This window comes from Pseudoalteromonas sp. MM1 (assembly GCF_030296835.1).
In the GTDB taxonomy this organism is placed as follows: domain Bacteria; phylum Pseudomonadota; class Gammaproteobacteria; order Enterobacterales; family Alteromonadaceae; genus Pseudoalteromonas.
Genome location: NZ_AP027922.1, coordinates 3,517,207 through 3,686,652 on the forward strand (window position 1 = coordinate 3,517,207; position 169,446 = coordinate 3,686,652).

Genomic DNA, 169,446 nt, shown 5'->3' on the forward strand with positions numbered 1-169,446 from the left:
TCAGTTTTGTGTATCTAGATTACATATGAAAATAATCCACCAGAGGTAGATTAATTTAATTTTTTCAAATTTCAAATAGTTTTTTCTGACAGATAAAGGAAGTATTCAAGGAGATTCTTATGACTGGTGCTGATAGGCAGATTTGAACTGCCGACCTCACCCTTACCAAGGGTGCGCTCTACCAACTGAGCTATATCAGCAACACCATAATTGGAGCGGGCAGCGGGAATCGAACCCGCATCATCAGCTTGGAAGGCTGAGGTAATAGCCATTATACGATGCCCGCTTTAGGAACCTGTTCTTAAACTACCTCTAACCGTCAAGAATAAAGTGGTGGAGGGAGCTGGATTCGAACCAGCGAAGGCTGAGCCGTCAGATTTACAGTCTGATCCCTTTGGCCGCTCGGGAACCCCTCCACGATAATTCTTTACTAATTCACTTTCGGTAAAAGGAAAGTGGTGCCGACTAACCGAGTCGAACGGTTGACCTACTGATTACAAGTCAGTTGCTCTACCAGCTGAGCTAAGTCGGCACTGCTTTAGTACGGGGCGAGATATTAGAGTAAGGTTTATTATGATGCAACTATAAAATTAAAAAAAATGTAATTTTTTAGCTTAAACGCTCACATTTCATGCAAAAGTGCTTAATTTTACTGTTTTTCGTCGTTTTTACTTAGCTCATGCCAGTAATTTAATCCTTTCATAACGAGTAAAGAATCAAAAATACTGCCACTTATTTGTTGCTGTAACAGCAAACCGTAACCACCGGCGCACAAAATTTGTGGTTTTTGCTCGCCTGCTAAGTGTTGCAGTTGGTATTTGGCCTGCTCAATAGCACCTAATGTTGCCACCAGTGCGCCATTTTTTAATCCATTGGGTGTGTTTTTCCCTAACTCATTTAAAAAGGGGGTATTAGCATCATCAAACACGCGTTGAGTATTTTGTGTTAATGAGCGAGTCATTAAATCAAGGCCGGGCAATATCCAGCCTCCTAAGTGTTCACCTTCACCGCTCAATACATCAATTGTAGTTGCAGTGCCAGCATCAACAATAATGCATGGTGTGTTAGGGTAAAGGGTAAAACCCGCCACCAACGCAAGCCAACGATCAATACCTAAATTGCTAACCTGTTCATATGCGCAGTTTAAGCCACTGAGGTTTTTGCTAACATGCGCCTCAAAACAGGGGATATTTTTATTAGCGGCTAATGTGAGCGCCTCATTCAATAGTTCACTTTTGCCTACACAAGCATACACAACCTCAGTTATTGCTTGCCACGGCACGTCGCTCATAGAAACGGGCGTTGCTTGTTGCTCGCGCCATAAGACCGCTTTTAACGACGTATTGCCTATATCTATCAGCAGCTTCATAATTTAGCCTTTCTTAACGAGATTTCGCCGCCATAATAGCTTTTTACTTCGCCGTCTTGGCGAATGCGAATACCACCATGCTGATCAATGCCCTCACACATGCCTCGCCAACTTCTGTGCCCTGTATTTAGCTCTACGCACTCACCCGCAAAGGCATTTAGCGCGTTCCATTGTGCATACATGGTTTGCAAACCATCTTGCTGGTACTGCGTCAGGCGCTGCTCTAAGTAGTAGGTAAGAGAAGCCACTAACAGGTTTTTATCAAGCCCGGTGGTGTGTTGGCTTAAATCGGTCCATGCTTGGTCAATTTGTTGGCTAGTGTTTTGCGGCATTTGTAAATTAATGCCAATACCAATGACTAGCTGACAAGGACCTTGTGGTTGTCCATCTAGCTCTACTAATACTCCCGCTAGTTTTTGCTTATTTATATATATGTCGTTTGGCCATTTGAGCTCAATGTCTATATCGTAAAGTGCTTTTATAGCATCGTATACCGCAAGCCCTACTGCAATTGATACGCCCATAGCAGCTTGCAGGCCATCGTCTAAGCGCCAAAAATAACTGTAATATAAATTAGCTCCAAACGGCGATTGCCATACCCGCCCTCGCCTTCCGCGCCCGGCTTGCTGCATTTCGGCAACCACAACGGTGCCAGACTCAAGCGCGACTTTATTTTGAATACGGCGCATTAGCTCGCTGTTGGTTGAATCAATAATAGGGTGTACTTCTATTTGGGCTATATTTGCACCTAGAGCGTGGTAATGTTTGGTTATATCGGCTTGGTTTAGCAAACCCACCGTATTGTTTAAACTATAACCTTTGCCCGTCACTTTAAATATATCGAGCCCCATGTCTTGCAATGTTTGAATATGCTTACTCACAGCAGCGCGGCTTATCCCTAGCTTTTCGCCAAGGGCTTGGCCCGATACAAAGCCACCTTGGTTAAGTGCATTTAATATAGCGAGTTTATTCCCATCGGGGGCTTTCATTACGCGTGCTCCGTAATAATATGGCATTCACTATTTGTGTTCATAAGCCTTACTTCGTGCTCTAGCATTATGCCGTAACGTGTAAACACCGTGTTTTGTATATGCGTTACCATAGTGATTAAATCGGTTCCTTTACTATCACCATGGTTAACTAACACCAGCGCTTGCTGCTTATGCACCTCAATACCTGCTACCGTGTAGCCCTTTAAGCCTGCTTGGTCAATTAGCCAACCTGCCGCCACTTTGTGATGGCTTTCTCCATAAGGGTAATGCGGTAAATCATTAAATCGCACAAGCAGCGCTTCTAAACACGCATTGCTAATAATTGGGTTTTTAAAAAAACTACCCGCATTGGCTAACGTGTATGGATTTGGCAGCTTGGCGTTACGAATTGCAATAACCTGTTCAAATACCATTTTAGGGGTGGGGTTATGCAATACTTTGAGTGGGCCATAACTTAAAACTGGCTGCCACTTTTTAGAGAGCGCTAAATTGACTTGAGTGATCACCGCTTTGTTTTTTAAAGTATGTTTAAAAATAGAGTCACGATAAGCAAACTCACACTGTGCGTTAGTTAAAGTTACCTTGGTTTTAGTGACTATATCAATATACTCTACCGACTCAACAAATTGAGCAAGCTCAACCCCATAAGCACCAATGTTTTGTACCGGCGACGCCCCAACAGTGCCCGGAATAAGGGCTAGGTTTTCAAGCCCTGCAATATTTTTATCAAGTAAATAACTCACTAGGTTATGCCAGTTCTCGCCCGCTGCTGCACTAACTAGTACGTCATTTTCACGCTCGGTAATAGTAATGCCCTTTGTGGCCATTTTAATTACGGTGCCTGCGTAGTTTTCTAAAAATATTGTGTTGCTACCTTCCCCTAATAAACAAAACGGAGCACTAAAACGGTGTGCTTTAAGTTGCTCAACCGAGGTTATTTCAACAAAATGCTGGCATTGATTGTTTAGTGCAAAGGTATGTAAAGGTTTTAATGAGTGCGCCACAAAGGTCTCTGAGTGTACTGGTAACTAATCGCAGTAGTTTACCTTATTGTCGCAAAGAATGTAAAAATCACTCAACCCGCAGTATCAATCATGATATAAAACCTGCACTTATTTATTAGTGTTCAGGGTATTTTATGAAAATTAAACCTCTTTTTTTAAGCCTCGCTGTGGCCGGTATGTGCTCGCAAGCAATGGCAAACGCGATTGATCAAAACTCATACGCCAACCTAGATGATGTGGTAACAACACACTTAAACCTTGATTTAGATGTCGATTTTGCCGACAAGCAGTTAGAAGGTTTTGTTGAGCACACACTAAAGTGGAACAATGATACGAGTAAAAAGCTGGTACTAGATACCCGCGACTTAGACATTGATAAAGTCATGTACCAAACAGCAAATGGTGATTGGCACAAAGCTAAATTTACACTTGCCGAGCGCGATGACGTTAAGGGCTCAAAACTAACAATTACGCTAAAAAGCCAAGCACCAAAAGTACGTATTTACTACAACAGCCGCCCAGAAGCATCTGGCCTACAATGGTTAACACCAGAGCAAACAGCCAGTAAAACGCATCCGTTTATGTACAGTCAATCGCAAGCTATCCACGCTCGTAGTTGGTTACCAGTACAAGATACCCCTGCTATGCGAGTTACATATACTGCCCGTATTCACACTCCAAAAGATATACGTGCAGTAATGAGCGCCGATAACAAAGACGCACTATACAAAGATGGCGACTACCACTTTGATATGCCTCAAGCTATTTCGCCATACTTAATTGCGATTGGTGCAGGTAATTTAGAATTCAAAGCCATGTCAAAACAAACCGGTATATTTGCCGAGCCTGAAATTTTAGACGCGTCGGTTGCAGAGTTTAACGACACCCAAGCCATGATCGACAAAACCAACGAAATGTATGGTGAATATGCTTGGGGCCGTTACGATTTATTAATGCTACCGCCTAGCTTTCCGTTTGGTGGCATGGAGAACCCGCGCCTTTCGTTTATTACCCCTACCGTAGTGGCAGGCGATAAAAGCTTAGTAAACCTTATTGCGCATGAGCTTGCACACTCTTGGTCTGGTAACTTAGTTACCAATGCAACATGGGAAGATTTATGGTTAAACGAAGGGTTTACCTCTTACGTTGAAAACCGCATTATGGAAGAAGTGTTTGGCCGCGACCGCGCCGTAATGGAGCAAGCTTTAGATGCAGCAGGTTTACGTGCCCAGCTTAAAACGATTGACGCACCTGATACCCGCCTAAACTTAAAACTTAATGGCCGTGACCCAGATGATGCGTTTAGCTCAGTGCCATACACTAAAGGTCAGTTATTTTTAATCTACTTAGAGGAAAAATACGGCCGTGATAAGTTTGACCCGTTTGTAAAAACTTACTTTAACGAGTTTGCATTTAAATCACTGACTACCGCGCAATTTGTTACTTACTTAAAAGCTAACTTAATTGAAAAATACCCTGGCGTTGTAAGCATGGATAAAGTGAATGAGTGGATTTTTGAGCCAGGTTTACCAAGCGATGCGCCCAACCCAACATCTGATGCGTTTGATAAAGTAGATACCGCAAGTGCAGCATGGTTAAAAGGTGAAGCAAGCGCAGCACAATTACCTACGGCAAAGTGGACAGTGCACGAATGGTTACACTTTTTAAATAACCTACCACGTGATTTAAGCTTAGATAAAATGGCAGAGCTTGATAAGCAATTTAACTTAACGCAATCAACCAATGCAGAGCGCGCGTTTGCATGGTTCATGTTAGCGGTAGGTAATGGTTATCAACCTATTTACCCAGCGCTTGATAAGCACTTATCGGGTATTGGTCGCCGCAAATTAATTGTGCCACTTTATAAGGCACTTATTACTAACGGTAAAAAAGACTGGGCACAAAGCGTTTACCTAAAAGCACGCCCAGGTTACCACCCACTTGCACAAGGCACCATTGACGCTTTATTTGATAAATAAGCAACCTGTGCCAACCCTAAAGGTGTTCACACCTTTAGGGTAAAACAGTAAAACCAATAAAAAAGGCCGATTTATCGGCCTTTTTTAATACTGTAACTAAGCTCAGCGCAGTTAGTGCTTAAAATTAGTAGCTGAGATAAGTTTATTATTCAGCGCCTTGGTTCGTTACCTTTTCTAAAAAGGCTTTTCGTTCAGCGGGTGTTGCTTGCTGCCACCAAAATTCTAGCATTTGCGGGGCACTTGGCATGCCCTTGCCATTAATAGGCGCAATAGGCTTAATAGGTTGGCTTGGGCGCGTTGGGCCCGCTGGCACCGTATTTTGTAAAGCAGGCTTTTGACTTGCCAACTGAGTATTAGAAATAATACTAAGCGGCTGCGCAACAGCGGCGCCCTTTGCTTTTAAACTTACCTGCGGTGCCTCAGCAAATATTTTCGCTGATACCGCGTTATCGGCACGGTTAAACACCATGTCGTAATCTTTTTTATCATCAATAGTAATATCTACCCAAAATGGTTCAGACTCTATTACCTCATGATCGTCAAAGCCCAACTCGTATAAATCGGTGTATTTTAATTTTAATCGATAAGACCCTGAGGCTAGTTCAATATCGTCAACACGGCTAAATAGAGAGCTTTCTATCACTCTCTCGCCAACTTGTAAGGGCACTAACTCTTCAGGAAAGTGAATATTTCCGGCACTTACCGACATACTCATTAATAATGTAGCAGCCGCGGTAATTAACATTGATTTACGCATAAAAACTCCTTTATTTGTTTTGAGTTTGACACTGCAAACAAAATTTGTCATTAGTGACTTTAAATTCAACCCTTACATTGAAACGATTATGAGCACAGATACATTATTTACAAAAATTATTAACCGCGAAATTCCCGCCGACATTATTTACGAAGACGATACTACCCTTGCATTTAAAGATATAAACCCGCAAGCCCCTTTTCATGTGTTAATTATTCCAAAAAAAGCAATTGCTACTATCAATGATATTAACAGTGAAAACTCATATTTAGTTGGAAAGTTATACGAGGTTGCAGCTAAATTAGCCAAGCAATTTAACTTTAGTGACGATGGCTACAGAGTAGTAATGAACTGCAATAAACATGGCGGGCAAACCGTGTATCACATACATTTACATATGCTTGCAGGTAAAGAAATGGGCTGGCCTCCGTATCAAGATGCTAAAAAAATAAAAATTTAATAATAAAAATTCACTGGAAATATTGGTATTTCGCTAGTTACAAATGTTATGGTTTATCATGTATATAAAGTAAAAATAATTACTTATTTGCAACATTTTATGTTTAAATAATCGTAAAATCGTACTTGTTCACAAGGCGAAACCCGACTTTCTAATACAAAAGGTGTGGAAGTCGTGATAAACTTAACTAGTCAGCTTTATAAAAAGAGTATAAAAACATGAGCAGTTCAGCCTTTTTGTTATTAGATCAAGAGCCAATTAACACCATTGGCATTAACGTTTTAGAACCTTTGTTAAAAACGCAAGGCCTTGACGTAACCACGGGTACAAATATTTTAGATGTACCAGAAGGGACTCGATTACTGTTTATTGAAACATCAAGTAACGATGCATGGGGTAAACTAAAAGAGCAGCTAGTTAACCTGCGCACCAAGTGCGATATCGTATTATTTAACCTAGACGAAAACCCCGAGCTTGCTAACCGCGCGCTTTTGAGCGGTATTCGTGGTGTGTTTTATACGACAGATAACGCTGATGTATTAATGAAAGGTATTCGCTTACTTTTAGAAGATCAGCTTTGGTACAGACGTGACATTATGTGTAATGCGCTAAATCGTATGCTGCAGTTTAATAAAGACGCACTCCACAAGCTGACCGAAGGCGACATAGAGCCAATTAAACTTACTAAACGAGAAAAAGCAATAATCTCGTTAATGAGTAAGGGCTCTAAAAACAAAGAAATTGCTGAAGATTTAAGCATTAGCCCGCATACAGTTAAAACGCATTTATACAGCGCATTTAGAAAAACTAAATGTCGTAACCGTATTGAACTACTATCTTGGGCTCAACAAAACATTCCAGACGAAATTCGTTAATCAATTTCGTAATTTAAAAACAGGCACTTATGGTGCCTGTTTTTGTTTATGCCGCATGCTTGTTAAATTAATCGCTTTTTATTACTCTATTTAAAGTACCCATTGCTGGAACCCCTATGCTCGACTCTTTTACCCTTTTTTTTGCCAGCATTGCCGTTATTATAGTAATGACCCTTCTTAACTTTTTAACTTGGCGTACCAACAAAAACACCCCAGGTACTCTGCTTTATATTTTTTACCCAGTTTTATTACTAGGCGCAGTCATTGGCTTTACGCTGATTGGCAAAACGCACAACCTTATTGTGATTAGTGTTGCCAGCAGTATGATGTTTGGCGCATCAATTGTGCACAGCTTAGCCATATGCCAATTTTTAGATTATCGGGGTATTGGGTTTAAGCTACTGTGCTCCTTTACCGCGTTTAGCGCCGTAATGCTTGGGTATTATTCGTTTTTTGACCCTTCTTTACGGGAGCGAATTTACGTCTCGGATGCACAGCACATTGCTGAAGCCGCGTTCTTGCTGTTTTTATTTATTAAATATGCCCGAAAGCCTTACCCAAATGGCACCATTGTTTATATTTTAATATTAACTTTAGTTGCCCTGAGCTTTATTAGCCGCTCACTATTTATGGTTAATATTGAACAGCCCCTACTATTGCAAAGCCCATGGTTTAGCAGCTTACTATTTTTAAATGGCGTGATTGCCCCTATGTTCTATGCCGCAGGTATGGCGCTAATGTGTAATGAACGCAGAGAAAAAAACCTTAACAAGCTGGCCGACAAAGCCCAAAAAGATTTAGAAATTAGAGGCCTATTTTTATCAACTATTAGCCATGAAATACGCACGCCCCTTAATGGCATATTAGGCAGCGCCCAATTGGTTATGAACCAAAGCACCGACACCCGCAATAAAGCCTATTGTGAAGCCATTATTAATTCGGCCGAGTCATTAAATTTACTGGTTGATAAAGTGCTCGACTACGCAAGTCTCGATCAAAGTGATGAAGCGCTTTACGAAGAAGATATTGAATTTAAAACTTGGTTAAACAATCTGTGTTTATTACTCAGCCCATTAGCGGAGCAAAAACAACTTAAGTTTGAATTGGTATGCAATATCCCTGAACAAGCCTGTTACTACTGCGATCAACAAAAATTAAGGCAAATTATTATTAACCTTGTTGGTAACGCCATTAAATTTACCGACCACGGTATAGTAAAAATTCAGGTTGATTTGATAAGCGACAAACACCTTGAACACACCATAAAAATTAGCGTTAAAGACTCAGGTCCTGGTATAGAAAAAGACGAAATTGCCTACCTAACCGAGCCTTATGTACAAAGTAGCGCCGGTAAAGAAAAAGGCGGCACCGGTCTTGGACTTGCAATAACCAGCCGCTTATTAGAAAAGCTAGGCAGCCGATTAGAAATAACCAGTCAATTAGGCACTGGTAGCGTATTTAGCTTTACCACCACCTTTACTTTAGGGGAGCTTAGCCTAGTTGAGCAGCGTCATCAAAATAAAGACTACTTAACCGGCCTAGAAGTGCTGCTAGTTGAAGATTTAGATTTAAATCAAAAAATTGCTATTGAGTTTATGGCCGAAGATGAGCATAAAATAAAGCTCGCCAAAGATGGTAAAAGCGCTATCGAACTGATGCAAGCGCATCACTTTGACGTTATTTTACTCGATATGAACCTACCAGACTTTACCGGCCAAGAGGTATTAAAACGTTTGCAGCGGCTGGATCATAAAAATCAGCGCACGCCCGTACTCGCCTTTACAGCAAGCCTAAGTCCTGATGAAGTCAAAGAATACTTAGCTCTAGGAATAAAAGACATAGTCGGCAAACCAATTAAGCAGCAAAAGCTTCGCCAAGCACTAAGTGATTCACAATCCAATCAAACTGCAAATATAGCTGTAGAGTTAATAGACACCTTATACGACGAAACCGCAGCAGAAACGCTAACTAGCTCATTTAGTGAGGATGAAGTGTCGTCGATTTACAATGAATTTGTACTCTCGGCACGTACAAAGCTAACCCGCTGCCAAGAACTTATTGATCAACAACCAGAGCAGTGCATCAAATTATTGCATCGCCAAGCAAGCACCGCACTGCAATTAGGCTTTAACCGTTACGGTATTGAGCTTAAAAAAATAGAGCGCCGCCTACTTGATAACAAACCCCACAACAACCTGCTAGATGAGGCGTTAGAGCTTTGGCAACGTAGCTTAGAGCAATACTTAAAGTTTGTGCGTGAGCAGTTAGAGTGAACTCTAGTCAAAAAAAAACCAGCTACTACCTTTGTTTTTCTTTGATTACTGAGAGTAACGGGGCTGATACGCGGAAATCTAGCCTTGAAAGCAAGCCATACATCAAATCATTCGTTCCTTCATGATCGAAATAATATTGCTCGAATAAATATAAGTTCGTAAAGCTATTTATTAACTCCTCAGCCGCGCTCATATTATTAAATATATTTTTTGTATACATATACTCTCTTAATACTTTAGGCTGTGACTTTGTTGAATCATCAAAACGAGCATCAAAGAATGAATAGCTATCATGCTTTTTATCTAAGTTTAAGTTATCGAAAAGTAGGTCTATAGTAAGACTACTAAGTGCTCTTGATAAATGATTATAATGCATATCCTGCCAACGCATCCGTACCATTGCCTTATGTAAATCATCGGTTAGTTCATCATATAATGTTTTGAAGTCACAACCGAAGTTGGACATTATACTTATAAATTCATTCACCTCTCGATCGGTAAATTTTGCATTTGAAGCCAACTTATCCGACTCATGAGACATTCTATCTATCAGTAGTTTTGCCTCATTAGCAATAATGATTTGCCTCTCCTTTTCACCATTTTTTCGATATTGATAAACAGCAAAGAAGAATGCAAAAGCAGTCGCAATTTGAGCTATTGTATTAAACACATCAGTTATTTTAATTTTTTCGACTGTTAAACTTTGAATTGCTAATAATCCACAAGTTGTATAGGTAAGTGATAACAGCACTATGCATAAAACTATAACAGCCTGTAAAAAGTAAGATATTTTCTTCTTATACTTTTTTTCATATAGCATTTTTATTACTCTCCGTTTTTTAAACATAGAAATATCGGGCATAACCAATGCCATTAGAGAAAAATCACTTAGTTTTAATTGGTAATTTAAGACTACTTCCCTCTTCCATATTTATCATCAAATCGCTCTATATCGCTTTCATCAAGTACAGTACCGGTTTGCACTTCAATGACAATTAACGGCTCTTTTTGATTGTTCGCTAAGCTGTGTATTTGTTTTGCTGCAATGTAGCAAGATTGGTCGTGGCTAAGTGTTAATGCTTGCTTATCAATACGTACATCGGCAATCCCCGATACCACCACCCAATGCTCTGCACGATGCTGATGGCGCTGCGTCGAAAGTTTAGCCCCGCTGTTTACAGTTATTTTTTTAACTTTAAACCCTGCCCCTGTTACTAAAGTGCGGTAGTTACCCCATGGACGATACACAACCTGGTGGTGATTGAGTTTATCGCTTTGACTCTGTGCTAATTGTTTAAGTAAAAAAGGTAAACCGTCGAGCTTGTTTTTATTGGCTACAAGGGTAGCGTCGTGGGTGTGAATAATAGCTAAGTCGCTGACCCCAATGGTAGCAACGCTGTGATCGTCTTCGCTTATAACAAAATTATTAGAGCTATTTTGCGCGATATGGCTTTGGTTTTCGTTATTACCGTGCGTATCTTTTTTAATAAGGCTTGCCAAAGCACTAAAGCTGCCTACATCACTCCAATTAAGCGCAACAGGCAGCACTGCTACATTATTGCTGCGCTCTAAAATAGCGTAATCAATAGAGTCGCTTGGGCAGCTTTTAAGTGGCTCAATGTTTGGCCTTGTAAAGCCTAAGTCGTGTGAAAACTGAGATGCCGCTTTTACACTGTGCGCTATTTTTGGCGCAAAACGTTCAAGCTCATTTAAGTAAACACGTGGCGTAAATAAAAACATGCCGCTATTCCAACTATAACCGCCTTCAGCTAGGTATTTTTGTGCCGTAACTAGGTTTGGTTTTTCTTTAAATTCAGCGACTTCAAAACAGTCTGAACCTGAGATTTTACTGCCTTGCTTTATATAACCAAACCCAGTGTGGGGCTGTATTGGTGTAATTGAAAATGTAACTAGCATACCTTGCTCAGCTAACTTAACCGCATCATTTAATTTAAGTGTGAGCTCAGTAAAGTTTTCAATATGATGATCAGCTGGCATCACTAACATTGGCCCTTCAATACCTTGCTGTAGTGCATAATGCGCAGCTAACGCAATGGCAGGCGCCGTATTTTTACCCTGTGGCTCTAGTAAAAGCGCTTGCGGGTTAGCCGTTATGCTTTGTTCGGCGGCAATAAAACGGTGTTGTTCGTTGCAAACAAGTATTGGCTTCGCAAATTGAACACCTGATATACGCGCTAAAGTGTTTTGTAATAGTGAGTGTTTGTTATCAAGCAAGGGTAAAAATTGCTTAGGCATAGCTTGGCGAGAAAGCGGCCATAACCGTGTACCAATGCCACCGGCTAAAATTACCGGTGTAATAAGAGTTGTATTCATAAAGCCGCCAATAAATATACTAGCGGCTATTTTAGCATTTTATTGGCTAGGTGCTAATGCTTAGCGATTTATACCAAGGTAAAAGCGTCAGCATCTAAATAAGCGGGGAATGCGGCTTTAAAATCCTCTAACGGTGCTTTTTCAAGTGTTACGGTAAGTAACTCTTGCGTATTGTCTTTTGCTTTGGCGATTGTATCGCCTTTAAAGTCGTATGCGGCCGTGCCACCACTGTGCGCAACACCATTGCCATCATCGCCAACACGGTTAACAGCGACTACATAACATAGGTTTTCCATGGCGCGTGCCATTAATAGCGTATCCCAAATATGGCGACGAACCGCAGGCCAGTTGGCTACGTTTATCATTACATCGTAGTCGTTATTATTACGCTGAAAAACAGGAAAACGTAGGTCGTAACACACCTGTGGCAGTAGCTTAAAGCCATTGATTTCAAATGTTTTACGCGCTTGCCCTGCAACAACATAGTCGCCCTCACTCCCTAAGCGAAATAAATGACGTTTATCGTAATAATTTACCTCACCATTGGGTTTTACCCAATAAAAGCGATTTGCTTTTTTATCGCCTTGCGCAACTAATACTGACCCTGCAATAACTGCGTTATGCTTATGTGCTTGCGCTTTTAGCCAAGTAACTACTTTGCCGTTTTCAGGCTCTGCACAATCAAGATTAATTGCAAAACCAGTAGCAAAGGTTTCAGGTAGTAAAATTAAATCAGGGTTAGCGGTTATCTCTGCTAATTTTTTATCAAACATGGCTAAATTGGCGTCTTTATCAAGCCAATGCAGCGCACTTTGAACAAGTGTAAGCGTTAAAGTTGACATAATATTTGCGCGGCCTCTATTAAAGTTTCATCGTTTTTAGCAAAACACAGTCGAATCACTTTATCATTTGAAGGTTGCTTATAAAACACACTTAAAGGAATAGCAGCAACCCCAGCTTGCTCTACTAACCAGTGGCAAAAATCTACATCATTAAGATCAGACACCTTACTGTAATCGAGCAATAAAAAGTACGTACCTTGGCTTGGTAAAATAGTAAAACGGCTGTCACTTAAGTGCTGTGCCAGTAAGTCGCGCTTTTGCTGATAAAAATTGCTTAGCGCATCTACATGCTCGCCTTGTTGTTCAAGCATGTCGGCCAATGCGTATTGTGCAGGTGTAAAACTTGAAAAAGTAACATACTGGTGTATTTTTCTAAACTCAGTAGCAAGCGGCGCAGGCGCAATACAGTACCCCATTTTCCAGCCGGTACTATGAAACGTTTTGCCAAAACTTGATATAACAAAGCTTTTTTCACGTAGCTGCTCATCACAAAGCATGCTTAAGTGCTTATCGCCATCAAAGGTAATGTGTTCGTAAACTTCATCACTTATTACATATAAATCGTGGTCGCTTACTAACGATTTGAGTGCGTTTATATCATGGTGTTTAAGTATTTTACCGCTTGGATTGTGTGGTGTATTAATAATTATAGCGCGCGTGTTTTTGCTCACTGCGCTGCGAACAGTTTGCCAATCAATAGCATAATCGGGTGCATGTAATGCAATATGAACTGTTTTACCGCCAGCAAGCTCAATGGCAGGCTGGTAAGAGTCATAAGCGGGGTCAAACACAATGACTTCATCATCGGGGCGTACTATAGTTTGAATAGCTACAAATAATGCTTCGGTGGCGCCCGATGTGACCGTAACTTGCTCAACTGCATCAATTTTTGCCGCGTATTTACGCGAAACTAAATTTGCTATTTGTTGCTGTAAACGGGGCACACCACTGGATGGCGAGTATTGATTAACCCCTTGCTGAACATAAAAATTCAGCTGGTTTTTCAATAATTCTGGCGCATCAAACTCAGGAAAACCCTGCGATAAATTTATTGCCGAATGCTGATTTGCCAAGCCACTCATTTGGCTAAATATACTAACACTTAAATTTGGTAATTTACTTTCAAACACGACAGGCCCTTAATGATGGTTTTGCGCTTAAAGCGATGCTATCATTGCTTAAAACAGAAGTATAGCCGTCTAAAATTAAATAGCTTTATATCAATTTGCTTAATTAACTGAGCTATTTTGAGGTAGCGAAAACGCAGCTCGCGTTTGGTTTAGCGCCTCAAACGCGTTAAGTATTATTACGCATTGGTATTACACTCATTGGTGAGGAATGTATGCACAACAATACCGCTATTTCGCAACTTATTGAAGCCGGAAAATGGATCAGTCAAAAAGGCTGGGTTCCCGCCACCGGCGGAAATTTTTCGGCGCGCACCGCAACAGGGTATGTGGTTACCGCTAGCGGCTTTGATAAAGGTCAGCTCGGTACACACACTTTTATTGAGCTTGATCATCAAGGAAATCGCACCAAAGGTGCTGGCAACCCATCGGCCGAAACGCAACTGCACTTAGGCATGTATAAGCTTATTCCGCATGCTAACGTGGTGCTGCATACTCATTCAGTAGCAGCCACTGTACTTTCGCGTGTAATTAAAAGCCATGCATTAAATTTAAGCGGTTATGAAATGCAAAAGTCACTCAGCGGGGTAACTTCGCATTTAGATACGCTCAGCATTCCTATTTTCGAAAACGATCAAGATATTGAGCGCTTAAGCTTGCTGCTTAGCGATCACCACTTACATACTCCCATTGAGCATGCAGTGTTAATTCGTGGGCATGGCGTTTATGTAGTAGGGAGTAATTACAAACAAGCACTTCGCCACTTAGAAGGGTTAGAGTTTTTATTTAGCTGTGAGCTAGAACGGTTAAAAATAGAAGGTATTGGGGCACAGCTATAATGATAAAAGCAATTTTAACTGATATTGAAGGCACCATAACACGTATCTCATTTGTAAAAGAGGTGCTGTTTCCCTATGCAGCCAAGCAACTAGCAACGTTTATGCGCTTAAACGAAAATAAAGCCCATGTCGCTGAGCAAATAGCGGCCCTAAAAGCCATTATTAATGAGCCAGATGCCGATATAGAAAGTGTCATTAGCGTGTTACTAAAGTGGATTGAAGAAGATAAAAAAATTACACCCTTGAAACAAATACAAGGGCTAATTTGGCAAACGGGCTACGAGCAGGCTGATTTTAAAGGCCACTTATACCCAGATGCGTTTGAATTTTTGCAAGCTCAGCACGCACAAGGCACCGCACTCTATGTGTATTCATCAGGCTCGGTAAGAGCGCAGCAGTTACTCTTTAAATACAGCGACTATGGCGATATTCGCGCCCTTTTTAGCGACTTTTTTGATACCAAAGTCGGCGCAAAGCAAGAGCAAGCAGCCTATAACACGATAGTTAACCAGCTCCCCTTTAGTGCAAACGAAATCTTGTTTTTAAGTGATGTCGCAAGCGAGCTTGATGCTGCTAAAGCCGCAGGGCTTAAAACTTTGCACCTAATACGTGATGGCCAAGCATTAAGCGAGCACCCTTACGTACATGACTTTAGCACAGTTAAATTGGAGCAATTTGTATGAGCCAATTAACAATTTATGCTAACAATAACTCAAGTAATGCGCTGATAAACACCTGTGATTTAAGCGAAATTACTCAGCAATTAGCAAAGGTAAATGTACGCTTTGAGCAATGGCAAGCAACTGCGCCCATTAATGAGCACACTAAAAATGAGCAAATTATTGCAGCGTATAAAAATGATATAGCGCGCTTAAAAGCGCAAAATGGCTACCAAACGGTGGATGTTATTTCACTTGCCAAAGGCAATCCTGCAGCGGCACAAATGCGAGAAAAGTTTTTGTTTGAGCACACTCATAGTGAAGACGAAGTCCGCTTTTTTGTAAAAGGCCAAGGGTTATTTTGCCTGCATATAGATGCCAAAATTTACCAAGTATTATGCCAGCAAGGTGACTTAATTTCGGTACCAGCCCTTACCCCACACTGGTTTGATATGGGGAGCGACCCAGAATTTACCGCCATTCGATTATTTAATAATACCGAGGGCTGGGTTGCAAAAAGCACCAAGTCTGAAATTGCGAAGCAGTTTCCTTTGCTCGCATAGCAAACGTAATACGCTCCACAAAGGGATAAGTGGAGCGCTGTTTAAAAAACTACTTAAGTGCTGTTAACGCACCACTCTCTACATCACTTTTATTGTAAACACCGGTGTCTAACACCCAAGCTGTTACTAGTTTTGCAGGTGTTACATCAAATGCCGGATTATACACATTGGCATTAGTCGGTGCCCACAGCGCCTCACCAAAACTGCCACTTACGCCGCGTACCTCTGCGCTATTTCGCTGCTCTATTGCTATATCACTACCGCAAGTTGTTTGTGTATCAAGTGTAGTTAAAGGTGCAACAACATAAAATGGAATATCATGAAAATGGGCCAATACAGCTAAGTTATAAGTCCCCACTTTATTAGCAAAGTCACCATTGGCAGCAATACGATCGGCGCCCACCACTATTTTATCTACCTTGCCTGCGGCCATTAAACTTGCTGCCATATTATCGCAAATAAGCGTGTACGGTACTTGCCAGCGCTCAAGTTCGAACGCGGTTAAACGTCCGCCTTGCAATAATGGCCGCGTTTCATCAACCCACACATGTATATTGCCATGTTGCTGCTGCGCTTTGTAAATAACGCCTAACGCTGTACCAATACCGGCAGTGGCTAATGCGCCAGTATTACAATGGGTTAAAATATTGTCGCCGCTGTGTATAAGCTCAGCACCGCGTGTTGCCATACGCTCACATAACTCAATGTCTTCAATAAAAAGACGCTCTGCGCTGCACACCACAGCTGCTACAAAATCATCGCTTTTAAGGGCCTCTCTTAATGTAGCCATGCAATGCATTAAATTAACAGCCGTTGGGCGTGTGGCTTCAAGCTCATTAATTGCATCACCAAGCGCCGCCTTTGTAGCACCTTGCTCAGCTAAGTGAGCAACCAGCAAACTCGCACCTAAGCCTATCAATGGGGCGCCACGAATTTTTAAACTGATGATCAGCTCCTTCATCGTCTCAACACTATGGCACTCGTGCCATACCTGCTGATGAGGAAGTAAATACTGGTCAAGCACACTTAATGTGCCGTTTTCATATTTTAAACTGCTTGCGATTAGGTTTTGCATGGTGAGGCTGCTTAAATAAAATGCGTAAGGGTATTTTACATCAGTTTGAATAACTCTCAAGTTAGACTTGTAGACATCTAAACATTTAAAGGTATAGAATGCCCAAAAAGGTTATTTGAGATCTCACTATGGCTAACTATGTCGCATTTAATGCGCAGCGCGCAATTGAATATGTAAATTCGTTAATTGATTCTGAGCAGTATGATTTTTTTAATGCTGACGCAAACCTAACTGCGTACGAATTTGGTGACGGTAACCTTAATTTAGTATTTAGAGTTAGCGATGAGCACCATAACAGCATTATTTTAAAGCAAGCGCTGCCTTATGCTCGTTGTGTAGGTGAGTCATGGCCGCTTACACTTGATAGAGCCCGAATTGAGGCACAAGTATTACTTAATCACGGTGCTATTTGCCCGCAAAACACTGCTAAGGTGCTGCACTATAATCAAGCTTACGCACTGACCATTTTAGAAGATTTAGGTTATTTAAAAATATTGCGTACCGCACAAAATAACGCGGAGCAATTTCCTAAGTTAGCCGAGCACGTAGCGACGTATTTAAGCCATACGGGTTTTTATAATTCAGATTTTTACCTAGCGGCCCAGCATAAAAAAGCGCTAGTACAGCAATTTACTAACCCTGAGCTTTGCCAAATAACCGAAGATTTATTTTTTAGCGATCCGTACATAAAACACGAGCGTAATAACTTTCCTATGCAGCTAGCCCCGCAGGTGAAAACTCTTCGCGATAACACGGCGCTTAAATTAGAAGTTGCGAAATTAAAAGCTAATTTTTTATCTAACCCACAAACATTGCTGCACGGCGATATGCACAGCGGCAGTATTTTTGTAGATACCAATACCACCAAAGTAATAGACCCTGAGTTTGGCTTTTTTGGTCCTATTGGCTTTGATATAGGCTCTTTTATCGGTAATTTACTGTTAAATTACTGCGCACAGGCTGGGCATATTGAAGAGTTTGTAGCACGGCGAAACTATCAAACCCATTTACTTAGCTGCATTGTTGAAAGCTATAATTTATTTGAGCAACAATGGCTAACTTTAATTGCCAATCACAGCACAGATCAAACACTCAATACTGGCGGCTACCCACAGTACTTTATGAAAAACGTATTACAAGACGCCATAGGCTATTGTGGCACAGAGCTAATTAGGCGCACGATAGGACTTGCCCATGTGGCAGATATTGACAGTATTGAAGATGAAAATACGCGCCTTGCAGTACAAAAACAAACGCTCAGCTTAGGTGAGCAACTTATTTTAAATGCCAAGAGCTGCGACAACAAAGATGCCTTTTTTAGTTTATTAATAAGCCAGCTAAATTAAAAAAGGCGCTAAAGCGCCTAATACTGTTAGTGGTAATTTTCGTAAATTTTATCGAGCGGCTCCGACAGCCCACTTTCTTGTACAATACGCACATGTTTACGCCTTAACTCCCGCGCACTCGTTACACCACATGAGTGTGCAATTAAGCCAGCGCCGTAATGAATATATTTATTATAATTGGCAACTCGCTGGGCTTTATCGGCAACATTTAAGCCGCGTTGCAGGCGCTCATTATGAGTAGTAATCCCCGTTGGGCAGGTATCTTTATTACACTGCATGGCTTGTATACAGCCTAACGCAAACATGTGACCGCGAGCAGAAACAACAAAATCTGCACCTAATGCAAGTGCCCATGCCACTTTAGAAGGCACAATTAACTTACCCGATACAATAACTTTAACACGCCCTGTTAAGCCGTGTTTTTCAAGCATATTCACAACCAGCGGTAAGCTTTCGCGCAGCGGTAAGCCTACCGAATCTAATAATGGTTGTGGCGCAGCACCGGTACCGCCATCGGCACTATCAATAGTGATAAAATCCGGTGCAGACTCAAGCCCGCGGTGGTTTATTTCTGCAAATAGCGTTTCTAGCCAAGTGTAATCACCAATAACTGCTTTAAAGCCGGTAGGTTTGCCTGTGGCGTTTCGCACAGTGGCAATCATATCTAATATATTACTTGGCTTTTTGATCTCTGGGTGTCCATTTGGGCTAATTGAATCTTTACCCTCAGGAATGCCCCTTATTTTAGCAATTTCAGCATTAACCTTTTTACCTGGCAACATGCCACCTTTACCCGGTTTGGCACCTTGGCTTAATTTAAGCTCAAACATTTTTACGTTTTTATGCGCCGCAATTTCTTTCAGTTTATCGATACTTAGATTTCCAAGCTCATCGCGCACTCCATATTTAGCGGTGCCAATTTGAAACACCAAATCTGCACCGCCTTCTAAGTGATAAGGGCTTAACCCGCCTTCACCGGTGTTCATCCAGCAGCCTGCCAGCTTTGCCCCTTTTGATAACGCTCTAACAGCCGGTTTTGAGAGCGCACCAAAGCTCATACCTGATATATTAAACAATGAGTTAGTTGTGTAGGGCGTTTTACAATAAGGACCTAAGGTGACATTACTTGGGTCCAGCGCCTCTTCATCTAAGGTAGGAAAAGCACAATTCATAAACATCACTGTACCTGTTACCTCTAAGCTTTGTGTTGAGCCAAATGCAGCTGTACGATCAACATCTTTTGCAGCACGATACACCCAACTACGCTCTGCTCGGTTAAACGGCATTTCTTCTCTATCGAGGGCAAAAAAGTACTGCCTAAAAAATTCCCCTTGGCGCTCAAAAAAGTATCTAAAACGGCCAATAACCGGGTAATTTCGTCTGATTGCATGCTTTGTTTGGGTAATATCACGAAAATAAAAAACAATAACGGTAAGTACAATAAACCCGAGTGCAACAATAAAAATACTCGCAAATACATCAATACTAAAAATAATAAAATCGCTCATCCAAGGCCCCTTGATGGCTGTTTTTAAAAATAAAAAAGGTGTTGAGTCAAAATGACACAACACCTTTCGTTGTTCAAGGTTTATACCCTTTGATAATTAGCTTTTTGTGTTTTCGAGCTCAGCTTTTATATACAAACGAACTTGCTCTTCAAGCACTGATAATGGCACTGAACCATGGCGTAATACTTGATGATGAAACTCACGTATATCAAAATGCGCTCCAAGCGCTTGCTCAGCCTCTGTGCGTAAACGCTTAATAGTCAGCTCGCCAATTTTGTAAGACAAAGCTTGCCCTGGCCACGAAATATAGCGGTCGGTTTCGGTTTTAACATTGTGTAATGAAAGCGCTGTGTTCTCGCTCATAAAGTTCATAGCGCGCTCTCGGCTCCAGCCGTACATGTGCATACCTGTATCAACGACTAAACGAGCTGCACGCCACATTTCATAGGTTAAACGGCCAAATCGGCTGTATGGGTCTTGGTAAAAGCCTGCTTCTATCCCTAAGTATTCAGAATAAAGTCCCCATCCTTCACCAAAAGCCGAAAGGTAAGCATCACGTCGATAGCTTGGTAAATTTTCAAGCTCTGCATTAAGCGATATTTGTAAATGATGCCCAGGTACGGCTTCGTGCAAGGTCAGCGCTTCTAATACATACAACGGACGCTTATCTAGCGCGTAGGTATTTACCCAATAATAACCCGCTTGATCGCTTCGGCTCGAGCCAACATAGCGACCTGTTGTATATTTAGGGGCTATATTTTCAGGCACGGGTGCTACGCCATAGGGCATACGTGGCAGAGTATGAAATAACTTAGGTAGCTGCGCGTCCATTTTTTTAGCTATGTATGCAGCTTCTTTTAATAGCTGCTCTGGAGTGGTGGCGTAAAATTGCGGATCGGTACGTAAAAAGTGAATAAAATCGGCAAACGTGCCTTCAAATCCTACTTCCTTAATTATTGCCTGCATTTCACTGCGGATACGCGCCACCTCAGATAACCCCAGTTGATGTATTTCATCAATGCTCATTTTTGTGGTGGTGTAATACTGCGCGCGGTTTTTATAAAACGCTTTGCCATTAGGGGTTTGCGAAACACCAATCGTAGTGCGTGCGCCTGGCTGATATTGCGTAGTAAAAAATGTTAAATATGCTTTGTAAGAGGCAATAACATCATTTTTTATAATGCGTTTAGCTTTTTGTTGTAACGCTTTAAAGTCGTTTTCACTTAGCCCTGCCGTGTTTGTTTTAAACGGGGAGTAAAAGTCTGACTGTGTTACATCATCCACTATGTATGCGCTTATTGAGTCTTCATACCCAGCTAATACTGCTTGTGGTTGAGTAAGCCCAGTTTCTAGCCCCTTTTTCATCCAGTGTATGTTTTGCTCAAAAAAGCGCGGTACTTGTTCAAGGCGGGCTAAATACGTTTCTAACTGTTGTGGTTGCTTGTACTGCGAGCTATTAATTATATAAGACAAGCTAGAATGGAACCCATACTCAGACGTGAGCGGTATGTAGTGCGCATTAAACACGTATTCATCAACGCTATTTTGTACCTGCGCACGAATAATACTGAGGTTTATACTGTTTTCACTTGAAAGCTGGTCGCTATCAATTGCATCTAAGCGACTCAACAATGCTGTTTTTTCTTCATATTGCTGTTTTAAAAATTCAGCCGACAAATTGGGCAACAAATAGCCATCAACCCCTTCAGGCTGTGCGTAAGGATTAACACGTTGGCGGTAATCAACAATACTTTGCGCCACTTGTTCAAATTGTGTGTTTGCGTTGGGGCTTGTTAATGTACAAGCGCTTAGCGTGCCAAAAAGTGATAACGCAAGCAGTGTGCGGCAAATTCGTGGGGGTAAGGAATAATTCATTTTAGTTTTACTTAACCATACAATAGATTTCACAAAACTATCGTAGGCTGAGTAAATAGCAAGATAAATGCGACTAAGCTCAATAACACACCGCTTAATTAGAGCCTGAAAAATAAGCTGAACCAACCTAGATCAAGTTAAATACGTACTCTTTGATGATAAAATCAGCTGTTAAGCAGCAAAAGTAAAAATTTAAGTTCACTAATACTGGTTTTTACTTTTAAATAGCCCCTTTAACGATTATTGTAGTAAAAAAATAATAAAGCTTGGATGCATTACCACCTCATTGAAGAGTTATTTTAATGTGTATTTAATGCGTACTTAGTTGGTAGTTAAAATGATGTTCCATGATTCCATGGCTGTAGCTCAAGAAAAAATGACAAATGTATGCTTGTTTTTAGAACGTCATACGCTGCCCCCCTCTCCGTTAAATTACCACGTTGCCTATACCTATATTAGTAAAGTAAATCCTCAGCTAAATAACGCCATAGATGAGGCCATTACTAATAAGGCGCATATTGATAGTATTTTGATTGAGCACCTCTACTTTGAGTTTTTAAACGAAGGACACACCACGCAAGTGGCGATGATTAATAACGTAAATGGGGTTATTGACTCACTGTCGCGCAATGCGCAATCAACCGAAAAACAAATTACTAGCTTTGCTGGCCAAGTAAGTGAGTGCATGCACTCGCTGGATGAGAGTAATATAGCGCAAAGCCGCCAAGCACTCGATACGCTAAATACGCAATCAGCTACGTTACTTGAGCAACACAAGCACTTTAAACACGAACTTCATAAAGCTAAAAAGTTACACGAAAAAACCCAAAAACAGTTAGCGCAATTACGTAAACAGCACATTATTGACTCACAAACGGGGCTGTATAAACGTCATTATTTAACGCAGCAAACTCAAGTATGGAGCAACCAAGACAAATCGATTTGCGCAATTGCCATTCAAATAGATAATTTAGATCATTTTGTCGATAATTACGGCGATATAATTGGCGAAGTTATTCTGAACAAAGTGGCTAAACAAGTAAAAAAATATGTATTTCAAAGTGGTTTACCTGGGCGTACAGCAAAGGACCAATTTACCGTATTACTGCCAGATATAGACCCCGAGACCGCCAATGTTATTGCTGAAAAAGTACGTAATGGCGTAGAAAAGCTTCGTTTTGTTAGCTCTAAAAGCGGCACTAAACTGCCTGGCATTAACTTATCTTTAGGCATAGCGCAGCAACTCAAAAATGATGACTTTAACCAATTAGCTAAAAAAGCCTCGCAAGCGGCATTTAAAGCACGCTCACTGGGGCAAAGTAGCTTTACAGCTGGCCACTAGGTTTTACGCTAAATTACCTGATAAATCATATTCAAATTGCACCTGCAGTATACAATCAAGTACACTAGTCTTTATTGCCACGATAGAGACTAACCATGAACGAAACAGAGCAAAAGACCACGCATTTTGGCTATAAAACCGTAGCCGAAAACGATAAAGCCTCAATGGTTGCAGACGTATTTCACTCGGTTGCAGCAAAGTACGATGTAATGAACGATTTAATGTCTTTTGGTGTACATCGATTATGGAAACGTCAAACTATAGCCAGTTCAGGTGTGCGCAAAGGCCACCACGTCCTTGATTTAGCAGGCGGCACTGGCGATTTAACAGCAAAATTTAGCCAGCTAGTAGGTGAAACAGGCCAAGTTGTTTTAGGCGATATTAACTCATCTATGTTAAAGGTCGGCCGCGAAAAACTGCACAATCTTGGGTTAGTCGGCAATATCGACTACGTGCAGATGAATGCCGAAATGCTGCCATTTCCAGATAACAGCTTTGATGTGATCACGATTGCCTTTGGCTTACGTAATGTAACCGATAAAGACAAAGCCCTGCGCTCTATGTACCGTATATTAAAGCCAGGTGGGCGTTTATTAGTATTAGAATTTTCGAAGCCCGAGCATGAAATTTTAAGTAAAGCGTACGACTTTTACTCGTTCAACCTATTGCCAACTATGGGTAAAGTAGTGGCGAACGATAGCGAGTCATACCAATACTTAGCTGAGTCGATTCGTATGCATCCAGACCAAGAAACTTTAAAAGCAATGATGGAAGAAGCAGGCTTTGAACAAACAACGTATCAAAACCTAACCGGTGGTATTGTTGCACTGCACCGTGGTTTTAAATATTAAGGCAGGCAGTTATGGCGTTTGAGCAAAAAAGCGAGCCTGTGGTGGCAGCAAAACCCGATTCGCAGTTTTTTATGTTACCTAATTTTGTACTTTCGCTTATAGAAAGAGTGCTTAATAAAGTACTGCAGCTCGACGCCACCTTAATAGATAAGCTCAGTGCCGTTAAGCACAAACCATTAAAGGTCGACATTCGTAATTGGCAGCAACAAATAGTATTAACCTTTGATGGTAAACTATTACACCTTTACAGCGCCAGCGATGAAGATAGCGCAGAGTGCATGATCAGTGCCGATATAGATACGCTTTTGGTACTTAAAGATCCAGCCATACTTACACAGCTCATTCGTCAAGATAAGCTAGACCTGCAAGGCGACTTAAACGTCGCTCAGGCATACAGCGCCGCATTTTCTGGGCTAGATATAGATTGGCCTGAGCAACTATCGCACTATATTGGCGATGCGCCCGCACAACAACTTTACATACAGCTAAATACTTTACGCAGTAAAGAGCATAAAGTACGTCAGCAAATTAGCACCACATTAACCAGCCTATGCCAAGATGAGCTCGCTGTAACTATTCACCCTTTAGAGCTTGAACAATTTAAACAACAAAACCGAGCATTAAAAGGGCAAGTGGCCGCTATTGAACAACGCATAAATGCATTACTCAACTCTTCTAACACTAGCAACCGCTAAGGATTTTTTGTGTCGACTGCTCGATTGTATTACATCACTAAAACATTACTTAGCTACGGATTAGATGAGTTAATACCAAAACAAAAAATACCGTGGTACGCTAAAATTGCACGTGGTAGCTTGTTTTGGTTACGTAACCAGCACAAAAATAAGCCAGCGGGCTTGCGCCTGCGCTTAGCCCTGCAAGAGCTTGGCCCTGTGTGGATTAAGTTTGGCCAAATGCTGTCTACCCGCCGAGACTTACTTCCTCACGACATTGCGTTAGAGCTTGCTTTTTTGCAAGACCAAGTTGAGCCTTTTGAAGGTGAACTTGCCCAAAAAATAATTGAAAAAGCGCTCGAAATTAGCGATATAAACCAGTTATTTAGTGAATTTTCGCAAACCCCACTGGCCTCTGCGTCTATTGCACAAGTACATACTGCAAAGCTAGTTGATGCCCATAACAACAGCCAAGATGTTGTTATAAAAGTGATTCGACCAAACATAAAAACACAAATTAATGCCGACTTAGCACTTATGGAAAAGCTCGCTAAAGTACTTGCCAATGTACACAGCGAAGCAAAAAGGTTACGCCCTGTAGAAGTGGTCAAAGAGTATAAAAAAACCTTGCTAGATGAGCTCGATTTAATGCGCGAAGGCGCAAATGGCATTCAACTTAAGCGTAATTTTGAAGGCTCTGATTCGTTATATATCCCGGCTGTTTATAGCGATTATAGCCGCAGTAACGTATTGGTTATGGAGCGTATTTACGGAATTCCGGTCTCAGATACTGAGTCGTTAATTGCGCAAAATACCAATATGAAATTACTCGCTGAGCGCGGTGTAGAAGTGTTTTTTACCCAAGTATTTAGAGACAGTTTTTTTCATGCCGATATGCACCCTGGCAATATATTTGTCTCTCGCGAGCACCCTGAAAACCCCATGTATATTGGTATCGACTGTGGCATTGTTGGCACGTTAAACAAAGAAGATAAGCGCTATCTCGCTGAAAACTTTATCGCCTTTTTTAATCGTGACTACCGCCAAGTGGCTCAGCTACATGTTGACTCGGGCTGGGTTCCGCCCGATACCAGCATAGAAGAGTTTGAATTTGCTATTCGTACCGTGTGCGAACCTATATTTAATAAGCCGCTGGCTGAGATATCGTTTGGCCATGTACTGGTTAATTTATTTAACACCGCACGCCGCTTTAACATGCAGGTACAGCCGCAGTTAGTATTATTACAAAAAACCCTATTATATGTTGAGGGCTTAGGGCGTCAGCTTTATCCTCAGCTTGATTTATGGAAAACCGCCAAGCCATTTTTAGAGGATTGGGTAAAACAACAAGTTGGACCGTTATCAGTAATGAAACAAATGTATGCTAACTTGCCATTTTGGGCTGAAAAAATGCCAGAACTACCTGATTTAATTTATCAAAATTTAAAGCGTAGTCCGCAAATGCAGTATTCTCAGCCAAGCAAAGTGTCACACAAAGCGCTCGTACTTAGCCTGTTAGGCAGTGCTACACTGATTGTCTCAGCACTGTGTTATTTGCAGCACGACCTTATAGCAGCAGGCATAACATTAGCAGCGTCTGCAATTAGCTTTATTGCAGCGTGGCGTAACACATAAACTAAGTGCTATTTGTGCCACAGGGCGTATAATTAGTACTTAAAATAAACATTTAAGCATTTATCATTTGGAGATAACCATGGGTTTAGGCGGCATTAGTATTTGGCAATTATTGATTGTTTTAGCGATTATCGTACTTCTTTTTGGTACCAAAAAGCTACGTGGCATGGGTGGTGATTTAGGCGGTGCAGTTAAAGGGTTTAAAAAAGCCATGTCTGATGATCAAACCAAAGAGACTGAAAACGAAAAAGCTGAACAAATCCAAGAGTCTCAAAAAGCAGCACCAACACAAACGCAAAGTACTGAAAAAACCAAAGACGATACTAAGGTTTAAACAATATGGGAATGTGGGAGCTTGTTGTTGTTTTTATTGTTGGCCTAGTCGTACTTGGCCCTGAGCGGTTACCGGTTGCCATTCGCACCGTAATGCGCTGGATAAAAACGGTTAAGTCGATGGCTAACTCAGTTAAAACAGAAGTGAGTGAAGAGCTGCGCATACATGAGCTTCACGAAAACCTAAAAAAAGCAGAGCAACAAGAGCTTAAAGATTTAAGCCCTGAGCTGCAACAATCGGTTGATGAACTGCAAAAAGCAGCGCAGTCGGTTACTCATAGCTATAAAAACACTTCAAGCACGTCATCTAACGAACAGCTCGATGAAAAAAAGTGAAATTAATTCCCCTATTTGTGGTCAACTCATTACGTGGTATAAAAAATAATGTCTGAACAAGCTAAATCAGGGTTTGTCGCTCACTTAATTGAGCTGCGCGATCGGCTTATTAAATCACTTTTGAGTATTTTAGTGATATTTATTGGCCTAGTGTATTTTGCCAATGATATATATGAGTTTGTAGCAGCCCCTTTAGTCGCACATTTACCAAGCACTGCCACTATGATAGCTACTGATGTTACGGCACCGTTTTTTGCACCGTTTAAACTCACGCTATTTGTTGCTTTGTTTGGCGCTATTCCGTGGATATTGCATCAAATTTGGGGGTTTATAGCACCTGGCTTATACCAACACGAAAAACGTATGCTGATGCCAATTTTGGCCTCAAGCATTTTGTTATTTTATGGCGGTATCGCTTTTTGCTACTTTATAGTGCTCCCTATTATATTAGGCTTTTTTACTAGTGTAGGGCCGCAAATGATGACCCTAGCGCCAGATATTAGTAGTTATTTAGGGTTTGTACTTAAATTATTTTTTGCTTTTGGCGTGGCATTTGAAATCCCCGTAGCCATAATGTTGCTATGTTGGAGTGGCGCTACAACCACACACAGTTTAAAGCAAAAACGCCCTTATATTGTGGTAGGTGTATTTGTTGTGGCAATGTTTTTAACACCGCCCGATGTGTTATCGCAAACACTATTAGCACTTCCTATGCTGCTTTTATTTGAGCTAGGTTTAATTTTAGCGAAATTTTATAGCGCTAAAGAACAACAGGAATCTGAGGAATAAAATGAAAAAACAACTACTCTCACTACTGGTTTTACTAAGCGCGCCTACTTATGCAGCGCAAGAAATTAACGTGCAAGCTTTGCAAGCATGTAGCTTTATTGAAAACGACTTTAACCGCTTACTATGCTACGACAACACAGTAGCAGGTAAACCGCTTACTAAGCCTAGTGAGAAAAAAACATTAACCCCGCCTAAAGCGGTAACGAATGTATCGCCAAATGTAAGCGCACCTGTGGCCGCTGTATCAAAAGCTGCGCCTGCAGCTAAAGCAGATGATTTTGGCCTTGAGCATAAAGAGATCACTAAAGATAAAGAAGAAAACATCACCGCGTCAGTATCATCAGTAAGAAAAGCCCCTTATGGCGAGCTAATTATTACCCTTGATAACGATCAGCAATGGCGTCAAATTGGCTCTGACAGTCTTAAATTAAAAGAGTCAGATACAGTGGTTATTAGCCGCGGTGTATTTAATTCTTTTTTACTTCGTAAAGATGGTCAAAACCGTTCTATTCGTGTGAAGCGCACTCAGTAATGACCTACACGTTAGTTGATGCCGGCGTTAATTTAACCAATCACCAGTTTGAAGGTGAGCATCAAGCTATTATTGCCCGCGCAAATGCCGCGGGCGTACAAGCTATGTTACTGATTGGCTGCGATGTACCTAGTAGTGAGCAATCGCTTATATTAGCAAAACAATATAATCAGTTTTCTACCGCTGGCGTACACCCACATGACGCTAAAGACGCCACCGATGAACTTGAAATCACTTTAACGCAACTTGCTAATAACGATTGCGTTGTAGCCATTGGTGAGTGTGGGCTTGATTATAATCGCGATTTTTCACCTCGTGATATTCAGCGCAGCGTATTAAAACGCCAGTTAGCGTTAGCTGAAAAACTAAACTTACCTGTTTATTTACACGAACGTGACGCAAGCGAAGATATGCTGAATATTTTGGCTAACTATAACATACGTGGCGTGCTGCATTGCTTTACAGGCAATGCTCAAGCACTGAAACACTATTTAGAATTAGGCCTTTATATTGGCATTACTGGATGGGTATGTGACGAGCGCCGCGGTAAAGCATTACAACAACTGGTGCCTAGTATCCCGCTTGAGCGGTTATTAATAGAAACTGACGCGCCTTTTTTAATTCCACGCACAATTACCCCCAAACCTAAATCACGTAAAAATGAGCCCGCTTATCTTAGCTATGTATGTGAAACACTCGCTGAGCTTTATAATGTTGAACCAAGTACTGTTGCCAACCATACTACGGCTAACTTTTATAGTTTATTTGATAAAGCAGGTCGCTAATGACAAGCCCAAAGGCGCTATTTAGCCTATTTATGCTCCTTTGTTCATTTTACAGTTTTGCAAACCCCGTTATTGCTGACAATTTTAAATCCATAAAAATAGACTCCTTAAGCTATTCGTTTGCGCCCACCACAGCAAACAATGCCTATTTTGAGGTTAACGACTGGCAAACAATAAACGATAAGCCATTAAATTTAGGGTTTGAACAACGCTCTGTATGGGTCAAGTTTACAGTTAAAAATACCTTGAATAACAATATAAGCCCTATTTTATCGCTCGATAACCCGCTGTTAAATAAAGCGCATATTTTTCATTTTTATAATTCAGCACTGCTCTCACACACACAAACTGGCGATAGCTTTAAACTCTCATCACGGATAATAAAAAGCGAGTCTTTATTAGCAAAATTGAGGTTGCCGGCAAATAGTACTAGCACCGTAATAATCAAGGTTACTAATGGCGCAGGGCTGCGCATACCGCTGACGTTGTGGCAGCCAGATGCCTACCTAGCGCATAAGGGTAAACTTAATTTAATTTACGGCTTGCTCATAGGCTTTTTATTTTCATTGGCTATGAGTTGTTTAGTTTTATACGGATTTTCGCGCAAGGTGTATTTTGCTTATGCAGGCATTATTACACTAACCCTAGGTGTGTTACTGGCTTATTTGTGTGGTTTTGGCGCGCGTTATTTCCATCCTAATTCGCCATCATTACAGCAAGTAATGATACCTGTTTTACTCATGCTCACTACGCTTATTTTTGTGCCGCTACAAAAACAACTGTGTCAACCTAAGGCCTCTAAACTACTAAAATGGCAAACCATTGTTACTAATATTTACGCAATTAGCCTGCTGTTTATGTGGGCTTTACCTAGCACAGTGTTTACCCCTTTTAGCTTACTGGCGACCCCGATTGTTATTATTTATTGCTTGGTAAGCGCCTATATCTGCCAGCAAAACGCGCCTTCAAAACCAGTTAAAGCACTGCTAATTGCACTTATGCTATTTTTACTTGTTATGGTGTATCTTATTGTTGCTGTATTTGGCTTATACCCTTTAGGTAGAAGTAGCTTAGCTTTTGTTTTTATATGCTTTTTTGGTAGTACATTTTGCCTATGTTATGGCGTTATGAAGCGCTTTATTTTAGAGCGTGATGAACAAGTTATTGCTCAACAAACCTTGATTGCTGAAAATGCAGCCCAAGATACACTATTGAACGAGCGACTCGCGCTGCAAGCCCAAACACAAAAAGAATTAGAGTCGTTAGTTGATGAGCGTACCTTTGAACTACAAGTCACTTTGCGCGAACTAGAAGATAAAAACCGCGAGCTTGAGCTACTTAATATGGAAGACGCGCTGAGTGGCGTTAAAAATCGTCGCTTTTTTGATAAAAAATTAGTGATGGAACTGCGTCGCTCTCGCCGTGAACAAACGCCTTTGAGTATAATTATGCTCGATATAGACCGGTTTAAACGCGTAAATGATAACTACGGGCACTTAACTGGCGACCAAGTTATACGCGCTGTAGCCGACATTATAAAACAGCATTTAAAACGCCCTTTGGATGAAGTGGCTCGCTACGGAGGCGAAGAGTTTGTTGTTTTACTGCCTAACACCCCAAAAGAAGGGGCGGTTGTTATTGCCCAAAAAATTCGCCAAGCCGTAGAGAGTAATACCGTAAACGTAGCCGGAACATCCGTAAAAGTAACCATTAGTGCTGGCGTAAACAGCGCTGTTATAGACGATATTAGTAACCCTGAGCTATTTACAGACGGCGCAGATAAAGCGCTCTATTTCGCTAAACAACATGGCCGAAATCAAGTAATTAGTTTTCCAATCCCACAGTAGGAGCTTAGTAACATGGCCCAATCAGGACTCGACCTTTTCCCATATACCCGCATGCGTAGAATGCGCCGTAGCGATTTCTCTCGCCGTTTAATGGCCGAAAACCAACTATCGGTAAATGATTTAATTTTTCCGGTATTTGTACTTGAAGGTAAAAACCGCCGTGAAGCAATTGAATCGATGCCCGCAATTGAGCGCTTATCGATTGATTTACTGCTCGAAGAAGCTAAAGAATTAGTTGATTTAGGTATACCTGCCGTCGCTATTTTTCCGGTCACCCCTGCTGACAAAAAATCTTTGATGGCCGAAGAGGCCTACAGTGAAGATGGCTTAGCACAACGTACAGTGCGCGCTTTAAAAGAAGCTTTTCCTGAGCTTGGGGTTATTACCGATGTAGCCCTTGACCCATTTACTACTCATGGCCAAGACGGCATTATTGATGATGAAGGTTATGTAATTAATGACATAACCACTGAAATTCTTGTTAAACAGGCGCTTTCGCACGCCGAGGCAGGGGCAGATGTGGTTGCACCTTCTGACATGATGGATGGCCGTATTGGTGCTATCCGCGAAGCACTTGAAGCAGATGGACATATTCACACTCGCATAATGGCTTACTCAGCTAAATATGCCTCTAGCTATTATGGGCCGTTTAGAGACGCTGTTGGCTCTGCAGGTAACTTAAAAGGGGCCGACAAAAAAACGTATCAAATGGATCCTGCCAATTCTGATGAGGCAATTCGTGAAGTGGCTCTTGATTTACAAGAAGGCGCCGACATGGTGATGGTGAAACCCGGTATGCCGTACCTTGATATTGTCCGCCGGGTTAAAGATGAATTTGGTGTACCTACTTTCGCATATCAGGTTAGTGGCGAATATGCAATGCACAAAGCGGCAATCGATAACGGCTGGTTGAGTGAAGAGGCCACGATTATGGAATCTTTACTGGCATTTAAACGCGCCGGAGCGGATGGTATTTTAACGTATTTTGCCAAGCAGGCCGCGCAATGGCTGCAAAATAAGTAAACATGTTATCAAAGGCGGTACGCCGCCTTAATTTTTTTACAATCATTAACATATTTGTATTCTTTTTGTCATTTAGATTGCCTAAACTGGTGTCCCATTTTGGGATTTAAATACACGGGAATAATAAAAAATGTTAAAAACGAAAATAACGCCACTGGCGCTTGTATTAGCAAGCCTCAGTGCACCAGCCTCCGCCGATCTAATCATTTCTGAATACATTGAAGGCAGCAGCAACAATAAAGCGATTGAGCTTTATAACAATGCTGATACCGAGCTTTCTCTTGAAGGGTATACGTTAGGCCTTTATTCAAATGGTAGTAGTTCGGTTGGCAACTCAATTGATTTAACAGGCACATTGGCTGCCAATACCACCTATATCATTTCAAACCCCGGTGCAGCCGCTGAGATACTTGATATTGCTGACACAACTAGCACAGTAACTTACTACAACGGTGACGATGCCCTTGTTTTAACTAAAGATGGTGTGGTTGTTGATAGCTTTGGCCAAGTGGGTGTTGATCCTGGCTCTTTTTGGTCTGATGATACCGTTCAAACTCAAAATAAAACCTTACGAAGAAAAAATAGCATTACAACGGGTCGAACTGACTCAACTGCAACTTTTAATCCGAGCGATGAGTGGGAACAGTTTGATATTGATACCTTTGACGGCTTAGGCTCACACGCTGGCGACGGTGGTACAGCTCCTGCGCCAGACCCTGAGCCAGAACCACTAGAGCCGCTTGTATGTGGCGCAGATAAAACGCTCATTAGCGCTGTGCAAGGTGCAGGTGATGCAAGCCCATTAGTTAATACCCTTGTTGAAATTGAAGGTATTGTTACCGCTGATTTTCAAGGTGAAGATGGCTTAGATGGTTTCTTTGTGACCTCGCTTGCAGCAGATGTAGATAACGACCCAATGACCTCTGAAGGTCTATTTGTATACTTTACCGATACCGATGTAAATGTAGGTGACCACGTACGCGTACAAGGTACGGTTGATGAATACTACAACTCAACACAATTAGCAGATGTAACACAAATTGCAGTATGTGGTACTGACGAAGTAGCTACTGCAACTTCTATAAGCTTACCTCTAAATAACCAAGCCGACCTAGAAGCCTACGAAGGTATGCTTGTAAGCCTAGATCAAACATTAGTTGTTACAAACAACTATGGCTTAGGTCGCTATGGTGAAGTAGAACTTGCAACAGAGCGTCTGTACCAAGGTACGCAAGTTGCTTTACCTGGCGATGCAGCCAATGCTGTTGAAGCGGCTAACTTAACTAAAAAAATCTTATTAGATGATGGCTCTACAGCTCAAAACTCTGATCCTTCTGCATACCCAGCTGCAGGTTTATCGGCAGAAAACACGCTACGTACTGGCGATACGGTTAACGCGGTAACAGGTGTAGTTGCATATAGCTTTAGCACCTATCGCATTCACCCAACGGTTACACCGCAGTTTATAGCGACTAATGCACGTGAAGATGCGCCAGAGCAAAATGAAGAAGCCGACCTACGAGTTGCTAGCTTTAACGTACTTAACTACTTTAATGGTGATGGCCAAGGCGGTGGATTCCCTACCAGCCGAGGTGCAGACTCAGAAGAAGAATTTGTACGCCAAGAGGCTAAACTTGTTAGCGCTATTAGTGCAATGCAGGCAGATGTTGTTGGCTTAATGGAAATTGAAAACGATGGTTTTGGTGAATTTAGCGCTATTGCAAGTTTAGTCAATGCATTAAACGATGCCGACAGTGCTAACAACTACGCGTTTGTAGATTTTAACGTAGCCCAAATTGGTACCGATGCAATTACTACTGCGCTTATTTACCGTGCTGATAAAGTAGAAGAAGTAGGCACAGCCGCTATTACTACTGATTACCCATTTGATTACAGCAACCGCGCACCTATTGCGCAAAGCTTTAAGTCACTTTCAACAGATGAAGTATTTACTGTTTCAGTTGCTCACCTTAAATCTAAAGGAAGCTGTGGAGAGGGTAACAACGACGACCTAGGTGATGGCCAAGGTTGTTGGAATGAAATTCGTACCGAAGCTGCTGATGCGTTTACCGACTGGCTAGATGGCAAACCTACAGGCGTAGATGATGAAGATATCATTCTTGTTGGTGATATGAACGCTTATGCAATGGAAGATCCAATTCGTAAGTTTGATGAAAAAGGCTATAAAAACGTAGTCGCAGAGCTTAATGGCGATACGCTAAGCTACTCTTATAGCTTCTCTGGCCGTGCAGGTAGTCTTGACCATGCTTTAGCAACCGAGTCTTTACTAGGCAAAGTTGTTGCAGCAAATGATTGGCATATAAACGCCGATGAGCCTATCGTGCTTGATTACAACCTAGAGTTTAAGAGCGAAGGTCATCAATCTACGCTATATGCAGAAGGTCCGTACCGTGCATCTGATCACGACCCAGTCATTATTGATATTAAATCTGAGGTAGTACTTACCCCTGAAGAGCAAACACCGGTAATTGCACCTGATCAAATATTCACAGTGGATGAAAACAGCGCAATAGGCACTGTGATTGGCACACTTGATTTTAGCGATCCTAATGCTGATGTATCACCTGTGGTTAAATTTATTGTATCGGGTAACGACTCTGTATCAATTAACGAGCAAGGGCAGTTAATTGTTGCAAGCGAAGTAGATTACGAGTTTGAAAACCGTATTACTCTTACAGTACAAGCAGAAGATAGTGTGGGTAACGTATCTGAAGCACAAACGGTTGTTGTAAGAGTAAACAACCTACGTGGTGATGACGATAACGACTCGGGCTCACTGCTTTGGTTATCTCTTTTATTAGCACCACTTTCATTAGTGCGCAGATTTAAGAAAAAATAACGAGTGATTTATTTTAAAGCCGCATTTTTGCGGCTTTTTTTATGCTTATAAAAATGTAATTCAGACAAGCTTCAGTAAACAACCTTTAATATCTTCCATACCGTTTATTAACTATTAATAGAATTAGCCGCGCAACAAATACATTAAGTGAGTGTTTTTTACACATAAGTTGTAGTTAAAGCTCTTTTAAATAAATTTAACTGTTGAAATGTAAACACTTTATTTACGGATTAAAAGTTGCACCATAAGTTCACCACCCTTGTGTAGTAGTTAAGTAACAAACCCTAAGCGTAAAAATAAGTCGTGTTTTTATAAAGGAATGAAAATGAAACAATTAACCCAAACACCTCCTACTTGGCAGAAAAAAGCGACGCCATTATTGGGTCTACTTTTTATTTTTTCTAGCTGGGGCTACAGCACGCAAGCAATAGCAGCAAGTGTTGATGCAGCTATACCGCAAGAAAGCCTATTTGAAGTAATTAGCGCTCGTGCTAAAAAACTAGCCGAACAAGAATATGCCTCTCCAAAAAATATAGAGTTAGATGCGTTAAATAACATTGATTATCAAGATTACCGCTCAATTCGTTTTAAGCAGGACAAATCAGTGTGGAAAGATGAAGGGCTGTATGAAATACAACTCTTTCACCCTGGTTTTTTATATAAAACGCCGGTAACGATTAACACTGTAGAAGGCGATTCAAAACGTAACCGCCTACCTTTTAGTACTGATTTTTATCAATACGACGGTACAGCCGCACCGTTAAAAGATGAAATAGCCAAAAGCGTTGCTGGTACACAGCTTGGTCATGCAGGCTTTCGACTACACTACCCTCTCAATACAAACGAATACAAAGATGAGGTGATGGTATTTCAAGGTGCTTCTTATTTTAGAGTTGTTGGCCCTAATCAAGTATATGGTTTATCAGCACGCGGATTAGCAATCGATACAGCCGAAACATCAGGCGAAGAATTTCCTACATTTAAAGAGTTTTGGCTTGTAAAACCTAAAGCTGAGCAAGCTAACATCACTATTTTTGCATTGCTAGATAGCCCTTCGGTTTCAGGCGCCTACAAGTTTGATATTGACCCAACAACCAGCATGCTAGTTGATGTAGATATGCAAATTTTTGCCCGTAAAGATATTAAAAAGCTGGGTGTAGCGCCTTTAACGAGTATGTTTTATCACGGTGAAAACAGTACTAAGTTTTTTGATGACTACCGCCCAGAAGTGCACGACTCCGACGGCTTATTAACACAATCAGCTGATAACAAATGGGTATGGCGACCGCTTAACAACCCGTCACAGTTAAGCGTCACCTCGTTTTCGTACACCAACCCTAAGGGGTTTGGTTTAGCACAGCGCGACCGTGACTTTAATAACTACTTAGATACTGAAGCTCACTACCACGACCGCCCAAGCCTGTGGATAGAGCCACAAGGTGAGTGGGGGAATGGCCGAGTTGAGCTAGTAGAAATACCAACAGACACAGAAACAAACGACAATATAGTAAGTTACTGGGTGCCAGAAAAACCAATGAAAGCAGGCGATTCATTAAAGCTAAGCTACAAAATGAGCACTTTTAACGCCCATTTAACTCAGCATGAAAAAGCCCGTGTAACACGCACACGTATTGGTAGTGCAGCGCTGCCGGGTGAAGATAACCCACCACCGCAAAGCCATCGTCAGTTTACCGTTGACTTTGCAGGACCCGATTTAAACAACCTGTCTGAAAAGCTGACACTGAAAGCCGACATTCAGCTAACAACAGGTGAGGTAAGGGACGTATCAGTGCAAAAACTTCCTAAATCGCTGGGTTGGCGTGTGGCGTTTAAAATTGCACCTCAGGACGAACAACCCGTAGATATGCGTTTATCGTTAAAACTTCGTGATAAAGAAATTAGTGAGGTATGGAGCTATGTTTGGTACCCAAATGACATCAAGTAATAAAGGAAAAGGCACGCCAATGCCATTTAAAACACTGCGCGTATGGTTATTTGCTATTGCAGCACTTACGGTCTCAGGGTACGGCATCTCCATTATGTTTGAGATTTTAAGCTCAAACGGGATGACCTTGCTTGAATACGCACTATTGGTTTTATTTTCAATCACCTTTGCATGGATTGTTACAGCGTTTTGTAGTGGTACTATAGGGTTTGTATTGCAATTATTTCGTATTGACCCACTCACCTTAAAACGCATCAAACCTATTGAGTTTGATAATGCCGCACTTGCACAGCAAAAAACAGCCGTGGTTATGCCTATTTATAACGAAGACACGCACCGTGTTATTGCTGGCTTTGAAGTGAGCTTACAATCGCTAAAAGAGACAGGCCAACTTGCTAATTTTGACTTTTATTTATTGAGCGACACGCAAGACCCTGAAATAGCACAAAACGAATTAAGCGCGTGGCATGCTTTATGTGAGCGATTAGGCGATACTGCAAAACAGGTTTTTTATCGTCGCCGTGAAGATAATAAACACCGTAAAGTAGGTAATTTAACCGACTTTTGTGAGCGCTGGGGCAGCCAATACGATCACATGATCGTACTTGATGCCGACAGCGTAATGACGGGTAAGTGTATGCTAGAGCTAACCACTAGCATGATCAACAACCCGCAAGCTGGTTTAATTCAAACTATCCCTATCCCGGTTCGTCAAGACACCTACTTTGGTCGTTTTTTACAATTTGCCTCTGTGCTTTACAGCCCAATGTTGGCAACGGGGTCTGCTTTTTGGCAAACCGACAAAGCCAACTATTGGGGCCACAATGCGATTATTCGCGTAGAAGCATTTATTAACTATTGTGGTTTACCTACGCTTGAAGGCAATGCTCCATTTGGAGGAGAAATTTTAAGCCATGACTTTGTAGAAGCTTCACTACTTCACAGTGCAGGTTGGGATGTGTTACTACTAAGCGATATTGAAGGTAGCTACGAAGAAGTACCAAGCAACATTTTAGATTATGCCATACGCGACAGACGTTGGGTTCAAGGTAACATTCAGCACCTTGGCTTACTAGGTTCGTCTAAATTAAAGTTAATGAGTAAGTTTCACTTTTTATTAGGTGCAACCGCTTATATTTCATCGCTTATTTGGCTATCTATGCTAGCACTGAGCACCATAGATGCAGTAACCCGCGCATTAAACAGCGATGTGTACTTTAACCGGGTTTATCAGTTATTCCCAACGTGGCAAATAGCTAAAACAGAGCTAATAGACTCACTACTTTACTTAACCATTATTATATTACTGGTGCCTAAATTAATGGGTGTAATAGTTACGCTCATACACAGAAATAAGCGCTTTGGTGGCTCATTTAAATTAATACTAGGCTCAATAATAGAGACTGTATTTGCCATTATTGTGGCACCACTTATGATGGTGTTTCATGCCTACTTTGTAGTGTGTGTATTTTTAGGTAAAAAAGTTAAGTGGGATGCACAGCCACGCGAAGGGCGTATGGTACCGTGGAAAGAAGCGTTTAATTACACACTATTTTCTACCTTAGTTGCCATAGTATGGGGCGCTACAGCCTATTACTTTACGCCTGTATTCTTTTGGTGGTTATCGCCTATATTACTTGGTCTATTGTTAGGTGCTCCGATTATACGCTACACCAGTAGCATTAAATTAGGTGTGCAGCTTCGTAAAATGGGGATATTTATTTGCCCAAGCGAAGTTGATAACGACCCTATGCTAAACAACCTTAAAGTGCATTTAAAAGAGATTTCGGTACCAGAGCCTGGGCAATACCCTAAAACGGTGCCAGCCCTACCACAAGAGCATTTAGTGGTTATGCCAATACAAAGCTTTAATAAGCCTCGCTTGCCAAAGATGAAAGCGCTAAGAGCTAAAGCAATTAAGAAGTTTAATTAGCGCAATCGGCACGCACTAAATAAAAAAAGGAGCATTCATGCTCCTTTTTTTATACCTTAAACAAACTGCTATATAACTGCCCTTTTATAACTAACCCAAGTAATGCCAATCCACTTAATTAAACAATCTATTTTAGGGATGGTGAAAAGTATTGATATCAAAGCAAAAAAATCGCTATTTAGTTGTTCTTTGCAATCGCTCCTGCACTGCTCTACCTTCTGCATCCATGCAGTCGTAAATAAGAGTTTTTAAATGCGGGTTGGTATAAAACTTACTGCATCAAGTAAACGCTCTTACGTACTCTTTGCAAAACTAAGCAACCATTGCTCCTACGGTCACTTCGCTTAAATAACATCACCTACTCTACCATTTTTATTTAGGCTGCCATTGTTGGTATTACAGCTTTTTAGAGTCGCTAGCTCAGTGATTAATTAAATCGTAGGCAATAAAAAACCCGCAACATGTGCGGGTTTTTTCAGAGTAAAAAAGCTAATTACTTAGCTGCTTTTTTCTCTTTTTCTGCAGCGATTACAGTGTCAGCAACGTTTTGTGGACAAGCTGCGTAGTGTGAGAACTCCATAGAGAACTGACCACGACCAGATGTCATTGTACGTAGTGAACCGATGTAACCGAACATTTCTGATAACGGAACGTCTGCTTTAATACGAACGCCTGTTAAACCAGCTTCTTGGTTGCTTAGCATACCACGACGACGGTTAAGGTCACCGATTACGTCACCAACATGATCTTCCGGAGTGAATACGTCAACTTTCATGATTGGCTCAAGAAGTTGTGCACCCGCTTTAGGGATCGATTGACGGAAAGCGCCTTTAGCAGCGATTTCGAATGCGATTGCAGATGAATCCACGGCGTGGAAGCCACCGTCGAAAAGCTCTACTTCAACGTCAAGTACTGGGAAGCCAGCTAGAACACCTTCGTTCATCATTGACTTAAAGCCTTTCTCAACTGCAGGCCAGAATTCTTTAGGCACGTTACCACCAACAACTGATGAAGTGAACGTGAAGCCTGAATTCGCCTCGCCTGGCTTAATACGGTAATCAATTTTACCGAACTGACCAGAACCACCAGATTGTTTCTTATGCGTGTAGCTATCTTCGATTTCACGAGTGATAGTTTCACGGTAAGCAACCTGTGGTTGACCAACAATAAGGTCTACGCCGTAAGTACGCTTAAGAATATCTACTTTGATATCTAAGTGAAGCTCACCCATACCTTTAAGGATAGTTTCGCCTGAATCTTCATCAGTCTCAACTTGGAAAGATGGATCTTCTGCAACCATTTTACCGATAGCAATACCCATTTTCTCATTACCGCCTTTATCTTTAGGCTGTACAGCAATCGAGATTACTGGCGTTGGGAATACCATTGGCTCAAGTGTAACTGGGTGCTTAGGATCACATAGTGTGTGACCTGTTTGTACGTTTTTCATACCTACGATTGCAATGATGTCACCAGCTTGTGCTGAAGTTAACTCTTTACGCTCGTCAGCTTGCATCTCAACCATACGGCCAACACGCTCAGTTTTACCAGTAAACGCATTAAGGATAGTATCACCCTTGTTAAGTTTACCAGAGTATATACGTACGAATGTTAATGCACCAAAACGGTCATCCATGATCTTAAATGCTAACGCTTTGAACGGCTCATCAGCAGATACGATTGCGAATTCACCATTTTCGTTACCTTCTTCGTCCATAAGAGGTTGAGGATCAACTTCTGTAGGCGCAGGTAAGTAATCAACAACAGCGTCAAGTACTAGTTGAACACCTTTGTTTTTGAATGCAGAACCACAGAATGTAGGGAAGAAAGCAAGATCACGAGTACCTTTACGGATACAACGTTTAATATCTGCAATAGAAGGTACTTCACCTTCCATGTAAGCTTCCATTAGGTCATCGTCTTGCTCAACAGCAGTTTCGATAAGCATTTCGTGGTATTCTTCAACTTTGTCTACCATATCGGCAGGAACGTCTTGAATTTCGTAGTTTTCAGGAAGACCAGTGTCATCCCAAACGTATGCTTTTTTCTCTAGTACGTCTACAACACCAACGAAATCGTCTTCGATACCGATTGGTAGAGTCATAACTAGTGGTACAGCACCAAGTACGTTACGTACTTGCTCAGTTACACGGTAAAAATCAGCACCCATACGGTCTAATTTGTTTACGAAGATAATACGTGCAACTTCTGATTCGTTAGCGTAACGCCAGTTAGTTTCTGATTGTGGCTCAACACCACCAGAACCACAGAATACACCAACACCGCCGTCTAATACTTTAAGTGAACGGTAAACTTCAACTGTGAAGTCAACGTGTCCAGGAGTATCGATAACGTTGAAACGGTGATCTTTCCAGAAACAGCTTACTGCCGCAGACTGGATAGTAATACCGCGCTCAGCTTCTTGATCCATGAAGTCAGTAGTAGATTCACCATCATGAACCTCACCTGTTTTATGGATAGTACCTGTAAGCTTCAGGATACGCTCAGTAGTAGTGGTTTTACCCGCATCAACGTGCGCGAAAATACCAATGTTTCTGTACTTCGATAAATCTGCCATTATTTTACTCTTAATAAAGTCGATAAATTATTCGGCGGGAGTATAGCATTACTTAAAGCGAACATCACCATACAAGTCGCTTAAAATGCAATCAATTCAATAAAATTTTTTTAGATTTACATCACGTACAGGTTAAATAGCACTGATTATTATGTAACCCATTAAAAATAATGCGTTTTATTCTTTTAATCTGAAGAGCGCTCAGTTACTTAATTATTTTGTAACCACCTTCGTAGTGCACAATACTGACGCCGTAATAATCTGCCGCCAGCCCGTTAATTTTGATTAAAAACACTTAAAACTATAAATATCTTGCCTCTCTATAGCTATTTAATTGCCTTTTTATTACACAGAAAATACTTTTTTATAAAAAAACTCGAGTCGATTTGCCTATTTTCGATGCTTTCGAATTATATATGAAATTCTTAAATGACTAAAAACCAGCACAAGTAATCGCCCTGAAACCTGAATAAAAAACAAACTAAATAAAATAAGAATTATTTGCATTTAGGTGTTGACAGTTAATTAGATCTAACTGATAATCAATATCAACAAGGCGGGAATGCATACCCACTTGTGACGGAATGAACTAATTTGTTTCTCGACCCTGAAACAACGTGTGGCGCACGTAAACAGCTATGGTTACTTGTTATGAACCGCAACGCCCCTTGATGTTGATGATAAGTAACCGCCCTACTATTTTACTTGCTACATTGCTCATATCGGTGACGGTAGATATGAAACTAAAAAAGCCCTTACGGGCTTTTTTTATGTCTGTAATTTAGTAAGCAACATGCTCACATAAATTAATCCATTAACGGCGGTTTTTGCGTGCACGTGCACGGCGCTGTTTTTTCTCTTCTTCTTTAGCGGCTTTTTTAGCTTCTGCAGCGGCGCGCAATCCTACGACCATAATTTCTTCCTCTTCACGCATGGCAGGGGTTTCCATGGTGATGCGGCCAATAATGCCATCACGAAGCTCGTTTATGAGTATTTCAGACATTTTATAAGTATCTATTTGGTTTCCACCACGAATACAGCCGCGCTTTTTACCGGCCATTTCTACAAACTCCCAATCACTTTCTGGCAGTTCATCGATTTTATAACGTGCTTTTAAAAGCTCAGGATAAGCTTTCAATAAATACTCTGCCGTATAGCTTGCCACATCTTCATATTCAAGCGCGGTGTCGCGTATTGCACCTGTAGCGCCTAAGCGGTAACCCGAGTTCTCGTTTTCTACTTTAGGCCACAGCATACCTGGCGTGTCGTAAAGCATAATGCCGTCTTCAAGTTTAATGCGCTGCTGTGCTTTTGTTACCGCAGGCTCGTTACCTGTTTTTGCCACTATGCGCCCAGCTAATACATTAATTAACGTAGATTTACCCACGTTTGGAATACCCATAATCATGGCTTTAATTTGCTTATCAGCACCCACTTTATGTGGCACCAATTTTTTACACAGCTCATTAATACGGTGCACCTCAGCAGCTTTATCATGACCAAACGCAATGGCTTTAACGCCACTTTCTTGCTCAAAATAGTCTTTCCATGCCTGGGTCATTTTGGGGTCAGCTAAATCCGCCTTATTTAAAATTTTAATGACCGGCTTGCCTTCACGAAGCGTGGTTACCATAGGGTTTTCACTACTGTAAGGAATGCGTGCATCAAGCACTTCAATGATCACATCCATTTGCGGCATTATTTCTTTAATCTCATTACGGGCTTTATTCATGTGCCCAGGGAACCACTGTATTCCTGCTCTACTCATTTGATTTATATGACCTTTAATTAAAGGCCGCAGCCTATGGGTACTAATGTGGGTACTAAAAGTAAAACTATGCTTTTGTACTTTTTGTTTATAGAAAGAGTTTACTACAAAATAGCATTCTAATTCTTTATTAAATTTATACCTCTAGATAATCATAAAATAACTCCTGCAATTTTTGTGATGGTCGAGCCAGCGAATGAAATAGCGTTTAATGCTGTCATTAGTGGTCCACTGGAATAAAGTTTTCCAAAAAATGGTTCCACTGATAGCGCTCATCTTCATCGATGATTGACAATCCGCCAAGGGACGCCGCAATAAACAACCCGCACCACTGTGGTGTGATACTCTGAAACTAGCAGCAAGTGAACATAGCCCGCCAGATGATCAATGCAGGCTGAATTAGCCTTTGAAAGTCATGCTGGTTGAAGCCAAGTACCTGGCGCAGTTTTGCAATTAGCTCGTTTTGTGTGGACTGCAAATCTTCAGGTGACGCAGCTGGCAACCCCTTCAGGAATGGCGGATAGCGTGGGATTTCTGCATCGAGTTGAGATGACAGCTTTGGTAGTGCTTTTGTTTGAAAAAATAGGTTTTTGAACATAGTGAACCTCCGACACGATAGTGTGAAGGTTCAATCTGCTGTTGCCGGTTGATTAGACTCAAAAAATCCGATATGTATTAACACATATGCCATAAAATGCTTAGGGAGCTTATTAAGCTAAGGCGTATTTCTACTTGGCCTTTTAGTTTTTTTTCCAACTCTCCTTTTGGGTTTTTCAATCGGTGTAAAAGCATCTTGTAGGTGATCGCGAAACCATCGGCGTCGCTCAACTTGGCGAAACTCGTTCAAGACAAACCGATAGTCACACGAGCCAAGACGATCACCACAACCACATGGACACGGTAATTTATTTGCCTCACGCTTGCGCAAACCTAACGCTTTCAGTGCCTGTAGAACTGATGCTTTACCATTAACATTGAACAACTGAGAATAATCATCAATCAGGCCTTTCTCACCATGGTCCAGTTCGCCATAGGGAAAGTTGCCAAATTCAACCCTATGGGACACCGAATAAAGGAACCTGACAACAATCTTTTCGAAAAAGGTTGTCAATGACGAGTCGGTTTTCAAAATTGACTTAATTTTCAGGTCTGAGCCAAGACAAAATGATCCATCAGAGTAAGTATGGAAGTCCTGATTACGAGGAAAGTAACCAGCGGTATCAAACACCACTGGTAAAGCCCTAGGATAATTACTTGGGCATACAATCCTTAGAGAAAATGTTCGCTCAATAAACCGACTTCCAGCTAGCTGTGCTTTTAACTGATACTCTCCCTGCAACTCAATCTTATCTGCATGGACATCTACTAATCTAATGTTCGGATAGGCCGAGAGAAAAGCCTCTAAGCCTACAGCCTTCCAGTGCTTCATCTACTGCTTAAACCATGGCTTTGGATCAGATGATTGAATTGCAAACGTTGGTTTTGCTGTCACCGGAGGAATACCCAATAGACGTGCTACCGAACTTGAATCAAGCTTCAGATCCAAACCATTTTGCGCCGCATTTACTATTCGTTGCGTATCATCACTTGAGCAAAGAGCACTAAAATCAGCTCTAGCTTGATACAGCCACTTATAAAAGTTTTCTTGTAATCGGTATTGAGCAGATTTTTCGTCATACCACTTGTCTGCAAAATCTTCGGCTGGGTTAACTGGGTTCGGAATCATTGGCGCTTGTGCAGAAATATGGTCATCCATCTCGGAGAGCACCGTATTCAACGCTGAAGCCAAATCACTTTCACCTTTATATGATTTAGCTGCCAATGTAGTGATGATTACCGATATTGGCTTACTATCCTCATTGTTTTTGAACATAGTGTCACGATGACGCTTCAATAATTGGATCACCTGTTGTAAAGGTGTCTTCCATTGATAATATGGTAGACTATCTATACTGGCTTTAAATCGCATTTCACGTTCGTTTATTGCTAACCGTGCCGTCTTCATGCGCGTTTCAAACCATCGAGCATATCCTTCAGGATTGCTGATACGCCAATTTTCATCCACAACTGCATAAGTAGAATCTGTGTTGTCGGTAATCGAAGCTGCAAGCTGAGACACGTTTTGAGCCAAGTTTTCATCAAACTTAGAGTTTTCGACCATCCGCTTTTTCAACAGCCCTCTTCCTGTATCACTCTCTGGCACACACGGAACTATGTCCATGTGAAAGCTAAGTCCATCGGCATACTCTAAGCGCCAACAGCGTTTCTTCTCGGCTAGCTCTTCCTTAATGCCTCTGGCGTTTCGATAAAGCTCTAATTCATGACCGACTAGGTGCTTTAGTTGCTTTTGAGTGATAGACGTTTTATCCAGGCCACGCCGAAGATTGCACCCCATGTCTAGGTCATACTGTTCTTCTGAATCGGGCCTAATCGCCGTACCTAGACGAAAGGAACCTTGAGAAAACACGTGGGGATCAAAATTTACACATGTTGACTCTGGGCGATGTAACCAATCACCTAGATCCTTATAGCGTTTTTCAGCCTTTTCATAAGCACTGTCAGGTAGCTCAATTTTTTCGAGAACTGTGTTTAGAACATCGTTACTTTTGCTATTACTCATATAGATCTCCTCGAAGCTCGATTGCCATTACAAATTGTTGTGTTTTTATGTCATGGTCATAAATAAGCCATGGCATATCAGCCTTAGGCATTCTGGCCCGTCCTAATTCGACGGCACACGATACTGGCATCACAGGAAAAATTTGCAGTGGCGTCGCATCCCCGTGTGTATTTTTGATTTCAACAATCAGCTTTCTTATGCACTTTCTGAACAAGGAGAGCTGCTGCTTTGACTGCATGAAATCATTATGAGGCTGCTTGATAGTCACTTCCCAAATCGATGTATCTGGCCCTATAACCCGAGTAATTCGCTCATGCGACACATGGTCACTCAAAGAAAGTACCAGGGCTGGCTTTCCCTCCATATTTTGAGGTCTGTTGATGGTGTACTCAAAATCATCTGAACAGTCTTGCCAAAACCAGCCTTTAGGCTCTCGATGCAGCTGATAAGTCTCGACGTCAATTTTGTCGGTGAGCAAAGCGCCAAGTTTTATTAACAATGGTTGAGGAGCTAACGCGAACAATGAAAAATGCTTACAAGAATCCTCTTCGATGATTGATGAAATTTTACTTTGAAAACGCTTCGTTAGGTGTTGCGACTCTGCTTGCCAAAATTGTTCAGAGTGATCATTCAGCTCTGATACCATGGATAGTGTCACTGGCTTTTCAGTTGCCGGATACCAATTCGGAAACATTGCCTCAACACAACCGTGATAATTAATCGGTGATCTTTCAGTTCCAATATTGGCACCATATAAAACAACATTTGATTTGCGATTAGGATCAATGCCTGTGAGGATTTCTATACGTTGCTCATGCTGCATTTTCCAACTAATCAAGAGATCGGCTGGATACCTATCTTCGCTGCCTTTCTGATCAATTTTTTTGTGACAGTCATAGCACATCAACATGAGGTTGCTGACGTCATTCAAGCTGGTTGACTTAGTTTTAAAGAGTCCCCAACCACGAGGCCCATTCTCAGAAAATGCGTAAATATGAGCATTTTGAGAGACATTGACCGATTCCTGGGTCACCGCTGATTTGTATAACAATTTATTACACCCGCTAAACTGACAACGAGCAGCTGCGCGAGCCCAAAGCTCCCGCTCAACAGGACGCTTAATGTGCCTCGTGACTTCAACGACCATTCAAAACTCCTATAGTTTGCCAATTAAAGGAAGTGAGCGCGGTGTTGTCGCATCACAGAGCAAATGACTGACATAAGCACATCCGGCGATTAGCCCCAGCCCGCGAAGACACTTATCAATTGCCTCTTCCGGTTGCCACTCATACAAATGTTTGAGACCAACACCTAGTGCAGTTAACACCAACAGACTGTGGCAAAACTGGCGATGGTTAGGGTTACCCAAAGAGGGTTCCAGAATATCTGGAAGCTTGCCAAATAGAGAGCCAACCGTAATGGCAGTTACAGGATGGTGACTGACAGCTTGTTTTTTGTTGTCCGCTAGGGCCACGGTTAAACCAACCGCAGCCCCGACGACCAAATGGGTTTTATCATTAGCCAAACTATTTCTCCTTCCTGACGCCTTTAAAAGGCGTTTTGTCAGATGTCTTTACATCCATGAATCGACCAGTATCAGCATCTCGCTTTACCCAATGTCCGCTTGGCGTCTGAGTCTGAGATCGACCTTTAACGGCACCGTTTCTGTGTCCGTCACCTGATGGGGGATTTGTAGCCATAAAGCCTCCTGTTCTGCTTAACTTAATCACATTTATCAGATATTAATAAAAAAGATCCAAAGGATCTGACCAAATAATAAACTTCAATTCTGATTAACGCAAGCAGATTAACCAGAAAATCAAAAAAAACTACACAATTGATCGGTAGACAAATTCCAGTCCACCTGACTCTGCCACTTCTTTTTGACCTAACACAAGACCTGTAGCATGAAGCTTCTTCAATCGACCACTGGCATTTTGTGCTGAAATGTCAAAATGCTTAGATACATGTGACGAAGTCACTGTCTTTTTTGCAATAACAAAATCTAGAAGCTCTTTGACAGTCGCACTGAGTTTTACACCAAGCACTTCGTAACCGCTATCGCTTTTCACTAGAAGAGGCTGATCTTTGGCTGTAGCGCCATAAGACCAATTGTCCAGAAGGTCACGACTCGGTACATTAGAAAGGTAAAAACCTTTTTCTCCTTTCAATGCTTTAGCCAACGAGATTACACTTTCACGAGGAAATGAAGCATCAGTGAATCGAATCCCTTCCAAGCTAATAGCAAAAATATCGCATGATGGGTGACCATCAACGATCTTTTTAATCTTCACATAGGCTTCACTACCTTCATCGTTACCAAAGGCATGGTCAGAACCTACGACTTCTGAAAGAAGAATTTTATGAGTTAACTGTTTCATCTGATTAAGTTGACACTATTTATCAGAAATTGTCAACATAGAAGTCAAAACAGATATGAGTTCCTGTGATAGGGACCAACCCTCGATCTTCAGAAACATTGATGAGTTGACCCTTCGCATATTCCAAAGCCAATGAGAAAGTTAGCTGCCTAATAACAATGATAACTTTCTCTTTGCTAGCGTGCTCTCGACTACTCTTAAAGCCTAGCCCCCGGCCTTTACCAAAGCGACTAACCTCACCAGATGTAAAAGCTTTTTGAACTAGCGCAATATCATTCTCAACAGTTTCCGCTGAAAACTGTGCGTATAACTTCGGATGTTCACTTTGTAACGTTGTTCTCAAGGTAGCGGCAATACCTAAACCAGAGTCGGATATGACTGTTTGAATATGCTTTGGTTTATTATACGGTCGATATACTTGCAGACCTGCTAGTCCAGGTATTTTGGATTCACTGTGATCAGTAACGTTGCCTACAAGCTCTGAAAAAACAGTCTTAGCCGCTAAGAAATAGCTAGCTGAAGAATGCTCAACAAACCTGTCGCCCAAACGAATTACAAGCTCTTTGTTTTGGGTTGGTTGCTCGATTTCTCCTAGTTCGACCAAGGTATCGCTATTATCCCGATAAGTTTTAGCAGCTGACAAAAAGGGTCTTTCAGGAAGGCAAGTTACACTTTGATTAAGATAGTCAAAGAAGCCATTTCTGCTGAAAAAGCTGTGGGTATTAGGACATGCTGTAGTATCTATCACCACATCCTTCCCATTCACAGTAAGCTGATTCGCGAGAGCAAGGAAACGGGCTAATGCTATCAGCAAAAACTTACAATCGATGCCGAATCTAAATGTTACCTTGTTTTCATCTTTTTGATAGGCAAGCTTACCGATAGCATTCTCAAAGGCTTTATCATCAATCCAACCTGTAGCAAAATCAATTTCCACATGCTGAACCCGTATCAGGCACCATTCATGATTTGAGTTTTTCACAAACGTATCTTGGTTTTTGTGAAGAAACGAGTTCACTTGAGACTTATCCAGCCCCAGCTCCTTGGCAATTTGACGCCCTTTCATTCTCGGTGAATGGTACAACAAATTTGATATAGCTCTTAGCAAACCGCTTCCTCCATTAATATCTTCCCTAAATGCCTTCTATATCTGCCCACCAACACCTTTAAATTTCTCAACAAATACGGCGATTTTTTGAAACACCGTTTGCTTCTGAGTTCGGTACTGTGGGTTCAATGGGCTAAGTTTGGGCAGCGCCTCATTCAGTGCAGTGCCATTTTCAGAGGCGTACTCACGTTTGAGTGATGACGCAATATAGCGTTTGGCAGCATCGATATTGAGCTTTTCAGAGGCAATAATTACATCGGCTTCGCGCTTCTGCTCCGCTTGGGCGAACTTGAAGAAGGCGTCGATAATGCTGGCTTTGTCATTGATCTCATCTAGGTTTGTCTGGTTAATAAAATCAACCACCAAGCTCTCTTTCGCTCTATTGCCAAGGCTACCGCGGATCATACGGCGAACTTCTTCTATCAAGCCTTCTTTGCTCTTATTCTTCTTATTGTGGTCAAAAATCAGTTCAAGAATGTAGTCGAGGTTGATTTCTTGAGATTTTAGCAAATCAACTTCAAATACCACATCGTCCCAGTCTACCGTTGACTTATCTTTGTCCTGACCTTCTTTATCACGTCGTAACCAGTCGCGTGTATCGCTGTAAGTAGAACGATAATCTTGAATAGCACGTTCGCTAGGCATATCGATGGTTTGCATTGCCTCGATGTCAGCATCGTCCAGATAGTACTTTGACTTAAACTCTTCAACAGCTTGTTCATCACTGGTATCTAAGCTTTGCAGTGCTTTTAATCCAGCAAACTCATCGTAGTTTTGTAAAATATTTTCTGCTTTTAGGTATTCACCAAATAACTTGGCAAATTCTTTTTTATCTTGTTCTTTTTCAATATTTTCTGGGTTTGGAAAACGTTCTTGCAGCTCTTTTACAATATCAACAAAACCTCGATGCTCTTGTTTGTTAACAATATCGTAGAAGCCTTCCATGTATTCTTTGTAGCTCTTCTCCAGCACCACGTTTTTGGTGTTTTTGTCACCAAACAAAGTGATGGCATCAATGGTCGCCTGTTCCAAGTCACGAAAGGTAACAATATTGCCAAAGGTCTTAGTCGCATCATAAATGCGGTTAGTGCGAGAAAACGCCTGCATCAAGCCGTGATAGCGCAAATTCTTATCAACAAACAAGGTGTTAAGCGTAGGCGCATCAAAGCCCGTTAAAAACATACCGACCACGATAAGCAGATCTATTTCTTTATTCTTAACTCGTTGGGCAAGGTCACGGTAGTAGTTCTGAAAGCCATTACTGTCTACGCCATAGTTAGATTTAAACATGGCGTTATAATCAGTGATCGCGGCGCTCAAAAACTCTTTTGCGCTACTATTCATGGCATTGACTTCAAAGCTCTCATCTAAAATATCACCAATGGCGTCCTGCTCTTCATTAGCAGCAAATGAGAAGATAGTCGCAATGCGCAGAGGTTTACTTGTGGGGCTATTTTCTGCCTCGGCCTGCAATGTTTTGAAGGTTTCATAGTACGCTTTCGCTGCATCAACACTACTGACCGCAAACATGGCGTTAAACCCTTTTGCACCAGAATAGGCTCGATGAGTTTTCTGGTTAAAATGGCTCAGAATATACCGCGAGATTTCACTAATTCGCATGGGATGTAAAAACGCTTTCTTATTCTCGGCGGCACTGAGTTTTTTATCGTCTTGTTCAGTCTCAATGCTCTTAAATTGCGGACGAACATCGTTATAGTCCACTTTGAATTTAAGTACTTTTTCATCACGAATGGCATCCGTGATAACATATGTATGCAACTGCTGGCCAAACACGTCGCCCGTGGTTTCTGCACCCAAGGCGTTTTCAGGGAAAATTGGCGTACCGGTAAAGCCAAACTGGTAGTACTTTTTGAATTTCTTCTTGAGGTTTTTTTGCGCCTCACCGAATTGGCTGCGATGACACTCATCAAAAATAAACACCACTTGCTTGTTGTATATCGCTAAATCGCTCTCATTCTTTATTAAATTGTTGAGCTTTTGAATAGTGGTAACAACAATCTTGTTATCGTCTTTATCCAGGTTGCTTTTTAGCCCTGCGGTACTGTCTGAACCATTCACACTATCAGGCGAAAATCGCTGATATTCTTTCATAGTTTGAAAATCGAGATCTTTTCTGTCTACCACAAAAAAGACTTTATCAATACAGTCTAAATCGGTTGCCAAACGTGCCGCTTTAAAACTGGTGAGTGTTTTGCCTGAACCCGTGGTGTGCCAAATATACCCGCCGCTTTCAGGCTTAGCCCAATCTTTAGCGTTAAACGCGCTCTTTATCTTCCATAAAATACGCTCTGTGGCAGCAATCTGGTAGGGGCGCATGACCAACAAAGTATTGCTAACGTCAAACACCGAGTAACGCAAGATCACTTCAAGCAACGTCTCTTTCTGGAAAAAAGTGGCGGTAAAGTCTTTTAAATCCTTAATAAGCGTATTGTCAGATTTTGCCCAGTTCATCGTAAAGTCGAAGCTGTTTTTGTCACGTTTCGTGGTATTGGCAAAATAGCGCGTGTCGGTGCCATTAGAGATCACAAACAGCTGCAAGAACTTGTACAAGGAGTGATCGCTATTAAAACTCTCTTTACTGTACCTATGTATTTGATTAAACGCCTCGCGGATCGCCACACCCCGTTTTTTCAGTTCAATTTGCACCAAAGGCAAACCATTGACCAAAATCGTCACATCATAACGGTTTGCATGGCTTCCCGTTTGTTCAAACTGCTTAATCACCTGCACTCTGTTACGAGCAATGGTCTTCTTGTCGAATAGGTAGATATTTTCTATATGGCCATCATCGAAGACAAAATCGAAGATATAGTCACTGTGCACCTTACGGGTTTTATCAAGAATATTGTCGCTTGGTGTGTTCAGGTATTGATCGCAAAAGCGAACCCATTCGGCATCGGTAAACTCGACCTTATTAAGGGCTTGTAGCTGCTTGCGCACATTCGCCAGCATGGCATCGGGCGTGGTTAGCGCGGGTAAATACTCATAGCCTTGATTGCTTAGATCCTGAATCAGCTCACGCTCTAAATCACCTTCGCTCTGAAAGTTTTCTGCTACTTTCCAGTCTTTAGTGTATTTATCTAAAACAATAAAATTATTGGATTCTGCCACCGTTTTATAAGTCGTCATTCATTTACATCCTTTTTCTTACTTCCATGCCCAAGTAGCTTTTTAACCTCGCGGTCAAAGTCTGACTCTATTTTTTGTTGTTTATTAAATTGCTCATAAGCGGCATGGGCTTTTTGCTCAGCCGCCTTGCGGGTCACATTGCCATAGCCTTCTAACACTTGGTACTCATTAAAGGCTAAAAACTTATTCACACTTTCAGCGAAGGCTTCCATGGTAAAAGTATTACGGCGTTCAATAATACCTTCTATGTAATCAAAAAATGCTGACACAGCGCGTTCGAGCTTTTTAATTTCATCTTCTGCCAGATAGTTTTTCGCAACCGTAGTGTCTGATTTGAGTATTCTACCTTCAGGTGCATTTTTATAAGTGCTCATACCCATCAATGGCTTATTAGCGTCAGCTTTAAGGGCAATGATTTCAGAAGATGTATGGCCGGTAATAGCAAAATGAAATTTGTCTTGTACATGAGCATAAAACAGACGGGTAGTTTCTGATTTAGGGTTATAATCAATACTACATTCTGCAAAAATGTCAGTGATTTGCTGATAAATACGTCGCTCACTGCTACGAATGGAGCGAATGCGTTCTAGCAGCTCTTTAAAATAATCTTTACCGAAAAAACGGCCATTTTTAAGGCGCTCATCATCCATGGCAAAGCCTTTAATGATGTAATCTTTAATCAGTTGTGTTGCCCAAATCCTAAACTGGGTGGCTTGCGCTGAATTAACCCGATAACCAACAGAAATCACCGCATCAAGGTTGTAATATTTGACTGTTTTGGTTTGAGTTTTGTCAGCAATAGCGCCATGTGCAGTGGTATTTTCCAAAATGGAAATAACCAGTTCCTCTTGTAGCTCGCCACTTTCAAAAATATTTTTAAAATGCTTAGAAATAGCAGGAACACCCACACCAAATAATTCAGCAATACGCTTTTGGGTCAGCCAAATGGTTTCGCCACTGAGTAATACTTCTACTTTCACATCACCGTTGGGCGCAGTGTAAAGTAAAAATTCAGAGGTTTGATCTTGTAGGCTAAGGTTTGGCATTGGCTTTTCCTTGCAGTTTAAAACCATAGTTATTTAATAGATGTTCGAGCAGAAACTTAACAATTTGCTTTTCAGGTCCAGTTGGCTCAGCTACTTCTTCGTTTGATAATGAACGATGACTATAAAAGTGCATCACTCGTTTGGCGTATAGCTCGCGGCTTTCGGGTAGTAGCGCAGTCCAATCTGCGTACCCCAAAAATGCTGCGACTTTCTCATAAAGGTTGCGCAGTAAATTGAAGTGAAAACGCTGTATTTCATTGTTCGTAATAGCTTGTTCAATCAATTGCTTGATATACAAGTGATAAGAAAAATTGGTATTCGCGCCACCTTTTTTTTCTTTTAAATCAAAGGTTCCATCTTCAAATCGTTGCAATAAGTAACAGATTTTCGCATTAAGCTCATTGTGCAACACATTGTAAAATAGCGGATTATGTGTCGATATGATAAATCTAAGCTTCTCAGATTTGCTTAACTTGATTAGTTCCGCCAAATTAACTGCAAGTTCAATTAAATGGTTTTCATCTAATGAGCTGACGGGGTCATCAATGAACACATATTCTAGCTGATTGAAGCTCTCATCATCCTCTTCATCAGGGTTATTCATGACTCTAACAACTTGCTCTAGAAGCCCATGAAAAATACTCCAGACAAAATTACTTTCTTCGCCCTTAGATATTTTTACATGCTGTGCTCTTTCCGCATTTCCTCGCTCAAATGAAAACGTTACTTGAGTAAAGTCTTCATTAAAATGAGGCGTCAACTTCTCGTTGCTATAACGCTGAAACAACCTAGTGATATTAGGCTCTTGGCCTTGCACTTTTAATATCCAATCGGTAAACGTATTGGGTTGGATTTTTAGCTTCGGCTCTGCATCAGCATCTAAGTCGTTATCCCAGTAAAACAAGTCTTCCGTAAACGCGTTGTAATATAAAATCTTATGGCGCGACAGAGGCGCTTGCTCTGCATCAATAAGCGCATCTTGCCCATCGTCTTTCGGCGCAATGATCTCTTTAAATTCACGCGACAAACGCGTTTTACCTGTGCCGTTAAAGGCATAGATCAACTGCACCTTTTTGTCGGACGCTTGCAACAACTCTGCTATTTCCGTTAGCGTTTTACTCATTAAGCGGCCTCATCTGAATGAGATTTCGGGAAGCTTAATAACAGGTCACGATAATACTCGTATTGCTTTTGACGTAGCTCGATTTCGCGGGGGAGACCTTCGGTGATTGAGTTAGTTAGAGCGTCGAATTTATCGAGGATAGCGACAATGCGCGCTTGCTCTGCCTGCGATCTTTCAGGGTCGTTTGGATAGGGAATCGGAAATTGAACATTCTTTATCATGGGTTTTGTTAACTGAGGTATCCCTGCTGGCGGCACGGGATAATTATTTTCAATAGTTTTCATATAGTAATAAGCGTACTTTGTATCCACACCAATTTTCGGTGTTAAAACAAGTAATCGGATAATCGGGAAAAATGGTCGATCACGATAACTTGTCCATCCAATAGTCCCTCGAGCTGAAACCGTTAAGCTTGGTTCTGTTATTTTTGGTAAGTTTGTCCAACCATACAAAGATTTTAAGCCTATTCCATTAGATAGAATTGGCACGTTAAATTCATCGGATTCTTCCTTTGAAAAAGCGTCTTTTGGTTTATCTCCACCTGCGAAAATATTGAATACTTCCCCCAGCGCCTTCCACTCAACGTCACCCTCTTCAAAACTAAACAACTGGTCGCGGTAGTAATTGTATTGTTTTTTCCGCATGTTAAGCTCGGCGGTCAGCTCGGCGGTCAGCTCGGCGGTCATGGCGGTAAATGCGTCCAGAATACGCACTATTTCAGCTTGTATTGCCAGCGATTTTTCTGGGTTATCTGGGCATGGAATGGGGATTTTTTTAGCACAGTAATTACTAATCCATTGGCGTTTATGATCACCTTCAACCAAGTCACTCGGTAGCGTATTCATCCAATAATATACGTACTTCAGCATGAGCCTCGACTCATCACTAGATTTAATCATTTTCATTGCTGAGGATTTAGCTTTAAAGTCGAAGTCAACCCATTTATTAGCTGTAGTGAAGTCATCAAAAATGATTACAGGATTTTCTGAAGCTCGATTGATCCCGTCTATTTCGTCCGTATAACCTAAAATAAAAGTCTTGCCCGCAGTTAATACAGGGATCTCAAACGAATCATCATAGTTTTTCGTTTTTACGAGATATTTTGTCGGCTGTTCGTATTTTGTTACATCCCCTAAAGCTAATTCTTTAAGCTCAACCCCATCCAGCAGTTTCTCTAAATAGCTCAAATGACTCATGCCTCACCCTCCTCACCTTCAATTTCCGCCACAATGGCATCAATATCACTGCGAAGCGCATCAATTTTAGCAACGGTAGTTTCAAGTTCGGCATTAAGCTCAGTAATGTCCACTAGCTCGCGGTTGTCTTTCGCTTCCACATAACTGCTTACCGAAAGGTTGTAGCTGTTGCCTGCGATAACATCCAAATCAACCGATTTAGCAAAATGCTCCACATTCTCTTTGCTGGCAAACACATTCATGATGTCTTCAATGTGCTGATTAGTGATAACGTTGGTATTGGTTTCTTTTTTAAAGTAAGCCTCGCCACTGGCATCTATAAACTGGGTGGTAGTGTCGGTTTTGTGCTTAGACAGCACCAAAATATTCACGGCAATGGTGGTGCCAAAAAACAGGTTAGGTGCCAATGAAATTACGGTTTCAACATAGTTGTTATCAACCAAGTATTGGCGAATTTTTTGCTCCGCCCCGCCACGGTAAAAAATACCGGGAAAGCAGACAATGGCTGCGCGGCCTTTACTTGATAGGTAACTCAGCGCATGCAATACAAAAGCAAAGTCGGCTTTTGATTTAGGCGCTAATACGCCAGCGGGCGCAAAGCGGTCGTCGTTGATTAAGGTTGGGTCGTCGCTACCAATCCATTTCACTGAATAAGGTGGGTTAGAGACAATCGCGTCAAACGGCTTGTCGTCTAAAAAGTGCGGTTCGGTTAAGGTATCACCCAACTGAATATTAAACTTGTCGTAGTTAATGTTGTGCAAAAACATGTTCATACGCGCCAAGTTGTAGGTGGTGTGGTTTAGCTCTTGACCAAAAAAACCATCCTCAATGATATGCGCATCAAAGTGTTTCTTGGCTTGTAACAGCAATGAACCGGAGCCCGCCGCAGGGTCATAGATTTTATTGACACTAGTTTGGCCGTACATGGCCAGCTGCGAGATCAATTTTGAAACGTGCTGAGGCGTAAAAAATTCGCCACCGGATTTACCCGCATTGGCGGCGTAATTTGAAATAAGGAACTCGTAAGCATCACCAAACAGATCGTTTTCGTTATCTTCAAATTGAGTGATGTTAAGTCCAGCTACGCCTTTTAATACCGCAGCAAGGCGTTTGTTTTTTGCCTCTACCGTATTACCCAGACGATTACTGGTGGTATCAAAATCCGCAAACAAGCCTTTGATGTCTTTTTCTGAGTCATAGCCGTTGGCTGAGTTTTCGATTGCAGCAAAAATAGCCGCCAAATCAGTATTTAAGTTTTCGTTCTTATGCGCATTAGCCGCCACATTGCTAAACAACTGGCTTGGAAGGATAAAATACCCTTTAGTGCGAACTGCATCATCTTTGGCAGCCAGAATGTTTTCATCATCATCGTCCATGGCAGCATAATTAACACTTTCATCACCGCCTGTGATGTAACCAACAAAGTTCTCACTGATAAAACGATAGAACAAAGTACCCAACACGTACTGCTTGAAGTCCCAACCATCTACTGAACCTCGCACATCGTTAGCAATAGCCCATATTTGTCGTTGAAGCTCAGCACGTTGTTGATTACTTGTCATTTCTTTATTCCCGTAAAGTACGTTATTTAATATTAAGCCGCATATTTTAGTAAGTCAGATAAAGCCAATACGAGCTTTATCTGACTTACTTTTCATTCAAATAATACTACCACAAATTCTATATAATCAATCTGCTGCTTCAGTTTATAAATAGTTTTATTGTCTTTACACTTCCCTTTCACCAATTCTTTCCATTATCCAATCATCCACTTCTGACTCAAGCCAGGCTACAGATTTGGCACCTAACGATACTTGCTTTGGAAATGTGCCTTTAGTCATAAACTCATAAATTGTTGAACGGCCTAGTGATGTTTTTTCGATTACTTCTTTTAATTTGATTAAACGCATGGAATTTCTCCGGTTGGTTATTAGTACATAACCTTTCCGGGGTTAGTATTTTTTTATGCCCTCAAACAAAAAACTTACACATATACATCACTAACTTGCATGAACCACTTAAGAGGAATTTACAATGCAAGGTCAACAGTCGTTATATGAATTTAAACACCCAGTAAATGATGAGCAGATACTAGAAGCCGCTGCATACATAATCGCTAAGAAGCAGTTTCGTGATGGCGTTTTAAATAGCCCTAATGATTGCGAAGAATACTTAAAGCATAAACTCGCGATACATGAGCATGAGGTATTTGCCGTACTGTTTTTAGATAGCCAAAACCGCATACTGGAGTTTAAAGAGCTATTTAGAGGCACTATTAATGCAGCTAGTGTTTACCCTAGAGAAGTCGTTAAAGAAGTGTTAGAGCTTAATGCAGCATCCGTTATCCTGGCGCATAACCACCCTTCGGGCGTTACCACCCCATCTCAAGCAGACAAACTTATTACTACCAAACTTCAACAGGCACTTAACCTAATTGATGTATCTGTGCTTGATCACATCATCATTGGTGAAAGCACGTATTCATTTGCTGAGCATGGATTAATTTAAAAGGAGTTAAATATGGCGTTAAAAATAGAGCAAGTAGCAGGCTTAAAAGTGCCTGACTCTTTTATTGATGTGATTGTGAGTGCAGTTACCAATAGAGGTGATTCTTTAGGCGGTTCTAAGGCGGTTACACTTAACTTTAGAGATCCAGACTACAGCCCTGAAGCTGGCGGCTTTCACCCAGTAGAAGTTAGGTTAGAAAAGCAGGCCACCAGCTGGCAGCTTATTTATATTACTGACTTTTCGTATCAGGGCCGTCATGCCCCTGAACTGATAAAAGAAATTGATGTGTGCTTTAGCATTAAGCAAGTTTATCACTTTTTAGCTGGTTGGTTGAACGCTAAGGAAGGTAAAGAGCTATTAGCCTTGTTCATTTCAAACTTTGTTGAGTACTACAACACAGGTTGTTATCAGGTTACGGTTACAACTGAATAAAGGGGGTTTTTATGGCTGAAGTACAAGCAGTTAAAAATCTTGATACAGTAAGGCTTGTTAGTTATTTACTAGAAAAGCGTTGTTCAAGACAAATGAGCCAAATATGGAATATTGGCTTAAATCTCGCGCTTAGAATATCTGACTTACTTGCAGTGAAGTTCACTGACATAAACAACGATAGGTTGATTATTTACGAGTCAAAGACCTCGAAATTAGCTGAAATAAAGTTAAATGATAAAGCGCTTACCTTAATCAACGAAATTAAACTGACTCATCCACTCCACATCTACTTATTTCAATCATACCGAAATCAACAAGCGATTAACTCAAAGCCTAAACCGCTATCACGTAGAGCGGTTACAAAAGCATTTGCGCTAGTTGGTGAAGAACTAAATATTCATTTAGGTACTCACTCAATGCGTAAAACACGCGGTTATCACTTGTATCAGAAAACCCACGACATCGCCCGAGTAATGAAAATGCTTCGCCATAGCTCCGAAGCAACCACACTTCGTTATATAGGCATAACACAGGAGGAAATAGACAAAGACTTTGAAGAACTAGAGCTATAAACCCTAACAGCGCCATTCTGGTGCTCGTGATACTTAACTAAAAGGAAAACATTATGTCTTTAAATAAAGCCGTTTCGTGCGGCTTAGTTGGTAATGAGTTATCAAAACAGATAACTGGCAGTAGTGACTCTAGCGTAAGCAGAACAGCTGTGGCTATAGGCTCCGGTGCAGCCGCTGGAGCACTTACATCTGGCGCAATAGTAATTGGTGCTGGCGTTGCTTCTGCGCCTGTTACAGTCCCTCTAGCTGTTGCTGGGGGGATAGTTGCTGGTATTGCTAGTTTGTTTGATTAGTTAAATTCGAGTGCTCAATATGAGCACTCTTTTAAAGTGTGATAACACCATTTATTTTTTAGGTTCTCATAATGGTATTTTGGGAACTTGCCATCCCTTATATACTAAGGGGTTAAGCTTATTTAGCTACTTGAAGTTCCCAAAAGCTAGTTAAAACGAATAATGGGAAGCACAGGTCTTTATTAAAAGTATTACCTCTGACTATAGCCAAAACAACGCTGCCCTGAACCATATTGCTTAGTATTGAGCTTTGCGAGGTAACTCAGTCGATAAAACAGAGCATGAAAGTCTTGAGTGAAATCAGAGCTATTAGCGCCGAGGTAGTAATGTGCATTATTAGGTAAATGAACTAATTGCATCGTTTCATCCAACGGTAAGCTCAACGCACTCGCCCAGGCCTTAACTGTTCGAGTAAACAGGTTATCACTCTCTGCATTTATTTTACCCGTACAGTGATAGCGGTCTTTATTAAAAAATAGTACACAATGGTAATGTTGATGATGAGCTGTGCTCTGTTCTCTTGCCCAAATATACCTAACATTGCAAGGGTGTGGTGTTCTACCTTCACGAGCTTTACGTTTTGTATCAGCTTTAATCTGCGCCTCAAGAGAAGCAATGAATCGTTTAATAACTTTATTGCTATCTAAATCAATTGTATTTGAATGAGCAGGTAACCTTAAATCAACTCTCACAGCAAACGTTCTTTTATGCTCAGCACATGCAGCAAGCATGACTTTCTCAATAGCATCTAAGTAGGGAATAACTAAGGGCTGATTGTCTCTAGCGAGTGTTTGATATTGCTTGTAAGTAGGGATAGTAGTTACTGAGTATTGTTTTTGATTATTCATCTTCTTTATCCTGAAAGTATGAGTTCATATCAGGTGGATGAATAGTATTTTTTAAATTGTATTTGTTGTGATAATTACTTCGTTACTAGTAAATCTAATTAATATTACCAAACCGAAATTCCCACTAAAAAAACCAGCTTTATTTTAGATGGTTAATTTCATTAACACATTACTGAGCAACTGCTTTGCAGATTTAAAGTTACTCTGAAGTTATAACAAGTAAAGCCTTGATTTTCTATTACAAATAAAAAAATAATTATATGCATTTATGACATATTAAATATATATAGTTGACACTAAAAACAAATGAAAATGACGCTTTTAAAATGAGTGAATGACAAAAAACAGGAGCTATATGACAGGTAAAATATGTATGATAGACTGATAGTCAAATTAATAAATGAATAATACATATTGAAATTCAATGGATGATTTAAGGGAACACTGGACACCGATTCTAAACTTATTGAGTTCTGATCAGAGAGCTTTAATGTGGTCAGTAAAGAAGATTATGGAAGATACTCCAAGTCGGCACAAACAGCCAAAAAATAAGTTTGAAGCCTTTACAATTATAAAAGAACACTGCGCTTATTTGGATTCAATGGAGTTGATGTCTGTTTTTCCAAGCGCAGTAGATGAGATGACCCGCATACTCTCTTGTTATGAAGATATAACAATTGAAGAATCTGATTTATCTTGGATTTCAGAGAAGAATAAGCAACAGCTTTTTTGGGCTTGGGTTTACATTCACCAAAATCCAATAAAAGAAGTTTATTACAAGCCAGAAAACCCGCTAGCTAAAGAGGCTGTTTATACTTTTGAAGAGATATATCCTTTGTTAGTTGAAAAATTCGACTCATTTAAAACAACAAAGCAATGCAAGCGCAATTATATAAAAAACATGAAACACTCCTATCACCAATTCCTTACAAGCAAGCCAAGTTTAGAGTGGCTCACAGATAAAGCTGATGATGATTGCATATGGGTTTGGGGTTATTTGACAGATAAACTCACGAGCTTAAATTTTTTAAAACCTTTGTCTAATGAAGATTTATTTCATAGTATAATCGCTATCATAGCTAATTGGGATTTGCTCCACCACAATGCAAATACACTAAATAAAGATTTTATAGGTGACCTTGACCCAATTGTAACTAAATCTCAAGAGAAAACTCCAACAAAAAAAGAGCTTGTTTCCAAATTAACGAATGCTTTTAAACAAAGAGAAATTAGAACAAAATCGCAATCGCTAAGCATACTAACAAAGAATAACCACAAGCTTTTGTTAAAATACATGAAGGAACATAGCGTCTCTGAAAAGAAAGCCCTCAATGAAATAGTCGAAGCAATGCTTGATTAGGTTTTATTACTTTAAATTGGCTTGCTCAATAAAGTCACTCCACCAGCGCATAATAGACCTACGTTGTTCTAAATAGTCTGAGCGGTTATATGCCGCTCTTGTTTCATTTTCATCTGCATGAGCTAAGCAGGCTTCAACTAAAAGGCTATCGTAACCTTTTTCATGAAGCGCTGTAGAAGCAACTGAGCGCAAGCCATGTGCTACCAGTTTATCTTTGTAACCCAAGCTACGTTTAATCGCTGCATTCACCGTATAGGTACTTGCATGGCTCTTTTCATTACGCTCACTCGGGAATACATATTCATGGTGACCGCTGAGTGGTTTCATTTGCTCAAGTATTGCCAAAGTAGCAGACGTTAAAGGTACTCGGTGCGCTCTTCTGCGTTTCATTTCTTCAGCTGGAATCATCCATACAGCATCTTCAACATTAATATCGGCCCACTTAGCACCTGCGGCTTCTTTTGAGCGAGTAATAGTATGCAGTTGCCACAAAATTAAAAGCTTTGTTTTGTTCTGGATGGTTTGCGAGCCATTCAGAGCGGTTAAAAAATCAGGTAGCTCTTCAGGTCTAATCGTTGCCATATGCTCTACTGTATTTTTAGTAAATACTTTTATGATTTTTGCTAGTGGATTGGCATTGATAAAGCCATGATTTACTGAGTAATCCATGATCTGGTTTAAGCTTTGGCAAATACGTTTGATTGTGGAGTGTTTACCGTCAGTCTCAAGTGGCCTGAGAATTTCAATAGTATCAATCGCTGTAATGCTTTCTAAAGGTGTGTCTTGCAACTTTGGGAAAATATACATCTCAAGTGTTCGCCACTCCCTAGCTGCGTGATGAGGCGTAACAGTTGGCTTTTTTCGTTCAAACCAAAGTTCTGCGGCAGCTAAAAAAGTATTCGCAGCTTTACGGCTCTCTGCCTGTTTTTTAGCTAGTTCATATGCCTTTGGATTAATACCTTGCGCTAATAGTTCTTGATACTCAATAGCTTTAGTCCTTGCGTTAGCAAGCGATAGTGCTGGATAAAGCCCAAGGGGTAATTTATTAAATTTATCACTTATTGGATCTTTAAACTTAAATTGCCAAGATTTAGTACCGCTAGGTAAAACACGCAGTTGAAGACCGCCACCGTCAGAAAGCGTTTGCTCTTTGCCTGTACTAGTAATTGATTTTATCTTTTTATCCGTTAGACGTACTACAGGCCTAGCCATAATAAGCTCCACAATGATGATTAAGACTAGTATATATAAAATACAATCTCATGGGTACTAACGTGGGTACTAAAAATAGTAGAAGCAACAAGATTAGACTGGACAAATACGGAATAAAAACAGGTCAAAACTATGTTTTAAATGGGATTTTATTATCTATACGGAGCGGCGCGGAAGTTAATACAAGCGCCCAGGGAACCACTGGATAGCCATTTTTAACTCCTAACATATAATTTGTCGCTATTTTAACTGGCAATTCATTTAATTGCGCTATACTGGCGAAAATTTTTTCAGATTAGATATTATGGCTCTTAAATCTACCATTATTAAAGCGCAATTATCGCTAAGCGATATGGACCGCCACGTGTACCAAGATTTTAATTTAACGTTGGCGCAGCACCCTTCTGAAACCGAGCAACGCTTGATGATTCGCTTATTAGCCTATGCACTAAATAGTTGTGATGGTTTAGAATTTACCAAAGGCTTAAGCGCTGATGATGAGCCTGAGCTTTGGTATGTAAACTACAGTGAAGAAATCGAGCTGTGGATTGAGCTAGGTCTGCCGGATGAAAAGCGCCTTAAAAAAGCCTGCAATAAATCTAAAAAAGTGGTGCTTTATACGTATGGCGAAAACAACCAAGCTATTTGGTGGCAAAAACATCAACCTAAGTTGTACGATTTTAAAAACTTAAGCATTTTTAGCCTTGATTACGCCGCCACGCAGGCACTTGCCAATTTAGCTGATCGTAATATTAAGCTAACTATTACCATTCAAGATGGTGATGTGTGGATAAGTTCAGACACTGCAAATATCGAAGTAAAACCTCAGCAGCTTATGTAAACATTTTAGGTAAGAGCGTATGAAAATAAACCACGTTGTTGTATTACATGGCCTTTATATGTCGGGCTTTGTTATGCGCCCGCTTTGTTCTCGTTTAGAGCAATCGGGCGTAAAGGTATTAAACTTAACTTACAATACGCTTGACCCTAACCTAGAAACTATTTTTAAACAAATTGATGAGTTTATTGGTGATGAACCCTCTGCGCTTGTATGTCACTCTATGGGTGGGCTAATTGCGCGTGCCTATTTAGAGGCAAGCTCTAAAGCAAGTAAACACGTTACCAAAGTGATTACTTTAGGCACTCCGCATCAGGGCAGTCATATTGCACAAAAAATGAAACAAAAGGGATTTGAAACATTTTTAAAAAATAGCGTCGAATTTTTACTCACTAAAAATGGTAATTGGCCTTTTAAAGCAAAGCTTTATAGCATAGCGGGCGACCTACCTATTGGCTTAATGCCGTTAATTGTAAAAGGCAGCCAATCAGACGGTACTGTACTACTTGATGAGACCAAACTTAAAGGTATGGCTGAGCACAAAGTTTTTCATTTAAGTCATACCAGTATGATTTACTCCCGTCAGGTACTTGATTATATTATTAAGTGCTTGGATGAATAAGCTTAGTCTTCTGCTGCTGCCGCTATTTTATAACTAATTAAAAATACAATGCCCAGAATAAGCGGGATTGGTGCAGCAATATAACCAAACGTATCTGAGTTGGCTATGCTTGCCCCCGCTAAATGCGCCACCAGCCCCAATACAAAGGCGATAACAGCTATACCTACCACTATTAACTCTGCTTTATTTTGTTTTACTGTTTTTGCATCCATAACCACTCTCCAATAAATTTAAGATATTTATTTTGCTTGAGTGAATTATGCGCTACAGCCACAAGCATTTACTGATTTAGATCAATACATCGAATAGCCAATGTTCAACCTTGTGCAAAACTTGTTTTAGATCATAATTTATCCATGTTTTGCCTTTATTTTATTGTTAAGGGGTAGAATTTTAATAAATTCAACCCATCTATATTATATGCGTGATTTATTGTGCTTTACGTTGTTAATAGTTAAAACCTATTGCACTGACTGGTTTAAACGATTTTACTAATTAAAAGCATCGAGCAATAATGATCATCAGTTCATAAATAAACGGTTCATCAAGGAGCAAGGTATGTCACAGGTAAATGCAATTGGTTTAAACAGCGCTAAAAGCGAAGACATTGTTAAGTCACTCAATACATTATTGAGCAGCTACCAAATTCAATACATGAATGCGCGCGGTTTTCATTGGAATATTAAAGGCCGTAACTTTTTTGAATTACACATTAAATTTGAAGAGATTTACAATCTTCTGCTTGAAAAAGTAGATGAAATTGCCGAACGTATTTTAACATTAGATGGCGCGCCACTGCATGCGTTCTCTGATTACTTAGAAGTAAGTGAAATTAAAGAAGCTAAAAACATTAGCGATGGCACGGCAGCCGTAGAAAACCTGTTAGCTGGCTACAGCACACTAATCAAAATGCAACGTGAAGTACTTACTCAAGCAGGTGATGCAGATGATGAAGGTACAGCGTCTTTAATGGGTGATTATATTTCAGAGCAAGAAAAGCTAGTATGGATGTTAAAAGCGTACTTAGACTAGGCCAAAAAAAAGCCCTCAAAAGGCGAGGGCTACAAATAGGGAGAATCGTAAATTTCTTTGCGATTCGGGTTATATATTAGCCACACCTGTTAACTAAACAACGCCACTGTTACCAGTGGCGTTGTTTTTGGTTTAAGCGGAGCATAAACATTTAAATATGTTAACTCTTGCTATTGAGCCCAAATAAAAAGCCCCAGTAGTTGCTGGGGCTTATTGCTATTTTACATGCCGTGTTACGACACTATTGGTTAGAACTTGCTTCTAAAGCCTACATAAAACGTTTGACCAATAGGGTCGTACGTACCTGCATCGGTTTCAGTACCTGTGCTTGACCCACTCACACCTGAGAGTATGCGCGGAGGCTCTTTATCAAATAAGTTGTTAGCACCTGCATACAGCTCCATTGAGTCGCTAATATGATAGCTCGCTTGTACATCATGATAGGTTACTGAGCCAATACCCACGCCGCCAGCTGGAATACCAAAACCACTTAAGAATTGATCATCAAAGTCAGCAGCACCTATGTAGGTCATGCTCCAGTTAAAATCAAAGTCATCAAGCTTATAGCCTAAGTTCCAGTTAGCTTTGTGCTCAGATGCGCCAATTTCACCTGCAAACTCATCTTTATCCGCACCCGGTAACGGAATGGTGTAACCGTCAATCAAGTAAGTGTATGCAAGGCGAGTTCTAAATGCGCCAGGGCCAATATCGGCAGAGTAAGTTAGTGTTAAATCAACACCTTCAGTTCCTAAACCACCACTGTTTGATACACCACTGTCGATAAACTCAAGTGAACCTGCACTATTATTACCTGAAGGGCCGCTACGACGAGTTATAAAGCTACAGAAGCTATCGTCACCACCGCCGTAACATTGATCTAAAATAAATTGGCGCGGTGTAGATACGATTGCATCTGTGATTTCTATGTCAAAGTAATCCAAGGTAACGTCAAGGCCCGAGATTAATTCCTCTGGAGTAAATACTACACCCACGGTCACAGAGTCGCCCACTTCTTCTTTTAGATCTGGGTTACCGCGGTTAAAGCCACTAATACCCTGTAAATCTGACTGGTTAAGTGTAAACTCACCGTTTGATGCAATATTATTTGCAACACCCACATCGGCACGACACGCATCACCTACAGCGCCACCGCCACTATTTGTCACACCTAAACATGGATCGTTTAAACCGCTTGGGAATGTTTGCGAAGGTGGTGAAAATAACTCATCAATATTAGGCGCACGTGTAGAGCGGGCACGGGTAGCACGAAGACGTAAACTATCCATTACTTCCCAATCCACACCTACGTTCCAGCTTTCTGTGTTACCCACTGTTGAGTAGTCAGATAAACGTACCGCTGCATTCATTGTTACTGCATCTAGCACTGGAATATTAGCCTCAATATAATATTCAGTTACATCAAAAGAGCCTTCAGTTGCAGGAATTGCATTACCTGCATTTAAACCCGCTTGCTGTAGGGCATCAAATTCACTACGAGAGAACTCTTCGCGGTATTCAAAACCAGCTGCAATACCCACCATACCCGCAGGCAACTCAAATAAATCACCTGAGACGTTACCACCAATAATTTCTTGCTCTACCGATGTTGAAAGCGTGCTTGGTGCACTTACAAAATCAATAGCACCTTGCGATAGTGAGTTAAATCCGTAAATGTTCACTGGCGCACAATTAAAACCACGCGCTGTTGCATCAATACAAATCGCTTCGTCGGTAATACCATCACCATCTAAATCTTGGCTATCAATTACCGCTTCTAAACCCTGGCGAAAGCTTTGTACATTAACTAAGCCACCAGAAACTTGCGACTCTTTTGTTTTACCATATACATAGTAGGTATCGTAAAACCAGCTGTCGTTAATCTCACCCTGAAAGCCCACAGCTAAACGGAATGTATCACGCTCTGCACGGGCACCACGGTTACCTACATCACTTAAACGTTTAGCAAAAAAGATGTCTCTAGCACCATCACCATCAGTATCTGTTGCTGCATTGTAGATATCATCTGGTACAAAGGCATTTCTGAGCATTTCGCCATTTACGTCAAACTCAATTGGCACGCGGCCATTGGCATAAATGTCATCTGAGGCAAACGGAAAAGGCTCTAACTCTGAAATAGTGGTACTAGATGCATACGTCCCTTCAAAAAAGAAGCTGTGTTTATCTGTTAGCTCGTAACTACCATTTGAGGCAAATAAGTAGCGCTCTGTTGGTATAGCAATGGTACGTACGCCGCTTCGGTTAAAGCCGTTGGCATCTATACCGTCACCGCCATTGGTACTAAACGAGTCTTGTAAGTTGTTGTTTGGATCGTAAGTAAAGCGTGTATCGCCTGCATCAAAACGCCCTTGTGGAGGAAATGATGAGAAAAACGGGTTCACTGCTTCAAAAATAGACCCTGGATTTGCCGCCGGATCGTCTTCAAAATAAATACCTGAAAATTGGTCTACTGCAGAGCGCTCACGGTCGCGTGAAAACACAGCGCCCTGATCTGAGTAGCCTAAGTGGAACATGGCTTGACCTTTGCCATCACCCGTAGTTAAACCTGAGGTAAAAGAAAACTGACGCGATTCATCATCGCCTTCACTTGATTCGCCGTATTGGCCTTCAAACTCTACGCCTTCAAAGTCATCTTTTAATACAAAGTTAACTACACCTGCAACCGCATCAGAGCCATATACTGATGATGCACCACCGGTCATAATTTCCACACGCTCAATAAATTGGCTAGGAATGGTATTTAAATCAACAGCCGAACTACCTGGTACACCCGATACGTAGCGGCGACCATTAACAAGTACTAAAGTACGATTTGAGCCTAAGTTACGCAAATCAACTGTAGCTACACCCGCGCTTGCCGTTGAAAAGTTAGAGTTAGTTCGGCTAATTGCCGGAGAACCAAATGCTGGGTTTTCTAGCAGTAGGTTTTGGATATTTAAAGAGCCTGATGCATCAATTGCCTCGCCACTTACAACCTGTATAGGTGCAGATGACATCGCCTCGGCTGAACGAATACGAGAGCCAGTTACTTGCACGCGCTCTATTTTTTCGAGCTCGTCTTCTTCTGCTGCTATACCTTGAAAAGAAAAGCCAGCTAGCACTGTCGCACTTAGCGCTAAAGATAAAGAAGATCGTTTAAATGTACGACTACCTGAGTTATTTATTTTTTTCATACTATAATGTCCCTGAATTGTTATTTTTGTAACTAGCTAGTTACAAACAATTAAACATTAAGTGGAATAATTTTAAGACACTATGTGCATTATTTAACAGGCATTTAGTTTGGTACAAACAGCAGGATTTATGGGATGAAAGCATTTATCCCAATTTGTTATAGATTTGATTGAATTTTTTTTAACATTTTTTATTAAATACACGGTCTTTATAACTACACACTTTAGAGATGGAATTTTTTATGATTACTTACTTTCATGCACTAATTAGAGTTGGCACGAGCAAATTTGCAACATTCTTAACTCAACAGGTACAAGCTCACCGTCATTTTGACTCACAAACGCAACTACCCGAGCAGCGTTTAGATCAAATAGATACTTCTCGTTTTAATGTGCTTTTTTACGAATTATCCAATTTAAATGATCCTACTCAAATAGTGCACTTAACTGAGCTGGCTAAAACAATGAAAGTAGTAGTGATTGCTAGATCGGCTGAGTTTGCTAATTTTGCGTTTGAAGTCGGCGCAGTCGATTTTTTAACGACCGATGTAACCACTTCTAGGCTTGAAAAATGTTTCGAGAAGCTTATTCATTTATGCCCATTAGCCACACAAGCTGAACGCCTGTTTAAAACAGCACATGAAAACGAGCAACCTATTGCTGCACACATTGTTGTTAAAGATGTAGGAAAAGTACGTTTAATAGACATTAACGATATTGTATGGATAAACGGTGCGGGTAATTATGTAGAGCTACATTTTAATGGCAGCAGCGCCCCTGTTTTACATCGTGAAACCATGAAAAACATTGAACAACAGCTAGAGCCAGAAGGTTTTATACGTATTCACCGCTCCACACTTGTCAGAAAACAAGCCATAACAGAGCTAATGCCAACAGACAGCGGCGACTATAAGGTTAAGCTTAAAAATAATATCTCGTTAAATTTATCAAGAAGGTACAAAAACTGCCTAGAGAGCATTATAAGCCCCGTAGCATAGGGGCTTGTGATGACTATTTACCAATAGGTTTTGATGTATTCATCGTCTGGGTGTTGATGCAGGTAATTTTCTGAGTCTTTATAAAAGTTAACTTCAATATCACTGTTTTTCCAGACTCTCTCAAACATGTTTTTAGCGATAATATTTGCATACAAGTAATCTACGCGTTCGTAGCCACGCTCTTTTACGCTGGCAAAGTACGCCTCTAACGAGTCCATGCTATCTACTGTTATTAACTCAAACTCTTCTAAGTTAACTACAACAAACTTTACTGCGCCTTTGGGGTGCATGCTTAATTCGTTAACCACACCATTAGTTAGTAAAGTAATTCCTTCATTATTAAAACTGCCAAATAGCTTTAAATACATGGTGGGTGGCTGAGAGCAAATCTGAAACTCTCCGTGTGCTCCAAACATAAATAACCTTTTATTTATCAGTGCTTCATTAAAGCTTAATACATTTTGCGTATTTTGCAGCTAATTTATTAGTGCAATAAAAAAGGCCATTTCGAGCGCTTTTTCCTCTAAACTTTTAAAGCGTCCTGATGCGCCACCATGGCCAGCATCCATATCGGTTTTAAATACCAGTATATTGTTATCAGTTTTCAGTTCGCGCATTTTTGCTACCCACTTCATGGGCTCCCAATATTGTACTTGAGAATCGTGCAGGCCTGTGGTCACTAAAATATGCGGGTAGTCTTTGGCGCTGATATTATCGTACGGAGAGTACTTGGCTATAACGTCATAAAAGTGTTCATCGTTTGGGTTGCCCCACTCATCGTACTCGTTAGTAGTCAGTGGAATACTTTCATCTAGCATGGTGGTTAACACATCTAAAAATGGCACATGACAGCCTACACCCAAATAAAGCTCAGGCGCTTGGTTTAAAACAGCGCCCATTAATAAACCACCGGCACTGCCGCCAGAGGCAAATACTTTATTTTTATCACCGTAGCCTTGCTCAACAAGGGCTTTAGTAATATCAATAAAGTCGTTAAAGCTGTTTTGCTTATACTCTTTTTTACCTTGCTCGTACCAATGGCGTCCTAGCATTTCTGAGCCTCTAACGTGTGCAATAGCATACACAAAGCCGCGGTCTAGCAAGCTCAATGAGGTACTCGAAAAGCTCGGATCTATCGTGTAACCATATGCACCATAGCCGTATTGAAACAGCGGGTTTGTGCCATTTTTAGTAAAGGTGTCTTTTCTATACACTAATGAAACAGGTACTTGCACGCCATCGCGTGCAGTCACGAATAAGCGCTCAGAGGCATAAAGTGCACTATCAAACCCGCCCAGTACTTGCTGCTGTTTTAATAATGTTTTTTTGCCCGTGGCTAAATCAACATCGTACAACGTTCCAGGCGTGGTTAGGCTTGAATAATAAATACGTACCGAACCCGCCTGTGGCTCGGGGTTCATCGCCACAGCGGCATAGTAACATGGGTCGCTAAATTCAAGCGCCATGCGCTCTTTAGCTTGGTTAATAACAACAAAGCGAGCTTGACCTTGCTCGCGCTCAGTTAATACTAAAAAGTCGTCAAATATTTCTACACCTTCAAGCAACACATGCTCACGGTGCGCGGTGTGCTCTTGCCACTGCGTTTTATCTGCAATCGTTTCACTTGTTGCCGTCATTAGTCTGAAATTTTTAGCTTGCCAGTTGGTTACTATGTAAAAAGTATCGCCGTGTTTATCTATATCAAACTCATGGCCTTCTTCGCGGGGTAGTAATGCGTTAAATTTTCCTTGCGGGTTATTAGCATCAAGCACCCACGTATCATTTGTTTCGGTGGTAGCTAAATCAATAATAATTAAGCTCTCATCACGGCTTTTCCCCAAGCCCATAAAAAAGCTTTTATCATGCTCTTCATACACCATTACATCTTGGCTTTGCGCTGTGCCTAACTCGTGCCTAAACACCTGAAAACCCAGTAACGTTTGTAGGTCTTTTTTAACGTAAAATACGGTTTTATTGTCGTTTGCCCAAACAATTTGTCCTTCGGTATTTTCTAAAACATCGCTGAGCATTTCACCTGTTTGTAGGTTTTTAAAATGTACACTGTAAATTCTACGCCCTTCGGTATCTTCGCTGTATGCCATTAATTGCTCACATGGGCTTAGCGCAACTTCACCTAATTCGTAAAACTCATGATTTTGGGCTAAAACATTTACATCAAGTAGTAACTGCTTGTTATCAGTGTTAATGCTCGTGCTTCTGTAATGGCGTGAATACTCATCATCACCACGTACCTCTGAGTGATACCAGTACTTGCCATCTTTTACCGGTACCGTGTTGTCATCTTTTACAATACGCCCTTTTAGTTCTTCAAAAATACTGTTTTGTAACGGTTTTATCGCGGCTAGTTGATCATCGCAATATGCATTTTCGGCTGCTAAATGGGCGAGTATTTCTTTGTTTTCGCGCTCATCATCACGCATCCAGTAGTAGTTATCGGTGCGCGTTTTATAGTGCATAGTTAATTGATGGGGCTGCTTTTTAGCAACAGGGAAACGAGCTAATGATTGAGAAGAAAATTCACTTAATGACACAACAAAACCGTATAAAGAATAACAATGTAGGCAGTTTATCATAAAAATAAAAAAGCCCACTCATAGTGAGTGGGCTTGAGGTATAAGTCCAAATTTTAAAATTACTGCAATTTTATTCTTGTCATTACACCCATGGGAAGTTGGTTTTTATTTTAAAGGCGCTAAGAGACCTTAGTCCACGCCATCGCCCAGCTTTTTCCCACACCGGGTTCAAAGCTTGGGTCTTTATCATTATTGGTTCTGCAAAACCGGCTAAACGGCCATGCCTTACACTGGTATATATAGCCTGTTTTAAGCTGTAGTACCTTAGTGCCCGCATTGTAATTTTCGCTACACTGAGGGTATACGTAATCATATTCTTGGTCATTGTATTGTATTAAGTTGTCACACTTTGCTACGCAATGAAACTCAACCTTTGCTTTATTAATACCGCTACTTTCTAGGGCAAATATTTCGTTATTTCGATAGCCAACAACCAGGCCTTGCTTAGTCATTCTACCTGCACTTACAAGGGGGACATGCACATTTATATATTCGGCAACTAACCGTGGCCAAGCATGTGGCTCACCTTGCTCTAAAGAGGTAATTTTATAGTTAAACGATAAATCAACGAGCTCTCCTTGCATGTCTGAAAAGGTTACACTAACCACATCCCCAATGAATAATTGGGTATGATGGTTTAAGCAACCTATAGTTGACCATTTTCCACAAGCCAACGACGTATGCATAAACACAGCAACACCTTAAGAGTCACAAAATTTTATCCATAACATATGGATACACAAAAACGACACTGAGGGCAAGCGATACCGTATAAAAATTATGCAGCAGCCCCGCTATCATAGTATGCACCTTAGACCGGAAACTTTGCGTCTTAGCCTTTCGACTAATTTGCCAACAGAAAAAAGTGATTATAAAACGTGCGCAAAGCTTATTCAAACAAAAGAATGTAACCAAAATTTTTATATAAGCTTAAATGATCAGGGCGTGCTGTTCTTTGATGGTTGAATTTGCAGCAGTATGTTTGGCTTTTAAGCAAGGCAGAGCCTATGAAGTGTGGTTACTCCCCATAAATAGGCGATAACGCAGCATAAATGCCAAACATGCGCTGCCCTTCGGGTTCTGCCTAGGGATGATAAACTCTTTGTTACTCGATTTTTACTTAGCCCACTAGGTTACAAACCTCGCGCCGCGATTTAATCGCCCCTAGATTGAACAAATTTCAATCCGCAAAGATCAGCACGCCCTAAAAAGCCAACTCGCTAGAGTTGGCTTTAAGTAGTTTAAGATGTTTGATTTATAGGTGTTTTTCGCCTAAAAATTTTTCGAAAAACCGTTTTAAACACGTTACCAATATCGCCTAAAATTATGTATAAACACGGCACCAATATAAGGGTAATTAGTGTTGCAAACATAACGGCAAAGCCTAGCGCTACTGCCATAGGGATTACAAACTTAGCTTGTAAGCTGGTTTCAAACATAATAGGCAGTACCCCTGCAAAGGTGGTAATTGAGGTTAGTAATATTGCCCTAAAGCGCGCACAACCAGCCTCTATCACCGCGTTTTTAACGCTTACACCTTCTCGGCGTACTTGGTTTACGTAATCGGTCATTACCAGCGAGTCGTTTATAACTACGCCGGCCGCGGCGATTAAACCAAAACCCGACATTAAGCTAATGTCTAAATCAAACCAAAAGTGACCCCAAATAGCCCCCGTTAAACTAAACGGAATAACCGACATAACAATAAGTGGCTGGGCGTAACTTTTAAGTGGTACAGCAAGCAATATATAAACTAAAATCATGCCACCTACAAAAAACAGCAGCTGCTCATTAGCTTGTGCTTGTTGCTCTTCTATTGCGCCACCAAGTTCTGATTTAACACTTGGGTATTCCTCTTTAAGTTGTGGTAATAAGTTTTCTTTTACTTGCGAAACAACTTCGCCAGGCTCTATAACTTCTTCATCAATACTGCCGTATACATAAACCGTACGATAACCACCCTCACGGCGAATATAACTAATACCCGGCGTTTCGGTTAGCTCAACTACATCACCTAAAAGCACTTCACGCCCTTGCGGTGTGGTTACCACTGTGTGTTTTAGCGATGAAAACGCTTCGCGAGTCAGTTTAGGGTAACGTACCATTACTCTTACTTCTTCGCCGTTACGTATTACACGCTGCGCTTCGCCACCATAAAAACTGGCTCCCACTTGGTTTGCAATGTTAGCAAGGTCGAGTCCTAAATCGTAAGCCACAGGTTTTAAGCTCATTTGCACCTCTTTACTAGCAGGGTCAATGGTAGAGCTTATATCAAACAAGCCTTTTTGTTGCTGCAATAGCTGAATAAAACGACGCCCGGCAGCGTTAAGTGTTTCTATGTCTGATCCAAATAATAAGTAGCCAAACTCACCTTCTCCGGTGCCGCCACCGCCGCCAACATCATCTTCAATAGTGAGTGATTTAATACCAGCAATGGTTGGCATGGCTTCTCGCCAGCGGCGCGAAAGCTCAAACGCGTTATAAGGGCGTAAGTCTTCATCAACCAACGGCGCAAGTAACTGAGACTCGGTTCTGCCTTGGTTAAATACCAGTACATCACGAATTATTTTTTGGCCAAATTCACGCTCTGTTTCTTCATCAACTCTTAACACCATGGCTTCTACTTCACGAATAGCTGCAATAGTTTGTAAATCAGACACATTGTCGTTCATTTCTATATGAATTTGCGGAAAATCATGTGGCACTTTTGGAGTAGGTACAGTGCGTACTTTATTTGATGTGATCAGCGCAATACTTATAAAAAACATAGCAATAAAGCCAAACAATACTGTCCAGCGCCAGTCTACACAACGCGATATAAAACGCTTATAAGGGCCATTTACAAAACCAAAAAAGCGCGTATTAAACCTATCGCGCCAGCCACCTTTTTTAATAGGTGAAAAGTGCGTGTGGGCAATATGCGCCGGTAAAATAAGTTTTGACTCAACTAAGCTAAATACTAAACACAGTATTACTACTACAGCAATCGCGTAAAAAAAGGCACTTTCTGGCCCACTCGATAGTGTAAATGGGGCAAACACTGCAATAGTTGTTAATACACCAAATGTAGCAGGGGTTGCTACACGGTTTGCACCACGGACAACATTCTCAACTCCGCCTCCGCTTTTTTCTACCTCAGTATAAGCGGCTTCTCCTATTACTATGGCGTCATCAACCACAATCCCGAGCACCATAATAAATGCAAACAACGAAATTATATTAATGCTTATACCAAATAACGGCATTAGCATCATTGCCCCTAAAAAGCACACCGGTAAGCCAATCATTACCCAAAGCGCTAATTTAAAGCGCAAGAATAACGAAAGCATAATAGCGACTAATATTGCCCCTTGAAACAAGTTAGCTTTCATCATATCAAGGCGCGCATTTAGGTAGTACGTCATGTCCATTAATGGCTCTAACCTAACACCCGGTGGTAGCTGGGTATTCTTTTGCTCAATAAAGGCTTTAACCGACTCAGCAACCGGAATCATGTTTTGATCTTGCGTAGCCTTTACCGACATATACACTGCGTTTTCGCCATTAAACTTAAAATAGCGCTCGCCTTCAGTAAATTGGTCCTTAATAACGGCAATGTCTTGAAGCAACACTTTAGCGCCGTATTCACCTATTTTTACCGGAATTTGTCTAAACTCATCACCAGAGTAATACTGGTTTTCAACCCGAACAGAAATAACCCCCGCATCGGTTGTTAATTGCCCCGCCGAAAAATTAGCAGAGTAATTACGCACAGCGTTCATTACATCGCTCAGGGTTAAATTATATTGGCGCAACGTATCTGGGTCGATTTCGATGGCAATTTCATCAAGCGGCACATCGTTTTCTACCAACGACACGTTTGATAGCTGTAATAGCTCATCTTCAATTTGATTGGCAATGGGTTTGAGTTCTGTCAGCGGCAAATCGGCAACTAAGGTCATCCCTATAACGTCTTGCCTAAACTCAATCTGACTTATGGTGACCGGTTCCATACCCGCAGGAAAGGTTGCAATACCATCAACACGCAGCTTTACCTTATCAAGTACATCGGTAAGCTCTGCATCGGTGTTAATTTCAAGGCTTGCTCTACCGCCATTTCTAAAGGCGCGGTACACGCCCTTTTTAATTTCGGTCACATCCTTTAGTGATTCTTCAATTTTTATAAGAATGCTTTCTTCAATTTCTTGTGGTGAGGCACCGGGGTAATTTGCCTCAACATTAATGTAGTTAATTTCTACATTAGGAAACATTTGGCGCTGAATGGTAAGGTAGCTAATAATCCCCATAATGATGATAAAAACCATCATTAAGTTTGCTGCAACAGAGTTGTTAGCAAAGTAAGCTATTAACCCTGTTTGTTTTTTTTCAATTGATTCACTCATTAATTTACACCTTACAACTGTTGCGCATCAGCGCTACTTTCGGTGTTTGTATTAGCGTTACTCGGCTCGCCCATGCCAGCCACTTTAACTTGCATGCCCTTTTGTGGGTACTCTGGTAACGTGGTAACCAACTTATCATCGGCGTTCAGCCCGCTGCTAATATAAAAGTACTCGCCTTCTTCTCTCACTACGGTTACTTTGCGCGGCTCAAGCTCTTGGTTTTCGTTAACTATCCACACTGTTTGGTTATTAACTAATGATTGCGGTAAACGGTAAATATTATTAAGCATAGCGCCTGCAAAATTAACCTGTACGTAGCTGCCAAATTTAATTGCCGGTTGCTGTGTTTTTAAGCCGTATGGGTCTTCAATACGTACCACTAAGCTGCTCATGCGCGTCGCGTTATCTACAATACCTAGGTCACGGTCAATCACGCCTTCACGTGTAAAACTGTTTAACCCTTTTTGAATAATAGTGGCCTTAATGCCCTTAATTCGCTCCGGTAAAAATACGCTATCAAAACCAGCAATAGGAATAATAACCTCTGCTGTTTCTATATTATTTAAATCAGCCACTTGTGCACCCATAGCCACAAACTGGCCAACGCCTACATTACGGCTCACTACTAACGCATCGTATGGGGCTTTTATATCGCAGTTTTCTAAATCGCGTTGTGCTCTTTTTAATGCGGCTTGCGCCGACTTAACCGCTGCTTGGGCGCTTAACACCTGCGGTTTACGTAAAAATAAGTCTGTACGTGCTTTATTCGGAAAACGCTTTGCTTCGTCTTCGGCTACTTTTGCCTGCGCTTGCTCTTCAATTAAAGCAGCTTTGGCACGCGCTAAATCGGCTTCGGCAACTAAAACGGCTGCTTCGTAGTTATCTTTTTCAATACTAATCAGTGTATCGCCACGAGAAACCACGCCACCGGCTACAAAGCTAGGATGCCAGCTAACCACTTCGCCCGACACCTGCGCCGCCAACTGTGTGTTTTCTAATGGTTTTATTTCGCCGTAGCTGTTTATTATTACTTGGTGATTATTAGCTTCTACAGGCTCAACTTGCACGGTGGGTCGTGTATCTACTGCTGTTTTATTTTGATCTTCTTGTGCAATAGCGTTTATTCCCATAAAGCCCACTACACCAATGGCTAATGCTACAAATGGGAACACCCATCTCAGTGAATTTGATTGCATATCCTAATTACCTCATATTTCTACTAACACTATAATAACAGAGCGCAATAAAACATTAACCTGACATTTGTAAGCAACTGTTACAAATCAAATTGGGCACTGAATTTAGCTGTGTACCCGTTAACAAACACCTGCTACTCATCGCATTTATTATATTTTGTTACAAACTTTTACTATTTAAAATCAACAAATTACAAGTTTAGGCTATTATTTCATCGAGAACATGTGCGAACAGTTTTTAATTTACGTACAGTCACCCTTAATAAATAACAGCGAAAAAGATTATTACAATGAAATTAACAACCCTTGCGCTAACACTGAGTATAGCGCTAAGCGGCCACGCAGTGGCTGATGATAAAAAAGAAGACAAAAAAGTAAAAACCCTGAGCGAAATGGTCGAAGGGCAAACCGAATTTTCAGGTATTTTTAATTTATACCAAGACCAAAAAACCGGTGAGCACTTAATGGTGATCACCGAATCGCAGCTTAATACCCCTTTTGTATACTTTGCCCATACAGTCGACGGTGTCACTGATGCTGGGCATTATCGCGGTGCCTATAGAGAAACTAAGCTTATTGAGTTTAGAAAATACTTTGACCGCATTGATATAGTAAGCAAAACACCTCGCTATAAATTTGATCAAAACAGTGCCATTGCCAAAGCAAGCAATGCCAATATTAGTGAAGCCGTTTTAGCCAGTATTAAAATAGAAAAAGAAGAAGAAGGTAAAATAGCCTTTAAGGTTAACAAGCTATTTTTAAGTGAGGCGCTACACAAGGTATCGCCAACACCAAACCCAGCCGATAAAAACGCTAAAAAACGCTTTAAAGTAGGTAAATTAAATACTAAAAAGTCGCGCATTGTTAAGCAGCGCCCCTACCCAAACAACTTAGATATAGTCGTTGATTACGTATTTAGTAATGCCAGTCCCACCGTGCGTGGTACAAGTGCCGTAAGCGACCCGCGCAATGTCTCTGTAAAGGTGCAGCACTCTTTTGTTGCATTACCAAAAAACGACTATAAACCACGTAAAGATGACGCGCGCATAGGCTATTTCACTAATCAATTTGATCTAATGACCTCGACCGACTGGGCGCCCTATGAGGATGTTATTAAGCGCTGGGATCTACAAAAGAAAAACCCCAATGCTGAACTTTCTGAGCCAGTAAAACCAATTACCTGGTGGATAGAAAACACCACTCCGGTAGAGTGGCGCGACACGATTCGCGATGCCGTACTTACCTGGAATAGCGCTTTTGAAAAAGCCGGTTTTAAAAACGCACTAGAAGTTAAAATACAGCCCGACGATGCAACGTGGGATGCTGGCGATATTAACTACAACGTACTACGTTGGACATCATCGCCAAAACCGCCCTTTGGTGGCTACGGGCCGGCTCTTGCTAACCCGTTAACAGGCGAAATACTTGGCTCAGACATTATGCTTGAGTTTGTGTTTATGAAAAACCGCTGGATTTACGATACGCTTTACACACAAGGCACTATGAGCCACGGCGAACACTTACATACAAGTAGCGATTTAAATTGCTCACTAGGTCATGAAATTCAACAAAATCTATTACTTGCTAAAGGCTTAGCAACAGGTGCCTCGATTGATGACAATGAAATGATTCGCCAAGGTTTAACTCAGCTAATTCTTCATGAAGTAGGCCACACACTAGGCTTAAACCACAATATGAAATCGTCTATTTTGTGGGATGAAAAAGAGGTTCATGATAAAGCTAAAACCCAAGGCATAGTCACAGGCTCAGTGATGGATTATGCACCCGCTAACATCGCGCCAATAGGTGTGCAGCAAGGTGATATTTTTCAAACTAAGCCAGGCCCTTACGATGATTGGGCTATTAACTACGGTTACAGCACAGCCCTTAAAGATGAAGCCGCAGAGCGCGCACGTCTTGATAAAATACTTGCCCGCTCGAGCGAACACGCGCTTGCCTTTGGTAACGATGCCGACGACATGCGCGCGCCAGGTCGCCATATAGACCCACGCGTAATGATAGGCGATTTATCATCAAACCCAGCAGCCTATGGTGCCGATCGCATGGCGCTCATTAATAAGTTATTTACTGAGTTAAAAGATAAAGCCACAGTAAGAGGTGAGTCTTACCAACAGCTAGTTACCTCGGCAAATAGTTTATTTGGCCAGTACCGCTCACAAGCAGGCATTGTTTCTCGCCAAATTGGGGGCGTGTATGTTGAACGCGCCGTAGTCGGCGATACAAACGCCGAAAAACCCTTTACACCTGTGCCACTTGAGCGCCAAACACAAGCCATGGAAATACTTGCTAAATATGTATTTGCGCCAGACGTACTCACTAGTATGCAACCACTGTATAACTATTTACAGCAACAGCGCCGTGGCTTTAACCATTATGGTAAAAATGAAGACCCGAAAGCGCACAAAATGATTTTAGGCATGCAAAAAACAGTACTTGCGCAATTGCTGCACCCGGCTGTTATGCTGCGTATTTCAGATACCGCACTGTACGGTAATGAATATAGCTTAACGCAATTTATGGACGACCTAACTGCCAGTATTTTTGTTGATAGCAAAGAGAGCACGTCTATTAGCCATAATCTACAAATAGAGTATGTAAATCAGCTTATTGCTATTGCAGGCCTGGGCAAAGCTAGTAAGCACGACAATTTGGCAAAAACTGCCGCGCTCTATCAGCTAACACAAATAGCTGATACAAGCGTAGGATGGGGAGCCGATACAGCAACTAAAGCGCATAAAAAGTATATTGATCACTTAATTGCTAAAGCGTTAGAAGCTTAATTAACTAAATCAAACAGGCCACGTAATACGTGGCCTTCTTAATGCTTATTTATAAATAAATTGTGCCTTTTAAATACCGCACAGCGTTACCGGTTAACGTGACTGTATCCTCGCCTACTTCACATTGTATAAAACCACCACGGCTTGAAGCCTGATACGCGTTTAATTTATTTTTACCTAATTGCTGCGCCCAGTAAGGGGCAAGGCCAGTGTGAATAGAACCCGTAACAAAATCTTCTTCGCCGCCACTTGCTGGCCAAAAATAACGAGACACAATATCGTACTCAGCAGAACTCGCAGTAGCGACCACATCAAGTGGATATAAGGTTTTCAATAAATCAGACTGAGTAGTTAAATCATGAATTTGCTGTGCATTTTCGTATATAGCAAAATATGCTTGGCGATTTTTAAGTACCTTTACTGGTTGTATAGACAACCCTTTGAGCAGCGCTTCTGGTATAGCTTGCACTTCATCCGGCGCTTGCTTAGGAAAGGTCATAGTAAAACTACCATCGCTATTTTTATTAACCATAAGCTCCCCTACAGCCGCAGCGTTAAAGCGCACTTGGCTAAGATTGTGTTGTTCGCATAAAACATACGCAGCAGCGAGCGTAGCGTGGCCACAAAAATCTATTTCCATTAATGGCGAAAACCACCGTATTGCAAAACTGCCGTCTGCCTGAGGGCAAGTAAATGCAGTTTCAGACACATTATTTTCAGCGCCAATATTGAGCATTAACTCATCACTCAGCCATGACTCAAGCGGGATCACGGCCGCGTAATTGCCTTTAAATAACTCGCTTGTAAATGCATCAATTTGATGAATGGTGAGTTGCATAGGTTAACCCCCTAAATTAGTTATAAACAGGCCGAAGGTAATACATCTTTAGGTACGCTTGTTTTGTTTTCGCCAACCGCTTGCATCCCTACAACGGGTTCATCAAAACCGCACAACCATGCAATAGGGCTTGTGGGACTATTAGTAACGACTGCTGGCCTAAATGTTAAAACTGTATTTTGCAAAAGCTGCGAGGCCTTATTCCCCAAGCTAATGTTAATTGCACCGTTTTCTATAGAAATACCTGTCACTCGATTTCCTATTAAATATTTACTTTCAGGCACATTTGCTTGTTTATTATTCTTAGGAAACTCTCTGTTTTCAATGTAATACGTAGTTACGTCTTCTCTAATTACTGCGGCCATAGCAAGCGGATCAACAAGTTCAGCTTTTTGCATATATTTACTGTATTGCGGTAAAGCAACGGCCGCCAAAATACCAATAATAGAAATCACCACCATCAATTCAATTAGCGTAAATCCTTTTGCCTTCATAACACTTCCCCTAGCATAAAAATTGGTTGATAAGCCGCTTTAACAAATAAGTAAATAGACACAATAATGACTAAACCATACAGAATAACCAGCTTATTAATAAAGCCTTTAGCCTGCAAATTAAATTGTTGGAACTGCTGCAGAAGTAACACTTTAAACTCTTCATGAGTTTCTAAACCTAACGCATCACACTTAGCCAAGTGCTTAGTTTCGGCTATTGAAGCGTTTTCATCCTCTTTGAAATTTACCGCAAAGTTAAGCGCTATCATTAGTCGATCGTATTTCTTAATTAAACTGCGGGGAAGTAAAGCTTTTGATAAACCAGTAAAAGGCTGCGAGTCGGTTAAAGCGCATGCATTTTTAATTTTAAAAATTACTATAAAAATAATGCTTTGCAGTAAAACCAATAGAATAATTGGCACATACCAATAAGAAAAGTAATTACCTAAAGTATGCGCAGAAGAAGCCATATGATTGCTATATATCTCTACAAATGTAGGAACTACAAAAGACTGATATAAAAGCGAAGAAAAAACATAAATAAGAAAAACAGCAGTTAAATAGCTAAAAATGCCTTTTTGCTCAAATTTATACCCGCTAACTAGCTGCGGTACACATTGATAATGCATGGCTTGTTTTTGCAAAAAATCAGCATCTTGCAGAGCAAATTTTGCTGCAAGGATATTGGCTAATTTACTGTCTGCATATTTATTAGCATAAACGGTTAAATACGATTGTGTGGTTAACTCTTCTTTTTGTGCGCCACTTAATGTTTTAGAACTATAGACACGGCAAATGTAGCCAAACTGATTCCAATTCATACTTTATCCTTTTATTTGATAAAGTAACTTGCCACATATTTAGCACAATATAAATAGAAGACGATTGTTTTTTAAGCCATTGCTGGGCGCATTTTATAATATTGCATACACGCAAATTGCACGGCATTTGTAAGTAGCAACATAACAAACATTAAAATATGCGAGGTGCTAGGCATAACACTGCTTAGCTCTACAAATAAACCACACATGCCTGCTACAAACTGCAAACTAAAGTAACGGGCGCTTAAATTGCTAATATTGCCACTGCGCAAGGTTTTATATGTTTGCGGCATAACCCGCAATGAGCTCATTACCAGCCCCACGTATGTAAGTGCATTGAGTACCGATGAGGTTTCTAGGCTTTTATTTAGCAGCAATAAAAAAGGCAATAACGAAAAGCCAAGCATAGCTACAAGCTGTATACGTTCAGCTTTTGCGGCGTTATAGCGTGCAAAGTAATATAAAATTAAGCCACTTAATGCCCCGGTTACAAAAAATGGTAGAGCAATAAAGTAGCGTTCAAAATAAATATTGTAAGTAATAAAGTAGAGGCTTTGCGCTAAACCAAAAGTCATCATTAATAGTGATAACCCCGACACACTGCGATTCTTTCTAATTTTGCTCAATAGCGGTAAAAAGCTAAAAACTAAAATAAAAGCCGACAAAATAGGTAGATAGTGCGCCAAAACAACCTCGCTCGTTACTTAAATGTTAATATAAAACCCGCCTGAAACAATAAATAAACATATGTTTTTAAAAGGGTTTTAAAGTGAGCGCGCATTGTAATGATGAATATATTTTACTCAACAAATTAGCGTAAACCTATATTAGGCACTGGCAAGATAGCTGTACAAAAACCGTTACTTTAATTGAACACTAAAGCAATTATTGTGTATTCATCGCACAACTATGAAATAAAACTGATAATTGTTATCATACGCAGGTCTGTGGCAATTACACAAAAAATAAACTATGAGAAAAACACTTTTTAAAATTCACAGCTGGGTAGCCCTTATAGCGCTTATTCCGCTGCTTGTTATCAGTATAACTGGTAGCGTTTTGGTATTTAAAAGCGAGATTGACGGCTTATTAATGCCAGACAGTCACTTTGTTGTACAACAACAAGCCAACCGCTTACCTATTGATACACTTATAGAAAAAACGCAAAAAGCCTACCCTGAGTACGTGGTAGGTAGCTGGGAAATATTTAACGATGATACGGCTGATCGGGTTTATTTAATTAAACGCGGTACAGAGGACTGGTATAAATTCCATTTAGATCAATACACAGGCAATATTCTTTCGGAGCCAGTAGGCACCAGCCATTACTTTACCGACTGGTTTTTAGACTTACATTACACCTTTTTACTTAACGATTTAAAAAGCTTACCAGGGCAAACTGGCACTGTTTTAGGGTTCTTTTTTGCGGTGTTTTTTTTAGTACTTGGGATTACAGGTCTTATTATTTATCGTAAGTTTTGGCAGCGGTTATTTAGTGTACGCTGGCGTGCCACACTGCAAATAGTGCTTAGCGACATTCATAAAATGACCGGTGTAATTGGCTCGCCAATTATTATAATTTTAGCCATCACTGGCGGCTACTTTAACGGCGCTGTGTGGTATCACGAAGTAATAGAACACGCAGAAGAAGAGCACTTTGTATTAACTAAAAATTTATACAATGAAGAGATTTCTTTTCAGCACGTACTTGATGACAGCCAAAAGCAAATACCCACCTTTAATGGTACGTTTTTAGTCATGCCGCTTGAGCCAGACGAAAACATAACGCTATTTGGTGAAGTTGATACCAGCAACCCGCTTGCCAGTGAATATGCCAATACCGTTACTTACAACAAGCTAACGGGCGAGCATATGGCTAACTGGGACATTCGCGAAGTGGGTGTAGGTTGGCAAGTAATTGATAGCTTTAGAAAACTACACTTTGGTTATTTTGCAGGGCTCATTAGTAAAATAATTTGGTGTGTTATTGGTTTAAGCCCTGTTTGGCTAGGCGGTACTGGCTTTTATTTATGGTTTACTCGCCGTAAGCGTAAAAAACAGTCTCAAAAAAACCGCTTAAGTAAACATCGCACTGCAAGTGCTTGATTAAAAAATCACCTCACTGTAATGTTAAAAATCACAGTGAGGTGATATATGAAATATCTAGTTTTTACACTTAGCCTTTTTTTAGCTGCCTGTAATAGCACGCCGCCTGCAGCACCAATTAAAAAGGTGCAGCTAACACACGTAATTAACCACTCTCTTTTTGAGCAGGTTAAAACACCTAACGAGCACAGCATTTTTGAGCTCCCAAAGCCCGAAAAAGAAAAGTTTTTAGCATACGCGCATAAACGCTTAAATGAAGTTCGCGCTGATGAGATTATTTTTAACTACCTAGAAAACCAACTTACCAACTTTAAGTACCACGGCGATACACTAACATCAAAACAAGTTATTGAACGCGCACAAGGCAACTGTATTAGTTTAGCTGTATTAACACAAAGCTACGCCACGCTTTTAGGCCTCGATACCAGCTTTCAAGAAATGACCAGCGAACCTGTGTATGCCAAAGAAGGTAATTTAGTCTACATCGCCAATCACTTTAGAACCAAAGTTTATGCGCCAAAAGAAGAAACAGATGATAACTATATTGTATTTATCCGCCCTGGCACGTTAATAGACTACTTTCCCACACGTGGCAGCTTTTATTCAGGTAGTGCGACGTATAACGATTTACTCAGTAAGTTTTATAGTAACTTAGCCGCAGCGGCATTAGCCAAAAACAATCTCAATAAGGCTTACTCTTTAATTATGCAAGCTAACCGCTTTACCCCAAACGATACAGAGCTTTTTAATATAGCCGGCGTGTTGCACCGCCGTGCAGGCGATTTAAAAAGCGCTCACATAATTTACCAAACCGCGCTTGATAGAAACGATATAAGTATAAATTTAATTAATAATTATCGAATATTAGCAAAAGAGTTGGGGGATAAAACACTAGAAAATCGCCTAACAAGCCAGCTTGTTGATAAAGAAAAAGACCCCTACGAGCTACTCGTTATTGCTAAAAATAACGTACATCAGGGCAAAATAACTCAAGCTAAAAAACAACTTGAACTCGCTATTGCAAAAGCCCCTTATATATCGGAGCTTTATTTAGAGCTGGCTAAAATTCGCTACCAACAAGGTAACACAGCGCAAACACAAAGCTTGCTTGAAAAAGCCATTCAGTATGAGCGCAATAAAGAAAGGCTAAACGTATATCAAGCTAAGCTTGCGTCGCTAAACAAGCACAATTAACCACCAACACTTTAAATTAGTTTAAACACAGCTTTTACTAATGCACTTATTACATAAAGCAATTTACTTAAAGCGAGTAGTAAAAGCTAAACCAGCCGCGCATTTCATCCTCAAAGCTATCGCCCTCTACGCGCGATAACCCCATATTGAAGGTTAAATCGTTCACACCGGCTGGGCCTAAACCAAAGCTAAAATTGCCTTGATACTTTAAGCCATAACTTTGTGCGTATACCGCATCATCTACTTGGTGCTGTTTGTAATAAAGCCACGGCATGCCTTCTTTAAAGCTAAAACCGCCGCCATAACCCATGTAGCGTTCAGCAGTGGTGCTATAAAATGGCAGCTCTGATGAAAGCACAAACTCACTATTTTGATGCTCGCTAATTAGGCTTGAGCTAAATCCGCCTAGCGCTAAGCTGCTATTGTCGCGCTGCTTTTGAGTAAAATTAATATAAAGCGGCACATCAAACGCTTTACCAAATACGTTGGCCGCTAAATCGTAGCCATGCCAATTATTGTTTTTACTGCTGCCATCGTAATACAGGGCATTAACACTTTGCCCTATCGCAAATGCTTGGCGGTCGTACTGCCAGCTTTGGGTAATGCCTATACGCGCCCATTTATTATAGTCTTGCTTATAATCGGTATAGTTAAAGGCAAGCTCTGGCGTTAGGCTAAACGCCGCGTATTTAATAGGGTAACTTAAGGCTGCAAAACCACCTCGTGCAGATAGATCTGCATTTTCGCTCGCTTGGTATTGCTTTGCGGTATTTAAATCATAATCAAATACACTCAATTTAAGCTTAACTGGCAATGCATTGTATTTTGCCTGGGCGTACCCACCGTACAAAGCATCATCATTTAAATCAACACTGTAGCCCGCTTGAAGGTCTAACTGCTTTAGTAAGTCACTGCTTTTAATATTGATATTTAAAGCACTTGTAGCGGCTGAGTTATACTGTGCGCCTAGCGCTAAACTTCCATGCTGATCAAGCACATCGTAGCTGCTTTGTTTACCTACATTTTCGCTATATATTTTTGCTTTAGGCAACGTGTACTGATCCACCAAAAGCAGTGGCGCACTATTATCCAGTGCTAAATCAGTAATTATTTCGCCCTCTGCTGTACTCGGTAACTGCTTTACATTAGGCCCATCAGCAGTAATAGATAAATAAAGTAATGCCCCGTCGCTTGTTTCTAGCGGGTGAGCAACGGCTTCTTGGCCCTGGGTAAGTTTAGTTAATGTGCTACTAGCAATATGGTAGCTATAAATATCAGTTGATCCTTTTAAGCCGGCTACAAAGTAAATTTTTTCACCGTTTTTGCTAAAGCTGGGTTGGCTTAGGTATTGATACCCGTTTGGCATAGGCACGGCTTGGCGAGTATTATTGGTAATATCTTGTATATACAATTGCCAATTCTCATTTAAATTGGCTGATACATAAGCTAATTGGGTTTCATCAGGGCTTAAAGTTGGGTAGTCGTAGGCTGTTTTTAAGCTTTTTGTAAATAAAGGGGTCATGGTTTGCGTGGTTAAATCTACTTTTACTAACTCTGAGTAACCACCGCGTACTTGCTCGGCGTAAAGGGTTTCGCCATTACTTGTAACAGTAAAACGACGTAAGCCAGCAAGTTTAGTTAACTGCTCAACGTTTCCGGTTTCGGTGTTATAACTAAAAATATCAGACACCTTGTTATAAATACCCGTCTCTTCACGTGTATAAGCATTAAAATAAAGCGTGTTGTTATTTACCCATTGTGGATTAGCAATACCTGCTCGGTTAATTTGATTTAAAACGTGTTTTTGCTCACGCTTAAATACGCTCGGGGCGTTATCGGGTATATCCAATGCATCGTTTTCTAATAGCGCTTTTTGTGCTTTTGTAAATTCATCTTCAGCTTTAGTATTATCCTGCGTGCTATAAATAATAAGCTTGGTTTTTTTATCTTTATCGCGCTCAACAATCGCAAGCTTACTGCCATCTTTTGAAAGTGCAGGGTTGCTTGCATATAAGTTAAGCTTTAACCACAGCTCGCTGTTAAGCGCAGGTTCTGACTGCTCTTTTGCCATTGCTTTATAGGTATATTGCGCAATAAAGCGGCCATATAACTTAGCCGCACTTTGGCCAAATATCCCAGTAAAGGCCTCGTTAAAATCGCGCTTTTTAACTGCCTGCATACGTGTCCAAACGGCATCAAGCATTTGCGCTGAATACGTTTGCTCTAGCCAATATAAAAACCGGCTGCCCATTAAATACGCCATAGAGCCTGCCATAAAACCGCCCTCTGTGGCGCTTAGTTGGCTATAGCTAGGCAGTGCCCCTTGCTGAGCAAACTCAATTAGCATAGCTTCGGTGTAATTATCAAATAGCCGCCCTCGGCCCGTCATTTTTGACTCAAGTAAGGTTGCATAACCTTCGGCTACCCAGCGCGGCATATCACTGTAAGTTAAGTCGTAAATATCCCACACACTGCGTATTTTTTGCTGCCACGTATTGCGCGTTGGCTGCGCTAAATGCACTAAGTGAATATATTCGTGTAATATGAGTAATTGCTGCCAACCACTAATATTAGAAATAACCGTATCTGATTGCGGGGGCGTGGTAAAAAGCGCCATTAAAGGATTATTAGAAGTAGGTAAAGCAAAGCCGTTAGGCGCATTTAGGGGATCAAACACCACTACATCAACTATTTTATCGAGCGCTCGGTTTTGCTGCTCAAGCACTTTACTGCGCACTATTTCTAGCTCGGCCGCTGTCGATTTAGCATAATCGGCATTTTCGATGCTGTAATGCACATTAAAGTGCTCGGTATGAATAGTTTGCCAATCAGCAGCTAAGGTCGGTGTGGCTAATAGCAAAGAGGCAGCAATGAGTGATCTTTTCATAATAATCCTTTAAATGGTTGATACCACTTAGAGTATTATTAAACCAGCTAATGTTGCAGTAAAAAAATGTAACAAAGCTTATGAAAGTGTATATTTTATAAGCTTTAAATTAAGCAACACCTTGATTATATGAGGTATTTATAACGCCGTTAACGCTTTACTTGGCAACCTGAAAAGGCTAAATATTTAATACCAATCCGCAATAATATTTAATCATTTTCAGGGGCTAAACGTGTCGCTATCTGCGTTAAAAATGCTCATTTACGACTGCATGGATGCAGAAGGTAGAGCAATGCAGGAGCCATTGCCGAGAACAGCTAAATAGCGAATTTTTTGCCTGGCTATCAACACGTTTATCCACCCTCAAAATAGATCACTTAATTGTGCAAGTTGGTATAAATCGATTGGTATAACTACATCCAGCTACGCTCAGTTGACTCTGCCTGATAAAGCGCAAAATCAATTATATAATCAGCATCTTGCTGCTTTATATAGGGCATAAAGGCAAACCCTGATGCAAGTTGTATATACAGGCTTTTAAGCCCTGCGCGGCGCATAAAGTAGGTACTAATACTGCGTGCACTTTGTGCTTTATACAACTCAAACACACGGTAATGCACACCTATCAGGCCTTTGCGTACTACCATGTAAAAACGGCCGTTGTCTTCATGCAAATAATAACCATAACGCTGATAAGCAAGTGTTACTAATCCCGCTAAAATCAGCAATACCCCCAAGCTAAACCAAAGATTAAAGCTACCTAAATAGCACCCTAGCAACACAAAAGCGCTTGGAATTAACGCATAAAAACTCAAATTTTTATAAAGTAGAGCACGCTCTGCGCCGTTAAACTGCAGTTTTTTGCTATTAAACCACGGATAAATCCATTGGCATACGCTATCTACCTGATCGCTATTTAAAACGGGTAATACTAAGGTTTGTTTATTTTTTTTAGCAGCCACGCCCGCCGCTATACCGCCGCTACTTGCTTGCAAGCACTCAACGGTAAAACGCTTTAGTAACCGCCCCATTAGGTTTTGTTTTATAACTATAGATTGCACCTTATCCATACTCATAGAAAGCTGATGGCGCTCTAATAAGCCAGCAATACGTTTAAATTTTTGGCCTTTAAAGTAAAGCTCAAAGTTATAAAAACGAATAAGCGACATGCCTACCGACAACATCACCGCCAATAAAACGAGTAAGGCAATAAGCGTGATCATGGCAAAGGTTGCAGCACTGGCCAGTAGGCCAAGCTCTTGCTGATAAAAACCCTCTACCTTAGCAATAATTTGCTGCTCTAAAAAATCAACTAATACATTTATAAAAGGCGCAATAGCAGCCATTGCTAATATAGCCATGTTCGACATTAAGCCAAATTTAGCAATTTCTTTATTACTGATTCGTAGGCTATTTTCCGCTTCAAAATGCTCGCTTGAGGTGGTTTGCTCGTCAGGTTGCTGCTGCGCTTTAAAGGCAAAAATTTGTTTACGCATTTGCTGTGCATAGGCTTTGGTAACACCTGGCAATACCGCCTCTTGAGTTACGCTGCCTGCGGCATCAAAAATACAATTAACCAAATTAACGGGGGTAAAATAAAAGGGCTCAGCAATATTTACGTTTTGCACGCGCGAAAATTTTAACGTTAGCCGCTCTTTTTTAAACACTCCTTTGTTAAGCAAAATTTCGTGATCGTCGCTAATGCAAAATTTAAAATTTATGTAATATAAAATTGAATATATTAGCAGTACCACTAACGCAATAGCACCTGCTACTTGCGCCCAAAACAACTTGTTTTCTACTTGTGTAACAAACACCACAAGCATGGGTAGTAGGTTTAAAAGCCCGTCTTTTACAAAGCGCACGCTAAAATACACCACAAAATACAACACCGCCCAAGGCGACACTTTTTGCCAATGTAGTGAGCTACTTTGCTCCTCGCTAATGCTATTATTCATTGGCTAATTCAACCTGCGCGGGTATGCCGTCTTGACGATAATTTTGCACAAATTGGCGTATATTTTTACACTGCTCGTGAGTTAAGCCACTTATTTGTAAATCAGCACTGACCCCGCCGGCACTAAATAACTTTAAACTGGCTAACTTTAGTTTTCGCTCAATGGGGCCTTGGTGAATTTCCATATGCTGGACACGCGCGAGGGGTAAAATAGTTATTTGCTGCCAAATAACCCCTTTTTTAAACGCAATATCGTGATTGCGCAGCGCAAAGCCCTGCAGCTTAATACTCACGGCGTTATAAAGCATTGAAAACAATATTAAAATAGGCACGCCTATCAGCAAGTAAGTTTGTGCTTTGTTAGCAAACGCTTCGTTAAAGTAACAAACAGCAAACAGTACCGCGCAAAAAGGAATGTAAAACGCCAGCCAATTAAGTTGCACGTGTAGTAACGCTTTATCGGCCAAGGGGTTGAGCTGTATTTCGCTATGTTTTGGTAAATCCATTACTTGCTGATTATTAAACACGATTTTAAGTACCTTTCCTATTTACTGGCTGTTAAGCCCAGCTGATCGTAGTAACTAACGTATGGCTTTGTTTAGGCTCTAATGTCACGTTATCTTCTAACACATTGGCGGCTTCTAAACACACCATGCTTAGGTATTCTTCGTCAGCAAAATTAGATAAACGCTTAGATTTTTCTATCCATGGGTTCCACAGCACACACGAGCTTGAGTTCTCACGGCTCACATTAATAATGCCTTCAGGGGTATGAATGTGCTGCAGTAACGCGGCCTGTGTGTACACCATATCGGTTTCGCGGGTAAAGTTAACTAGTTCGTTTTGAGCAAAAGGCCCTTCGCCAAATTCAATATATTGCGCGCCTTGCAAACCATCAACAACCGTATTTTTAATATCAGAGGTAGGAAAGTAAGTATGCAGCGCTTGAGTATAACTAAATGTAGTGTTACTTAAATTAGTGGTTGTTAATCGCACTTGTAGTTTATCAGTTAAAACAAACTCAACCTTTACAGCCGATTGATGTGGCCAGTACGTGGTATTTACCAACTTCATTGGTAACTTTAAGCTAATTGTTATTTGTTCGTCACTTTCGTGCACTTCGTCAGCTTGCCATAAACTAGTACGTGCAATGCCATGTGCTGGCCAATTTGGGTTTTCATGGTTACCAAACCAAGGCCAACAAATAGGAATACCACCGCGAATGCTCACCCCCTCTTGAAACGTCTCGTTTTTAGACACCCAAATAAGTGGTTTGTTATTTTTTGGAATAAACTCGGTAATTTGCCCGCCTTGCAAAAATATTTTTGCATCACACTTTGAGCTCGCTACATTTATAAACTCTAGGCCGGTTTCGCTTTGTTCAATGCTAACTGATGGCGATAATTTCATGTTTTTCCCTACAATACTGATATTAAAGATTTTTAACATGTGCATATAAACAATAATGCATGTGTAAAGTATACGCTATACTCTTTTCAGGGTGCATAATTTGTTCATTGGCGATTAATACATACACAGCTAACTTACAAACAATTACTAATTAGCAACAGCTGTTATGAATAATACTAAAGTCTACACCATAAGACTTGCCAATTATTCTCAACATACGTAGTGTGCGCACCACAATGCAAACAATATGCTAATAACATTTAATAAATTCTAAACAAAATTAAACTATTTTAGTTTCTGCTCAAACTAATAAAAACCAATGAGCATGGGCTAAAGCTTAATTTATTATTTGAATTCAATTTATTTGATGTGTAACATTTCGCGATTACGGCACACCTTTGGCCCATCGACGAGATAAGCAAATGCAAAAATATGACGAATTATTAGTTTCTTTACGTAAAGTAATCCGCGCGATTGACTTACATTCTAAGCAGCTAAATAAAACATCAGGTTTAACAGGCCCACAATTGCTTATAATGCAAGAAGTAGCGCACACCGATGGAATAACGGCAAGCCGTATAGCTCAGAATGTTAACTTAAGCCCGGCTACTGTTACTAATATTCTTGATAGAATAGAAAGCAGAAACCTTGTAACACGCGTTCGTAGTCAAATGGATAAACGCCGAGTGAGCTTATACCTCACCGAGCAAGGGAAAGAGTTACTAGAAAAAGCACCTCAGCCACTGCAAGAACACTTTATTGAAAAGTTTTCTGCACTTGCAGAGTGGGAGCAAAGTTTGTTGCTTTCATCTATGCAGCGCGTTGCAGCAATGATGGATGCTGATAAGTTAGACGCATCACCTCTGTTAGAGGTAGGCGCGTTAACTCAAACACCAAATAAATAAAAAATAAAAAAAATAAATTTAAATTAGTTCTTACATCATTCGTAAGGGGCTTTTGAGCACCTTGAATTTTTTATTTTTTAATCAAAATCTGAGCATCAACAATGACTAAACTCTCAAAATTAACGCTAGCACTTATGCTTGGCGGTGCAGCAAGCACAGCTCACGCAGCCGATCTCGACACACTACAAAGCCAATTAAAGCAACTAAAGCAACAAATGCAATTGCTTGAGCAACAGCTTGCTGATGAAAAGTCAAAGCAAAGCCAAATCAACAAGCAACACGAGCAACAAGTTGCCGAAATCAGTAAAAAGGCCGACAACAAAGAAGTTGTTGTTGCACAAGCTGCGCCTGAACAAGAAGACGAAGGCATTAAAATTGGCGGTGCCGTACGCTTTAACTACAGTACTAATTCATACGATGAAGACACGCAAGACCGTGGCGGCGATTTAGACTTTGAAGTATTTCGCCTTAATCTATCGGGCGAAATTAGCGATATTTCTGTAAATGGTGATTTTCGTTTTTACGATTACATGACCATTGTTAAGTATGCATACTTAGGTTACGAGTTTACAGATGGCTGGGAAGCGCAAGCCGGTATTGCACCTGTACCGTTTGGTAACGGCCCATACAACTCACACAGCTATTTTTTTAGCACTAACTACTATGTTGGCCTAGAAGACGACTTTGATTTAGGTGTAACAGTAAACCGCAAACTTAAAGACAACTGGAAACTAGATCTGGGCTTTTTCAAAAATGATGAAGTAGGTGGTGTTGATGGCAGCTCAGAAGTTAACGAACGTTACTCTTTCGATATTGTAGGCAGCCGTGCAACAACCGAAGGCACATACGACGCCCCAGGTTCTCGCCTTGGTGAATACAACACCTTTGCTGGTCGTACAGTGTATCAAATTGAGCATGGCGAAAACGCTAAAACCGATATTGGCGTATCACTACTAAGCGGTGGTTTGCACGACGGTAACGACCGTGCGGGTAACTACGGCGCGTGGGCGTTTCATGTAAATAGCCAAATTAATAACTGGAATATTCAATTTCAGCACGGCGAATACGACTACGACCTAGACGACAACAGCAACCGCTTTGTAGTTGGCGCATTTGATTACTACGATACCGTATCAAGCGAAGCCACAATGACTAACTTTAACGTAGCATACGACCTATCGGTTGATTTAGGCCCAGTAACAGACGTGCAGTTTTACAACGATTACGGCATTATTTACGACAAGTCTGACGACAGTGCAGATACATGGATGAACGTAACCGGCATGAGCGTATCGGCCGGTGCATTATTTACGTACTTTGACTTTATTCAAGCGCGTAACCAACCATTTATTGGCGGAACAATTATTGGTGATGGCGACACAGAACGTCGCTTTAACATCAACGTAGGTTACTACTTCTAAATAACTAAAGCATAATTAGTATTTTAAAAGGGCAAACTAAGTTTGCCCTTTTTTGCATTTATAGGGTTCGATTTTATAATTATTTGGCCTACAATCCTAACTAACAACCATTACTTAAAAGAGCCTAAGTGAATATAAAAGCAGTATTTATTTGTTATAAAAACTTATGGCTTAAAGCACTGGGGTTACTGTTAGTGGCCCTTGGCATTATTGGTATTGTGCTGCCCGTTATGCCTACCACCATTTTTTTTATTTTAGCGCTTACCTGCTTTACTCGCTCTTCCCCTGCACTTGAACACTGGCTACTTAACCACCCTCGCTACGGCGTTACCTTACAACAATGGCAAGCGCATAAAGTGGTGCCTGTAAAAGCAAAATGCTACGCCGCGATTGGTATGTTAATTGGCTTTGTGTTTTTGCTTTACTCGAGCGCCCCTGTTTGGGTAATTTACCTTGTTGGTGTAATTGAAATAGCCGTTATGATTTACCTAATTTTAAGGCCCTCACACCCGCCTAGCGCTAAATAACCGCGCTTTTTGCGTACACTCACTATTTTGCCAATAACTTTTTAATGTAAAGTTAAGTAAGTAAATTTGTAATAGTTAATGCAAATGATTATCATATTGTAACTTTAACTTAATTACTGTTTTTATGGCGTTTATTAATAAGCGGGCTTTGTACAGCACAAGCCGCGCGCTCCATATTTATATTTCTACAGCTTTGTTTTTTTTGCTTATTTTATTTTGTGTTAGCGGCATTGTTCTCAACCATGTTGACTGGCTTAAAAATGATAAAAATAATGGGCAAATAACTGCGGCTATACCAGCAGAATTAGTTACTAAAGCTAATACCCAACTAGATACATTACCCACCCTCTATCCAGACATAGAAGCCTTTCTTGCTGAGCAATATGCGTTAACTAAAGTTAAAAGTATTGAGTGGGAAAAAGAAGACGCGCTGGTAATGCTGGACTACCCCCTACCCGCCGGCTTTGCTTACGCAGAGCTTGATTTTACAACCGGCGAGCTAAATTTAGATTACCAAACCGGTGGTTTTTTAAGCCTGATTGGCGATTTACACAAGGGCCGTCACAGCGGTGAAGTATGGAGCTGGGTAATTGATATTTCAGCGGTGTTGATGATTATTTTTTCCATCACCGGCATGATAATTTTATTTCAAAACAGAAAAAAACGTAACCTTGGCGTATGGATAACACTACTCGGCGTAGCCACGCCTTTGGTTATTTACCTATGTTGGGTGCCACAAATTAAAGGAGTGTCTTAATGTTAAAAGTAAGTACGGTACTAAGTGCAGCACTATTAATGGTTGCCGCATTATTTCAAACAACGGCGCAGGCACAAACGCCACAGCTAGAGATTGAATTAACCCTACCCGATCTAGACGTACAACCTTACCACCGCCCATACGTAGCTGTTTGGCTAGAAACGCCAAAGCGTAAACACGTAACGACGCTTGCGCTATGGGTTCAAAAAGCAGAATGGTTTAAAGATTTGCGCCAATGGTGGCGTAAAGCGGGTAAAACCGACATTAACTTTGACGGCATAAGCGGTGCAACTAAGCGTGCGGGTACTTACACCATAGATTGGCAAGGTAAAGATTTAGACGGCAATGCCGTAAAACCTGGCAAATACCTTTTAAACATTGAGGTTGTCCGTGAAGAAGGCGGCCGTGATTACAGCCGCGTAGAGCTTGATTTATCGCAAGCAGGAAAAGTGACCATTGAAGGTAAAAAAGAATTTTCAACCAGTTTTGTCACCGTAAGCACTAAGTAGCTGCTACTTAATCATTTGAATTTAAGGAAATACAATGAAAATTAATTTATTAAAAACGGCTCTAATTGGCGCTCTTAGCTTATCGGCGCTGGTATCTACATCGGCAAGTGCACATGGGCGTTGGCTATTACCTTCGCACACGTCATTATCTGGTGACAAAGCGCACTACGTAATGATTGACGCGAGTATTTCTAACGAAATATTTGCACCCGACAAAGCCTTTAAACCAAAAGAAAAAGGCGCAGAGTACGACGACACACTATTAATGGCCCTTGCACCAAACGGTGAAGAAGTACCTGAGACCATTCGTGCTTATTACCTAAAGCGTAAAAGCTCTGCGGCGGTGAGCCTAAAAGAAGAAGGTACTTACCACATTGCCATGACGCAAAAGCCAATGTACATGACCTTCTACAAAAACGAAGAAGGCAAGCGCAAACGCGTATTTGGTAAAAAGTCAGAAGCTAAATTACCAAGCAATGCCAAAGATGTAACCACAACTAAGGTTATTTCTACAGTAGATACATTTGTAAGCCGTAACGGTACTTCTAAGCCTGCACAACTTGGTTTAGGCCTTGAGCTTAGCGGCCCAACGCATCCAAACGATTTATTTGTTGGCGAGCAAGCGCGTTTTCAATTACTACAAGATGGCAAGCCAGCAGGCGAAGGCATTGAAGTAAGCATTTTAAAAGGCGATACACGCTACCGTAACGAACGTGGCGAAGTAAAAGTAACAACCGACAAAAACGGCATGTTTAGCACAACCTGGAAAGAGCCAGGCCTATACCTAATCGAAACCTCTAACAAAGTTAAAGTAAACGAAGAAGGCGTAGATGCCGGTCGTTATGCTTTATTCACAACGTTAGAAGTAGCGCCTGAATAATTTTTTCACGCAATTTACACAATAAATTAAGGCCAAGTTTTTAACTTGGCCTTTTTGTTTTTTCAAAAAAACCTACAACTTACCTTGAATTCGTAACCATTCGACACAAGATTGCAACTCGAGCGATCTAAACGTCTATAGCGGGCGTAAACTGTCACTTTAGTTGTTAACAACTTAGAATAACTTAGACAGTTTTTATCTTTGCACACAGGTAGTGCCTTCTATATTATGCGCTCCTTTGAAAAATCAATAGTTAGCAGCCCTTAAGGGAATCAACATCATGTTAAAGCAATTATCAGCCAAAAAAGTAGCACTTAGCCTGGCCGTTACCTCTGCGCTTGGCGCGTCTTATTCTCCTGCATTTGCTGCAGAACAAGACACTCAAGCACAAGAAAGTATTGAAGTGATTTCGGTTACCGGTACCCGCAGAAGCCTGCGCAGTATTGCCGAAAGTACCGTACCTGTAGATATTATTACCAGTGGTGATATGCAAAGCACAGGTCAGCTAGAAATTAGCCAAATACTGGCCAACCAAGTACCTAGCTTTAACTACCCAAGCGCCACCATGGGTGATGGTACAGACCACGCTAAACCTGCTGTATTACGTGGTTTAGCACCCGATCACACCCTAGTGCTTATTAATGGCAAACGTCGCCACGCTGGCGCGCTATTAAACTTAGCGGGTGTTGTTGGCCGTGGTTCTACCGCTGTTGACTTAAACATGATCCCAACCTCAGCCATTAAACGCGTAGAAGTACTACGTGATGGCGCAGCAGCGCAGTACGGCTCAGACGCCATTGCCGGTGTAATTAACATTGTACTTAAAGATGCCTCAGAAGGCGGCAGTGTAAGCGTAACCTACGGCGAGTACGACACCCAAATGGCAGGTGTACCACAGCTAGAAAGCACCTACGCAGATGCCGATGGCAACCTTGCCTTTAATACCGGCGCCGACCGCGAAGTAAACGACGGCGCAAGTCGTACAATTAGCGCAAACTCAGGATTTGAGCTTTTAGATAACGGCTTTGTAAACGTATCTATTGAGTACCGCGATAACGACTCTACACAGCGCTCAGGCTTTGACCCGCGCGAGCAATACGACCGCCTAGAAGATGGCAGCCTAGACCCACGCGAATTTACCATCGACCGTTATAACCACCGTTTTGGTAAAGCAGAACTTGAAGACTACGCACTGTTTTACAACATGGGTTACGATTTTGATAACGGCTACAACCTTTACTCGTTTGGTAGCTACTCAAAACGCGAAGGTAACTCAGGTGGTTTTTACCGCCGTGCAAAAGATAGCCGCAACGTGTTAGAAGTGTACCCTGACGGCTTTTTACCGCAAATTGAAACCGACGTACAAGATTACTCATTTGCCCTAGGCCTACAAGGCGAAACTGGCCAGTGGACATGGGATGTAAGTACCAACTACGGCCGAAACGACTTTGGCTTTGGCGTTGTAAATAGTATTAATACATCACTAGGTGCCGACAGCCCAACCGAATTTGACAACGGTGCATTGGTTTATGATCAATTTTTAGTTAACGCCACAGCAAATACCACCCTTGATTTTGGCTTACCTGATGACGTATTTTTCACTGTAGGTGCAGAGTACCGCCACGAAAGCTACAAAATTGAGCAAGGCGAAGAAGCCTCTTACATTACTGCCCTTGATAGCGACGGTAACCCAATTGCAGCCGGTGGCGCACAAGTATTAGCGGGTTTTGGCCCTGAAAGCGTAACCGATGAGAGCCGCCATAACGTAGCCGTGTTTGTTGAGTTTGATACTTACCTAACAGAAGATTGGAACTTAGTTTTAGCGGGTCGATACGAAGATTACACCGACTTTGGCGATACGTTTACATCTAAACTTGCCTCGCGTTACAGCATTAACGAAAACCTATCGCTACGTGGTGCAATTAGCACAGGTTTCCGTGCGCCATCACTTGCGCAAAGCTCGTACCGTCAAATTTCTACCGTACTTGAGAACAACCAACCGTTTGAAGTAGGTTTATTCCCTACCGATTCAGCAGCAGCGCAAGCCCTTGGTGCAGAGCAACTTGATGCAGAAGAATCTGTAAACGTAACAGCGGGCTTTATGTACACACAAGGCAGCTTTAGCCTAACTGTAGATGCCTACCGCATTGATATTGATGACCGTATTGTATTGTCTGAAAACCTTGAGGGCGATGCCGTAGTAGAAATACTGCAAAATGCCGGCGAGCTAAATACAGAAAGCGTACGTTACTTTACTAACGCTATCGACTCGCGCACACAAGGTGTTGATATTGTTGCTACCTATAACTTAGATTTAAGCGATTTAGGTGACTTACGCTTAAACGTAGCGGCTAACTTTAACGATACCGAAGTAACGCACGTAGACGACAACCCAAGCGAGTTAAACTCACTAGGCGATGACTACGTGGTATTTGCACGCCGCGAAGTAGGCCGATTTGAAGAAGGCACGCCAGATAGCAAATGGAACCTATCAGCAGTGTGGAACTTTAACGAATGGCAAACCACTCTTCGTGCAACACGCTACGGTGAAGTGGCTGATATTTCAACCACAGCCGATCGCGATGAGTACATAGACCCTAAATGGATCACCGACCTAGAAGTTGCCTACCGCCCAGACGAATACTGGAAATTTGCAGTAGGTGCAAACAACTTGTTCGATCAGTACCCACAAGCAACGGTAGATAACATTGGTTACTCTGACTTTGGCCAAATATTCCCGTACACGCCATATGCACCGTACGGATTAGACGGGCGTTTCCTATACGGTAACATTACTTACAGCTTTTAATAATTAACCTAAAAGCAAATACTTAAAAAGGATGCCATGTGCATCCTTTTTGCTAATTTTTAGTGTTTTTAACCAATCATTAGTAAACCAGCGTTTTAAACATACCTATCACCTTAATAAAATCAATAACTTATAGTTGGTCTCGTTTTTGCTCTACTATGCTTATACAAAACAAGCATAAATAACAAACACAAAGGACTAAGCATGAGCTCATCAACTGTATCTAACATTACAAAACCACTTTCACTTATTGGTGGCATTTTATTATTAAGCGGCTGTGTATTTCATATATCGCCAAGCGTTGCGTCAGTAAAACAAACTCAGCAGCTTTCACTGCCCAGCAATAATCTAGAATACTTAAATGTGTTGAGCGGTGCAGGCTCACTTGAAATTAAAGGCTCGCCTAATGCCACCAGCATAAGTGTAGATGCCACAATTTACACAGCCGACATTGCAGACGAATACACACTCACCCTTGAGCAAAACGGAAAACAGGCAAACCTTGTTGCCCAAAATAAAAGCCAAAATGGCATTAACTTTTACAGCGGCCAATCTCCACATATAGATGTAGTTGTAACCGTGCCAAGCAATCTAAATTTAGATATTGATGATGGCTCTGGCGACATTGTTATAAGCGCAATGCAAAATAATATTAATGTAGAAGACGGCTCAGGTAGCTTATCTATAAACAGCGCTAAAAACCTCACCATTGAAGATGGCTCTGGCGATATAACCCTTGAAAACATCACGGGTAACTTAGCACTTACCGATGGCTCAGGCAGCGTAAATATTAATAATGTGAACGGTAATGCGGTTATTGATGATGGCTCGGGCGATATGCGCATTAGCAATGTGCGCGGCACCTTAACTGTTGAAGACGGTTCAGGCAGCATTGCCATTAATAACATTAATGGCGCGGTTGATGTTGACGATAACTCTGGCGATTTAGTTATCGAGCACGTGCAAGCAAGCGTAACCATTGAAGATGGCTCGGGCAATATTCGTGTAAATCATGCTAAAGGGCTTACCATTACCGAATCGGGCTCAGGCGATGTAAGCATTGATAATATTAGCGGCCCAGTAAAAGTAGCCGATTAATTATGACTAAATGATCCATTTTCAGCCACATGACCCATTGTATTTTTAAAGCCACTAAGCCATGCTAAAAGCCTTGATGTTATTAGGATATACGCGTGTTAGAAATAGCTTTAATTTACTTAGCGGCGGCCATAGTGGCTGTACCTATTGCCAAGCGAGTCGGCCTTGGCTCGGTACTTGGTTATTTAATTGCAGGCATACTTATTGGCCCTTACGCCTTAGGTATTGTGGGCGATCAAACTGATGTAATGCACTTTGCCGAGTTTGGCGTAGTAATGATGCTATTTTTGGTGGGCCTTGAGCTACAACCCGCCCGTTTATGGAAGCTACGCCATTCAATATTAGGGCTTGGCGGCTTGCAGGTCGTACTTACCGCCGCGGCTATTTTTGCGTTTTGTTACTGGTTTTTTGCCATGCACTGGCAAACCGCCCTCGCGATTGGCTTAATGCTGGCGCTTTCATCAACCGCTATTGTGCTGCAAAGCCTTGAAGAAAAAGGCTGGCTAAAACAAGAAGCCGGGCAAAATGCGTTTTCGGTTTTACTGTTTCAAGATATCGCCATTATTCCTATTTTAGCGCTACTGCCGCTACTGGCATTTGCACCGCAAAGTAGCTCAAAAGGCATTAGCGACTCCATTATTGCAAGCTGGCCGGTATGGCAACAAGTGGGTGTATCAATCGCGGTTATCGCCGCCATTATTGCTGGCGGTAAGTATGTGTCGGCACCGTTATTTAGATATATAGCGCAAACGCACATGCGCGAAATATTTACTATTTTTGCACTGTTTTTAGTGGTGGCCATAGCGCTAGTGATGCAAAGTATTGGTTTATCTCCGGCACTCGGTACATTTTTAGCCGGTGTAGTGCTTGCCGAAAGCGAATTTAGACACGAACTAGAAGCCGATATAGAACCCTTTAAAGGGCTACTGTTAGGGCTATTTTTTATAACCGTAGGCGCATCAATCAACTTTGAATTATTGGCTGATGAGTTTACTACTGTGATTGCACTCGTTGCCCTACTAATTGTTATAAAAGCCTGTATTTTATTTGCCCTTGCCGTTACCTTTAATATTAGTAAAAAGCAGCGTTTACTGTTTGCTTTAGCGCTTGCCCAAGGTGGTGAGTTTGCCTTTGTACTATTAAGCGTAACCACTACATTAAGCATTTTAACGCCAGAGCAAACAAGCCTAGTGACATTAGTGGTTGCTGTTTCTATGCTGGTTGCCCCACTGTTATTAATGGTTTACGAGCAAATACAAAAACGCAGTAACAGCACCGCACCTGAGTTTGATAAGCCCGAGCAAATTAGTAGCGCAAAACACGTAATTATTGCGGGCTACGGACGCTTTGGGCAAATTATGGGGCGTTTACTGCACGCGCAAGGCTACGACATTACTGTACTTGATCACAGCCCAAGCCAAATAGAACTCCTACGCCGCTTTGGTAATACCGTATTTTATGGTGATGCCGCACGCCAAGAACTGCTTGAAGCCGCAGGCGCACACACGGCACAAATGTTGGTAGTCGCAATAGACGATGCAGATAAAACCCTCGAGATTATTAAACTTGCGCATAAAAACTACCCACACCTTAAAATTGTTGCCCGCGCAATCGACCGTCGCCATGCGTATCAAATGCTTAACTTAAAAGTAGATGCCTTTAACCGTGAAACAGTCGACTCAGCTATTAACTTAGCGGTAGATGCGTTAGAGCTGTTAGGTAACAATAAACAAGATGCCCAGCGCGCCGGTAAACTATTTAGAGACCACGACCGCGCTGCTGTATTGCAACTTGCCGAGCTGTGGGGCGACGACGCAAGCTACGGCGTAGCCGTGCGCCAACGCATGGAAGATTTAAAACAAGTACTGCAGCAAGATAAACAGGCACAAAGTGATTTAAATACCTGCGAACACGGCGACTGTGAAGACGGCCTAACAGAGCTAGCTGATAGGCCTAAGAAGGCTGATGATTCTCATTTGGAGTAGTGTCTAAAAATTGATATGTGCTATTAGTATGAGTTAATAGCACTTTAAATAAATACCGCACTCAAATAAGTTACCTAAAAACATAGCCGTACTTTAGCTAGTGTTCAAAACGCTTATATATTCCTCGCCAATCTGAGTGTTCAGGATATTTAATCTTATAAGCATTTATTTCAACCTTAGAGGCATGCTGAAAATAGGTAGAGAAATAGTCATTAATGTAGCTTTCTCCTTCACCCATTCTCCAAAAAATTTCGCTTGGGTGGTAATCTGGAAATTTAATCCAAGGGGGTTTTGGTGGGTTGTGCTTTAACTCATTTTCATAGCGCTCTTTTAGCAGCTTCTCCCAAGCAGCTCTATGCTCTAGGTACTTATCTCGTTGTTCATCGGTACTGTTAGCATGATTTTCACTTCCCATTGATGAAATAGGTATAAGCATTAAAATAAGCGCTAAAGCTTTGTAAATATTCATAAAGTAACGCATTACTAGATATGAGCTTTAATTAAATCTTTTAGGTCTTCTTTTTCGGCTTCGCTTGTAAAAGCGCTCGCGGGGATTATTAAAGCCAATAGCTTATCTACAAATATATATAAGTCGCCTTTATTTTCTTCTATTGCTTCAACGGCTTGCCATTTATAAAAGTAACTTCCTAGGTGATTAGTTTCGCAAATGCCATCAGCTTGAAACTCAATTGTTTTATTGCCAATCATTACGCCATTTTCATTGGGGATTGATTGCTTTTTTAACTTCTGATTATTGTATAAAAATACAATAATTAATATTAAAAAAGGCACTGCTACGATTAACCCACTTTGCCAATGAAAGTCAGAAAGGCGAATAGACTCAGCCTGAAAAAAAGTCATTAAAACAAAGGCTAACACAAACCATACAATCATATTTTTTATAAACCCTAAGCCTTTATTATCTTTAGGCGCACACAACTTTTTTATTATAAATTCAGCATAGTCGGTATAATTCTTTTTAGTAACAGTAATAGATTTGAGCATTGTTATGTCCATATAGAACGCTTTTTAGCGCACAATTAAGTCTTGTGTTTAAGTAAATAGCTAACGATAACATTCATAATACGTGTTCTCAACGCAAACTCCTTATAGGTAATTGTTGTAACTTTGGTAATTAATTTTTTACCCATTTTATATTGGTTTCTTTAATACCTAGACCTTGCTTGAGCCTCACAGGAAACTCTAATGAGGGCTTACCAGCCCAGTCTCTTTCAATGTATAAATTGTAACCGTCATCATTTTTCATATTTAACAGCGGACAACTAAATACCATCCCAATCATCTAAAAACCCAGTTCAGCTAAAGTGTTTGGGTATACCCCATTGCGGGTTTTATGTAGTTCAATGAGAGAAATAGCAGATACAAAGTTTTGTGTACCAAATATCTCATCAGCTCCAAGTACTTCAAAATCACACCCAGATAGTAATAAAACAAATAAAATACTAAATATAAATATTATGCGGCTGATGGTGTGTGTTTTATAAAAATAGGAAAGTGTTTGCAGTATTACTTGGGCGGGAATGGCTTAAATTAACCTACTTTTTAATACCTACTTGTAGCTCATAGCCGCCTGTCATTCTTCCAACTATGAGCTACTACGTTTAAAAAACACTAAAACCTAGTGGTGGTGTCCGCCTTGAATCGCTTTACCTTGCTGGTTATAAAACCCCGTTGCGCTGTGCTCTATAAAACCTAGGTTTATCATTTTTGCTAAAAACGGGTCGTTTTCGTTATCACCTATGTCGGCGTAGTCGGTGGTTTGAAATCGATCCCACTTGGCAAACTGTGCGGTTATTTCTGCTTTATTGCTGCTTACATCATTTAGGTTAAGCGCAGTGTGAGTGTGGCTTTTTTTATTGGTTACGCTAAAGCTTTTAACCAAATTCGATTGGGTAAATAAAGCGAGTTTAAATTGGTTGTCGCCCTCGGTAAGTGCGTAGTTTTTTACTTCATCGCAGCCTGTGCCTTGGGTGTTTAAAAGGGTCATTTTTTCGATTAAATGCGCATCCACCAGCTGATTTTTAGCGCTCCAACTTTGTACACCGCGTACCTCAGATGGCTGATACTCAATACCGCGTTGCTGAGCATTAAAATAACGAATTGGGCGAATTTGTTTGTTAGCTAAGTGCTGCCAAAGCTCAGTAATTACCTCACGCTGATGCGCAACTTGCGAGTTATTGCGCCAAAGCGTTAGTGACTGTGTACTTTGCTCATGGTTGTGAGTATTAGTAATTTTATAGTCGGCTTTTAAATGCGCGCTATCAATTTTACATTGCTGGGCTAGGGTGCTGGTACTGGCAAGGGTTGCCATTAAAAATAATGCGAGTTTCATTAAATTATCTCTTATTTAAACGTCACTGTAATAAGCATTACCATACCCATTTACAGTGGCATTTTTATGACATAAAAAAACAACTCGCACTGAGTACGAGTTGTTTTTAAATACTCGATTTTTTATACGTACTTTATATGCTGAGCGTACGTATTAAATGACTTACGGCGTTACTTTTTCATCAGCGGTAGTTACTAAGTCTGCCGCAAAGTCCATTACATGAAATAAAAAGCTTTGCTCATTTGTGCCTGTTACTAAATGAGCGCCTGGGCCCATGGCGTATACGCCAACATCTTCACCTGCGTGAGTTTCTGAGCCAAGTGGTACAAGTGCCTCTTGGTGAAAGCCCGGTGCAGTTGTTTCAACATCGGTTAAATCTACACGCCCTGTAACAGGTGCAAATGCATAACCTGCATCGGCATCGGTTTCATCGCCTAAATCTCTAAAGCCGCCACCGTTGGTGTAGCCAACTGTGGTGTACGGCATATCGTCGGCAGCTAGGCTTGGCTCGGTTTCCCCTACGGCAACAACTTTACCTAGTATTGGGTTACCACGTTTAGGGTAGCCTGCAATAGTAAATACGTGGCTGTGATCGGCAGTAACCACTATGAGCGTTTCTTCTGGGTTGGTGTTTTCCATTGCCACTTGCACAGCTTTTGCAAACTCTACGGTGTCGTTTAGGGCATTGTAGGCATTACCCGCATGGTGCGCATGGTCAATACGCCCCGCTTCTACCGATAAGAAAAAGCCATTGTCGTTGTTATCAAGCACGTTGATTGCTTTTTCGGTCATTTCGCTAAGTGAAGGCTCGCCCGCTACATCGTTTGCGCGGTCGGCTTCGTATTGCATGTGCGATTCGTTAAACAAGCCAAATACTTTAGTGGCATCGTCACTGATTGCATCAAAACCGGTTTGGTCCATAACGTATGTACCGCTTGGGTAAGCTGTTTGCCACTCGGTTATTAGGTTGCGGCCATCAGTACGGTCGCCTTCTACTGCGCTTACTGCATCGGCTGAGTTTGCTGCTTCATCTTTTGGTAAAAAGTGACGACGTCCGCCGCCCATTACAACATCAATGCCATCTACATCAATACCCGTATAACGCGACTCTAAGTTGGCTTCAAAGTTTACTAGTTGCGATGCAATATCTTCACAGGCTTCTGTGCCCTCTGGCATATCTGAGTTATCTTCCCAGTTACGGTCAGCCGATTTAGCATACGTTGCTGCAGGTGTTGCATGGGTAATACGTGCGGTTGAAATAAGGCCGGTTGCTTTACCCGCTATTTCAGCAAGCTCTAACGAGGTAACGAGTTCGTTGCCTGCTACCGTTGAGCAGTTACCGCGTTCAATGTCTTCATCTACACCAATTACGCCCACATCAGTTTTAACACCTGATACCATTGCCGTCATTGTCCCTGCTGAATCCGGCGTTTGTGCATCTACGTTGTAGGTTTTAACAAAACCTGAGTAAGGCATTTTTTCAAAGCTTAACTGGTAGTCTTCACCTAACCCGCCTTCAAGCTGGCCTGCTAAAATTCGCGCAGCTGTTACGGTAGAAATACCCATGCCATCGCCCACAAATAATATTACGTTTTTTGCTTTGCCCGACTCGGTAACTATATTTTCACTGGCTTGCTGCGCTTGTGCAAGTTGCTCTTGTGCCCCGCTAAACCATGCGTTGCTTGTTAGAGATGCAAGTTGTTCGCTGGTAAGTGATGTAGCAGGTGCATTACATACTAAATTAGAAGAGGTAACTTCGTCGCTATCTAGCACGCCGTTGCCGTTTGTATCTACGCCGGTTTGAGTTTCTACACCGCCATTAACACATTGCTCTGAGCCTACTGCAATGGTGTTATCTACCGCGAGAATATTATTTTCGTCTTTGTCGTCGTCACTGCAACCTGCTAGCGCGACCATTACTGCTAAAGAAAGTACTGTTAATTTGTTCATGTTAGCCGCCATTATTGCTGAGTTAGTTCAAGAGCTTGATTAATTAAATGAAATACTACGTTTTGCTCAATTACGCCTTGAGCTAGCTGAGCGCCTGGGCCTTTTGCATGCAGCGAAATATCTTCACCAGCATGCGTTTCTGAGCCAAGCGGGATAGTGGCTTCTTGGTGAAAGCCAACATTGGTAGTATCAACGCCTGTAAGCTCTACACGTCCAGCAACTGGGCCAGTTGTATATGCTGCATCGGCATCTGTTTCATCAACTAAATTTCTAAACCCTAAGCCATTTGCATAGCCTACTGTGGTGTAAGGCATATCGTCGGCAGCAAGGCTTGGTGTGGTTTCACCTACGGCAACTACTTGACCTAAAATTGGGTTACCGCGTTTAGGGTAGCCAGCAATCGTAAATACGTGGCTGTGATCGGCGGTGACTAAAATAAGGGTTTCTTCTGGGTTGGTATTATCTACTGCAGCTTGTACGGCTTTAGCAAATTCTATGGTGTCGTTAAGTGCGTTGTAGGCATTGCCCGCGTGGTGTGCGTGGTCAATACGGCCCGACTCAACCGTTAAGAAAAAGCCGTTTTCGTTTTTACCTAATACGTCAATTGCTTTGCTGGTCATTTCGCTAAGTGATGGCTCGCCGGCAATATCGTTTGCGCGGTCTGCTTCGTATTGCATGTGCGATTCGTTAAATAAACCAAATACTTTAGTAGCGTCGTCAGCAATGGCATCAAAGCCTGCTTGGTCCATTACATAAGTACCTTGTGGGTATTGAGTTTGCCATTCAGTAACTAGGTTACGTTCATCAGTACGATCGCCTTCTACCGCGCTAAGTGCATCAGCTGAGTTAGCTGCTTCATCTTTTGGTAAAAAGTGACGACGTCCGCCACCCATAACAAAATCAAGGCCGTCTACGTCGGTACCTACAAAACGTGCTTCTAGGTTTTTTTCAAAATTAACTAATTGCGAGGCAATGTCTTCACAGGCGGTTTCGGTTTCTGGCATGTCTGAGATATCTTCCCAGTTACGGTCTGCCGATTTAGCATAGGTTGCCGCTGGCGTTGCATGGGTAATACGCGCTGTTGAAATAACACCGGTTGCTAGGCCTTTAATCTCGGCAAGCTCTGTGGCTGTTAACAGCTCATTACCCGAGACAGTTGAACACACACCGCGCTCTATGTCTTCGTCTACACCAATAACACCTACATCGGTTTTAACCCCTGAGATCATCGCGGTCATGGTGCCTGCAGAATCCGGTGTTTGTGCATCTACGTTGTATGTTTTTACTTGTGCTGAGTACGGGAACTCTTCAAAGCTTAAATAACCTTCTTCACCTAAGTTGCCCGCTCTTTGCCCTTGTAAAATACGTGCTGCGGTAAGGGTAGATACACCCATACCGTCGCCTACAAACAAAATAACGTTTTTAGCTTTTGTTGCTTGTTCACTTTGTGCAAGCGCAGTTTTTGTGGCGAGTGTGGTTTGGGCATTTGTATACCAGTCATTGTCTGTTTGGCTTTGTGGTAATACATTGGCATGGCTTGCAGTACTTAACATAAACGTTAAGCCAACTGCCGCAGCAACTTGTTTAATTTTCATCCTTTATTATTCCCATAGTGTAGTGGTTGTTGTTTTTGCTTGAAGCGTGAACCTCAAATAAGTAACCGCAGCACTATAGAAAACAGATGTGACCTCTAAGCGTACTTTTAATTAAAAAACAATGACTAAACCATGACAAAATTAAGACACAAAAAAAAGCGCAGCGGTTAACCGCTGCGCTTAGCACAATTTTCACAGGGATAAATTTATAACATTAAAAACGCGCCTTAAACGATACGCCAAAGTAGCGCTCGGCATCACGCGGAATTTGGTAACGGAAGTTATCGCCACTGTAGGTTGTTGCATAGCTTTCATCGGTTAAGTTTTTAGCAATAAGCGACACTCTAAATGCATCATCTTTAAACGATAAACCTACACTGGCATTTAAAATACCGTAATCTGGTAATAATGCCGCTGGGTTAAACTCGCCTACATTATTTGGTAGGTCTGAGTATTGCTCGTCGGTGTAAATGTAAGAGCCGTTAATATGAATATTAAAATCGTGCTCTGTTTCAATAAAGTAATCGGCGCTTAGTGAGTATTTTAAATCTGGCGAAAAAGGCACATCTAAGCCAGAGCGGTCAGTACATGAGCCTGCTTCTACTTCTGCCGGACAATTAAACTCGTCAATTTCAGCTTTAATATACGCAATGCCACCGGTTAAAGTGAGTGAATCGGTAGCCGCCCACATAAAGTCAACCTCAGCACCTTGCGTGCTTACATCACCCGCGTTTGTTAAGCGAGTAATACAGGTACCGTCTGAACAGTCAAAGTTATTGGCTTGAAAACCTTCAATTTCGGTTCTAAATACAGCAAAGTTAAATACAAACTCGCGGCTTGCGTATTTATAGCCTAACTCGTACGCGTCTGACTCTTCTGGAGCAATTTCGCGGCTGTCGTTATCAGGGTTAAAGTTGTAGTACACGTTAAAACCAGGGCCTTTGTAGCCTTGTGAGTAAGTACCATATACCATTTGGCCATCGCCTAAATCGTATTGCATACCTAAACGACCCGACACGTTGGTTTCTTCTGCACTGCCTGATTCGTCAGTATTTAGTGCTGCTGAGCGTACACCTACACCGGTGCGGCCAAACTCATCATTGCTGATACGGCGGTGTGTGTACGACACTTCATCGTCGGTATAACGAATACCAAACAGTACACGTAAGTCTTCAGATAAATCGTAAGTACCATCGGCAAAGGCTGCCCAGTTGTTAAACTCGGTGCTCATGTATGCGGTTGCCGAAACAATATCGTTAGCATTACAGCTTACACCTAGGCTTTGCGTGTAAGTGTCTAAATCGGCCAATGCTGCATCAAGCTCTGCACCGGTTAAGTTATTTTGCGCGTAATACGCCATGGCAGCGTCTAGCTGGCCTGCATTATTTTGACAACTCGCGTCACGGGTAAAGTTACGTTGCGAGTCCATGTTCCAGTAAAATAAACCAGCCACATAGTTAAACGGACCTGCTAGGTTTGAGGTCACTCTAAATTCTTGCGAAAACTGATCCCACTGCTGGGCACCTAAATCGTGTAATTGAAAAGGCACGCCAAATACAGGTTGGTTACTGTCGCCAGCAATCGAGGTAAAGTCGCCTTCGCGGTATTCGGTGTTATCCCACGAGCGCTGCGCTGTAATTGAGGTATAGGTGTAGTCGCCAATAGTTTTATCAACCTGTACCGAAAACGCACTGTGTTCATCAATTGTGCGCGACTCATAGTCGTGATCCACTTTACGTTGGTCTAGGTCTATATCGGCTACGCCATCAACAATGCCGTTACTGTCTGGCGCGGCTTGCGAATCTGGGTTACGGCCGCTTGGTAGGGCTTCTAAATCGGCACAACAGTCGTCGTCGGCGTTATAAAATTCGGCAATAAATTTAACGTTTAAGTCATCGCTTGGCTCGTATTTAAATACAGCACGTGCCCCTTCGCGGTCATAGCCGTTTACTTTTTCGTTGTTGTAAACGTTATCAATGTAGCCATCAAACTTACCTTTAAATACGGTTAAGCTTGCTGCTAAATCGTCGGTTAAACCACCGCTTACAACGCCTTTAAAGCGGTATTCGTTATCTTGATAAAACGAAGTTTCTACGCTGCCGGTGGTATCGTACGAAGGATCTTTGGTTGTAATGTTTACTACACCTGCAGAGGCATTTTTACCAAATAAGGTACCTTGTGGGCCGCGCAGTACTTCAATGCGAGACACATCGTATAAATCGGCAAAGGCTTGACCAGAGCGGCCAAGTACCACGCCATCAACTACGGTTGCCACACTTGGCTCAGCTGCAATACTAAACGAAATAGTACCAATACCACGTACCGTTAGCGCTGAGTTACGAGTTGTGGTGCCTTTTCTAAAGCTCACCGAAGGCACAAGTGACTGTAAGCCTTCCATGTTATTAGCAAATGCCGAATCAATCTGATCGCTATTAAGTACAGACACCGCAAGCGGTACTTCGTTTAGGCTTTGCGTTCGTTTTTGTGAGGTAACAACAATTTTTTCAAACTTATCGTTATCGTTTTGCTCTGCTTGTTGCTCTGTTTGCTCTTGCTGCGCATGTGCTTGCGTGCTTAGTGCTAAACCCGTTGTTATTGCTAACGTGACTGCCAAGCTTAAGACGGACTTTTTAGCTCTCATGTCATTCTCCAAATTGTGCGTGTGTGCTGTTAAATTACCGCGTTAGCAAGTGTGTGGGTTGCTAAAAAGCGGTGCCAGAGTGTTGTAGGTATTTTCCTTATATCTCTTATGTCTTATATAAGAGATATAAACTTAAACAAACTTATCTTCTATTGCAAACATTATGTGAATAAAATGTGATTTAAAATTTGTATGTAGAATATAAAGCCGCGTTATGCTCTCTCTAAGCCAATATGCGCCAAGCTGCTTGTGTAGCGTTTATGCCATCGGCGTACGCTCCACCAGCTAAGCACAAAGGCGCTAGTCCAAACGGCAACTAAGCTCGGTACAAAGTACACGCTAATACCACCAACAAGCCCAAGAGGAGAAAACAGTATGTACAGGCTTACAATTAAGCTCACTAATACAATGGCGCAAGGCAGGGCGTACTTCCACGGACTTAAGTTTACCTCGGCTTTGCGGGTAAATTTCCATGGTGTGGCAAGGGGTTTGTAATAACCAATACCTAACATAATGGCCAGCTCAATAAAGAACAAAATGGCGTAAATATGGATAAAGTTAATATCTACATCCCACACAAATTTAAGCAAAGTGTAGGCAATAACATGAAAAACAATAGCCACTTTAGCGCCCAGTGCAGGCACTTTGCGAGTAAATAAACCCACTAACACAATTGTGATGACCGGAATGTTGTAAAATCCGGTAAATACACGAATTATGTGCCATAAGCCTTCTGGCGCAAACATCAGTAATGGCGCAGTAATAAATGACAATATAGCAATTACAATGCTGGTTGTTTTGGCGACCTTAATTAGCTTTTCATCGCTTACTTTGTCTTTTTTCATTGGTTTGTAAACATCTAAACAAAACAATGTAGCGGCACTATTTAACAATGAATTAAACGAGCTAAATACCGCACCTAGTAGCACCGCTAAAAAGAACCCAGATAAGTACTGAGGCAGTACATCTTTTACTAAATGCGGGTAAGCTAAATCTATGGTTTGTAAGCTTTCGTGCTTATAAAGGTGATACGCAATAACGCCTGGGATCATCATCATAAAGGGTACTAGCACTTTAAAGTACCCTGAAAACAACACGCCCTTTTGGCCTTCGACTAAGTTTTTAGCGCCCAATGTACGCTGGATCACGTACTGATTTGTGCCCCAGTAAAATAAATTAGCGAGGATCATACCGGTAAAAATGGTGCCAAATGGCACGGGATCGTCACTGCTACCAATAGCGTTGAGCTTTTCGGTATCGGTGTTTACCAATGTACTTAAGCCATCGGCAAAGTTGCCATCGCCAAGGGCAATAAGGCCAAGTGTTGGCACTAAAATACCAATAATTAATAGCCCAACCCCGTTAATGGTATCTGATACCGCAACCGCCTTTAAACCGCCAAATACCGCGTAAATAGCCCCCACGGAGCCCACAATAATAATGGTGACAATTAAGCTTGCTTGGTAACTTAAATTTAATAGGGTAGGTACATCAAACAGCCTAAGAACGGCGATTGATCCTGAATACAAAACAGAAGGGATCGTTATAAAACAATACCCTACCATAAATAAGATCACCGTCATGCGGCGTACGGTATCGTCAAAACGATCCCGTAAAAATTCAGGTAAGGTAGAAAACGCGCCGGCTAAATAGCGCGGTAAAAAGATCAGCGCCATTATAATGGTTGATACCCCAGCTGTTACTTCCCATGCCATTGAGCTTAGGTTGTAACCATACGCTGAGCCATTAAGGCCAATAAGTTGCTCGGCCGATAAGTTAGTGAGGATCATTGACCCCGCTATAAATGTACCTGTTAAACCACGTCCTGCTAAAAAGTAGCCGTCTTGGGTGTTAACTTCCCCTTTGGTTTTTTGGTACGAGATATATCCTACTAGCGCCATAAACGCCAAGCACGATAGCAGTGTCATGGTAATGTTCATACCTTCCATCTTGCGCCCCTTTTAGCTTACTTTACTCGGTAAAAAGTAAGCTAATATCTTTATTATTGTGTGTGTTGTGTGTGTTTGCTATTTACCGAGTTTTATTTTGGCCATGCTGTTAGCTGGCTCATGTCTTGTTCTGTGTGTTGAACCTCTGGACCTAGCATGAGCGTATCGCCTTTACGAACAAATACGGCCATTTGTGTAAGCGCTAGTGTTTCTTCGTAATATTTTCCGCCTTGGTACGTTTGTGCATCTGGGAAGCGTACCCACTCGCCTTGCGGTAAATAAAATTTAATCTTACCGTTTGGTACTACACATGGCACCACAAGGAGTTTTTCGCCGCACATAAATTGCTGATCAAAACTATGTGCCAATACATCATCAGGAAATGCCAGTGCCATAGCACGCTGAATAGGCAACCCTGTTTGCTTTGATTGCTCTGCACATTCTTGTAAGTACGGAATTAACTGATAGCGTAATTTAAGCGCTGCAAATACCGCGTCACTTGCTTGCTCGGTATATGACCACGGTTCGCGAGGGCCAATACCATGTAAACGCATGTGTGCACTAAATACCGACGCTTGCGCCCAGCGAACATAAAGCTCTGCATCGCGCGTATCTTTGTAAAAACCGCCAATGTCGGTTGCAAAAAATGGCCCGCCCGACATGCCCCACGCTAAGCTGCCGCGAATGCTCGCTGCTAAACCTTGCCAATCGGCCTGTGGGTCGCCGCCCCATTGTGCAGGGAAACGTTGGCTGCCAGTCCACGCTGAGCGGCTAAACAAAAATGGCCCCGTTTTACAGTATTTTTCGGCGGCTTCATAAACGCAGCGGTTGTATAACATGCTATAAACGTTGTGCAGTCTAATGCCGCTGTCGCCACTGTGCGATACCATGTTTTCGTCTTCTAGCTGTTCGCCAAAGTCTGCTTTTATCATATCTACACCAAGCTCAAATAATGGCTTGTGCGATTCGAGCCAGTATTCGTAAGCATCGGGATGAGTAAAATCTAAAATACCTGACTCTGGTAATGGCGTAAGTACTTCGCCAAATGGGCTTAAATCCCACTCGTATTGATACGCTTTACCTGTGCGTTTGTCTTTTATTAGCCAACCATTTTCGGCCGCTTTAGCAAATAATGGGTTGTTTACCGAGATCATTGGGTATTCCCACACGCAAATTTTAAAATCCATGGCTTTTAGTTCATCAAGCACAGGTTTTGGGTCGGCGTAACGTGTTGGGTCCCATTCAAAGGCAAAGCGGGTGTCGGTGTCTTGCCATGCGCGGCCATCAAGGGTAATTACATCGCACGGCATGTTTTTAGCGCGTACTTCGCGGGCGACACTTAATAGCTCGTCGGCATCTTTGTAGTATGCTTTTGATAAAATAACACCAAAGCTCCACTGCGGTGGTACCGGTGCAAAACCAGTTAGTTCGCAGTAGCGATTAATACTTTGTGCAGGCGTTTGCTCTTGGTATAAAAATACATCTAGCGCGTCGTCTTCTACTAAGCACACGTAAGCACGTTGCGACCAAAGCGCGTAACCTACGCCATGTGTAACGGGCGCTGGCGTGTGTACAAATAAGTTCCAGCCCTCTGGGCTCCACGCGTATGGTGTATTTTTATATGATTTTTCGGCGTTTACGCCCAGTGCATCGTGGTTGTATGAGCGAATAAGTTGGCCGCGTTTATCAAGCTTGCCCCACTTTTCGCCAAGGCCGTAAACGGCTTCGTCGTAATTAAGTTCTAGGCTTAAAACCCAGCCGTTATCGGTTTTAGCTAATGGCGGTAAGCGATGCTGGCGCACAAAGTGGCCATCGGTTGCTGATTGCTGTACTAATTTATCGTTTTTAAAAAGCTTAAAGTAAAACGGGTCGCTGTAAAATTCTAAGCGGTACTCACCGGCTGTGGCTTCAAAGCCTTGGTCTAATTTATTGAGTGATAGCGGTAAGTTAGAAGGGGTGGTGGTTAATATTTTAAACGTCTCGTCATGCGTGGAGCCTGCATTTAAACGTAAACCAAACTGGCTTATGGTAACGCTAACCTCGCCAAATTGAGTCGGTAAAACTAGCACATGGCCTTGTAATTTAGGCTCTGCAGTTAAGCGTGCTGGCTCTATTGCGTTCCAGTCTGGCTCACGTAATTCAAATGCATTCATGGGAGTTCCTTAACCAATTATTAGTCTTGTATAAGACACAAGTTAAATAATTGTAATCCCCATGTCAACGTAAATAAACTCAAGTAAGTTTAAATTTAAAATATGCTTGGTGCTGATGTTGCCACCAGCGAAACCCCACTTAAGCCCAGCAAGGTAATTGCTATTATACGAATCCATTTTGCATCAACATAAGGTGTTAACTTACGGGCAAATTGCGTTACCACTAACACCAGCGGTATGGCCGCTGCAATTAAAAACATAATATCGAGCTCAGGTAAGGTGCCAAATAGCGCAATGCCTACTCGCACTATGCCACCAATGGTAAATACCGCAAGTAACGTACTGCGTATGGCTTCAATAGACCAAGCTTGTTTATAGCACTGAAACACCAGCGGCGGTCCCGAGGTTGAAAATAGCCCACCTAGTAAGCCACTTACCCCGCCGGCAATTAAAAACGAGCCACGCCCGCTTTGCGTATTGGCTCTGTCACGACCAATTAGCATTAAGCCACAACATAGCAAAATACTAATACCTAAAATAAAGTTTAAAAATTGCGTTAAATGCGCCGACATATACTCAAGCAATATAAAACCTAACAGCATTAACGGAATACCGGTATACAACATAAGTTTAAGCTCGGGCACTTTTACCGAGCTGCGGTTTTTTACTACTACAGTGGTTGAGTTAACCAAACCCAATAAGCTCACTAAAAAAGTAGTCGCGGTGAGCGGTAAAACATCTAGCAAGGTAAAGCTGGCAACCACCAACAACCCAAAACCAAACCCGCTAAGCGTTTGCATTATGGTGGCAAGGCTTAGGCACAGCGCCATAAGCAAGATGAGTTCTAACGAAATACTGAGCACTTTAAATTTCCTAGATGTGCGCTATTGTAGTGTAACGATTTGTTTTTAGGCATAATGTAAAAACAAACTGTATTGCAATAGTTCACAATTAATTGAGCTTGCGCAAAGCTGCGCAAAAGTTTTCACCTATGATATAAATACAGGTGGATTAAATTTAATGGTAAATAACAATGAGTAACTCTATGTTTGATCACAAATTAAGTGGCCCAAGCTTGGCTTTTCAACCGCTTTACTTACAAGTGGCTGATTATATTAAACAGCTCATTGTTGAAAGACGCTGGGTGCCTGGTGAAGTACTACCAAGCGAATTTCGCCTTGCTGAAGAATTTAACGTAAGCCAAGGCACTGTTCGTAAAGCACTTAATTTATTAACTGACGATAAAATAGTTACTCGCCGCCAAGGTGTTGGTACGTTTGTATCTGAGCATACTGCGCAAGACGCCCTGTTTAGGTTTTTTCCGCTACAGGCCGATGGCAAAGGTGCCGACCTACCTAAAGCCGAGCTATTATCAGTTGAGCTTTGCCCTGCACCACAAGATGTTATAAACGCCTTACAACTTAATAAAAAAGACAAAGTTACTAAGCTTGTACGCAGACGTATTCTCGATAACGAATTTTGTATGAGCGAAACTATATACTTACCGCAAAGTTTCTTTCCTGATATACATCAAAGTAGTGATATTCCGCATACATTGTACCATTACTACCAAACCAAATTTAACCAAACCGTACATAAAACCCAAGACAGTATTAAAGCGGTATTAGCGGATGAAACCGATGCTAAAATGCTGGCTATAAAAACCGGCGACCCACTGTTATTGGTATCGCGCATTACCGAATCAATCGAAGGTAAACGTATTGAATACCGTTTAAGTAAATGCCGTAGCGATCATTACCACTACCAAATTGAACTTGATTGATTCACCGCGTTGAAACGCTGATTATTTATATTAGCGCACACTTATTAAATATTTTTTAAAGGCAGCAAACGCTGCCTTTTTGCTGCCTGCAGGTTTTTTAACCTAACCATTTACTACTTAAGCGTTAACACAGTGTTGACACTGTTAGATTCGTATAATAACTTATGTCTTATACAAGACCTAAGTCATTATGCAATTTTAACAGGAATTCCCAATGAGTTCATTAAATAACATCCCGCCAGTCGGGTTCGGTTTATGGAAAGTAGCACAAGAAGACTGTGCACAAACGGTGTACCAAGCCATTAAAGCAGGCTACCGCCACCTTGATTGCGCATCAGACTACGGCAACGAAGAACAAGTTGGCGATGGCATAGCCCAAGCAATTAAAGACGGCCTTTGTACTCGCGAAGAATTATGGGTTACGTCAAAACTATGGAATACGTTTCATGCGCCAGAGCATGTAGAGCTAGCCATTGATAAAACCTTGAGCGATTTAAAGCTCGATTACCTCGACTTATACTTAATTCACTTTCCGATTGCGCAAACGTTTGTACCAATCGAAACTCGCTACCCACCAGAATGGTTTGTAGACCCAGATGCACAAAACCCACAAATGGAGCTGGCAAAAGTGCCGCTACACTTAACGTGGCAAGCAATGGAAGAGCAAGTACACAATAACAAAACAAAGCGCATTGGTGTGTGTAACTACTCAAGCGCATTACTTCACGATTTAATGACCTACGCCACAATTAAACCCGCCATGCTGCAAATTGAATCGCACCCATATTTAACGCAAGAGCGCCTAGTAAGGCTTGCCAAACAGTATGACATTCCGGTTACGGCGTTTTCACCGCTTGGTGCGCTTTCGTACCTTGAACTTGAAATGGCCGATCAAACTGAGTCGGTACTTGAGCAAAGCGTAGTAAAAGCTGCGGCGCAAAACCATGGCAAAACACCCGCACAAGTTGTGCTGCGCTGGGGCGTGCAACGAGGTACGGCCATTATTCCAAAAACCTCTAAATTTGAACGCATGAAAGAAAACCTCGCGCTGTTCGACTTTGAACTAACAGAACATGAAATGGCGCAAATTTCTGCGCTTAATAGCAACCGCCGTTTTAACGACCCTGGGCACTTTTGTGAAGCTGCCTTTAACCGTTTTCACCCTATTTACGATTAGGATAATAAAATGTCAGCTACCGAACTTAACTATGCCCAAGTGCCTACACAATTAACGTTTGATGACTCGGTTTTTCCGTGCATTGTGGTTAATAACAATAACGCCAGCACCGTTGAAGAAGCGGTAGCTTTTATTCGCGCTCACAAAAGTGAGCTGGCTAAAAAACTTCGCAGCTCAGGCGCTGTATTGTTTAGAGGCTTTCCTATTAATAGCGCCGAGACGTTTGATACGTTTTCAGCAGGGTTTGATTACGACAACTTTACGTACCAAGAGTCGCTATCTAATGCGGTACGTATTAACTTTACTGAGCGTGTATTTACCGCTAACGAAGCCCCAAAAGATGTAGAAATTTACCTTCATCACGAAATGGCACAAACACCTATTTCGCCAAGTAAGCTGTTCTTTTTTTGTAAATCGGCAGCTGAAGAAGGCGGCGCAACGCCACTTTGTCGCTCAGATAAATTATTTAGCGCTTTAAAGCAGTTTGATAGCCAATTAGCCGATGATTTTGAGCAAAAAGGCTTAAAGTACACCACTTATATGCCCGCAGCCGACGATGCTACATCGGGCCAAGGCCGCAGCTGGAAAAGCACCCTAAGTGTTGAAACCAAAGACGAAGCGCACAGCAAACTTACCGAGCTAGGTTACGAGTGGGAATGGCTAGAAGATGGTTCTTTAAAAGCAATTACCCCAGTTTTACCGGCTGTACTTACCCTTGAAAACGGCGTACAGGTTTTTTATAACCAACTTATTGCCGCTTATATGGGCTGGAAAGGCGTACGCGAAAACCCATCGGTTGCTATTACCTTTGGCGATGGCTGTGCCATTCCTAAACAAGGGCTTGAAAAAATTGTTGAGCTATCAAAAGACTATACCTTTGATTTAGCCTGGCAAGATGGCGATGTAGCCTTAGTAGATAACGAAATGGCGATGCATGGCCGCCGCCCATTTACAGGCGAGCGTAAACGCCAAGTGCTTGTTGCCCTTACGGCAGCTAACGCCTAATGCAAAGCTTAACCAGTACACTAAAAGTAAAAATTTCCCCATTATGGCAAGGGGCTAGCATTGCTGCAATGACGGGCCTTGCCGCTTTATTTTTAAGTGAACACTATGGCGCACCCGCTATGCTATTTGCTTTATTATTAGGCATGGCGGTGTCGTTTTTATATCAAAGCGACAGCCCATGCGCTAAAGGCATAGACTTTACCGGCACCACGATTTTACGCGTAGGCATTGTTTTACTGGGCACACGTATTGCTTTAGGTGATTTAATTACATTGGGCTGGCAAACCGCTTTAATGCTAGCTGGCGCTATATTTACCACCATTATTTTAGGGGTTGTACTTGCCCGAGTATTTGGTTTACAAAAGCGCTTTGGCGCACTCACCGGAGGTTCAGTCGCTATTTGTGGTGCATCGGCAGCACTGGCTATTTCATCTATTATGCCTAATAGCGAGCATAAAGAGCGCGATACGTTACTGACTGTAATTGGCGTAACGGCTATGTCGACCATTGCAATGATTTTATACCCTATTGTGGTTAACTACCTTGAATTTGACGCCCACAACGCCGGGGTATTTTTAGGTGGCACCATACACGATGTTGCCCAAGTAGTCGGTGCGGGTTATTCGGTATCACCCGAGGCAGGCGATATAGCAACACTTACCAAGCTAGTACGAGTAGCCATGCTACTGCCAGTAGTACTTATTATGATGGTAGTGATTAACCGCTCAAATAAAGGTAACCATGGCGAGTTGCCAAAAGTACCCGGGTTTTTAATTGGCTTTGTTATTTTAATGCTTATTAACAGCACCTTTAACCTACCAGCTATCGTGCTCGAAACCGCTAACGAGCTTTCTCGATTCTTTTTAATAGCCGCCATAGCCGCCATTGGTATGAAAACAAACCTAGGCAAACTCACCGAGGTGGGCTTAAAGCCAATAATAATGATTGTTGCTGAAACAATTTGGATAGCACTGTTAATACTTGGCTTTGTATTGTGTAGTTAAACCTTGAGCGTATTGAGTGGATTGCCTACAATAGCGCATCACTTTTTAATAAAGATTAAAACCATGACCGATTCAACAAAACCAGCATTACCTGATCAGCTTTCTATTAATCCACGCAGCAAGCATTACGTAGAAGAAGTGTTTGAACACGAAATTGGCGTAAAGTTAAACGGTAAAGAGCGCTTTGATGTAGAAGAATACTGCATTAGCGAAGGCTGGATTAAAATTGCCGCACCTAAAGCGCTAGACCGCCGCGGCCAACCTTTACTTATGAAAGTAAAAGGCACGGTAGAGGTATTTTATAAGTAAAATAAATATATTGCTTATAAAGTAAACTGAGTAAAAATTATTTAAATACCCAATATTTCTAGGTAAATTACTTAAGTAAATGTGGGTATTTATTTACCCTCTAATACCATATTAATACGCCTCTCTTAATAGAGTCATATTGACGCTCGCTATTAAAAAACGAGTCTTCTACGATTAGAAGTTGCTTTATCTAACAGCGCATTTTTGTACTTTTACTACATTATTGCTTATTTATGTAGCACCCACACAAATTTGCCTACCTAGCAAAGATACAACAGGCGATTCAGCCTCTAAGATAAGCCATCTCTAGCCTTTTTTACCCTTATTAGCTATTGCTTTAAGTGCAGAAATATTTGCATTTTCCCCTTCAGCTTCTTTCAAACGGCGGCGTCTCTTTGCAAAATTATCAAACTCCAATTTTGCTTTATCATCTGCCGCTTTTTTAGAGATTGCCCCTGCGCCGCTTAAAACTTCACGATCATTAAAGCTCAAAAACTGATCAAGCTTATCAGCCCAGTCTTGTAAGAATACTTGCTTGCGCCGTAACGCTTGGTCTTCTGCAAAATCAAGCCACATATTTACAATTCGATTCAGCTCTTTAATTTCATCTTCCCGCAGATAATTTTTAGCAACAGTGACGTCTGTTTTACGCACTTCATCACCTTTATAACTGGTTAAGCCCATATCTGGCTTATTAGCATCTACACGGTTAGAAATAAGCTCAGCAGCCGTCATCTGCGTACAAGCATAGTGCAGCTTGTTCTGTATAGTTTGAAAGAATCGATTAGTCTCTTGATTAGAGGGCTCATAGTCGGCAGCCATTGTAAAAATTTCTTTAGCCCGTAAATATACACGTCGCTCACTAGCTCGAATATCGCGAATGCGTTCAAGCATTTCATCAAAGTAATCAGGAACGGTAGAGTGTCCCACGGGAGGGTTTTTCAAACGCTCATCATCCATGGCAAACCCTTTAACTAAATATTCTTTTAATATCCTAGTTGCCCATTGTCTAAATTGTGTACCTCGTTGCGAGCGAACCCTGTAGCCTACGGCTAAAATCGCATCAAGATTATAGTGATCGATTTCGCGAGATACCTGGCGAGTACCTTCTAACCGAACTATCCGGAATTTCCGGATGGTTGCGTTTTGTACAAGCTCACCTTCTTTGTATATATTGATCAAATGCTCATTTATAGTACGAACATCTTTGTCGTAAAGCTCCGCCATTACAGCTTGAGATAACCATAGGGTATCTAACTCAAAGCGACATTCAACACGCGTCTGACCATCTGCGCTAGTAAAAAGAACAAACTCTCCTTGTGGAGCTTGAGGGATATGCTCTGCCATTCACTTAACCTTCTACATAATTAATATAACTAGGCCTTTCACGCCATGACGGTTTCGAACACTTTTTTAAACTCACCAATAAGTTATACACCAACAAATACGCCACTATTGTTAGGTGTTTTACCAAATAGGACTTAAATCTTTGTAAAGCTCTAAATTACCCTTATAGCTTCAACGGCGCTCTCTTGCGGTACATGTTGAAGTGCTAAGGGTTTAATAAGCACTTCTGCTTGTAAAAGGACATTACTTTTATTGTTCATTATTGACTACTACTATAAATTCTTGATGGATGACACTAGGGCGAAGCATGGTTTTTGTACTTTGCATTTCAACTAAATTGTATTTGCCCAAGGTTTTTAGTGTTCTTGAAACATTACTAACTGCCCGCCCAGTAAGCGATGCCAACTCGGTCACCGATTGCGGCTGTTGCTCAGTAATCACTTTTAATAATTGCTTGTTCTCTTTCGACAGCACACTAGCGACCGATTTAAGTGAGTCGAACCAAATATCAACGGGGTAATCGGGATCGGGCACTTGACCTTTAATGCCAATCACGCAACGAGACTGCTTAACGTTTTTCATTTACTTACTCGCACAGCTTGCTCAAATTATTCCTAAGCTTAAGCGGGTGCATAAAACGGCGCTTAGCCAATCAGAAAACTGTATGCTTATACATGTATTACGCATATTATCAATTACTGATAATAGCGCAAGGGCACTTTATTTTTTATAAGCTTAAGACGTTGATATATATGATTTACTTTTTTATTCTTGCAGCTATGGCAATATATATTTTAATGCGTATAACCTGAGTGATAAATATGTCTTTATATTTGCATTAAAAGCATTGAGCTTTTTTCATGTAAATAGTGACTAAGTTTCATTATGATTTTATAAAAAACATGGTTGAATAGCACCATATTGCACAAAGACACAAAGACTTGTTATGAATAAACTCACTATTTTAGATGGCGGCATGGGCCGTGAACTTAAGCGCATTGGCGCGCCGTTTACACAGCCACTGTGGAGTGCACAAGCATTAATAGAAGCTCCGCACTTTGTAACGCAGGCTCACCAAGGTTTTATAGACGCTGGCGCTGAAATTATTACCGTTAATAGTTATGCCTGTGTGCCCTTTCATTTAGGTGAAGCGCTATATCAAGCTCAAGGCGCAGCCCTAGCACAGCAAGCGGCCGTTATAGCAAAAGAAGTCACTCAAAGTGCTAAACAAAATGTATTAGTAGCAGGTTCATTACCACCCGCCTTTGGCTCTTACCGCCCTGAACTATTTGAAAGCGAGCGCGCATTTACTATTTTAGATACGCTATACAAAGCGCAAGACGAGTATGTAGATTTATGGATTGGTGAAACCATATCGAGCATTGAAGAAGCGCACGTTATGGCAAGCGTACTTAAAGACTCAAACAAACCATGTTATTACGCATTTACCTTAAATGATGTGGTGAGTGAGCAAGCTAAACTTCGCTCTGGTGAGCTGGTAAGTGACGCAGTAGCCGCTTTGCTTGAACAAAATGTTGCGGGTATTTTCTTTAACTGCTCAATTCCTGAGGTTATAGAGCAAGCCTTTAGCGATACTAACGCAGTATTAGCCAAGCAAAATAAAAGCGTTGTTTTAGGCGCGTTTGCTAATGGCTTTACACCCATTGCACACGATTACAAAGCCAACGAAGGCTCGCAAGCGTATCGTGATATTTCACCTGTAGAATATTTAGATTTTGCAAAAACGTGGTACAGCCAGGGCGCAAGTATTATTGGTGGCTGCTGTGGCATAGGCCCAGAGTTTATTGAAGTGCTAGCAAACTGGAAACAAGCACTTAAAAGCGCTTAAGGCTGTCAATAAAACAGAAGACTGCTTATTAAAATAATGCCTCAACATTAGTAATCTATTACCGTGTGAAAAGTTGAGCCACTAAAGAGTAATAACTAGGTGGCACAGCTGACTGCCTTTCAATAATTATAATAGTTGCCCAGCCTGCTCAACTATTTGTATATAAGTTGAAAAGTTCTTTTCCATTTTAAAGTTGCGAACGCGGTTAGCTTCAAACATTTCATCTTTGATAAAGTCTTTAAGATCCTTTTTAGTCTCACTTCGAAGACTGTGGCTCGGATCAACCTTTGTAAGCTCAATATGTGGATCACAAATTATATGCATTGACTCCTTAATTTTATAAGCTGTGTTCCCAGCAAAAGCCATGTCATATTCAAATTCATCTCTTATCAACTTAGCATGCTGCTCATCGCTTAAAGCCGATTTAGCACTCCTATTCCATACATTTTTAAAGTGAGAATAATCTTGAGGGTGCCTGATTTTTAAAGTAATGATATAAAACAAGGGTAATGAAAATAGATAATCAGTTTTTTCTTGCGTTAATTGAATTGAATATAAAAGCTTAACGGTTTGTTCAATATCCCTTAAACCAGCCCGCATATACTCAGCAACCTTACTGAGTATGCCAATATTTATTATATCTTCTGATTTATTACCTGCTTGGAAAACCGGAACGAAAACTGTTTCCTTAGGTAAATACTTTGACCAAATAAAGTTACAATATTCTTCTTTGTCAGGACTTTTTAACGAGTACTCTTGATCAAAAAAACGATTTAAATAACGTTTAGATTCAAATTTTTCTCCGTATACAGCATTGATAGAGTGACTTAGCTGTTCTGATGCAGTAGCAACAATAAAGTAGACGCCTTCAACATTAAATAAATGCTTAATAGTTTCTAATAGTTGAATACTATAAGAAGGTTTACAACGATCTAATTCATCAATCAAAATAAATAAAGGAGCTTTAAATGGAGTTTCACCCTCTAACTCTTCCACTAATAGCCTTAAATTTTCCCTAAAATGGCCTATAGCATTTTTTGTTGTTTGATACTCTTTTATTGCTAATTCAGCAGCCTTTGTAGAGACCGAAGAAGCTAAGGTTGTAATATCTTTTGACAAATCAGACTGTTCAGTCGCTTTAGCAGATACAGTCTCACTTTCTTGCTCCTTTTCACATAAAGCTTCGACGCCATCAAGAGACATACCAAAAAGCTGTTTAGTAAAAAAGCCGCCCAGCAAAGGGAGCGCTGCATTTTTCATTGACTTTGCAATACCAGCTAATTTACCATCCGTAGCACTAAGTAAGCCTTGATTAGTTAACTCTTCGTTTATTTCTGCAATAAAACTGAGCAAAGCATTTTCAGAAAAATCATTTTTCCATGCATCAAAACACACAACCACATGCTGCTTCGTTTTTAGTTCTTCTGCAAGATTACGGAGAAAATAAGTCTTACCAAATCCCCACTCTGCATTGACATTTAATACATAGTTTTTACTATGCTCTGCTTCAGGTACTGCGTACTTGCTCGTTAAAAACTGAACAAGCCATTGTCCTTCTTGTTTTCGATTCAACCTATCATCTAACCATAATTCAACTGACATATAATTTCCTTATTAACTATCTAAAACAACATATTGGTATTAAACTATATAAAAATAATACTTCATTATTCTACTCCCAACACCCAATCAAGCCCTTGTATCGCTGTAGTAGGAAATGCGGTTGCATGGCTCGCCCCTTCAATAATAACGCTTTTTAGTTCAATATTGTCACTGCTAAGTGCATTAATTTTTTGCGTTAATTGCTTTGCCCCTTCCACCATATTTTGCCCTTCACCAAAACTTGGCGTTTCCCTTGCCCCCACCGATATATAAACCTTTGTAGGCACTTTAGGTTTTTTTGCCTGTAGCGCTAAAATTGCATTGTTATTAAACCAAACTGATGGGCTGCCAATAATATAATTGTTAAATAAATCGGGCATGGTAAATAAAATAGTGGCACCAAATAAGCCACCTAAAGAGTTACCTATATAGGTTTTTTGTGTGCTACTTGCCCTGTAATTTTGTTGTATAAACGGCAGTACAGTATTTTTTAAAAACAGCGCATGGTTTTGAGCGTTACCGGTTTGTTTTTTCCAGCTTTGAGCCTTATTTGGGGTGTAGTCCCTAATTCGGCTATTAGACCCTCTAGAGCCTTTTTCGTAACTAATGGCCACAATAATAGCCTGCTGCATTTTTCCGCTATTCATAGGAAACCGCGTAGCTCCCGCCACAATAGGAAACGTATACGGAGCATCGGTTAAATAAATAACCGGATATATTTTTTCAGGGTACTTTTTATATGACTTAGGCAGCTGAATAAAAACAGGATATACCCGATTGGTTACGGGCTCAGTAAGTTCTATAACGCTGCTTCTAGGGATTTGGTAGGGGGTATTTGCGCTTAATTTAAAACACATTAAAGCGCAAAGTAACAGCAGGGATTTTAAAGCAGTATTCATTAGGGCGTGTTGATCCTTGATGGTTGAATTTGCAGCAGCATGTTTGGTTTTTAGGCAAGGCAGAGCTTATGAAGTGTGGTTACTCCCCATAAATAGGCGATAACGCAGCATAAATGCCAAACATGCGCTGCCCTTCGGGTTCTGCCTAGGGGCGATAAACTCTTTGTTACTCGGTTTTTACTTAGCCCACTAGGTTACAAACCTCGCGCCGCGATTTAATCGCCCCTAGATTGAACAAATTTCAATCCGCAAAGATCAGCACGCCCTAACCTAAGCCAAGTGTAATAAACTAATATTTAATGACTACTTTAACTCACTTTTAACTTTAGGCTATTAAAAAACAAAGTTAAATATTAAAAGGCAGTGCTACATGTTAGCTGTTTGTAGCACTGATAGCGCTAAGCTGCCTGATCAGATTCAGTGCCTGAACACGGGCAGTTATCGTCATTCTGTTTAAGGCATTGTTGATAATTAAACCAATGAGCTACAGCTATAAAAGCCGATCCTATTAAAGTAAGCGCTTTTTCGGCCACCTCATGCCCTAGTAATATTGCAAATATCATAAAGGCTAGCCCAATTACGCCGCAGGCCATATAACGTAAACGTTTATGCTTTTTACAGCCTAAGCTTAATGCCAATAAACTGGTTGGCAATACCGCTGCAAGAATCCATAAATGAAATTGTTCGCTATCTATTTGCAGTACAGCAAAGCTTGGCAATAGCGCTAAAATAACCGGGGTTGCAAAACAATGTACTGTGCACATTAACGATAACCCAATCGCCATACGATCCATAACACTCTGACTCGACTTCATTATTTCCTCTACTAAATTAGTGCCTCTACTCAAAAGCGTTACTTTTAAGGAGACATTTTAGTAACAACAGTTAATTACTATTGATACATTATAACATTTCTCGCATAATTGATATAATATAACATCCAACAAGGTAGTCAAATGAAACGTAGATCTCAATTAGCTGTGCTCATTACAGCTTTATTACCTGCAAGTGTGCTTGCATCAACAATTGAAGGCGTAGTTTTAAATAATCAAGGTAAAGCGGTTAATAATGCAACGGTAGAAGTTGAAGGCTCAGACCTTAAAGTAACCACCGACGAAAACGGTAAATTTGTACTAACCGAGCTAAACAATGGCTTAAAAGAGCTTCATATTGTAGCCCCTGGTTATGCCCACCTTCATCGCGATATAACAATAACAAACGATGAAAACCAGTCGGTTACTTTTAATTTAAAGCGCTCGCCTATTGAAGTTATTGATATTGAAGCAACCCCTATTCATATGTCGGCGATGGAATCTGCCTCACCTGTTAGTGTTTTATCTGGCGAACAACTAAGACGCCAACAAGCTGCAACCCTTGGCGACAGCCTTGAAAAACTCCCAGGTGTTAATACCAACTTTCACGGTAAAGTAGCCAGTACACCTATTATTCGTGGTTTAAGCGGCCCGCGTGTACTTATTACTCAAAATGGCCTTGATGTAAGTGATGTGTCGCGCGTTGGCCCCGATCACTCTGTTGCATCAGAAGCGTCTACCGCTCAACAAATTGAAGTATTACGCGGCCCTGCAACATTGTTTTATGGCAGTGGCGCCATTGGTGGCGTAGTAAATGTGGTAGATAACCGCGTACCAACCGACAGCACAACACGCGGCGAGTGGAACCTAGAACATAACTCTGCTGATAATCAAAAAGTGGCCTCGTTTAATGCCACCACAGGCACAGACTCGGTAGCTTTTTATGCCGATGCGTTTTGGCGCGAAGCCGATGACTACGAGGTGCCTGTAGCTGCAGATATAGATAGCAACGGTGAAGGCCATAGTGGCGATTACAAAGTTGAAAACAGTAATGAAGAGTCTGACGGTTTTACTGTTGGCGCTAGCTATTTAATGGATAACGGCTTTATTGGCTTAGCAATAGAGCAATTTAATCGTCAATACGGTATTCCGGGCCATACGCACGGCGAGGAAGAAGAGCACAGCGACGAAGAAGAAAGCGTATTTGCTGATTTAGAGCAAACTAAAGTGCAATTATTAGGTGAGTACAACCTAGATAATAAATGGCTAAACAAAGTAAACCTGCGCGTTGGCCACACCGACTACGAACACGCTGAAATTGAAGGTGGCGCTGTAGGCACCACATTTAAAAACGAAACAAACGAATTTCGTATAGACCTACTACATAACCAATTTAACGAGTGGAATGGCGGCATTAGCTTTCATTACAAACAAAGCGATGTTGAAGCACAAGGTGAAGAGGCCTTTACGCCTCCATCAGAAACCGAAAGCTTTGCTGTAGCGCTAATGGAAGAAAGGCACTTTGGTGATTTTTTAGTGCAGCTAGGTGGGCGTATTGAGCGTGTAACCATTGAAGCAGGCGACGTATTACTGCCAAATATTGACGCTCACGCACATGATGAAGCGCAAGAAGCCGACGAGCATGATCACGACCACGAAGAAAGCGCAGAAACCACTCGTGTATTTGACGTAGACCATGAATTTACACCAATCAGTTTATCGGCAGGTGTAGTGTGGGATTTTACCCCTAACTATAATTTAGGGCTGTCGGTATCGCGCTCTGAACGTGCGCCTTCTGCCTCTGAGTTGTTATCGTTTGGGCCGCATATTGGTACTGGCACTTACGAAGTAGGCGCACTGTTTGATTTAGATGAAGATGGCCATTTAGGTTTATCTAGTCAAACAATTGACCTAGAAACAGCCAATAATATCGATTTAACCCTGCGTAAAACCCAAGGTAATGTTGGCTTTATTTTAAATGCCTTTTACAACCAAGTAGATAATTACTATTACCAAATAGACACCGGTTTATTTGCTGAAAGTGGCCACGACCATGGCGATGAAGAAGAAGGCGCTGACGAACACGACCATTCATCAGAACTACCTGTTTATTTATTTAAAACAGACGATGTAATTTTACACGGGTTTGAAGCGCAAATTGCGTGGCAATTAACCGATGAGTTTAAAGTAGATTTATTCTCAGATTACGTGCGTGCACGCCTTAAAGACGGCGGCGATTTACCCCGTACTCCACCACTTCGTTTTGGTAGCGAGTTAAGCTATCAAACAGATAAACTCAGTGCGCATATTCACGTTACTCGCTATCAAAAGCAAGACCGCACAGCCCCACAAGAAACAGCAACAGACGGCTACACATTGGTTGATGCAAGCATCTCTTACGACCTTTCAGTATTAAACCAAGATATGTCTGTTTACCTGCGTGGTACCAACTTAACAGATACAGAAGCACGCGTGCACAGCTCGTTTGTAAAAGATATAGCACCACGTCCAGGACGTAGCTTTGCGCTAGGCATTCGCGGTTATTTTTAAGCATTAAAAAATTATAATTAAAGGAAATAAACATGAAAAAACTATACAAATTAAAGCTTATTGCACTGGCTATTAGCACTACATTTATTACAGCCTGTGGCGATGCCCAGACCAATATTGTAGAAAAAGACCCGATTGTTGTAGAAGACGAGCACGATCATGACGATGATGATCACGACCATGATGATGGCTACACAATTGATTCATTAGGCAGATTAGCTGTGCTTGCAGGCGATAGCAACGAAGCCAGCTTTTATGACCTAGATGACAACGCTTTACTTGAAACATTTACCCTGACGAATGATTCAAACACGCTATCGTCATCACCTGATTTTCGTTATGCCGTTATTGCAAGCCGCGCACAAGATTACTTAGGTTTTATTGATGGTGGTTTATGGCGTGAAGACCATGGCGAGCATTTACACGACTATGAGCAAAGCCCAGCGGCTAGTAGCTATGAGATAACAAGCGGTAGCCGCCCTACTCACCTTGTAAAACAAGACGGCCAATTAGCTGTTTTTTATGATGGTGATGCAGACTCAGGTACGGTTGCCTCTGTTGAAGTATTAACAGATAACGACATAACAAGCGTAACAGCAACGCTACCGGGTATTAGCTACGATATTAATATGCACGGCGTAGCAGAGCCTCGCGGTGAGCATTTATTATCAACACTTCGCCGTGATGACAGCGAAAGCACATCGGTTGCTAAAGTACTGCCAGACCAAGTAGGTGTTTATCATTTTCATGATGGTGAATATGAGCTAGAACAAACCTTAGACGTTACGTGCCCTGATTTACACGGCGCGGCACAAAACCACGACTACGTAGTATTTGGCTGCAGCGATGGTGTGTTATTAGCCCACCAGCACGATGATGAATACGAAGCTGAAAAAATAGCGAACATTGCAGCCGTTGGCGATTTACGTATTGGTAGTATTTATGGCCACGAAGATAGCGAGACCTTTATTGGCGTAGCATCTGGCCATGGTGGCGGCGAAGCCGTAATTGTCACTATTAACCCAGCAACAGCACAAATGGAAGAACTAGAGTGGCAACTAGCCGATGGCGCAAGTGCTGTGTCGTACTCTTTTTCTGCCCATGGCGAGCACTTTTTAATATTAGACAGCTTAGGCTTTTTAAATGTATTTAGCGCACACGACCATGATGGTGAAATGCATTGGGAGCTTGAAGGCCAAGTAGATATTACCGAGCAAGATGTATCAACCATGCCAGAGGGTATGAGCTTTAGCATGACAGTGGCACAAAATGGTCAGTTTGCTTATGTAGCAGACCCTATCGCTCAGCACGTTGTGCAAGTACACCTTGAAGACTTAGAAATTGAAAGTGAGGTTGAGCTTACTTTTGCTCCTAGTGCAATTACTTGGCTTGGTATTGCGCAAGAGGAAGAAGAAGACGATCACGACCACTAATTTCACTTTTTAAAAAGAGTACTCCCTTGAAGGTTGGTGTTTTAATGCCAACCTTTTTTTATTCACATTTTGTAACAGACCTTTTATCGCAAGTGCATCGCTATTTATAACCTTATTGTTATGATGTAACCGCTATTAATATAGGATGTAATCCCATGAAAAAATTAACAACATTGGCGCTTGCCTTGGCTGCAGTTATTGCACCGAGTGTATCGGCCTATGAAACTAAAGACACACGCTTACTTCGCTTTCCTGATATTCATAACCAAAACGTGACCTTTGTTTACAGCGGCGATATTTATATTGCCAATACACAAACCGGCGAAAGCAAACGTTTAACCGACCACATTGGTTTTGAAACATTTCCTAAATTTTCTCCTGATGGTAAGCGCATTGCGTTTTCGGCTGAGTATAACGGCAGCCGCCAAGTTTATGTGATCAACAGCGATGGCTCAGGCCTTAAGCAGCTAACCTACTACAACGATGTTGGCCCAATGCCGCCGCGTGGTGGTTTTGATTACCGCGTTTTAGATTGGACCGCCGATGGCAAAAATGTAGTGTTTAGAGCTAACCGCACACCATGGGGTAAACGTATGGGCCGCCCTTATATGGTCCCTGCCGACGGTGGCCTTGAGCAACCTTTAGCTATTCCAGAAACTGGCGGCGGTATGCTATCGCCAGATGGCAGTAAGTATGTTTATACGCCCATTGACCGTGAGTTTCGTACCTGGAAACGCACCCGCGGTGGCCGTGCGCAAGACATATGGATTTACGATTTAGAAAATAACACCTCAGAGCAGCTTACTACTAACCGTGCAACCGACCAGCAACCTACCTGGGTTGGCGACAACATTTATTTTGTATCTGACCGTGATTACACACTAAACCTTTACCAATACCGCAAAGGCAATGAGCCTAAAAAGCTTACCAACTTTAAAGACTTTGACGTACTTTGGCCTTCAGCAGGCCCTAATGCGGTAGTTTACGAAAACGGCGGTTACTTATATCGTTTTGACGCAAAAACACAAAAAAGCACTAAGCTGAGCATTAACATTGCTGGAGTGCGCCAATACGCTATGCCGTACAGCAAAAATGTAAGTGACTTTATTGATTCTATGTCGATTTCTCACGATGGCAAACGTGCTGTATTTACAGCTCGTGGCGAGCTATTTAGTGTACCCGTTAAACAAGGGCCTACGCGTAACTTATCGTACACAGGTAAGAGCCGTGAAATAGACGCAAGCTGGTCGCCAAATGGACGTTACATTGCTTACATGAGCGATGAAAGCGGCGAGTACGAAATTTACTTAAAAGATCGCAGTAAAAATAATGCCATTAAACAACTCACTAGTAATGGCACTATTTGGCGCTTTACGCCTATTTGGTCACCCGATAGCACTAAGTTATTGTTTGCAGATAAAAACCACACACTGTGGTGGTTAGATGCAAAATCGGGCAAGCAACACAAAATTGATACCGGCATTTACGACGAAGACGGCATTACTCAATATACGTGGTCGCCTAATAGCCAAGACATTGTGTATGTTAAAAATAACAAAAACCGTTATGCCTCACTGTGGCACTACAACCTTAAAAAGAAAAAGGTAACGCGCCTAACAGACGAAATGAGTAACGAGCAAAACCCAACCTTTTCGCCAGATGGCCAATACCTTTACTTTAGCTCTGAGCGCGACTTTAACCTTGCCTTTAGCAGCTACGAGTTTGACTACATGTTTAACCGTGCCACCCGCATTTATGCGGCTGCAGTAAACGACAGCGTTAAACCGCTTATTGCCTTACAAAGTGACGAAACCACGATTGTAAAAGATAAAAAAGACGAAAAAGAAGACGACAAAAAAGTTAAAAACGCACTGCAAAGCAGCAACTTTATGCAGCGTGTTACCGCGCTCAATGCACCAGCGGGCGATTACCGTGGTTTAACCGCAGTAAAAGACGGCGTACTGACACTTGCCAATGGCGGTTTACAACTTATTGGCACCGAGCACAATAGCGAGCTTGAAACCGTTGCTAAAGGTGTTAGCCATTACACTATTTCGAGCAACAGCGAGCATCTGCTTGTACATACAAGTGGCGGTTACAGCTTAATTGAGCCGAAACCAAAGCAAGACCTAAACGCCAATAAGCTAGATTTAAGCAAAATGACGCTTAAAATTAACCCGCAAGCGGAGTGGCAACAAATGTACGTAGAAGGCTGGCGCACACTGCGTGACTGGTTCTACGACGAAAACCACCACGGCCAAGATTGGGATGCTATTTTAGCTAAATACCAACCTATGGCTGATGCCATTAGCCATCGTAGCGACCTTGATTACATACTGAGTGAAATTGCCGGCGAAATTAACTCAGGCCACATTTACGTGCAATCGGGTGATATGCCAAAAGCCGAGCGTAAAAACCACGGTTTATTAGGCGCTAAGCTTGCAAGCGATCCATCGGGTTACGTAAAAATAGAGCAAATCTTCAAAGGTGAAAACTGGCATGACGATTTCCGCTCACCACTGGGGACTACAGGCGTAAAAGCACATAACGGCGATTACATAATTGCGGTAAATGGCCGCTCGGTTAAAGACGTGGCTAACTTTTACGAACTCCTTGAAAACACTCAAGGCGAGCAGGTAGAGCTGGTGCTAAACAACAAACCCCGTAGCAAAGGCGCGTGGCAAGTAACTGTAAAACCGGTCGCCAGTGAGCAAGGCCTGCGTTATTTAGACTGGGTTAACTCGCGTGCAGCCTACGTTAATAAGCTATCAAATGGGCGTATTGGCTACGTACACCTGCCAAATACCGCGTATGAAGGTAACCGCGCCATGTTCAAAAACTACATGCCGCAAACCACCAAAGACGCCATGATTATTGATGACCGTTACAATGGCGGTGGCTATATTCCTGAACACATGATCACCTGGCTTGCACGTAAACCACTTAACTATTGGAAACGCCGAGGCACTGAGCCGACTAAAACGCCACAGTTTGCACACGACGGCCCTAAAGCCATGCTAATAAACGGCTATTCAAGCTCAGGCGGTGACGCAATTCCTTATTACTTCCGCCAAGCGGGTTTAGGTAAGCTAATTGGTACGCGTACCTGGGGTGGCTTAATTGGTATTTCTGGTAACCCAAGCCTGGTAGATGGCGGGCAAGTCATTGCTGCTACATTCCGTATTTTAGACAACAATGGCAACTGGATTATAGAAAACGAGGGCGTTGCACCTGATATTAAAGTGGTTGACCGCCCAGAGCTTATTTATAAAGGCCAAGATCCATCAATAGAACGTGCTGTACAAGAGTTATTAAAGGAGCTTAAAGCAAACCCTAAGCAACCTTTAGTGGTGCCACCAGCTCCGTCTAAGTTTTAATTTGCTGTATAGCAATATTAGCTAGGGCGTGTTGATCTTTGATGGTTGAATTTGCAGCAGCATGTTTGGTTTTTAGGCAAGGCAGAGCCTATGTAGTGTGGTTATTCCCCATAAATAGGCGATAACGCAGCATAAATGCCAAACATGCGCTGCCCTCTGGGTTCTTTCTAGGGACGATTAACTCTTTGTTGCTCGGTTTTTACTTAGCCCACTAGGTTACAAACCTCGCGCCGCGATTTAATCGCCCCTAGATTGAACAAATTTCAATCCGCAAAGGTCAACACGCCCTAATAAAAACCCTGCAAATTTGCAGGGTTTTTAATAACTCGAGTTTAATGATTTATATGTATTAAGGCTTATCTTTTTCTCCAGCCGCTCCATACATCATCTTCTTGGTTGGCTTTTTTCTTCTTTTTCTTACCTGTGCCTTCAGGCTTTGCCATTGGCTTTTCGTTTTTAAGCGCTTGTGCTGCATCACGGTTTGCTTGGTTTACCGCAAAACCGGTTACTTCCTCACGCTCTAAACGTAGTTTGTTTTTCTTCTCGATTATTTTAAAGTGATGAAAGTCTTCATAATCAATTAACGATAACGCTAAACCCACTTCACCGGCACGGCCGCTTCGGCCAATACGGTGCATGTAATCAGCGGGGCTGCGCGGTAAGTTAAAGTTAATAACAACAGGCAGTTTGGCAATATCTAAACCACGGGCTGCAATATCGGTGGCAATAAGTACTTCTATTTCGCCCGCTTTAAATTTTTCTATTACGCGAGTACGCTCACTTTGGCCTTTATCACCGTGGAAAACTTGTGCGTTAATACCACGCTTTTCAAGCTTACCCGCTAAGTGCTCACAGTCTTTTTTAGCGTTTACAAAAATAAGTGCTTGGCGCCATTTATGTGCTTTTATTAAATGCGCTAAAACCGTGGTTTTTTCGCCTTTATTAACCGTAAATACACGCTGTACTAAGGTGCTTTCGTCTTTACTTTGAACTTGTATTTCAACTGGGTTGGTTAACAGCTCTTGCGTTAATTGTGTAACTTGCTCTGGGAAGGTTGCTGAAAACAACATAGTTTGTTTTTTAGCAGGCATAAGCGCTAATAGCTCGGCAAGCTCTTCGGTAAAGCCAAGGCTTAGCATGCGGTCGGCTTCATCAAGCACTAGGGTTGCTACTTTATCGAGCTTAATCGCATTGCTTGAGATTAAATCGAGCAAACGCCCTGGCGTTGCAACAATAATATCGGCGCCGCCGCGCAGTGCCTGCATTTGTGTATTAACCGACACACCACCAAACACCGCAACCGTTTTAATTGCGCCATTAAAATTAGCAGAATACGATTTAACGCTATCGGCCACCTGCGTTGCAAGCTCACGGGTAGGTACCAAAATAAGCCCCGTTACAAAGTTACCTTTGCTCGCTGTTTTTTTAGCGCCTTGCTCTACAAATAACTTTTGTAGCATAGGCAAAGCAAACGTTGCTGTTTTACCTGAGCCAGTATTAGCCCCCGCAATTAAATCGCTACCAGCAAGTACACTTGGAATCGCCTTAGCTTGAATTGGCGTAGGTTGGTTATATTCCAAATCGGTTAAACGAGCTTGTAGCTCTGGAATAAGGCCAAGATCGTTAAAGGTACTAGGGCTTGTTGCTGAGGTCATGAATATTACGGGCTCATTGCTAAAAATGTAGCCTGTAATTTTAGCGTATTTAGCGCTTATTAAGTAGGGATTAGTGATTTTAATGTTTTTATAGGTAACAGCTGCGTGTTGTAAAGGTAACTGTAAGCGCAGGCTACCCCTGCGCTTTATCCATTTACATTACTGCGTTTTATTTAACTGTGTTTGTAATCTACTTTTAGTCTCTTTTAAGGCATCTAAATAGGGGTATGTGGTATCTACAACATTTAAAGCCGCTTCTATTTCAATAAGAGCCTGTTTTATATTACCTTGTACCTCATAGCTATAACCTAACCCCCATAGTGCATCAACAGATTGTGGGTGATGCTTAACATTATGCTTAAATACTGCCACAGCACGCTCATATTGCTGCCTATTTACTAGGTTGTAACCAAGTTGCCTAACCGCACTCTCTGGGGGGGTTATTTGCTCCCCCCATTGCTGAGATAATGTTTGATAATAAACATTAATAGATTCTATATCATCGCTTAAAGCACTCATGGGCATTTGTTTAGGTAAAAACAAATTATGGTAGGCATTAAAAGCCCCTGCAGCCGATGTTAAGTTATGCGATACATTTTCAAATGCATCATTGTAAAAACGTAAATTTGGCAAGTTATTAGATTGCAAAGCTTGCTGCAGCTCATTGTATCGCTCACGCATTAAGCCAGCTTCTTCGCCAATATTTATATAAACATAGTTATTCAGATCTTTTGATTTATTGATAAACGACTTAGTCGCTTTTACCGGTGCGCCATAGTTCCACCAAACGGCAGGGCTGTAAGCAATGTGTGCTTGAAAAAGCTCAGGGTTAGCTTGCATAGTATAAAGTGCAAACACGCCTGCTGCTGAGCCCCCAGCAATTACATTGAAGTGATGCGTGCGATAGTTTTTATTAATCAAGGGCATAAGTTCTTGCTCAATAAATGCTAAAAATTTTGCTGCACCACCCCCTTCACCAACAGGGCCTTGTGGTTCTTTATTAACTGTGGGGTATAAATCTCTTAAGCGATTGGTACTTTCAATAGCGACAATAATAACCTCTGGCGCACGATTATCATTTTGTAAACGCTCCATCACTGCACTTATAAGCGGTATGTTACCCGCGCCATCAAGGCGATAAATGACCGGATAAACTTTGTTTGGATTAGCTTGATAGCTCTTTGGAAGCTTGACTACAACTGTGCGTTCTTCATTTAAAACGGCTGATTTAATAGTATGTGTTTGTTGCGTATAACTAATGGTTTGCTGTTTTAAATCAGGCTCTGCAAGTGTGCCGCTAGAATAAAATATAAATAAACTACATATAAAAACAGCGGTTAATAAACGCATGACTAATCCTTTAGAAAATAGTGTGTTATTTAATCTAACAGGCTTTGAAGTACAAAAAAAGGCGCATTAAGCGCCTTTTTATCTTTAACAGGTGTCGCAACCTACTGATTTTACTCAACCGTAACCGATTTAGCTAAGTTACGTGGTTGGTCAACGTCAGTACCTTTAATTACTGCTACGTAGTACGACAGTAACTGTAATGGCAATGTGTAAACAATTGGCGCAATAATGTCGTCAGTGTGGTTTACGTTGATTACACGCATTGTGTCGTCTGACTCAAAGTGTGAATCTTTATCTGCGAATACGTAAATAATGCCGCCACGTGCGCGTACTTCTTCTACGTTTGATTTAAGCTTTTCTAATAGCTCATTGTTTGGTGCTACAACAATAATTGGCATGTCGGCATCAATAAGTGCAAGTGGCCCATGTTTTAGCTCGCCCGCTGCGTAAGCTTCTGCGTGAATGTACGAAATTTCTTTAAGTTTAAGCGCACCTTCCATTGCAATTGGGTATTGCGAACCACGGCCTAAAAACAGTGAGTGGTGTTTATCGGCAAATTCTTCTGCAAGGTCTGCAATGCCATCAGCTAGTAGTAATGTTTCTTCAAGCTTAGCGGGTAGTACTTTTATAGCATTTACAATAGCACTTTGATCAAGCTGTTTTTCTTGCGCTATAGACGCAGTAAGCATTAACAAACCAACTAATTGTGTGGTAAATGCTTTAGTAGAAGCAACGCCAATTTCAGCGCCGGCTTTAGTCATAAAGGCAAGGTCAGATTCGCGTACAAGCGATGAGCCTGGTACATTACAAATGGTCATTGAGGCCATGTAACCTTGTTCTTTAGCTAAGCGTAATGCAGCTAGCGTATCGGCTGTTTCACCCGATTGTGAAATAGTCACAAGTAGGCTGTTTTCGTGTACATACGATTGGCGGTAACGAAACTCAGAGGCAATCTCAACATTACAACTAACGCCTGCAAATTGCTCAAGCCAATAACGGGCAACCATACCTGAGTGGTATGACGTACCACAGGCAATAATTTGTACGTGTTTTACGTCTTTAAATATTTGTTGAGCGCTGTCACCAAAGGCATCAATTGCTACGCGGTCGTCGTTTAAACGTCCCTCAAGGGTATTACGTACCGCAAGTGGTTGCTCGTAAATTTCTTTTAGCATGTAGTGGCGGTAGTCACCTTTGCCTGAAGCATCTTGCGTGATGTTTGATTCAATAACTTCACGCTCAACCGCGTTGCCATTTTCATCAAAAATTTCTACTGTGTCGCGGGTAATACGCGCTACGTCGCCTTCTTCTAAAAATATAAAGCTGCGAGTAACTGGCAATAGTGCTAACTGATCAGAAGCAATAAAGTTTTCGCCAAGGCCTAAACCTATAACAAGTGGGCTACCTGAGCGCGCTACAATGATTTCATTATCGTTTGCTTTATCAAATACAACGGTACCAAATGCACCTTCAAATTGCTTAACCGCTGCTTGAACAGATGCAAGTAACGTAGTGTGTTGCTTACGAAGCTTATGAATTAAGTGCACCATTACTTCGGTATCGGTTTCAGATAGGAACTCGTAACCTTCTTCTTTAAGCGATGCGCGTAGACTTGCGTGGTTTTCAATAATACCGTTATGTACAAGTGCTAGCTGATTGTTTGATACATGCGGATGAGCGTTTTCTTCAGTAACGCTACCGTGTGTTGCCCAGCGAGTGTGTGCAATACCTGTATGGCCGCTAACGCCGGCTTTTTCTAGTGCAGCTTCTACGTTTACTACTTTACCTACTGCTTTTACAGTATTTAGCGTAGAGCCTTCTAAAAGTGCTACACCGGCAGAGTCGTAGCCACGGTACTCAAGACGTTTAAGCCCTTCAACTAAAATTTTATTTACTGGACGTTCTGCAACTGCCCCAACTATTCCACACATAGTGTCTCCATTAATTTTTTAATTCTAGTAACTCACTTTGTAGCTACTAATCAATAATCTCTGCACAAATTAGTTTTACACCACACGCCTCAATCGCTTTGCGTTTATCATCTGCTAAGCCAGTATCGGTTATTAAAGTGGTTACTATTTTCCACGGTAATTCTAAATTTGGTATTTTTCGGCCAATCTTATCTGATTCAACCATAACGATTACTTCGCGGGCTGCTTTTGCCATTACTTGGCTTAAGCCGACTAACTCATTAAAGGTAGTAGTACCGCGTTTTACGTCTATGCCGTCAGCACCAATAAATAGCTGATCAAAGTCATAAGAGCATAATACGTTTTCGGCAACTTGCCCCTGAAACGACTCAGAATGTGGATCCCACGTACCGCCGGTCATTAAAAGTGTTGGCTCGTTTTCAAGTGAAAGTAAACGGCTCGCCACTTTAATCGCATTAGTCATTACAACTAACCCGCGTTTACTTGCAAGTTCTGGGATCATGGCCGCCGTAGTACGCCCGCTATCAATAATAATGCGGTTATGATCTTTTATAAGAGCAGCTGCAGCCTTAGCTATTGCTACTTTTCGCTTAGAGTCTATTTCGTCACTTACAATTTCTTTAGGCAGTGCAATAGCACCGCCGTAACGGCGCAGTAACAGGCCACTTTTTTCAAGCGCGGTTAAATCTTTACGAATGGTTACTTCAGATGTTTGAAACTGCTCAGCAAGCTTTTCTACAGCCACTTCACCTAGCTCATTTACCTGAGTAAGTATTAAATAACGACGCTGCTGTGTGTTTCGTTTAGTCATAAAGTAAGATATTAAGTTTCGTTTCGAAAGATGTGCAATTTTAAACGAAACAAGTTAAATGGCAAGTGAACGAGCAAAAATAAAGCAGCTTTCAACGAGTAATAATAAAGGTAAAATAGCTTTAGCATCTCTTAACTAAACAAAGAAACCATAATGCAGCCATTTAATAGCTTAAACAAAGAGCTTTTAGCCCTACGTAAACAAACAGGAGAGATATGCCGACTCTTTAATAAAAGCCCGAGTAAAGGTAATTTAAAGCGTATTAAAGAACTATTCGCCCAATGCGGTGAAGGGGTAATTATAGAATCAGGTTTTCATTGCGATTATGGTAATCAAATAACGATTGGTGATCGTAGCTTCATAAATATTAATTGTACTGTATTAGATGCCCCAATTAGTGAAGCTTCAATAACAATTGGTGATGACTGTTTAGTTGGGCCAAACGTTCAGTTGTTAGCGGTATCCCATGCTGTTAACCCTACACAGCGGCTCAATAAAGAAAATTTTGCATCACCCATCACAATAGGTAATAACGTGTGGATTGGCGCGGGAGTTATTGTGTTAGCGGGTGTTACCATTGGCGATAACGCAGTAGTTGGCGCGGGTTCTGTCGTTACCAAAAATGTAGAGGCAAATACAGTTGTTGCGGGTAATCCCGCCCGAGAAATAAGAACACTATAATTTTAATCAATATGTTTTTTTAGCGTTGGGAGTCACTAGATCGCCTGACCTAGATGGTAGGTGTTGGGTGGGTATGTATTACGTGTGCTTATTTTACTTTTATTCAGATAGCCAAAATACTATTCACAAAGAGGCGCTTCGCTTAGGAGACGCTACGCTTTAGAGAAGAAAATGCTGAATATTACTTTCCTTCAGACGCAAAAAAGCCGCTTCATTTCTGAAGCGGCTTTCTCGTATTTGGATCCAGTGCGTTACGCAGTAGAATGTCGTGGTGCCCACAGAGGTAGCGAGCCACATAGCAAAGTACCCTTAATGTTTTTTAATGGGATTCAATGGGCACTGAGGTGGTCGTCGCGTTCTTTTACCCGTGGGTTTCGTGATACTCAACCCACGCTACGAAGTACAGGTTGACGCTGTGCAGCTGATAACTGACGGCTGATAGCTAATATTTTTACTTTCCTTCAGACGCAAAAAAGCCGCTTCATTTCTGAAGCGGCTTTCTCGTATTTGGAGTCGGTGCGCTACGCAGTAGAATGTCGTGGTGCCCACAGCGGTAGTAGCCACATAGCAAAGTACTCTTAATGTTTTTAATGGGATTCACTGGGCACTGAGGTGGCCGTCGCGTTCTTTTACCCGTGGATTTCGTGATACTCAACCCACGCTACGAAGTACAGGTTGACGCTGTGCAGCTGATAACTGATGGCTGATAGCTAATAGCTAATATTTTTACTTTCCTTAAGACGCAAAAAAGCCGCTTCATTTCTGAAGCGGCTTTCTTTTATTTGAAGCCTGGTAATGTCCTACTTTCACATAGCAAATGCTACACTATCATCGGCGCTGTTTCGTTTCACTACTGAGTTCGGCATGGAGTCAGGTGGGTCCAAAACGCTATTGTCACCAAGCAAATTTGGTGCAAAGGATTAATGACAAGCACGTAGTGCTGCTTTTTCCTTTGCGCAAGGTGCCTCAATGTTAACGCTACGCGCTAAGAGTCACCTCATAAATCTGGAAAATATCTGATAATATTTTTTAAGTCTTTCTAAGTAATATCTACTTTAGTCATTAACTTCTGTCTAAACTGTCGCATAAAACGCGTTTGGCGTTGTATGGTTAAGCCTCACGGGTAATTAGTACAAGTTAGCTTAATGGCTCACACCACTTCCACATCTTGCCTATCAACGTTGTAGTCTTCAACGGCCCTTCAGAGACTTTAAAAGTCTAGTGAGAAATCATCTCGAGGCCTGCTTCGCGCTTAGATGCTTTCAGCGCTTATCAGTTCCGAACGTAGCTACCGGGCAATGCCATTGGCATGACAACCCGAACACCAGCGGTTCGTTCACTCCGGTCCTCTCGTACTAGGAGCAACCCCTCTCAATTCTCAAACGCCCACGGCAGATAGGGACCGAACTGTCTCACGACGTTCTAAACCCAGCTCGCGTACCACTTTAAATGGCGAACAGCCATACCCTTGGGACCGACTTCAGCCCCAGGATGTGATGAGCCGACATCGAGGTGCCAAACACCGCCGTCGATATGAACTCTTGGGCGGTATCAGCCTGTTATCCCCGGAGTACCTTTTATCCGTTGAGCGATGGCCCTTCCATTCAGAACCACCGGATCACTATGACCTACTTTCGTACCTGCTCGACGTGTCTGTCTCGCAGTTAAGCTGGCTTCTACCATTACACTAACCGTACGATGTCCGACCGTACTTAGCCAACCTTCGTGCTCCTCCGTTACTCTTTGGGAGGAGACCGCCCCAGTCAAACTACCCACCAGGCACTGTCCGTAACCCCGATTCAGGGGCCAACGTTAGAACATCAAAACTACAAGGGTGGTATTTCAAGGACGACTCCACAAAAACTAGCGTCTCTGCTTCAAAGTCTCCCACCTATCCTACACATGTAGGTTCAATGTTCAGTGCCAAGCTGTAGTAAAGGTTCACGGGGTCTTTCCGTCTAGCCGCGGGTACACAGCATCTTCACTGCGATTTCAATTTCACTGAGTCTCGGGTGGAGACAGCGTGGCCATGGTTACACCATTCGTGCAGGTCGGAACTTACCCGACAAGGAATTTCGCTACCTTAGGACCGTTATAGTTACGGCCGCCGTTTACCGGGGCTTCGATCAAGAGCTTCGTCCGAAAACTAACCCCATCAATTAACCTTCCGGCACCGGGCAGGTGTCACACCGTATACGTCATCTTGCGATTTTGCACAGTGCTGTGTTTTTAATAAACAGTCCCAGCCACCTGGTCACTGCGGCTCCCGTCCGCTTAGAGAGCAAGTCTCATCACAGATAGGAGCGTACCTTCTCCCGAAGTTACGGTACGATTTTGCCTAGTTCCTTCACCCGAGTTCTCTCAAGCGCCTTAGTATTCTCTACCTGACCACCTGTGTCGGTTTGGGGTACGATTCGGTATAATCTGAAGCTTAGAGGCTTTTCCTGGAAGTATGGCATCAGCAACTTCATCACCTTGGTGACTCGTCTCGTGTCTCAGCCTAACAGCAACCCGGATTTACCTAAGTCGCTAGCCTACTCACTTTCACATGGACAACCATCGCCATGCTTGCTTAGCCTTCTCCGTCCCCCCATCGCAATTATACCAAGTACGGAAATATTAATCCGTTTCCCATCGACTACGCCTTTCGGCCTCGCCTTAGGGGTCGACTTACCCTACCCTGATTAACATGGGATAGGAACCCTTGGTCTTCCGGCGTGCGGGTTTTTCACCCGCATTATCGTTACTCATGTCAGCATTCGCACTTCTGATACCTCCAGCAACCCTCCCGGGTCACCTTCAACGGCTTACAGAACGCTCCCCTACCACTCATCCTAAGATGAATCCGCAGCTTCGGTGCATAGTTTAGCCCCGTTACATCTTCCGCGCAGACCGACTCGACCAGTGAGCTATTACGCTTTCTTTAAAGGATGGCTGCTTCTAAGCCAACCTCCTGGCTGTCTGGGCCTTTCCACATCGTTTCCCACTTAACTATGACTTTGGGACCTTAGCTGGCGGTCTGGGTTGTTTCCCTCTTCACGACGGACGTTAGCACCCGCCGTGTGTCTCCCGGATAGTACTTTACGGTATTCGGAGTTTGCAAAGGGTTGGTAAGTCGGGATGACCCCCTAGCCTTAACAGTGCTCTACCCCCGTAAGTATTCGTCCGAGGCTCTACCTAAATAGATTTCGGGGAGAACCAGCTATCTCCCGGTTTGATTAGCCTTTCACTCCTAGCCACAGGTCATCCCCTAACTTTTCAACGTTAGTGGGTTCGGTCCTCCAGTTGATGTTACTCAACCTTCAACCTGCCCATGGCTAGATCACCGGGTTTCGGGTCTATACCTTGCAACTATTCGCCCAGTTAAGACTCGGTTTCCCTACGGCTACCCTAATCGGTTAACCTCGCTACAAAATATAAGTCGCTGACCCATTATACAAAAGGTACGCAGTCACCCTCGAAGGGCTCCTACTGCTTGTACGTACACGGTTTCAGGTTCTATTTCACTCCCCTCACAGGGGTTCTTTTCGCCTTTCCCTCACGGTACTGGTTCACTATCGGTCAGTTGGGAGTATTTAGCCTTAGATGATGGTCCACCTATATTCAGTCAAAGTTTCACGTGCTCCGACCTACTCGATTTCACTCAAAATGCGTTTTCATGTACGGGACTATCACCCTGTATCGTGGCACTTTCCAGAGCCTTCCATTAACACATAATCAGCTTAAGGGCTGTTCCGATTTCGCTCGCCGCTACTTTCGGAATCTCGGTTGATTCCTTTTCCTACGGGTACTTAGATGTTTCAGTTCTCCGCGTTCGCCTCGTTAACCTATGTATTCAGTTAACGATACCTGCAAGCAGGTGGGTTTCCCCATTCGGAAATCCTAGTCTCAAGCGCTTTTTACTAGCTTGACTAGGCTTATCGCAAGTTAATACGTCCTTCATCGCCTCCAACTGCCAAGGCATCCACCGTGTACGCTTAGTCACTTAACCATACAACCCAAACGGGTCTTTGTTCGTGACAGTTTAACTTCGCCAGAAGTTAATATTGAATACTAAAGTAGATACCAATTAATCACGAATGATTAAATTGGCACTGAATGATACTGCTATCATTCTTTTTTACTTTTGAAAACTCTGTACAAATAACACTGTTATTTATACGAATTTTATTATCAGCTTTTCCAAATTTTTAAAGAGCATATTAATCAGTTAAACCCAAAGGATAAAACTAACTAACAATCATCTGTGTGGACACTACAAACAAATAAGTTCTAAATCGTATAAGGAGGTGATCCAGCCCCAGGTTCCCCTAGGGCTACCTTGTTACGACTTCACCCCAGTCATGAATCACTCCGTGGTAAACGTCCTCCCGAGGGTTAGACTATCTACTTCTGGAGCAACCCACTCCCATGGTGTGACGGGCGGTGTGTACAAGGCCCGGGAACGTATTCACCGCGTCATTCTGATACGCGATTACTAGCGATTCCGACTTCATGGAGTCGAGTTGCAGACTCCAATCCGGACTACGACGCACTTTAAGTGATTCGCTTACTCTCGCGAGTTCGCAGCACTCTGTATGCGCCATTGTAGCACGTGTGTAGCCCTACACGTAAGGGCCATGATGACTTGACGTCGTCCCCACCTTCCTCCGGTTTATCACCGGCAGTCTCCTTAGAGTTCTCAGCATTACCTGCTAGCAACTAAGGATAGGGGTTGCGCTCGTTGCGGGACTTAACCCAACATCTCACAACACGAGCTGACGACAGCCATGCAGCACCTGTATCAGAGTTCCCGAAGGCACCAAACCATCTCTGGTAAGTTCTCTGTATGTCAAGTGTAGGTAAGGTTCTTCGCGTTGCATCGAATTAAACCACATGCTCCACCGCTTGTGCGGGCCCCCGTCAATTCATTTGAGTTTTAACCTTGCGGCCGTACTCCCCAGGCGGTCTACTTAATGCGTTAGCTTTGAAAAACAGAGCCGAGGCTCCGAGCTTCTAGTAGACATCGTTTACGGCGTGGACTACCAGGGTATCTAATCCTGTTTGCTCCCCACGCTTTCGTACATGAGCGTCAGTGTTGACCCAGGTGGCTGCCTTCGCCATCGGTATTCCTTCAGATCTCTACGCATTTCACCGCTACACCTGAAATTCTACCACCCTCTATCACACTCTAGTTTGCCAGTTCGAAATGCAGTTCCCAGGTTGAGCCCGGGGCTTTCACATCTCGCTTAACAAACCGCCTGCGTACGCTTTACGCCCAGTAATTCCGATTAACGCTCGCACCCTCCGTATTACCGCGGCTGCTGGCACGGAGTTAGCCGGTGCTTCTTCTGTCAGTAACGTCACAGCTAGCAGGTATTAACTACTAACCTTTCCTCCTGACTGAAAGTGCTTTACAACCCGAAGGCCTTCTTCACACACGCGGCATGGCTGCATCAGGCTTGCGCCCATTGTGCAATATTCCCCACTGCTGCCTCCCGTAGGAGTCTGGACCGTGTCTCAGTTCCAGTGTGGCTGATCATCCTCTCAAACCAGCTAGGGATCGTTGCCTTGGTGAGCCATTACCTCACCAACTAGCTAATCCCACTTGGGCCAATCTAAAGGCGAGAGCCGAAGCCCCCTTTGGTCCGTAGACGTTATGCGGTATTAGCAGTCGTTTCCAACTGTTGTCCCCCACCTCAAGGCATGTTCCCAAGCATTACTCACCCGTCCGCCGCTCGTCATCTTCTAGCAAGCTAGAAATGTTACCGCTCGACTTGCATGTGTTAGGCCTGCCGCCAGCGTTCAATCTGAGCCATGATCAAACTCTTCAATTAAAAAGTTTTTTGTCTTTCGACAGCTCAATGAATTCTGAATTTATTTAATATCTTTCGATATTGAATTGACTGTGCTGAATAACTACCTAAGTAATTATTCTGTTGGTCACTCAGTTTCAATTGAGACTCTAAATTTGTTTGCTTCACTACCTAAGTAGCTTGGCTGTTAGAACTCAATCTGTACGAGTGCCCACACAGATGATTGCTTTATATTGTTAAAGAACGTTGCGACGTTGTCGCTAGGGATGCGTATAATACATCCTTTATTTTTCGAGTCAACACTTAATTTTAAACTTTCTTGCGATGATTTAAAACCGAAGTTTTACTTAACTCTCTGAGCAGCTCCTGCCTCGCTATGCTTCAGCGTTTCCCGTCTCAGTGGGGTCGCATTATAGGGAGATTCGAGCGGGGGTCAATGTTTTATTTCAGCTTTTTGACAAATAAATGAATTTAGTATGAAACGCATACAAATAAAGGCCTGCGGGCTGATTTTAGATTAAAAAACGCGCATATTAAGTCGCTATTTTACAGCTAGTATTTGCGCGTTAGAAAAAGCAGTACATTTAGTAATCGCTGTACTGCTTTATTGGTTTTAATTTACTGCAATTTGCCATACAGCTATAGAACCTGAGATCTCATTACCTATTATAAGGAGTGGTTTTTCAGTGGCACTTTGCTCAGCCGGTACAAATACCATGCCTTCGGGTGCAAGGTCGCCGGTTATATCAGCTCCCTCTATTACACCTCGGTTATAAAAGTAATCTTCAAATTGCACATAGTAAGGGTTGGTAATATCGTAAACCATAATCCCACCCATACGCTCAAGACCTATAAAAGCAAAGGTGCGTTCGCCAATAGTACCTATTGTTAGCGCTTCGGGTTCTGCGCCTTTATCATCTGAGCGTGTATCGCCTTCGTTTTCATCTTCATTATTATTAAAGGCTTCGCCATGAACCGATGCCGTAATGCGACCTATGTCGTCGCCTGAGTCAAACACCACCAGCCCATTACTGTCCCAGATGGTAAACGAGCGTGCACCATAGGCATAAAGCGATTCGTACTGACCGTCGTCATTCGTATCCCCCTTAACAGTACTTACTTTTAAACGGCCTATATCGTCATCGTCGTTATTTAAGTAGTCAAAATTAGCAGCAAGCGTTAAACCTTCAACGCGGCTTTCATCTATATAGGCAAGACAGCCGTCATCTTCATCGTAATCTAGGCCGCCCTTTGCTGTGCAGTCTGCTTCGTCTGTTGTATCAAAGAAATATTCACGTGCATCACCTTCATTTGCCGACACTATAAAGTTTGCACCTTTCCAGCTAAAGCTTGAGATTGTATCTGGCTGATACATACCATAAAGCCCTGGGTACGATTTAAAATTAACACCGCCGTCTTTATCTGATGCGTCTATTTGCAAGTTAGACCAATCTTTAAATCCTAACCCTTTTAGCTCTACGCTATTATCTTCTAGGTTAATAATAGCGAGACCGTTATTTTCTTGAATTGATATATAGGCATATTTGTTATCTTTAGAAATGCTGACGTACTCAGGCTCTAGGTCCATAGCAACTGTTGTATTTATTTCATTTCCATTAATTGTTCGCCCTGTGGGGTTGGCAAAAACTAGCCCTTTCTCTTCAAGCTCAGTTTGTTGATTGTTATATGCAGTAAAATCAATATTGGTGGCCGTATCGGCAATTACGCCACTTTCTATATTAATAACACTGATAGAGCCCTCAGGGTCGATACTGTAATCGCCATTAGGCTCACCTTCATTGGCTACAACCACTTTTGTACCGTCGTGGTTAAAAGTCACCATGTCAGGTAAAAAGCCCGCTGGTACATTTTTTATGAATGCGGGTGCATCGCCGCTTATGTCGTAAAATGCAATTTGACCCGCTTCGCCCACATTTTTAGCAGCCATAGCCACAGCTAGTAATTGGTTAGTTTCATCTATTGCTATGCTGTTGGCATCGCCTGAGGTGTTGTCGTTTAAGGTAAGGGTAATGGTTGATGTTAGGTTAGTTGCACTCACTATCCCTTCGTTATCTTGAACAAGGGCCGCCGTATCAAAGGTATCGGCGGGTATAATATTCACTACTGCTTCATCACCAGAGCTATTAATAGCGTAAATCCACTTTTTAGATGCTTGATAAGCGACGATTTCGGCTGCACCTTCGGGGCTTTGGGCATTAAGTACGGCTCTGCCGACTAAGCTTATATTTAACGCCGAATTTGCATTGATGCCGTTAGTACCATTTTGACCCGCTGTACCTTGTTCTCCTTGAATACCTTGCATGCCGTCTTGGCCGTCATCTCCATCTAGTGAGCAACCCGTTAATATTGATATGAGTGAAAGTGCGATAAGTGACCTTTTAAACATTGTTATTTTCCTTCGTGTTGTATTGGGTAAATATCAACACACAGGTATGACAAAGTTATGGCATTTTTATTTTCATTAGATTTCGGCAATAAAAAAGCGAGTGTTAAACTCGCTTTAATTATCTAATGATGAATGGTCATTATTATTTTTTAACTGGTCGTTTCCAGCCAGTTAAATTACGCTGTTTAGAACGTGCTATTGCAAGCTGTTCATCTTCAACGGTACTGGTGATCACAGAGCCTGCACCTACCGTTGCGGTTGCACCAATGTTTACTGGCGCAACGAGCGATGAGTTAGAACCAATAAAGGCGTTATCACCAATAATGGTTTTTGCTTTATTAACCCCATCGTAGTTACAGGTAATAGTACCTGCGCCAATATTCACTTTTTCACCAATTTCAGCATCGCCTAAGTAACTTAAGTGGTTTGCTTTAGAACCCTTACCTAGTCGGGTTTTTTTCATCTCTACAAAGTTACCAATATGCGAGTCTTCTTCCATTACCGCACCTGGGCGTAGGCGAGCATATGGGCCCAGCGTACATTTAGCCGCTACGCTTGCATCTTCAATCAGGGTATTTGCTTTTATAACTACGTTATCGCCAATAGTACAGTTTTTAAGTACACAGTTAGGGCCAATTTGTACGTTATTCCCTAGAGTTACATTACCTTCAAAAATAACGTTTATATCAATTAATACGTCTTCGCCTGTTTTAACGTCGCCACGTACATCTATACGAGCAGGGTCGGCTAGGGTAGCACCATTTAACATTAACTCTTCTGCTTGCCATGCTTGATAAGCACGCTCAAGGCCTGCAAGTTGTACGCGGTTGTTTGCGCCTTCAACTTCCATTGCATGATCGGGCTGTGCTGACGTGATTTCTATACCTTCACTGTGCGCCATAGCAACGATATCTGTAAGGTAGTATTCGCCTTGTGCATTGTTGTTAGATAGATTGCCTAACCATGTTTTTAAAAGCTTGCCGTTAACCGCCATAATGCCGGTATTTACTTCACTAATAAGTAACTGCTCAGCGCTTGCATCTTTTTGCTCAATAATACCTACAAGCTTGCCATTTTCACGCAGCATACGGCCGTAGCCATTTGGGTTAACCAAGTTAACGGTTAATACCGCTAAACCATTTTTAGGTGTTGCAGCTAATAAGCGCTCAAGTGTTGATTGCTTTGTAAGAGGTACATCGCCGTATAAAACAAGTACGGTGTCGTCATCATTAATGTGCGGATTAGCTTGGGCTACTGCGTGGCCTGTACCAAGTTGATCTGCTTGCAGTACCCAGTTTACGTTATTATCGACAAGTTGTTGTTGTAATAGTTCGCCGCCGTGCCCGTAAACTAAGTTAGTGGTGGTTGCACCCAATGCCTTTGCATTATCTATAACGTGCTGCACCATAGGTTTACCTGCTACTTTATGCAGTACTTTTGGTAGAGCAGAACGCATACGGGTACCTTTACCCGCAGCAAGAATTACTGTTGTTAGAGCCATTAAAACAATTTCCTTTTTCCGTTGTTTTAGTGAGGAGTTAATGAAAGTAGCTTAACTAGATTACGCATGTCACTCCATGTGTACATACTCAGCCGTATTATAAAAAATAATGACTGAATCTATGATAAACAAACTATTCATAATAATTACACTTATTGTAACCAGCTTTGCAGATGGATATAAGTGTATAGCCAAATTACAAGCATAAAAAAGCCCACATAATGTGGGCTTTTAAAAACCGGATAGGCTTACTTTTTACGTAATTGCTGAATTACGCGAAGTTGTGCAATAGCTTCTGCTAGTTGCATAGCTGCTTTTTGATAATCAAATTCAGCAGCTGACGCATTAGCCATTTGGCTTTCTGCGTCACGCTTAGCTTGCTCTGCAGCTTGCTCGTCAAGGTCTTCACCACGAACAGCTGTATCAGCAAGTACGGTTACTATGTTCGGTTGAACTTCTAGTGTACCGCCAGCAATGTAGATCAGTTCTTCTTCACCAAATTGCTTAACTAAACGTACCATACCAGGTTTAAGGGCAGTTAGTAGTGGGGCGTGGCCGGCATTAACACCAAGCTCACCTTCACTACCAGATACTTGAATCGATTCAACTAGACCAGAGAACAAACTCTGCTCTGCGCTTACTACGTCAAGATGTACAGTCATAGCTGCCATACTACCCTCCTAATTACATGCTTTTAGCTTTTTCTTGAGCTTCTTCGATAGAGCCAACCATGTAGAACGCTTGCTCTGGAAGGTCATCGAACTCACCGCTTAGAATGCCTTTAAAGCCAGCAATTGTGTCTTTTAGTGAAACGTATTTACCTGGCGCACCTGTAAATACCTCTGCCACGAAGAATGGCTGAGATAGGAAACGCTGGATTTTACGTGCACGAGATACAAGTTGCTTATCTTCGTCAGAAAGCTCGTCCATACCTAGAATAGCAATGATGTCTTTAAGTTCTTTGTAACGCTGAAGAACTGTTTGAACGCCACGTGCTGTATCGTAGTGATCTTGGCCAATTACTAATGGGTCAAGTTGACGTGAAGATGAATCAAGTGGGTCTACCGCTGGGTAAATACCAAGTGATGCGATATCACGTGAAAGTACTACTGTTGCATCTAAGTGAGCAAAGGTAGTTGCTGGAGATGGATCCGTTAAATCATCCGCAGGTACGTATACCGCTTGGATTGATGTAATTGAACCAGTCTTCGTTGAAGCGATACGCTCTTGAAGTACACCCATTTCTTCAGCAAGTGTAGGCTGGTAACCTACCGCTGATGGCATACGACCAAGTAGTGCAGATACTTCTGTACCAGCTAGTGTGTAACGGTAGATGTTATCTACGAAGAAAAGTACATCGCGACCTTCGTCACGGAACTTTTCAGCCATAGTAAGACCTGTTAACGCTACGCGTAAACGGTTACCTGGAGGCTCGTTCATCTGACCGTATACAAGCGATACTTTATCAAGTACGTTTGAATCGTTCATCTCATGGTAGAAATCGTTACCCTCACGAGTACGCTCACCAACACCTGCGAATACTGAGTAGCCGCTATGCTCGATTGCGATGTTACGGATAAGTTCCATCATGTTTACGGTTTTACCTACACCGGCACCACCGAATAAACCAACTTTACCACCTTTAGCAAACGGACATACAAGGTCGATTACCTTGATACCAGTTTCTAAAAGCTCAACTGAACTTGATTGCTCTTCGTATGAAGGCGCTGCACGGTGAATAGACATACGGTCTTCTTCGCCGATTGGGCCAGCTTCATCAATTGGCTCACCAAGTACGTTCATGATACGACCAAGCGTTGCTTTACCAACTGGAACTTGAATCGCTTCACCTGTATTTTCTACCGCTGCGCCACGACGTAAACCGTCAGTAGTACCTAGTGCGATAGTACGAACAACACCGCCACCTAGCTGTTGTTGAACTTCTAAAGTCAAACCAGCTAAATCGCCATCTGTTACTTTTAGTGCGTCATATACGGCTGGCACGTTGTCTTGAGAAAACTCAATATCTACAACGGCACCGATAATTTGGACGACCTTACCTAAACTCATGTCTATTCCTCTCGTTAATCTTTGCCTGAAGCATTAAACTGCGGCTGAGCCTGAAACAATCTCACTAATTTCTTGTGTGATTGCCGCTTGGCGGGCCTTGTTATAAACAAGCTGTAACTCATCCATAAGGTCGCCGGCATTATCTGTTGCAGCTTTCATTGCAACCATACGGGCAGCCTGTTCAGAGGCAGCGTTCTCAACCACACCTTGGTATACCTGAGACTCAACGAAGCGTACAAGCAAAGACTCTAATATAGCGTCTGGGCCTGGCTCGTATAAGTAGTCCCATGTGTGGGCAGATACTTCTTCTTCAGCTTTTGGCAAAGGGAGTAACTGATCTATTGTTGGCTCTTGCTTCATGGTATTAACAAAGTTGTTATATACCAGGAATAAACGGTCAATTTTACCTTCAGAAAATGCATCTAGCATAATTTTTACAGGACCAATTACGTCTTGTACTGAAGGCTTATCTCCAAGGCCTGCTTTTTTAGCAAGCACTTGACCGCCAAAACGTTGAAAGAAGCTAGCCGCTTTGCTACCTAAAGTTGCAAAATCAGCGTCTACGCCTTTTTCTTTCCACGCTTTAATGTCTAATGCAACTTTTTTAAACTCGTTTGAGTTTAAGCCGCCACATAGACCACGGTCAGTAGAGATAACAATATAACCAACTCGTTTTACTTCACGCTCTTCTAAGAACGGGTGAGTAAAATCAAGATTTGCTTGAGCAACACGACCAATTACTTTGCGTAATTTGTCAGCGTATGGACGGCTTGAAGCCACTCGTTCTTGCGCCTTTTTCATTTTAGACGCAGCAACCATTTCCATTGCGCTAGTGATCTTTTGAGTATTTTTAATACTCCCGATCTTGCTTTTAATCTCTTTTCCGCTGGCCATGACTCTCTCTCCGAATCAAGGTGTGCTTTAGTAAACTAAAGCGCACCATTAATAACTAAATTACCAAGTTTGCGTAGACTTGAACTTCTCAAGAAGTTCTTTAAGTTGCGCTTCGATCTCGGCGTTGTAGTTACCAGTTTCATTGATTTGAGCCACAAGCTCTGCGTATGTGCTACTTGCATAAGAAAGTAAAGCCGCTTCGAAATCCATGATTTTAGAGATTTCGATGTCTTGTAAGTAACCTTTCTCAGCTGCAAATAACGACAAAGACATTTCAGCAACAGACATTGGTGCGTACTGTTTCTGCTTCATTAGCTCTGTTACACGCTCACCATGCTCAAGTTGAGCACGAGTAGCATCATCAAGGTCAGACGCGAACTGCGAGAACGCAGCTAATTCACGGTACTGAGCTAGGGCTAGACGGATACCGCCACCTAGTTTCTTAACGATTTTAGTTTGTGCAGCACCACCAACACGCGATACCGAGATACCAGCATTTACAGCCGGACGGATACCTGAGTTGAATAAGTCAGTTTCTAAGAAGATCTGACCATCGGTGATAGAGATAACGTTTGTCGGTACGAACGCAGAAACGTCGCCGCCTTGAGTTTCAATGATTGGCAATGCCGTCAATGAACCAGTTTGTCCTTTCACTTCACCATTAGTGAACTTTTCAACGTAATCAGCGTTTACACGCGAAGCACGCTCTAAAAGACGCGAGTGAAGGTAGAATACGTCACCTGGGTATGCTTCACGACCTGGTGGACGCTTAAGTAGTAATGAGATTTGACGGTAAGCAACAGCTTGCTTAGATAAATCATCATATACGATTAATGCGTTTTCACCACGGTCACGGAAATATTCACCCATAGTACAGCCCGAGAACGGTGCTAAGTACTGAAGTGCCGCAGACTCAGAAGCAGATGCTACAACTACGATAGTATTTGCAAGTGCACCGTGCTCTTCTAATTTACGTACTACGTTAGCAATAGTAGATGCTTTTTGACCAACCGCTACGTACACACACTTAACGCCTGTGTTCTTTTGGTTGATGATTGCATCGATTGCTAGTGCAGTTTTACCTGTTTGGCGGTCACCGATTACAAGCTCACGCTGACCACGACCAACTGGAATCATCGCATCAATAGATTTGTAACCAGTTTGAACTGGCTCATCTACAGATTGACGCTCGATTACACCTGGTGCAATTTTTTCTACAGGTTCAAAACCGTCGTTATCTAAAGCGCCTTTACCGTCGATAGGAGCACCTAGTGTGTTTACAACACGACCAAGTAAGCCAGCACCAACAGGAACTTCTAAGATACGACCAGTTGTGTATACTTTTACGCCTTCAGTAAGGTCAGCGTATGGACCCATAACTACTGCACCAATTGAGTCACGCTCAAGGTTTAGTGCGATAGCATAACGGTTGCCTGGAAGCTCAATCATCTCACCTTGCATACAGTCAGCTAGACCGTGGATGCGGATGATACCGTCAGTAACAGATACGATAGTACCTTCGTTACGAGCTTCACTTACAACTTCGAACTGCTCAATACGTTGTTTGATCAGATCTGAAATTTCAGTGGAATTAAGTTGCATGCTCTTTTTCCCAATTACGATTGTAGTGTTGTGGCTAAGCGGTTTAATTTACCGCGTACTGAGCCGTCGATTACAGTGTCACCCGCCTTAATAATAAGGCCGCCAACTACTGCAGCGTCTTCACTACAATTCAGCTTAACTTTGCGTGCGAAACGTTTTTCAAGTGTCGCTACCAATGACTCTTGCTGCGCTGCAGCAAGAGGGGTTGCCGAAATCACATCTACGTCGATTTCTTTGTCATACTCTGCTTTAAACGCAGCGAATAACTGAGCAACCTCAGGCAGTGCAATCAAACGTCCATTTTCAGCCATCACCTTCACTAGGTTCTGACCTTGTTCGTTGAGCTGCTCAGCACATAAGTTAATAAATAACTCAGCTTGTGCAGTAGCAGTAGGCAATCCAGCTAAAATGGCTGATGCTTGTTCATTGCTGGCAACTTCGCCTGCAAAAAACAACATGTCATTCCAGCTTTCAATTGTGCCTTTTTCAACGGCAAGTTCAAAAGCCGCTTTAGCGTATGGGCGAGCGATAGTAGTCAATTCAGACATGCTCATACCCTCCTAATTACAGCTCAGCGACAAGTTTTTCAACGATGTCACTATGTGCGGCTTGATTGATTTCACGCTCTAAAATTCTTTCTGCGCCAACCACTGCCAGAGTTGCTACTTGCTTACGTAGCTCTTCTGTTACACGGTTACGCTCTGATTCAATTTCAGAGTGCCCTTGAGCAATAATTTTTTCACGCTCTTCTTGTCCACGAACAGTTTCTTCGTCAACAATCAGCACGGCACGCTTTTTAGCTTGTTCAATGATATCTGCCGCTTGAGCTTTTGCATCTTTAAGCTGCTCTGCAGCTTTTTGTTGCGCAAGTTCTAAGTCTTTTTCGGCTCTATCAGAGGCAGCTAAACCATCTTCAATTTTCTTCTGGCGAGACTCAATTGCATCATTAAGTGGTGGCCATACATATTTCATACAAAATAGTACAAACACCGTAAACGCAATTAATTCACCGATAAGAGTGGCTGTTATGTTCACGACCGCTCCTCCTTAAAATAGTAAGCTGTTCAAAAAATAAAATTAAAGTACGAACAGGATTACCATTGCGATACCAACACCGATCATTGCTACCGCATCGATTAGACCAGCTAGGATGAACATCTTAACTTGTAATGAAGGTGCAAGCTCAGGCTGACGCGCACATGCTTCTAGGAATTTACCACCCATGTTACCGAAGCCGATAGCAGTACCGATTGCACCGAAGCCGATAAGTAAAGCAACTGCGATGTACTTAAGACCTAATACTAGTTCCATTTTTTTCTCCAAAGTTTCAATTGTTAAAGTTAAATATAAAAAGTGTATAAATTAGTGATTGTCAGAACTTGCCATGCTTAGGTAAACAATGGTTAGCATCATAAATACGAATGCTTGTAACACGATTACTAAGATATGGAATACAGCCCAAACAAAGTGCAACGGAAGTTGCATTAAACCAACTGCGCCGATAAGTATGAATATCAATTCACCAGCGTATAAGTTACCAAATAAACGCAGTGCTAACGAGAAAGGCTTAGACACTAAAGCGATTGTTTCTAGTAATAAATTACAAGGAATTAAGAAAATCATAGCCACTTTGCTATTAGAGCTAAACGGGTGAAGTGTAAGCTCTTTAATAAAGCCACCAACCCCTTTAATTTTAATAGAGTAACCAATCATCAGAATAAACACACCCAGTGCTAATGCAGCGGTTAAGTTTATGTCTGTGGTAGGTACAATTTTCATGTAAACGTCGTGTGGGTCCATGCCAAAGGCTTGTTCACCTACGAAACCGGCAAATGCAGGTAAGAAATCAACCGGGATTAAATCCATTAGGTTCATTAAGAACACCCAAACAAAAATTGTTAAGGCTAATGGAGCAATTAATTTGCTTTTACCGTGGTAAGTATCACGTACGTTGTCGCCAACGAACTCAACTATCATTTCAATAAAACATTGAAATTTACCAGGTACTCCTGTGTGTGCTTTTTTTGCGGCGCTACGGAAGATCCATAAAAATATTAGACCTAGTCCGATTGACCATGCGAGGGTATCTATATTCCATGTCCAGAAACCACTGTCTGCACACGCTTTGTTGAAGGCAAGACCTGAGTCGGTCATACACATCTTAGCGTTTGTTAAGTGATGCTGGATATGGCTTGATATAGTAACTTCTTCTGCAGCCATGTTATATCCCAAAGTTAATGTTTAAAAAAAACGGGCGCGAACAATCCAGTGAAAAGCACCAATACGTAAACACAAAAAAACGGCACTAAAACGACCGTGGTTGACTTGAGTATCAGTGCAAACAATACGATTGTTAGCATAAATTTTAATCCGTTACCGCGTTTTAACGAGGTATACGCTTGATTTGCTTTGCTTGCACCCATATATCTGAATGCATAAAGCGCAAATACTAGGTGAGGAAGTATTGCAACACTGCTACCGGCAAGTGCTGATACGCTGGCGTTTACTCCCCAACCAACAAAAATAATTACTGCAGCTACTAGTGCTACGATACCCTGAAGACAAATTAATTTAAATGCGGCAAGCCTATAAGGTCTTGCTAACTTATTAGTCACGTTTAGTTAACCTTTATGGCGTTCTAATTGTTAGGGTGTGAAAACTGGCGAAATTATACTTAATCCTACCAGTTTTGCAACTTGAGTAGACGCTTTGTAACACAAAATAGCTACAAATGTCTCTTATTGGACATGTAAAATTTTAATGGTCGGTATTGCTGTGATTTATACGATTTAAAATGCCATCAAGCTCATCTAAATTGGTGTAAGAAATAACCAGCTTGCCTTTGCCTTTCGCATTATAATTTATTTCTACTTTAGCCCCTAAATTGTCGGCTAATTTTTGCTCTAAGCGCTTAACATCAGGGTCTTTTTCTGGCGTTTCTTTCGCTGCAACCGGCTCTAAAATTGAGCGCACTAACTTTTCTGTTTCACGAACAGTTAATGCTTTAGCTACAGCTAATCTTGCAGCGTCAGATTGCGCTTCACCTTCAAGTGCTAATAAACAGCGTGCGTGGCCCATTTCTATGTCGCCATGCTCTAACAAAATTTTAACATCGCTATTTAAATTGTTTAATCGTAGTAAATTGGTCACGGTAGTGCGCGATTTACCCACCGCATCGGCAACTTGCTGGTGTGTTAATTCAAATTCATTTAATAATCTGTTTAACGCAATCGCTTCTTCCATTGCGTTTAAATCTTCACGCTGAATATTTTCTATCAGCGCAATAGCAACGGCGGCTTCATCAGGTACATCTTTTACAATACAAGGTACGCTCTCAAGCTTAGCAATTTGTGCAGCACGCCAACGACGTTCACCGGCAATTATTTCAAAGCTATTTTCTGCAACAGGGCGCACCACAATTGGCTGAATAATGCCTTGTGAGCGGATAGAGCTTGCAAGTTCTTCAAGCGCTTCTTCAGACATATCTTTACGAGGCTGGTATTTTCCTGAGTGTAAAAACTCAATAGGCAGCTTTTGCAATTCATTCGCAACGGGCTGAGCTGCAGTTTGTACAGCTTCAGTCACATTTACTGTGTCTTGTTCCTTGCTTGAGCTCGGCGCTGGTTTTGATGAACTTAAAAGGGCATCGAGTCCTCGGCCTAAACCTCGTTTTTTAGCAGACATGTTATTTTTTTACCTTAAAGTTAGGCGACTACCGGCGCTGTTTTTTCTTTTCTGCGTAGCATTTCGCCCGCAAGTGCTAAGTAGGCTTTTGCGCCACTTGATGCGCGGTCGTAGTACATTGCTGGTGCACCAAAACTAGGTGCCTCGGCAAGACGCACATTACGTGGGATCACGGTGCGGTAGACTTTATCGCCAAAATGTTGTTTTAGTTGTTCTGATACATCATTTGCTAATCGATTGCGTGGATCGTACATAGTACGAAGAATGCCTTCAATTTGTAAGTTAGGGTTAACTAACTTTGCAAGCTGTGTAATAGTGTCCATTAATGCGGTTAACCCTTCAAGCGCATAATATTCACATTGCATAGGGACTAAAATAGAATCAGCAGCAGCCATGGCGTTTACTGTTAACATATTTAGTGAAGGCGGGCAGTCGATAAAAATAAATTCGTATTTATCTTGTATTTTTTCAAGCGCATTACGAAGACGTACTTCGCGTGCAAACAACTCCATTAATTTTACTTCAGCTGCGGTTACATCACCGTTGGCCGCTATCATATGATACTCGCCCGAGGTTTCAGTGATTATCACCTCATCCATTGGCTTTTCTTCAATGAGTAAATCGTAAATGGTGGCGACATCGCCATACTTGTCTACACCGCTACCCATAGTAGCGTTGCCTTGGGGGTCGAGATCTATTAACAGCACTTTACGCTTCGTTGCAGCCATAGATGCAGCGAGATTAACAGCCGTTGTTGTTTTACCAACGCCGCCTTTTTGATTTGCTAATGCGATGACTTTTGCCACTATGTCTCTGATCCCTAGTCTTTAGAAAGAATAATTAAATGTCGTTGTGCATCAAGCTCAGGCACTACTAGCGAGATTTTTTCTTCAAATTTTACACCTTCAGGAAGTGACTCTAGCTCTTCACTAGGAAACACACCTTTAAGCGCGATAAATTTGCCTGAGTGATCAATTAAGTGTGAACACCAATCAACCATATCTTGCAATGAAGCAAACGCACGACTTAGTACGCCATCTAATTTAACACTTGGTTGATATTCTTCAACTCTTGACTGCACTGGGGTTACATTATTTAGCCCAAGCTCATGTTTAACTTGCATTAAAAAGCGAACACGTTTACCTAAACTATCAAGTAGCACAAATTGTGTATCAGGTAATGCAATAGCTAACACAATACCTGGCAAACCAGGACCAGTGCCTACATCAATATAATGATGACCGGGTAAATGAGGTGCAACAACTAAGCTATCCATAATGTGCTTAATCATCATTTCTTCTGGTAAGCGCACAGAGGTTAAATTATACGCTTTGTTCCATTTATTTAGTAACTCAACGTATTTAACTAATTGCTGTTGTTGTTTTTCGGTTAGCGCAATATCAGTTTGCGCTAACAATGTTGTTAATTGTTGCTGTAACACAGTTTACCTTTACTGTTACGCAGTTTTGCGTAATAAGCCTTGCTTCTTCAGATACACTAATAATAGCGAAATCGCCGCTGGGGTGATACCAGAAATACGAGAAGCTTGGCCAATAGTGTCTGGACGCGCATCTGTAAGCTTTGCAACTACCTCGTTTGATAAACCCGATACCGTTGAGTAATCGAACTCTTTAGGTAAGATGGTTTCTTCATGGCGAAGCTGCTTATTGATCTCATCTTGCTGACGTGCAATGTAGCCAGCGTACTTAGTGTGGATCTCAACTTGTTCAAGTGCAGCTTGATTTGTAAACTCAGATCCAAGTCCATCAATAGCCATTAAATCGTCATAACGAATCTCTGGACGGCGAAGTAGATCCTCTAAACTTGCTTCACGAGTAAGCGGCGTTTTTAATAACGCATTTACTTGATCAACTACAGCATGATCTTTATGGATCCAGGTTTCTTTAATACGCTGTTTCTCTTTTTCGATCACTTCCATTTTTTCGTTAAATGCCTGCCAGCGCTCATCGTTAACTAAACCAAGTTCACGACCTTTTTCTGTTAAGCGAATATCTGCGTTATCTTCACGCAGTAATAAACGATATTCCGCACGGCTAGTAAACATGCGGTACGGTTCTTTTGTACCAAGCGTTGCTAAGTCATCAATCAGTACGCCCACATACGCTTCATCACGGCGTGGTGTCCACGCGTCTTTACCTTGTACTTGTAACGCAGCGTTCATACCGGCAATTAAACCTTGCGCACCGGCTTCTTCGTAACCCGTAGTGCCGTTTATTTGGCCTGCAAAAAATAATCCGTCTATAAACTTGGTTTCTAATGACTGTTTTAAATCACGTGGGTCAAAAAAGTCGTATTCAATAGCATAACCAGGACGACAAATATGTGCGTTTTCAAAACCATCTATCGATTGCACAATTTGTAACTGCACATCAAAAGGTAAGCTGGTTGAAATGCCGTTAGGGTAAAGCTCGTACGATGTTAACCCTTCTGGCTCTACAAATATTTGGTGCTTGTCTTTATCAGCAAAGCGCACAATTTTATCTTCTATTGAAGGGCAGTAACGTGGCCCTATGCCTTCAATTACGCCAGAGTACATAGGCGAGCGATGTAAATTGTTACGAATAACCTCATGAGTTTTTTCGTTTGTGTAGGTTATATAACAGGGTATTTGCTGTGGGTGATCGCTTTGTTTACCAACAAACGAAAATACCGGTGTAGGCGCATCACCTGGTTGTTCTTGCATTTTGCTAAAATCAACTGTACGGGCATCAATACGTGGTGGAGTACCTGTTTTTAAACGGTCTACTCTAAAAGGTAATTCACGTAAACGATCAGCAAGTGCAATTGAAGGGGGATCGCCTGCACGTCCACCTTTAAAATTCTCTAAACCAATATGTATTTGGCCACCTAAAAAAGTACCTACGGTTAATACAACACTCGGTGCGCTAAAACGTAATCCCATTTGGGTTACTACGCCAACAACTTTGTTGTTTTCAACGATAAGATCATCACACGATTGTTGAAATATTTTTAGGTTTTCTTGGTTTTGTAATGTGCTTTGAATTGCAGCTTTGTACAAAGCACGATCCGCTTGTGCTCGAGTAGCACGAACAGCAGGTCCTTTTGAAGAATTTAAGGTACGAAATTGGATACCGCCTTTATCAATAGCTTGTGCCATAGCACCGCCTAGCGCATCAATTTCTTTAACCAGATGGCCTTTGCCTATGCCACCAATAGCTGGGTTGCAAGACATTTGACCAAGTGTATCCATATTATGAGTTAGCAGCAGGGTATTCATCCCCATACGTGCAGCAGCCAATGAGGCTTCAGTGCCTGCATGTCCACCACCTACTACAATAACGTCAAACTTTTCGTGAAAAATCATTAATGGGATCCTACTTAATCAAACCAGTAAACTTCAAAAGGGAGCGTATTCTACCTAGAAATTAGCAGAAGATAAATGATTAAACAGTGGGCAAGATCTAAGTCACTGATCACTTATAATATAAAGGATCTTTTAAAGAGATCTTTTAATACTATTACTACTAGTGATCGGGTTTTCTGTTGATAAGCTCTATTTATTCATTTAAAACATAAAATTAGATCAGATCTAAAGGTGTTAATATGATCGGATCATCAGGCAAATAAGCTCTGATCAAAAAGGGGGTTTATACACAGCCCAATATCAATTGGATCTTATCCCATGGATAAGCATGCTTAAAAACGCAGTTTGATCAGCGGTTATCCACAAAACCTATTAAATTATTAGTAAATTGTGGGTAACTTTATTTATGCATTTTAATTGATCACATTACTTTAATTGTGTTTTCTCTATCCATGAGTCTAACCACTCTAGCGCGGTATCTTCGGGTAATGCTTCATCAAGAATATTCAATTCGAGCCTTGGGGCTATACATGTTGCGCCTTTGCTGGCCATTAAACTATTTATATTACGCCCAGCAAGGTTGTAGGTGTCGTAGCTAGTGTCGCCTAAACCAATGACTGAATATTTAACAGATGATAGATCGCTTTGTTGTTTTAATTGCTCAATAAAGGGTAAAAGGTTGTCGGGATAATCGCCCGCGCCATAGGTCGATGTGCATATAAGCCATATTGTATTGTGTTGATCAATATCAGATAAATTAGGTTGATCATGTAGTTCAGCAGTTATACCTTGGTTATTTAACTCATCACATAGTTGTTCTGCTACATATTCTGCAGATCCCATTTGACTACCCACGATTATATTTACAGAACTCATATTTAAACTGATCACACATTACTTATTTGCCCGTTATGATAACTGAGTTAGGCTTGCAGTAAAGAAAACCTTTGTAATTTTGTATAACTATTTTTGAGTTGTTTTTACCCTTTATTGTAATTTCTTATATAAGTTATTGAATATAAATGAATTAACAAAAACTATTTAAATGTAATCTTCTGATCAAGTTGTTGATAAGATTGGGGAAAGCTCTGCTTAACTGGTATGTTTTGTAGATCTAAATAAAGCTAAGTCGTTGATTTTTTATTATAAGTGAGGCCACCAGCTCGCGTTTTCATATAGCTAACCTGTTGTTGATCATAATGTGGATAGTAATCTTGTTGATAACTTAAAAAGGCGATCAAAAATAATTTTTAAAAACGATCTATTAAAGATGATCTACTTAAAAAAAGTGAAAATAAGCGCAATAAACCACGCTTTTTATAGATCGTGACAGTTTAAGCTTATAAATACGCCGCTGTTTTTGATTTATTAGCCATAAAGTAGGCTATTGTGGATAACCTTTTTTAATTAGTCTTATTATTTTTTCAGTTCAGTGAGGAATTTTGCTGGTGGATTGGTTAAAAACGAAGGCGTAGGCACTAATATTACCGATTACTTTTACTAATAAACTTATAAACCTTAGCTAAAATGATCTACTTAAGCTAAGCGTTTAGCGCCATATTAGTACCTTTTTCAGCAATATAGAGCGCCATTTTTGCGCTTAATATGGTGTTTTTTTATACTGTGAGAGATTAAATAGGTGGGTTGCATACGCTAAAATTAGGTGCGTTTTTATTTAATTTTAACCCCATTTTAGCTTTTTTAATTTTATACCGAGCATAAAAAAGGGCACTATTGTGCCCTAAAGTAAGTGTTATTTTATGCTGTTTTAGCGAGTTACTTACCAATACAGAACGAGCTAAATATTTTGCCTAGTAGGTCGTCAGAGGTAAATTCACCGGTTATTTCGTTTAAGTATTGCTGCGTTAGACGTAGCTCTTCAGCTAATATTTCACCAGCTATGTGCATTTCTAATTGCGTTTTACCCGTGTCTAAGTGATAGGCCGCGTGCTCAAGCGCATCTAAATGGCGGCGGCGTGCCATAAATCCACCTTCTGTTGCGCCTTGAAAACCAATACAGGCCTTTAGGTGGTCGCGAACAAGCTCAATACCTTGTGCATTTTTAGCGCTTAAACTAATTACTGGGTATTGCTGGCTTTCATCCATACCTACTGCATCACCCGATAAATCGGCTTTATTCCTTATTACGGTAACACCCATACCTTGCGGTAATTTTGCCATAAACTCAGGCCAAATTGCGTGTGGGTCGGTGTCGGTGGTGTCGGTGCCGTCAAGCATAAACAACACGCGATCAGCTTGGTTTATTTCATCCCACGCGCGCTCTATACCTATTTGTTCAACGCGGTCTGGGCTTTCACGTAGGCCTGCGGTATCGATAATATGCAGTGGCATGCCATCAATATGAATGTGCTCACGTAGTACGTCACGAGTAGTACCCGCTATTTCGGTTACTATGGCAGCTTCGCGTCCTGCTAGGGCATTAAGTAGGCTTGATTTACCCGCATTAGGGCGCCCTGCGATCACAACGCGCATACCTTCTCGCATAATACTGCCTTGCTTAGCTTGGCTCGTTACTGTGTTTAATTGGGTGATAATGGCATCTAAATCGCCTGATACTTTGCCATCGGATAAAAAATCAATTTCCTCATCAGGGAAGTCAATGGCTGCCTCTACATACATACGTAAATGAATAACTTTTTCTACTAGAGTTTCAATGTGTTTAGAAAACTCACCTTGTAGCGATTGTAGGGCGCTTTTAGCTGCTTGCTCTGAGGTTGCATTAATTAAATCGCTAATAGCCTCTGCTTGGGTTAAATCAAGCTTGTCGTTCATAAAAGCGCGTTCAGAAAACTCACCAGGCTTAGCTAAGCGAACGCCTTCTATTTGGCTAATTTCTTTTAATAGCATGTCGAGTACAACAGGGCCGCCGTGACCTTGTAGTTCAAGTACATCTTCGCCGGTAAATGAGTTTGGACCTGCAAAATAAATAGCGATGCCTTGATCGAGCTGCTCGCCGTTTAAACTTTTAAAAGGCACATAGTCGGCATAGCGAAGCTTAGGTACTTTGCCTATTATTTTTTCGGCCACGCTTTTAGCAAGGCTGCCAGAAACCCGAATTATACCTACGCCACCACGCCCAGGGGCGGTCGCTTGTGCTGCAATTGTGTCTTGATTGATCATGCTATTTATTTGCCAACGAGAGTAACTTTAATGGCGCTATTGTAACCTATGCATTTATTGGTAGCGAATAGCTGTGGTAAAAAATAGACAATAAAAAAGGCGACCTAAGTCGCCTTTATATAAGTAATATACCCAAACCATATCAAGATACGAGTTTCAGTTGGAGTTAAAAGCGATTTAGGCAAGGCATTAATTAAGAATAATAGTGGTTCTATTGTTAAAATTAATAACGCAGTATAAATCGCTTTTAAACCAACCCTTTGGGCATTTCACAGGAACTTAATTTCATCGTTGTTACTTTTTAAAAGGGACTGCCATTCTTGGAAAGTAACGCCTTGATCTTAAGCCCCTGTGAAACGCTGAATTCTGTATCTCGATTTGGCTTGAGTATAGCGCTAGCCTCTTACTTTAATGCCTTGCTTTTCCATGCCACGGTAGATGATAAGCATCTGGACAATAGAAATAAGGTTAGACACTAACCAGTAAAGTACTAAACCAGATGGGAACCATAAGAAGAATACAGAGAAGATAACCGGCATAAAGGTCATCATTTTTTGCTGCATTGGATCGGTAACCGTCATTGGCTGTAGCTTTTGTGTAACAAACATACTTGCACCAAATAATATTGGTAATACGTAGTATGGATCTTTTGTTGAAAGGTCTGTTAGCCAAAGTACAAATTCAGCATGGCGTAGCTCTGTCGATTCTAAGAATACGTAAAATAGCGCTAAGAAAATTGGCATTTGTAACAAAATAGGGAAACAGCCACCCATTGGGTTAACTTTTTCTTTGCGGTACATTTCCATAGTGGCTTGGCCGAACTTTTGACGGTCATCACCATATTTTTCTTTAAGGGCAGCCATTTTAGGCTGAAGGGCACGCATTTTAGCCATTGACGTGTATTGCGCTTTAGTAAGCGGGTACATTAACGTTTTGACAATAATAGTGATGGCAATAATAGCCACACCCCAGTTACCTAAAATACTGTGTAACCATTTAAGAAGCACAAATAAAGGCTGCGAAATAAACCATAACCAACCGTAATCTACAGTAAGGTCTAAATCTGGGTGAATCGCTTCAAGAATATCTGACTCTTTAGGGCCCATGTAGTAAGTCGCATTAAGTGTTTGCTCACTGCCGGCTTGTACATTTACAGGCGCTGCTTTTGTACCAATAATAGCGGCATTACTTTTAGTAATTAAGCTGTAAAGCGTGTGTGCTTCGTCTTGCTTAGGTACCCATGCACTTACAAAGTAATGCTGAATAAATGCAACGTAACCGCCTTGGGTGTTTTTATTTAGGTTTTTATCAGCCATATCTGAAAAGCTGTATTTTTCGTACGACTCTTCATCAGTACCGTAAGCTGCACCTAAATAGTTTTGATCTACTAAGCTGCCTTTTTCCTGTACGGTACGCTTAATTTGCGTATATAGCTGTACTTGTACTGGCGCACTTGTAGCATTATTTACTGTGTATTCTAGGCCTACATCGTATTGGCCTTTTTTAAATACGTATGTTTTAGTGAAGCTAACGCCATTACTATCAACATAGGTAAGTGGGACACGTAGCTCATCACCGCTTAGCGTGTAGGCTTTTTGCGTTGCTTGGTAAGTAGGGCGACCATTCGCTGATGCGTCAGGCCCATTTAAACCAATTAAACCACTTTGTGAGAAGTATTGATTGCCATCAAACTCACCTAAAAGCATAAATGGTGTTTCTTCACCTTTTACTTCTTCGTATTGGAGTAAGTCTGCTTCAACAATGTCACCGCCTTTGGTGTCTATTTTTACTTTGAAAACGTCAGTCGTAATGTCAATAACTGAACGCTTAGCAGCGGTAGCCGAAGCTGGTAAACCTGAATCTGACGATGACGGTATATAATCATCTGACTCTGGTGACGTTGTGTTTAGTGTTTGTGTAGTGGCACTAGGATCGGCTTTAGGTGTGTTGTAGTCATTATTCCATTCTTGAAATAATAAAAACGACACTAACATTAAACCGATTAATAAAAACGTGCGTTGCGATTCCATAACAGCTCTTATTTCTCGTGTTGGTGGTTAATACGGGTTAATTTTTCAGGAACGGGATCTTCTCCGCCTGAATGTAAAGGATGGCATTTTAATATGCGTTTAAGTGCTAACCAACTCCCTTTTACAAATCCATGCAAATTAATTGCCTGAATAGCGTAATGAGAGCAGCTTGGATTAAAACGACAATGCGGGCCTAGTAATGGGCTTATCCACATTTGATAACCGCGGATAAATAACACTAAACAACGCTTTGGAATAGCAACAAGTGGTTTAAGTAACCTCATGGTGTTTATGCCCCTGCGAATATTTAGTGAATAGATACCATGTATTTAAAAGCTCAATTAAAGATTTTAAACGCATGATTAAAAGGTGAGCTAAAGATACCCTAATTAACCCTGCAATTCTATTGCTATCGGGTTTGTTTATTAGATTTAGCTGATTTGTTTGGGCGTTTTTTAAAGGGTGGTGGCTTAGGTGCACCCGGTTTGCAGCGTTCATTAATTTTGCGCCACAATTTTGTAAGTTGTTTGGTTATTTCTTCATTAGACTGCTCATCAATGCCACTTTTTACCATAAGCACAATATCAATATTATCGATGGTGTGTTGATTTAAACGAAAACTTTCGCGAGCGAGTCGTTTAATACGGTTACGTTGGCATGCCTTTTTTACACGTTTTTTAGCAACAGTGAGTCCTAACCTAGGTTTATCTTGGTCATTGGGTTTTGCTAAAAGAGTAAATAAAGGAGTTGCAGCCCGAGCGGGTTCATTAAATATGCGAGAGTAATGCGAGGGAGTTAACAGACGTAACTCCCTGCCAAAGCTAAAGTCTTCCACTTATATATTAAGCAGAAAGAACTTTGCGGCCTTTAGCGCGGCGACGTGCTAATACTTTACGGCCATTTACAGTTGCCATGCGAGCACGGAAGCCGTGTGCACGTTTGCGTTTTAAAACGCTAGGTTGAAAAGTTCTTTTCATAACAATCTCATCCGATCGGTTAAAGTTAAAACATCCTATGCAGGTCGCGATCCTGGCACAGGTGCCATTGCGAGCGCGAGATATTATAGATTAAGCACTTTAAAGTCAATCATAATTGCGCTGTAAACACCGTGTTTATTACATATTTTGTACGCTGGCTTGATATTTATAGATTAAATTTAATGCAAAATGGTCTGCTTTTGCGCAAAAAGGCGAATTAATGGCCGAGAGCGACCAAAAGAATGTGGATCGTAATAAAGTAGGGTGATCAACTAGGATCATCAAAATTAAGAAGTTTTCCACAGCTGGTGTTTAAAAAGTGAATAAAAGCATGGGAAAACTCATTTAGATCGTAAAATTTGTTCGCGATCTCAGTGTGTTTTTGTTATGATCTGTTATCAGGCTTTAAAATAAAAGTCGCTATAAATCAGTCTGTTAAGATATTTATACACTGATATCAACAATTTTATAAAAATCAATCTTTTACTTGTGGATAAAGTGCCTTCATAATACCCGGTCTTGGGTCGGGTAGCTGGCCAATTGAACGCAATAAATGCATGATTTTTAATCATTG

The 169,446-nt window shown here is 41.6% G+C and carries 134 protein-coding genes, 4 tRNA genes, 3 rRNA genes, 1 pseudogene and 1 riboswitch; of the genes and pseudogenes, 53 read left to right on the plus strand and 89 right to left on the minus strand.

Features of this window, described 5'->3' with window-relative positions:
- Positions 1-124: 124 nt before the first annotated feature.
- The 7 genes from QUE46_RS15960 to murB all read right to left on the minus strand — a co-directional run bounded on the left by QUE46_RS15960 (position 125) and on the right by murB (position 3,365).
- A tRNA-Thr gene (locus QUE46_RS15960) sits at positions 125-200 on the minus strand.
- 11 nt (positions 201-211) lie between these two features.
- Positions 212-286: transfer RNA gene (locus QUE46_RS15965), tRNA-Gly, on the minus strand.
- A 45-nt stretch (positions 287-331) separates the two neighbouring features.
- A tRNA-Tyr gene (locus QUE46_RS15970) sits at positions 332-416 on the minus strand.
- A gap of 40 nt (positions 417-456) precedes the next feature.
- Positions 457-532, minus strand: a tRNA-Thr gene (locus tag QUE46_RS15975).
- Between the two features lie 117 nt (positions 533-649).
- Positions 650-1,369, minus strand: coding sequence for a type III pantothenate kinase (locus QUE46_RS15980; protein WP_286245576.1), 720 nt, complete (start codon positions 1,367-1,369; stop codon positions 650-652).
- Positions 1,366-2,358, minus strand: coding sequence for a bifunctional biotin--[acetyl-CoA-carboxylase] ligase/biotin operon repressor BirA (birA, locus tag QUE46_RS15985; protein WP_286245577.1), 993 nt, complete (start codon positions 2,356-2,358; stop codon positions 1,366-1,368). Before birA ends, QUE46_RS15980 begins: the two co-directional genes overlap by 4 nt.
- Positions 2,358-3,365, minus strand: coding sequence for a UDP-N-acetylmuramate dehydrogenase (gene murB / locus QUE46_RS15990; RefSeq protein WP_286245578.1), 1,008 nt, complete (start codon positions 3,363-3,365; stop codon positions 2,358-2,360). The genes birA and murB overlap by 1 nt, the downstream gene beginning before the upstream one ends.
- Positions 3,366-3,499: 134 nt before the next feature.
- Here murB and QUE46_RS15995 point away from each other — a divergent pair, with 134 nt between their 5' ends.
- Complete coding sequence (locus tag QUE46_RS15995) at positions 3,500-5,344, plus strand: M1 family metallopeptidase (protein WP_286245579.1); 1,845 nt, start codon at positions 3,500-3,502, stop codon at positions 5,342-5,344.
- 145 nt (positions 5,345-5,489) lie between these two features.
- Here the strand turns inward: QUE46_RS15995 and QUE46_RS16000 are convergent, their stop codons facing one another.
- Positions 5,490-6,101 carry a DUF2057 domain-containing protein gene (locus QUE46_RS16000; RefSeq protein WP_286245580.1) on the minus strand — a complete coding sequence of 204 codons (612 nt, stop codon included), beginning with the start codon at positions 6,099-6,101 and terminating at the stop codon, positions 5,490-5,492.
- Positions 6,102-6,189: 88 nt separating this feature from the next.
- Here QUE46_RS16000 and QUE46_RS16005 point away from each other — a divergent pair, with 88 nt between their 5' ends.
- The 3 genes from QUE46_RS16005 (at position 6,190) to QUE46_RS16015 (ending at position 9,709) form a co-directional block, all read left to right on the plus strand.
- A complete protein-coding gene (locus QUE46_RS16005) occupies positions 6,190-6,561 on the plus strand; it encodes a histidine triad nucleotide-binding protein (protein WP_286245581.1) in 372 nt (123 codons plus the stop codon).
- 218 nt (positions 6,562-6,779) lie between these two features.
- Positions 6,780-7,436: a response regulator transcription factor gene (locus tag QUE46_RS16010; RefSeq protein ID WP_004587492.1), complete on the plus strand. Its 657-nt coding sequence runs from the start codon at positions 6,780-6,782 to the stop codon at positions 7,434-7,436.
- Positions 7,437-7,552: 116 nt separating this feature from the next.
- Positions 7,553-9,709 carry an ATP-binding protein gene (locus QUE46_RS16015; RefSeq protein ID WP_286245582.1) on the plus strand — a complete coding sequence of 719 codons (2,157 nt, stop codon included), beginning with the start codon at positions 7,553-7,555 and terminating at the stop codon, positions 9,707-9,709.
- A 25-nt stretch (positions 9,710-9,734) separates the two neighbouring features.
- Here the strand turns inward: QUE46_RS16015 and QUE46_RS16020 are convergent, their stop codons facing one another.
- The 4 genes from QUE46_RS16020 to QUE46_RS16035 all read right to left on the minus strand — a co-directional run bounded on the left by QUE46_RS16020 (position 9,735) and on the right by QUE46_RS16035 (position 14,015).
- On the minus strand, positions 9,735-10,571 hold the full coding sequence (locus tag QUE46_RS16020) for a hypothetical protein (protein ID WP_286245583.1): 837 nt from the start codon (positions 10,569-10,571) through the stop codon (positions 9,735-9,737).
- Between the two features lie 50 nt (positions 10,572-10,621).
- On the minus strand, positions 10,622-12,043 hold the full coding sequence (locus QUE46_RS16025) for a mannose-1-phosphate guanylyltransferase/mannose-6-phosphate isomerase (protein ID WP_286245584.1): 1,422 nt from the start codon (positions 12,041-12,043) through the stop codon (positions 10,622-10,624).
- A gap of 68 nt (positions 12,044-12,111) precedes the next feature.
- Complete coding sequence (locus QUE46_RS16030; RefSeq protein WP_286245585.1) at positions 12,112-12,885, minus strand: amidohydrolase; 774 nt, start codon at positions 12,883-12,885, stop codon at positions 12,112-12,114.
- Positions 12,873-14,015: a methionine aminotransferase gene (locus QUE46_RS16035; RefSeq protein ID WP_286245586.1), complete on the minus strand. Its 1,143-nt coding sequence runs from the start codon at positions 14,013-14,015 to the stop codon at positions 12,873-12,875. The genes QUE46_RS16030 and QUE46_RS16035 overlap by 13 nt, the downstream gene beginning before the upstream one ends.
- A 212-nt stretch (positions 14,016-14,227) precedes the next feature.
- On the opposite strand from QUE46_RS16035, the gene QUE46_RS16040 reads away from it, so the two are divergent.
- Genes QUE46_RS16040 through QUE46_RS16050 form a run of 3 tightly spaced genes read left to right on the plus strand, consistent with a single transcriptional unit; the run spans position 14,228 to position 16,073 of the window.
- Entirely contained in the window at positions 14,228-14,851 is a 624-nt protein-coding gene (locus QUE46_RS16040) for a methylthioribulose 1-phosphate dehydratase (protein WP_286245587.1), read from the plus strand.
- Positions 14,851-15,534: an acireductone synthase gene (mtnC, locus tag QUE46_RS16045; protein ID WP_286245588.1), complete on the plus strand. Its 684-nt coding sequence runs from the start codon at positions 14,851-14,853 to the stop codon at positions 15,532-15,534. Before QUE46_RS16040 ends, mtnC begins: the two co-directional genes overlap by 1 nt.
- Complete coding sequence (locus tag QUE46_RS16050) at positions 15,531-16,073, plus strand: acireductone dioxygenase (protein WP_286245589.1); 543 nt, start codon at positions 15,531-15,533, stop codon at positions 16,071-16,073. Before mtnC ends, QUE46_RS16050 begins: the two co-directional genes overlap by 4 nt.
- A gap of 49 nt (positions 16,074-16,122) precedes the next feature.
- Here QUE46_RS16050 and mtnA read toward each other — a convergent pair whose 3' ends face one another.
- Complete coding sequence (gene mtnA / locus QUE46_RS16055) at positions 16,123-17,148, minus strand: S-methyl-5-thioribose-1-phosphate isomerase (protein WP_286245590.1); 1,026 nt, start codon at positions 17,146-17,148, stop codon at positions 16,123-16,125.
- A gap of 128 nt (positions 17,149-17,276) precedes the next feature.
- Here mtnA and mtnK point away from each other — a divergent pair, with 128 nt between their 5' ends.
- On the plus strand, positions 17,277-18,494 hold the full coding sequence (gene mtnK / locus QUE46_RS16060; RefSeq protein WP_286245591.1) for an S-methyl-5-thioribose kinase: 1,218 nt from the start codon (positions 17,277-17,279) through the stop codon (positions 18,492-18,494).
- Between the two features lie 26 nt (positions 18,495-18,520).
- Here the strand turns inward: mtnK and QUE46_RS16065 are convergent, their stop codons facing one another.
- Together QUE46_RS16065 and QUE46_RS16070 are read right to left on the minus strand one after the other, a co-directional pair.
- Positions 18,521-20,002: an FMN-binding glutamate synthase family protein gene (locus QUE46_RS16065; protein ID WP_286245592.1), complete on the minus strand. Its 1,482-nt coding sequence runs from the start codon at positions 20,000-20,002 to the stop codon at positions 18,521-18,523.
- Between the two features lie 96 nt (positions 20,003-20,098).
- The gene (locus QUE46_RS16070; protein ID WP_286245593.1) at positions 20,099-21,877 is read right to left on the minus strand and encodes a DUF885 family protein; all 1,779 of its coding nucleotides are present in this window, start codon (positions 21,875-21,877) and stop codon (positions 20,099-20,101) included.
- Positions 21,878-22,232: 355 nt separating this feature from the next.
- Between QUE46_RS16070 and QUE46_RS16075 the strand changes: the two genes are divergently transcribed.
- From QUE46_RS16075 to mdoH, 14 genes are all read left to right on the plus strand, one after another.
- Positions 22,233-23,219, plus strand: coding sequence for a diguanylate cyclase domain-containing protein (locus QUE46_RS16075; protein WP_286247802.1), 987 nt, complete (start codon positions 22,233-22,235; stop codon positions 23,217-23,219).
- A gap of 95 nt (positions 23,220-23,314) precedes the next feature.
- Positions 23,315-24,070 carry a bifunctional demethylmenaquinone methyltransferase/2-methoxy-6-polyprenyl-1,4-benzoquinol methylase UbiE gene (gene ubiE / locus QUE46_RS16080; protein WP_286245594.1) on the plus strand — a complete coding sequence of 252 codons (756 nt, stop codon included), beginning with the start codon at positions 23,315-23,317 and terminating at the stop codon, positions 24,068-24,070.
- Positions 24,071-24,081: 11 nt separating this feature from the next.
- Positions 24,082-24,765: an SCP2 domain-containing protein gene (locus tag QUE46_RS16085; protein ID WP_286245595.1), complete on the plus strand. Its 684-nt coding sequence runs from the start codon at positions 24,082-24,084 to the stop codon at positions 24,763-24,765.
- Positions 24,766-24,774: 9 nt separating this feature from the next.
- Entirely contained in the window at positions 24,775-26,379 is a 1,605-nt protein-coding gene (gene ubiB, locus QUE46_RS16090) for a ubiquinone biosynthesis regulatory protein kinase UbiB (protein WP_286245596.1), read from the plus strand.
- Between the two features lie 79 nt (positions 26,380-26,458).
- Entirely contained in the window at positions 26,459-26,713 is a 255-nt protein-coding gene (gene tatA / locus QUE46_RS16095; protein WP_286245597.1) for a Sec-independent protein translocase subunit TatA, read from the plus strand.
- 5 nt (positions 26,714-26,718) lie between these two features.
- On the plus strand, positions 26,719-27,048 hold the full coding sequence (tatB, locus tag QUE46_RS16100) for a Sec-independent protein translocase protein TatB (protein WP_286245598.1): 330 nt from the start codon (positions 26,719-26,721) through the stop codon (positions 27,046-27,048).
- 48 nt (positions 27,049-27,096) lie between these two features.
- Positions 27,097-27,837, plus strand: coding sequence for a twin-arginine translocase subunit TatC (gene tatC / locus QUE46_RS16105; protein ID WP_286245599.1), 741 nt, complete (start codon positions 27,097-27,099; stop codon positions 27,835-27,837).
- A gap of 1 nt (position 27,838) precedes the next feature.
- Positions 27,839-28,369 (plus strand): hypothetical protein, encoded by a 531-nt coding sequence (locus QUE46_RS16110; RefSeq protein WP_286245600.1) that lies wholly within the window; start codon positions 27,839-27,841, stop codon positions 28,367-28,369.
- Positions 28,369-29,154 carry a TatD family hydrolase gene (locus QUE46_RS16115; protein WP_286245601.1) on the plus strand — a complete coding sequence of 262 codons (786 nt, stop codon included), beginning with the start codon at positions 28,369-28,371 and terminating at the stop codon, positions 29,152-29,154. Before QUE46_RS16110 ends, QUE46_RS16115 begins: the two co-directional genes overlap by 1 nt.
- Positions 29,154-31,001 (plus strand): diguanylate cyclase, encoded by a 1,848-nt coding sequence (locus QUE46_RS16120; protein WP_286245602.1) that lies wholly within the window; start codon positions 29,154-29,156, stop codon positions 30,999-31,001. The genes QUE46_RS16115 and QUE46_RS16120 overlap by 1 nt, the downstream gene beginning before the upstream one ends.
- 12 nt (positions 31,002-31,013) lie before the next feature.
- Complete coding sequence (gene hemB / locus QUE46_RS16125) at positions 31,014-32,024, plus strand: porphobilinogen synthase (protein ID WP_286245603.1); 1,011 nt, start codon at positions 31,014-31,016, stop codon at positions 32,022-32,024.
- Positions 32,025-32,154: 130 nt separating this feature from the next.
- Complete coding sequence (locus QUE46_RS16130; RefSeq protein ID WP_286245604.1) at positions 32,155-34,884, plus strand: ExeM/NucH family extracellular endonuclease; 2,730 nt, start codon at positions 32,155-32,157, stop codon at positions 34,882-34,884.
- Positions 34,885-35,209: 325 nt separating this feature from the next.
- On the plus strand, positions 35,210-36,829 hold the full coding sequence (locus QUE46_RS16135; protein WP_286245605.1) for a glucan biosynthesis protein G: 1,620 nt from the start codon (positions 35,210-35,212) through the stop codon (positions 36,827-36,829).
- The gene (mdoH, locus tag QUE46_RS16140) at positions 36,801-38,762 is read left to right on the plus strand and encodes a glucans biosynthesis glucosyltransferase MdoH (RefSeq protein ID WP_286245606.1); all 1,962 of its coding nucleotides are present in this window, start codon (positions 36,801-36,803) and stop codon (positions 38,760-38,762) included. The genes QUE46_RS16135 and mdoH overlap by 29 nt, the downstream gene beginning before the upstream one ends.
- Positions 38,763-39,255: 493 nt before the next feature.
- Here mdoH and fusA read toward each other — a convergent pair whose 3' ends face one another.
- The 15 genes and pseudogenes from fusA to QUE46_RS16215 form a co-directional block, all read right to left on the minus strand.
- Positions 39,256-41,340 carry an elongation factor G gene (gene fusA / locus QUE46_RS16145; RefSeq protein ID WP_286245607.1) on the minus strand — a complete coding sequence of 695 codons (2,085 nt, stop codon included), beginning with the start codon at positions 41,338-41,340 and terminating at the stop codon, positions 39,256-39,258.
- Between the two features lie 814 nt (positions 41,341-42,154).
- Entirely contained in the window at positions 42,155-43,108 is a 954-nt protein-coding gene (ylqF, locus tag QUE46_RS16150; protein ID WP_286245608.1) for a ribosome biogenesis GTPase YlqF, read from the minus strand.
- A 147-nt stretch (positions 43,109-43,255) separates the two neighbouring features.
- Positions 43,256-43,706: pseudogene (locus QUE46_RS16155) on the minus strand (TraI domain-containing protein); the annotation flags it as partial.
- Between the two features lie 117 nt (positions 43,707-43,823).
- Positions 43,824-44,537 (minus strand): hypothetical protein, encoded by a 714-nt coding sequence (locus QUE46_RS16160; RefSeq protein ID WP_286245609.1) that lies wholly within the window; start codon positions 44,535-44,537, stop codon positions 43,824-43,826.
- Complete coding sequence (locus tag QUE46_RS16165; RefSeq protein ID WP_286245610.1) at positions 44,538-45,728, minus strand: nucleotidyltransferase; 1,191 nt, start codon at positions 45,726-45,728, stop codon at positions 44,538-44,540.
- Positions 45,721-46,875: an SAVED domain-containing protein gene (locus QUE46_RS16170; protein WP_286245611.1), complete on the minus strand. Its 1,155-nt coding sequence runs from the start codon at positions 46,873-46,875 to the stop codon at positions 45,721-45,723. Before QUE46_RS16170 ends, QUE46_RS16165 begins: the two co-directional genes overlap by 8 nt.
- A 9-nt stretch (positions 46,876-46,884) precedes the next feature.
- Positions 46,885-47,253, minus strand: a complete 369-nt coding sequence (locus QUE46_RS16175) for a metal-dependent hydrolase (RefSeq protein WP_286245612.1) — start codon at positions 47,251-47,253, stop codon at positions 46,885-46,887.
- Positions 47,254-47,557: 304 nt separating this feature from the next.
- A complete protein-coding gene (locus QUE46_RS16180; protein ID WP_000811851.1) occupies positions 47,558-48,109 on the minus strand; it encodes a helix-turn-helix domain-containing protein in 552 nt (183 codons plus the stop codon).
- Between the two features lie 22 nt (positions 48,110-48,131).
- Positions 48,132-49,175, minus strand: a complete 1,044-nt coding sequence (locus tag QUE46_RS16185; RefSeq protein WP_286245613.1) for an ATP-binding protein — start codon at positions 49,173-49,175, stop codon at positions 48,132-48,134.
- 78 nt (positions 49,176-49,253) lie between these two features.
- Positions 49,254-52,367 carry an HsdR family type I site-specific deoxyribonuclease gene (locus tag QUE46_RS16190; RefSeq protein WP_286245614.1) on the minus strand — a complete coding sequence of 1,038 codons (3,114 nt, stop codon included), beginning with the start codon at positions 52,365-52,367 and terminating at the stop codon, positions 49,254-49,256.
- Complete coding sequence (locus QUE46_RS16195) at positions 52,364-53,413, minus strand: virulence RhuM family protein (RefSeq protein ID WP_286245615.1); 1,050 nt, start codon at positions 53,411-53,413, stop codon at positions 52,364-52,366. The genes QUE46_RS16190 and QUE46_RS16195 overlap by 4 nt, the downstream gene beginning before the upstream one ends.
- Positions 53,400-54,536, minus strand: a complete 1,137-nt coding sequence (locus tag QUE46_RS16200) for an AAA family ATPase (protein ID WP_286245616.1) — start codon at positions 54,534-54,536, stop codon at positions 53,400-53,402. Before QUE46_RS16200 ends, QUE46_RS16195 begins: the two co-directional genes overlap by 14 nt.
- Positions 54,536-55,732: a restriction endonuclease subunit S gene (locus QUE46_RS16205; protein ID WP_286245617.1), complete on the minus strand. Its 1,197-nt coding sequence runs from the start codon at positions 55,730-55,732 to the stop codon at positions 54,536-54,538. Before QUE46_RS16205 ends, QUE46_RS16200 begins: the two co-directional genes overlap by 1 nt.
- On the minus strand, positions 55,729-57,294 hold the full coding sequence (locus QUE46_RS16210; RefSeq protein WP_286245618.1) for a type I restriction-modification system subunit M: 1,566 nt from the start codon (positions 57,292-57,294) through the stop codon (positions 55,729-55,731). The genes QUE46_RS16205 and QUE46_RS16210 overlap by 4 nt, the downstream gene beginning before the upstream one ends.
- Positions 57,295-57,459: 165 nt before the next feature.
- Positions 57,460-57,642, minus strand: coding sequence for an AlpA family transcriptional regulator (locus tag QUE46_RS16215; RefSeq protein WP_024595467.1), 183 nt, complete (start codon positions 57,640-57,642; stop codon positions 57,460-57,462).
- Between the two features lie 124 nt (positions 57,643-57,766).
- Between QUE46_RS16215 and radC the strand changes: the two genes are divergently transcribed.
- Genes radC through QUE46_RS16235 form a run of 4 tightly spaced genes read left to right on the plus strand, consistent with a single transcriptional unit; the run spans position 57,767 to position 59,537 of the window.
- On the plus strand, positions 57,767-58,240 hold the full coding sequence (gene radC, locus QUE46_RS16220) for a DNA repair protein RadC (protein ID WP_024595466.1): 474 nt from the start codon (positions 57,767-57,769) through the stop codon (positions 58,238-58,240).
- A 12-nt stretch (positions 58,241-58,252) separates the two neighbouring features.
- Complete coding sequence (locus tag QUE46_RS16225) at positions 58,253-58,672, plus strand: DUF2787 domain-containing protein (protein ID WP_256851587.1); 420 nt, start codon at positions 58,253-58,255, stop codon at positions 58,670-58,672.
- 11 nt (positions 58,673-58,683) lie between these two features.
- Positions 58,684-59,244 (plus strand): tyrosine-type recombinase/integrase, encoded by a 561-nt coding sequence (locus QUE46_RS16230; protein ID WP_256851586.1) that lies wholly within the window; start codon positions 58,684-58,686, stop codon positions 59,242-59,244.
- A 53-nt stretch (positions 59,245-59,297) separates the two neighbouring features.
- On the plus strand, positions 59,298-59,537 hold the full coding sequence (locus QUE46_RS16235) for a hypothetical protein (RefSeq protein ID WP_036973951.1): 240 nt from the start codon (positions 59,298-59,300) through the stop codon (positions 59,535-59,537).
- Between the two features lie 191 nt (positions 59,538-59,728).
- On the opposite strand, the gene QUE46_RS16240 is transcribed toward QUE46_RS16235, so the two are convergent.
- Entirely contained in the window at positions 59,729-60,385 is a 657-nt protein-coding gene (locus QUE46_RS16240) for an inovirus Gp2 family protein (protein ID WP_256851585.1), read from the minus strand.
- 511 nt (positions 60,386-60,896) lie between these two features.
- On the opposite strand from QUE46_RS16240, the gene QUE46_RS16245 reads away from it, so the two are divergent.
- Entirely contained in the window at positions 60,897-61,745 is an 849-nt protein-coding gene (locus tag QUE46_RS16245) for a hypothetical protein (protein ID WP_256851584.1), read from the plus strand.
- Positions 61,746-61,751: 6 nt separating this feature from the next.
- Here the strand turns inward: QUE46_RS16245 and QUE46_RS16250 are convergent, their stop codons facing one another.
- Positions 61,752-62,957 carry a tyrosine-type recombinase/integrase gene (locus tag QUE46_RS16250; RefSeq protein WP_256851583.1) on the minus strand — a complete coding sequence of 402 codons (1,206 nt, stop codon included), beginning with the start codon at positions 62,955-62,957 and terminating at the stop codon, positions 61,752-61,754.
- 304 nt (positions 62,958-63,261) lie between these two features.
- Here QUE46_RS16250 and QUE46_RS16255 point away from each other — a divergent pair, with 304 nt between their 5' ends.
- Both QUE46_RS16255 and QUE46_RS16260 read left to right on the plus strand, forming a co-directional pair.
- On the plus strand, positions 63,262-63,798 hold the full coding sequence (locus tag QUE46_RS16255) for a YaeQ family protein (RefSeq protein ID WP_286245619.1): 537 nt from the start codon (positions 63,262-63,264) through the stop codon (positions 63,796-63,798).
- Between the two features lie 19 nt (positions 63,799-63,817).
- A complete protein-coding gene (locus QUE46_RS16260; RefSeq protein ID WP_286245620.1) occupies positions 63,818-64,417 on the plus strand; it encodes an alpha/beta hydrolase in 600 nt (199 codons plus the stop codon).
- A 2-nt stretch (positions 64,418-64,419) separates the two neighbouring features.
- Here QUE46_RS16260 and QUE46_RS16265 read toward each other — a convergent pair whose 3' ends face one another.
- Positions 64,420-64,629 carry a hypothetical protein gene (locus QUE46_RS16265; protein WP_286245621.1) on the minus strand — a complete coding sequence of 70 codons (210 nt, stop codon included), beginning with the start codon at positions 64,627-64,629 and terminating at the stop codon, positions 64,420-64,422.
- A 346-nt stretch (positions 64,630-64,975) separates the two neighbouring features.
- On the opposite strand from QUE46_RS16265, the gene QUE46_RS16270 reads away from it, so the two are divergent.
- Positions 64,976-65,449 (plus strand): Dps family protein, encoded by a 474-nt coding sequence (locus QUE46_RS16270; protein WP_004585992.1) that lies wholly within the window; start codon positions 64,976-64,978, stop codon positions 65,447-65,449.
- A 248-nt stretch (positions 65,450-65,697) separates the two neighbouring features.
- Here QUE46_RS16270 and QUE46_RS16275 read toward each other — a convergent pair whose 3' ends face one another.
- The gene (locus tag QUE46_RS16275) at positions 65,698-68,640 is read right to left on the minus strand and encodes a TonB-dependent receptor domain-containing protein (RefSeq protein WP_286245622.1); all 2,943 of its coding nucleotides are present in this window, start codon (positions 68,638-68,640) and stop codon (positions 65,698-65,700) included.
- A 242-nt stretch (positions 68,641-68,882) separates the two neighbouring features.
- Here QUE46_RS16275 and QUE46_RS16280 point away from each other — a divergent pair, with 242 nt between their 5' ends.
- Positions 68,883-69,638, plus strand: coding sequence for a LytTR family DNA-binding domain-containing protein (locus QUE46_RS16280; protein WP_286245623.1), 756 nt, complete (start codon positions 68,883-68,885; stop codon positions 69,636-69,638).
- Between the two features lie 17 nt (positions 69,639-69,655).
- On the opposite strand, the gene QUE46_RS16285 is transcribed toward QUE46_RS16280, so the two are convergent.
- From QUE46_RS16285 to QUE46_RS16305, 5 genes are all read right to left on the minus strand, one after another.
- The gene (locus QUE46_RS16285) at positions 69,656-70,054 is read right to left on the minus strand and encodes a hypothetical protein (RefSeq protein ID WP_286245624.1); all 399 of its coding nucleotides are present in this window, start codon (positions 70,052-70,054) and stop codon (positions 69,656-69,658) included.
- Between the two features lie 60 nt (positions 70,055-70,114).
- A complete protein-coding gene (locus QUE46_RS16290; protein ID WP_374761407.1) occupies positions 70,115-72,115 on the minus strand; it encodes a S9 family peptidase in 2,001 nt (666 codons plus the stop codon).
- Between the two features lie 236 nt (positions 72,116-72,351).
- Positions 72,352-72,918 carry a chitin-binding protein gene (locus QUE46_RS16295; protein WP_286245626.1) on the minus strand — a complete coding sequence of 189 codons (567 nt, stop codon included), beginning with the start codon at positions 72,916-72,918 and terminating at the stop codon, positions 72,352-72,354.
- A 95-nt stretch (positions 72,919-73,013) separates the two neighbouring features.
- Positions 73,014-73,096: riboswitch (cyclic di-GMP riboswitch) on the minus strand.
- Positions 73,097-73,473: 377 nt separating this feature from the next.
- Positions 73,474-76,614 carry an efflux RND transporter permease subunit gene (locus QUE46_RS16300; RefSeq protein WP_286245627.1) on the minus strand — a complete coding sequence of 1,047 codons (3,141 nt, stop codon included), beginning with the start codon at positions 76,612-76,614 and terminating at the stop codon, positions 73,474-73,476.
- Between the two features lie 11 nt (positions 76,615-76,625).
- Positions 76,626-77,810 carry an efflux RND transporter periplasmic adaptor subunit gene (locus QUE46_RS16305; RefSeq protein WP_286245628.1) on the minus strand — a complete coding sequence of 395 codons (1,185 nt, stop codon included), beginning with the start codon at positions 77,808-77,810 and terminating at the stop codon, positions 76,626-76,628.
- A 290-nt stretch (positions 77,811-78,100) separates the two neighbouring features.
- On the opposite strand from QUE46_RS16305, the gene QUE46_RS16310 reads away from it, so the two are divergent.
- Entirely contained in the window at positions 78,101-80,611 is a 2,511-nt protein-coding gene (locus QUE46_RS16310) for a zinc-dependent metalloprotease (protein WP_286245629.1), read from the plus strand.
- A 49-nt stretch (positions 80,612-80,660) separates the two neighbouring features.
- Here the strand turns inward: QUE46_RS16310 and QUE46_RS16315 are convergent, their stop codons facing one another.
- The 4 genes from QUE46_RS16315 to QUE46_RS16330 form a co-directional block, all read right to left on the minus strand.
- A complete protein-coding gene (locus QUE46_RS16315) occupies positions 80,661-81,449 on the minus strand; it encodes a PhzF family phenazine biosynthesis protein (protein ID WP_286245630.1) in 789 nt (262 codons plus the stop codon).
- A gap of 20 nt (positions 81,450-81,469) precedes the next feature.
- Positions 81,470-81,943, minus strand: coding sequence for a pilin (locus QUE46_RS16320; protein WP_286245631.1), 474 nt, complete (start codon positions 81,941-81,943; stop codon positions 81,470-81,472).
- Entirely contained in the window at positions 81,940-82,764 is an 825-nt protein-coding gene (locus QUE46_RS16325; protein ID WP_286245632.1) for a hypothetical protein, read from the minus strand. Before QUE46_RS16325 ends, QUE46_RS16320 begins: the two co-directional genes overlap by 4 nt.
- Before the next feature lie 71 nt (positions 82,765-82,835).
- Positions 82,836-83,450 (minus strand): PQ-loop domain-containing transporter, encoded by a 615-nt coding sequence (locus tag QUE46_RS16330; protein ID WP_286245633.1) that lies wholly within the window; start codon positions 83,448-83,450, stop codon positions 82,836-82,838.
- Positions 83,451-83,736: 286 nt separating this feature from the next.
- Between QUE46_RS16330 and QUE46_RS16335 the strand changes: the two genes are divergently transcribed.
- Positions 83,737-84,870: a PepSY domain-containing protein gene (locus QUE46_RS16335; RefSeq protein ID WP_286245634.1), complete on the plus strand. Its 1,134-nt coding sequence runs from the start codon at positions 83,737-83,739 to the stop codon at positions 84,868-84,870.
- 48 nt (positions 84,871-84,918) lie between these two features.
- On the plus strand, positions 84,919-86,064 hold the full coding sequence (locus QUE46_RS16340) for a lipopolysaccharide assembly protein LapB (protein WP_286245635.1): 1,146 nt from the start codon (positions 84,919-84,921) through the stop codon (positions 86,062-86,064).
- Positions 86,065-86,131: 67 nt separating this feature from the next.
- On the opposite strand, the gene QUE46_RS16345 is transcribed toward QUE46_RS16340, so the two are convergent.
- The 4 genes from QUE46_RS16345 to QUE46_RS16360 form a co-directional block, all read right to left on the minus strand.
- Positions 86,132-88,951, minus strand: coding sequence for a hypothetical protein (locus tag QUE46_RS16345; RefSeq protein WP_286245636.1), 2,820 nt, complete (start codon positions 88,949-88,951; stop codon positions 86,132-86,134).
- A gap of 413 nt (positions 88,952-89,364) precedes the next feature.
- Positions 89,365-90,909: a PH domain-containing protein gene (locus QUE46_RS16350; RefSeq protein WP_286245637.1), complete on the minus strand. Its 1,545-nt coding sequence runs from the start codon at positions 90,907-90,909 to the stop codon at positions 89,365-89,367.
- On the minus strand, positions 90,902-91,435 hold the full coding sequence (locus QUE46_RS16355; protein ID WP_286245638.1) for a PH domain-containing protein: 534 nt from the start codon (positions 91,433-91,435) through the stop codon (positions 90,902-90,904). The genes QUE46_RS16350 and QUE46_RS16355 overlap by 8 nt, the downstream gene beginning before the upstream one ends.
- A gap of 31 nt (positions 91,436-91,466) precedes the next feature.
- Positions 91,467-92,318 (minus strand): D-hexose-6-phosphate mutarotase, encoded by an 852-nt coding sequence (locus tag QUE46_RS16360; protein WP_286245639.1) that lies wholly within the window; start codon positions 92,316-92,318, stop codon positions 91,467-91,469.
- Positions 92,319-92,740: 422 nt separating this feature from the next.
- On the opposite strand from QUE46_RS16360, the gene QUE46_RS16365 reads away from it, so the two are divergent.
- The 9 genes from QUE46_RS16365 (at position 92,741) to QUE46_RS16405 (ending at position 103,209) form a co-directional block, all read left to right on the plus strand.
- On the plus strand, positions 92,741-93,223 hold the full coding sequence (locus QUE46_RS16365; protein WP_004586011.1) for a MarR family winged helix-turn-helix transcriptional regulator: 483 nt from the start codon (positions 92,741-92,743) through the stop codon (positions 93,221-93,223).
- Positions 93,224-93,324: 101 nt separating this feature from the next.
- Positions 93,325-94,644: a carbohydrate porin gene (locus tag QUE46_RS16370; protein ID WP_286245640.1), complete on the plus strand. Its 1,320-nt coding sequence runs from the start codon at positions 93,325-93,327 to the stop codon at positions 94,642-94,644.
- Between the two features lie 128 nt (positions 94,645-94,772).
- On the plus strand, positions 94,773-95,171 hold the full coding sequence (locus tag QUE46_RS16375) for a YbaN family protein (RefSeq protein ID WP_055015526.1): 399 nt from the start codon (positions 94,773-94,775) through the stop codon (positions 95,169-95,171).
- Between the two features lie 124 nt (positions 95,172-95,295).
- Positions 95,296-95,928 carry a PepSY-associated TM helix domain-containing protein gene (locus QUE46_RS16380; RefSeq protein ID WP_286245641.1) on the plus strand — a complete coding sequence of 211 codons (633 nt, stop codon included), beginning with the start codon at positions 95,296-95,298 and terminating at the stop codon, positions 95,926-95,928.
- Complete coding sequence (locus tag QUE46_RS16385) at positions 95,928-96,437, plus strand: DUF2271 domain-containing protein (RefSeq protein ID WP_004586015.1); 510 nt, start codon at positions 95,928-95,930, stop codon at positions 96,435-96,437. The genes QUE46_RS16380 and QUE46_RS16385 overlap by 1 nt, the downstream gene beginning before the upstream one ends.
- Positions 96,438-96,471: 34 nt before the next feature.
- Positions 96,472-97,317 (plus strand): DUF4198 domain-containing protein, encoded by an 846-nt coding sequence (locus QUE46_RS16390; protein ID WP_286245642.1) that lies wholly within the window; start codon positions 96,472-96,474, stop codon positions 97,315-97,317.
- Between the two features lie 280 nt (positions 97,318-97,597).
- Positions 97,598-100,126: a TonB-dependent receptor plug domain-containing protein gene (locus tag QUE46_RS16395; RefSeq protein WP_374761385.1), complete on the plus strand. Its 2,529-nt coding sequence runs from the start codon at positions 97,598-97,600 to the stop codon at positions 100,124-100,126.
- A 204-nt stretch (positions 100,127-100,330) separates the two neighbouring features.
- The gene (locus QUE46_RS16400; RefSeq protein WP_286245643.1) at positions 100,331-101,224 is read left to right on the plus strand and encodes a hypothetical protein; all 894 of its coding nucleotides are present in this window, start codon (positions 100,331-100,333) and stop codon (positions 101,222-101,224) included.
- 95 nt (positions 101,225-101,319) lie between these two features.
- The gene (locus QUE46_RS16405) at positions 101,320-103,209 is read left to right on the plus strand and encodes a monovalent cation:proton antiporter-2 (CPA2) family protein (protein ID WP_286245644.1); all 1,890 of its coding nucleotides are present in this window, start codon (positions 101,320-101,322) and stop codon (positions 103,207-103,209) included.
- Between the two features lie 97 nt (positions 103,210-103,306).
- Here the strand turns inward: QUE46_RS16405 and QUE46_RS16410 are convergent, their stop codons facing one another.
- The 9 genes from QUE46_RS16410 to QUE46_RS16450 all read right to left on the minus strand — a co-directional run bounded on the left by QUE46_RS16410 (position 103,307) and on the right by QUE46_RS16450 (position 116,713).
- Positions 103,307-103,678 carry a hypothetical protein gene (locus tag QUE46_RS16410; protein ID WP_286245645.1) on the minus strand — a complete coding sequence of 124 codons (372 nt, stop codon included), beginning with the start codon at positions 103,676-103,678 and terminating at the stop codon, positions 103,307-103,309.
- A gap of 14 nt (positions 103,679-103,692) precedes the next feature.
- The gene (locus QUE46_RS16415) at positions 103,693-104,214 is read right to left on the minus strand and encodes a YcxB family protein (protein WP_286245646.1); all 522 of its coding nucleotides are present in this window, start codon (positions 104,212-104,214) and stop codon (positions 103,693-103,695) included.
- 634 nt (positions 104,215-104,848) lie between these two features.
- Complete coding sequence (locus QUE46_RS16420; protein WP_286245647.1) at positions 104,849-105,562, minus strand: hypothetical protein; 714 nt, start codon at positions 105,560-105,562, stop codon at positions 104,849-104,851.
- Between the two features lie 162 nt (positions 105,563-105,724).
- Positions 105,725-107,512 carry an alkaline phosphatase gene (locus QUE46_RS16425; RefSeq protein ID WP_286245648.1) on the minus strand — a complete coding sequence of 596 codons (1,788 nt, stop codon included), beginning with the start codon at positions 107,510-107,512 and terminating at the stop codon, positions 105,725-105,727.
- An 11-nt stretch (positions 107,513-107,523) separates the two neighbouring features.
- Positions 107,524-109,107, minus strand: coding sequence for an alkaline phosphatase (locus tag QUE46_RS16430; protein ID WP_286245649.1), 1,584 nt, complete (start codon positions 109,105-109,107; stop codon positions 107,524-107,526).
- A gap of 214 nt (positions 109,108-109,321) precedes the next feature.
- Positions 109,322-111,748, minus strand: coding sequence for a TonB-dependent receptor (locus QUE46_RS16435; protein WP_286245650.1), 2,427 nt, complete (start codon positions 111,746-111,748; stop codon positions 109,322-109,324).
- A 212-nt stretch (positions 111,749-111,960) separates the two neighbouring features.
- The gene (locus QUE46_RS16440; protein WP_286245651.1) at positions 111,961-113,697 is read right to left on the minus strand and encodes a solute:sodium symporter family transporter; all 1,737 of its coding nucleotides are present in this window, start codon (positions 113,695-113,697) and stop codon (positions 111,961-111,963) included.
- 92 nt (positions 113,698-113,789) lie between these two features.
- Positions 113,790-115,850 carry an alpha-xylosidase gene (locus tag QUE46_RS16445; RefSeq protein WP_286245652.1) on the minus strand — a complete coding sequence of 687 codons (2,061 nt, stop codon included), beginning with the start codon at positions 115,848-115,850 and terminating at the stop codon, positions 113,790-113,792.
- A 95-nt stretch (positions 115,851-115,945) separates the two neighbouring features.
- The gene (locus tag QUE46_RS16450; protein WP_286245653.1) at positions 115,946-116,713 is read right to left on the minus strand and encodes a sulfite exporter TauE/SafE family protein; all 768 of its coding nucleotides are present in this window, start codon (positions 116,711-116,713) and stop codon (positions 115,946-115,948) included.
- 170 nt (positions 116,714-116,883) lie between these two features.
- Here QUE46_RS16450 and QUE46_RS16455 point away from each other — a divergent pair, with 170 nt between their 5' ends.
- The 5 genes from QUE46_RS16455 (at position 116,884) to QUE46_RS16475 (ending at position 121,128) form a co-directional block, all read left to right on the plus strand.
- Positions 116,884-117,633 carry a GntR family transcriptional regulator gene (locus tag QUE46_RS16455; protein WP_286245654.1) on the plus strand — a complete coding sequence of 250 codons (750 nt, stop codon included), beginning with the start codon at positions 116,884-116,886 and terminating at the stop codon, positions 117,631-117,633.
- A gap of 214 nt (positions 117,634-117,847) precedes the next feature.
- Positions 117,848-118,810 (plus strand): aldo/keto reductase, encoded by a 963-nt coding sequence (locus QUE46_RS16460; protein WP_286245655.1) that lies wholly within the window; start codon positions 117,848-117,850, stop codon positions 118,808-118,810.
- 9 nt (positions 118,811-118,819) lie between these two features.
- Entirely contained in the window at positions 118,820-119,815 is a 996-nt protein-coding gene (locus QUE46_RS16465) for a TauD/TfdA family dioxygenase (protein ID WP_286245656.1), read from the plus strand.
- On the plus strand, positions 119,815-120,819 hold the full coding sequence (locus tag QUE46_RS16470) for a YeiH family protein (RefSeq protein WP_286245657.1): 1,005 nt from the start codon (positions 119,815-119,817) through the stop codon (positions 120,817-120,819). Before QUE46_RS16465 ends, QUE46_RS16470 begins: the two co-directional genes overlap by 1 nt.
- 63 nt (positions 120,820-120,882) lie before the next feature.
- Positions 120,883-121,128 carry a DUF3297 family protein gene (locus tag QUE46_RS16475; RefSeq protein ID WP_024602277.1) on the plus strand — a complete coding sequence of 82 codons (246 nt, stop codon included), beginning with the start codon at positions 120,883-120,885 and terminating at the stop codon, positions 121,126-121,128.
- A gap of 306 nt (positions 121,129-121,434) precedes the next feature.
- Here QUE46_RS16475 and QUE46_RS16480 read toward each other — a convergent pair whose 3' ends face one another.
- Positions 121,435-122,475, minus strand: coding sequence for a virulence RhuM family protein (locus QUE46_RS16480; RefSeq protein WP_286245659.1), 1,041 nt, complete (start codon positions 122,473-122,475; stop codon positions 121,435-121,437).
- 249 nt (positions 122,476-122,724) lie between these two features.
- A complete protein-coding gene (locus QUE46_RS16485; protein ID WP_286245660.1) occupies positions 122,725-123,057 on the minus strand; it encodes a helix-turn-helix domain-containing protein in 333 nt (110 codons plus the stop codon).
- A 364-nt stretch (positions 123,058-123,421) separates the two neighbouring features.
- Between QUE46_RS16485 and QUE46_RS16490 the strand changes: the two genes are divergently transcribed.
- Positions 123,422-124,324, plus strand: coding sequence for a homocysteine S-methyltransferase family protein (locus QUE46_RS16490; protein ID WP_286245661.1), 903 nt, complete (start codon positions 123,422-123,424; stop codon positions 124,322-124,324).
- Between the two features lie 126 nt (positions 124,325-124,450).
- On the opposite strand, the gene QUE46_RS16495 is transcribed toward QUE46_RS16490, so the two are convergent.
- From QUE46_RS16495 to QUE46_RS16505, 3 genes are all read right to left on the minus strand, one after another.
- On the minus strand, positions 124,451-125,926 hold the full coding sequence (locus tag QUE46_RS16495) for a P-loop NTPase fold protein (RefSeq protein WP_286245662.1): 1,476 nt from the start codon (positions 125,924-125,926) through the stop codon (positions 124,451-124,453).
- Positions 125,927-125,991: 65 nt separating this feature from the next.
- A complete protein-coding gene (locus QUE46_RS16500) occupies positions 125,992-126,825 on the minus strand; it encodes an alpha/beta hydrolase (RefSeq protein WP_286245663.1) in 834 nt (277 codons plus the stop codon).
- Positions 126,826-127,223: 398 nt separating this feature from the next.
- Positions 127,224-127,640, minus strand: a complete 417-nt coding sequence (locus QUE46_RS16505; RefSeq protein ID WP_286245664.1) for a MerC domain-containing protein — start codon at positions 127,638-127,640, stop codon at positions 127,224-127,226.
- 141 nt (positions 127,641-127,781) lie between these two features.
- Between QUE46_RS16505 and QUE46_RS16510 the strand changes: the two genes are divergently transcribed.
- From QUE46_RS16510 to QUE46_RS16520, 3 genes are all read left to right on the plus strand, one after another.
- A complete protein-coding gene (locus QUE46_RS16510) occupies positions 127,782-130,187 on the plus strand; it encodes a TonB-dependent receptor (protein ID WP_286245665.1) in 2,406 nt (801 codons plus the stop codon).
- Between the two features lie 32 nt (positions 130,188-130,219).
- On the plus strand, positions 130,220-131,620 hold the full coding sequence (locus tag QUE46_RS16515) for a 5-methyltetrahydrofolate--homocysteine methyltransferase (protein WP_286245666.1): 1,401 nt from the start codon (positions 130,220-130,222) through the stop codon (positions 131,618-131,620).
- Positions 131,621-131,775: 155 nt separating this feature from the next.
- Positions 131,776-134,997, plus strand: a complete 3,222-nt coding sequence (locus QUE46_RS16520) for a S41 family peptidase (RefSeq protein WP_286245667.1) — start codon at positions 131,776-131,778, stop codon at positions 134,995-134,997.
- Positions 134,998-135,353: 356 nt separating this feature from the next.
- On the opposite strand, the gene QUE46_RS16525 is transcribed toward QUE46_RS16520, so the two are convergent.
- From QUE46_RS16525 to QUE46_RS16540, 4 genes are all read right to left on the minus strand, one after another.
- Complete coding sequence (locus tag QUE46_RS16525; RefSeq protein ID WP_286245668.1) at positions 135,354-136,652, minus strand: DEAD/DEAH box helicase; 1,299 nt, start codon at positions 136,650-136,652, stop codon at positions 135,354-135,356.
- A gap of 159 nt (positions 136,653-136,811) precedes the next feature.
- Positions 136,812-138,002: an alpha/beta hydrolase-fold protein gene (locus QUE46_RS16530; protein WP_286245669.1), complete on the minus strand. Its 1,191-nt coding sequence runs from the start codon at positions 138,000-138,002 to the stop codon at positions 136,812-136,814.
- A gap of 110 nt (positions 138,003-138,112) precedes the next feature.
- On the minus strand, positions 138,113-139,933 hold the full coding sequence (glmS, locus tag QUE46_RS16535) for a glutamine--fructose-6-phosphate transaminase (isomerizing) (RefSeq protein ID WP_286245670.1): 1,821 nt from the start codon (positions 139,931-139,933) through the stop codon (positions 138,113-138,115).
- A gap of 46 nt (positions 139,934-139,979) precedes the next feature.
- A complete protein-coding gene (locus QUE46_RS16540) occupies positions 139,980-140,744 on the minus strand; it encodes a DeoR/GlpR family DNA-binding transcription regulator (RefSeq protein WP_286245671.1) in 765 nt (254 codons plus the stop codon).
- A 153-nt stretch (positions 140,745-140,897) separates the two neighbouring features.
- Between QUE46_RS16540 and QUE46_RS16545 the strand changes: the two genes are divergently transcribed.
- A complete protein-coding gene (locus tag QUE46_RS16545) occupies positions 140,898-141,425 on the plus strand; it encodes a sugar O-acetyltransferase (protein ID WP_286245672.1) in 528 nt (175 codons plus the stop codon).
- 787 nt (positions 141,426-142,212) lie between these two features.
- Here the strand turns inward: QUE46_RS16545 and rrf are convergent.
- The 24 genes from rrf to rpmH form a co-directional block, all read right to left on the minus strand.
- Positions 142,213-142,327, minus strand: a 5S ribosomal RNA gene (gene rrf / locus QUE46_RS16550).
- A 204-nt stretch (positions 142,328-142,531) separates the two neighbouring features.
- Positions 142,532-145,416: ribosomal RNA gene (locus tag QUE46_RS16555) — 23S ribosomal RNA — on the minus strand.
- Positions 145,417-145,707: 291 nt separating this feature from the next.
- A 16S ribosomal RNA gene (locus QUE46_RS16560) occupies positions 145,708-147,241 on the minus strand.
- The 16S, 23S and 5S rRNA genes sit together here, the layout of an rRNA operon.
- 592 nt (positions 147,242-147,833) lie before the next feature.
- A complete protein-coding gene (locus QUE46_RS16565) occupies positions 147,834-149,627 on the minus strand; it encodes a choice-of-anchor I family protein (protein WP_286245673.1) in 1,794 nt (597 codons plus the stop codon).
- A 142-nt stretch (positions 149,628-149,769) separates the two neighbouring features.
- Entirely contained in the window at positions 149,770-151,128 is a 1,359-nt protein-coding gene (gene glmU, locus QUE46_RS16570; RefSeq protein ID WP_286245674.1) for a bifunctional UDP-N-acetylglucosamine diphosphorylase/glucosamine-1-phosphate N-acetyltransferase GlmU, read from the minus strand.
- Between the two features lie 248 nt (positions 151,129-151,376).
- Positions 151,377-151,799: a F0F1 ATP synthase subunit epsilon gene (locus QUE46_RS16575; RefSeq protein ID WP_058548205.1), complete on the minus strand. Its 423-nt coding sequence runs from the start codon at positions 151,797-151,799 to the stop codon at positions 151,377-151,379.
- Positions 151,800-151,812: 13 nt separating this feature from the next.
- Positions 151,813-153,198, minus strand: coding sequence for a F0F1 ATP synthase subunit beta (gene atpD / locus QUE46_RS16580; protein ID WP_055016220.1), 1,386 nt, complete (start codon positions 153,196-153,198; stop codon positions 151,813-151,815).
- A 33-nt stretch (positions 153,199-153,231) separates the two neighbouring features.
- Positions 153,232-154,092 carry a F0F1 ATP synthase subunit gamma gene (gene atpG, locus QUE46_RS16585; RefSeq protein WP_286245675.1) on the minus strand — a complete coding sequence of 287 codons (861 nt, stop codon included), beginning with the start codon at positions 154,090-154,092 and terminating at the stop codon, positions 153,232-153,234.
- 60 nt (positions 154,093-154,152) lie between these two features.
- On the minus strand, positions 154,153-155,694 hold the full coding sequence (atpA, locus tag QUE46_RS16590; protein ID WP_055016218.1) for a F0F1 ATP synthase subunit alpha: 1,542 nt from the start codon (positions 155,692-155,694) through the stop codon (positions 154,153-154,155).
- A gap of 14 nt (positions 155,695-155,708) precedes the next feature.
- Positions 155,709-156,242 (minus strand): F0F1 ATP synthase subunit delta, encoded by a 534-nt coding sequence (gene atpH, locus QUE46_RS16595; protein WP_004588073.1) that lies wholly within the window; start codon positions 156,240-156,242, stop codon positions 155,709-155,711.
- A gap of 16 nt (positions 156,243-156,258) precedes the next feature.
- Entirely contained in the window at positions 156,259-156,729 is a 471-nt protein-coding gene (gene atpF, locus QUE46_RS16600) for a F0F1 ATP synthase subunit B (RefSeq protein WP_004588072.1), read from the minus strand.
- A gap of 42 nt (positions 156,730-156,771) precedes the next feature.
- Positions 156,772-157,005, minus strand: coding sequence for a F0F1 ATP synthase subunit C (gene atpE, locus QUE46_RS16605; RefSeq protein WP_004588071.1), 234 nt, complete (start codon positions 157,003-157,005; stop codon positions 156,772-156,774).
- A gap of 51 nt (positions 157,006-157,056) precedes the next feature.
- On the minus strand, positions 157,057-157,914 hold the full coding sequence (atpB, locus tag QUE46_RS16610) for a F0F1 ATP synthase subunit A (protein WP_286245676.1): 858 nt from the start codon (positions 157,912-157,914) through the stop codon (positions 157,057-157,059).
- 14 nt (positions 157,915-157,928) lie between these two features.
- Positions 157,929-158,309 carry an ATP synthase subunit I gene (locus tag QUE46_RS16615; RefSeq protein ID WP_286245677.1) on the minus strand — a complete coding sequence of 127 codons (381 nt, stop codon included), beginning with the start codon at positions 158,307-158,309 and terminating at the stop codon, positions 157,929-157,931.
- 142 nt (positions 158,310-158,451) lie between these two features.
- A complete protein-coding gene (locus QUE46_RS16620; RefSeq protein ID WP_286245678.1) occupies positions 158,452-159,378 on the minus strand; it encodes a ParB/RepB/Spo0J family partition protein in 927 nt (308 codons plus the stop codon).
- A 20-nt stretch (positions 159,379-159,398) separates the two neighbouring features.
- Positions 159,399-160,184, minus strand: coding sequence for a ParA family protein (locus tag QUE46_RS16625; protein WP_004588067.1), 786 nt, complete (start codon positions 160,182-160,184; stop codon positions 159,399-159,401).
- A 14-nt stretch (positions 160,185-160,198) separates the two neighbouring features.
- The gene (gene rsmG / locus QUE46_RS16630; protein WP_273607913.1) at positions 160,199-160,819 is read right to left on the minus strand and encodes a 16S rRNA (guanine(527)-N(7))-methyltransferase RsmG; all 621 of its coding nucleotides are present in this window, start codon (positions 160,817-160,819) and stop codon (positions 160,199-160,201) included.
- A 15-nt stretch (positions 160,820-160,834) separates the two neighbouring features.
- A complete protein-coding gene (gene mnmG / locus QUE46_RS16635; protein ID WP_286245679.1) occupies positions 160,835-162,724 on the minus strand; it encodes a tRNA uridine-5-carboxymethylaminomethyl(34) synthesis enzyme MnmG in 1,890 nt (629 codons plus the stop codon).
- Positions 162,725-163,150: 426 nt separating this feature from the next.
- On the minus strand, positions 163,151-163,600 hold the full coding sequence (gene mioC, locus QUE46_RS16640; protein ID WP_286245680.1) for an FMN-binding protein MioC: 450 nt from the start codon (positions 163,598-163,600) through the stop codon (positions 163,151-163,153).
- A gap of 900 nt (positions 163,601-164,500) precedes the next feature.
- Positions 164,501-165,865, minus strand: a complete 1,365-nt coding sequence (gene mnmE / locus QUE46_RS16645; RefSeq protein ID WP_286245681.1) for a tRNA uridine-5-carboxymethylaminomethyl(34) synthesis GTPase MnmE — start codon at positions 165,863-165,865, stop codon at positions 164,501-164,503.
- Positions 165,866-166,260: 395 nt separating this feature from the next.
- Positions 166,261-167,895 (minus strand): membrane protein insertase YidC, encoded by a 1,635-nt coding sequence (gene yidC / locus QUE46_RS16650; RefSeq protein WP_286245682.1) that lies wholly within the window; start codon positions 167,893-167,895, stop codon positions 166,261-166,263.
- Between the two features lie 8 nt (positions 167,896-167,903).
- Complete coding sequence (gene yidD / locus QUE46_RS16655) at positions 167,904-168,179, minus strand: membrane protein insertion efficiency factor YidD (protein ID WP_004588061.1); 276 nt, start codon at positions 168,177-168,179, stop codon at positions 167,904-167,906.
- 125 nt (positions 168,180-168,304) lie between these two features.
- Positions 168,305-168,730, minus strand: coding sequence for a ribonuclease P protein component (rnpA, locus tag QUE46_RS16660; RefSeq protein ID WP_029772813.1), 426 nt, complete (start codon positions 168,728-168,730; stop codon positions 168,305-168,307).
- Positions 168,731-168,737: 7 nt separating this feature from the next.
- Positions 168,738-168,872, minus strand: coding sequence for a 50S ribosomal protein L34 (gene rpmH, locus QUE46_RS16665; RefSeq protein ID WP_004335215.1), 135 nt, complete (start codon positions 168,870-168,872; stop codon positions 168,738-168,740).
- Between the last annotated feature and the right edge of the window lie 574 nt (positions 168,873-169,446).

What these genes read in the sequence shown, in the direction of transcription:
- QUE46_RS16435 (WP_286245650.1), bottom strand. Translation starts at nt 111,748, where the DNA reads ATGAGAGCTAAAAAGTCCGTCTTAAGCTTGGCAGTCACGTTAGCAATA.
- QUE46_RS16315 (WP_286245630.1), bottom strand. Translation starts at nt 81,449, where the DNA reads ATGCAACTCACCATTCATCAAATTGATGCATTTACAAGCGAGTTATTT.
- QUE46_RS16130 (WP_286245604.1), top strand. Translation starts at nt 32,155, where the DNA reads ATGTTAAAAACGAAAATAACGCCACTGGCGCTTGTATTAGCAAGCCTC.
- QUE46_RS16185 (WP_286245613.1), bottom strand. Translation starts at nt 49,175, where the DNA reads ATGAAAGGGCGTCAAATTGCCAAGGAGCTGGGGCTGGATAAGTCTCAA.
- QUE46_RS16310 (WP_286245629.1), top strand. Translation starts at nt 78,101, where the DNA reads ATGAAATTAACAACCCTTGCGCTAACACTGAGTATAGCGCTAAGCGGC.
- QUE46_RS16260 (WP_286245620.1), top strand. Translation starts at nt 63,818, where the DNA reads ATGAAAATAAACCACGTTGTTGTATTACATGGCCTTTATATGTCGGGC.
- QUE46_RS16495 (WP_286245662.1), bottom strand. Translation starts at nt 125,926, where the DNA reads ATGTCAGTTGAATTATGGTTAGATGATAGGTTGAATCGAAAACAAGAA.
- QUE46_RS16440 (WP_286245651.1), bottom strand. Translation starts at nt 113,697, where the DNA reads ATGGAAGGTATGAACATTACCATGACACTGCTATCGTGCTTGGCGTTT.
- QUE46_RS15980 (WP_286245576.1), bottom strand. Translation starts at nt 1,369, where the DNA reads ATGAAGCTGCTGATAGATATAGGCAATACGTCGTTAAAAGCGGTCTTA.
- QUE46_RS16065 (WP_286245592.1), bottom strand. Translation starts at nt 20,002, where the DNA reads ATGAGCGATTTTATTATTTTTAGTATTGATGTATTTGCGAGTATTTTT.
- QUE46_RS16000 (WP_286245580.1), bottom strand. Translation starts at nt 6,101, where the DNA reads ATGCGTAAATCAATGTTAATTACCGCGGCTGCTACATTATTAATGAGT.
- QUE46_RS16240 (WP_256851585.1), bottom strand. Translation starts at nt 60,385, where the DNA reads ATGAATAATCAAAAACAATACTCAGTAACTACTATCCCTACTTACAAG.
- QUE46_RS16200 (WP_286245616.1), bottom strand. Translation starts at nt 54,536, where the DNA reads ATGAGTAAAACGCTAACGGAAATAGCAGAGTTGTTGCAAGCGTCCGAC.
- QUE46_RS16180 (WP_000811851.1), bottom strand. Translation starts at nt 48,109, where the DNA reads ATGAAACAGTTAACTCATAAAATTCTTCTTTCAGAAGTCGTAGGTTCT.
- glmS (WP_286245670.1), bottom strand. Translation starts at nt 139,933, where the DNA reads ATGTGTGGAATAGTTGGGGCAGTTGCAGAACGTCCAGTAAATAAAATT.
- QUE46_RS16335 (WP_286245634.1), top strand. Translation starts at nt 83,737, where the DNA reads ATGAGAAAAACACTTTTTAAAATTCACAGCTGGGTAGCCCTTATAGCG.
- QUE46_RS16360 (WP_286245639.1), bottom strand. Translation starts at nt 92,318, where the DNA reads ATGAAATTATCGCCATCAGTTAGCATTGAACAAAGCGAAACCGGCCTA.
- QUE46_RS16020 (WP_286245583.1), bottom strand. Translation starts at nt 10,571, where the DNA reads ATGCCCGATATTTCTATGTTTAAAAAACGGAGAGTAATAAAAATGCTA.
- QUE46_RS16430 (WP_286245649.1), bottom strand. Translation starts at nt 109,107, where the DNA reads ATGAAAATTAAACAAGTTGCTGCGGCAGTTGGCTTAACGTTTATGTTA.
- QUE46_RS16420 (WP_286245647.1), bottom strand. Translation starts at nt 105,562, where the DNA reads ATGAAACTCGCATTATTTTTAATGGCAACCCTTGCCAGTACCAGCACC.
- atpA (WP_055016218.1), bottom strand. Translation starts at nt 155,694, where the DNA reads ATGCAACTTAATTCCACTGAAATTTCAGATCTGATCAAACAACGTATT.
- QUE46_RS16565 (WP_286245673.1), bottom strand. Translation starts at nt 149,627, where the DNA reads ATGTTTAAAAGGTCACTTATCGCACTTTCACTCATATCAATATTAACG.
- QUE46_RS16230 (WP_256851586.1), top strand. Translation starts at nt 58,684, where the DNA reads ATGGCTGAAGTACAAGCAGTTAAAAATCTTGATACAGTAAGGCTTGTT.
- QUE46_RS16370 (WP_286245640.1), top strand. Translation starts at nt 93,325, where the DNA reads ATGACTAAACTCTCAAAATTAACGCTAGCACTTATGCTTGGCGGTGCA.
- atpB (WP_286245676.1), bottom strand. Translation starts at nt 157,914, where the DNA reads ATGGCTGCAGAAGAAGTTACTATATCAAGCCATATCCAGCATCACTTA.
- QUE46_RS16285 (WP_286245624.1), bottom strand. Translation starts at nt 70,054, where the DNA reads ATGTTTGGAGCACACGGAGAGTTTCAGATTTGCTCTCAGCCACCCACC.
- tatB (WP_286245598.1), top strand. Translation starts at nt 26,719, where the DNA reads ATGGGAATGTGGGAGCTTGTTGTTGTTTTTATTGTTGGCCTAGTCGTA.
- QUE46_RS16210 (WP_286245618.1), bottom strand. Translation starts at nt 57,294, where the DNA reads ATGACAAGTAATCAACAACGTGCTGAGCTTCAACGACAAATATGGGCT.
- QUE46_RS16460 (WP_286245655.1), top strand. Translation starts at nt 117,848, where the DNA reads ATGAGTTCATTAAATAACATCCCGCCAGTCGGGTTCGGTTTATGGAAA.
- QUE46_RS16380 (WP_286245641.1), top strand. Translation starts at nt 95,296, where the DNA reads ATGGCGTTTATTAATAAGCGGGCTTTGTACAGCACAAGCCGCGCGCTC.
- QUE46_RS16300 (WP_286245627.1), bottom strand. Translation starts at nt 76,614, where the DNA reads ATGAGTGAATCAATTGAAAAAAAACAAACAGGGTTAATAGCTTACTTT.
- mnmG (WP_286245679.1), bottom strand. Translation starts at nt 162,724, where the DNA reads ATGATTTTTCACGAAAAGTTTGACGTTATTGTAGTAGGTGGTGGACAT.
- atpD (WP_055016220.1), bottom strand. Translation starts at nt 153,198, where the DNA reads ATGAGTTTAGGTAAGGTCGTCCAAATTATCGGTGCCGTTGTAGATATT.
- QUE46_RS16110 (WP_286245600.1), top strand. Translation starts at nt 27,839, where the DNA reads ATGAAAAAACAACTACTCTCACTACTGGTTTTACTAAGCGCGCCTACT.
- tatA (WP_286245597.1), top strand. Translation starts at nt 26,459, where the DNA reads ATGGGTTTAGGCGGCATTAGTATTTGGCAATTATTGATTGTTTTAGCG.
- QUE46_RS16305 (WP_286245628.1), bottom strand. Translation starts at nt 77,810, where the DNA reads ATGCAATCAAATTCACTGAGATGGGTGTTCCCATTTGTAGCATTAGCC.
- QUE46_RS16620 (WP_286245678.1), bottom strand. Translation starts at nt 159,378, where the DNA reads ATGTCTGCTAAAAAACGAGGTTTAGGCCGAGGACTCGATGCCCTTTTA.
- QUE46_RS16225 (WP_256851587.1), top strand. Translation starts at nt 58,253, where the DNA reads ATGGCGTTAAAAATAGAGCAAGTAGCAGGCTTAAAAGTGCCTGACTCT.
- QUE46_RS16410 (WP_286245645.1), bottom strand. Translation starts at nt 103,678, where the DNA reads ATGAATATTTACAAAGCTTTAGCGCTTATTTTAATGCTTATACCTATT.
- atpH (WP_004588073.1), bottom strand. Translation starts at nt 156,242, where the DNA reads ATGTCTGAATTGACTACTATCGCTCGCCCATACGCTAAAGCGGCTTTT.
- ubiE (WP_286245594.1), top strand. Translation starts at nt 23,315, where the DNA reads ATGAACGAAACAGAGCAAAAGACCACGCATTTTGGCTATAAAACCGTA.
- mtnC (WP_286245588.1), top strand. Translation starts at nt 14,851, where the DNA reads ATGATAAAAGCAATTTTAACTGATATTGAAGGCACCATAACACGTATC.
- mioC (WP_286245680.1), bottom strand. Translation starts at nt 163,600, where the DNA reads ATGAGTTCTGTAAATATAATCGTGGGTAGTCAAATGGGATCTGCAGAA.
- QUE46_RS16525 (WP_286245668.1), bottom strand. Translation starts at nt 136,652, where the DNA reads ATGACCTCAGCAACAAGCCCTAGTACCTTTAACGATCTTGGCCTTATT.
- QUE46_RS16385 (WP_004586015.1), top strand. Translation starts at nt 95,928, where the DNA reads ATGTTAAAAGTAAGTACGGTACTAAGTGCAGCACTATTAATGGTTGCC.
- QUE46_RS16575 (WP_058548205.1), bottom strand. Translation starts at nt 151,799, where the DNA reads ATGGCAGCTATGACTGTACATCTTGACGTAGTAAGCGCAGAGCAGAGT.
- QUE46_RS16475 (WP_024602277.1), top strand. Translation starts at nt 120,883, where the DNA reads ATGACCGATTCAACAAAACCAGCATTACCTGATCAGCTTTCTATTAAT.
- QUE46_RS16365 (WP_004586011.1), top strand. Translation starts at nt 92,741, where the DNA reads ATGCAAAAATATGACGAATTATTAGTTTCTTTACGTAAAGTAATCCGC.
- birA (WP_286245577.1), bottom strand. Translation starts at nt 2,358, where the DNA reads ATGAAAGCCCCCGATGGGAATAAACTCGCTATATTAAATGCACTTAAC.
- QUE46_RS16510 (WP_286245665.1), top strand. Translation starts at nt 127,782, where the DNA reads ATGAAACGTAGATCTCAATTAGCTGTGCTCATTACAGCTTTATTACCT.
- QUE46_RS16250 (WP_256851583.1), bottom strand. Translation starts at nt 62,957, where the DNA reads ATGGCTAGGCCTGTAGTACGTCTAACGGATAAAAAGATAAAATCAATT.
- yidC (WP_286245682.1), bottom strand. Translation starts at nt 167,895, where the DNA reads ATGGAATCGCAACGCACGTTTTTATTAATCGGTTTAATGTTAGTGTCG.
- QUE46_RS16085 (WP_286245595.1), top strand. Translation starts at nt 24,082, where the DNA reads ATGGCGTTTGAGCAAAAAAGCGAGCCTGTGGTGGCAGCAAAACCCGAT.
- QUE46_RS16040 (WP_286245587.1), top strand. Translation starts at nt 14,228, where the DNA reads ATGCACAACAATACCGCTATTTCGCAACTTATTGAAGCCGGAAAATGG.
- QUE46_RS16530 (WP_286245669.1), bottom strand. Translation starts at nt 138,002, where the DNA reads ATGCGTTTATTAACCGCTGTTTTTATATGTAGTTTATTTATATTTTAT.
- QUE46_RS16275 (WP_286245622.1), bottom strand. Translation starts at nt 68,640, where the DNA reads ATGAAAAAAATAAATAACTCAGGTAGTCGTACATTTAAACGATCTTCT.
- QUE46_RS16050 (WP_286245589.1), top strand. Translation starts at nt 15,531, where the DNA reads ATGAGCCAATTAACAATTTATGCTAACAATAACTCAAGTAATGCGCTG.
- QUE46_RS16480 (WP_286245659.1), bottom strand. Translation starts at nt 122,475, where the DNA reads ATGGCAGAGCATATCCCTCAAGCTCCACAAGGAGAGTTTGTTCTTTTT.
- QUE46_RS16500 (WP_286245663.1), bottom strand. Translation starts at nt 126,825, where the DNA reads ATGAATACTGCTTTAAAATCCCTGCTGTTACTTTGCGCTTTAATGTGT.
- QUE46_RS16545 (WP_286245672.1), top strand. Translation starts at nt 140,898, where the DNA reads ATGCAGCCATTTAATAGCTTAAACAAAGAGCTTTTAGCCCTACGTAAA.
- QUE46_RS16005 (WP_286245581.1), top strand. Translation starts at nt 6,190, where the DNA reads ATGAGCACAGATACATTATTTACAAAAATTATTAACCGCGAAATTCCC.
- QUE46_RS16265 (WP_286245621.1), bottom strand. Translation starts at nt 64,629, where the DNA reads ATGGATGCAAAAACAGTAAAACAAAATAAAGCAGAGTTAATAGTGGTA.
- QUE46_RS16160 (WP_286245609.1), bottom strand. Translation starts at nt 44,537, where the DNA reads ATGAAGCACTGGAAGGCTGTAGGCTTAGAGGCTTTTCTCTCGGCCTAT.
- QUE46_RS16515 (WP_286245666.1), top strand. Translation starts at nt 130,220, where the DNA reads ATGAAAAAACTATACAAATTAAAGCTTATTGCACTGGCTATTAGCACT.
- QUE46_RS16195 (WP_286245615.1), bottom strand. Translation starts at nt 53,413, where the DNA reads ATGCCAAACCTTAGCCTACAAGATCAAACCTCTGAATTTTTACTTTAC.
- QUE46_RS16245 (WP_256851584.1), top strand. Translation starts at nt 60,897, where the DNA reads ATGGAAGATACTCCAAGTCGGCACAAACAGCCAAAAAATAAGTTTGAA.
- QUE46_RS16395 (WP_374761385.1), top strand. Translation starts at nt 97,598, where the DNA reads ATGTTAAAGCAATTATCAGCCAAAAAAGTAGCACTTAGCCTGGCCGTT.
- QUE46_RS16135 (WP_286245605.1), top strand. Translation starts at nt 35,210, where the DNA reads ATGAAACAATTAACCCAAACACCTCCTACTTGGCAGAAAAAAGCGACG.
- QUE46_RS16075 (WP_286247802.1), top strand. Translation starts at nt 22,233, where the DNA reads ATGGCTGTAGCTCAAGAAAAAATGACAAATGTATGCTTGTTTTTAGAA.
- rpmH (WP_004335215.1), bottom strand. Translation starts at nt 168,872, where the DNA reads ATGAAAAGAACTTTTCAACCTAGCGTTTTAAAACGCAAACGTGCACAC.
- atpG (WP_286245675.1), bottom strand. Translation starts at nt 154,092, where the DNA reads ATGGCCAGCGGAAAAGAGATTAAAAGCAAGATCGGGAGTATTAAAAAT.
- ylqF (WP_286245608.1), bottom strand. Translation starts at nt 43,108, where the DNA reads ATGAGTAGAGCAGGAATACAGTGGTTCCCTGGGCACATGAATAAAGCC.
- QUE46_RS16025 (WP_286245584.1), bottom strand. Translation starts at nt 12,043, where the DNA reads ATGAATACAACTCTTATTACACCGGTAATTTTAGCCGGTGGCATTGGT.
- QUE46_RS16400 (WP_286245643.1), top strand. Translation starts at nt 100,331, where the DNA reads ATGAGCTCATCAACTGTATCTAACATTACAAAACCACTTTCACTTATT.
- atpE (WP_004588071.1), bottom strand. Translation starts at nt 157,005, where the DNA reads ATGGAACTAGTATTAGGTCTTAAGTACATCGCAGTTGCTTTACTTATC.
- QUE46_RS16205 (WP_286245617.1), bottom strand. Translation starts at nt 55,732, where the DNA reads ATGAGTCATTTGAGCTATTTAGAGAAACTGCTGGATGGGGTTGAGCTT.
- tatC (WP_286245599.1), top strand. Translation starts at nt 27,097, where the DNA reads ATGTCTGAACAAGCTAAATCAGGGTTTGTCGCTCACTTAATTGAGCTG.
- QUE46_RS16290 (WP_374761407.1), bottom strand. Translation starts at nt 72,115, where the DNA reads ATGCACTATAAAACGCGCACCGATAACTACTACTGGATGCGTGATGAT.
- QUE46_RS16505 (WP_286245664.1), bottom strand. Translation starts at nt 127,640, where the DNA reads ATGAAGTCGAGTCAGAGTGTTATGGATCGTATGGCGATTGGGTTATCG.
- QUE46_RS16115 (WP_286245601.1), top strand. Translation starts at nt 28,369, where the DNA reads ATGACCTACACGTTAGTTGATGCCGGCGTTAATTTAACCAATCACCAG.
- QUE46_RS16465 (WP_286245656.1), top strand. Translation starts at nt 118,820, where the DNA reads ATGTCAGCTACCGAACTTAACTATGCCCAAGTGCCTACACAATTAACG.
- QUE46_RS16215 (WP_024595467.1), bottom strand. Translation starts at nt 57,642, where the DNA reads ATGCGTTTAATCAAATTAAAAGAAGTAATCGAAAAAACATCACTAGGC.
- QUE46_RS16070 (WP_286245593.1), bottom strand. Translation starts at nt 21,877, where the DNA reads ATGAATTATTCCTTACCCCCACGAATTTGCCGCACACTGCTTGCGTTA.
- QUE46_RS16415 (WP_286245646.1), bottom strand. Translation starts at nt 104,214, where the DNA reads ATGCTCAAATCTATTACTGTTACTAAAAAGAATTATACCGACTATGCT.
- fusA (WP_286245607.1), bottom strand. Translation starts at nt 41,340, where the DNA reads ATGGCAGATTTATCGAAGTACAGAAACATTGGTATTTTCGCGCACGTT.
- QUE46_RS16120 (WP_286245602.1), top strand. Translation starts at nt 29,154, where the DNA reads ATGACAAGCCCAAAGGCGCTATTTAGCCTATTTATGCTCCTTTGTTCA.
- QUE46_RS16455 (WP_286245654.1), top strand. Translation starts at nt 116,884, where the DNA reads ATGAGTAACTCTATGTTTGATCACAAATTAAGTGGCCCAAGCTTGGCT.
- glmU (WP_286245674.1), bottom strand. Translation starts at nt 151,128, where the DNA reads ATGGCTCTAACAACAGTAATTCTTGCTGCGGGTAAAGGTACCCGTATG.
- QUE46_RS16425 (WP_286245648.1), bottom strand. Translation starts at nt 107,512, where the DNA reads ATGAACAAATTAACAGTACTTTCTTTAGCAGTAATGGTCGCGCTAGCA.
- QUE46_RS16255 (WP_286245619.1), top strand. Translation starts at nt 63,262, where the DNA reads ATGGCTCTTAAATCTACCATTATTAAAGCGCAATTATCGCTAAGCGAT.
- QUE46_RS16165 (WP_286245610.1), bottom strand. Translation starts at nt 45,728, where the DNA reads ATGAGTAATAGCAAAAGTAACGATGTTCTAAACACAGTTCTCGAAAAA.
- QUE46_RS16540 (WP_286245671.1), bottom strand. Translation starts at nt 140,744, where the DNA reads ATGACTAAACGAAACACACAGCAGCGTCGTTATTTAATACTTACTCAG.
- yidD (WP_004588061.1), bottom strand. Translation starts at nt 168,179, where the DNA reads ATGAGGTTACTTAAACCACTTGTTGCTATTCCAAAGCGTTGTTTAGTG.
- QUE46_RS16015 (WP_286245582.1), top strand. Translation starts at nt 7,553, where the DNA reads ATGCTCGACTCTTTTACCCTTTTTTTTGCCAGCATTGCCGTTATTATA.
- QUE46_RS15995 (WP_286245579.1), top strand. Translation starts at nt 3,500, where the DNA reads ATGAAAATTAAACCTCTTTTTTTAAGCCTCGCTGTGGCCGGTATGTGC.
- QUE46_RS16470 (WP_286245657.1), top strand. Translation starts at nt 119,815, where the DNA reads ATGCAAAGCTTAACCAGTACACTAAAAGTAAAAATTTCCCCATTATGG.
- QUE46_RS16320 (WP_286245631.1), bottom strand. Translation starts at nt 81,943, where the DNA reads ATGAAGGCAAAAGGATTTACGCTAATTGAATTGATGGTGGTGATTTCT.
- mnmE (WP_286245681.1), bottom strand. Translation starts at nt 165,865, where the DNA reads ATGATCAATCAAGACACAATTGCAGCACAAGCGACCGCCCCTGGGCGT.
- QUE46_RS16010 (WP_004587492.1), top strand. Translation starts at nt 6,780, where the DNA reads ATGAGCAGTTCAGCCTTTTTGTTATTAGATCAAGAGCCAATTAACACC.
- QUE46_RS16390 (WP_286245642.1), top strand. Translation starts at nt 96,472, where the DNA reads ATGAAAATTAATTTATTAAAAACGGCTCTAATTGGCGCTCTTAGCTTA.
- QUE46_RS16270 (WP_004585992.1), top strand. Translation starts at nt 64,976, where the DNA reads ATGTCACAGGTAAATGCAATTGGTTTAAACAGCGCTAAAAGCGAAGAC.
- QUE46_RS16490 (WP_286245661.1), top strand. Translation starts at nt 123,422, where the DNA reads ATGAATAAACTCACTATTTTAGATGGCGGCATGGGCCGTGAACTTAAG.
- mtnA (WP_286245590.1), bottom strand. Translation starts at nt 17,148, where the DNA reads ATGCAAAACCTAATCGCAAGCAGTTTAAAATATGAAAACGGCACATTA.
- QUE46_RS16235 (WP_036973951.1), top strand. Translation starts at nt 59,298, where the DNA reads ATGTCTTTAAATAAAGCCGTTTCGTGCGGCTTAGTTGGTAATGAGTTA.
- QUE46_RS16170 (WP_286245611.1), bottom strand. Translation starts at nt 46,875, where the DNA reads ATGGTCGTTGAAGTCACGAGGCACATTAAGCGTCCTGTTGAGCGGGAG.
- hemB (WP_286245603.1), top strand. Translation starts at nt 31,014, where the DNA reads ATGGCCCAATCAGGACTCGACCTTTTCCCATATACCCGCATGCGTAGA.
- QUE46_RS16325 (WP_286245632.1), bottom strand. Translation starts at nt 82,764, where the DNA reads ATGAATTGGAATCAGTTTGGCTACATTTGCCGTGTCTATAGTTCTAAA.
- radC (WP_024595466.1), top strand. Translation starts at nt 57,767, where the DNA reads ATGCAAGGTCAACAGTCGTTATATGAATTTAAACACCCAGTAAATGAT.
- QUE46_RS16520 (WP_286245667.1), top strand. Translation starts at nt 131,776, where the DNA reads ATGAAAAAATTAACAACATTGGCGCTTGCCTTGGCTGCAGTTATTGCA.
- QUE46_RS16280 (WP_286245623.1), top strand. Translation starts at nt 68,883, where the DNA reads ATGATTACTTACTTTCATGCACTAATTAGAGTTGGCACGAGCAAATTT.
- QUE46_RS16190 (WP_286245614.1), bottom strand. Translation starts at nt 52,367, where the DNA reads ATGACGACTTATAAAACGGTGGCAGAATCCAATAATTTTATTGTTTTA.
- QUE46_RS16445 (WP_286245652.1), bottom strand. Translation starts at nt 115,850, where the DNA reads ATGAATGCATTTGAATTACGTGAGCCAGACTGGAACGCAATAGAGCCA.
- mtnK (WP_286245591.1), top strand. Translation starts at nt 17,277, where the DNA reads ATGGCTAACTATGTCGCATTTAATGCGCAGCGCGCAATTGAATATGTA.
- QUE46_RS16295 (WP_286245626.1), bottom strand. Translation starts at nt 72,918, where the DNA reads ATGCATACGTCGTTGGCTTGTGGAAAATGGTCAACTATAGGTTGCTTA.
- QUE46_RS16485 (WP_286245660.1), bottom strand. Translation starts at nt 123,057, where the DNA reads ATGAAAAACGTTAAGCAGTCTCGTTGCGTGATTGGCATTAAAGGTCAA.
- mdoH (WP_286245606.1), top strand. Translation starts at nt 36,801, where the DNA reads ATGTTTGGTACCCAAATGACATCAAGTAATAAAGGAAAAGGCACGCCA.
- QUE46_RS16340 (WP_286245635.1), top strand. Translation starts at nt 84,919, where the DNA reads ATGAAATATCTAGTTTTTACACTTAGCCTTTTTTTAGCTGCCTGTAAT.
- QUE46_RS16345 (WP_286245636.1), bottom strand. Translation starts at nt 88,951, where the DNA reads ATGAAAAGATCACTCATTGCTGCCTCTTTGCTATTAGCCACACCGACC.
- QUE46_RS16030 (WP_286245585.1), bottom strand. Translation starts at nt 12,885, where the DNA reads ATGTCAACTTTAACGCTTACACTTGTTCAAAGTGCGCTGCATTGGCTT.
- QUE46_RS16350 (WP_286245637.1), bottom strand. Translation starts at nt 90,909, where the DNA reads ATGAATAATAGCATTAGCGAGGAGCAAAGTAGCTCACTACATTGGCAA.